Annotated in this window: 212 protein-coding genes, 2 tRNA genes and 3 pseudogenes (2 of these 217 only partly in view); 116 read left to right on the top strand and 101 right to left on the bottom strand. The window is 64.1% G+C overall.

Going from position 1 to position 225,852, the window contains the following annotated elements; genetic code table 11:
- Both AC0NIH_RS03735 and hrcA read right to left on the bottom strand, forming a co-directional pair.
- Window positions 1-71, bottom strand: partial view of a hypothetical protein gene (locus AC0NIH_RS03735; RefSeq protein ID WP_013892036.1) — the 5' portion only. Its footprint begins 127 nt before the window's first position; 71 of the gene's 198 nt are visible here — the first part of the coding sequence; the start codon lies at window positions 69-71; the stop codon falls past the left edge of the window.
- 69 nt (window positions 72-140) lie between these two features.
- Window positions 141-1,223: a heat-inducible transcriptional repressor HrcA gene (gene hrcA, locus AC0NIH_RS03730; protein ID WP_023765306.1), complete on the bottom strand. Its 1,083-nt coding sequence runs from the start codon at window positions 1,221-1,223 to the stop codon at window positions 141-143.
- Window positions 1,224-1,412: 189 nt separating this feature from the next.
- Here hrcA and rph point away from each other — a divergent pair, with 189 nt between their 5' ends.
- From rph to AC0NIH_RS03700, 6 genes are all read left to right on the top strand, one after another.
- Window positions 1,413-2,129, top strand: a complete 717-nt coding sequence (gene rph, locus AC0NIH_RS03725; RefSeq protein ID WP_013892034.1) for a ribonuclease PH — start codon at window positions 1,413-1,415, stop codon at window positions 2,127-2,129.
- Between the two features lie 176 nt (window positions 2,130-2,305).
- Entirely contained in the window at window positions 2,306-2,716 is a 411-nt protein-coding gene (locus AC0NIH_RS03720) for a VOC family protein (RefSeq protein WP_473466515.1), read from the top strand.
- Window positions 2,716-3,393, top strand: coding sequence for an RdgB/HAM1 family non-canonical purine NTP pyrophosphatase (gene rdgB / locus AC0NIH_RS03715; protein ID WP_473466518.1), 678 nt, complete (start codon window positions 2,716-2,718; stop codon window positions 3,391-3,393). Before AC0NIH_RS03720 ends, rdgB begins: the two co-directional genes overlap by 1 nt.
- Window positions 3,390-4,553, top strand: coding sequence for a radical SAM family heme chaperone HemW (hemW, locus tag AC0NIH_RS03710; protein ID WP_473466519.1), 1,164 nt, complete (start codon window positions 3,390-3,392; stop codon window positions 4,551-4,553). Before rdgB ends, hemW begins: the two co-directional genes overlap by 4 nt.
- A 2-nt stretch (window positions 4,554-4,555) precedes the next feature.
- Entirely contained in the window at window positions 4,556-4,879 is a 324-nt protein-coding gene (locus AC0NIH_RS03705; protein WP_473466522.1) for a low molecular weight protein tyrosine phosphatase family protein, read from the top strand.
- Window positions 4,880-4,900: 21 nt separating this feature from the next.
- Window positions 4,901-5,338, top strand: a complete 438-nt coding sequence (locus tag AC0NIH_RS03700) for an EamA family transporter (RefSeq protein WP_473466524.1) — start codon at window positions 4,901-4,903, stop codon at window positions 5,336-5,338.
- 73 nt (window positions 5,339-5,411) lie between these two features.
- Here AC0NIH_RS03700 and AC0NIH_RS03695 read toward each other — a convergent pair whose 3' ends face one another.
- Entirely contained in the window at window positions 5,412-5,606 is a 195-nt protein-coding gene (locus AC0NIH_RS03695) for a hypothetical protein (RefSeq protein WP_473466527.1), read from the bottom strand.
- A 635-nt stretch (window positions 5,607-6,241) separates the two neighbouring features.
- On the opposite strand from AC0NIH_RS03695, the gene AC0NIH_RS03690 reads away from it, so the two are divergent.
- The 3 genes from AC0NIH_RS03690 (at window position 6,242) to AC0NIH_RS03680 (ending at window position 8,638) form a co-directional block, all read left to right on the top strand.
- A complete protein-coding gene (locus AC0NIH_RS03690) occupies window positions 6,242-7,285 on the top strand; it encodes a formyltransferase family protein (protein ID WP_473466529.1) in 1,044 nt (347 codons plus the stop codon).
- A gap of 74 nt (window positions 7,286-7,359) precedes the next feature.
- Window positions 7,360-8,268 (top strand): 16S rRNA (cytidine(1402)-2'-O)-methyltransferase, encoded by a 909-nt coding sequence (rsmI, locus tag AC0NIH_RS03685; protein WP_473466532.1) that lies wholly within the window; start codon window positions 7,360-7,362, stop codon window positions 8,266-8,268.
- The gene (locus AC0NIH_RS03680) at window positions 8,261-8,638 is read left to right on the top strand and encodes a YraN family protein (RefSeq protein ID WP_023765317.1); all 378 of its coding nucleotides are present in this window, start codon (window positions 8,261-8,263) and stop codon (window positions 8,636-8,638) included. Before rsmI ends, AC0NIH_RS03680 begins: the two co-directional genes overlap by 8 nt.
- A gap of 99 nt (window positions 8,639-8,737) precedes the next feature.
- On the opposite strand, the gene AC0NIH_RS03675 is transcribed toward AC0NIH_RS03680, so the two are convergent.
- Window positions 8,738-9,544, bottom strand: coding sequence for an undecaprenyl-diphosphate phosphatase (locus AC0NIH_RS03675; protein ID WP_013892025.1), 807 nt, complete (start codon window positions 9,542-9,544; stop codon window positions 8,738-8,740).
- A gap of 320 nt (window positions 9,545-9,864) precedes the next feature.
- Here AC0NIH_RS03675 and AC0NIH_RS03670 point away from each other — a divergent pair, with 320 nt between their 5' ends.
- From AC0NIH_RS03670 to AC0NIH_RS03630, 9 genes are all read left to right on the top strand, one after another.
- The gene (locus AC0NIH_RS03670) at window positions 9,865-10,557 is read left to right on the top strand and encodes a glutathione S-transferase family protein (RefSeq protein ID WP_013892024.1); all 693 of its coding nucleotides are present in this window, start codon (window positions 9,865-9,867) and stop codon (window positions 10,555-10,557) included.
- Window positions 10,538-11,692, top strand: coding sequence for a tRNA epoxyqueuosine(34) reductase QueG (gene queG / locus AC0NIH_RS03665; RefSeq protein WP_473466535.1), 1,155 nt, complete (start codon window positions 10,538-10,540; stop codon window positions 11,690-11,692). Before AC0NIH_RS03670 ends, queG begins: the two co-directional genes overlap by 20 nt.
- Window positions 11,689-12,588 (top strand): SDR family oxidoreductase, encoded by a 900-nt coding sequence (locus tag AC0NIH_RS03660; RefSeq protein ID WP_473466537.1) that lies wholly within the window; start codon window positions 11,689-11,691, stop codon window positions 12,586-12,588. The genes queG and AC0NIH_RS03660 overlap by 4 nt, the downstream gene beginning before the upstream one ends.
- A gap of 50 nt (window positions 12,589-12,638) precedes the next feature.
- Window positions 12,639-13,718 carry a penicillin-insensitive murein endopeptidase gene (gene mepA, locus AC0NIH_RS03655; protein ID WP_473466541.1) on the top strand — a complete coding sequence of 360 codons (1,080 nt, stop codon included), beginning with the start codon at window positions 12,639-12,641 and terminating at the stop codon, window positions 13,716-13,718.
- 178 nt (window positions 13,719-13,896) lie between these two features.
- On the top strand, window positions 13,897-14,916 hold the full coding sequence (locus AC0NIH_RS03650) for a glucokinase (RefSeq protein ID WP_013892020.1): 1,020 nt from the start codon (window positions 13,897-13,899) through the stop codon (window positions 14,914-14,916).
- 145 nt (window positions 14,917-15,061) lie between these two features.
- A complete protein-coding gene (locus AC0NIH_RS03645) occupies window positions 15,062-16,921 on the top strand; it encodes an ABC transporter ATP-binding protein (RefSeq protein ID WP_473466543.1) in 1,860 nt (619 codons plus the stop codon).
- A complete protein-coding gene (gene dapB, locus AC0NIH_RS03640) occupies window positions 16,918-17,781 on the top strand; it encodes a 4-hydroxy-tetrahydrodipicolinate reductase (RefSeq protein WP_051508531.1) in 864 nt (287 codons plus the stop codon). Before AC0NIH_RS03645 ends, dapB begins: the two co-directional genes overlap by 4 nt.
- Window positions 17,782-17,821: 40 nt before the next feature.
- Window positions 17,822-18,442, top strand: a complete 621-nt coding sequence (locus AC0NIH_RS03635) for a 2,3-bisphosphoglycerate-dependent phosphoglycerate mutase (RefSeq protein ID WP_023765324.1) — start codon at window positions 17,822-17,824, stop codon at window positions 18,440-18,442.
- A 75-nt stretch (window positions 18,443-18,517) separates the two neighbouring features.
- Window positions 18,518-18,602: transfer RNA gene (locus tag AC0NIH_RS03630), tRNA-Leu, on the top strand.
- Between the two features lie 72 nt (window positions 18,603-18,674).
- On the opposite strand, the gene AC0NIH_RS03625 is transcribed toward AC0NIH_RS03630, so the two are convergent.
- Complete coding sequence (locus tag AC0NIH_RS03625; RefSeq protein WP_473466546.1) at window positions 18,675-19,418, bottom strand: cation efflux transmembrane domain-containing protein; 744 nt, start codon at window positions 19,416-19,418, stop codon at window positions 18,675-18,677.
- 62 nt (window positions 19,419-19,480) lie between these two features.
- Here AC0NIH_RS03625 and AC0NIH_RS03620 point away from each other — a divergent pair, with 62 nt between their 5' ends.
- Complete coding sequence (locus AC0NIH_RS03620) at window positions 19,481-19,906, top strand: MerR family transcriptional regulator (RefSeq protein WP_287274131.1); 426 nt, start codon at window positions 19,481-19,483, stop codon at window positions 19,904-19,906.
- A 43-nt stretch (window positions 19,907-19,949) separates the two neighbouring features.
- Here AC0NIH_RS03620 and AC0NIH_RS03615 read toward each other — a convergent pair whose 3' ends face one another.
- A complete protein-coding gene (locus tag AC0NIH_RS03615) occupies window positions 19,950-20,507 on the bottom strand; it encodes a DUF6428 family protein (protein ID WP_473466548.1) in 558 nt (185 codons plus the stop codon).
- 42 nt (window positions 20,508-20,549) lie between these two features.
- Here AC0NIH_RS03615 and AC0NIH_RS03610 point away from each other — a divergent pair, with 42 nt between their 5' ends.
- From AC0NIH_RS03610 to AC0NIH_RS03570, 9 genes are all read left to right on the top strand, one after another.
- On the top strand, window positions 20,550-20,906 hold the full coding sequence (locus AC0NIH_RS03610) for an ArsR/SmtB family transcription factor (RefSeq protein ID WP_023765328.1): 357 nt from the start codon (window positions 20,550-20,552) through the stop codon (window positions 20,904-20,906).
- The gene (locus tag AC0NIH_RS03605) at window positions 20,899-21,594 is read left to right on the top strand and encodes an aquaporin (RefSeq protein ID WP_473466552.1); all 696 of its coding nucleotides are present in this window, start codon (window positions 20,899-20,901) and stop codon (window positions 21,592-21,594) included. The genes AC0NIH_RS03610 and AC0NIH_RS03605 overlap by 8 nt, the downstream gene beginning before the upstream one ends.
- The gene (arsC, locus tag AC0NIH_RS03600) at window positions 21,591-21,998 is read left to right on the top strand and encodes an arsenate reductase (glutaredoxin) (protein WP_473466555.1); all 408 of its coding nucleotides are present in this window, start codon (window positions 21,591-21,593) and stop codon (window positions 21,996-21,998) included. Before AC0NIH_RS03605 ends, arsC begins: the two co-directional genes overlap by 4 nt.
- A 17-nt stretch (window positions 21,999-22,015) precedes the next feature.
- Entirely contained in the window at window positions 22,016-23,212 is a 1,197-nt protein-coding gene (locus tag AC0NIH_RS03595; RefSeq protein WP_473466557.1) for an MFS transporter, read from the top strand.
- A gap of 133 nt (window positions 23,213-23,345) precedes the next feature.
- Entirely contained in the window at window positions 23,346-24,707 is a 1,362-nt protein-coding gene (locus AC0NIH_RS03590) for a DUF1800 domain-containing protein (RefSeq protein WP_473466560.1), read from the top strand.
- A gap of 14 nt (window positions 24,708-24,721) precedes the next feature.
- The gene (locus AC0NIH_RS03585) at window positions 24,722-25,906 is read left to right on the top strand and encodes a DUF1501 domain-containing protein (protein WP_352712248.1); all 1,185 of its coding nucleotides are present in this window, start codon (window positions 24,722-24,724) and stop codon (window positions 25,904-25,906) included.
- A 137-nt stretch (window positions 25,907-26,043) separates the two neighbouring features.
- Entirely contained in the window at window positions 26,044-27,708 is a 1,665-nt protein-coding gene (locus tag AC0NIH_RS03580; protein ID WP_473466563.1) for an FAD-dependent oxidoreductase, read from the top strand.
- Between the two features lie 24 nt (window positions 27,709-27,732).
- Window positions 27,733-28,041 carry a UBP-type zinc finger domain-containing protein gene (locus AC0NIH_RS03575; RefSeq protein WP_287274114.1) on the top strand — a complete coding sequence of 103 codons (309 nt, stop codon included), beginning with the start codon at window positions 27,733-27,735 and terminating at the stop codon, window positions 28,039-28,041.
- Window positions 28,042-29,033: 992 nt separating this feature from the next.
- Window positions 29,034-29,576: a cytochrome b gene (locus AC0NIH_RS03570; RefSeq protein WP_473466565.1), complete on the top strand. Its 543-nt coding sequence runs from the start codon at window positions 29,034-29,036 to the stop codon at window positions 29,574-29,576.
- Here AC0NIH_RS03570 and AC0NIH_RS03565 read toward each other — a convergent pair.
- Window positions 29,542-29,718 carry a hypothetical protein gene (locus AC0NIH_RS03565; RefSeq protein WP_473466568.1) on the bottom strand — a complete coding sequence of 59 codons (177 nt, stop codon included), beginning with the start codon at window positions 29,716-29,718 and terminating at the stop codon, window positions 29,542-29,544. The two genes, AC0NIH_RS03570 and AC0NIH_RS03565, sit on opposite strands and share 35 nt — an antisense overlap.
- A gap of 22 nt (window positions 29,719-29,740) precedes the next feature.
- Window positions 29,741-30,223 (bottom strand): DUF2127 domain-containing protein, encoded by a 483-nt coding sequence (locus tag AC0NIH_RS03560; protein WP_473466570.1) that lies wholly within the window; start codon window positions 30,221-30,223, stop codon window positions 29,741-29,743.
- Window positions 30,224-30,261: 38 nt separating this feature from the next.
- Between AC0NIH_RS03560 and AC0NIH_RS03555 the strand changes: the two genes are divergently transcribed.
- The gene (locus AC0NIH_RS03555) at window positions 30,262-30,804 is read left to right on the top strand and encodes a phosphatase PAP2 family protein (protein ID WP_473466571.1); all 543 of its coding nucleotides are present in this window, start codon (window positions 30,262-30,264) and stop codon (window positions 30,802-30,804) included.
- Window positions 30,805-30,921: 117 nt separating this feature from the next.
- On the opposite strand, the gene AC0NIH_RS03550 is transcribed toward AC0NIH_RS03555, so the two are convergent.
- Together AC0NIH_RS03550 and AC0NIH_RS03545 are read right to left on the bottom strand one after the other, a co-directional pair.
- Window positions 30,922-31,098, bottom strand: coding sequence for a hypothetical protein (locus AC0NIH_RS03550; protein ID WP_473466573.1), 177 nt, complete (start codon window positions 31,096-31,098; stop codon window positions 30,922-30,924).
- A 94-nt stretch (window positions 31,099-31,192) separates the two neighbouring features.
- The gene (locus AC0NIH_RS03545) at window positions 31,193-33,178 is read right to left on the bottom strand and encodes a transcriptional regulator (RefSeq protein ID WP_473466608.1); all 1,986 of its coding nucleotides are present in this window, start codon (window positions 33,176-33,178) and stop codon (window positions 31,193-31,195) included.
- 263 nt (window positions 33,179-33,441) lie between these two features.
- Here AC0NIH_RS03545 and AC0NIH_RS03540 point away from each other — a divergent pair, with 263 nt between their 5' ends.
- The 3 genes from AC0NIH_RS03540 to AC0NIH_RS03530 are packed head-to-tail and all read left to right on the top strand — an operon-like array spanning window position 33,442 to window position 36,433.
- Window positions 33,442-34,530, top strand: coding sequence for a PLP-dependent cysteine synthase family protein (locus tag AC0NIH_RS03540; RefSeq protein ID WP_473466574.1), 1,089 nt, complete (start codon window positions 33,442-33,444; stop codon window positions 34,528-34,530).
- 15 nt (window positions 34,531-34,545) lie between these two features.
- On the top strand, window positions 34,546-36,027 hold the full coding sequence (locus AC0NIH_RS03535; protein ID WP_473466575.1) for a pyridoxal phosphate-dependent decarboxylase family protein: 1,482 nt from the start codon (window positions 34,546-34,548) through the stop codon (window positions 36,025-36,027).
- Window positions 36,028-36,076: 49 nt separating this feature from the next.
- Window positions 36,077-36,433, top strand: coding sequence for a hypothetical protein (locus AC0NIH_RS03530; RefSeq protein ID WP_023765343.1), 357 nt, complete (start codon window positions 36,077-36,079; stop codon window positions 36,431-36,433).
- Between the two features lie 40 nt (window positions 36,434-36,473).
- On the opposite strand, the gene AC0NIH_RS03525 is transcribed toward AC0NIH_RS03530, so the two are convergent.
- Window positions 36,474-37,982, bottom strand: a complete 1,509-nt coding sequence (locus tag AC0NIH_RS03525; RefSeq protein ID WP_473562721.1) for a winged helix-turn-helix domain-containing tetratricopeptide repeat protein — start codon at window positions 37,980-37,982, stop codon at window positions 36,474-36,476.
- 246 nt (window positions 37,983-38,228) lie between these two features.
- Between AC0NIH_RS03525 and AC0NIH_RS03520 the strand changes: the two genes are divergently transcribed.
- From AC0NIH_RS03520 to AC0NIH_RS03495, 6 genes and pseudogenes are all read left to right on the top strand, one after another.
- Window positions 38,229-38,468, top strand: coding sequence for a DUF1127 domain-containing protein (locus AC0NIH_RS03520; RefSeq protein WP_473466578.1), 240 nt, complete (start codon window positions 38,229-38,231; stop codon window positions 38,466-38,468).
- Between the two features lie 159 nt (window positions 38,469-38,627).
- Window positions 38,628-38,999 (top strand): hypothetical protein, encoded by a 372-nt coding sequence (locus tag AC0NIH_RS03515; protein ID WP_224686369.1) that lies wholly within the window; start codon window positions 38,628-38,630, stop codon window positions 38,997-38,999.
- Between the two features lie 122 nt (window positions 39,000-39,121).
- Window positions 39,122-39,748, top strand: coding sequence for a CDGSH iron-sulfur domain-containing protein (locus AC0NIH_RS03510; protein WP_473466580.1), 627 nt, complete (start codon window positions 39,122-39,124; stop codon window positions 39,746-39,748).
- Window positions 39,749-39,851: 103 nt separating this feature from the next.
- Window positions 39,852-40,222, top strand: a pseudogene (locus AC0NIH_RS03505) (endonuclease domain-containing protein).
- A 184-nt stretch (window positions 40,223-40,406) separates the two neighbouring features.
- Window positions 40,407-42,449 (top strand): hydantoinase/oxoprolinase N-terminal domain-containing protein, encoded by a 2,043-nt coding sequence (locus AC0NIH_RS03500; RefSeq protein ID WP_473466581.1) that lies wholly within the window; start codon window positions 40,407-40,409, stop codon window positions 42,447-42,449.
- A 275-nt stretch (window positions 42,450-42,724) separates the two neighbouring features.
- The gene (locus tag AC0NIH_RS03495) at window positions 42,725-44,896 is read left to right on the top strand and encodes a malate synthase G (RefSeq protein WP_473466583.1); all 2,172 of its coding nucleotides are present in this window, start codon (window positions 42,725-42,727) and stop codon (window positions 44,894-44,896) included.
- A gap of 121 nt (window positions 44,897-45,017) precedes the next feature.
- Here AC0NIH_RS03495 and AC0NIH_RS03490 read toward each other — a convergent pair whose 3' ends face one another.
- From AC0NIH_RS03490 to gshB, 3 genes are all read right to left on the bottom strand, one after another.
- Window positions 45,018-46,550 carry a YifB family Mg chelatase-like AAA ATPase gene (locus AC0NIH_RS03490; protein WP_023765350.1) on the bottom strand — a complete coding sequence of 511 codons (1,533 nt, stop codon included), beginning with the start codon at window positions 46,548-46,550 and terminating at the stop codon, window positions 45,018-45,020.
- A 190-nt stretch (window positions 46,551-46,740) separates the two neighbouring features.
- Window positions 46,741-47,805 carry a glycosyltransferase gene (locus AC0NIH_RS03485; protein ID WP_473466584.1) on the bottom strand — a complete coding sequence of 355 codons (1,065 nt, stop codon included), beginning with the start codon at window positions 47,803-47,805 and terminating at the stop codon, window positions 46,741-46,743.
- 64 nt (window positions 47,806-47,869) lie between these two features.
- On the bottom strand, window positions 47,870-48,823 hold the full coding sequence (gshB, locus tag AC0NIH_RS03480) for a glutathione synthase (RefSeq protein WP_473466586.1): 954 nt from the start codon (window positions 48,821-48,823) through the stop codon (window positions 47,870-47,872).
- Between the two features lie 223 nt (window positions 48,824-49,046).
- Between gshB and AC0NIH_RS03475 the strand changes: the two genes are divergently transcribed.
- From AC0NIH_RS03475 to AC0NIH_RS03435, 9 genes are all read left to right on the top strand, one after another.
- Window positions 49,047-50,282, top strand: coding sequence for a glycosyltransferase family 2 protein (locus AC0NIH_RS03475; protein WP_473466587.1), 1,236 nt, complete (start codon window positions 49,047-49,049; stop codon window positions 50,280-50,282).
- The gene (locus AC0NIH_RS03470) at window positions 50,279-50,677 is read left to right on the top strand and encodes a GtrA family protein (protein WP_473466588.1); all 399 of its coding nucleotides are present in this window, start codon (window positions 50,279-50,281) and stop codon (window positions 50,675-50,677) included. Before AC0NIH_RS03475 ends, AC0NIH_RS03470 begins: the two co-directional genes overlap by 4 nt.
- A gap of 136 nt (window positions 50,678-50,813) precedes the next feature.
- The gene (locus AC0NIH_RS03465; protein WP_473466590.1) at window positions 50,814-52,631 is read left to right on the top strand and encodes a GtrA family protein; all 1,818 of its coding nucleotides are present in this window, start codon (window positions 50,814-50,816) and stop codon (window positions 52,629-52,631) included.
- Between the two features lie 190 nt (window positions 52,632-52,821).
- Window positions 52,822-54,171: a putative bifunctional diguanylate cyclase/phosphodiesterase gene (locus tag AC0NIH_RS03460; RefSeq protein WP_023765356.1), complete on the top strand. Its 1,350-nt coding sequence runs from the start codon at window positions 52,822-52,824 to the stop codon at window positions 54,169-54,171.
- A gap of 154 nt (window positions 54,172-54,325) precedes the next feature.
- A complete protein-coding gene (locus AC0NIH_RS03455; RefSeq protein WP_473466592.1) occupies window positions 54,326-55,093 on the top strand; it encodes an SDR family NAD(P)-dependent oxidoreductase in 768 nt (255 codons plus the stop codon).
- Complete coding sequence (locus AC0NIH_RS03450) at window positions 55,090-56,049, top strand: 2-dehydro-3-deoxygalactonokinase (RefSeq protein WP_473466593.1); 960 nt, start codon at window positions 55,090-55,092, stop codon at window positions 56,047-56,049. The genes AC0NIH_RS03455 and AC0NIH_RS03450 overlap by 4 nt, the downstream gene beginning before the upstream one ends.
- Window positions 56,046-56,684 carry a 2-dehydro-3-deoxy-6-phosphogalactonate aldolase gene (locus AC0NIH_RS03445; protein ID WP_023765359.1) on the top strand — a complete coding sequence of 213 codons (639 nt, stop codon included), beginning with the start codon at window positions 56,046-56,048 and terminating at the stop codon, window positions 56,682-56,684. Before AC0NIH_RS03450 ends, AC0NIH_RS03445 begins: the two co-directional genes overlap by 4 nt.
- Window positions 56,684-57,565 (top strand): SMP-30/gluconolactonase/LRE family protein, encoded by an 882-nt coding sequence (locus AC0NIH_RS03440; RefSeq protein ID WP_473466594.1) that lies wholly within the window; start codon window positions 56,684-56,686, stop codon window positions 57,563-57,565. Before AC0NIH_RS03445 ends, AC0NIH_RS03440 begins: the two co-directional genes overlap by 1 nt.
- Window positions 57,566-57,694: 129 nt before the next feature.
- Window positions 57,695-58,753: a D-alanine--D-alanine ligase family protein gene (locus tag AC0NIH_RS03435; protein WP_473466596.1), complete on the top strand. Its 1,059-nt coding sequence runs from the start codon at window positions 57,695-57,697 to the stop codon at window positions 58,751-58,753.
- Window positions 58,754-59,118: 365 nt separating this feature from the next.
- On the opposite strand, the gene AC0NIH_RS03430 is transcribed toward AC0NIH_RS03435, so the two are convergent.
- A complete protein-coding gene (locus AC0NIH_RS03430; RefSeq protein WP_023777730.1) occupies window positions 59,119-59,679 on the bottom strand; it encodes an autotransporter in 561 nt (186 codons plus the stop codon).
- An 81-nt stretch (window positions 59,680-59,760) separates the two neighbouring features.
- Between AC0NIH_RS03430 and AC0NIH_RS03425 the strand changes: the two genes are divergently transcribed.
- Window positions 59,761-60,507: a GntR family transcriptional regulator gene (locus AC0NIH_RS03425; RefSeq protein WP_473466597.1), complete on the top strand. Its 747-nt coding sequence runs from the start codon at window positions 59,761-59,763 to the stop codon at window positions 60,505-60,507.
- Between the two features lie 30 nt (window positions 60,508-60,537).
- Here the strand turns inward: AC0NIH_RS03425 and AC0NIH_RS03420 are convergent, their stop codons facing one another.
- From AC0NIH_RS03420 to AC0NIH_RS03385, 8 genes are all read right to left on the bottom strand, one after another.
- Window positions 60,538-60,825, bottom strand: coding sequence for a DUF1330 domain-containing protein (locus tag AC0NIH_RS03420; protein WP_473466598.1), 288 nt, complete (start codon window positions 60,823-60,825; stop codon window positions 60,538-60,540).
- A gap of 24 nt (window positions 60,826-60,849) precedes the next feature.
- On the bottom strand, window positions 60,850-61,563 hold the full coding sequence (gene pyrF / locus AC0NIH_RS03415) for an orotidine-5'-phosphate decarboxylase (RefSeq protein ID WP_473466609.1): 714 nt from the start codon (window positions 61,561-61,563) through the stop codon (window positions 60,850-60,852).
- An 8-nt stretch (window positions 61,564-61,571) separates the two neighbouring features.
- Window positions 61,572-62,168, bottom strand: a complete 597-nt coding sequence (locus AC0NIH_RS03410; RefSeq protein WP_473466600.1) for an NADPH-dependent FMN reductase — start codon at window positions 62,166-62,168, stop codon at window positions 61,572-61,574.
- Window positions 62,169-62,248: 80 nt separating this feature from the next.
- Window positions 62,249-62,851 carry a phospholipid N-methyltransferase PmtA gene (gene pmtA / locus AC0NIH_RS03405; protein ID WP_013891975.1) on the bottom strand — a complete coding sequence of 201 codons (603 nt, stop codon included), beginning with the start codon at window positions 62,849-62,851 and terminating at the stop codon, window positions 62,249-62,251.
- A gap of 105 nt (window positions 62,852-62,956) precedes the next feature.
- Window positions 62,957-64,087, bottom strand: a complete 1,131-nt coding sequence (gene dnaJ, locus AC0NIH_RS03400; protein ID WP_224686386.1) for a molecular chaperone DnaJ — start codon at window positions 64,085-64,087, stop codon at window positions 62,957-62,959.
- Window positions 64,088-64,311: 224 nt separating this feature from the next.
- On the bottom strand, window positions 64,312-66,228 hold the full coding sequence (gene dnaK, locus AC0NIH_RS03395) for a molecular chaperone DnaK (RefSeq protein WP_013891973.1): 1,917 nt from the start codon (window positions 66,226-66,228) through the stop codon (window positions 64,312-64,314).
- Window positions 66,229-66,545: 317 nt separating this feature from the next.
- Window positions 66,546-67,451: a hypothetical protein gene (locus AC0NIH_RS03390; protein ID WP_473466601.1), complete on the bottom strand. Its 906-nt coding sequence runs from the start codon at window positions 67,449-67,451 to the stop codon at window positions 66,546-66,548.
- A complete protein-coding gene (locus tag AC0NIH_RS03385) occupies window positions 67,432-69,024 on the bottom strand; it encodes an ABC transporter substrate-binding protein (RefSeq protein WP_473466603.1) in 1,593 nt (530 codons plus the stop codon). The genes AC0NIH_RS03390 and AC0NIH_RS03385 overlap by 20 nt, the downstream gene beginning before the upstream one ends.
- A gap of 151 nt (window positions 69,025-69,175) precedes the next feature.
- Between AC0NIH_RS03385 and AC0NIH_RS03380 the strand changes: the two genes are divergently transcribed.
- From AC0NIH_RS03380 to AC0NIH_RS03360, 5 genes are all read left to right on the top strand, one after another.
- On the top strand, window positions 69,176-71,428 hold the full coding sequence (locus AC0NIH_RS03380) for a hypothetical protein (protein ID WP_473466604.1): 2,253 nt from the start codon (window positions 69,176-69,178) through the stop codon (window positions 71,426-71,428).
- 10 nt (window positions 71,429-71,438) lie between these two features.
- On the top strand, window positions 71,439-75,290 hold the full coding sequence (locus tag AC0NIH_RS03375) for a DUF7929 domain-containing protein (protein WP_474025151.1): 3,852 nt from the start codon (window positions 71,439-71,441) through the stop codon (window positions 75,288-75,290).
- A 207-nt stretch (window positions 75,291-75,497) separates the two neighbouring features.
- Window positions 75,498-76,175, top strand: a complete 678-nt coding sequence (rpe, locus tag AC0NIH_RS03370; protein ID WP_023765372.1) for a ribulose-phosphate 3-epimerase — start codon at window positions 75,498-75,500, stop codon at window positions 76,173-76,175.
- A 400-nt stretch (window positions 76,176-76,575) separates the two neighbouring features.
- Entirely contained in the window at window positions 76,576-77,313 is a 738-nt protein-coding gene (locus tag AC0NIH_RS03365) for a GntR family transcriptional regulator (protein ID WP_473468117.1), read from the top strand.
- 176 nt (window positions 77,314-77,489) lie between these two features.
- Window positions 77,490-79,004 carry a malonate--CoA ligase gene (locus AC0NIH_RS03360; RefSeq protein ID WP_473468119.1) on the top strand — a complete coding sequence of 505 codons (1,515 nt, stop codon included), beginning with the start codon at window positions 77,490-77,492 and terminating at the stop codon, window positions 79,002-79,004.
- Between the two features lie 37 nt (window positions 79,005-79,041).
- On the opposite strand, the gene AC0NIH_RS03355 is transcribed toward AC0NIH_RS03360, so the two are convergent.
- The 6 genes from AC0NIH_RS03355 to AC0NIH_RS03330 all read right to left on the bottom strand — a co-directional run bounded on the left by AC0NIH_RS03355 (window position 79,042) and on the right by AC0NIH_RS03330 (window position 86,152).
- Window positions 79,042-81,096, bottom strand: a complete 2,055-nt coding sequence (locus AC0NIH_RS03355) for an ABC transporter ATP-binding protein/permease (protein ID WP_473468121.1) — start codon at window positions 81,094-81,096, stop codon at window positions 79,042-79,044.
- Window positions 81,097-81,171: 75 nt separating this feature from the next.
- The gene (locus tag AC0NIH_RS03350) at window positions 81,172-82,284 is read right to left on the bottom strand and encodes an NAD(P)/FAD-dependent oxidoreductase (RefSeq protein ID WP_473468124.1); all 1,113 of its coding nucleotides are present in this window, start codon (window positions 82,282-82,284) and stop codon (window positions 81,172-81,174) included.
- Window positions 82,285-82,300: 16 nt separating this feature from the next.
- Window positions 82,301-83,467, bottom strand: coding sequence for an N-acetylglucosamine-6-phosphate deacetylase (nagA, locus tag AC0NIH_RS03345; protein WP_352712188.1), 1,167 nt, complete (start codon window positions 83,465-83,467; stop codon window positions 82,301-82,303).
- Window positions 83,464-84,495 carry an SIS domain-containing protein gene (locus AC0NIH_RS03340; RefSeq protein ID WP_473468125.1) on the bottom strand — a complete coding sequence of 344 codons (1,032 nt, stop codon included), beginning with the start codon at window positions 84,493-84,495 and terminating at the stop codon, window positions 83,464-83,466. The genes nagA and AC0NIH_RS03340 overlap by 4 nt, the downstream gene beginning before the upstream one ends.
- Window positions 84,492-85,274 (bottom strand): GntR family transcriptional regulator, encoded by a 783-nt coding sequence (locus AC0NIH_RS03335; protein WP_224686398.1) that lies wholly within the window; start codon window positions 85,272-85,274, stop codon window positions 84,492-84,494. Before AC0NIH_RS03335 ends, AC0NIH_RS03340 begins: the two co-directional genes overlap by 4 nt.
- Window positions 85,271-86,152, bottom strand: coding sequence for a glucosamine kinase nucleotide-binding domain-containing protein (locus AC0NIH_RS03330; RefSeq protein WP_473468127.1), 882 nt, complete (start codon window positions 86,150-86,152; stop codon window positions 85,271-85,273). The genes AC0NIH_RS03335 and AC0NIH_RS03330 overlap by 4 nt, the downstream gene beginning before the upstream one ends.
- Before the next feature lie 198 nt (window positions 86,153-86,350).
- Here AC0NIH_RS03330 and AC0NIH_RS03325 point away from each other — a divergent pair, with 198 nt between their 5' ends.
- The 6 genes from AC0NIH_RS03325 (at window position 86,351) to AC0NIH_RS03300 (ending at window position 93,447) form a co-directional block, all read left to right on the top strand.
- Window positions 86,351-87,301, top strand: a complete 951-nt coding sequence (locus AC0NIH_RS03325; protein ID WP_473468129.1) for an N-acetylmuramic acid 6-phosphate etherase — start codon at window positions 86,351-86,353, stop codon at window positions 87,299-87,301.
- A 117-nt stretch (window positions 87,302-87,418) separates the two neighbouring features.
- Complete coding sequence (locus tag AC0NIH_RS03320; protein WP_473468131.1) at window positions 87,419-88,678, top strand: ABC transporter substrate-binding protein; 1,260 nt, start codon at window positions 87,419-87,421, stop codon at window positions 88,676-88,678.
- A 241-nt stretch (window positions 88,679-88,919) separates the two neighbouring features.
- Window positions 88,920-89,849, top strand: coding sequence for a carbohydrate ABC transporter permease (locus tag AC0NIH_RS03315; RefSeq protein ID WP_473468133.1), 930 nt, complete (start codon window positions 88,920-88,922; stop codon window positions 89,847-89,849).
- Between the two features lie 224 nt (window positions 89,850-90,073).
- Window positions 90,074-90,913: a carbohydrate ABC transporter permease gene (locus tag AC0NIH_RS03310; RefSeq protein ID WP_023765384.1), complete on the top strand. Its 840-nt coding sequence runs from the start codon at window positions 90,074-90,076 to the stop codon at window positions 90,911-90,913.
- Between the two features lie 247 nt (window positions 90,914-91,160).
- Complete coding sequence (locus tag AC0NIH_RS03305; protein ID WP_473468135.1) at window positions 91,161-92,222, top strand: Gfo/Idh/MocA family protein; 1,062 nt, start codon at window positions 91,161-91,163, stop codon at window positions 92,220-92,222.
- A gap of 226 nt (window positions 92,223-92,448) precedes the next feature.
- Window positions 92,449-93,447, top strand: a complete 999-nt coding sequence (locus AC0NIH_RS03300; protein WP_473468137.1) for an ABC transporter ATP-binding protein — start codon at window positions 92,449-92,451, stop codon at window positions 93,445-93,447.
- Window positions 93,448-93,626: 179 nt separating this feature from the next.
- On the opposite strand, the gene AC0NIH_RS03295 is transcribed toward AC0NIH_RS03300, so the two are convergent.
- The 5 genes from AC0NIH_RS03295 to AC0NIH_RS03275 form a co-directional block, all read right to left on the bottom strand.
- The gene (locus AC0NIH_RS03295; RefSeq protein WP_287274028.1) at window positions 93,627-94,472 is read right to left on the bottom strand and encodes a fumarylacetoacetate hydrolase family protein; all 846 of its coding nucleotides are present in this window, start codon (window positions 94,470-94,472) and stop codon (window positions 93,627-93,629) included.
- 203 nt (window positions 94,473-94,675) lie between these two features.
- Window positions 94,676-95,407 (bottom strand): SDR family oxidoreductase, encoded by a 732-nt coding sequence (locus AC0NIH_RS03290; RefSeq protein ID WP_473468138.1) that lies wholly within the window; start codon window positions 95,405-95,407, stop codon window positions 94,676-94,678.
- A 187-nt stretch (window positions 95,408-95,594) separates the two neighbouring features.
- Entirely contained in the window at window positions 95,595-97,967 is a 2,373-nt protein-coding gene (locus tag AC0NIH_RS03285) for an aldehyde dehydrogenase family protein (RefSeq protein WP_473468140.1), read from the bottom strand.
- Window positions 97,968-98,200: 233 nt separating this feature from the next.
- Complete coding sequence (deoC, locus tag AC0NIH_RS03280) at window positions 98,201-99,247, bottom strand: deoxyribose-phosphate aldolase (protein ID WP_352709339.1); 1,047 nt, start codon at window positions 99,245-99,247, stop codon at window positions 98,201-98,203.
- A gap of 227 nt (window positions 99,248-99,474) precedes the next feature.
- The gene (locus tag AC0NIH_RS03275) at window positions 99,475-100,302 is read right to left on the bottom strand and encodes a ferredoxin--NADP reductase (protein WP_224686408.1); all 828 of its coding nucleotides are present in this window, start codon (window positions 100,300-100,302) and stop codon (window positions 99,475-99,477) included.
- A 220-nt stretch (window positions 100,303-100,522) separates the two neighbouring features.
- Between AC0NIH_RS03275 and AC0NIH_RS03270 the strand changes: the two genes are divergently transcribed.
- From AC0NIH_RS03270 to AC0NIH_RS03255, 4 genes are all read left to right on the top strand, one after another.
- Window positions 100,523-102,607: a hydantoinase/oxoprolinase family protein gene (locus AC0NIH_RS03270; RefSeq protein WP_473468142.1), complete on the top strand. Its 2,085-nt coding sequence runs from the start codon at window positions 100,523-100,525 to the stop codon at window positions 102,605-102,607.
- 16 nt (window positions 102,608-102,623) lie between these two features.
- On the top strand, window positions 102,624-104,366 hold the full coding sequence (locus tag AC0NIH_RS03265) for a hydantoinase B/oxoprolinase family protein (protein ID WP_473468225.1): 1,743 nt from the start codon (window positions 102,624-102,626) through the stop codon (window positions 104,364-104,366).
- A gap of 124 nt (window positions 104,367-104,490) precedes the next feature.
- The gene (locus AC0NIH_RS03260) at window positions 104,491-105,267 is read left to right on the top strand and encodes an ABC transporter substrate-binding protein (RefSeq protein ID WP_473468143.1); all 777 of its coding nucleotides are present in this window, start codon (window positions 104,491-104,493) and stop codon (window positions 105,265-105,267) included.
- A 169-nt stretch (window positions 105,268-105,436) separates the two neighbouring features.
- A complete protein-coding gene (locus tag AC0NIH_RS03255; protein ID WP_473468145.1) occupies window positions 105,437-106,552 on the top strand; it encodes an aminomethyl transferase family protein in 1,116 nt (371 codons plus the stop codon).
- A gap of 264 nt (window positions 106,553-106,816) precedes the next feature.
- On the opposite strand, the gene AC0NIH_RS03250 is transcribed toward AC0NIH_RS03255, so the two are convergent.
- The 6 genes from AC0NIH_RS03250 to AC0NIH_RS03225 all read right to left on the bottom strand — a co-directional run bounded on the left by AC0NIH_RS03250 (window position 106,817) and on the right by AC0NIH_RS03225 (window position 113,917).
- Window positions 106,817-107,473 carry a methionine ABC transporter permease gene (locus tag AC0NIH_RS03250; protein WP_287274014.1) on the bottom strand — a complete coding sequence of 219 codons (657 nt, stop codon included), beginning with the start codon at window positions 107,471-107,473 and terminating at the stop codon, window positions 106,817-106,819.
- Window positions 107,454-108,542, bottom strand: a complete 1,089-nt coding sequence (locus tag AC0NIH_RS03245; protein ID WP_473468146.1) for a methionine ABC transporter ATP-binding protein — start codon at window positions 108,540-108,542, stop codon at window positions 107,454-107,456. The genes AC0NIH_RS03250 and AC0NIH_RS03245 overlap by 20 nt, the downstream gene beginning before the upstream one ends.
- An 85-nt stretch (window positions 108,543-108,627) precedes the next feature.
- Window positions 108,628-109,482, bottom strand: coding sequence for a MetQ/NlpA family lipoprotein (locus AC0NIH_RS03240; RefSeq protein ID WP_473468149.1), 855 nt, complete (start codon window positions 109,480-109,482; stop codon window positions 108,628-108,630).
- A gap of 237 nt (window positions 109,483-109,719) precedes the next feature.
- Entirely contained in the window at window positions 109,720-111,207 is a 1,488-nt protein-coding gene (locus tag AC0NIH_RS03235; RefSeq protein ID WP_473468152.1) for an aldehyde dehydrogenase, read from the bottom strand.
- Entirely contained in the window at window positions 111,204-112,412 is a 1,209-nt protein-coding gene (locus AC0NIH_RS03230) for a cytochrome P450 (protein WP_473562746.1), read from the bottom strand. The genes AC0NIH_RS03235 and AC0NIH_RS03230 overlap by 4 nt, the downstream gene beginning before the upstream one ends.
- A 56-nt stretch (window positions 112,413-112,468) precedes the next feature.
- Complete coding sequence (locus AC0NIH_RS03225; RefSeq protein ID WP_473468156.1) at window positions 112,469-113,917, bottom strand: APC family permease; 1,449 nt, start codon at window positions 113,915-113,917, stop codon at window positions 112,469-112,471.
- A 175-nt stretch (window positions 113,918-114,092) separates the two neighbouring features.
- Here AC0NIH_RS03225 and AC0NIH_RS03220 point away from each other — a divergent pair, with 175 nt between their 5' ends.
- The 6 genes from AC0NIH_RS03220 to AC0NIH_RS03195 are packed head-to-tail and all read left to right on the top strand — an operon-like array spanning window position 114,093 to window position 120,540.
- Window positions 114,093-114,863, top strand: coding sequence for an IclR family transcriptional regulator (locus AC0NIH_RS03220; protein ID WP_352709354.1), 771 nt, complete (start codon window positions 114,093-114,095; stop codon window positions 114,861-114,863).
- On the top strand, window positions 114,863-116,143 hold the full coding sequence (locus AC0NIH_RS03215) for a Tm-1-like ATP-binding domain-containing protein (RefSeq protein ID WP_473468158.1): 1,281 nt from the start codon (window positions 114,863-114,865) through the stop codon (window positions 116,141-116,143). The genes AC0NIH_RS03220 and AC0NIH_RS03215 overlap by 1 nt, the downstream gene beginning before the upstream one ends.
- The gene (locus AC0NIH_RS03210; RefSeq protein ID WP_473468160.1) at window positions 116,140-116,808 is read left to right on the top strand and encodes an HAD family hydrolase; all 669 of its coding nucleotides are present in this window, start codon (window positions 116,140-116,142) and stop codon (window positions 116,806-116,808) included. The genes AC0NIH_RS03215 and AC0NIH_RS03210 overlap by 4 nt, the downstream gene beginning before the upstream one ends.
- Window positions 116,809-116,829: 21 nt before the next feature.
- A complete protein-coding gene (locus AC0NIH_RS03205; protein ID WP_473468162.1) occupies window positions 116,830-118,179 on the top strand; it encodes an aminotransferase class III-fold pyridoxal phosphate-dependent enzyme in 1,350 nt (449 codons plus the stop codon).
- Window positions 118,180-118,216: 37 nt separating this feature from the next.
- A complete protein-coding gene (locus AC0NIH_RS03200; protein WP_473468164.1) occupies window positions 118,217-119,524 on the top strand; it encodes an aminotransferase class III-fold pyridoxal phosphate-dependent enzyme in 1,308 nt (435 codons plus the stop codon).
- Complete coding sequence (locus AC0NIH_RS03195; RefSeq protein ID WP_473468166.1) at window positions 119,521-120,540, top strand: phosphotransferase enzyme family protein; 1,020 nt, start codon at window positions 119,521-119,523, stop codon at window positions 120,538-120,540. The genes AC0NIH_RS03200 and AC0NIH_RS03195 overlap by 4 nt, the downstream gene beginning before the upstream one ends.
- A gap of 21 nt (window positions 120,541-120,561) precedes the next feature.
- Here AC0NIH_RS03195 and hpaH read toward each other — a convergent pair whose 3' ends face one another.
- The 5 genes from hpaH to AC0NIH_RS03170 all read right to left on the bottom strand — a co-directional run bounded on the left by hpaH (window position 120,562) and on the right by AC0NIH_RS03170 (window position 125,394).
- Window positions 120,562-121,368 (bottom strand): 2-oxo-hept-4-ene-1,7-dioate hydratase, encoded by an 807-nt coding sequence (hpaH, locus tag AC0NIH_RS03190; protein WP_473468169.1) that lies wholly within the window; start codon window positions 121,366-121,368, stop codon window positions 120,562-120,564.
- Window positions 121,365-122,237 carry a fumarylacetoacetate hydrolase family protein gene (locus AC0NIH_RS03185; RefSeq protein ID WP_473468172.1) on the bottom strand — a complete coding sequence of 291 codons (873 nt, stop codon included), beginning with the start codon at window positions 122,235-122,237 and terminating at the stop codon, window positions 121,365-121,367. The genes hpaH and AC0NIH_RS03185 overlap by 4 nt, the downstream gene beginning before the upstream one ends.
- Before the next feature lie 247 nt (window positions 122,238-122,484).
- Window positions 122,485-123,465, bottom strand: a complete 981-nt coding sequence (hpaD, locus tag AC0NIH_RS03180; RefSeq protein ID WP_473468174.1) for a 3,4-dihydroxyphenylacetate 2,3-dioxygenase — start codon at window positions 123,463-123,465, stop codon at window positions 122,485-122,487.
- A 13-nt stretch (window positions 123,466-123,478) separates the two neighbouring features.
- Window positions 123,479-124,996 carry a 5-carboxymethyl-2-hydroxymuconate semialdehyde dehydrogenase gene (hpaE, locus tag AC0NIH_RS03175; protein WP_473468177.1) on the bottom strand — a complete coding sequence of 506 codons (1,518 nt, stop codon included), beginning with the start codon at window positions 124,994-124,996 and terminating at the stop codon, window positions 123,479-123,481.
- An 11-nt stretch (window positions 124,997-125,007) separates the two neighbouring features.
- Window positions 125,008-125,394, bottom strand: a complete 387-nt coding sequence (locus AC0NIH_RS03170) for a 5-carboxymethyl-2-hydroxymuconate isomerase (RefSeq protein WP_473468180.1) — start codon at window positions 125,392-125,394, stop codon at window positions 125,008-125,010.
- Window positions 125,395-125,578: 184 nt separating this feature from the next.
- Between AC0NIH_RS03170 and hpaR the strand changes: the two genes are divergently transcribed.
- Complete coding sequence (gene hpaR / locus AC0NIH_RS03165) at window positions 125,579-126,007, top strand: homoprotocatechuate degradation operon regulator HpaR (RefSeq protein ID WP_013891927.1); 429 nt, start codon at window positions 125,579-125,581, stop codon at window positions 126,005-126,007.
- A gap of 3 nt (window positions 126,008-126,010) precedes the next feature.
- Here the strand turns inward: hpaR and AC0NIH_RS03160 are convergent, their stop codons facing one another.
- Together AC0NIH_RS03160 and AC0NIH_RS03155 are read right to left on the bottom strand one after the other, a co-directional pair.
- Complete coding sequence (locus AC0NIH_RS03160) at window positions 126,011-126,520, bottom strand: flavin reductase (RefSeq protein ID WP_023682716.1); 510 nt, start codon at window positions 126,518-126,520, stop codon at window positions 126,011-126,013.
- A gap of 6 nt (window positions 126,521-126,526) precedes the next feature.
- Entirely contained in the window at window positions 126,527-128,071 is a 1,545-nt protein-coding gene (locus tag AC0NIH_RS03155; protein ID WP_473468184.1) for a 4-hydroxyphenylacetate 3-hydroxylase N-terminal domain-containing protein, read from the bottom strand.
- A gap of 92 nt (window positions 128,072-128,163) precedes the next feature.
- Between AC0NIH_RS03155 and AC0NIH_RS03150 the strand changes: the two genes are divergently transcribed.
- Together AC0NIH_RS03150 and AC0NIH_RS03145 are read left to right on the top strand one after the other, a co-directional pair.
- The gene (locus AC0NIH_RS03150; RefSeq protein WP_473468185.1) at window positions 128,164-129,033 is read left to right on the top strand and encodes a helix-turn-helix domain-containing protein; all 870 of its coding nucleotides are present in this window, start codon (window positions 128,164-128,166) and stop codon (window positions 129,031-129,033) included.
- 161 nt (window positions 129,034-129,194) lie between these two features.
- The gene (locus AC0NIH_RS03145) at window positions 129,195-129,683 is read left to right on the top strand and encodes a hypothetical protein (protein ID WP_287273972.1); all 489 of its coding nucleotides are present in this window, start codon (window positions 129,195-129,197) and stop codon (window positions 129,681-129,683) included.
- A gap of 191 nt (window positions 129,684-129,874) precedes the next feature.
- Here AC0NIH_RS03145 and AC0NIH_RS03140 read toward each other — a convergent pair whose 3' ends face one another.
- Window positions 129,875-130,639, bottom strand: coding sequence for a LuxR C-terminal-related transcriptional regulator (locus tag AC0NIH_RS03140; RefSeq protein WP_473468187.1), 765 nt, complete (start codon window positions 130,637-130,639; stop codon window positions 129,875-129,877).
- Window positions 130,640-131,016: 377 nt separating this feature from the next.
- Here AC0NIH_RS03140 and AC0NIH_RS03135 point away from each other — a divergent pair, with 377 nt between their 5' ends.
- The 6 genes from AC0NIH_RS03135 to AC0NIH_RS03110 all read left to right on the top strand — a co-directional run bounded on the left by AC0NIH_RS03135 (window position 131,017) and on the right by AC0NIH_RS03110 (window position 137,395).
- Window positions 131,017-132,225, top strand: coding sequence for an ABC transporter substrate-binding protein (locus tag AC0NIH_RS03135; RefSeq protein ID WP_473468189.1), 1,209 nt, complete (start codon window positions 131,017-131,019; stop codon window positions 132,223-132,225).
- 11 nt (window positions 132,226-132,236) lie between these two features.
- Window positions 132,237-133,016, top strand: a complete 780-nt coding sequence (locus AC0NIH_RS03130; RefSeq protein WP_473468191.1) for an ABC transporter ATP-binding protein — start codon at window positions 132,237-132,239, stop codon at window positions 133,014-133,016.
- The gene (locus AC0NIH_RS03125) at window positions 133,009-133,719 is read left to right on the top strand and encodes an ABC transporter ATP-binding protein (RefSeq protein ID WP_473468192.1); all 711 of its coding nucleotides are present in this window, start codon (window positions 133,009-133,011) and stop codon (window positions 133,717-133,719) included. Before AC0NIH_RS03130 ends, AC0NIH_RS03125 begins: the two co-directional genes overlap by 8 nt.
- Before the next feature lie 7 nt (window positions 133,720-133,726).
- Window positions 133,727-134,614 (top strand): branched-chain amino acid ABC transporter permease, encoded by an 888-nt coding sequence (locus tag AC0NIH_RS03120; RefSeq protein ID WP_473468193.1) that lies wholly within the window; start codon window positions 133,727-133,729, stop codon window positions 134,612-134,614.
- A 21-nt stretch (window positions 134,615-134,635) separates the two neighbouring features.
- The gene (locus tag AC0NIH_RS03115) at window positions 134,636-135,610 is read left to right on the top strand and encodes a branched-chain amino acid ABC transporter permease (protein ID WP_473468195.1); all 975 of its coding nucleotides are present in this window, start codon (window positions 134,636-134,638) and stop codon (window positions 135,608-135,610) included.
- Between the two features lie 213 nt (window positions 135,611-135,823).
- Window positions 135,824-137,395: a pilus assembly protein TadG-related protein gene (locus AC0NIH_RS03110; RefSeq protein ID WP_473468196.1), complete on the top strand. Its 1,572-nt coding sequence runs from the start codon at window positions 135,824-135,826 to the stop codon at window positions 137,393-137,395.
- A 268-nt stretch (window positions 137,396-137,663) separates the two neighbouring features.
- Here the strand turns inward: AC0NIH_RS03110 and AC0NIH_RS03105 are convergent, their stop codons facing one another.
- From AC0NIH_RS03105 to AC0NIH_RS03070, 8 genes are all read right to left on the bottom strand, one after another.
- Complete coding sequence (locus AC0NIH_RS03105) at window positions 137,664-137,912, bottom strand: lysozyme inhibitor LprI family protein (protein ID WP_473468197.1); 249 nt, start codon at window positions 137,910-137,912, stop codon at window positions 137,664-137,666.
- A 93-nt stretch (window positions 137,913-138,005) separates the two neighbouring features.
- Window positions 138,006-138,986, bottom strand: coding sequence for a 2-dehydropantoate 2-reductase (locus tag AC0NIH_RS03100; RefSeq protein ID WP_473468199.1), 981 nt, complete (start codon window positions 138,984-138,986; stop codon window positions 138,006-138,008).
- A 2-nt stretch (window positions 138,987-138,988) separates the two neighbouring features.
- Window positions 138,989-140,503, bottom strand: a complete 1,515-nt coding sequence (locus AC0NIH_RS03095) for an acyl--CoA ligase (RefSeq protein WP_473468201.1) — start codon at window positions 140,501-140,503, stop codon at window positions 138,989-138,991.
- 249 nt (window positions 140,504-140,752) lie between these two features.
- A complete protein-coding gene (gene ggt, locus AC0NIH_RS03090) occupies window positions 140,753-142,339 on the bottom strand; it encodes a gamma-glutamyltransferase (RefSeq protein WP_473468203.1) in 1,587 nt (528 codons plus the stop codon).
- A 130-nt stretch (window positions 142,340-142,469) separates the two neighbouring features.
- Complete coding sequence (locus tag AC0NIH_RS03085; RefSeq protein ID WP_473468205.1) at window positions 142,470-143,162, bottom strand: ABC transporter permease; 693 nt, start codon at window positions 143,160-143,162, stop codon at window positions 142,470-142,472.
- The gene (locus AC0NIH_RS03080) at window positions 143,159-143,872 is read right to left on the bottom strand and encodes an ABC transporter permease (RefSeq protein WP_473468207.1); all 714 of its coding nucleotides are present in this window, start codon (window positions 143,870-143,872) and stop codon (window positions 143,159-143,161) included. The genes AC0NIH_RS03085 and AC0NIH_RS03080 overlap by 4 nt, the downstream gene beginning before the upstream one ends.
- 72 nt (window positions 143,873-143,944) lie before the next feature.
- Window positions 143,945-144,796 carry a transporter substrate-binding domain-containing protein gene (locus tag AC0NIH_RS03075; RefSeq protein WP_013891900.1) on the bottom strand — a complete coding sequence of 284 codons (852 nt, stop codon included), beginning with the start codon at window positions 144,794-144,796 and terminating at the stop codon, window positions 143,945-143,947.
- Window positions 144,797-144,886: 90 nt separating this feature from the next.
- The gene (locus AC0NIH_RS03070) at window positions 144,887-145,558 is read right to left on the bottom strand and encodes a GntR family transcriptional regulator (RefSeq protein ID WP_473468209.1); all 672 of its coding nucleotides are present in this window, start codon (window positions 145,556-145,558) and stop codon (window positions 144,887-144,889) included.
- Between the two features lie 161 nt (window positions 145,559-145,719).
- Here AC0NIH_RS03070 and AC0NIH_RS03065 point away from each other — a divergent pair, with 161 nt between their 5' ends.
- Complete coding sequence (locus tag AC0NIH_RS03065; RefSeq protein WP_473468212.1) at window positions 145,720-145,875, top strand: hypothetical protein; 156 nt, start codon at window positions 145,720-145,722, stop codon at window positions 145,873-145,875.
- A gap of 126 nt (window positions 145,876-146,001) precedes the next feature.
- Here AC0NIH_RS03065 and AC0NIH_RS03060 read toward each other — a convergent pair whose 3' ends face one another.
- The 3 genes from AC0NIH_RS03060 to AC0NIH_RS03050 form a co-directional block, all read right to left on the bottom strand.
- Window positions 146,002-146,760: an SDR family NAD(P)-dependent oxidoreductase gene (locus AC0NIH_RS03060; protein ID WP_473468214.1), complete on the bottom strand. Its 759-nt coding sequence runs from the start codon at window positions 146,758-146,760 to the stop codon at window positions 146,002-146,004.
- Window positions 146,761-146,881: 121 nt separating this feature from the next.
- On the bottom strand, window positions 146,882-147,445 hold the full coding sequence (locus AC0NIH_RS03055) for a cytochrome c (protein ID WP_473468217.1): 564 nt from the start codon (window positions 147,443-147,445) through the stop codon (window positions 146,882-146,884).
- A complete protein-coding gene (locus tag AC0NIH_RS03050; RefSeq protein WP_473468219.1) occupies window positions 147,442-148,944 on the bottom strand; it encodes a multicopper oxidase family protein in 1,503 nt (500 codons plus the stop codon). Before AC0NIH_RS03050 ends, AC0NIH_RS03055 begins: the two co-directional genes overlap by 4 nt.
- A 198-nt stretch (window positions 148,945-149,142) precedes the next feature.
- Between AC0NIH_RS03050 and AC0NIH_RS03045 the strand changes: the two genes are divergently transcribed.
- The gene (locus AC0NIH_RS03045) at window positions 149,143-150,999 is read left to right on the top strand and encodes a multicopper oxidase domain-containing protein (protein WP_473468221.1); all 1,857 of its coding nucleotides are present in this window, start codon (window positions 149,143-149,145) and stop codon (window positions 150,997-150,999) included.
- A gap of 171 nt (window positions 151,000-151,170) precedes the next feature.
- Here AC0NIH_RS03045 and AC0NIH_RS03040 read toward each other — a convergent pair whose 3' ends face one another.
- From AC0NIH_RS03040 to AC0NIH_RS03020, 5 genes and pseudogenes are all read right to left on the bottom strand, one after another.
- Window positions 151,171-152,088, bottom strand: a complete 918-nt coding sequence (locus tag AC0NIH_RS03040; RefSeq protein WP_474025149.1) for an NADP-dependent oxidoreductase — start codon at window positions 152,086-152,088, stop codon at window positions 151,171-151,173.
- Between the two features lie 39 nt (window positions 152,089-152,127).
- Window positions 152,128-152,490, bottom strand: a pseudogene (locus AC0NIH_RS03035) (nitroreductase family protein); the annotation flags it as partial.
- Window positions 152,491-152,599: 109 nt separating this feature from the next.
- Entirely contained in the window at window positions 152,600-153,577 is a 978-nt protein-coding gene (locus AC0NIH_RS03030) for an AraC family transcriptional regulator (RefSeq protein WP_473467092.1), read from the bottom strand.
- Window positions 153,578-153,798: 221 nt separating this feature from the next.
- Window positions 153,799-153,875: transfer RNA gene (locus AC0NIH_RS03025), tRNA-Arg, on the bottom strand.
- 276 nt (window positions 153,876-154,151) lie between these two features.
- Window positions 154,152-155,639, bottom strand: a complete 1,488-nt coding sequence (locus tag AC0NIH_RS03020; protein WP_023765439.1) for an ATP-binding protein — start codon at window positions 155,637-155,639, stop codon at window positions 154,152-154,154.
- Between the two features lie 279 nt (window positions 155,640-155,918).
- On the opposite strand from AC0NIH_RS03020, the gene rpmH reads away from it, so the two are divergent.
- From rpmH to yihA, 6 genes are all read left to right on the top strand, one after another.
- Entirely contained in the window at window positions 155,919-156,053 is a 135-nt protein-coding gene (rpmH, locus tag AC0NIH_RS03015; RefSeq protein WP_008833937.1) for a 50S ribosomal protein L34, read from the top strand.
- Between the two features lie 14 nt (window positions 156,054-156,067).
- Window positions 156,068-156,421 carry a ribonuclease P protein component gene (rnpA, locus tag AC0NIH_RS03010; protein WP_473467094.1) on the top strand — a complete coding sequence of 118 codons (354 nt, stop codon included), beginning with the start codon at window positions 156,068-156,070 and terminating at the stop codon, window positions 156,419-156,421.
- A gap of 14 nt (window positions 156,422-156,435) precedes the next feature.
- Entirely contained in the window at window positions 156,436-158,253 is a 1,818-nt protein-coding gene (gene yidC / locus AC0NIH_RS03005; protein WP_473467096.1) for a membrane protein insertase YidC, read from the top strand.
- Between the two features lie 220 nt (window positions 158,254-158,473).
- A complete protein-coding gene (locus AC0NIH_RS03000; protein ID WP_473467098.1) occupies window positions 158,474-159,034 on the top strand; it encodes a fasciclin domain-containing protein in 561 nt (186 codons plus the stop codon).
- 424 nt (window positions 159,035-159,458) lie between these two features.
- Window positions 159,459-160,097 (top strand): CatB-related O-acetyltransferase, encoded by a 639-nt coding sequence (locus tag AC0NIH_RS02995; protein ID WP_473467100.1) that lies wholly within the window; start codon window positions 159,459-159,461, stop codon window positions 160,095-160,097.
- The gene (yihA, locus tag AC0NIH_RS02990) at window positions 160,094-160,753 is read left to right on the top strand and encodes a ribosome biogenesis GTP-binding protein YihA/YsxC (protein WP_013891880.1); all 660 of its coding nucleotides are present in this window, start codon (window positions 160,094-160,096) and stop codon (window positions 160,751-160,753) included. The genes AC0NIH_RS02995 and yihA overlap by 4 nt, the downstream gene beginning before the upstream one ends.
- A 12-nt stretch (window positions 160,754-160,765) precedes the next feature.
- Here the strand turns inward: yihA and AC0NIH_RS02985 are convergent, their stop codons facing one another.
- The gene (locus AC0NIH_RS02985) at window positions 160,766-161,500 is read right to left on the bottom strand and encodes a TetR/AcrR family transcriptional regulator (RefSeq protein ID WP_023765445.1); all 735 of its coding nucleotides are present in this window, start codon (window positions 161,498-161,500) and stop codon (window positions 160,766-160,768) included.
- A 132-nt stretch (window positions 161,501-161,632) separates the two neighbouring features.
- Here AC0NIH_RS02985 and AC0NIH_RS02980 point away from each other — a divergent pair, with 132 nt between their 5' ends.
- Window positions 161,633-162,820 carry an HlyD family secretion protein gene (locus tag AC0NIH_RS02980; RefSeq protein ID WP_352709409.1) on the top strand — a complete coding sequence of 396 codons (1,188 nt, stop codon included), beginning with the start codon at window positions 161,633-161,635 and terminating at the stop codon, window positions 162,818-162,820.
- 73 nt (window positions 162,821-162,893) lie between these two features.
- Window positions 162,894-164,489 carry a DHA2 family efflux MFS transporter permease subunit gene (locus AC0NIH_RS02975; RefSeq protein WP_287276774.1) on the top strand — a complete coding sequence of 532 codons (1,596 nt, stop codon included), beginning with the start codon at window positions 162,894-162,896 and terminating at the stop codon, window positions 164,487-164,489.
- Between the two features lie 123 nt (window positions 164,490-164,612).
- On the opposite strand, the gene msrB is transcribed toward AC0NIH_RS02975, so the two are convergent.
- The 4 genes from msrB to AC0NIH_RS02955 all read right to left on the bottom strand — a co-directional run bounded on the left by msrB (window position 164,613) and on the right by AC0NIH_RS02955 (window position 167,382).
- Window positions 164,613-165,116 (bottom strand): peptide-methionine (R)-S-oxide reductase MsrB, encoded by a 504-nt coding sequence (msrB, locus tag AC0NIH_RS02970; RefSeq protein ID WP_352709413.1) that lies wholly within the window; start codon window positions 165,114-165,116, stop codon window positions 164,613-164,615.
- A 226-nt stretch (window positions 165,117-165,342) separates the two neighbouring features.
- Window positions 165,343-165,900: a fasciclin domain-containing protein gene (locus tag AC0NIH_RS02965; RefSeq protein WP_473467103.1), complete on the bottom strand. Its 558-nt coding sequence runs from the start codon at window positions 165,898-165,900 to the stop codon at window positions 165,343-165,345.
- A gap of 223 nt (window positions 165,901-166,123) precedes the next feature.
- Window positions 166,124-166,846 (bottom strand): anti-sigma factor, encoded by a 723-nt coding sequence (locus AC0NIH_RS02960; protein ID WP_473467105.1) that lies wholly within the window; start codon window positions 166,844-166,846, stop codon window positions 166,124-166,126.
- On the bottom strand, window positions 166,843-167,382 hold the full coding sequence (locus AC0NIH_RS02955; protein WP_140575302.1) for a sigma-70 family RNA polymerase sigma factor: 540 nt from the start codon (window positions 167,380-167,382) through the stop codon (window positions 166,843-166,845). Before AC0NIH_RS02955 ends, AC0NIH_RS02960 begins: the two co-directional genes overlap by 4 nt.
- A gap of 138 nt (window positions 167,383-167,520) precedes the next feature.
- Between AC0NIH_RS02955 and AC0NIH_RS02950 the strand changes: the two genes are divergently transcribed.
- Together AC0NIH_RS02950 and argB are read left to right on the top strand one after the other, a co-directional pair.
- On the top strand, window positions 167,521-169,020 hold the full coding sequence (locus tag AC0NIH_RS02950) for an amidase (protein WP_473467106.1): 1,500 nt from the start codon (window positions 167,521-167,523) through the stop codon (window positions 169,018-169,020).
- Between the two features lie 146 nt (window positions 169,021-169,166).
- On the top strand, window positions 169,167-170,060 hold the full coding sequence (gene argB / locus AC0NIH_RS02945) for an acetylglutamate kinase (RefSeq protein WP_023765453.1): 894 nt from the start codon (window positions 169,167-169,169) through the stop codon (window positions 170,058-170,060).
- 48 nt (window positions 170,061-170,108) lie between these two features.
- On the opposite strand, the gene AC0NIH_RS02940 is transcribed toward argB, so the two are convergent.
- From AC0NIH_RS02940 to AC0NIH_RS02930, 3 genes are all read right to left on the bottom strand, one after another.
- Window positions 170,109-170,567: a RidA family protein gene (locus tag AC0NIH_RS02940; RefSeq protein WP_013891870.1), complete on the bottom strand. Its 459-nt coding sequence runs from the start codon at window positions 170,565-170,567 to the stop codon at window positions 170,109-170,111.
- A 101-nt stretch (window positions 170,568-170,668) separates the two neighbouring features.
- A complete protein-coding gene (bchE, locus tag AC0NIH_RS02935; RefSeq protein WP_473467108.1) occupies window positions 170,669-172,216 on the bottom strand; it encodes a magnesium-protoporphyrin IX monomethyl ester anaerobic oxidative cyclase in 1,548 nt (515 codons plus the stop codon).
- A 116-nt stretch (window positions 172,217-172,332) separates the two neighbouring features.
- Window positions 172,333-172,809 (bottom strand): Lrp/AsnC family transcriptional regulator, encoded by a 477-nt coding sequence (locus AC0NIH_RS02930; protein ID WP_013891868.1) that lies wholly within the window; start codon window positions 172,807-172,809, stop codon window positions 172,333-172,335.
- A 137-nt stretch (window positions 172,810-172,946) separates the two neighbouring features.
- On the opposite strand from AC0NIH_RS02930, the gene phhA reads away from it, so the two are divergent.
- On the top strand, window positions 172,947-173,786 hold the full coding sequence (phhA, locus tag AC0NIH_RS02925; protein WP_473467111.1) for a phenylalanine 4-monooxygenase: 840 nt from the start codon (window positions 172,947-172,949) through the stop codon (window positions 173,784-173,786).
- 69 nt (window positions 173,787-173,855) lie between these two features.
- On the opposite strand, the gene AC0NIH_RS02920 is transcribed toward phhA, so the two are convergent.
- Window positions 173,856-174,260, bottom strand: coding sequence for a VOC family protein (locus tag AC0NIH_RS02920; RefSeq protein WP_473467113.1), 405 nt, complete (start codon window positions 174,258-174,260; stop codon window positions 173,856-173,858).
- 101 nt (window positions 174,261-174,361) lie between these two features.
- Here AC0NIH_RS02920 and AC0NIH_RS02915 point away from each other — a divergent pair, with 101 nt between their 5' ends.
- Window positions 174,362-174,994 (top strand): TetR/AcrR family transcriptional regulator, encoded by a 633-nt coding sequence (locus tag AC0NIH_RS02915; protein WP_473467116.1) that lies wholly within the window; start codon window positions 174,362-174,364, stop codon window positions 174,992-174,994.
- A gap of 223 nt (window positions 174,995-175,217) precedes the next feature.
- Here the strand turns inward: AC0NIH_RS02915 and AC0NIH_RS02910 are convergent, their stop codons facing one another.
- The 3 genes from AC0NIH_RS02910 to AC0NIH_RS02900 form a co-directional block, all read right to left on the bottom strand.
- Window positions 175,218-176,657, bottom strand: coding sequence for a GMC oxidoreductase (locus AC0NIH_RS02910; protein ID WP_473467118.1), 1,440 nt, complete (start codon window positions 176,655-176,657; stop codon window positions 175,218-175,220).
- Window positions 176,654-176,845 carry a hypothetical protein gene (locus AC0NIH_RS02905; RefSeq protein WP_023765459.1) on the bottom strand — a complete coding sequence of 64 codons (192 nt, stop codon included), beginning with the start codon at window positions 176,843-176,845 and terminating at the stop codon, window positions 176,654-176,656. Before AC0NIH_RS02905 ends, AC0NIH_RS02910 begins: the two co-directional genes overlap by 4 nt.
- Window positions 176,846-177,051: 206 nt before the next feature.
- Window positions 177,052-177,813, bottom strand: a complete 762-nt coding sequence (locus tag AC0NIH_RS02900; RefSeq protein ID WP_023765460.1) for a GGDEF domain-containing protein — start codon at window positions 177,811-177,813, stop codon at window positions 177,052-177,054.
- Window positions 177,814-177,974: 161 nt separating this feature from the next.
- On the opposite strand from AC0NIH_RS02900, the gene AC0NIH_RS02895 reads away from it, so the two are divergent.
- On the top strand, window positions 177,975-178,694 hold the full coding sequence (locus AC0NIH_RS02895) for a pyrimidine 5'-nucleotidase (protein ID WP_013891859.1): 720 nt from the start codon (window positions 177,975-177,977) through the stop codon (window positions 178,692-178,694).
- 83 nt (window positions 178,695-178,777) lie between these two features.
- On the opposite strand, the gene AC0NIH_RS02890 is transcribed toward AC0NIH_RS02895, so the two are convergent.
- On the bottom strand, window positions 178,778-179,623 hold the full coding sequence (locus tag AC0NIH_RS02890) for an LOG family protein (RefSeq protein ID WP_023777826.1): 846 nt from the start codon (window positions 179,621-179,623) through the stop codon (window positions 178,778-178,780).
- 222 nt (window positions 179,624-179,845) lie between these two features.
- On the opposite strand from AC0NIH_RS02890, the gene dapD reads away from it, so the two are divergent.
- From dapD to AC0NIH_RS02870, 4 genes are all read left to right on the top strand, one after another.
- The gene (gene dapD / locus AC0NIH_RS02885) at window positions 179,846-180,700 is read left to right on the top strand and encodes a 2,3,4,5-tetrahydropyridine-2,6-dicarboxylate N-succinyltransferase (RefSeq protein ID WP_013891857.1); all 855 of its coding nucleotides are present in this window, start codon (window positions 179,846-179,848) and stop codon (window positions 180,698-180,700) included.
- 72 nt (window positions 180,701-180,772) lie between these two features.
- The gene (locus tag AC0NIH_RS02880) at window positions 180,773-181,126 is read left to right on the top strand and encodes a DUF805 domain-containing protein (protein WP_023765462.1); all 354 of its coding nucleotides are present in this window, start codon (window positions 180,773-180,775) and stop codon (window positions 181,124-181,126) included.
- Window positions 181,119-181,496, top strand: a complete 378-nt coding sequence (locus AC0NIH_RS02875; RefSeq protein WP_473467120.1) for a DUF805 domain-containing protein — start codon at window positions 181,119-181,121, stop codon at window positions 181,494-181,496. The genes AC0NIH_RS02880 and AC0NIH_RS02875 overlap by 8 nt, the downstream gene beginning before the upstream one ends.
- Before the next feature lie 13 nt (window positions 181,497-181,509).
- Window positions 181,510-182,283: a hypothetical protein gene (locus AC0NIH_RS02870; protein ID WP_473467122.1), complete on the top strand. Its 774-nt coding sequence runs from the start codon at window positions 181,510-181,512 to the stop codon at window positions 182,281-182,283.
- Here the strand turns inward: AC0NIH_RS02870 and AC0NIH_RS02865 are convergent.
- On the bottom strand, window positions 182,186-183,235 hold the full coding sequence (locus AC0NIH_RS02865) for a 2-dehydropantoate 2-reductase (RefSeq protein ID WP_473467125.1): 1,050 nt from the start codon (window positions 183,233-183,235) through the stop codon (window positions 182,186-182,188). The two genes, AC0NIH_RS02870 and AC0NIH_RS02865, sit on opposite strands and share 98 nt — an antisense overlap.
- Before the next feature lie 126 nt (window positions 183,236-183,361).
- On the opposite strand from AC0NIH_RS02865, the gene dapE reads away from it, so the two are divergent.
- Together dapE and AC0NIH_RS02855 are read left to right on the top strand one after the other, a co-directional pair.
- Window positions 183,362-184,555 carry a succinyl-diaminopimelate desuccinylase gene (gene dapE, locus AC0NIH_RS02860; RefSeq protein ID WP_023777831.1) on the top strand — a complete coding sequence of 398 codons (1,194 nt, stop codon included), beginning with the start codon at window positions 183,362-183,364 and terminating at the stop codon, window positions 184,553-184,555.
- 5 nt (window positions 184,556-184,560) lie between these two features.
- On the top strand, window positions 184,561-185,193 hold the full coding sequence (locus AC0NIH_RS02855) for a hypothetical protein (protein WP_023765468.1): 633 nt from the start codon (window positions 184,561-184,563) through the stop codon (window positions 185,191-185,193).
- Here AC0NIH_RS02855 and truA read toward each other — a convergent pair.
- The 4 genes from truA to def are packed head-to-tail and all read right to left on the bottom strand — an operon-like array spanning window position 185,181 to window position 187,945.
- A complete protein-coding gene (gene truA / locus AC0NIH_RS02850) occupies window positions 185,181-185,930 on the bottom strand; it encodes a tRNA pseudouridine(38-40) synthase TruA (protein WP_473467127.1) in 750 nt (249 codons plus the stop codon). The genes AC0NIH_RS02855 and truA overlap by 13 nt on opposite strands.
- Before the next feature lie 23 nt (window positions 185,931-185,953).
- On the bottom strand, window positions 185,954-186,460 hold the full coding sequence (locus AC0NIH_RS02845) for a GNAT family N-acetyltransferase (RefSeq protein WP_473467129.1): 507 nt from the start codon (window positions 186,458-186,460) through the stop codon (window positions 185,954-185,956).
- Window positions 186,457-187,410 carry a methionyl-tRNA formyltransferase gene (gene fmt / locus AC0NIH_RS02840; RefSeq protein ID WP_473467131.1) on the bottom strand — a complete coding sequence of 318 codons (954 nt, stop codon included), beginning with the start codon at window positions 187,408-187,410 and terminating at the stop codon, window positions 186,457-186,459. Before fmt ends, AC0NIH_RS02845 begins: the two co-directional genes overlap by 4 nt.
- Before the next feature lie 4 nt (window positions 187,411-187,414).
- Window positions 187,415-187,945: a peptide deformylase gene (def, locus tag AC0NIH_RS02835; RefSeq protein WP_023777836.1), complete on the bottom strand. Its 531-nt coding sequence runs from the start codon at window positions 187,943-187,945 to the stop codon at window positions 187,415-187,417.
- 103 nt (window positions 187,946-188,048) lie between these two features.
- Between def and AC0NIH_RS02830 the strand changes: the two genes are divergently transcribed.
- A complete protein-coding gene (locus AC0NIH_RS02830; protein ID WP_013891846.1) occupies window positions 188,049-189,320 on the top strand; it encodes a DNA recombination protein RmuC in 1,272 nt (423 codons plus the stop codon).
- Window positions 189,321-189,341: 21 nt separating this feature from the next.
- Here the strand turns inward: AC0NIH_RS02830 and AC0NIH_RS02825 are convergent, their stop codons facing one another.
- From AC0NIH_RS02825 to AC0NIH_RS02815, 3 genes are all read right to left on the bottom strand, one after another.
- A complete protein-coding gene (locus tag AC0NIH_RS02825; protein ID WP_023765474.1) occupies window positions 189,342-189,746 on the bottom strand; it encodes a GFA family protein in 405 nt (134 codons plus the stop codon).
- A gap of 64 nt (window positions 189,747-189,810) precedes the next feature.
- Window positions 189,811-190,779: a cation diffusion facilitator family transporter gene (locus tag AC0NIH_RS02820; protein WP_286438072.1), complete on the bottom strand. Its 969-nt coding sequence runs from the start codon at window positions 190,777-190,779 to the stop codon at window positions 189,811-189,813.
- Between the two features lie 122 nt (window positions 190,780-190,901).
- The gene (locus AC0NIH_RS02815; RefSeq protein ID WP_023765477.1) at window positions 190,902-191,711 is read right to left on the bottom strand and encodes a transglutaminase-like domain-containing protein; all 810 of its coding nucleotides are present in this window, start codon (window positions 191,709-191,711) and stop codon (window positions 190,902-190,904) included.
- Between the two features lie 212 nt (window positions 191,712-191,923).
- On the opposite strand from AC0NIH_RS02815, the gene AC0NIH_RS02810 reads away from it, so the two are divergent.
- Both AC0NIH_RS02810 and sugE read left to right on the top strand, forming a co-directional pair.
- Window positions 191,924-192,049, top strand: coding sequence for a hypothetical protein (locus tag AC0NIH_RS02810; RefSeq protein WP_013891842.1), 126 nt, complete (start codon window positions 191,924-191,926; stop codon window positions 192,047-192,049).
- 209 nt (window positions 192,050-192,258) lie between these two features.
- On the top strand, window positions 192,259-192,573 hold the full coding sequence (gene sugE / locus AC0NIH_RS02805) for a quaternary ammonium compound efflux SMR transporter SugE (RefSeq protein WP_023765478.1): 315 nt from the start codon (window positions 192,259-192,261) through the stop codon (window positions 192,571-192,573).
- 172 nt (window positions 192,574-192,745) lie between these two features.
- Here sugE and AC0NIH_RS02800 read toward each other — a convergent pair whose 3' ends face one another.
- Window positions 192,746-193,174: a DUF6481 family protein gene (locus tag AC0NIH_RS02800; RefSeq protein ID WP_023765479.1), complete on the bottom strand. Its 429-nt coding sequence runs from the start codon at window positions 193,172-193,174 to the stop codon at window positions 192,746-192,748.
- A gap of 220 nt (window positions 193,175-193,394) precedes the next feature.
- On the opposite strand from AC0NIH_RS02800, the gene AC0NIH_RS02795 reads away from it, so the two are divergent.
- From AC0NIH_RS02795 to AC0NIH_RS02780, 4 genes are all read left to right on the top strand, one after another.
- Entirely contained in the window at window positions 193,395-194,456 is a 1,062-nt protein-coding gene (locus tag AC0NIH_RS02795) for an LLM class flavin-dependent oxidoreductase (protein WP_473467135.1), read from the top strand.
- Window positions 194,457-194,579: 123 nt separating this feature from the next.
- A complete protein-coding gene (locus AC0NIH_RS02790; RefSeq protein ID WP_023765481.1) occupies window positions 194,580-195,749 on the top strand; it encodes an AI-2E family transporter in 1,170 nt (389 codons plus the stop codon).
- Between the two features lie 72 nt (window positions 195,750-195,821).
- Entirely contained in the window at window positions 195,822-196,655 is an 834-nt protein-coding gene (locus AC0NIH_RS02785; RefSeq protein ID WP_473467137.1) for an arylamine N-acetyltransferase family protein, read from the top strand.
- Window positions 196,652-197,653 (top strand): LLM class flavin-dependent oxidoreductase, encoded by a 1,002-nt coding sequence (locus AC0NIH_RS02780; RefSeq protein ID WP_140575233.1) that lies wholly within the window; start codon window positions 196,652-196,654, stop codon window positions 197,651-197,653. The genes AC0NIH_RS02785 and AC0NIH_RS02780 overlap by 4 nt, the downstream gene beginning before the upstream one ends.
- 44 nt (window positions 197,654-197,697) lie before the next feature.
- Here the strand turns inward: AC0NIH_RS02780 and AC0NIH_RS02775 are convergent, their stop codons facing one another.
- The 6 genes from AC0NIH_RS02775 to AC0NIH_RS02750 are packed head-to-tail and all read right to left on the bottom strand — an operon-like array spanning window position 197,698 to window position 204,828.
- Window positions 197,698-198,153 (bottom strand): MarR family winged helix-turn-helix transcriptional regulator, encoded by a 456-nt coding sequence (locus AC0NIH_RS02775; protein WP_023765484.1) that lies wholly within the window; start codon window positions 198,151-198,153, stop codon window positions 197,698-197,700.
- A complete protein-coding gene (locus AC0NIH_RS02770) occupies window positions 198,150-198,734 on the bottom strand; it encodes an amino acid synthesis family protein (RefSeq protein ID WP_473467139.1) in 585 nt (194 codons plus the stop codon). Before AC0NIH_RS02770 ends, AC0NIH_RS02775 begins: the two co-directional genes overlap by 4 nt.
- Window positions 198,727-199,611 carry a UPF0280 family protein gene (locus AC0NIH_RS02765; RefSeq protein WP_473467140.1) on the bottom strand — a complete coding sequence of 295 codons (885 nt, stop codon included), beginning with the start codon at window positions 199,609-199,611 and terminating at the stop codon, window positions 198,727-198,729. Before AC0NIH_RS02765 ends, AC0NIH_RS02770 begins: the two co-directional genes overlap by 8 nt.
- A complete protein-coding gene (locus AC0NIH_RS02760) occupies window positions 199,611-201,152 on the bottom strand; it encodes a 6-hydroxynicotinate reductase (RefSeq protein WP_473467142.1) in 1,542 nt (513 codons plus the stop codon). Before AC0NIH_RS02760 ends, AC0NIH_RS02765 begins: the two co-directional genes overlap by 1 nt.
- The gene (locus tag AC0NIH_RS02755; protein ID WP_473467145.1) at window positions 201,149-203,977 is read right to left on the bottom strand and encodes a molybdopterin-dependent oxidoreductase; all 2,829 of its coding nucleotides are present in this window, start codon (window positions 203,975-203,977) and stop codon (window positions 201,149-201,151) included. Before AC0NIH_RS02755 ends, AC0NIH_RS02760 begins: the two co-directional genes overlap by 4 nt.
- Window positions 203,974-204,828 carry an FAD binding domain-containing protein gene (locus AC0NIH_RS02750; protein WP_473467146.1) on the bottom strand — a complete coding sequence of 285 codons (855 nt, stop codon included), beginning with the start codon at window positions 204,826-204,828 and terminating at the stop codon, window positions 203,974-203,976. The genes AC0NIH_RS02755 and AC0NIH_RS02750 overlap by 4 nt, the downstream gene beginning before the upstream one ends.
- 257 nt (window positions 204,829-205,085) lie before the next feature.
- Here AC0NIH_RS02750 and pncA point away from each other — a divergent pair, with 257 nt between their 5' ends.
- Together pncA and AC0NIH_RS02740 are read left to right on the top strand one after the other, a co-directional pair.
- Window positions 205,086-205,700 (top strand): bifunctional nicotinamidase/pyrazinamidase, encoded by a 615-nt coding sequence (pncA, locus tag AC0NIH_RS02745; RefSeq protein WP_473467148.1) that lies wholly within the window; start codon window positions 205,086-205,088, stop codon window positions 205,698-205,700.
- Window positions 205,701-205,744: 44 nt separating this feature from the next.
- Complete coding sequence (locus AC0NIH_RS02740) at window positions 205,745-207,154, top strand: sodium:proton antiporter (protein ID WP_473467215.1); 1,410 nt, start codon at window positions 205,745-205,747, stop codon at window positions 207,152-207,154.
- Here the strand turns inward: AC0NIH_RS02740 and AC0NIH_RS02735 are convergent, their stop codons facing one another.
- From AC0NIH_RS02735 to gcvA, 8 genes are all read right to left on the bottom strand, one after another.
- The gene (locus AC0NIH_RS02735) at window positions 207,155-207,877 is read right to left on the bottom strand and encodes an ABC transporter ATP-binding protein (RefSeq protein WP_352709536.1); all 723 of its coding nucleotides are present in this window, start codon (window positions 207,875-207,877) and stop codon (window positions 207,155-207,157) included.
- Between the two features lie 11 nt (window positions 207,878-207,888).
- Complete coding sequence (locus tag AC0NIH_RS02730) at window positions 207,889-208,614, bottom strand: ABC transporter ATP-binding protein (RefSeq protein WP_224686487.1); 726 nt, start codon at window positions 208,612-208,614, stop codon at window positions 207,889-207,891.
- A complete protein-coding gene (locus tag AC0NIH_RS02725) occupies window positions 208,611-209,573 on the bottom strand; it encodes a branched-chain amino acid ABC transporter permease (RefSeq protein ID WP_287276832.1) in 963 nt (320 codons plus the stop codon). Before AC0NIH_RS02725 ends, AC0NIH_RS02730 begins: the two co-directional genes overlap by 4 nt.
- Window positions 209,570-210,451 (bottom strand): branched-chain amino acid ABC transporter permease, encoded by an 882-nt coding sequence (locus AC0NIH_RS02720; protein WP_287276833.1) that lies wholly within the window; start codon window positions 210,449-210,451, stop codon window positions 209,570-209,572. Before AC0NIH_RS02720 ends, AC0NIH_RS02725 begins: the two co-directional genes overlap by 4 nt.
- 218 nt (window positions 210,452-210,669) lie before the next feature.
- A complete protein-coding gene (locus AC0NIH_RS02715; RefSeq protein WP_023765496.1) occupies window positions 210,670-211,974 on the bottom strand; it encodes an ABC transporter substrate-binding protein in 1,305 nt (434 codons plus the stop codon).
- A 152-nt stretch (window positions 211,975-212,126) separates the two neighbouring features.
- Window positions 212,127-213,566, bottom strand: coding sequence for a hypothetical protein (locus AC0NIH_RS02710; protein WP_352570884.1), 1,440 nt, complete (start codon window positions 213,564-213,566; stop codon window positions 212,127-212,129).
- Between the two features lie 186 nt (window positions 213,567-213,752).
- Window positions 213,753-215,057, bottom strand: a complete 1,305-nt coding sequence (gene pncB, locus AC0NIH_RS02705; RefSeq protein WP_287277426.1) for a nicotinate phosphoribosyltransferase — start codon at window positions 215,055-215,057, stop codon at window positions 213,753-213,755.
- Window positions 215,058-215,190: 133 nt separating this feature from the next.
- A complete protein-coding gene (gene gcvA, locus AC0NIH_RS02700) occupies window positions 215,191-216,165 on the bottom strand; it encodes a transcriptional regulator GcvA (RefSeq protein ID WP_287277429.1) in 975 nt (324 codons plus the stop codon).
- A 211-nt stretch (window positions 216,166-216,376) separates the two neighbouring features.
- On the opposite strand from gcvA, the gene speB reads away from it, so the two are divergent.
- From speB to AC0NIH_RS02665, 7 genes and pseudogenes are all read left to right on the top strand, one after another.
- A complete protein-coding gene (speB, locus tag AC0NIH_RS02695) occupies window positions 216,377-217,438 on the top strand; it encodes an agmatinase (RefSeq protein ID WP_287277431.1) in 1,062 nt (353 codons plus the stop codon).
- Window positions 217,439-217,520: 82 nt separating this feature from the next.
- On the top strand, window positions 217,521-218,330 hold the full coding sequence (locus AC0NIH_RS02690; RefSeq protein ID WP_287277433.1) for a transporter substrate-binding domain-containing protein: 810 nt from the start codon (window positions 217,521-217,523) through the stop codon (window positions 218,328-218,330).
- A 6-nt stretch (window positions 218,331-218,336) separates the two neighbouring features.
- Entirely contained in the window at window positions 218,337-218,993 is a 657-nt protein-coding gene (locus AC0NIH_RS02685) for an amino acid ABC transporter permease (protein ID WP_287277435.1), read from the top strand.
- On the top strand, window positions 218,990-219,637 hold the full coding sequence (locus AC0NIH_RS02680; RefSeq protein WP_224689668.1) for an amino acid ABC transporter permease: 648 nt from the start codon (window positions 218,990-218,992) through the stop codon (window positions 219,635-219,637). The genes AC0NIH_RS02685 and AC0NIH_RS02680 overlap by 4 nt, the downstream gene beginning before the upstream one ends.
- A gap of 300 nt (window positions 219,638-219,937) precedes the next feature.
- The gene (locus AC0NIH_RS02675) at window positions 219,938-222,622 is read left to right on the top strand and encodes an EAL domain-containing protein (protein WP_352570887.1); all 2,685 of its coding nucleotides are present in this window, start codon (window positions 219,938-219,940) and stop codon (window positions 222,620-222,622) included.
- Window positions 222,623-222,799: 177 nt separating this feature from the next.
- Window positions 222,800-222,913, top strand: a pseudogene (locus AC0NIH_RS02670) (amino acid ABC transporter permease); the annotation flags it as partial.
- Between the two features lie 236 nt (window positions 222,914-223,149).
- Entirely contained in the window at window positions 223,150-223,584 is a 435-nt protein-coding gene (locus AC0NIH_RS02665) for an FKBP-type peptidyl-prolyl cis-trans isomerase (protein ID WP_013891815.1), read from the top strand.
- Window positions 223,585-223,650: 66 nt separating this feature from the next.
- Here the strand turns inward: AC0NIH_RS02665 and AC0NIH_RS02660 are convergent, their stop codons facing one another.
- Window positions 223,651-225,054: an MATE family efflux transporter gene (locus AC0NIH_RS02660; RefSeq protein WP_473467153.1), complete on the bottom strand. Its 1,404-nt coding sequence runs from the start codon at window positions 225,052-225,054 to the stop codon at window positions 223,651-223,653.
- Between the two features lie 252 nt (window positions 225,055-225,306).
- Between AC0NIH_RS02660 and AC0NIH_RS02655 the strand changes: the two genes are divergently transcribed.
- Window positions 225,307-225,852, top strand: the 5' portion of a protein-coding gene (locus tag AC0NIH_RS02655) for an AraC family transcriptional regulator (RefSeq protein ID WP_473467156.1). Its footprint extends 372 nt past the window's final position; the window shows 546 of its 918 coding nt (coding positions 1-546); it begins with the start codon at window positions 225,307-225,309; the stop codon falls past the right edge of the window.

The following is a 225,852-nucleotide window of genomic DNA, read 5'->3' as shown; positions in this document are numbered from 1 at the left end:
TGGTCTTCCGGCTGGTTGACCATTTCCTCCAGCAGCAGGCTGATCCGGGCCTTGAACTCTTCGAGCGCCATTCTTTTTCTCCTTGGCGGCCAGGAAGCGCAGGAAGTCGCCGCTCGCAGGCCGGCTGAATATCAATACACCTAGCGCAGCATGCGCGATATCAGCTGTGCCGTGTAATCCACCATCGGCACGATGCGCGCGTAATTCAGCCGGGTCGGGCCGATGACGCCGAGCGCCCCGACGACGCGGGCATCCTTGTCGCGATAGGGCGCGACCACCAGCGACGAGCCCGACAGCGAGAACAGCTTGTTTTCCGAGCCGATGAAGATGCGCACGCCCGATCCCTGCTCGGCCAGGTCAAGCAGCTGGATCAGCCCGTCCTGCGTCTCCATGTCCTCGAAAAGGTGCCGCAGCAGTTCGATATCGGCCTGCGCGGTGACGTTTTCGAGCAGGTTGGCCCGGCCGCGCACGATGAGCCGCGCCGGCAGGCCGCTTTCGGCGCCCGCCCATACCGCCAGCCCCTTCTCGACGAGATCCTGCGACAGCGTGTCCAGCGCAGCCCTTGTCTCTTCCTTGATGCGGGCGATCTCGGTCCGTGCCTCGGCCAGCGTGCGGCCCCGAATATGCGCGTTGAGGAAATTCGAGGCCTCGTGCAATTGCGAGACGGTGATGCCGGCGGGCAGCTCGACGACGCGGTTTTCGACGTCGCCATTCTGCGACACCAGCACGGCAAGTGCCTTGGTCGGCTCCAGCTGGATGAATTCGATGTGCTTCAGCGCCACCTCGTTCTTGGCGGCCAGCACCAGGCCGGCGCCACGCGACATGCCCGACAGCATCTGGCTGGCCTCGGTCAGCATATGCTCCAGCGTCGCGCCCGAGCCCGAGGCCCGCACCTGTGCCTCGATGGTGCGGCGCTCCTCGTCGGAGAGGTCGCCAAGTTCCATGAAGGCATCGACGAAGAAACGCAGGCCCGCCTGCGTCGGCAGCCGGCCGGCCGAGATGTGCGGCGCATAGATCAGCCCGAGGTGTTCCAGGTCGCTCATCACATTGCGGATGGTGGCCGGCGACAGCGAGGAGGGCAGGATGCGCGACAGGCTGCGCGAGCCCACGGGCTCGCCATCCCTGAGATAGGAATCGACGATGCGCCGGAAGATGTCGCGTGAGCGCATGTCGAGTGATTGAAGTGCGGGCGATTGCGAACTCGGATCGACTGCCTTGGTCATACGGCCAAAAACCTCCTTGTTCAGGATATAGACTTCGGCACGGTGGGCGCAACCCGGTGTCTGCATGAGATCGCCCGGCGTCTGTGTCAGATCGCCCGGTGCCTATGTCGGGCCATTTTCCTTTGCGCCCTAGGCCTGGTGAGGCTACAAGCCGGCCAAGATTCCGAAAATGACAAGAAAGAAGCCTGAATGCGCCCCTCCAAACGCCAATTCGACGAAATGCGCGCCATCTCCTTCGAGCGCGGCGTCTCCAAGCACGCCGAAGGCTCGTGCCTGGTGAAGTTCGGCGACACCCATGTCCTGTGCACGGCGAGCCTCGAGGAGAAGGTGCCGGGCTGGATGCGCAATTCCGGCAAGGGCTGGGTGACAGCCGAATATGGCATGCTGCCGCGCTCGACCGGCGAGCGCATGCGCCGCGAGGCATCCGCCGGCAAGCAGGGCGGCCGCACGCTGGAAATCCAGCGTCTCATCGGCCGTTCGCTGCGCGCCGTGGTCGACCTGCAGGCGCTGGGCGAACAGCAGATCACCGTCGACTGCGACGTCATCCAGGCCGATGGCGGCACCCGCACCGCCTCGATCACCGGCGGCTGGGTGGCGCTGTACGACTGCCTGCGCTGGATGGAAGCGCGGCAGATGACCAGCGTTTCCAAGGTGCTGAAGGACCATGTCGCGGCGATTTCCTGCGGCATCCATGACGGCCAGCCGGTCATCGACCTCGATTATATCGAGGATTCCTCGGCCGGCACCGACGCCAATTTCGTCATGACCGGCAAGGGCGGCATCGTCGAGATCCAGGGCACCGCCGAGGGCGAGCCGTTCTCCGAAGGGCAGTTCGCGGACTTGATGGGCCTGGCCAAGAAAGGCATCCAGCGCCTGGTGAGTTTGCAGCAGATGGCGGTGGCGTAGGGTCAAATGGCGAGCTTAAGCGCCCCCCTCTGCCCTGCCGGGCATCTCCCCCTCGAGGGGGGAGATCGGCTATGGTTGCGGGTTTCGCCAATCATCAACGTTGAGGCGCCGTCAGCGAAACTGCCAATCTCCCCCCTTGAGGGGGAGATGGCCGGCAGGCCAGAGGGGGGTGCCTCGTGACTCCCTCTGCCATTCTTGAGTCAGCGCTCTACGTCACAGACTTGCACGCAGCCGAACAATTCTATCGCGACACCCTCGGCCTTCACCTCCTCGGCAAGGTCGATGGCCGCCACCTCTTCTTCCGTTGCGGACCCGGTGTGCTGCTCATCTTCAACGCCGAGGCGACCAAGATCCCACCCGCGCCCGATGCCAAGCTGAAGGTGCCGCCGCATGGCACGGTCGGCGAAGGCCATCTCTGCTTTGCGGCGACCGCCGTGGAAATCGCGGCCTGGAAGGCCCATCTCAAGACTAAGAACGTCGCCATCGAAAGCGAATTCGAATGGCCGCAAGGCGGCCGTTCGATTTATATACGCGACCCCTCGGGCAATTCGATCGAGTTTGCCGAGCCAAGAATCTGGGGCCTTTGATGCATTCGCCAACTGTTCACTCACTCGATGGCAAGAAGATCGTCGTTGCCAGCCACAATGCCGGCAAGCTGCGCGAATTCGCCGATCTGATGGGACCGTTCGGTTTCGAGGCGAAGTCGGCCAAGGACTATGGCCTGCCGGAACCGGACGAAACCGGCACCACATTCGAAGAAAACGCCTACATCAAGGCGCTGGCCGCCGCGAAGGCGACCGGCCTGCCAGCGCTATCCGACGATTCCGGCCTGTGCGTCGACGCGCTCGACGGCGCCCCCGGCGTCTACACCGCCAACTGGGCCGAAACCCCCGACGGCGGCAGGGATTTTGCCATGGCCATGCAGCGCACCGAAGTGGCGTTGCAGGAAGTCGGAGCCGCGTTGCCGGAGCAGCGCAAGGGCCGCTTCGTCGCCGTCATCTGCCTCGCCTTCCCCGACGGCGAGGCCGAATATTATCGCGGCGAGGCCGAAGGCACGCTGGTCTGGCCGCCGCGCGGCGAGCTCGGCTTCGGCTACGACCCGGTGTTTCTGCCGGATGGGTTCGACAAGACGTTTGGCGAGATGAGCGCCGAGGAAAAGCATGGCTGGAAGCCTGGCCAGTCGACCGCGCTGTCGCACCGTGCCCGTGCCTTCCAGAAATTCGCCCAGGCACGATTGGATCTGGCGAGATTGGGCGAGGCATGAGCATGCTGCTCGACCGGGCCCCCGGCTTCGGCGTCTATGTGCATTGGCCGTTCTGCGCGGCCAAGTGCCCCTATTGCGACTTCAACAGCCATGTCCGCCACCAGCCGGTCGACCAGGAGCGCTTTGCTTCTGCCTTCGAGGCGGAACTGGCGACGATGCGCCAGCGCACCGGCCCGCGTGAGGTGACAAGCATCTTTCTCGGCGGCGGCACGCCCTCGCTGATGAAGCCGGAAACCGTGGCCAGGGTTCTGGACGCCGTGGCCAGGAACTGGACCGTGCCTGACGGCATCGAGGTGACGCTGGAAGCCAACCCGTCCTCGGTCGAGGCCGAGCGGTTTCGCGGCTACCGGACGGCCGGCGTCAACCGCGTCTCGCTTGGCGTGCAGGCGTTGAACGACAAGGATCTGCGCTTTCTCGGCCGCCTGCACAATGTCGAGGAAGCCTTGCACGCCATCGGGCTGGCGCGGGAAATATTCCCGAGGCTCTCCTTCGATCTCATTTACGCCCGGCCCGGCCAGACGCCGGAAGCCTGGGCATCCGAGCTCGAACAGGCGATCGGCCATGCCGCCGACCATCTGTCGCTCTATCAGCTGACCATCGAGGAAGGCACGCCCTTCCACGCGCTGCACGCGGCGAAGAAATTCATCATCCCCGACAACGACCACGCCGCCGACCTCTATGCGTTGACGCAGGAGATCACCACGGCGCATGGTTTGCCGGCTTATGAGATCTCAAACCACGCCCGGCTAGGCGCCGAAAGCCGCCACAATCTGACCTACTGGCGCTATGGCGAATATGTCGGTGTGGGTCCCGGCGCGCATGGTCGCTTCGTCGAGCATGGCCGCCGCACGGTGACGATCGCCGAGCGGATGCCGGAGACCTGGGCCAATCTGGTCGAGGCCAAGGGCCACGGCATCACCGGGGGCGAGATCCTGACGCGCTCGGAGGAGGCCGACGAGTTCCTGCTGATGGGGCTGAGGCTGGCCGAAGGCATCGACCTTTCGCGCTACGAGGCGTTTTCCGGCCGCGGCCTGTCGAGCGCGCGGCTGTCGGTGTTGCAGGGCGAAGGACTGGTGGCGCCGATCGGCAATACGCGGCTGCGCGCCACGCCGGCCGGCATGATCGTGCTCGACGCCGTGGTGGCGGATTTGGCGCGCTAACTTTGAAAAACGTCCTCTTCGTCTGCAGCCAGAACCGCTTGCGCAGTCCCACGGCCGAACAGGTCTTTTCCAAGCGCCGGGATATCGAGGTCGCGTCGGCGGGAACCAACCACGACGCCGATACGCCGCTGACGCACGAACTGGTCGCCTGGGCCGACATCATCTTCGTCATGGAAAAGGTGCATCGCACCAAGCTGCAGAAGAAATTCAAGGCCAGCCTGAACAAGGCCCAGGTCATCTGCCTCGATATACCCGATAACTATGAGTTCATGGATCTGGAGTTGATTGACCTTCTGAAGGCGCGCGTTTCACGCTATCTCGGTTGAAACCCGAAGCGCGAGGCCCGAATGAACCTGACCTTCTCCTCCTGGCAATTCTGGGCGCTGCTGTCCGCGGCCTTCGCGGCACTGACGGCGATCTTCGCCAAGGTCGGCATCGAGAACATCAATTCCGACTTCGCCACCTTCATCCGCACGGTGATCATCCTGGCCGTGCTCGGGGCGATCCTGCTGGCCAGCGGCCAGTTCCAGTCGCCGTCCACGATCTCGGCAAAGACCTGGCTGTTCCTCGGCCTCTCCGGCCTGGCGACCGGGGCCTCCTGGCTCTGCTATTTCCGCGCGCTGAAGATCGGCAATGCGGCGCAGGTGGCGCCCATCGACAAGCTAAGCGTCGTGCTTGTGGCGGTGTTTGGCGCGGTCTTTCTCGGCGAGCGCCTCTCCGGAGCGAACTGGCTTGGCGTCGCCCTTATCGCGGCGGGTGCTGTGCTGGTCGCCTATCGGGGGTAGCGGCACGCCATGGCGTGCGCTCTTCGTTTCAAGACGGGTGATGAAGATATCGAAGCGATTGGGCATCGTCCGGTCAGTGCTCCGTCGTGCTGTGGGGTTCGGTGTCGGAATGCCTGATGGTTGTCGGCACGGTGCTCATCGGCAAGTCGCGTGCGGGCCGCTTGGTCGGGCTGGCGTCGGTCTCGGCAGGCAGCCGCTTGTCCTTGGCAACGCGGTTGCGGCCGGCATAGTAGGGCTCGAAAGCGTCCTGTATCTTGAGGCTGTCCATCATCTCCTCCCGGGGAATTAGGGACTAAATCTGCCAAACCCGGTTTCGTTCCCTACTGTGGCAAAGGAATGGCAAGGAGTTTCCATCAGCCATCGACACGATCGGGCAGGAGTTCCGCGCAGAGGCATTAACGCACGGGTGATGCGCTGGGCAGGTCTGACTGGAATTGGTTCTTAAACCCCGCTGATCGGGGAAGTGCAGACTTGAATGTTGGTCCGGCTTTCAGGTTCCGCGAGGGGACAGAGGGTTTAGAATCCCCGCCGCGGCATCGATGCTCCGTTCAACGGCCAAAAACCCGCCGGACGGAACCGGCGGGCTTTCAGTATTACATCAGGATTGTCAGTCCACCGTCTTGGACGGAGGCGACCCAAGGGCGACGACAGCCGATAGCCGCTCTCTCTTAACCAGCGCAGGCTTCTCATAGATTTTCTTCATGGCACATTCCCCGCAGTTTTCTCGATGACAGAGATGCCGTCCGCCGCCTCCTGTTGTCAAGTCGGCACGAGAGAACCGTCGGGCAGCGGCCGCGGTGGGCGGATCTCCCTTGGTAATCTGGCGGCTTTTCGATTGCCAGCCGACGCCAACCGCTGCACTGGTGTTTCCTTGAGCCGCGCAACAATAGGGAAGGGACAGATATGATAAAGCAGCCTGTCCCGGCGTCGGCTGTAATCGGTGCCTCCGCAGACAACGGCCGTGGCCTGCCGATTACGGCGATTTTCTTGCTGAACATCGATAGACACACAGGTGCGCTGCTTGCCGGATGGGTAGGGTCGGGCAACCGTATCGGCGCCATCGTCCACCTTGGTCTCCAACGCCGGCCAAAGGGCTCTGTTGTCGGCAACTTCCGAAGAAGCCTGCAGCGCAGGTTTCGGCTCAAGCGGTATCTGGGCAATGTCCCCGTCAAGCTGATCGAATTTAGCAGACCGTATGATTGGGATGCGCTCGAGCGCCAATTGTCGGGCATCAACTCCGATGTGCTGATCTCCTATGCTTTCCCGAGCTTGATTCCACAGCGGGTGCTTGCCGGATTTCGCAAGGGCGGGCTCAATCTTCATCCTTCGCTGCTCCCCAATTATCGTGGCCCGCACCCCGTCCATCGGATGGTTGTTGACGGCCAGCATCTGGCTTGTGGCGGGGTGACGCTGCACAAGATGTCGGCAGGTTACGATGAGGGTGACATTCTCGCGCAGGTGGCGTTTTCTGAAGCGGACTGGGCGTCGAAACAGACCTTGGCGCACGCTACCGCGGCCGCTTTCCGACTGCTTGTGAGCGATGCGGTGCCGGCCTATTGCCGAGGCGCCCTGTCCGGAATGCCGCAGCCGGTCGGTGACTTCATATGGGCGCGGCTGGAGCCCGCCCATATGATGATCTCACCTTCCATGCCCATGGAACATGTCGCACGGCTATGGCACGTATTGGGGATAGCGCCCGGCATCTATCTGTCGACGGAAGCGGGCAATGCGAGGCTCGGATTCCAGATACGAAGATTGGGTCCCCCGACAGGAAGGGCTCCAATCAGGCGATGGGCAAGCATCGAGTTTGATCTGGCCGACGGCAGGGTTGTTCACCTCACCTATAACCGCCTGCTCAAGCGGCTGGTCAAGATGCACGCTGTCCTAGCATCCGCCAGGCTCGGAGAACCGGATCTTGAAATACGGTTTTTCGACCGATCGACGTGAGCTTTTGCAAGCCCGCGCCAGCCATGCCAAATAAGATTTGGCATGGCCAAACAGGCCGAAGGGAGAGTTGATCAGTGACCGGTGAGACGGGCAAGCGCAGCTATGTGGTCGGGCAGGCCGAGATCACGGCCCGGCCGCTGGAGCCGGCGCTCTATCTGGTGGCAACGCCGATCGGCAATCTCGCCGATATCACGCTGCGCGCGCTGGAGACGCTGGCCGCCGCCGACATCGTCGCCTGCGAGGACACGCGGGTGTCGCGCGTGCTGCTCGACCGCTACGGCATCCGCCGCCGCACCACGGCCTATCACGAGCACAATGCCGGCGAGGCTGGGCCGAAGCTGATATCGGCGCTTCAGGCCGGGCAGAGCGTGGCGCTGATTTCCGATGCCGGCACGCCGCTGGTATCCGATCCCGGCTACCGACTGGTCGGCGAAGCGCTCGACCAGGGCATTCGCGTGGTGCCGATCCCCGGCCCGTCGGCGCCGCTTGCCGCGCTGACGGCGTCGGGTCTGCCGTCGGACGCTTTCCTGTTCGCCGGCTTTTTGCCGGTCAAGGTTGGCCAGCGGCTGTCGCGGCTGGAAGCGCTGAAAGCCGTGCCGGCGACGCTGATCTTCTTCGAATCGCCGCGCCGGCTGGCTGAGTCGCTCGGCGCCATGGTTGAAGCCCTGGGCGGCGAACGCAAGGCCGCTATCGGCCGCGAATTGACCAAGACCTTCGAGGAGATGCGCACCGGCACGCTGCAAGCGCTGGCCGATCACTATGCGGCGGCCGATACGCCGAAGGGCGAGATCGTCGTCTGTATCGGTCCGGCAGAGGCCAAGGCGGACGAGCCGGCCGATATCGACCGGTTGCTTTTGTCGCTCGCCGCCGAGATGCCGGCCTCCAAGGCGGCGGCGGAAGCGGCCAAGATGACCGGCGGCCAGAAGCAGACGCTTTACCGGCGGCTCCTGGAACTGAAGGATATGGAAGGCAGCGGTGGCTGAGCGCCCGACCGCCAGCCGCCAAAAGGCCTATCGGCGCGGCCATCGCGGCGAATGGCTGGCCGCGGTGGCGCTGATGCTGAAGGGTTACCGGATCCTGGCGCGCCGCCACCGCACCCGCTTCGGCGAGATCGACCTCATCGCGCGGCGCGGCGACCTCGTGCTGTTCGTCGAGGTCAAGGCGCGCCGCACGCTGATGGAGGCCATGGAGGCGATCGGTCATGAATCGGAGCGCCGCATCGAGGGGGCGGCCGACATCTGGCTGTCGCGGCAGGCGGATTATGGCAAGCTGTCGATGCGCTTCGACATGGTCGCCGTGCTGCCCTGGCGCTGGCCGGTGCATGTCGAGAACGCGTTTTATGGGAGGAGTTAGAGGGTTACTTGCCGGCGTTGCTCGCCCTTCGCTGGCTCAGGGCGTTCGTCGTTCGGAAAGCCAAGCAGTTGGCTTTCCGTCCGCTACGCGGACCACTCCTCACCCCCAGATCATCAACGCCACCAGTCCGACGCCGCCGACCACCAGCCGCCACCAGCCGAACAGCGAGTAGCCGTTGCGCGAAACGTAATCGAGCAGGAAGCGCACCACGATGAGCGCCGTGACGAAGGCGGCGACGAAGCCGATGGCGATGATCGGCAGGTCGGCACTGCTCAGCACATTGCGGTTCTTGAACAGGTCGAAAGCGAAGGCGCCGACCATGGTCGGAATGGCGAGGAAGAACGAAAACTCCGCCGCCGCCCGCTTGTCGACACCCAAAAGCAGCGCGCCGACGATGGTCGAGCCCGAGCGCGAGGTGCCGGGGATCAGCGACAGGCACTGGAACAGGCCGATCTGCAGGTAAAGCCGGGTCGGAAACCGCTCGACGTCGCGATAGACCGGCTTGAGGTTCATGCGGTCCACCGCCAGCAGCACGATGCCGCCGATGATCAGCATGATGCAGATCAGCCTTGGCGATTCGAACAGCACCGTCTTGATGAAATCATGCGCCAGCGCGCCGATGATCGCCGCCGGCAGGAAGGCGATGAGGATGCCGATGACGAAATGCCTGGTCAGCCGGTCGTGCGGCAGTTCGAGCAGCATTTTCCAGAGGCGGCGGAAATAAACGCTGAGGATCGCCAGGATGGCGCCGAGCTGGATCAGGATCTCGAAGGCCTTGCCGGTCGAGTGGAAACCGAGGAAATGGCCGGCGAGCAGGATGTGGCCGGTCGAGGACACCGGTATGAACTCGGTCAGCCCCTCCAGCAGGCCGAGCAGCAGGGCTTCGACGAAGGTCTGGCTTTCCATGGCTACCTCGGCATTTGCGTGATGGCTGACAGAACGGCTTGCTTGTCATGGCCTGCAAGTCCCCCTATAGGTCGCAACACCCTGACGGCCCGCTAACCGGGCGGCCAAGACTTACCGGTGCGCCCTGCGATTCGCCAGTGTGGCAATCCGGAATTCGCCACAGCTGGGACGAGCGCGATGCGCGAATTCCGGATTCTGAGCCACACTGCCAACTTAAGTTCTGGTGTGGTTTGGATTTGAAGTTCCTGAACGCGGATGCCGTTGAGGGGACAGGAACTTCAAATCCGAACCACACCAGTGCGCTTTATCATCGCGGAACCATGCTGACGCTTTTCCACCATCCCATGTTCGCCACCTGCCGCTTTGTCCGCCTCGCCTTTGGCGAGTATGGCGAGGAGCTGGCGCTGATCGAGGAGAAGCCGTGGACCCGGCGCAAGGAGTTCCTGGCGCTGAACCCGGCCGGCACGCTGCCGATCCTTTTGGCCGAAGGCGACGTACCGATCGTCGGCGCAACGGTTATCTCGGAATATCTCGATGAGACGCGCGGGGTCTTGAAGCGCGACAAGCGGCTGTTCGCCGAGGATCCGATGCAGCGCGCCGAAATCCGCCGGCTGATCGACTGGTATCTCAACAAGGCCGAAAGCGAGGTCACAAGGCATCTGGTGCGCGAGCGCGTGCTGAAGCCGATCATGCCGGAAACGGCGGGCGGCGGCTCACCCGATTCAGGCGCGATCCGTGCCGCGCGCGCCAACATCCGCCAGCACATGAAATACACCAACTGGCTGGCCGGCACCCGCCATTGGCTGGCCGGTTCCAGGGTCACCTATGCCGATCTCGCCGCCGCCGCGACGCTGTCGGTGCTCGACTATCTCGGCGAGATCGACTGGCGCGAACACACTGCCGCGCGCGAGTGGTACACGCGGGTGAAGTCGCGGCCCTCCTTCCGGCCGCTTTTGACCGACCGGGTGCGCGGCCTGTCGCCGGTGTCGCATTATGCGGACCTCGACTTCTGACGCCGCGAAACTGCGCGCGCTGATCGACGCGGAGGCGCGTCGCGCCGGCTTCGACGCCGTCGCCGTCACCTCTCCCGATGCGATCCCGTTAGCGCCGTCGCGGCTGGCCGAATTCGTCGCCGACGGTTTTCACGGCTCGATGGACTGGATCGCCGAGACGCTTGCGCGGCGCAGCGAGCCTTCCACGCTCTGGCCTGAAGTGCGCTCTATCATCGTGCTGGCGATGAACTACGGACCGGACCACGATCCGCGCGATCTGCTGGCCAGGCGCGACCGGGGCGCGATCTCGGTCTATGCGCAAAACCGCGACTATCACGAGGTGATGAAGGGGCGGCTGAAGGAGATCGCCGGCAAGATCGTCGCGCGCGCCGGCGGCGACGTCAAAGTGTTCGTCGACACTGCACCGGTCATGGAAAAGCCGCTTGCGGAAGCCGCGGGCCTGGGCTGGCAGGGAAAGCACACCAATCTAGTCAGCCGCGAACACGGTTCCTGGCTGTTCCTCGGCACTATCTTCACCACCGCCGAACTTGCGCCCGACCGGGCCGAGATCGACCATTGCGGCTCCTGCCGCGCCTGCCTCGATGCGTGCCCGACCGATGCCTTCCCGGCGCCCTATAGGCTCGATGCGCGGCGCTGCATCTCCTACCTCACCATCGAGAACAAAGGGCCGATCCCGCATGAATTCCGCGAGGCGATCGGCAACCGCATCTATGGCTGCGACGATTGTCTAGCCGCTTGCCCCTGGAACAAGTTCGCCAGGGCGGCTTCCGAGGCAAAACTCGCCGCGCGCGACGATCTGCGCGAACCGGCGATCGCCGACCTGCTCGAACTGGACGATGCGGCCTTCCGTGCCTTCTTCTCGGGCTCGCCGATAAAGCGCATCGGCCGCGACCGCTTCCTCCGCAACGTTTTGATCGCGGCCGGCAATTCCGGTGATCCCGCGCTCGCCGGCACCGTGCGCGGACTGCTGGACGATGCCTCGCCGCTGGTGCGGGGCGCGGCAATATGGGCGCTGGCGCGGCTTGTGCCCGATGCCGAATATGCCGAACGGGCCGCCATCGGCCTGGCAACCGAGAACGATGCGGCGGTGCGCGAGGAATGGCGCCTGGCGCGGCCAACCAGGGCACATGCATGAGCGAAAAACAGGTCTTCATCTTCGGCGCCGGCTACTCGGGCAAGGCCTTTGCCCGGGCCAACCCGGGTGCTGCCGCGATCATCGGCACCACGCGCTCGCCCGACAAATTCGAGGCGCTGCGCCAGGCCGGCATCGCACCGCTGTTGTTCGACGGCGCGCTGACCGCTGAAGTCGGCGAGGCGCTGAAGAAAACGACGCATCTGATGGTTTCGGTCGCCCCCGACGACGCCGGCGATCCCGTGCTGAATGCCGCCCGCGCGGCGATCGCTCGAATGCCGGCGCTGGAGTGGATCGGCTATCTCTCCACCGTCGGCGTCTATGGTGATTATGCCGGCGCCTGGGTCGATGAAACAGCCGAATGCCGGCCGGTGTCGAAGCGCTCGGTGATGCGGGTCGCGGCGGAGCAGGATTGGCTGAAGCTTGGCAGGGACATCGGCCGGCCGGTGGCGATCCTGCGGCTATCCGGCATTTACGGTCCGGGCCGCAACGCCCTGGTCAATCTGGAAAACGGCACCGCGAGGCGATTGGTCAAGCCGGACCAGGTGTTCAACCGCATTCATTGCGACGACATTGCCGGCGCGCTCTGGCAGCTCATCGGGAGCAACAAAGGCGGCATCTTCAACGTCACCGACGATGAGCCGGCGCCGCCGCAGGATGTCGTCGCCTATGCCGCGTCGCTGATGGGCGTCACGCCGCCGCCCGAAATTCCTTTCGACACCGCCCAACTTTCGCCCATGGCGCGGTCCTTCTATGGCGAGAACAAACGGGTCGCCAATGCGGCGATCAAGGCGGCGGGCTATCGTTTTCGCTTTCCGGATTACCGCACCGCCTTCGACCATATGTGGGCTGACGGCAACTGGCGCGCCGGCGAAGCGCGTAGCCCGATGAAGCGCTGACTGTTGCGTGCTATGATTCGGTCTTGGGCTTGCGTTGGGGATCCGGTTTCATGAATACGGCGATGCGGCTGGGCAAGAAATCACTGTTGGCGGCGGCACTTGGCCTGCTCGCTCTCGCTGCGCAGCCTGCAATGGCCGAGGAGCGGGCCAAAGACCTGTTCGGCGCCAAGAAACTGCCGGCGGCGACCGCGGCGCAGTCAATCGGCTTCTACTCCAAGGGCTGTTTCGCCGGCGGCGTCGCCATTCCCATGGACGGCCCGACCTGGGAGGTGATGCGCCCCTCGCGCAACCGCCGCTGGGGCCATCCGGCGATGATCGCGGTGATCGAAAAATTGTCGCGCGACGCTGCCGCCGATGGCTGGCCCGGCCTTTTGATCGGCGACATTTCGCAGCCGCGCGGCGGCCCGATGCTGACCGGCCATGCCTCGCACCAGATCGGCCTCGATGCCGACATCTGGCTGACGCCGATGCCCAGCCGTCCGCTGTCGGCGGTGCAGCGCGAATCGATGAGCGCCACCTTGATGGTCGACGAGAAGACCCATCTGGTGAAGGACGCATTGTGGACGCCGCAGCACACGGCGCTTCTGAAACGGGCGGCAAGCTATCCGCAAGTCGAGCGCATCCTGGTCAATCCGGGCATCAAGAAAAAGCTCTGCGACACCGTCAAGGGCGACCGCGCCTGGCTGCGCAAGGTCAGGCCGTTCTGGGGCCACGACTATCATTTCCACATGCGCATCGGCTGCCAGCCGGGTTCGCCCAATTGCAAGGCCCAGGAAACGACGCCGGATGATGACGGCTGTGGCAAGCCATTGGCCTGGTGGTTCACGCAAGAGCCCTGGCGGCCCAACAAGAACCCCGATGCGCCGAAAGCCCGCGACGTGATGACGATGGCGAACCTGCCCAGCGAATGCCGCGCCGTGCTCGACGCGCCAGGGCCGGCCTCGGCCGAAGCCGCGACCTACCATGGCGGCGCAGTGCCGGTCGCGGTCGTCGCGCCCGAACCGAAAGCGCCGGCACAGCCCGTCACCACGGTCAGCGGCGCTGGCGATTTGCCAAGCGCGGCCAATGCGTTCGCAGCCACCCCCAGGATGGGCGCTCCGGTGCCGCGGCCACGACCGCCGGCGAACTGACCGCCGCGCACAATGATAGCGTCCCTCGCCCCGTTTACGGGAGAGGATGCCGGCAGGCAGGTGAGGGGCGGCGCCGGCGCTTGAAAACTGGCACTGAAGCGGCTTTCCCTTTGCGGGACCATGCGCTAGTCAACGACGAGGCGGCGAGAAGCTGCCGAGAACGAGGCGGACGAAGAGCATGGCAGGCGATGACGACACTTTGCTGCGGTTTCCGATCCTGATCGGCGACATCGGCGGCACCAATGCGCGCTTTTCGATCGTGCTCGACGCCAATTCCGAACCTACCGAGCCGCAAATCGTCCAGACCGCCAACTACAACACCATCGACGAGGCGATCCAGGCGGCCGTGCTCGACCGCTCGTCGGTCCGGCCCAATTCGGCGGTGCTGGCGGTGGCCGGCCCGGTCGACGGCGACGAGATCGAGCTCACCAACTGCCCATGGGTGGTCAAGCCCAAACAGATGTTCGCCAATCTCGGCCTGAGCGACATCGTCGTGCTCAACGATTTCGAGGCGCAGGCGCTGGCCGTCGTCGCGCTCGGCGAGGAGCACATGGAAAAGATCGGCGGCGGCACGCCGGAGCCCAATGCCGGGCGCGTGGTGCTCGGACCCGGAACGGGCCTCGGCGTTGCCGGGCTGGTCCATGCACTGCGCCACTGGATCCCGGTGCCCGGCGAGGGCGGCCATATGGACATAGGCCCGCGCACGCCACGCGATTTCGAGGTTTTCCCGCATATCGAGAAGCTCGAGGGCCGCATTTCGGGCGAACAGATCCTATGCGGACGCGGTCTCGTCAACGTCTACCGGGCGGTGGCCAAGGCCGACGGCAAGCCGGCGCCCTTCACCACGCCGGCCGAGGTCACCGGCGCGGCATTGGCCAAGACCGATCCGGTCGCGCAGGAAGCGCTGGAAACCTTCGTCACCTGCCTCGGGCGCACCGCCGGCGACCTTGCCCTTGTGTTCATGAGCCGTGGCGGCGTGTTCTTGACCGGCGGCATCGCGCAGAAGATCGTGCCGGCGCTGAAGCAAGGCAATTTTCGCGCCGCTTTCGAGGACAAGGCGCCGCACAGCGCGCTGATGCGCACCATGCCGGTCTATGTCATCACCCATCCACTGGCCGCACTTCTGGGCCTTGCCGCCTATGCCAGGAACCCCTCGCTGTTCGGCGTCCAGACGGCGGGCCGGCGCTGGCAGGCCTGAAGCTCAGGGGCCGCGATCCGCTTGGGCGCCCCCGCGACGAAGTTAATCAGCCGCGGCCATAGGCAAGCCGGCCGCATGGCGCTAAGAGGGGTGCCGAATTTGCAGCCCGGTCCTACGAGGCGGGAAACCACGAAGCGCTCCCGATTTGACCCTTCAAGCCCCACACAAACAGAAAGTCCGGCCCAGCGAGGTCACGGCGGTGCTCCGCCGCATCCTCGCTGAAAATGGCAATGAGTATCGCTGGACCTATGTCGTTGCCGTCACCTGCCTGCTGATTGTTTCCGGCACCACTGCCTTCACGGCGTGGATCATGGCCCCGATGATCAACCAGATATTCTACGAACGGCGCGGCGATATGATCGTCTGGATCTGCGCCGGTTTCATGGGCGCCTCCGTGCTGCGCGGCTTCGCCGGCTATGGCCAGGCTGTCGCGCTTGCCAAGATCGGCAACAATCTGGTCGCGCGCTACCAAAAGCGCAGCTTCGACCATCTGATGAAGCTCGGCGTCGACTTCTTCAACGATACGCGTTCCGGTCGGCTGGCGGCACAGGTCAACGAGAATGTCGGCGGCGTTCGCGATCTGCTGTCGCTGACACTGACCTCGATCAGCCGCGACGCGGTCACGCTGGTCGCTCTCGTCGGCGTCATGATCTACCAGGATCCGGTGTTGTCGCTCAGCTCGCTGCTGATCGGCCCGCCGCTGATCTGGGCCGTCGTCCACATCACCCGCCGGCTGCGGCGTATCAACAGGGAATCCGTGCTGATCAATTCGCGGCTGAACGGATCCGTGCAGGAGGCCACGCAGGGCATCGCCATCGTCAAGGCCTTTACCCTGGAGCAGGAACTGGCACGGCGCATCGGCATCATGGCCGATACGGCCGAGCAGCGTAACAACAAGATCGCCCGCGTCTCGGAGCGGCTGTCGCCGATTTCCGAGATCCTGGGCGGTCTCGCCATTACTTCCGTGCTTGCCTATTCCGGTTACCGGGCGCTGGTGCTGGGGCAACCGCCGGGCGCGGTGTTTTCCTTCATCACCGCGCTGATCATGGCCTACGACCCGGCAAGACGCCTGGCGCGCACACAGGTGGGCATGGAACGGGCGCTGGTCAACGCGCGCATGATCTACGAGCTGCTGGACCTGGAGCCCAAACAGGGCGACGCGCCCGATGCCGTCGAGGCCAGGGTCACCACCGGCGAGGTGCGGTTCGACAATGTGACGTTCGGCTACAGCGCCGACCTGCCGGTGCTGAGGGATCTGAGCTTTACCGCCGCAGCCGGCAAGGTGACGGCGATCGTCGGTGCGTCGGGCGCCGGCAAATCGACGCTGGTGGCGCTCCTGCAGCGCTTCTACGACGTCGACCAGGGCACCATCGAGGTCGATGGCCAGGACATCTCGAAAGTGACCAAGCATTCGCTGCGGCAGTCGATCGCCTATGTGGCGCAGGCACCCTATCTGTTCGAGGGCACGATCCGCGACAACATCCGCTACGGTCGTCTGTCGGCCACGGACGCCGAGATCGAACAGGCGGCCAAACAGGCGGCAGCCGACGAGTTCATCCGCCAGCAGCCGCAAGGTTACGACACGCCGGTCGGCGAAGGCGGCTCGACCCTTTCCGGCGGCCAGCGCCAGCGCGTCTCGATCGCCCGCGCCATCGTGCGCCAGGCGCCGATTCTGCTGCTCGACGAGGCCACATCGGCGCTCGACAACGAGGCCGAAGCGCGCGTCCAGGAGGCGCTGACGCATGTCATGCAGGGGCGCACGACGATCGTCATCGCGCACCGGCTGTCGACGGTGATCAATGCCGACCACATCATCGTGCTGGAAGAGGGACGGCTGGTCGAGGAAGGCACGCACGCGACGCTGATGGCCGACCCGGACAGCATCTATGCCCGCTTCCACCGCATACAGGGCGTCAAGGGCCTGGGGCTTGTCGACGACAGCGCGCCGATCCAAACTTCGGGCCGAGACCTAGAGACGCAAAACATCGCCGGGAGCACGGCATGAGCGAGATATCGGCAACAACCGGCAAGCCTGCAAGCGATGGCAAGCCTACAGGCGATATGGGCCTCGTGGTGGTGGGCGCGGCCGGCCGCATGGGCCAGACGCTGATCCGCGCCATCCACACCATTCCGGGCGCGCGCGTCATCGGCGCCGTCGAGCGGGCGGGCTCGCCCCATCTTGGCAAGGATGCCGGCGAATTGGCGGGCATCGGCATCATCAATGTGTCGATATCAGACGATCCGCTGCCGGCCTTCGCCAAGGCCGACGGCGTGCTCGATTTCACCACCCCGGCCTCGACGGTCGAATTCGCCGGCTACGCTGCGCAGGCGCGCATCGTCCATGTCATCGGCACCACCGGCTGCTCGGCGCAAGACAATGCGAAAATCGCGGCCGCCGCGCGCCACGCGACGATCGTCAAGTCAGGCAATATGAGCCTCGGCGTCAATTTGCTGGCGGTGCTGGTCGAACAGGCGGCGCGGGCGCTCGACGCCGACGATTTCGACATCGAGATCCTCGAAATGCACCACAGGCACAAGGTCGACGCGCCGTCCGGCACCGCGTTGCTGCTCGGCGAGGCCGCCGCCGCCGGACGCGACATCGCGTTGGCCGGCAATGACGTGCGTTCACGCGACGGCCACACAGGCGTGCGAAAAACCGGCTCGATCGGCTTTGCCACGCTGCGCGGCGGCTCTGTCGTCGGCGACCACAGCGTGATCCTGGCCGGCACCGGCGAGCGCATCACGCTGTCTCATCATGCCGAGGACCGTGCCATCTTCGCCCGCGGTGCCGTCAAGGCGGCGCTTTGGGCACGCGGCAAGAAGCCGGGGCTGTATTCGATGCGGGACGTGCTCGGCTTAAGCTGAGGCGGACCGTCACATCTTGTAGCGATTGTAGGGAGCAAACATGTCGAGAACCCTCGTGCTCGTGCGCCACGGCCAGAGCGAATGGAATTTGAAAAACCTGTTCACCGGCTGGCGCGACGTCGACCTGACCGAGCAGGGCCATGCCGAAGCCAAGGCCGCCGGGCAAAAACTGAAGGCGCGCGGCCTGAAGTTCGACATCGCCTTCACCTCTGCCCTGGTCCGGGCGCAGAAGACCTGCCAGCATATTCTCGACGCCGTCGGCCAGAGCGACCTCGAGACCATCCGCGACCAGGCGCTGAACGAGCGCGACTATGGCGACCTTTCCGGCCTCAACAAGGACGATGCCCGCAAGAAGTGGGGCGAGGACCAGGTGCATGTCTGGCGCCGCTCCTACGACGTGCCGCCGCCCGGCGGCGAAAGCCTGAAGGACACCGGCGCGCGCGTCTGGCCCTATTACCTGCATGACATGCAGTCGCACGTGCTGCGCGGCGGCACCGTGCTGGTTGCCGCCCATGGCAACTCGCTGCGCGCGTTGATCATGGCGCTGGACGGCAAGTCGGGCGAGGAGATCGTCAAGCTGGAACTCGGCACCGGCGTGCCTGTCATCTACCAGCTCAACGCCGATTCCACCGTCGCGTCGAAGGAAGTGCTGGAGGGCTGAGCCGGCAAGCGGCGAACCGCTTTGAAAAAAGCGCGTTGACAGCAATCACTTGCCCGCTTACATGAGCCCGCACCAGCCCAGATGGCGGAATTGGTAGACGCGCACGGTTCAGGTCCGTGTTCCGCAAGGAGTGGAGGTTCGAGTCCTCTTCTGGGCACCAAATTCCCGTTTCGAACCGTTCTATGTGGTTCAGACGCTTAGACAAAAAGCCCGGTTCGTCCGGGCTTTTTTGTTATTCCGCGGCAGCAAGCTGTCGGCCCTGGCTGTACTCAGACCAAGCCTGTCTCAGGATCTGAACGGACGAGGTCAGGAATATCCCGGCCATCAGTGCGGCGACGACGAGATCCGGCCAGGCGGTGGATGTGCCCCAAACCCCTATGGCGGCAGCCATCACCACCACATTTCCGATGGTGTCGTTGCGCGAGCAAAGCCAGACCGAGCGGACATTCGCGTCGCCATCCTTGTAGGGACGCAGCAGCAGGACGGAGGCGAGGTTTGCCGCCAGCGCCATGAAGCCGATGACACCCATGACCTCCGCACTCGGAACGCCGAGGATCATGGTCTGGTAGGCCGTCGAGCCGAACACCCACAGCGCCATGACGAACAGCGACAGGCCCTTGAACAGGGCCGCCGTCGCGCGTGTCTGCAGGGTCGCGCCGATCACGGCGAGGCTGAGGCCGTAGGTGACGGTATCGGCGAGGAAGTCCAAGGCATCGGCCTTGAGGGCTTGCGATCCGGCCAGCTGCCCGGCAACCATCTCGGTGAGGAACATCGCGCCGTTGATCGCAATGACAGCCCAAAGCACGCGTTTGTAGCGAATATCCATGCCATCGAAGACGGCCACGCCGCCCGAGCAGCATGAGGCATTCGCCGAGCCCACACCTGCCGCTTCCGCCTTGCCGATCCCGGCCGGCAGCACCAGAGGCGGCGGGCCTGCGCAGATCGTTGTTTCGTGAGCGCAGCAATCGTGAGCCATTGAAAATCTCCATGTTTCAAGCCACTCTAGTTCCTCTAGCCACTAGAGGTTCAAGGGGTTTTATGGATTTCTCAATCGGCGAGCTTTCGCGGCGAACGGCGGTGAAGGTCCCCACCATCCGCTACTATGAGCAGATCGGCCTGCTGCCGGCGCCACCGCGCACCGACGGGCAGCAAAGACGCTACGCCAAGGGCGCCGTTTCGAGGCTGGCTTTCATCAAACACGCCCGCGAACTGGGCTTTGAGATCGACGCCATTCGGACGCTGCTGGCGCTTCAGGACAGACCAGAGCAGTCCTGTGCGTCAGCCGACGCCATAGCCAAGGCCCGGCTGGCGGAAGTCGAGAGCAGGATCGCCAGCCTCAACGCTCTGCGACTGGAGCTGGCACGCATGGTCGATGAGTGCGCCTGCGGCCGGGTGGCTGAATGCCGGGTCATCGAGACTTTGGCTGATCGGAGCCATGAACACGGCCCTTTGGCTCTGGGGTGAAGTGTCCAATCCGCATGGGCTCTGCTCGGCGGCCAGCCAAATGTCAGCTGCAGCACGGCTTTCCCTCAATTGCCGTTGCACAACATGAAACGCTAGCCTTCTGTTGCTCCTCGAGCCATCGGTCGCGCGGCTTGCAGCTCGCTGGCCGCGGTGACAAGTCGACACGCACGGTGCCCGCGACGATTTCGGGCAGGGCCGCGCTGTAGAGTTGCATGGGCCGCACGCCGTCGCTGACCTCGAAGGTCAGCTTGGCCGAATGGTCGAGCCCGACATGCTCGGTTACCTTGCGGATGATGGCTGAGAACCTGGCCGCCGGCATATGCGTGCGTTCGGCCTCATCCACATCAAGCAACTGCACAAAGATCTCCGACCAGGATTCGGGATTGGCGCCGCAATCGAGGGCGGCGAACTGGCCGGCCTTCACTTCGGTCACGTGGTAGCCAGACCGCACCGCGTGTCCGTCATAGACAAACACCAGGGCTTTTTCCCCGTGGGCGGACAGGAACCCAAGCAAGCCCTCTATGGTGATGTCGGCCGAGCCGGGCGGCAGGATATGGTCGAATTCGGGGTGGTCGAATTCGTTGTTGTCAGGGCCGACCATCTGCGGTAATCCTTATTTTGATATTTTTAGGATTATTGAAATATGGATGAACGTCAAGCCCTTTCCGCATTCGGGGCGCTGTCGCAGGAAACGCGCCTGAGGCTTTTGCGGCGGCTGGTCATTGCCGGGCCAGACGGCATCGCCGCCGGCGTCCTGGCCGAGCAGATGGAGGTCTCGCCCTCCAACGTCAGCTTTCACCTGAAGGAACTTGAACGCGCCGGCCTGGTCGCTGCGCGGCGAGATTCCAGGTCGATTGTCTATAGCGCCGCGTATGACGCGCTGACCGGCCTTATCCGGTTTTTGATGGAGGATTGCTGCTCCGGCCGGCCGGAAATCTGTTCGCCGGCGCTCAACCCGACATGCTGCGTCCCGAACGATGGAAGCCGTGCCGATGCCTGAATACAGCGTGCCGCGCCGTGTCGCGGCCGAGGCGCTCGGTACTGCTTTCCTCGTCGCCACGGTGGTCGGCTCCGGCATCATGGCCGAGACGCTGACGCCGGACAAAGCTGTTGCGTTGCTCGGCAACACGCTGCCGACAGGCGCCATTCTTGTGGTCCTCATCACCATCCTGGCGCCCATCTCCGGAGCGCATTTCAATCCGGCGGTCACGCTGGTCTTCACAGTCCTGCGGCAGCTGCCGATGAGCTTGGCTGGACTGTACATCGTGGCCCAGACCCTCGGCGGCATTGCCGGCACGGTGACGGCGCACGCAATGTTCGGCCAGTCGTTCGTGCAGGCCTCAACACATATACGCACCGGCGGCGCTCAATGGCTGTCTGAAGGTGTCGCGACCTTTGGCCTGGTCGCCGTCATCCTGGCGGGCGTGCGGTTCGAGCGGAAAGCTGTTCCCTGGCTGGTCGGTCTCTACATCACCGCCGCTTACTGGTTCACGGCATCGACGTCGTTCGCCAACCCCGCGGTTGCCGTGGCGCGTTCGCTGTCCAACACCTTTTCCGGCATTCGGCCTGCCGACCTTCCCGGATTCATCGTCGCCGAACTGGCCGGCGCACTCATAGCCGCCGGCACGATGAGCTGGCTGCTTTCGCCAGCCTCAACCGTCGCACACACCGAAAGGGCAGCGCCATGACTGTCACCATCTATCACAACCCGGCTTGCGGCACGTCACGCAACACGCTGGCTCTGATCGAAGCGAGCGGCGAAACGCCCGAAATCATCGAGTATCTGAAAAATCCGCCCTCGCGCTCTCGCCTTGTCGGCCTGCTCAAGGCCATGAACATGCCCGCGCGGGCGCTGCTGCGTGAGAAGGGCACGCCCTATGCCGAGTTGGGCCTCGCCGACGCAAAATGGAGCGAGGACGAGTTGATCGACCAGATGCTCGCCCATCCAATTCTTATAAACCGGCCGATTGTCGAGGCCCCGCGCGGCGCGCGGCTTTGCCGGCCGTCGGAGCTGGTGCTGGACTTGCTCGATCACCCCGTGGCCCGCTTCACCAAGGAGGATGGTGAAGCGGTGACCTATCCGGCCCGTTGATGGGCCGAGACCACCCGATGCCGGACCGTCGCGTCATCGTCACGACGCTCGGGCTCACGCAAATCATGGCGTGGGGCTCTTCCTACTACCTGCCGGCGGTCATTGGCCCTGCCGTGTCGGCTCGGACCGGCTGGCCGTTTCCCTGGGTGATCGGCAGCCTGTCGCTCGGGCTGCTGGTCGCCGGCCTGATATCGCCGCATGTCGGCGCGGCAATCGAACGCCATGGCGGCCGCATGACGCTCGCCTTCAGCGCCGTTTGCCTCGGCATCGGCCAAGCCGTGCTTGCCGCGTCGCCGAACCTGGCCGTCTTCGTCGCCGGCTGGCTCATCATGGGTTTCGGAATGGGCGCCGGCCTTTACGATGCGGCCTTCGGCACGCTCGGACGGCTGTATGGGCGCGGTGCCCGTTCGACCATCACCAGCCTGACGCTGTTTGGCGGCTTCGCCAGCACGGTGTGCTGGCCGATTTCGGCGCTTCTGCTCGATGCGTTCGGCTGGCGCGGCGTGTGCCTGGTGTATGCGGCAATCCAGCTCCTGGTGGCGTTGCCCGCCTATCTGCTCGTGCTGCCGCGTGGCGTTCCCGCCGAACCCCCGCTCGCGGCGACCACCGGCCCGGAAGCCGGCCTGGCGCCGCGCAGCCTGCCCCTGATGGCCACGCTGGGGGCAAGCATCACGCTGTCGGCGGTCATATCGTCTACATTGTCGGTGCATCTGCTGACCGTGCTGCAGTCGACTGGCCTTGCGCTCGCTGCCGCGGTTGGCCTTGGCGCGCTGGTTGGCCCTTCGCAGGTCGGTGCCCGGGCCGTAGAGATGGCCATCGCCCGCTATCATCATCCGATATGGACCAAACTGGCGTCGGTGGCATTTGTCGTCTTCGGCGTTGCCGCGCTGTGGACCGGACTGCCGATGCTGCCCGTCGCCCTTGCGCTTTACGGCGCCGGCATCGGCCTGGAATCCATCGCGCGTGGCACGTTGCCTCTGGCGCTGTTCGGCGCCCCCGGTTACGCGAAACTGATGGGTCGGCTTGCCATGCCAAGCTTGATTGCCCAGGCCGCCGCGCCATCGCTCGGCGCTCTCTTGCTGGAGCATGTCGGCGCGTCGGGCTTGCTGTCGGTGCTGCTTGGGCTCGCCCTTGTCAATGTCCTATTGGTCGCCGCTCTGCTCGCTTTTAAACGCAACTCCTCGCGACCTGTCCGCACCATCGTACCATCCTAGTCCAGATCGGATACACCGGTCGCGTACCACTATTGCACGATAGCATACCTCCACCGGCCGCTTTTTTTTGCTGGTTGGCAACGTATGTTGCCCAGTACGTTCAATATTGAGTCCATGGACAGGGTGGGAATGAGTGGTTTTCGCATCCGCATCGATTGGTTATCATCGTTTCGGACTCGGGCCGCGATCCCGCGATCTGTCTCTATTGGATGGCGATCCACGCACTGTTCTTCTCAATGAGCTGGATGAGCCGGACATTGCCCTCCTTACTGGTGGAGGTCTCCTGTCCGCCGCCGAAATCATCACGCAACGACATCGCCAGGATCGCCTTCCGCGCGGCTATCTCGCGGCGGCGATCCGCCGCCTCACCTTCTTCGTGCCGATCGATCGCCGGGTGCTCGAAGCGGAAGTCAGGGCCCGGATAGACCGCGCCCTGATCGCCAGGACAGGGCTCGTCGAGCGGCTGGTGACATTCTGGATGAACCATTTCGTGGTCGAGACCAGTGCCAATGGCACTGTCCGGCGCACCGCGGCGGCATTCGAGCGGGAAGCCATCCGGCCTTTCGTGCTCGGGCGGTTCGAAGACATGCTTGTCGCTGTAACCCGGCACCCGGCAATGCTTTCCTACTTCAACAGCGCCAATTCGGTCGGACCGAATTCGGTGATCGGGCGCCGGTCCGGGCGTGGCTGCAATGAAAACCACGCGCGCGAATTGCTGGAATTGCACACGGTCGGGGTCGAGGCGGGCTATTCGCAGGCAGATGTCAGCGCGCTGTCGAAAGTGTTGACCGGCTGGAGTTACAGGGGCGCCAGCGAGCATGATGAACTCGCCGATGACTATGGCTGCTTTTGTTTCACCGCGGATGCACACGAACCTGGCGGCCAGCAGGTCATGGATGTCGACTATCCGCAAACCGGCCTGGATCAGGGCGAGGCGGTTCTGTCCACCCTGGCGGGCCATGAAGCAACGGCAAGGCGGATCGCCTGGAAGCTCGTCCGTCACTTCATCAACGATGATCCCGCGCCCGACATTGCCGAAACGATCGCGGCAATCTTCCTGGAGAGTGCCGGGGATCTGAAAGCGTGCGTACGAATGCTGCTTCTCCACGACAAGGCGTGGGGCCCGGCGGTGAAGATCAAGAGCCCCAGCGAATTCCTGTGGTCGGCTCTCAGGGCACTGGATCTCCGCACCGATGTCGCGCAGGTCGCGCGCGTGTTGAGTGCACTTGGGCAGCCATTGTGGAATCCGAACGCTCCCAATGGCTTTCCTGATCACGCCGATAGCTGGCTGGCGGGCAATGCGATGACCGATCGCCTCGATTTCGCCGAAGAGCTGGCGGCGCGCGCCCGTGTCGACCTGGATCCGCTGGCCCTCGTCGATGCGGTGCTGGGCACGGCCTGTTCCGCAACCACGCGGGAGCATATCGCGCACGCCCGAAGCAGATCCCAGGCGCTGGCTTTGCTGCTCATGAGCCCGGAGTTCCAACGCAGATGACGGGGACGCCCCCCATGCCTGCCTCAAACGGCAGTTTCGTCGCCTGGTCGAGAATGCCACGCATGGCCCACGCGGCGCCGCGCGATCCACGGATGGTGGTCGTGATCCTGCGCGGAGCCTTGGACGGTCTGGCCGTTACGCCACCCATCGGGGACCCGGATTACGCGCGGTTGCGGGGCGAGCTTGCGATTGGCGTGGCCGGCATAGGCCGCATCCTGTCATTGGACGGCTTTTTCGGCTTGCACGACGCAATGCGGACATTGCACGACCACTACGTGGCCGGCGACACCCTGATCGTCCATGCCGCCGCCACGCCCTACAGGGATCGATCCCATTTCGACGGCCAGGATGTCCTGGAAAGCGGCATGCCCGGACCGAGAGATACAGCATCCGGCTGGCTCAATCGTGCGGTGCTGGAACTTCCGGTCGGCGACCGGATCGAGGTTGCCCGGCCGGTCGGACTGGCCGTCAGCCCCACTGTCCCGCTGATTTTCCGCGGTGCCGCACCCACATTGACATGGACGCCGCCAAATTTCCGGTCAGCCTCCCCGGACACGCAAGATCGCCTCATGGGGCTTTATGGCGAAATCGATCCGGCGCTCTTGCGTGCCTTTATCGAGGGCCGCGAGATAGACAGCCTGTCGGCTCATGGCGACGATCCGGTGCCGCGCACAAGAATGGCCGGGCCTTCCTTTCGCGAAGCTGCGGAGGGCGCGGCGAAATTGCTTGCGGCCGAGTCCGGCCCGCGCATTGCCGCACTCAGCTTCGACGGCTGGGACACGCACGCGAAAGAGGGCGCCAAGGACGGGAAGCTGGCAAGGCTGTTGGCGGCCCTGGACGGCGCTTTGGAGGGTTTGGTCAGCGGCCTGAAGTCCGTCTGGCACGATACCGTTATCGTGGTCATCACCGAATTCGGGCGCACGGCGCGGATCAACGGCAATGAGGGGACCGATCACGGTACCGCCACGACGGCCTTCCTGATGGGTGGCGCCGTCAACGGCGGACGGGTGGTCGCGGACTGGCCGGGACTTGGAACCTCGCAATTGTATCAAGGCCGGGACCTGATGCCGACCACCGATCTTCGGGCGGTGCTGAAGGGCCTTCTGCGCGACCATCTCGGCATCTCGGAGCTCGCTCTGTCACAACGTGTATTCCCGTCCAGCATCGCCGTCAGGCCTTTGAACGGGCTGATCGGGTAGCGCGCGTTGAACATCTGCGCCCGACGCCGTCTGTCGGCACCTCGTGTCGCTGGCCTCGCCTCCCGGCTAGGCATCAAACAAACCGCTTCAAACCCGGCGCCCGCTTCGTTACGCTCAAGACCATGTCTCAATTCAGCATGTCTCAATCCAGCACCGCGATCTTCGGCGCCCGTCGCGACCAGGCCTTTCCAACGCTGGCCGAGGTGGACATCGACCGGATGCGCCGGTTCGGCGAGGCCGCCGCCTATGCCGCCGGCGAGCACATCATCAAGGCCGGCGATGTGGCGCCAGGCCTGATCCTCGTACTGTCGGGCAAGGTCGATATCACACAGGATGGCGGGCTCGGCCGGCGCGAGACCATCGTCACCCATGGACCCGGCAGCTTCGTCGGCGAACTGGCGCAGCTTTCGGCCCGCCCCTCGCTGGTCAATGCCGAGGCCGCCGAACCGGTCGAGGCGTTCGTCATCCCCTCGCAGCGTGTGCGCGACCTGATGGTGCAGGAGGCCAATCTCGGCGAGCGCATCATGCGGGCGCTGATCCTGCGCCGTGTCGGGCTCCTGGAAAGCGCCACCAGCGGGCCGATCATCATCGGACCATCAGACAATGCCGACGTGTTGCGGCTGCAGGGCTTCCTGGCCCGCAGCGGCCAGCCGCACCGCGTGCTCGATTCCGCCAGCGACCCCTGCGCCAAAACCCTGGTCGAGCGCTTCGACGTCGATCCCCACCATCTGCCGGTCGTGCTGTGTCCGAACGGCAGGCTGCTGCGCAACCCCACCGAGAAAGATCTTGCCCGCTGCATCGGCCTGCTCAGGCCGATCGATGCCGATACCCTGTATGACGTCGCCATCGTCGGCGCCGGGCCGGCCGGGCTGGCGGCCGCGGTCTATGCGGCGTCCGAAGGGCTGTCGACCATCGTGCTCGACTGCCGGGCCTTCGGCGGCCAGGCCGGTGCCTCCTCGCGCATCGAGAACTATCTCGGTTTCCCCACCGGCATTACCGGCATGGCGCTGATGGCGCGCGCCTACAACCAGGCGCAGAAATTCGGCGTCGAAATGGTGATCCCCGACGAGGCCAAGCTGCTGAGCGCCACGACCGACAAATCCGGCGCCCGCTATCTGCTCGATGTCGGCGACGGCGAGACCGTGCGCACGCGCAGCGTGGTCATCGCCAGCGGCGCGCGCTATCGCCGCCTCGATGTCGCCAATTTGGCGCAGTTCGAGGGCACCTCCGTGCACTATTGGGCCTCGCCCATCGAAGGGCGGCTTTGCGCCGGCCAGGAAGTGGCGCTGGTCGGCGCCGGCAATTCGGCGGGCCAAGCCGCGGTCTACCTCGCCAGCCATGCGCACAAGGTGGTGCTTTTGGCGCGTGGCGGCAGCCTCGAAGCCTCGATGTCGCGCTATCTGGTAGAGCGCATCAGGGCGCAGCCGAACATCGAGGTGCTGACCGAGACCGAAATCGAGGCGCTGGAGGGCGAGGGCGGCAATCTTGCCACGGTGCGCTGGCGCAACCGCGTCAGCGGCGAGGAAACGACACGCCCGATCCGCCATCTCTTCCTGTTCATCGGCGCCGACCCGAACACCGACTGGCTCGCGCAGTGCAACGTGACACTGGACGCCAAGGGGTTCATCCGTACCGGATCGGAGCTGGGACCGGCGCACGGCCTGATGGAGACCAGCCTCGGCGGCGTGTTTGCCATTGGCGACGTGCGCTGCGGCTCGGTCAAGCGCGTCGCGGCGGCCGTCGGCGAGGGTGCCCAGGTGGTCGCCGCATTGCATGCCTATCTTGCGCAAACGAAGAGTTGAGCCTCAACTGGCAGGGAGAGTGTGATGGCGGATGAATGCAAGCATGCGGCTGGGATCAAGGACGTTACGCCGAGCGCGCTTGGCTGCGAGGAGTGCCTGAAAAGCGGCTCGTGGTGGGTGCATCTGCGGCTCTGCCGCACCTGCGGCCATGTCGGCTGCTGCGACGACTCGCCCAACCGCCACGCGACAAAACATTTTCATGCCACCAGCCATCCGATCATCGAAGGCTACGATCCGCCGGAAGGCTGGGGCTGGTGCTATGTCGACGAGGTCTTTCTCGACCTCGGCGACCGCACGACGCCGCAGAAAGGACCGATCCCGAAGTTTTATTGAGCGGGCCCCGAGATTCAAAGAAAAGCCCGGGTCGTCCGCCAGCCCCTAACTAATATTTGGAGCGGCTAGAATCCGTCGGCTCCACATTCTTTCCCGTTGGGATCTAATAGGCGTATGGACAAACCGGAAGCCTATCATTCGCTCACGGTGTGTGCCGGACTGTCAAAGCGATGGGAAAGCTGCCGCACAAATCGGTCATTGGCTCATACTGTGAATAGAATCGCATAACACCAAACGCATAGGAATTGCGCGCATCCAAATAAGAGAAAAACACGATATTTTGGAATTTTAGAATTCCACTCGGCAACAAACGCCGGAGGGATGGATTTATTATCTAAATTTACATGAGTTTGATTCCTATAACCAAGTCTTGCAAATTTCCCGAACCCTTTGTGTTTGCTCACAATTCTGACCTTCATATACAAGAAGGTGTGGACGCTGATCATGAATACCGCTGTAGAGATCATCGTCGCAAATTTCATGTGAAATAGATTACCTCCCCGAACCGCACAGGACCCTTGGCCAGTCCCAGCCGCATGGCTGGCGTCGTCCCATCCCTGCCGCGCTTCTTTCCCCACCCATCTTCAAGTTCCGCAGCCTTCCCGAAGTTCGAGCACAACGGGTCTTGCAGAAATTGACGTTCACCCCGTTGAAGGGGCGGGGAAGGTGCAGTTTTTCGTCTGGTTCAGATCTTTCCAGCAAGAGAGAACCCCGCAAGCCGTTGTGACTTACGGGGTTCGCTAGGAACTTCAACCCAGAAGTCCACATTTTGGTTAAGGGCTGGGGGTCGTCCGGGCCTTTCTTGGTCGACGCATCGTGCCATCCGATACCCTGTTGTCAGCGAACTGACAGGTTGCCTGTTCCAGTGTTCATCGAATCACGATCATCACGGCCCTGTCCTTGGACGCTCTCTTGAAAGAGGGGCTCGTCCTCGAACAAAGCTTTGACATGGTCGCGGCTAGTTTAGAAACGTTCAAAACTGGAAGACACGCATGAATCCTACCTATACGAGCGCGCAGAAGGCCATTCACTGGGCAGTGTTCCTGCTGGTCATCGGCCTTTATGGCCTGACATACGTCGAGGAGCTTTTTCCGCGCGGGGATCCGGGACGAGCGCTCGTCTGGTGGTTGCATATTTCGTTCGGTCTGCTGCTTTTTGCGCTGGTCGTCGTCCGAGTCGGCCTGCGCCTGACGCTTGGAACGCCCGGGTTGCCGACGGAAATGTCAGAGCTTGAGCGATGGGCGGCCAAGGTCGCGCATGTGGTGCTTTACGCGCTGCTGGTGGCCATTCCGGTTCTTGGCATCCTGCTGACCTGGTACCGGGACGATGCCTTGAGCTTCTTCGGCCTCTTCACCATCCCGGCCCCGATTTCGCCGGATCGCGACACGGCCCGGTTCCTCAGGGAGCTGCACAGCCTATGCGCCAATTCCATCCTCATCCTTGCCGGTGTGCATGCGGCGGCGGCGCTGTGGCACCATTATGTCCGCAAGGACGACGTGCTCAAGCGAATGCTGCCAGAAAGCATGGGCTCTTAGGCGTCCGTCCCCGGTCCACGCTGTTTTCATTCACCCGGAAGGCTTTGCCCTCAACCTTCTTTTTCTTCAGTTCATCGCCGGTTTGTTGCTGCGGTGAGCGCTTCAGATTTTGCTTCGTGTTCTCGTTCACGTCGAGGGTCATTATGGTAGCCGCAGTTCAACTGTCATGCGGGCTTGTGCCACCCCACCACCTTCCACTCGTGCCAGATCAGCAGCATGACGGCCGCGTCGAAGACGGTCAGCACAAGCAGGCCGAACGAATGGGTGTATGAGTAGCGGTAGACTTGATAGGCCATGAACAAGCCCAATGCCGCCAGCGATGCCGGATACGACCAAAGCTTGCCTCTCAAGAGCCCGACGACCAGGGCCAGCTTTATCAGGCCGTGGCTGAGCAGGTAGAAGGCGTAAAACTCCTTGCTGGCAACCGAAAAATGGCTTGCCATCTGCGACAGATGGCCAGCTATGAAATCGTTCGGATCTTCGATCAATTCCTCTTCGGTGAGGGCATTGACCCAGGAGACAATCGCATCGGTGGTGACGACATAAAGCAGGATCCCTCCGACACATTCGATCAGGGCATGTGCGCCTTTGAGCCAGACACTGACCTCGAAAATCTGATGGATGCGGTGCTCATCGACGGGTGTCAAAAGTCCACCTCACGATCAACTACGGAAACCAACGACAAATGGATGCAGCTTTAACGCACTGGATAAATGCTGAGGCCGGTATCAGCCCTCTTCTTGATAGAGCAATGATCGGCGTCTCACAAATCGGCGTTCCCCTCTTGGTACTGGCTGTGGTCCTGCAATGGTGGGCGAAGGTTGACCGCTACCATGTTCGTCACGCGACCTTGTCGGCCGGTCTGGCGTTCTTGCTCGGCCTGGCGATCAACCAGTTCATTCTTCTGTTTGTGCATCGGATGCGGCCCTATGATGCCGGCGTGACGCATCTGTTGATTGCGCCCAGCGCCGACTGGTCATTCCCTTCCGATCACGCGACAGCCACCATTGCGATTGTTGCGGCCTTTGCAATGCAAGGTCTTCCGCGCCGGACGATTGCGTTGTTCATCGTGGCATTGCTGATCTGCTGGTCGAGAATCTACATCGGGACGCACTACCTGACCGATGTTATCGGTGGGGCCATCACCGGTGTCCTGGGCGCCGTCGTGGTACGACTGGCTTACCGCGAGAACACCAGGCTGGACAAACTGGTGACTAGTATTCTGTAGGTCCGCGCGGCGTGAAGAGGCGTTCGGACGGAGGGTATGCCGGGCGATCCTTCGACACGGATGGTCCCGTGCCAGAGCCAGTTCGAAGCTTCCGAGAGGCGCCCAGGGCGACTATTCTTATCGCACCGACCCGGTGACCGTCCGGTCGATATCGGGAACGGATTTGCGCTCGTTGCCGGCAAGGGCGGCGATGGCGAGCAGGCTGGCCACCACCGGAACGAACAGGATGGCGACGCGGGCCTGTACATAAAGAATGGCGCGCCATTCGCTGCGCTTGTCGGGGCTGTCGCTCATCATACTCACTTTGCCATGGACCCCCCGGCGCGTCACATAGAGGTGAACGGTTAAACAACTCCTTCCGGCTTTGTTAACGATAGCGCGCGCAGCTTCAGTTCAGGCCGATGCGCCTGGCGCCTTGCCGGAACAGCGCCTCGGCATCCGGCTCGAAGCGGAAGGTGCCGATGAAATCGTCGGCGCGGTAATCGGGCATTGTCTTGCGGATGGCGGCGGCGAAACCGTGCGCCTCGTCGAGTCGACCGGCCAGCGCCAGGCAATGCGCGGCGATCGCCAGTATGATGGCGTGGGCGTTGGGCCGTGCTGCCGCCTTCAGCGCCCATTCGGCCGCCTCCTCGAACTGGCCGAGCCGGACATGCGACATCGCCCGCGCGCCCAGCATGCCGAACAGCAGCGGGTCGAAGGGGCTGAGATGCCGCGAATGGTCGGACGAACTTATCGCCGCCTGCGGGTCGCCCGACTGGGAATGCACGAAGGACAGCGCGTAGTGGCCGAGCGCGAAATTCGGGCTGAGGTCGACCGCGCGTTCGAGTTCGGAGAGCGACCCGTCCTGCTCGCCGCGCAGCCACAGCGCCCGTCCCATCGCCCAGTGCGCGGCCGGATTGTGGTCGTCGACCAGCACGCTCTGGCCGGCGCTTTCGAAGGCCAGCGCGCTTTCGCGGTCGCGGTCGCCCCAGCGCTGGAAGGCGGCCTGCCAATGGGTGAAGGAGAGGCCGGCATGGGCGCGGGCAAAGGTCGGATCGAGTTCGACGGCCGTGGCAAAGAGATTCCGCGCCTGCTCGTTTTCCGCCTGCGTGAAACGGTACATGTGCCAGAGGCCGCGATGATAGGCCTCCCAGGCATTGAGCGAATTGGGCGCCTTCAGCATGGCGCGGTTGCGCTCGACGGTTTCGATCTCGGCCGAGATCGACGAGACGATGCTGTCGCCGATATCGTCGAGCACGGCGAAGATGTCGTCGGGCCGGCGTTCGAAGGTCTCGGCCCAGACGATCCTGGCCGTGCGCACCTCGATAAGCTCGACGCTGACGATGAGGCGGCCGGCCGGGCTGCGCACCGTGCCGGTGGCGACGTAGTCGACATTCAGTTTTCTGCCGGCTTCGTCCGGCGCGATGTTCATCTGCGCCAACGCGAACACCGATCCGCGCGCGATGACGAAGAAATCCCTGAGCTTGGCGAGACGGGTGATGATGTCGTGGGTGAAACCATCGGCAAGCCCGCCGCGCGTGCCGCCGGCTTCCTCGACAAACGGCATCACCGCCAGCGAAGCGTGGCTTGGTTCGACCGCGCCGGCATCGCCCGATGGCGCCAGCGGCTGCGACAGCGCGGACACCGGCGGCACCCGGAGCGAGACCGCCGGCGCCTGATCGCGGATCGTCCGCCAGGCGGCGCGGAGCGGAGCGAAATCCAGATCCTCCGACTGGAACAACTGTTGCGCCGCCGCCAGATGCCGCTCGGCCGCGCCAACCTCGCCGCGCCGGGCCATGCTGGCCAGCAGCGCGGCGTGTGCGCGCCCGTCGAACGGCGCCAGTTCCACCCATTTGTCGAGATGGCCGATCGCCTCGTCGCAATCCGCCGGCAATCTTTCGACAAGCTGCTCCAGCACCGCCGCATGGCAAGCGCCGAGGCGCCGCCGCTGCGCGATCAGCCAACTGTCGAAAAGCGGGCTGCGGTCGAGCTCCAGCCCGTCGAGGAACGCGCCGGCGAAGAGCCCGGCCAGCGTTCGCAACGGCTCCAATTCAAGCGTTTCGATCCCCTGTGTCGCGGCGTGGCTCACCTCCAGCGCGTCGACAGGACAATCGTCGAGATCGAGTGCGACCGTGTCGCCCTGCGTCAGGACCCGGCGCCGGTCCGGCGTGTCGAGCACGCCGCGCAGCTTGCTGAGGCACCAGCGCAATTCGCCACGCGGGTCGTTCGGCACATCCCACAGCATTTCGCACAGGCGGCCGCGCCCGACCGGATGCGGCGCCAGTGCCAGATAGGCAAGCAATGCGCGCACCTTGCGCGACGCCGGCAGTGCCACCGGCACGCCATCGCGCATTACCGCTAGCGATCCGAGCGTGCGCACGGAGAGGATCGGCATGTCGCGATCCAGTCTCGATGGTGCGGATTCCACGGCTGTTTCCACGCCTGCTCCCACGCTGGCCTGTCGGCCCCTGCTGTATCATCAAACACGATACGGCATCCGGCAGCGCGTTTTCGCGCCGGCCGCGGCCATTGCCGCAGTGCCGTAAGATCAGTCCTAGCGCGGCAAGGTCTCCAAACCTCGCCGCCCAAACCGTCGGTTTGTAACCGGCCTGTGAAGGCAGACACGACGACGAGACACAACGATCGAGGAGATCAAGGATGTTGAACAAACAAAAGATCAGGACCACCGCCGGGCGCGGCCGCCTGTTCGACAGCATTCTGGATACCGTCGGCGACACGCCGGCGGTGCGCGTCAACAATCTCGGACCGGCCCATGCGACCATCTACGTCAAGGCCGAGTTCTTCAACCCTGGCGCCTCGGTGAAGGACCGCCTGGCGCTCAATATCATCGAGGAAGGCGAGCGCAGCGGTACACTGAAGCCCGGCCAGACTGTGGTCGAAGCGACGAGCGGCAACACCGGCATCGGGCTCGCCATGGTCTGTGCGCAGAAAGGCTACCCGCTGGTCGTCACCATGGCCGATAGCTTTTCCGTAGAGCGCCGCAAGCTGATGCGCATGCTGGGCGCCAAGGTGGTGCTGACGCCGCGCGCCGAAAAGGGCTTCGGCATGTACAACAAGGCGGTGGAACTGGCCGAGGCCAATGGATGGTTCCTCGCCCGACAGTTCGAGACGGCAGCCAACGCCGCCATCCACGAGGCGACCACCGCGCGCGAGATCATCAACGATTTCGCCGGCTCGCGGCTCGACTGCTTCGTCACCGGCTATGGCACCGGCGGCACCGTCGTCGGCGTGGGGCGCGTCCTGCGCCGCGAGCGGCCGGACACCCGCATCGTGCTCGCCGAACCGGCCAACGCGCAGCTCATCGGCAGCGGCAAGGCGCAGCAGCGCGGCGCCGATGGCGCGCCTGCGGCCAGCCATCCGGCCTTCGAGCCGCATCCGGTGCAAGGCTGGACGCCGGACTTCATCCCCAATGTCCTGCAGGAGGCGATCGACACCAGCCTCTATGACGAGGTGATGCCGGTCGCCGGGCCCGAGGGCATCAAATGGGCCAAGGCGCTGGCACGCCAGGAAGGCATCTTCACCGGCATTTCCGGCGGCGCCACCTTCGCCGTGGCGCGTCAGGTCGCGGAGAATGCGGCGGCCGGCGCGGTGATCCTGTGCATGCTGCCCGACACCGGCGAACGCTACATGTCGACGCCGCTCTTCGACGGCATCGAGGCCGAGATGGACGCCGACGAGACGGCGCTGTCGCGTTCGACGCCGGGCTGCCAATTCCCTGTGGCTTGACGGGAGGAGGCTGTCATGGACGTCGCGCCGGAAAGCCTCGGCATGGTGACCGAGGAAACGCTTGACCCCTTGGACTGGGCCGAAGTCCAGGCCCTGTCGCATCGGGTCATCGACGAGGCAGTCGACTATCTGCGCGACGTGCGCGGCCGCCCGGTCTGGCGGGAGATGCCGGCTGATGTGAGAGAGGCTTTCACGGCACCCCTGCCGCGATCGCCGGCGCCGCTGGACGCGGTCTATGGCGAGGTCTCCCGCACGGTGATGTCCTATCCGATGGGCAACGTCCATCCGCGCTTCTGGGCCTGGTACATGGGATCGAGCAATTTCACCGGCGCGCTCGGCGATTTCCTGGCGGCGATCCAGGGCTCCAACCTCGGCGGCGGCAACCACGCCGCCGGGCTGATGGATAACCAGGTGGTCAGCTGGTGCAAGGAGATGCTGGGCTTCCCGGCTTCCGCCTCGGGCACGCTGGTCAGCGGCGGCTCGATGGCCAACATCATCGGACTGACGGTTGCGCGCAACACCAAGGCCGGCATCGACGTGCGCGAACACGGCGTCGCCGCCATTGAAAAGCCGCTGCGCTTCTATGGCTCGGACCAGATACATTCCTGCCACCGCAAGGCGATGGAAGCGCTCGGCCTCGGCAATCGCGCGCTGCGACGCATCCCGTCCGACGCCGGGCTGCGCATCGACATATCGGCCTTGCGGGCAGCGATATCGGAAGACCGTGCGGCCGGCTTCAAACCGGCCTGCCTCATCGGCAATGCCGGCACGGTGAACACCGGCGCGATCGACGATCTGCGGGCACTCGCCAAACTCGCGCATGAGGAAGACCTCTGGTTCCATGTCGATGGCTGCATCGGCGCGCTGATTGCGATTGCGCCTGACAATGCGCATCGCGTTGCCGGCATCGAATGGGCGGATTCGATCGCGCTCGACCCGCACAAATGGCTGCACGCGCCGTTCGAGGCCGGCTGTGCCCTGGTCAGGGATGCGATCGCGCATCGCCGCACTTTCGCGGTCACGCCGGAATATCTGGAATCGACGCCGCGCGGCCTTGCCTCCGGCGACTGGCTGCACGATTACGGCCTGCAGACCTCGCGCGGCTTTCGCGCGCTGAAAGTGTGGATGGCGCTGAAACAGCACGGCATCGACAAGTTCGGCCGCCTGATCGACCAGAACATCGCGCAAGCCGGATATCTCGCCGGGCTGATCGAGGCCGAGCCGTCGCTGCAACTGGCCATGCCGCCAACCATCAACATCGTCTGCTTCCGTTATCAGCCCGGCGTCAGCGGCGAGGCGCTGAAGGCGCTCAACACAGAAATCATGCTGCGGCTGCAGGAGCAGGGCATTGCCACCCTCTCCGATACCACGGTGCATGGCGAGCACTGGCTGCGCGTGGCGATTGCCAACCATCGCACAAGGCGCGACGATCTCGACCTTCTGGTGCGGGAAACGATGCGGTTGGGACGGGAGATCGCGGGTTCAGCGTCTTCCTAGTTCCCGGCAGGCATGCGATTCTGCCGCGATGATTCGGGGAGGTCCGGCGGTGACGCTGTTTCGCATGGCAGCATTTGCGGCATTGGTCTTCGCCACTTCGGCGCAGGCCGCCGACATGGCCTTCTTTGTCAAGAACCTGCGCAAGGAAGCGGTTGCGGTCGAGCTGTTCAGCCGCGACCGCGAGACGGTCTGGCCGGGCAACGACAAGGTGTTCCTGATCGATCCGGGCTCGCAGAAATCGGTGCCGCTCACCTGCAATCAGGGTGAGCGCATCTGCTACGGCGCCTGGGTCGACGGCAATGATCAGATATCCGCCGGCGTCGGGCCTGATAACGACCAACCTTGCGATACCTGCTGCTTCATCTGCGTGGAGCACTCGACCGAAACGATCGATCTGGTGCCGTGATCGGCGCTTCTGACCCTGCACGGGAGATCGCGCAGGCGCATCAATCCGGAAGGCCGGCCTTGCGGAAGCCGTCGACGAAATGCTCGAGCATCGCGTCGTCGCGGAAAGGCTCGGTCCAGACCCAGTGGCTGGTTGTGAAATGCGGGTTGCTGACGAGGAATAGTTCGACCTCCGCGCGCGCCTCGTCGAGCCGGCCCAGTTGGGCCAGGCTTGCCGCCAGGAAACGGCGTGAACTCGTGCGATAGGTCTCGTCCCTGCGCAGGGTCTCGACCGCGGCTTCGTAATCGCGCGCCGCATATTGCGCCTGGCCGAGGGTGAGATAGTACCAGCTTGCCGGGAACGGATTGAGCCGGAACGCCTTGCGGATTTGCTCCATGCCCTCCTCGATCCGTCCGGCGAGCACCGCGATGTCCGACAATGTCGCCCAGGCGTCGGCCTCGTTCGGGTCGAGTTCGAATGCCTTGGCGAACTCCGCCTCCGACTCGGCGAAACTGCGCTCGTAGGCAAGCAAATTGCCGAGCACCCAGCGGCAGCCGGCATCATTTGGGTCGATCGCCACCGCCTTGCGCGCCAGCTCAAGGGCAACGCGGCGGTTGGGCTCGACGGGTTCGCCCCAATGCACCCACCCCATCCAATGGTTCATGGCCAGCCAGCGGTAGGCTTCGGCATAGTCCGGATCGAGCGCAATCGCGCGCGTCAGCATCAGATGCGCTTCCCGCGCCGTCTGCGGCGTATCGTCGATCAGCTTGCGCGCCCGCACGCAGAGATCGTAGGCCTCGAGATTGCTGGGCCGGTTGCGTGGCGGCGGCGCGCGCAGCCGGCCGAGCAGCGCCTCGACGATCTTGGCGATCACCTCGTCCTGTACGGCAAAGATATCGTCCAGCCGGCGATCGAAGCGTTCCGCCCACAGGTGTTCGCCGCTCATCGCGTCGACCAGCTGGGCATTGATGCGCACGCGTTCCGCGGCGCGCCGTGCGCTGCCTTCCAGCAAATAGCGCACGCCAAGCTCCCTGGCGATCTCGCGCACGTCCATCGCCTTTCCCTTGTAGGCAAAGGTCGAGTTGCGCGCGATGACGAACAGGCCGGAGGCCCGCGACAGGTCGGTGATCAGGTCTTCGGTCAACCCGTCCGCGAAGGCTTCCTGCCCGGGATCGTTGCTGAGATTGACGAATGGCAGGACGGCGATCGATGGTTTGTCGGGCAGCGGCAAGGTTTTTCGCTTCGCGCCGGCGAGCTGTTCGATGGCCCCGGTAAAGCGGTAGCCGACGCGCGGAACCGTGGTGATCCATTCACCGCCATCGATGGCCGGACCAAGCAGCTTGCGCAGCTGCGCGATCTGGACGGTGAGGTTGCCTTCCTCGACGGCGGTGCCCGGCCACGCCGCATCCATCAACGCCGCCTTGGCCAGGATTTCCCCCGGCCGTTCGACAAACGCCGCAAGCAGCTTCAGCCCGCGGTAGCCGACGGCAACGGGCTCGTCGTTCCGAAGCAGCGTCCCTGCGTCCGGATCAAGCACGAACGGACCGAAGGCAAAGCGCGATCCCTGCATGGAGCGCATCTATAGAGCAATTCCGCGAAAAGTACGAAGCGCTTTTCCGGGCGGAAGCAGGGCGCGCTTTCCCGGGGGAATTACATCGAAAACAAATGGTTAGAGCCCGTTTGGAACTTTTGAGAACTATTTGGGAGGCTTTAATTACGGCGCCGTCCGTATCCGGCAGAATTCAACCTCATTCATTCAGGTCGAGGGTCTCCCAACCCTGGAACCCCCAACCCTTGGAACTCCATGGAGGTTGTCATGAACAATACCCTTGCACCGGTCCGGCATCAGGCAGCGCGGCCTGCTGGGCGGACGTCGCGTCGGCATTACAGCCTGGCGGCCTTGCGCGGCGCGATCGCGGCCTGGCGGAACCGAGCCCGCTTTCGCTGGGAGCTCAAGCAGATGTCGCTGGCGAATCCCCATTTGATCGACGACATCGGCCTGACGAAACGGCAAGCCGAGGCGGAGATCGCCAAGCTGCCCTTCTGGCAACGATGACAGCCGAAAGCATGAGGGAACCTTGAGGTCCGGGGTCGGTTGTTGAAGGGCGGGGTCGGATTATTGAAGGGATTGTCGCCGTCGTCCCTTTAGCGATCGCCTGCATCATGCCATGATCCCGGGATCGGCCGTGGGGCCGATTCTTCATCGGGGGTTTTCATGTCTTTCACTTTCGCGCGCCGGTTCGCCGCCGCGTTTTTGCTTGCCGTCCTTGTCGCACCAGCCGCCCATGCCGGCGACGTCACCTTTGCCATCAAGAACAGCCATCCCAACGCCATGCGCGTCGAGCTCTACAGCCAGGACCGCGATTATATCTGGCCCGGCGGTGGCAAGGACTTTTATCTCGACGATGGCGAGACCAAGCAGCTGCCGATCTCCTGCAACGAGGGCGAATCGATCTGCTACGGCGCCTGGGTCGATGGCGACGAGGAGACCTACTGGGGCGTTGGCCCCGGCAACAAGGAAAAATGCGAGGATTGCTGCTACACCTGCAGCGGCGGCGAGACCGAGGAGATCAATCTGGTCCCCTGACCGGCTTGCCAGCTTGACGTTTTTCCCGCCGACGCCCTAGCCTGCGTCGAGACGATCACCCAGAGCGCGCCGTACAGCTCCCTTTTGAGATGCGGCGTGCTCCAGGCAACAGGAGCACGGCAATGGCGGGCACGGTCGAGGGCGAGAAGATCGACGTCGGGTTCTCCGGCAAGCGCTGCATCCACTCGCGCAACTGCGTGCTCGGTGACCCGCACGTTTTCGTGCCCAACGCGCCGGGCCAATGGATCCATCCCGAGGCGGCCAGCGTCGAGAAGATCGTCGCCATCGCCGAAAGCTGTCCGTCCGGCGCCATCACCTACGCCAGGAAGGATGGCGGGCCGCAGGAACAGCCGCCGGTGGTCAACACAGTGCGGCTGCGCGAAAACGGCCCGCTCGCCGTGCACGCCGAGATCGTGCTCGCCGGCGAGACTTTCCACCGCGCCACGCTCTGCCGTTGCGGCGCTTCGCAAAACAAGCCGTTCTGCGACGGCAGCCACACCACGGCCGGTTTCACCGCCACCGGCGAACCGGCGCTGAAGGACACGCCGGCGCTCGAAGCGAGGAATGGCCCGCTGACGGTGACCCCGACGACGAACGGCCCGCTCAAGCTCGAGGGCAATCTCGAGATCGTCACCGGCACCGGCCATACCGTCGACCGCACGCAACGCACCTTCCTCTGCCGCTGCGGTCACTCGGCCAACAAGCCGTTCTGCGATGGGTCGCACAAGAGGGTTGGGTTTGTGGGGTAGCTAAGCGGCCGAGCTGCCAATCTCCCCCCTCGTGGGGGAGATGTCCGGCAGGACAGAGGGGGGCGCCGTAGGGCACTAACTTCAACAGCCACCGAGCATCGCAATGCCTCATACGCCATTGCCGCCAAGGCACCGCGCAAACGCCAGATCGATGCGCAAGGTCATGACATCAGCCGAATTGAAGCTCTGGAACGAGCTTCGCGCGCACCGTCTGATGGGGCTTGGCTTCCGCCGACAATTTCCGGTCGCTAGTTACATTGTCGACTTCGCTTGTCCGGACAGAAACTCGTCGTCGAAGTCGACGGCTCGCAGCATGCGGAAGCCAGCGCGGTCGCCATCGACGAAACAAGGACATTGCGCTTGGAGCAAGACGGCTGGACTGTCTTGCGCTTCTGGAACGACGACATCATCCGCGACATCGACAATGTCTGCCAGCATATTGTGATTGCGGCTGGGCTCGATGGAACGTCTTGAATGGATCGGCGGGAGGAACTGTAATCGTGGGTAGGCCGGCGGGACAGCGCCCCCCTCTGTCCTGCCGGACATCTCCCCCACGAGGGGGGAGATCGAACTCCTCCCTTGGCCCAGCGCTCGCGGCTTTATCGGTCGGCCCGTATCGGCTAAGGGCTGAGGCAGAAAATTCGCCATCGGACCGCCAATGACCGCCAAGCCCAAGCCAAAACCGCTGTTCCTCGGGATCGATACCGGCGGCACTTATACCGATGCCGTGCTGTGGTCCGAGACCGAAGGCCCGCAGCAGGGGCCGAACAAGGGCAAGGTGCTGGCCAAGGCCAAGGCGCTGACCACGCGGCACGACCTTGCCGTCGGCATTTCCGGCGCTGTCGACGCGGTGCTGCACAAGGCCGGCACCGATCCGGCCGCGATCAAACTGGTCTCTATGTCGACCACGCTCGCCACCAACGCGCTGGTCGAGGGCCAGGGCGGCCGTGTCGCGCTGATCATGATCGGCTTTTCCGAGGCAGATCTCGCCCGCGACGGGCTGAAGGCAGCACTCGGCACCGATCCGGTGGTGTTTTGTCCGGGCGGCCACGATGTCCACGGCAATGCCGCCAAGCTCGATCTTTCCGGGCTTGAGGCCGCCTTGCCTGAACTCGGCGCCTCGGTGTCCGGCTTTGCCGTCTGCGCCTATTTCGCCACCCGCAATCCGGCTCATGAGGTCGCCGCCCGCGAGCTGATCCGGGAAAAAACTGGCCTGCCGGTCACATCGAGTCACGAACTGTCGGCCAAGCTCGGCGGCCCGCGCCGGGCGCTGACCACCTTGCTCAATGCCAGGCTTATCTCGATGATCGACCGGCTGGTGGCGGCAACCGAGGGCTTTCTCGCGGAGCGCAACATCGCTGCCCCCTTGATGGTGGTGCGGGGCGACGGCGCGCTGGTCTCGGCGGCGTTCGCCCGCCAGCGGCCGATCGAGACGATCCTCTCCGGGCCAGCCGCCAGCCTGGTCGGCGCCCGCCACATGACCGGCCTCGACAACGCCGTGGTCTCCGATATCGGCGGCACCACGACCGACGTTGCCGTGCTCGACGGAGGGCGTCCACGCCTCGATCCGGAAGGCGCCACCGTCGGCGGCTTCCGCACCATGGTCGAGGCCGTCGCCATGCGCACCTTCGGCCTTGGCGGCGATTCCGAAGTGGCGCTGGAAGATGGCGCGCTTAACCCGAGGATCCTGCTTGGGCCGCGCCGCCTGGTGCCGCTGGCACTGGCTGGCATGGCGCATGGCGACGCCGTGAGATCGGAACTCGAACGCCAGCTGCGGGCACCTAATACCGGCCGCATGGATGGCCGTTTCGCGGTGCGCACCGGCGTGCCGGACAGGCTCGCCGCCGGGCTGACGGCTCCGGAGGCGCGGCTTTACGAGGCGATCGGCGCGACCCCGCTTGCCCTCGACAGGCTGCTGACGTCGAATGCCCAGAACGCCACCTTGAACCGGCTGGTCTCGCGCGGGCTGGTGCACATTTGCGGCTTCACCCCCTCGGACGCGGCGCATGTGCAGGGCAAGCAGTCAAACTGGGATGCCGCCACCGCCCGCCTCGGCGCCGAGCTGTTTGCTCGCAAGCGCGACGGCCGTGGCCAGCCCATCGCCGCGTCGCCCGAGGTGATCTCGGAGCGGGTGCTGGTGACACTGACGCGCTGGTCGGCCGAATACATCCTCGAAACCGCCTTTGCCGAGGACGGGCTCGACGGCGCGGCCACGGTCGCGCACGCGCTGGTGCAGCGCGCCGTCGACGCGCATCCCGGCATCGCCCGCCTCAGCGTCGCACTCGACCGACCCGTCATCGGCCTCGGCGCTTCGGCGCCGCTGCATTATGCCGGCCTGGCGCCCCTGGTCGGCAATGAGTGCGTTGTGCCCGATGATACCGATGTCGCCAACGCGCTCGGCGCCGTCGTTGGCCAGGTGCGGGTCTCGGCCGAGGCGCGGGTCAGCCAGCCAAAGGAAGGACTGTTCCGCCTTGCCTCGGGCGAAACCGTGCGCGATTTCCTCGACGAGGCGGCGGCGATCGCCGCCGCCGAGGCCGATGTGCGCGCCATCGTCGCGCAGCGCGCCAGGAATGCCGGCACCGACAGCGCCGAGATCGAGGTGGCGACCGAATTCAAGGTTTCCACGGTCGAAGCCCAGCGCATGTTCATCGAGGCGCATGTGGTCGCGGTGGCCTCGGGACGGCCAAGGATCGCGGTGTAGCTTCTTCCTTCTCCCCGTTTCACGGGGAGAAGGTGCCCGAAGGGCGGATGAGGGGCAGCGCTGGCCAATGCGATTTCGCCGTACCGCTATTCACACAACTCTGCGCCGCCCCTCATCTGGCTGCCGCCATCTTCTCCCCGTAGAACGGGGAGAAGGACGCTGTTGCCGCCGTCTTCGCCAATTCGCCAAAACGCTCGCCTTCAACCTAAGCTGAATTGACCCTGCAATCCCAACATGTCAAACGCCCCGCAAAGCCTTTCATCTGGAGTAGCCTGATGACCGATCGCGTCGAAATCGCCGGATTGCGGATTGCCCGCGAGCTGCATGATTTTGTGGCCGCCGAGGCGCTGCCCGGCACCGGCATCGAAGCGGCGGCCTTCTGGAACGGTTTTTCTGCCATCGTCCACGACCTCGCGCCGAAGAACCGGGCGCTGCTGGCAAAACGCGACGCCATGCAGGAGAAGCTCGACGGCTGGTATCGCGACAACGGTGCCCCCATCGACATGGAGGCCTACAAGGGCTTCCTCAAGGAGATCGGCTACATCGTGCCCGAGGGGCCGGCCTTCAGCGTGTCGACGGACAATGTCGACGCAGAGATCGCTGTCGTCGCCGGACCGCAGCTGGTGGTGCCGGTGATGAATGCGCGCTATGCGCTCAACGCCGCCAATGCGCGCTGGGGTTCGCTCTACGATGCGCTTTACGGCACCGATGCCATCCCCGAAACCGATGGCGCCGGGAAGGGCAAGGGCTTCAACCCCGCGCGCGGCGCCAAGGTCATCGCCTGGGCCAAGGACTTTCTCGATCAATCGGTGCCGCTGACCACAGGAAAATGGGCTGGCGTCAACGGCCTCTTGGTGGCGCACGGCGCGCTGAAACTGGGTGAGGGCGCCGGCGTCACCACGCTCGCCGATCCCAAGCAATTCGTCGGCTATCGCGGCGACGCCGCCAACCCGCAAGCCGTGCTGCTGGTGAAAAATGGCCTGCATGTCGAGATCGTGATCGACCGCGACAACCAGATCGGCCGCACCGATCCGGCTGGCATTGCCGACGTCATCCTGGAATCGGCGCTGACCACCATCCAGGACTGCGAGGATTCGGTCGCCGCGGTGGATGCCCAGGACAAGGTCGTGGTCTATCGCAACTGGCTCGGCCTGATGAAGGGCGATCTGGCCGAAGAGATCACCAAGGGCGGCAAGAGCTTTGTCCGCAAACTCAATCCTGACCGTGTCTACACCGCACCCGCCGGCGGCCAGCTCACCGTGCCCGGCCGTTCGCTGATGCTGGTGCGCAACGTAGGTCACCTGATGACCAACCCGGCGATCCTGGACCGCGACGGCAACGAAGTGCCGGAAGGCATCATGGATGCGGCGATGACGGCGCTGATCGCGCTGCACGATGTCGGGCCGAACGGGCGGCGGATGAATTCGCGCGCGGGCTCGATGTATGTGGTGAAGCCCAAGATGCACGGGCCGGAGGAAGTCGCCTTCGCCGTCGAGATCTTCGACCGCGTCGAAGCCCTGCTCGGCATGCCCGGGAATACCATCAAGATGGGCATCATGGACGAGGAGCGGCGCACCACCGTCAACCTCAAGGAGGCGATCCGCGCCGCACGCGAGCGCGTGGTGTTCATCAACACCGGCTTCCTCGACCGCACCGGCGACGAGATCCACACCTCGATGGAAGCCGGCCCGATGATCCGCAAGGGCGACATGAAGCAGGCCGCCTGGATTTCCGCCTACGAGGCGTGGAATGTCGACACCGGGCTCGAATGCGGTCTGGCCGGCCACGCCCAGATCGGCAAGGGCATGTGGGCGATGCCCGATTTGATGGCGGCGATGCTGGAACAGAAGATCGCCCATCCCAAGGCCGGCGCCAACACCGCCTGGGTGCCGTCGCCGACGGCGGCGACGCTGCATGCCACGCATTACCACAAGGTCGATGTCCACGCGGTGCAGGCGGCGCTGAAGAGCCGTCCGAAGGCAAAACTCGACGACATCCTCTCGGTGCCGGTCGCCGTGCGGCCGAACTGGACGCCGGACGAGATCCAGCGCGAACTCGACAACAACGCGCAGGGGATTCTGGGCTACGTCGTGCGCTGGATCGACCAAGGCGTCGGCTGCTCGAAAGTGCCCGACATCAACGATGTCGGCCTGATGGAAGACCGCGCCACGCTGCGCATTTCCTCGCAGCACATCGCCAACTGGCTGCGCCACAAAGTGTGCTCACAAATCCAGGTGCGGGATTCGCTGCAACGCATGGCGGCCATCGTCGACCGCCAGAATGTCGGCGACCCGCTCTACCGGCCGATGGCCCCGGATTTCGACAGCTCGATCGCCTTCCAGGCCGCCTGCGACCTGGTGTTCAAGGGCACGATCCAGCCCAACGGCTACACCGAGCCGGTGCTGCACGCGCGGCGGCTGGAGCTGAAGGCAAAAGCGACGGCCTGAAAACGCATCCCGTTTCACGCAAACGGCGAACCGCCCTATCTCTTTGTGCTAACGCAATTCCCATGGGAAAGCGCTATGCGCTTTCCCGGGAAAACCGTTTCACGCTTTTCCTGGAATTGCTCTACGCCGCCTGCGCCATTCGCTCCGAGCTCATGCGATAAGAAATCGCCTCGGCCAGATGGATGCGGCCGACGGTTTCGCTGGCGTCGAGGTCGGCGAGCGTGCGCGCCACTTTCAGTACCCGGTGGTAGGCGCGCGCCGAAAAGGCGAGCTTTTCGCTGGCGTCCTTGAGCAGCGACAGCCCGGCGGCATCCGGCATGGCGATCTCCTCGATCATCGCCGGCGCGCAATGCGCGTTGGTGGTGGCGCGGGTGGCGCCGAGCCGTTCGAAGCGTTCGCGCTGGATGGTGCGCGCCCGGGCAACGCGCAGTGCGACCGCCGCGCTTTTTTCCGCCCGGTCTGGCCGGATCAGGTCGCTCGCCGAGACCGCCGGCACTTCGATCCTGAGATCGATGCGGTCGAGCAGCGGGCCCGAAATGCGCGCCTGGTAGTCGGTGCGGCAGCGTTCGCCGCGCAGGCAGCGATAGCCCGGCTCGCCGGCCATGCCGCAGCGGCACGGGTTCATCGCCGCCACCAACTGGATGCGCGCCGGATAGGTGACGCGATGGTTGGCGCGCGCGATCATGCAGTCGCCGGTCTCCAGCGGTTGGCGCAGCGCATCGAGCGTCTGTGGTGTGAATTCCGGAAACTCGTCGAGGAACAGCACGCCGTGATGGGCGAGCGATACTTCGCCCGGCCGTGCGCGCATGCCGCCGCCGACCATCGCCGCCATCGACGCCGAATGATGTGGCGCGCGGAACGGCCGCCGGTCGGTCAGCTTGCCTTCGCCGAGTTCGCCCGCCACCGAGGCGATCATCGAGACTTCGAGCAACTCCTTCGGCGCCAGCGGCGGCAGGATCGACGGCAGCCGCTGCGCCAGCATAGATTTGCCCGATCCCGGCGGCCCGATCATCAAGAGATTGTGTCCGCCGGCCGCCGCCACCTCCAGCGCCCGCTTGGCGGTCTCCTGGCCCTTGATGTCGGCGAGGTCGGGCAGGTCCAGCGCCGAGGCGTGGATGCCGGCCTCCGGCCGCGACAGCACCTGCGTGCCGCGGAAATGGTTGGCGATGGCAATAAGGCTGCGCGGCGCCAGAATGTCGAATTCCCGCCCCGCCCAGGCGGCTTCCGGTCCGCAGGCGAACGGGCAGATCAGCCCCTTGCCCTCGGCATTGGCGCCGATCGCCGCCGGCAAGGCACCGGCAACGGCGGTGATCGTGCCATCGAGCGAGAGTTCGCCGAGCACGACATAGCCGGCCAGCATGTCTCCGGGAATGGCGCCAAGGGCGGCCATCAGGCCGAGCGCGATCGGCAGATCGTAGTGGCTGCCCTCTTTCGGCAGGTCGGCGGGTGCCAGGTTGATGGTCACCTTCTTCGACGGCATCGACAGGCCGGACGCATGCAGCGCCGCCTGCACCCGCTCGCGGCTTTCGGCCACAGCCTTGTCGGGCAGGCCGACGATGTGCATGTTGACCTTGCCAGGCGCGATCATCACCTGCACGTCGACCGGCACGGCCTCGATGCCCTGGAAAGCGACCGTGCGAACCCGCGCCACCATTTTTAAGCCCCCGGGCCGCAACCCCTGCGATTGACCAAGAATGACCCGTCGCGGAGACAATCACAATTCTTCGGTCAAATCAAGAACATTACGAGAACAGGCAAACGCTGCGGTTGCAGGCGGATCGTGCCCGGTTGCAAAAGCGGAACATGGTTAAGACAAAATGAAAACGGCCGCTTCCGCTTGCCGTCTAAGCGGTGATGAAAGCATCGACCGTACCTGAAAGGGATCGATCGATTGCGATCTGGGGTGGAAGCCACTCCATGACAGGATATCGGAAAGGCCAAGGCATGGAGACCCGGCGCAAAGAGCCGCTTTCCAGAAAAATCTCATTAACAAGGTCTATGAACCGCCCGCGGTCCCGTTCAACTCGTTTCAAAATTTGCGAACGAATATAGGTCCGGGGGATTCGCCGCTCCTTCAGGGCCAAGACAGCCTCCGCGATGGATCGAGGATCGGGTGGAACCCTAAGGCAATAGTCGTGATCCAGATAGAGGTCTCGGCCACCATGGTTCGGCGTCGTGACCACAGGAAGCCCCGCGAGAAGATATTCCGTGCTGGCGAACATTGGCCCCTCCACTTCGGAGAGACAAATTCCCACGGCTGCACGGTTTAGATGCATGTTCACTTGAGCCGGCGCCAATCGGACAGGCTTGCCGGTGCTGTCGAACTGATTGACAAACACGTGGCCCGGCGCGAGCTCCCTGTGCCGATTTATTCGTGCTCTTTCCGACTCCGCCGTGGATGACTCGATTGAATCGCGATAAAAGACAAATGCGCAACTCTGGATGCCAAGCGACAGGTCGTGGCGTTTCCACGAAGCCAGTTGCGCGTTGTAGATTGCATCAAATTCCACAGCGATGTCGTCGAGCGGCCTGAATATATATTCGGAGGTGGTCGAGGTCTTGTTGTGCAGGAAAGCGGCCTCACCGGACTGGTTCAACAGATCCACCTCGGCTTGTGTGTTGCACAGGAAGATCAGCGAGTGACGGGGGTTCCTAAGCCTATGCAGAACGGCATAGGTCCGGATCGTTTTGACGCTGGAATTGTTTTCGATGGACCAGGTTGGGGAGATGAGAAACCAGGCGCGATGGCTGCGTGGAAGATGAGGCATATGACTTGCCAATCCGAGGGGCGTACCGGACATTCCCGAATAGGATATGAACGGATCGTCCGACAGCAAGCTTGCCTGAAGAGCAGGTTGCGCCTTCGCGGAAGGATGCCCTTTCCGGAGGTTGCGGCGATGGCGCAGCATAGTTCCGACAATCTCGAATCCGGTAGGAGGGCGGTACCCGTGCCGTAGAGCCAACATGCGGCGATTACGCGGCCGACGTCAGCCGCTTTCCCTCGACTGCATCCCAGAACAGGCTGGCGATATCGGCGCCGCCGAAGCGCTGGACTTCGCGCACGCCGGTCGGCGAGGTCACGTTGATCTCGGTCATGTAGTCGCCGATGACGTCGATGCCGACCAGAATGAAGCCGCGTTCTTTCAGCGAGGGCCCGATACGGGCGCAGATCTCGCGCTCGCGTTCGGTCAGTTCGGTCTTCTCGGCGCGGCCGCCGACATGCATGTTGGAGCGAGAATCGTGCTCGGCCGGCACCCGGTTGATGGCGCCGACCGGTTCGCCGTCGACCAGGATGATGCGCTTGTCGCCCTTGCGCACGTCCTTGAGATAGCGCTGCACGATGTAGGGCTCGCGGAACATCTGGCCGAACATTTCGAGCAGCGAGGCGAGGTTGCGGTCGCCCTCGAGCAGATGGAAGATGCCGGCGCCGCCATTGCCGTAGAGCGGCTTGATGATGATGTCGCCGAACTCCTTGCGGAAGGCGGCGACTTCGAGCGGATCCTTGGTGATCAGCGTCTCCGGCATCAGGTCGGGGAACTCGGTGACGAAGATCTTTTCCGGACTGTTGCGCACCCAGGCCGGGTCGTTGACGACCAGCGTCCCGGGATGGATGCGCTCCAGGATGTGCGTGGTGGTGATGTAGTTCATGTCGAAGGGCGGATCCTGGCGCAGCAGGATGACGTCCATCTCCGACAGGTCGGTGCGCACCTTCTCGCCCAGCGAATAATGGCTGCCCTTCTCGTCGCGCACCTGCATCGCCTCGATGCGGGCAAACACCTTGCCGTCGCGCATCGACAGCCGGTCGGGCGTGTAGTGGAAAAGCTGGTGGCCGCGCCGCTGCGCTTCCAGCGACAGCGCGAACGAGGTGTCGCCGGTGATCGACACGGTGGAGATGTGGTCCATCTGGACGGCGATTTTCAGCTTCATGGCAAGTCCCCAGCACAGTCGACGAGAGCGATATAAGGGTCCCGGCGCCTTCTGCCAATCGCCACATCCGGAAGATCGGCAACAGCAAGACGCAAACCCGCACACCCGATCCCGACAAGGCAAGTGCCTGCGTCATCGTTTTCTTAAGCCTTCCCATACAAGAATAGGCCTCGAATATCCCAACGGCAGGCGCCGGACGGGGATCCCCGATGGAACAACGACCATGAACGCGCTCACCGCCATCCGCGCCGCCTCGACCAAACAGCTTGAACTCACCATCCTGATGCCGTGCCTCAACGAGGCCGAGACATTGGCCGTCTGCATCGGCAAGGCCAGGGCCTTCCTCGACAAGGCCGGAATCCTGGGTGAGGTGCTTATCGCCGACAATGGCAGCACCGATGGCTCGCAGGAGATCGCTGCCCAAGGCGGCGCCCGCGTCGTCCCGGTGGCGCAAAAGGGCTATGGCGCTGCTCTTCTGGGCGGCATCGCCGCCGCCAGGGGCCGCTTCATCATCATGGGCGATGCCGACGACAGCTACGATTTCGGTGCGCTTGATGCCTTCATTGCGCGCTTGCGCGACGGCGCCGACCTGGTGATGGGCAATCGCTTCCAGGGCGGCATCGAAGCCGGTGCCATGCCGCCGCTGCATCGCTATCTCGGCAATCCGGTGCTGAGCTTCGTCGGCCGCCTGTTTTTCCGCATCAGGACCGGCGACTTCCACTGCGGCCTGCGCGGTTTCAACGCCGAGAGCATCCGCAAGCTCGACCTGCAGACGACGGGCATGGAATTCGCCAGCGAAATGGTGGTGCGCAGCGCGCTTGCCGGCCTGCGCATCGAGGAAGTGCCGACCACGCTCAAGCCCGACGGCCGCAGCCGCCCGCCGCACCTCAGGACCTGGCGTGACGGCTGGCGGCATCTCAAATTCCTGCTGGTCTACAACCCGCGCTGGATGTTCTTCATACCGGGCACGGTGCTCGCCAGCCTTGGCCTGTTGTTCGCGGCCCTGCTGGTGTTCGGGCCGTTGCGGGTGATCGACAATCTTTCGCTCGACCTCAACACCTTCGTCGCCGCCTGCTTCATGATCATCACCGGTATCCAGCTCATCACCTTTGGCGCCATATCGCGATACTATGCCGAGATCACCGGCATCCTGCCGCGCAGCCGTGGCTCCGATTGGCTGACCAGGACCATCAGCACCGATCGTCTTGCCGCCAATGCCGGCATCTGCTTCGCCGGTGGCGTGCTGTTCGTCGGCTATGCCGTGCTGCGTTGGGCACATCTTGGCTTCGGCCCGCTGAACGATTCCGAAATCCCGCGCATCGTCGTGCTGGGCTTGAGCCTGATCGTCATTTCGTTCCAGGCCTTCTTTTCGGCATTCCTGCTCGGTGTCCTGGAGATCCCGGTCAAGCGGCTGAAAGCCGGCCAACCCCACGAAGCGCGGGCACGCGAGGATCAATGACCGACGTGCTGCCGGCCCTTGTCCGGACGCGCCTGTTCCGTTTCCTGGTGGTTGGCGTCGGCGCGGCGTTGCTGCTGTTCGTGCTTTCATGGCTGCTGGTATCATCAGGGCTTTCGCCCTTTGCCGGCAGCGCCATCGCCTATGCGATCGCGTTCGTCGTAGCCTACTCGGCGCAACGCGGCTGGACCTTCGGTGCGGAGCACGGTCACACCAGGGCCTTCCCGCGCTATCTTGCGCTGCAAGCAGGATGCGCCGCCTTTTCCGGTCTTGTGTCGCATGTGGCGGTAACGCATTTCGGCCTGTCGCCTGTCGCCATGTCCGCGCTGACGACCGTCACGACAAGCACGGTTAGCTATTTCGCATCATTGCTCTGGGTCTTTCCGGCGCGCGGTTGATACCTGCCGCCCAAAAGTGCCCCCAGTTTGCGGCAACGAGATGCATACGGGCAAAGACCTTTGCATTGCTCCGGTTTTACGCTTTGTGAAGCGAGTGGCATTAGCCTGGCACTGACCATTGGCCGAAAGTCGATCCATGACCGCTGCTCACACCGCGCTGCCTTCAAAGGACCGTGCCCGCACGGCTTGGCGGGCCGATCTGCTGGCGGCGTTGCTTGCGACGCTGGCGGCGTTCATGGTCAATGCCTCCGCCGGATTCCCGCAATTGGCCAATCCGGCGGGCGACAATGACAGCCTGCTGCAGCTCGTCGAGGTACGCGACCTCCTGGCCGGCCAGGGCTGGTTCGACCTGCACCAGTACAGGATGGGGCTGGAAGGCGGCTTCGTCATGCACTGGTCGCGACTGCTCGACGCGCCGCTGGCCCTCGGTATCCGTGCCCTTTCGGCCCTGATGGGCAACACCGTCCTGGCCGAACAGGTCGTGCAGGTGGTCTGGCCTGCCCTGCAGTTCTGGCTTGCGGCCTTCTTCATCATCCGCGCCGCACGTGCCTTCGCCGGCGAGCAGGCGGTGCTGCCCGCTATCGTCGTCGGTGGGGCGGCATTGTTTTATATCGGCATTTTCTCCCCAGGCGCGCTCGATCATCACAACATTCAGCTGATGCTGACCCTAGCGAGCCTAGCTCTGCTGCTTGAAGCTCCCGCGCGTCGGCCGGCCGCCTTTATTGCCGGCATCTGCGCTACGCTGAGTTTGGCCATCGGCATGGAAAGCGCTCCCTATGCCGGTACTCTCGGCGCCGTCGTCGCCCTGCTGTTTATTGGCAAGGGTGACGGCGATAGGCTGATCGCGAGGGATTTCGGTCTTGGCGTCGCCGGCGTCTCGGCTCTCGTCTTCGTCGTCACCGTTCCGGCATCGGCATGGGGCCAAGCCCAATGCGATACATTCTCGATCGTGCAGTTCGCGGTCGCGGCGCTTGCAGGCGCCGGTCTGGCCGTGATCGCCTCATGGAAGGCCGCCAACGCCACGCGCGCCCATCGCCTGACATCGCTTGGCCTGCTTGCGCTTGCCCTGGCGGCAGTCCTGGTCGTCCTGTTCCCGCAATGCCTGGCTGCGCCCTATGCCAGTCTCGACCCGCGCCTCAAGCAGATGTGGCTCGGCCATATCGAAGAGGCGCAGTCGATCTTTAGACTAGTCTTCGATAATCCGGCCATGGTGGTGGCGCGTTTTGCCACGCCGCTGGTGGCAATCGTCCTGATGGCGCTTCGCTTCAGCCATGGCGGCTGGCGGCGGCAGGATAGCCTCGTCGCAGCGCTGCTGGTGGTGGCGTTCCTGGTCAGCGCCTGGGAAGTGCGCGGTTCGACCTTCTCCATCGCCTTCGCGGTGATCCCGCTTTCCGCCTGGATCGCCAAATGGCGGCAGCGGGCCGAGACCAACCCGTCCCGTGGCTCCATGTTCAGGATGGCTACGGCCTGGCTGATCTCGGTCAACGCGGTCTGGTCGGGTGCCGCCGAGGCGGCATCGAGCGCCTTCGAAACCAATGCCGCCGCCAAGGACGCCAGCGCCGATGCGGCCTGCCACGGCAAGGCCTCGTTCGCAGCGCTCGGCCGGATGCCTGCCACGACCGTGCTTGCCATCTCCAATCTCGGCTCGCCAATCCTCGCCTTCACCGGTCATCGTGTGTTCGCCGGACCCTACCATCGCAACGTCGCCGGAAACCTGCTCGTGTTCGATGCCTTGCTGGGCTCGGCCAGCGACGCGAAAGTCGTCGTCGACAACCACCATGTCGGCCTTGTCGCGCTCTGCCGCGGCAATCCGGAGAGCCGGCTTTTCGCGACCAACGCGCCGGGCGGCTTTCTCGCCGGGCTGATGCGCGGCAGCGTGCCGGATTGGCTGGAGCCGGTGGCGGAGACCCGTGGCGCCCCGCTGGAGCTCTATCGCGTCCGTCCTACCGATTGAGCCGGTTGAAAATCGGCGTGAAGAACCGGTTGAAAATCGGCGTGAAGAAAAGGCCTTTTCAAGCGCCACGGACACCTTCGCGGAGGCAATGCATTTTTGCCGCGAAAAATCGATTTTCGGGATACGTTTCCTAAAGAGTTTCCTGCCAGTCTCGAACATAAATTCCGACGTCAAGAAAACAGGGACACCGATGCAAACTCCGTTTGGCACCGGTCAGGCAAACAGGGAGAGCACGGATCTGGCATTCACAGATCCGTTGACCGGGCTTGGCAACCATCGCCGCTTCTTCGACAAGGTCGATCGCCTGATCAGCGATCGTGCCGACGATCCCGCACCCTTCACTGTAGGCATCCTCGACCTTGACGGCTTCAAGCCGATCAACGATTTGTTCGGCCACAAGGCCGGTGACGACATCCTGATCCAGGTCGCGATGCGGCTGCGCGCCTCGATGGACGACCACTCGACGGTCTGCCGCATCGGTGCCGACGAATTCGCCTTCCTCTATCCGCTGGTGTTCTCGGAGGAAGCAGCGGCCGAGAAATCCCGCATGCTGATCGAGATCCTGTCGGCGCCCTACGATGTCGGCGAACGCACCGCCAGGCTGTCGGCCTCGGTCGGCTGCTCGCTGTTCTATTCGGGCGACGAGACCACCGAGATCCTGATCAACAAGGCCGAAACGGCGCTTTACCACGCCAAGCGGTCCGGCCGTGGCCGGGTCGTCGTCTACACCCGCGAGATGGAAGAGGCGGCCAAGCGCGTCACCCGCATCGAGCAGGCGCTGCGCCGTGCCGTCTCGGCCGGCGAGGTGGAGCCGCATTTCCAGCCCATCGTCGACCTCACCACGCGCCGCACCATCGGCTTCGAGACACTGGCGCGCTGGACCGACCGCGACCTCGGCGCGGTGCCGCCGACCGTCTTCATTCCCATCGCCGAGGAGCGCGGCATCATCGGCCCGCTGTCGCAGCTGGTGTTGCGCAAGGCGACCGAGGCGGCCCGCAGCTGGCCGAAGGACCTGTTCCTGTCGTTCAACCTGTCGCCTTCGCAGCTCGTCGACCAGAACACCGGCCTGCACATATTGGCGATCCTCGACCGCACCGGCTTCGATCCGCGCCGGCTGGAGATCGAGATCACCGAGACCGGCCTGATGAACGACCCGGCCTCGGCCGCGCAGATCGTCGAGGACCTGCGCCGCGTCGGCATCCGCGTCTCGCTCGACGATTTCGGCACCGGCCAGTCCTCGCTCGGGCGTCTGCGCGAATTCCATTTCGACAAGCTCAAGATCGACCGCGCCTTCGTCTCCTCCATTCTCGACGACCGGCCGTCCGAGCACATCATCCGCGCCATTCTCGCCATGTGCGAGGGGCTTGGCATGGATGTGGTCGCCGAAGGCATCGAAGAGGAGGCGCAGGCCGACCGCCTGGTCCAGTTCGGCTGTGCCGGCGGGCAGGGCTATCTGTTCGGCAAGCCGGTCGATGCCGATGCCACGCTCGGCTATCTCCGCGATTCCTTTCGCGGCGCCTTGCGCGCCAAGGCGATCTGACCGGCGCTAGCGGCATTCCCCACCATGCGATGATGCCGCTTCGCGGTCCCGTCGCCTTTTTGTCTGACATAAGCCCTTGAATCCGCCTTTTCGCCCTTGCCCACGCGACGTCTCTGGCTAGGATGCGCGCCGGTTGAGCGCGGAGAGAAAAGACATGATGCCATCGGCGGATTTTGCCGACCTCAAGGGCGCCTCGGTGCTGATCACCGGCGGCGGTTCCGGGATCGGTGCGGCACTGACCGAGGGTTTCGTGCGCCAGGGCGCCAACGTCGCCTTCATCGACATCGCCGATGAGCCCAGCATCGCGCTTGCCGATAGCATGGAGAGGGATTTCGGCCGGCGGCCGCTCTATCTCAGGACCGACCTGCGCGATGTCGAGGCGCTGCGGGCCTCGGCTGCGAAGGCCGCCGACGCGCATGGCGATGTCACCGTGCTCATCAACAATGCCGCGTGGGACGAACGCCATGCCGTCGAAGACGTGACGATCGAGTTCTGGGACAACAACCAGGCAATCAATCTCAGGCCGCATTTCTTCACTGCGCAGGCCGTGGCGCCGGGCATGAAGCGGGCCGGCGGCGGCTCGATCATCAACTTCACCTCGACATCCTATCTGATCAACCATCCTGACATGCCGGCCTACACCGCCGCCAAGGCGGGCATCCTCGGTCTCACCAAGGGCCTGGCCGGCAAGCTTGGGCCCGACCGCATCCGCGTCAACGCCGTCGCGCCCGGCTGGGTCATCACCGAGCGGCAGCAGCAACGCTGGGTGACCGAAGAGGCGCTTGCCGCCCATGTCGCCAAACAGTGCATCAAGGATGTCATGCGGCCGGACGACGTGGTCGGCACCGTGCTGTTCCTGGCCTCGGATGCCTCGCGCATGCTGACTGCGCAAATGCTGATCGTCGATGGAGGTTTCCTGTGAGCCCAGGGTTTGCCGGCAACGCGCCGGCGGTGGCCGCCGTCGACTGGGGCACGACCCGCATGCGGGTCTGGCTGGTCGACGGCAGCGGCAAGGTGCTTGCCGAACGCCGCGGCGACGACGGCCTGATCACGGCGCGCGAAAAGGGTTTTTCGAACGTGCTGGAAGGCCACTTGGCCGCCATGGGCGCGCCTGAAGCGTTGCCTGTTATCATCTGCGGCATGGCCGGCTCTCGTCAGGGCTGGATTGAAGCGGCTTACGTGACCGTGCCGGCACCGATCGGCGCGATCCTGCGCGGCGCCGCCCGCATCGAAGGCGAGCGCCGCGACATCCGCATCGTTCCCGGCCTTGCCCAGCGCCTGCCCGACGCGCCGGATGTCATGCGCGGCGAGGAAACACAGCTTGCCGGCGCTGGTTTTCCGGCAAAGGGGCGGCATCTCGCCTGCATGCCGGGCACGCACTCGAAATGGGTCGCGGTCGAGGATGGCGCGGTTGCCGGCTTCGGCACATGGCCGACGGGCGAATTGTTTTCGGTGTTGGCCGCGCATTCGATCCTCAAGCATTCGCTGGGCGAGCATCCGGCTCCGGTGGCGGTGGACAGTCCGTTCTTCCGGCAATGGTGCGAACGGGCGCTTGGCGAGGGCGGCGATGTCACTTCGAAACTGTTTGCCATCCGCGCCGCCGGGCTCCTGCAGGACCTGAAGTCGGAGGATGCGGCGGCCTGCCTGTCCGGGCTTTTGATCGGCGGCGAGATCGCCTCGGCAAAGCGCCTATATGGCGCCGGCGATGCACCGGTCGTGCTGATCTCTTCCGGCGCGCTCGCTTCGCTCTATTCGGCTGCACTCGGGCTTGCGGGACTTGCCTTCCGCGCCGTCGACGCCGACGAAGCCGTGCGCGCCGGCCTCATCGAAGCCGCGCGCGAAAACGGCATGATCGCCAGAACCGGAGCCTTGGCATGACCGAGACCGCAGCCTTTCCAAAACTCAAGCGCGGTCTGGTCGCCATCCTGCGCGGCCTGAAACCGGCTGAAGCCATCGCCATGGGCCAAGCCCTGTTCGACGCCGGCATCGAGGCGATCGAAGTACCGCTCAATTCGCCGCAGCCATTCTCGTCGATCGCCAGGATTGTCCAGGTGCTGCCGAAAACGGCCCTGGTCGGCGCCGGCACGGTGCTGACGCCGGCCGATGTCGACGGGCTGCACAAGGCCGGCGGGCGGCTGCTGGTCAGCCCCAACATCGATGCCGAGGTGATGGCGCGCGCGATGCATTACGGCATGGTCACCATGCCCGGCGTGTTCACGCCCACCGAGGCCTTCCAGGCGATCCGACTGGGAGCTTCGGCATTGAAATTCTTCCCGGCCAGCGTGCTGGGGGCATCAGGCATTTCCGCGATCCGGGCGGTGCTGCCGGCGCAGACGCTGGTCGGGGCCGTCGGTGGCGTTTCGGAGAAGGACTTTGCCGGCTACAAGGCTGTCGGCGTGACGGTCTTCGGCCTCGGCTCCAGCCTGTTCAAGCCGGGCATGAGCGTCGACGAGGTGGCGGTGCGTGCGCACGCCGCGGTCGCGGCCTGGGACGCGGTGTTCGGAGACGCATGATGAGCGAAGCGATCGTTTCGGTTTTTTCCGATCACGTCTGCCAGCTCGGCGAAGGACCGAGCTACGATCCCGCCGCGGACACGCTGTTCTGGTTCGACATCGTCAATGGCCAATTGCTGGAAAAGCGCCTGTCCGGCGGCGCGACCATCGTCCACCAGCTTGGCCAGATGGCCAGCGCCATCGCCATCATCGACGACAAGCGCCAGCTGATCGCCACCGAGACCGGCCTTCATGTTCGGGACGTCGCGACCGGCAAGCTGACGCTGCACACGCCCGTCGAGGCCGACAATCCGGTCACCCGCTCGAACGATTCGCGCGTCCATCCCTGCGGCGCCTTGTGGATGGGCACGATGGGCAAGGGCGAGGAAAAGGGTGCCGGCTCGATCTACTGGTTTTTCAAGGGCGAGCTGCGCCGCCTGTTCTCGGACATCACCGTCACCAATTCGATCTGTTTTTCGCAAGATGGCGCGCTCGCCTATTACACCGACACTTCGACAGGATTGCTGATGCGGCTCGCCTGCGATCCGGCCACCGGCCTGCCTGCCGGCGAGCCGAAGATCTTCGTCGATCACCGCTCGGCCAAGGGCTATATCGACGGTTCGGTGCTCGACCGCGACGGCATCCTGTGGAACGCCTGCTGGGGCGGCAGCGTCGTCGAGGCTTATGGTCCCGACGGCAAGCTTGTCCGCACGGTCGCCATGCCGGTGACCCAGCCCTCCTGTCCGGCCTTCGTCGGCAAGAATGCCGACCGGCTCGCGGTCACCTCCGCCTGGTCGGGCAAGAGCGAGAAGCAGCGGCTGCTGGACCTGCAGGGCGGCATGACCTTCCTGCTCGACATTCCCGTCAACGGCCGTTTCGAGCCGCGCGTTCTGATCGCCTGAGCAAGGCCCGGCGATCGGGCGTTTGATTTCCACTATCACCCAGGCGTCCGGCCCGGGTCGGTTTCGCGAAAGCCGTTTGCGGCCGAAGTGCGATGGTGGACGATCCTACCGCCGGGAAGCGTCCGTCCTATGTCTAGCACCAAGCCCAAGCTGATCCTTGTCCACGAGCCGGAAAAGGCCTGCTTCGACCGCCTCGTCGCCGATGGCCATGCGAGCGAGCGCGCTGCTGAAATCGCTTCCTACCTGGCGCAGTCGACGGACCTTGGCCGGGAATTCGATGCGCTCGACGAGGCCTGCCGGGTGCGCGGCCTGTCCTTCACGCCGGTGCTGCTCGACGATGCCGCGCATGTGCTTGCCGGCGAGGATCCCGCCACGACGCTGGTCTGGACGCTGACCGACGGCATCGCCTATTTCCGTGGGGGCGCCGCCCCCGCTTTGGCGAGGCTGGGCGGGTTCAAGACGATCGGCGCCGACGATGCCCTGTTCGCGCTCTGCCAGGACAAGTTCCGCTCCGGCGCCGTGCTTGGCGCGTTGGGCCTGCCGGTGCCGCAGGCCGGTCTCGCGCGCAATGGCCAATGGCTGGTCGAGCCGCCGGCTTCCGCCGCCGGCTGGTTCGTCAAGCCCAACCGGCTCGGCGCCAAGATCGGCATCTGGCCGGATTCGCGCAGCAGCGATCTCGGCCACGCGCTGGAGCTTAGCCGGCGTGTTTTCGCCGCCTATCGCGACGATGTCGTGGTCCAGCCCTATGTCGCCGGCCGCAACGTGCGCGCCTCCTTCCTTGGGCTGACGCCGGAAGCTGGCGTCGAGGCGCTGGGCATCGCCTTTGTCGATTCAGGCGCCGATTTCCAGACCATGGCCGACAGCCTGGCGCTCTATGGCGAAACCGGCGCGGCGGCGAAGGCGGCGGGGCGCTATGCCGAACCGGAACTCGTTGCCGTTGCCGACGTCCAGCCGGCGGCCGACGCCGGGATCCGTGCGATCGCCGGGCGGCTGATGAGCGGGCTCGGCCTGCGCGACGTGTTTTCCGTCGACCTGCGGGTCGAGGCCGACGACACGCTCCACCTGATCGAATTCGAGGTCTGCCCCGGCCTGCCCTGCTTCGATTTCCGCGCCTATTGCCGGTCGCAATGGGGCCTGGGTCTTGCCGATGCCATGGCCGAAGCCGCTGCCAGCCGGCTGGCCAGTTAGTGTCTCGGCGCATGAGTTTGACGATCGCTTGGATTGACAGATCTCATGCATTGGCGATTGGCAGAAACATCCATCGCTTCGTCATCCACGGGCGGAGCAAGGAGCGAAGCGACGCAGTGCAGACCCGAGGATCCATGCCGCGACTTCAAGGCGCCACTGCGGTGCAGAATTCTGCTCCGTAGCGCTTCACGACTATGGTCCCGGCATGGATCCCAGGGTCTCCGCGACGGAGCTTTGCTCCTGCTTCGCCCAGGGATGACGAAGTTTAGAGGCTTCGGCCAATATCGAATGTCAGTGATTACACCGCTGAAAAGACCGATGAAAGTCTTGCCGCCGACAGGCCTCTCCTGTGCGGCGCTGGTGGTTTACTCGGGCTCGACCGTCGATTGCCCGATGGGTCGCGCGCCGGCCATGTAGCGGATGTTGTCGAACGGCTCCGGCCGCTTGTCGGCCAGGCTCCACAGCTGCCGGCTGGTGCCCGGCAGATCGCCCAGATAGACGTGCAGGGCTCCGGAGCGGGTGCTGCCTGTATTGGCGACCGAGTGAATGGTGCTGGAAGACATGTGCACCAGCGCCGGCGCCGAAAAATCCTGCCGCTCGGGCTCATCGACCCGGTCGCCGGCGAGCGGGTAGATGAAGTTGGTCTCGCCACCCCAATAGATGCCGACCAGCGCATCCATCAAATGGTTGTGCGGCGGATACTGCACGCCGGGCGAAAGCGTGATGTGGTAGATCGTCAGCCTGGGGCTCGCGTGCAGCAACAGCTCGTCATCGTCCTCTTCGTGAACGAGCCGGCCGAGTGCGTGGAAGCGCTTGGTGTAGTCGCCGAGCACGGCCTTGACCTGACCGAAGGGATCGGCACCTGCCGCCGCGTTGACGATATCGCTGATGGCGGGGTAGAGAGGAGAGTCGGCGGATAGAGGCATTCCACAGCTCCTGTCTGAGATGCTCAGAAACACTAGCTAAGATGGCCAATTTGAGTCAATGCCGACGTGACGCGAGAAAGCATGAAGTCGACCAAAGCCAGGCCACCGAAATCGATCGCACCCCCAGGCGGGGCAACCGCGCCGTCGACGGCGGATTTGCTGCGCAGCGAGCAGGCCTACGAGCAGTTGAAGAGCGACATCGTCGCTTGCGTCCTGTCGCCCGGCGAAGCGCTGACCGAAAAACAGATCGAGGCCCGCTACGGGATCAAGAAGGCGACGATCCGTTCCGCACTCGCCCGCCTCATGCAGGAAGGTCTGGTCAGGAGCGAGCCGCGCCGGGGCTACGTCATCACCACTCTGACCTTGCGCGACGTCAACGAGATCTTCGACGTCCGTGGCCTCGTCGAACCCGAAGTGTTCCGGGTCGCCACCACGGGGATCACCGGGCGCGGGCTGGACGAGATCCGGCTGGCGGCGAGAAAGGTGCTGAAGCCCGAGACGCTGCGCAGCCCGGTTGCCTTCCTCGCCGCCGACCGCGCCTTTCGCCTGGCCATCGCCGAACTGTCCGGCAATTTGCGGCTGGCGCTGCTGCTCAGCCAAATCCTCGACCAGTCGGAACGAGCGCTCCATCTCGGCTTCAAGTCGCGCGATTTCATGCCGCTGATCATCGAACAGCAGAAGCAGTTGCTGCAGGCTTGCGAGAAGAGCGACGTCCCCGGCATCGTCAAGCTTGCCCGTTCGCACAGCCTTGCCCTCAAGCACCAGCTGATCGGGGCCTTGCTCGGCGGGCCGAAGCTACGGGAAGCGAACCTGCAGGACTTCGTCTGAGAAAGCGTCAGGTTCTGCTTCGCGACGCCCTCAGGCCCCTTCGACCAGCACAATCTCGCCGTCGGCGACCTTCTGGCGGATGGCGACCGCGCGCTGGTATTCCGGCGAGTGATAGCAGTCGTGTGCGGCCGCCAGCGTTTCGAACTCTATGATGACGTTGCGGGCGCGGCCCGGCCCTTCGGCAAGCTCATGCGCCCCGCCACGCGCCAGGAATTTCGCCCCGAACCGCTCGAAGGCGGGTTTGGCGGCGGCGACATAGTCCTTGTAGCCTTCGGCGTCAAGCACATCGACGCGAGCGATCCAATATCCCTTGGGCATCCGTCTACTCCCTGCTTCTTGTGTCTACGCCGAGCGCATCTCTTCCAGAATGGCTTCCGCCGCCGCCCGCCTGTCGCCTGCCGCGACGATTGGCCTGCCGACGACGAGGTGGCTGGAGCCATTGCGGATCGCCTGCGCCGGCGTCACGACGCGCTTCTGATCGCCATGCTCGCTGCCCGCCGGCCGTATTCCCGGCGTCACCACCGCCATGTTGGGCCCGACGATGCGGCGCACCGCTTCAGCCTCTTCGGCCGAGCAGACGACGCCGCCCATGCCGGCATGCAGCGCCTGTTCGGCGCGCCTGAGCACCAGTGTGTGCGGGTCGTATTCATAGCCGGCGTCGATCACGTCCTGCTCGTCCATCGAGGTCAGCACGCTGACGGCGAGCAGGCAGAGGTCACTGCCGCGTGCCGCTTCCACTGCCGCCTGCATCGCCTTGGGATAGGCGTGGATGGTCAGCATGGTCATGCCCATCCCGACGATGTTCTCGACACCCTTGGCCACCGTGTGGTCGATGTCGAGCAGCTTCATGTCGAGGAAGACTTTTGCCCCGCCACTGGCCAGTTCCCTGGCGAAGTCGAGCCCGCCGGCGAAGGCCAGTTGATAGCCGATCTTGTAGAAGGAGACGACGCCGTCCAGCTCACGCACCGCCTGTTCGGCTTCCCTCACCGTCGGCACGTCGAGGCCGACGATCAGTCTTTCCTGAATAGACTTGGGCTGCATGGTCTGAGCCGGCATGGATACGGTCACGCCTCGATCCGGGTGGACAGCAGGCGCGAGGTTTCGATCAGCGTGCGGCATAGATGCTCCATCGATGTGTGCAGTCTTTCGTCACGGAAATGGCCGTCCTCGCCGAAGGCGTCGCCGCCCTCCGGCACCGAGCATTCCGGCGTCACCACCTCCATCTGGCAGCGCACCAATACGGCGCGCAGATGGTTGATGCAGCGGATGCCGGCAAAATGACCGTTGGAGGACGAGCATAGGCCGACAACCTTGCCGGCAAGCGGCCTGACCGGCCGGTTATTGTCCCTGCGCACGCGGCTCACCCAGTCGATCGTGTTCTTGAGCAGCGGCGGGATGGAGCCGTTATATTCCGGCGTGGCGATCAGCAGCCCGTCATGCGCGATGATCAGGCGGCCGAGTCTGACGGCATTTTCGGGAACGCCCTTTTCCTTCTCCAGATCTTCGTCGAGGATCGGCAGGGGATAATCGGCGAGCGAGATGCGCGTCACTTCGGCGCCCTGCACCGCAAGTTCCTTCTGCGCCACGTCGGCGGTCCTGCCGCTATAGGCGCCGCCGCGCACCGAGCCGGCGAAGACGAGGATTTTCGGGATCACTGCCATTGCTTCGCAAAGGGGTTAGGCAGTGGGGGATAGGCAGTAGGAGATGAGCAATTCCTGACTATTCCCTACTGCCTATTTCCTTATCCTTCCCTTCGGTAAATCCACAGCTGCGTCGGCGGGATGTTGCGGAAGATGAAATCGAAATGCTTGACCGTGTAGTCGCCGCGGCCGGCCGGGATCGGCGACATCGGGCCGTAGGTCAGCTGCACGATCGGGCGGCCCGCCGGGATGCGGTCGAGCAGGCTTTCGATATAGGCGATGCGCTGGGCGACCGGGAAGTTGAGCAACGGCACGCCGGAAACGACGGAATCGAAGATCATCCCGCTCCTCTCGCCAAGCGTGGCGTTGAGGTTGAAGGCGTCACCCTCGATGACGTTGACCCCGGGATAGAGCTGGCGCAAATGGCGCACGAAATCGGTGGAATATTCGACCGCGTAGAGGTTTTCGGGCCGCACGCCCTGGGCGAGGATGGCGCGGGTGATGACGCCGGTGCCTGGGCCGACTTCGAGCACCGGCAGGCCGGACTTGGGATTGACGATCGAGGCCATCTTGCGGGCGGTGATCGAACTGGTCGGAACGATCGAGCCGACCGTCTTCGGCTTGTCGATCCAGCCCTTGAAGAATTTGAGCTCGTCGTCGAACTTTTCGGCCAGCGCCTTCCGCAGTCCGGGACCACGTGTCATGCAAGCTCTCCTCAGCGCTTCCCCCGCAAGCTACTTAACACCTGAGCGGCGCAAGGCAAGGCGCCGCAACACGCATGGCGTGGATAAGATAGCTTTTGTCGCCTATCAACGCTCGCCGAAAGACTCGAGGAAATCCTTCATGCGGGCAAAAAAGCCGCTCGATTGGGGCGAATTGTCTTGCGAGGAGAGCTGTTCGAACTCCTCCAGCAGTTCGCGCTGGCGGCGCGACAGGTTCTGCGGCGTCTCGACCGCGGTCTGGATGTAGAGGTCGCCGACATTGGGCTGGCGCAGCACTGGCATGCCCTTGCCCTTGAGGCGGAACTGACGTCCGTTCTGGGTGCCTTCCGGCACCTTCACTTTGGTCTGCGTGCCGTCCAGCGTCGTCACTTCGAAAGAACCGCCGAGGGCGGCCGTCGTCATCGAGATCGGCACCTTGCAGTAGAGATCGGCGCCGTCGCGCTGGAAGAACTCGTGCGGCTTCACCGCCAGGAAGATATAGAGGTCGCCGGACGGCCCGCCGCGCAAGCCGGCCTCGCCCTCATTGGCAAGGCGGATACGGGTGCCGTCCTCGATGCCGGCCGGGATGTTGACCGACAGCGACCGTTCTTCGGTGACGCGGCCCTGGCCGGCGCATTTCGGGCACGGATCCTTGATCGTCTGGCCGCGGCCCTGGCATTGCGGGCAAGTGCGTTCGATCGAGAAGAAGCCTTGCGTGGCGCGCACCTTGCCGTGGCCGTTGCACATCGAGCAGGTGACGGGCTGGGTGCCCGGCTTGGCGCCGCTGCCGGAGCATTCCGAACACGAGATCGAGGCCGGCACGCGGATCTGCGCCGTCTTTCCCGCGAAGGCTTCTTCCAGCGAGATTTCCATGTTGTAGCGCAGGTCGGCGCCGCGCTCGCGGCCACCCGACGAGCGGCGCTGGCGGCCGCCCATCATGTCGCCGAAAATGTCTTCGAAGATATCGGCGAAACCGCCGGCGCCAAAGCCTTGCGCCCCGCCATTCATGCCGCCCTGTTCGAAGGCGGCGTGGCCGAAGCGGTCGTAGGCCGCGCGCTTCTGCGGGTCCTTCAGCGTCTCGTAGGCTTCGTTGATTTCCTTGAACTTGTGCTCGCAGGAATGATCGCCGGGATTGCGGTCGGGATGGAACTGCATGGCGAGCTTGCGAAAAGCGCTCTTGAGCTCCTTCTCGTCGGCGCCTTTCTGGACGCCTAGGGTTTCGTAGAAATCAGCTTTCATTTTTTCCCGCAGTCCGGATATTCAACGTCTTGAGGCATATATTGCGTCGTTTGCCGGCACGTTGCCTCGATTTAGGAGCGGTGCTGCCCGGATGCTAGGGCCGGCGTGCGCCTGTCCGGGTTTTTCTGTCATTTTTTCAGCAGGGCCCCGCACTTTTTCAGCGAGGGTTGCAAAAAAGCCCGGCTTGGCGCCGGGCTTTCCGCATTATCTTGCCGTCAGGCGGCTCAGGCCGACTTCTTCTTGTCGTCGTCTTCGTCGATTTCTTCGAAATCGGCATCGACCACGTCACTGTCCTTGGCGGCATCCGCCTTGGCGTCGGCTTCCGCGGCTTCCTTCTGCGAAGCCTCGTACATGGCCTGGCCAAGCTTCATCGAAGCCTCGGCGAGCACCTGACTCTTGGCCTCGATGTCGGCCGCATCGTCGCCCTCGGCAGCGGTCTTCAGTGCCGCGATCGCGTCCGATATCGCCGTGCGCTCGGCTTCCGAGACCTTGTCGCCATATTCCTTCAGCGACTTCTCGGAAGAATGCACCAGCGCCTCGGCCTGGTTGCGGGCCTCCACCACGGCGCGACGCTTCTTGTCGGCATCGGCATTGGCCTCGGCGTCCTTCACCATCTTCTCGATGTCGGCGTCAGAAAGGCCACCCGAGGCCTGGATGCGGATCTGGTGCTCCTTGCCGGTGCCCTTGTCCTTGGCCGAAACGTTGACGATGCCGTTGGCGTCGATGTCGAAGGTGACCTCGATCTGCGGCACGCCGCGCGGGGCCGGCGGAATGCCGACCAGGTCGAATTGGCCGAGCGGCTTGTTGTCGGCGGCCATTTCACGCTCGCCCTGGAAGACGCGGATGGTCACCGCCGACTGCGAATCCTCGGCGGTCGAGAACACCTGGCTCTTCTTGGTCGGGATCGTCGTGTTGCGTTCGATCAGCCGCGTGAACACGCCACCCAGCGTCTCGATGCCGAGCGACAGCGGCGTCACGTCGAGCAAGAGCACGTCCTTGACGTCGCCCTGCAGCACGCCGGCCTGGATGGCGGCGCCCAAGGCGACGACCTCGTCCGGGTTGACGCCCTTGTGCGGCTCCTTGCCGAAGAACTGCTTCACGATCTCCTGGATCTTGGGCATGCGGGTCATGCCGCCGACCAGGACCACTTCGTCGATCTCGCCAGCCTTCAGGCCGGCATCCTTGAGCGCCGCCTTGCAGGGCTCGATGGTGCGCTGGACGAGATCCTCGACCAGGCTTTCGAACTTGGCGCGGGTCAGCTTCAGCGTCAGGTGCTTCGGGCCGGTCGCGTCGGCGGTGATGAAGGGCAGGTTGATTTCGGTCTGCGTCGTCGACGACAGCTCGATCTTGGCCTTTTCAGCCGCCTCCTTGAGGCGCTGCAGGGCAAGCTTGTCGTTCTTCAGGTCGATGCCCTGTTCCTTCTTGAACTCGGCCGCCAGATATTCGACCAGCCGCATGTCGAAGTCCTCGCCGCCAAGGAAGGTGTCGCCGTTGGTCGACTTCACCTCGAACACGCCGTCGCCGATCTCGAGCACCGAAATGTCGAACGTGCCGCCGCCAAGGTCATAGACGGCAATGGTCTTGCCTTCCTTCTTGTCGAGGCCGTAGGCAAGTGCCGCGGCCGTCGGCTCGTTGATGATGCGCAGCACTTCGAGGCCGGCGATCTTGCCGGCGTCCTTGGTGGCCTGGCGCTGTGCGTCGTTGAAATAGGCCGGAACGGTGATGACCGCCTTCTCGACCTTCTCGCCGAGATAGGCTTCCGCCGTTTCCTTCATCTTCTGCAGGATCATGGCCGAGATCTGGCTGGGCGACTGCTTCTTGCCGCCGGCCTCGACCCAGGCATCGCCATTGTCGCCCTTGACGATCTTGTAGGGGACAAGCTTCTTGTCCTTCTCCGTCACCGGATCGTCATAGCGGCGGCCGATCAGGCGCTTGACCGCGAAGATGGTGTTTTCTGGATTGGTGACCGCCTGGCGCTTGGCCGGCTGGCCGACCAGACGTTCGCCGTCGCCCGAGATGGCGACGATGGAGGGCGTCGTGCGCGCGCCTTCCGCATTCTCGATCACCTTCGGCTCCTTGCCATCCATGATGGCGATGCAGGAGTTGGTGGTGCCGAGATCGATACCGATTACTTTTGCCATTTTTCTAGTCTCTCCGCTAAGCAGGCTCTCAGGACCCGGTAAGGCGTTCCGACGAAAGCCCCTGTTCACAAGAAATCCCGTTCCGGCAACCGGCATTCCGGCGCCGAACGGCTTGGCGCGTATATAAGAACAGGCAGCATCGCGCGCAAGCATTCTGCGCAACGCTTCCACGATCGTCGCAGGCGGAGGCAAAACGATCGCCCCGGCCGGCCGGGAGCGGACACGGGCGCGCCGCCCTGTCGAGGCCGCCGGGCCGAGGTCGCGCGCCCAACCGCCGATCGGCCTTGGCCGAGCCGGGCTTCCCGATTGCCGTGGGTTCAACCGCGCACGAATTCAATCAGCGCTTCGACCATGCGGTCGTTGAATTCCTGGCGGAATCGGTTCTTCTTCAGCCATTCCGGGTTGGAGCCGACCGTCTTGTTGGCGTCGACCACGATGCCCTTGCCGTCGACAATAAAATAGTCGATCGCGCCGAAATCGAGACGCAGCCGCTCCCTGACTGCCCTCACCTCGGCCGGAACGGCGCCGCCGACCTCATTGCTGATGATCTCCGATCCCTTGCAGAGAACGTCGTTATAGGTCTGCCGCATGTTCACTTCGGCACCGAGAAGGAACATGTAGCGGTGCTTGACGATCGGCAGGTCGAGGCTGTCGAAGGCGAATTTTTCGACCATCAGGCGCTCGTCCCCCCAGGTCTCGGGCGGAACCTGCGCCAAAGTGTCGTAGACGCGGTAGCGGGGGCACAGCCGTTCCTTGTAGCCGGGATCGGCGGTTTTGCGGACGAAATGCATCGCCCGCGTCCATCCGTTGCGATACTGCCGCCAGCGCAGTTCGGGCCGGCCCCTGCTGTTGAGAACGGTCTTGACGATGACCGGGCCGGAATGGCCGTCGCCGGCACCGATCCTGAGCGATGAATAGAGCTGCCGGTGGATGGACAGGGCATCGCCGTTGATGGTGCGCGCGTAGCGTCGGGCGATGTCGTGGTAAGGGTGTGGCACATCGGTCAGGTCGATGTGCAGCAGCGCCGCCGGCGCCAGATGCTCCCGCGCCGGACGATCGAGCACGCGCACCGTCATCCCTGCCTGCTCCAGGCGCGGCAGCAGCGACTGGATGGAATACTCCTCTCCCGAACGAAAATTGCCCAGGCTCTCCACATAGACATCGAGATCGGCGACATCGAGACCGGCTCGCATGGCTATGCCGCTATTCGCTGATGTCGACATTCGAGAAGTCGTGATGGTCGAACGGGTCCATGACGTAACCCTGGACCCGTTCGCGCATCGGTATCGACACCACGGAATGGGCAATGACCACCCATGGCGTCTGTTCCCGGAAGATTCCCTGCGCCTGGGCGTAAAGCTTCATGCGGGCATCGGGGTCGACGATCCCGGCAGCCTGCCGGAGCAGATCGTCGAAGGCAGGAAAACACCAGTTGGCGCGGTTGGTGGCGCCGACACCGGCGCAGCCGAGCGGCACCGAGAGGAAATTGTCGGGGTCGCCATTGTCGCCGGTGAAACCGAACAGCATGGCGCCATCGCGGTCGACCGGTTTGGAGCGGGCAAGATATTCGGCCCATTCATAGGTGACGATATCCACGGTGACGCCGATCCGCGCCAGGTCCGACTGGATCATCTCCGCCATGCGCTGGGCATTGGGATTGTACGGGCGCTGCACCGGCATCGCCCAGACCTTCATGTGCAGATCCTTGATGCCGGCATCGGTCAATGCCTGCCTGGCGGCATCGGGATCGAAAACAGGGTCTGGCGTGGTCTTGTCATAGGCCCAGGAGGTCGGCGGCAGCGGATTGCGCGCAATCTCACCGGTGCCCCGGAAGACGACGTCGACAAGCGCCTTCCTGTCGATGGCCATGTCGATCGCCTTTCTGACCCTTGGATCGTCGAACGGCTTCTGCAACGTGTTGAAGGCGAGGTATCCGGTGTTCAGTCCTTCCTGCTGCATGACCTTGATGCCGGGCGCCGTCTTGATCGCCGGCAGATCGGCGGGATTGGGATAGGGCATGACATCGCACTCGCCGGCGCGCAGCTTCTCCAGCCGGACGCTGGCATCGGTGGTGATGGCGAAGATGAGGTCGTCGATCCTCGTCCGGCCGCGCCAATAATCGGGATTGGCCTTGTAGCGGATGACCGCATCCTGCTGGTAGTCGACAAGCTGGAACGGACCCGTGCCGACCGGTTTCGTCGCCAGGTCGAGCGGCCGCTTTTCAGCCAGCAGCCTGTCGGCATATTCCCTGGAAACAACAGAGGCAAAGTCCATCGCCAGATTGGCAAGCATCGGCGCATGAGGCGCCTTGAGCGTCATGACGACGGTGTAGTTGTCGAGCTTGCGCCAACTGGCGACGAGGCGCGGCATGCCCATGCCGTCGAAATAGCCGTAGGGGCGGCTGGCATAGTTGTGGAACGGGTTCTGCGCGTCTGCCTGGCGCTCGAAGGTGAACAGCACGTCGTCGGCATTGAAATCGCGGCTTGGCGTAAAGCCATCGACGGTGTGAAACTTCACGCCGTGCCTGAGGTGGAAGGTGTAGGTGAGGCTGTCGTCCGAAATCTCCCATTTCTCTGCCAGGCCGGGACGCACTTTGGTGGTGCCGGGTTCGAACTCGACAATGCGGTTGTAGAGCGCCGTGGCGGAGGCGTCACGGGTGCCGGAAGCGAGAGCCGGGTCGAACGTGTCCGGACTGGCCTCCGTGCAATAGACCAAGGTCTTGGCCATGGAATCATCAACTGGCAACGCGAAAAGAGAAAGCGTCGCCAGGAGCAGAACAGAGCGCTTGCTTGTCATGATGCCCCCCAAGGCATGCCCAAAGGGCTGGGCGGATGCTATCAGAAGACAGCAGCGCCGGTAAGCCGGCCCGCCGACGATGAACCTTTCCGCTTCCGCCCGCGACTGATGTCCAGGCGCCGCATGGTGCGCGCCTGGAAAGGAAGCCCCCATGACCAGCAACCCCGAGGCTCCGAGGTCCGCGGGAACAACAGGAGCTCGGCGCGACCACCGCCTTCGGGACGGGGTCGATGCGCTGGGCTTCCCGCTGATTCCGTTGACCCAGCGTAAGAGCGGTAGTAACGTAACCGTGAGGAAAGCAGACAATTCGATCAGGGAAAAACGTGCCGGACCACCGCGCCTTTCCCTGATTTGCGCGGCGACGCCGGATGTTTCTCCCGTGGCTAACGGGGGTAGCTTCATGTCTCGCGTCCGCGGCACGCGCGTGTCTTCTTTGATATATTCTCCTTTGACATATTCTCTTGAGGGCCGTTTGCGCCGCGCCGTCCACGCAGGCGGCTTGCTGGCGCTGGCGCTCGGCGCGGGCCTGTGGCTTGGCGGTGCCGCAAAGGCGCAGGAAACCCAGATCATCTATCCCGGTTCGATGGCGGTCACCGGATTTTCCGGCACCGTCATTCCCAATTTCGACCCCCCTGATTCCGAAAAAGGGGGCCTGCCGCCCGGCGTCGATCCCGTCGACGAAACCTTCATAGACACCGCGCGCGCCACCTTGCGCGTGTTCGACGTTTCGCATCTCGGCGGGCCGGCCTCGGGCCAGCTCGTCTTCACGCCGCCGCCTTTCGAGGTGACATCAGGCCAGATCGGCCAGGTGTTCGGCCTCACCTATGACGACGGCGTGCGCGATGGCGTCCCGTCGGGCATTCCGAACCTCTATGCCGGCGCCAGCTCGCTGCACGGCATCCGCATCGTCACGCCCGATACCGACGAGGACGACAGGCCGGAGCGGCAGCGCCGCGGCATGGCGGGCGCCACCTTCATGGAGGGCCAGTTCGGCACCGAGAACGGTGGCGGGCCGGGCACCGTCTGGAAGATCGACGGCATCACCGGCCAGGTCGCCAAATTCGCCGACATCGACACCAACAGCGGTCCCGGCATCGGCAATCTCACCTTCGATCCGATCCACCGCCAGTTCTTCGCTTCCGACCTCGACACCGGCCTCGTCCATCGCATCGACGCCGGCGGCAGACTGATCGACACCTTCGACCATGGTGTTGCAGGGCGCCCGGCGCACGGGCTGGCTCCCGCCGCCGACGATGGCGCGGTGATGGACATCCAAGGTGCCGCCTTCGACAGCGAAGATCCCGAAACCTGGGGTTACACGCAGGACGAACGCCGCGTCTGGGCCGTCTCCTATCATGGCGGCCGGCTCTACTACTCGGTTGGCGAAAAGGCCGAAATCTGGTCGGTGGGCATTGCCCGCGACGGCAGCTTCGCCGGCGACCCGCGTTGGGAGCTGACGGTCAAGGCCGACAAGGACTACGCCGTCACCGACATCGCCTTCGACAACAGCGGCTTCATGTACCTGGCCCAGCGCGGCCCGGTCGAAAACCGCTACGATTACAGCCAGTTCGCCGATTCCGGCAAGGGCGAGGTCATCCGCTACTGGCGCGAAAATCCCGACGATCCGGAGACGGAATCGGTCTGGGTGGAAGCGCCGCAGGAATATGCGGTGGGTTTCCCGCAGGCCAACCGGCAGTCGGCCGGCGGCGTCGACCTGCAATATGGCTATGACGCCGACGGCAATCTCGACACCTCGGTCTGCACCCAGACGCTGGTCAACACCGGCGACAAATTGCGCGACAATCCGGCCCTTGCCGAGAAACTCGCCGCCGGCGGACCGCTCGCCGTGCACGGCGTGCAGCTCACGCCCAAGGAACTGGTCAAGCCGGCCAATGTGCCGCCCTTCGGCTCCTGGTTCGTAGACTTCGACGGCTATTTCGAAGACCCCGAGGTGGAAGGCCATGTCGGCGACGTCGCCGTCTGGCACCCCTGTGAGGGCCGCGCCGGCTATTATGAGGAAATCCCGGGCGGCTACCTGCCCCCCTTCTATCCGCCGGACTTCCCACCGCCCGGCAATCTGCCTCCCTGCCTCGATGTCGAGGACGTGCGGTATTTCTGCACGCCGCGCGGGCTCGAGGCCGATCTCTACCTCCATGACCATGCCGGCTTCGGTGGCGATTCGATCAAGGCCCAATCCAGGACGCCGGGCGTCGGGGTGACATCACCTCAGTCGCATGCGCCGGGCAAGCCGTACACGATCGATGTCACCGGCCATTATCCGGGCGACAGAGTGGATGTCGGGCTTTGCTTCTACAGGCAATCCGACAAGGACAAGGGTGGCTACTACCCTTGCTGCAAGATGACCTTGCCGCTCCGTACCCCAGCCGTCAGCTGCGAACGTTGAGGAGGGGAAGATGAACATTCTTGCCCCGTCCTCACCCGCGATCCCTCAAAAAACCGTCATGGAGACGATCATGAAACCCCTGTCACTCGCCAGGCGCGGTGCGCGCTGGCTGATGGCGGCCGGTATCGCGGTCGCCACCCTGACCCCGCTGCCCAGCCTTGCGGAAGACGCTGCCCCGATCACCCCGGAGTTGAGGCTCGACCTCGACAATTCGCGCATCATCAATCCGCGGCCGGACCGGATCGTGCCCTTCTTCACCAAGACGGGCACGCAAAGAGGCTGCGACTATGTCGTCTATTCGCTGAACTTCGGCTTGCGCGGCGATCCGCAGGGCTTTGCCGATCCAGGTCTCGCGGCCAGGCTGAGCAAGCTCAGGATCGAGTTCAAGGACCAGCTCCCGCACGGCCTTGCCATCGTCAATGTCAACGTCTCCGGCGACGGCACGGATTCCTCCGGCGGACCGCTGCCGGGCGCCACGATCAGCAATTCGGCGGGCCCCAACGACACGGCGATGGTTTCCGATTTCCGGATTTCCGCCTCCGACCTGGACGGCTCCGGCGCGCCGAATGAACGCGTCATCACCTTCAAAATCACGGCCAAGATCGACCATGCGGCGTTTCCCTCGCCGACCATCGTCGACAACCAGGGTCTGATCAAGGTGACCAACGGAACCGGCACCGGGACCATCATCCCGTCGCAGGATCCGGGCAAACCCGACGATGGTGACTACAAGACCGGCGCCAAGACGTCGATCAAGATCGATCTCACCAAATGCAACCCGCCACCGCCACCTCCCGGCAAGGAATGCTTCAAAGTGGAGCGCGGCACGGTCGACTGCGTGCCCGGCGGCGGCGCCTTCATCTATCATATGCCGGTAGGCCCGGAGATGGGCGGCAAGTGGGTGCAGGTCTCGACGGCCACGCCCGGCGTCACCATCATTCCCGATACGCAACTGGTGCCGGCGGGGGGCGGAGTGCTCAACTGGAAGATCGTCGGCGCATCGCCCGGCGACGTCATCCACCTCATCGTCACCGGCATCGAAACCTATGCCGGCCCGAAGGAGGGTTGGGGGCTGTGCTGCACGCAGACCATCGACATCGTCATTCCGCGTGACCAGAAGTGCCCGCCCAGGGACAAGGAGCCGGACCTCAAGGTCGAGAAACGCGCCGACGTGACGCGTTGCACGATGGGCGGCGGCTGCGACTTCACCATCAGGGTCACCAATGTCGGCACCGCGCCCTATAACGGCAAGATCGTGCTCGACGAGGTGACGCTGCCGGCCGGTTCGACGCTGAGTTCAGGGCCCAATCCGCCCTGGGTCTGCGTGCCCGGCACCACCCCGATGATTTGCACCCATCCGGTGACCACGCTCAATCCGGGCGCCTCCGTCGATCTCAAGCTCGGCTTCAAGCCGGCCGGAGGTTGGCAAGGCAGCAGCTTGCGCAACTGCGCCACCTACAATTATGGCGCCAGTGGCAAGCCGCTGTTCGGCAGCCAGTCGAACGACCGTGGCTGCGCCTCGATCCCGATCTGCCGCCGTGGCGACCGCGACCGCGACTGCCAGCCGCCGGTGGAGAAGAAGGTCGACCTGATCCTGAAGAAGCGTGCCCGCGTCCCGGTCTGCACGGCCGACGGCATCTGCTACTTCGTGATCGACATCATCAACAACGGCAGCGCCACCTACAATGGACCGCTGACGGTCATCGACAACTACCCAGGCGGCGCGCCGGCCTCCTCGACCTTCGGGCCGAGCCCGCCCTGGACATGCGGACCGAACGGTCCTGGCCAGTTCCGCTGCGACAATGCAGGCATCTCGCTGCCTCCAGGCGCCTCGACGCCGATCGTCGTCAAGGCGGTGATGCCGGCCGGCTACCAGTCGGACACGGTCGAGAACTGCGCGGCGGTAAAGCCCATCCCCGGTGAGGTCGACCTCACCAACAACAAGGCCTGCGCCAAGGAACGCTTCCGTCATCCCAATGGCGGCAAGCCGACCCTGCGCATCACCAAGGTCTGCAACGCCTCGCTCGCCGGTGCCGCGTTCGTCTCTTGCCGCATCACCGTCATCAGCCTTGGCACCGCTGCCCCCACCGGTCCGGTGCGGGTCAACGATGCCGCCACGCTGGTGGCCGGCGGTGCGCCCGTCCAGATCCAGACCGTCACTCCCGACGGCGCGGAATGGGCATGCGGACCGGTGCCTGCCAATGCGCTGTCCTGCAAGATTCCCGGTGCCGTCATGACACCCGGAACATCCAGGCACTTCGACGTGACGGTCTCGGCGAATGGCGAGTTCGAGAACTGCGCGCGCGGCTCCTACGGGCCGGCGCCCGGCGACGACGTCGTCTATCCGATCGGCCAGGCCTGCGCCAAGGGCGGCGGCTCTTCGACCATCCGCGTCGAAAAGACCGGCGACCGCGAATGCAGGCTCGGCCAGCCCTGCTCGTTCGACATAACCATATCAAATGATGGGACGAGCCCCTTCTCCGGTCCGGTCCGCATCGGTGATGCGATCGGCGTGGAAGGACTCGGCCGGCTGGACGGCGTTGCGATCACCTCGATCGACCCGCCTTTCGGCTGTTCGCCCGAGCCGGCAACCTTGCCCCTGTCCTGCATCGCCAACCTGTCGCTCGGTGCCGGCGAAAGCCAGTCGCACCATGTCACCGTGGTCATTCCCGACGACGGCCGCCTGGCCAACCTGCAGGGCGACGTCAACGGCCAGAACTGCGTCGGCGTGCTCTCTCCCGACACGCGGGTGCAAGGCGGCGGCGACGTCTTGTCCAAGGATGCGGCCAATGTGCAGGGCGATCGCGGCAAGGCCTATGCGTGCCACCCCTTCATCATCACGCATGAGGTGAAGAAGGAGTGCTCGCCGGGCTTCGTCATGAACGATGCGGGCCGCTGCGTCTGCCCGGAAGGCACCACCTTCCGCAACGGCCAGTGCACCGGCGGCGGCACCAACGTTCTGCCGACGCCACCGCCGCCGAAGCGCTGCGTGCTGCTCGAAGGCCAGATCCGCACCGAGGACGGGCGTTGCGTCTGCCCGCGCGGCACGGCGCTCGAGAACGGAAAATGCGTCAGGACCGACAAGCCCGAGCAGTGCACCATCCGTGGCCAGGTCCACGACGCGGACGGCGACTGTGTCTGCCCGAGAGGAACCGAAGTGCGCAACGGTGCCTGCCGTCCGGTCCGGCCGAAGCCCGAGCAGTGCACCATCCGTGGCCAGGTCCACGACGCCGATGGCGACTGTGTCTGCCCGAGAGGAACCGAAGTTCGCAACGGTGCCTGCCGTCCGGTCCGACCGGAGCCCGAGCAGTGCACCATCCGTGGCCAGGTCCACGACGCCGATGGCGACTGTGTCTGCCCGAGAGGAACCGAAGTTCGCAACGGTGCCTGCCGTCCGGTCCGGCCGGAGCCCGAGCAGTGCACCATCCGTGGTCAGGTCCACGACGCCGACGGCAATTGCGTCTGCCCGCGGGGTACCGAGGTGCAAGGCAATGCCTGCCGGCGCAAGCAGCCGCAGTTGGAGCAGTGCGACATCCGCGGCCAGGTCCACAACAAGCGCGGCGAGTGCGTCTGTCCGCGAGGGACTGAGGTAATCGACGGTGCATGCCGCAAGCCCAGGCAACAGACGGAATGCGCTCCGGGCTCGCAGATGATCGATGGCCAGTGCCAGCCGATCATCAGGCGGCGCTGCCCGGAAGGCACGATCGGGCGGTATCCGAACTGCCGGCCGATACGCGGGCAGCCGTCGCTGGAGCTCAACCCGGGACTGCTCCTGCAGCAGGTGCTGCCACGGCTCAGGCCGCAGACCGAACAGCAGCAGGATCCGGCTGCAAACAGGATCCTGAAACTCCAGCAGCAATAACCATCTGCTCGATGCCAGACGAAAAACCCGCCGGAGCGATCCGGCGGGTTTTTCGTCACGGCGCCGGGCAGCGGAAATTGACCGCAACGCCGCAACGCCACCCGAGCCTGTGGAGCCGCCGTGCCGGCACCCTCGACAAGTCGCCCGCCGCGCATTAGGCAGTCGATCCAGGGTGACCGGCATGAAGGCGCCCGGAAAGGCCGCGAGATGAGCAAAAAGACCTTGATCGCACCTTCGGTGCTGGCTTCGGACTTTTCCAAGCTTGGCGACGAGGTCGAGGCCGTCGTGGCCGCCGGCGCCGACTGGATCCATCTCGACGTCATGGATGGCCATTTCGTCCCCAACATCACCTTCGGCCCGCCGGTCATCAAGGCAATCCGCAACCGCACCAAGGCCTTCTTCGACTGCCATCTGATGATCGCGCCGGCCGATCCCTATCTCGCCGCCTTCGCCGACGCCGGCTGTGACGGCATGACGGTGCACGCCGAGGCCGGGCCGCATCTCGACCGCTCGCTGCAGACCATCAGGAACCTCGGCAAGAAAGCCGGCGTCTCGCTCAACCCGGCGACGCCGGAAAGCGCTGTCGAATACGTACTCGACCGGCTCGACCTGATCCTGATCATGACCGTCAATCCGGGTTTCGGCGGTCAGGCCTTCATTCCAGGGATCGTCGACAAGGTGAGACGGGTCAAGGCGCTGATCGGCGATCGGCCGATCCGCATCGAGATCGACGGCGGCGTTTCGGCTGAAACCGCCCCCCTGGTCACCGCTGCCGGCGCAGACGTGCTGGTCGCCGGCGCCGCCATCTTCAAGGGCGGCAGCGTCGAGGCCTACCGTGCCAATATCGAGGCGATCCGGACGGCGGCCGACAAGGCCGCCGGCTAAGCACGGCGCGGTCATCCGTTTCCAGTTGCAAAAGGCCGGCTAAGGATTTGTGCGGATGCCTCTCCGGCCCGGCACGGCCGAATCAGCCTCGCCAAGGCCGCCTGATAGCGGCGCGTGTTTCGTTGTCTTTGCGCGCGACAGAAAAGATGCTCGCACAAGCACAGAGGAACAGATGATCCTGCGTGCATACAAAACATGTTAAGCTTCCACTGGTTGTAGCGGCGTGAAAATCCGCGCGAGCCGGCGGCGGATTAGCGTATATTTCTTTGTTCTAAAGTACGATAATGCGATCTTCTGCTTGAGCGCCCGAAGGTAGGCGTTATAGGGTACATGTACGGAGAGGGACTGTTTCCGGACTCGAATTGCCCAAATTAAGAACTGGGGACAAAGGAGTCGTCTTTTGACCTACGGAGCTGCCAATCTGAACGACGACGGCACAGGATCCAAAAGCACGCTTGCCAGTACGGTCTATCATCAGCTGCGCGATGATCTCCTCGGCGGTGCTCTCGAAACTGAAAGCAAGCTGCGGGTCGAGTGGGTTGTTTCCAAATATGGCGCCGGCGCCTCTCCGGTTCGCGAAGCCCTCAACCGTCTTGCCTCCGAAGGGCTTCTTGGCCGCCACGACCAGCGCGGCTTCTTCATCATGCCGGTCTCCGCGTCGGAGCTCGAGGAGCTGACGCGCACCCGCTGCTGGCTCGAGGAACGCGCCCTTCGCGAATCCATTGCCCACCGCACCGCCGAATGGGAAGAACAGCTGGTGCTGGCGCTGCATCGCCTGGGGCGCGCGTCACGGCTCTCGCCGCCTGATCTCCCGTCGATCAATCCGGATTGGGAGAAATTGCACCGCACCTTCCATCGGGTGCTGATCTCGGCCTGCCGGTCGCACTGGCTGGTGGGTTTCTGCGACCAGCTTTCCGATCACGCTTATCGCTATCGGCAAATGGCCAGGGACGGCGAAGGCATCCAGCGCGACGATTTCGCCGAACACCGGCTGATCGCCGAATGCGCGCTGGACGGCAATGCCGACGGTGCCGTCCAGGCACTGATCGATCACTACCAGCTGACCGCTTCCATGTGCATGGAGCGCTTCAAGCAGAACGAAACGGCCGCCGCCCCGGCCGAACGCGCCCGACGCTAGCGAGGCCTCGATCGTCGGATCGCCGATCATTCCAATCATTCGGGACAGACGTTGCGGGCTGGATCGCCGTTTGCGGTCTTGACGGCACGGCCGGGAAACGCGAACGCTTCGCCGCCGGGCATGCGGCCAGAAGCGCATGCCCGGCGCCGCCATTGCCGTCACCGCAGGAAGACTTCATGAGCAATCATCTGTTCGATGCGTTCCGGTCCCGGATGCCGGCGCCCGGGCGTCTGTTGATGGAAACCGACGATGGCCGCTCGCTCACCTATGGCGACATGCTGGCGCGGTCGGGACAGCTCGCGCATGCGCTGCTGCAACTGGGTGTCGAGCCCGGCGATCGGGTGGCCGTGCAGGTCGAGAAGAGCCCGGAGGCGGTCCTGCTCTATCTCGCCTGCGTGCGCGCCGGTGCCGTCTTCCTGCCGCTCAACACCGCCTACACGCTGACCGAACTTGGCTATTTCTTCGACGACGCGGCACCTCGGGTCATCGTCTGCGATCCGGCAAGGGCTGCGGATGTCGCTGCGATGGTCGAGCCGTCCGGCGCCGTCGTGGTCCCGCTCGACCGCAACGGCCAGGGATCGCTGGCGGACCAGGCATCGCGGCAATCGTCCGACTTCCATGATGTCGAGCGGGGCGGGGACGATCTTGCCGCGATCCTCTACACGTCGGGAACGACCGGCCGCTCGAAAGGCGCCATGCTCAGCCACGAGAATCTGGCCTCGAACGCGCGGGTGCTGGTCGATCAATGGCGCTTCACGACGGACGATGTGCTGATCCACGCGCTGCCGATCTTCCACACCCATGGCCTGTTCGTCGCCACCAACGTTGTCCTGATGGCCGGCGCCTCGATGCTGTTCGAACAGAAATTCGATGCGGGCCGCATCGTCTCGCTCCTGCCGCGCGCAACAGTGCTGATGGGCGTGCCGACCTTCTACGTACGCCTGCTGCAGCAGGATGGCCTGGACCGCGAGGCGGCGAAGACAATCCGCCTGTTCGTGTCGGGCTCGGCACCGCTGCTGGCCGAGACGCACAGGGCCTGGCGCGAGCGCACCGGCCACGCCATCCTCGAACGCTACGGCATGACCGAAACCAACATGAACACGTCGAACCCATATGAGGGCGAACGGCGCGCCGGCACGGTCGGTTTCCCCTTGCCCGGCGTGTCGCTGCGCATCGCCGACCCCGACAGCGGGAGGACGCTGGCACAAGGTGAGGTCGGTATGATCGAGGTGAAGGGCCCAAACGTGTTCGGCGGCTACTGGCGCATGCCGGAAAAGACCAAGGCGGAATTCCGTGCCGACGGCTTCTTCATCACAGGCGATCTCGGCATGATCGACGCCGACGGCTATATCCACATTGTCGGCCGGGGCAAGGACCTGATCATTTCAGGCGGATACAACATCTATCCGAAGGAACTCGAAAGCGAGATCGACGCGCTCGACGGGGTCTTGGAAAGCGCCGTCATCGGCGTCGCCCATCCGGATTTCGGCGAAGGCGTCACCGCTGTCGTCGTGCGGGCGCCGGCGTCGCGGATCACCGGCGCCGAAATCCTCCGTGCCATCGCCGGGCGCGTGGCGAAGTACAAGCATCCGAAGCAGGTGATCTTCGTCGACGAACTGCCGCGCAACACGATGGGCAAGGTCCAGAAGAATCTTCTGCGCGACGCCTACAAGGATCTCTACGCGTCCTGATCAGGCCAGGCCTTTTTGGGAGACATGGTGAACCGCTCTAGCCACGGTTGGAAGCGCCGGAGCCGGAGCCCCACAAGGCACGCTTCAGCAAGCTGCGTTTGCGCTTGCGCGGGATGAGGTCGATATCGCTGACGAGCTTGGCGCCGCCCTCACGCCTTTCCAGGGTGATCTTGCGGCTGTGGAAGGCTTCGAGCTCCGCGCGATGCGCCACGCTGATGATGGTGACATCAGGCAGTTCGCGGATCACCGTCATCATCATCGTGTCCTGGCTCGTCTCGTCGAGCGCCGAGGTCGCTTCATCCAGCACCACGATATCGGGGCGATGCAGCAGCAGGCGCGCGAAGGCGAGGCGCTGCTTTTCGCCGCCCGACAGCGTCTGGTCCCATGGCGCCTCTTCCTTGATCCTGTCGGTGAGATAGCCGAGCCCCACCTTGTCGAGGGCAGCCTTGATCTGCTTGATCGTCCACTTGTCCGCCGCCGCCGGATAGGCGACCGCGCGGCGAAGCGTGCCGGTGGGGATGTAGGGGCGTTGCGGCAGCATGAACAGGCGCCTGCCGGCGTGGAAATTGACGTTGCCGCCGCCCCATGGCCACAGGCCCGCAACGGCCCGCACCAAGGTCGACTTGCCCGAACCGGATTCGCCGGCCACCAGCACCCGCTCGCCCGGTTCGATTTCGACCTTTGTTTCCTTGACCACGGAGGAGCCGTCGTCGAGCGTCACGGAGAGATTGTCGAGGCTGAGCATCGCGCCGTCTTCGGTCTCGCCATGCTTGATGCGCCCCAGCTCGTCGCTCTGCTCGGCGCGCTCCAGCCCATCGAGCGACATCATCAGCGAGGCGATGCGGCGTGCGGAGGCGTTCCAGTCGGCAAGACGTGGATAATTGTCGACCAGCCATCCGAAGGCGCCCTGCACGATGGCGAAGGCCGAGGCCGCCTGCATGACCTGGCCGAGCGACATCGAGCCTTCGAGGAATTTTGGCGCGCATAGCAGCACCGGCACGACCGGCGCGAACAGGCTCGAGCCCTGCGAGACCAGTGCCGTGCGCATATGCTGTCCGGTCAGTTGTGCCCATCGCTTCAGCACGCCGGCAAAGGTCCTGTCGATGCCGCTGCGTTCCTCCTCCTCGCCGCCGAGCAACGCAATGCTCTCGCCGTTTTCGCGCACGCGGGTCAGCACGTAGCGGAACTCGGCTTCCGACTGGTTCTTTTCCTCGGACAGCCGGACGAAATCGCGGCCGATGATGACCATCGAGGTGGAGGTGATCGCGGCATAGATCACGGCCGTGATGACGAGGAAACCGGGCACGGTGAAGGTCGAGCCTCCCAATGTAAAGTTCAAGGCTCCGCCGATCGTCCACAGCACCACGATGAAGGTCGAGGCCGACAGTGTGGCGATGATCACGCCGGAGATGAAATCGACGGGCGACTCGGTGGCGATCCGCAGATCCTCGGTGAGGCGGGCTTCGGGGTTCGAATGGTCGCCCGCGACGAGGTTCAACTGATAGTAGCGGCCATTGGTAAGCCAGCGCGCTATGACCGACGTCGTGAGCCAGGACCGCCAGCGGCGCTGCATCGTCATGCGCAGATAGACCTGCGCGATGACAAGGCTCGCGCTTCCGGCAACGAGGGGCAGGAATATGGCGCTGAGCACATAGACGGTGTGGACGTTGCGTTGCTCGATGGCGTCGAAGAACGCGCGGTTCCAGACGTTGATCCCGTATTGGAAGCCGACATTGATGACGATCAGGATCAACAGCCCGATTGAAAGCGGCCAGGCGAGCTTGTCGCCCTGCCGCCCCCAATAGCCGCGCCCGCTGATCCAGAAGCGCCGCAGCAGGTATTTCTTGCGCGCCTGCTCGGCCTCTTCTGGCGTCAGCTGCGGATCGGGTTCGATAGCTTCCGGTGGCGGCCCCGCCTGACCGTCGACCTCCGGCGCCGCGTCGGCGGGCGTTGGCTTTTCTTCGCGCGGCTTCTCTTCGCCAAGGGTCTGGTCACGCGGCCCTTGCGGCCGCGACTTTCCTCGACGCGGCTTAGGATTGCCGCGCGGTCTGATGCCGTCGGCCGGTGTCGATTTGGGTTTCGCCTCGGACATACGTTCCGACAACGGACTCAAAATCAAAAGGTTTCATGACGTCTGTTCGGGATGCCAAGCTTCCAGCGGCACCGGTCATGCCGGGTACAGCAGCGCGACGACATGATCGGCTATCGCCAGACTTGCCGTCAGGCCGGGGCTCTCTATGCCGAACAGGTTGACGATCCGGCCGAGGCCATGGTCGGCAGGCCCCTGGATCATGAAGTCGGCCGCCGGCTGGCCGGGACCCGACAGTTTCGGCCTGATGCCGGCATAGGCCGGTTGCAGGGCGTCATCGCCGAGGTCGGGCCAATAGCGGCGGATCGCTTCGTAGAAGACGGCGCTCCGGCCTGGATCGACCGTGTAGTCCACGTGGTCGATCCATTCGACATCAGGCCCAAAGCGCGCACTGCCGCCAAGGTCGTGCGTCAAGTGGACACCGAGGCCGCCTTCGACCGGAACCGGGTAGATCAGCCGCGAAAACGGCGACCGGCCTGGAAGCGCGAAATAATTTCCGCGTGCCAGCCACTGCCGGGGGATGAGGCTTTGCGGTAACCCCTCGATCCGGCCGGCCATGGCCTGCGCGTCGAGGCCCGCCGCGTTGACGAAGGCGCGGGCCTCCAAGGCGAAGGTCTCGCCATCGGCATCGCGCGTGTCGACACGGATGCCGCCTGCGCCGATCGTCGCGCCGGCCACGCAGGTGAGGAAAGCGAAGGTCGCGCCGGCCGCCTCGGCGTCGCCGCGCAGCGACAGCATCAAGGCATGGCTGTCGATAATGCCGGTCGACGGCGACACCAGCGCGCCGGCGCATGTCAGCGCCGGCTCCAGGCTTTCGGCTTCGCCGCGCGTCAAAAGCTCGAGGTCCTCGACCCCGCAGCGGCGCGCATTGGCCTGGATCGTCCGCAACCCGTCCATCTGCGCTGGCTCGCTGGCGACGATCAGCTTGCCGGTCCGCGCATGGCCGACGCCGTGCTCGGCGCAGTAGGCGTGGAGGAGCCGGCGGCCTGCGACGCAGAGCTGGGCCTTGAGGCTGCCCGGCGCATAATGGAGCCCGGCATGGATGACTTCGGAATTGCGCGAACTGGTGACGGTGCCGATCGCATCGGCTTGCTCGATGACCACCACCTCGCGGCCCGACAAGGCAAGCGCCCTGGCGACGGCAAGCCCGACGACGCCTGCTCCGGCGACAACACAGTCGATTGCCTGCATGGGCCCGCTTCCAGGATTACGCGCCGGCTGAAAAAACCTTGTCGCCGCCGATCCAGACGCTTCCTATGCCGAGATCGTCCGACAGCGCAACGATATCCGCCGCCGTGCCGTTGGCAAGGCGTCCAAGCCGGTGCGACTGGCCGATCGCCTGTGCCGGATAGAGCGAGGCCATGCGCAAGGCTTCGGAAAGGTCGAGCCCGACGACGCGGTGCATGAACCGGATGGCCGAGATCATGTCGAGGTCGGCGCCGGCCAGCGTCCCGTCGGCAAGCCTGAGGCTCCCATCCTTGCGGTAGATGGTGCGGCCGTTGAGCGTGAACGAGCTCATGTCGGTGCCGATCGTCGCCATCGCGTCGGTGACCAGCACGATCTTGCCCGGCCCCTGCTTGGCCTCGAGTGCGATCCTGATGGTTGCCGGATGGACGTGGATGCCGTCGGCGATCAGCCCGGCGGACAAGGTGCCGATGTCGATCGCCGTGCCCGCCAGCCCCGGCTCGCGGTTGCCGATCTGGCTCATCGCGTTGAACAGGTGGGTGACCACGCTGGCTCCCGCCTCGGCGAAGGCTTTTGCCGTGGCATAGCCGGTGTCCGAATGGCCGAGGCTGACGATGATGCCGGCCTTGGTCAATGCCGTGACGCGGGCCGGCTCGACGGATTCGGGCGCTATCGTGGTGAGCAGCACCGGCAGCTTGCGCCGCGCCGCGATCAGCATCGACTGGTCGGCGTCCGTCATCGGCCGGATCAGCGCCGGGTCATGCGCACCTTTGCGCGCGATCGACAGATGCGGCCCTTCGAGATGCAGGCCGAGGAAGCCTGGCACCTTCTGCATTGTCGCTGCTTCGCCTGCGGCAATCGCGGCGGCCGTGATGTCAGGCGTGTCGGTGATCAGCGTCGGCAGCAGCGCGGTCGTGCCGAACGGCGCGTGCGCCCGGCATATGGTCTCGATCGAGGCGACGTCGGGGTGGTCGTTGAGCATGACGCCACCGCCGCCATTGACCTGGATGTCGACGAAGCCCGGCACCAGCATGCCGCCGCCGGTCTCGACGACGCGGACGTCCGAAGGGATGGCGCCGGTGGGCAAAATAGCCTCGACGAGGCCGTCGCGCACGACGAGCGCCGCGCCTTCATGCCAGTCGTCGCCGTCGAAAATCCGGGCGCCAGTCAGGGCAAAACGATCGCTCATACGGTCTCCGTCACCTTGCGAAGGTTGCGCGGCGTGTCCGGATCGAGGCCGCGATGGCGCGCGAAGGCCTCGACGAACATGTAGAAGGAGACGATCAGCGTCAGCGGGTCGGTCAGCGGGTGACCGGTGGCGACATGCGGCAGGCGCGTGGCGCGGTTGGCAAGCACGGAGGTGACGAACACCGGCGCGCCCTTGGCCGCCAGGCTATCGGCGGCTTCGGCGACGGACGGTTCGGACGCATCGCGCGCGGCCAGCGCCAGCACCGGAAAATCCGGACCGATCAGCGCCAGCGGGCCGTGCATGACTTCGGCCGCGCTGTAGGCCTCGGCATGCATGCCGCAGGTCTCCTTGAATTTCAGCGCTGCCTCGTTGGCCATCGCCGCGGACGGTCCACGGCCGAGGATGAACAGCGACTTCTGCTTTTCGATCGTTTCGGCCAGCACGCTCATCCAGTCGCAGGCGATCGCCTTGCCGAAATGTTCGGGCAGGCGGGCAAGTGCGGCAAGCAGCGCGACGTCGCCGGTGGAATGCGCCATCAAGGCGAGGCCGGCGACGGCGGAATTGATGAAGGTCTTGGTCGCCGCGACGCTGCGCTCAGGCCCGGCCAGGATGTCGATCGCATAGTCCGAGGCGCGCGCCAGCGGCGAATCGGCGGTGTTGGTGATGGCGATGGTCAGGGCGCCGCCGGTCCGTGCGGTCTCGGCCATGGCGACGATGTCGGGGCTCTTGCCCGACTGCGAGATCGCCAGGCACGCCGATCCGGCAAGCCGGAGTTTGCGGCCATAGATCGAAGCGATGGAAGGGCCGACTGAGGCGACGGCAAGGCCCGCGGTCAGCTCGACGGCATATTTCATGAAGGTGGCGGCATGGTCGGACGAGCCGCGCGCCACGGTGACGACGAAATGCGGGTCGCGTTCCCGGATGCCATGCCCGGCCTCGGAGAGCACGGTGCCGGAGCCGTCGAGCAGGCGGGCGACGGCCTGCGGGATCTCCTCGATCTCGCGCCGCATATGGGTGATTTCAGTCATGGTCGGCCCTCTTCGCTCGGCCCTGTCAGCCGCAGTTCGGCGACGAAGTCGTAGGCGTCGCCCCGGTAGATCGAGCGGGTGAATTCGATCACCTTGCCGCTCGCCAGATAGGAAATACGTTCGATGTGCAGGCCGGCAATGCCCGGCGGCACTTCCAGCAGGCGCGCGTCGCTGTCGCCGAGATTGGCGGCCGAAATGCGCTGCACCGCCCGCACCGGCCGGTTGCCTGTCATCTCCAGGGCGGCGTAGAGCGAGGAGCCTATGGCCGCCGGATCGGGCAGCACGCTGGCCGACAGCGAGGCGCGTTCGATCGCCAGCGGCGTGTCGTTGGCGATGCGCAGGCGCGCCACGCGCGCCACCAGTTCGCTCGACGACAGGCCGAGCACCATCATCTCGTCGGGCGAGGGCGCGTAGAGGCCGCGGTCGAGCCAGGCCGAACGCACCGCCATGCCGCGCCGCGCCATGTCCTCGGTGAACGAGGTCAGTCGCGACAGCGACTGCTCGACGCGCTCCATGCGCGGCGCCACGAAGGTCCCGGAGCCATGGCGCTGCACCAGGATGCCGCCCTTGACCAGGTCCTGCACCGCCTTGCGCACCGTGACCCGCGAAATGTCGGCCTTGGTGGCGATGTCGCGCTCGGAAGGCAGCGCGTCGCCCGGCCCGATCAGGCCGCGGTTGACCGCGTCCTCGATGCTCTTGCGAAGCTGCAGATAGAGCGGCGCGCCGCTCTGCGCCGACTGCTTCAGCGTTGCGAAGATCTGGTCGGCGGCGTCGCTCATCGAGCCGCCTCCGACTGTCCGGCGAAAAGCCGCACCGCCATCTGCACGGCGCCGCCCAGTGCGTCGTCGAGCGGCGGCTTCAGGAGCGCCCGGTAGCGCGCCGACAGGCGCGGCGCGTAAAGCGGCGCTAAGCCGCCGAGCAGGCAGAGCGGCGCATCGTCGGCGAGGTCGAGCGCGCCAAGCGAGGCTTCGACATCGGCGACTATCCTGTCCAGGATCCAGTTGGCGACGCTGTCGCCTTTTTCGGCGTGTTCGAATACCTTGGGCGCAAAGCCGCCGAAATCGCCGGGCTTGGCATTGGTGGTGAACTCGACCACGTCCTCCGGATTGTTGCGGAAAACCGCCATCATGCTGTCGGTCAGCGGCGACCCCTCGCGCACGCCGTCATAGGCAAGCAGCGTCTGTTCGAGCAGGTCGCGGCCGATGCGCGCGCCGCTGCCCTGGTCGCCGACCTGGAATCCCCAGCCGCCGATGGCGCGCGACTTGCCTTGTCTGCGCGCCATGTAGGCGGTGCCGGTGCCGAGGATCGCCATGGCGCCGTCGCCCGACCCAACGGCACCTTCCAGCGCGATCTCGGCATCGGTCTCGACGCGGCTGACGCTGAATGGCAGGACCGCTTCGAGCTGCTGCCGGTAGGTGCCGACATTGGCGCCGGCAAGCCCGAGAATGGCCGGTGTCTGCGGAATCAACTCCGGGTTCTGCCCGGCGGCGATGAACGCCTGCCGCGCCGCCTCGACGATGTTCGAACGGGCGCCGGTAAGGTCGGTGCGGATGTTGGCGGCGCCGCTTTTGGCACGGCCGAGGACCATACCGTCCATATTTGCCAGGGCGGCCCTGCAGCTGGTGCCGCCGCCATCGATACCGAGCACGAAATTCACGTGATTTCTCCTCCGGGCGGATAATACCAATAAAATACCAATAGCCAAGGGTTAATTTCCGTTTCAAAAAGATTAAGGCGTATTTTATTGAAAATCCTAGGCATTTCGTCGGCTCAGCGATTTCCGGGCCACGAATTCGTTAATGCTTGTGGACAAGTGGTATTTTTTTGGTATTGTTCTGGTATTGGAGGTACCGGGATGGCCGAAACGCGCACCGAAGCGCTTCACAGGAATGCCGAGGGGCTGGATATCCAGGCCCCGGAAGCCATCCTTGCTTCGCTGTTCGATGCGCAGGTCGAGGCCGCCAAGGCCGTCCGCAACGCCATTCCGTCCATCGCCAAGGCTGCCGAGATCATCGCCGACAGGCTGACTGGCGGCGGCAGGCTGGCCTATGCCGCGGCAGGCAGTTCCGGCCTGATGGCGCTGGCCGATGCGTTGGAATTGCCCGGCACCTTCGGCATCGAACGCGACCGTATCGCCATACTGATCGCCGGCGGCGACAAGGCTTTCCACACGCTGGCCGGTGGGCCCGAGGACGACACGGAGGAGGCCGCGGCGGCGGTCGCCAGTGCGGGCATCGGCAAGGGCGACTGCCTGATCGCCGTTTCGGCCAGCGGCACGACACCCTATGCGGTGCGCGCCATCGAGGAAGCGGCCCGCCGCGGGGCGGCCACCATCGGCATCGCCAACAACCGGGATTCGGCCCTGCTCCAGCAGGCTGGAACCGCCATCCTGCTCGAAACGCCACCGGAAGTGATCGCCGGCTCGACGCGCATGGGCGCCGGCACTGCCCAGAAGATCGCGCTCAACATGCTGTCGACCTTGACTGCCGTCCATCTCGGCCACGTGCATGACGGTTACATGGTCAACCTCATGGCCGACAACATCAAGCTGCGCGACCGCGCCGCGCGCATCGTCGCCGCCGTCAGCGGACGCGGCAGGGACGAAGCCGCCCAACTGCTCGAGAAGAGCGGCGGCGCGGTCAAGACCGCCATTCTGCTCGCTGCCGGCGCCGACAGTGCCGATGCGGCGCGGAAGATACTGGAGGGGACCGGCCAGAAGCTGCGGCCAGCCCTTTCCGCGCTGGAGCATGATCCCGAAAAGTGGAACCCACTTTTCGGAAAAGATCGTGCTCGAACAAGGAAGTAGGGCCTGTTTCATCCCGATTTCCATCGGGGTGAGACGGGCTTGAGAGGGGAGCAAGGGGTCAAAAGCCTCTGTTCTCATCAAAACCGAACCTGAAAAAGGTCAACAGGGAGACTGAGCATGACAACGAAACTACTGACGGCACTGCTTCTGGGCACCAGCATTCTCGGCTCGGCCGGGGTTGCCTACGCCGACGACGTAACCCTCAACATCGAAAGCTGGCGCGGCGACGACCTTGCCATCTGGAAGGACAAGCTGATCCCGGCCTTCGAAGCCAAGAACCCAGGCATCAAGGTGGTGTTCGCACCATCGGCTCCGACCGAATATGACGCCGCGCTCGGCGCCAAGCTCGCCGCCGGCTCGGCGGGCGACCTGATCACCTGCCGCCCGTTCGACAAATCGCTCGAACTGTTCAAGAAGGGCAACCTCGCCGACCTCTCCGCGCTGCCCGGCATGGAGAATTTCTCGCCGGTGGCCAAGTCCGCTTGGCAGACCGACGACGGCAAGGCGAGCTTCTGCGTGCCGATGGCCTCGGTCATCCACGGCTTCATCTACAACAAGGACGCCTTCGACAAGCTCGGCATCAAGGTGCCGCAGACCCGCGACGAGTTCTTTGCAGCACTCGACAAGATCAAGGCCGACGGCACCTACATCCCGATGGCCATGGGCACCAAGGACCTCTGGGAAGCCGCGACCATGGGCTACCAGAACATCGGACCCAACTACTGGAAGGGCGAAGATGGCCGTGCGGCGCTGATCAAGGGCGACCAGAAGCTGACCGACAAGGACTGGGTCGCGCCGTATGAGGAACTGGCCAAGTGGAAGCCGTATCTCGGCGACGGTTTCGAGGCGCAGACCTATCCGGACAGCCAGAACCTGTTCACGCTCGGCCGTGCCGCCATCTACCCGGCCGGCTCGTGGGAAATCGGCCTGTTCAACACCCAGGCCCAGTTCAAGATGGGCGCCTTCCCGCCGCCGGTCGAGAAGGCCGGCGACACCTGCTACATCTCGGACCATACCGATATCGGCATGGGCCTGAACGCAGCGTCGAAGAATGCCGATGCGGCCAAGAAATTCTTGTCCTGGGTCGCCTCGCCCGACTTCGCCACCATCTACGCCAACGCGCTGCCGGGCTTCTTCAGCCTGAACTCCGCGCCGGTGAAGATGGAAGACCCGCTGGCGCAGGAATTCGTCTCCTGGCGCGGCAAGTGCAAGTCGACGATCCGCTCGACCTACCAGATCCTGTCGCGCGGCACGCCGAACCTCGAGAACGAGACCTGGGTTGAATCGGCCAACGTCATCAACGGTACCGATACGCCCGAAGCAGCGGCCAAGAAGCTGCAGACCGGCCTCGACAGCTGGTACAAGCCGGCGAAGTAAGAGCTCAGGCAACGGAGCCGGCCGGGCGCAAGCCCGGCCGGTTCCGGATACTCTGCATCCGCAGAGATAGCGATTGTCGGCACCACCTCGTGGCCTTACCCTTGCTGGTCTTGGGAAGGCTAGCTGATCAGTCGCAGGCCTTTGTCCTTGCCGCATCGGGCAAGGACGTTCGGGCCGTGCATCGAGGCGTCATCTGGCATCAATATTCGTCTGGAACCGAGAGACGGCGGGGACCGAACTCATGGCCGCAGAAATACGACCGAAAAGACCTGTTCGCTGGCACATCGGCATGTTCCTGGCGCCGGCCGTGCTCGTCTACACGGCGATCATGATCCTGCCGCTTGCCGGCACCTTGCAGCTATCGCTGTTCCGCAACGTCAGCGAGTCCCAGGTCTTCGTCGGACTGGAAAATTTCCGCACCCTGTTCGGCGATCCCAACTGGTCGGTCGGGTTCTGGAACGCGCTCAGGAACAACACCTGGTTCTTCATCATCCACATGCTGGTGCAGAACCCGATCGGCGTCATGCTGGCGGCATTGCTGTCCAGCCCAAGGCTGAGATTTGCCGCCTTCTACCGCACGGCGATCTTCGTGCCGACGATCCTGTCCTTCGTTATCGTCGGCTTCGCCTGGAAGCTGATCCTGTCGCCGTTGTGGGGCGTGGCGCCGCATATGATGGACCTGGTCGGCTTGAAAAGCCTGTTCACGCCCTGGCTCGGCAAGGAACAATATGCGCTGACCGCGCTCAGCCTGATTTCGGTATGGCAGTTCGTCGGCATCCCGATGATGCTGATCTACGCTGCGCTGCTGTCGATCCCCGAAGAGGTGATCGAAGCGGCCGAATGCGATGGCATCACCGGCCTGTCGCAATTCTGGAAAATCAAGCTGCCGCTGATCCTGCCGTCGATCGGCATCATCTCGATCCTCACCTTCGTCGGCAATTTCAACGCCTTCGACCTGATCTACACCGCGCAGGGCGCGCTCGCCGGGCCGAACTATTCGACTGACATTCTCGGCACCTTCCTCTACCGCGCCTTCTTCGGCTTCCAGCTTCAGGTCGGCGATCCCAATATGGGCGCGGCGATCGCCACGATGATGTTCCTGATCATCCTCGGCGGCGTCTGCGTCTACCTCTTCCTCGTCCAGACGCGCCTGCGTCGCTATCAGTTCTGAGGGGTGGATATGTCGAGCTTGAACACCCCCCTCTGGCCTGCCGGCCATCTCCCCCGCAAGGGGGGAGATTGGCAGCTTCGGGCTCGGCGCTTTTCCTGCGACGTGGAAGATTGGCGAAAGCCTTCGTGACATCCAATCTCCCCCCTTGCGGGGGAGATGGCCGGCAGGCCAGAGGGGGGTGCCTGGGCGCCATTGTTTGGAAGTGTGCGTCAGGAGACCTCCCAATGAGCACGGCCACCCGATCACTCCCCCGCACCATCGGCGCTCACGCGATCCTTTTGACCTACACGGCGATCGCGCTGTTTCCGGTGATCCTTGTCATCATGAATTCGTTCAAATCCCGCGCCGGCATTTTTGGCGCGCCTTTGACGCCGCCGACACCAAAAACCTTCGACCTGATCGGCTACACCACCGTCATCGGCCAGGGCGACTTCATCCATTATTTCCAGAACAGCCTCGTCGTCACCGTCGCTTCGCTGTTCTTCGTGCTTTTGTTCGGCGCCATGGCGGCGTTTGCGCTGTCGGAATACCGCTTCCGCGGCAATTCGATGATGGGGCTTTATCTCGCGCTCGGCATCATGATCCCGATCCGGCTCGGCACGGTCGCCATCCTGCAATTGATGGTGGCGAGCGGACTGGTCAACACGCTGACGGCGCTGATCCTGGTCTATACCGCGCAAGGCCTGCCGCTTGCCGTCTTCATCCTTTCGGAATTCATGAAGCAGGTGTCCGACGATTTGAAGAACGCCGGCCGCATCGACGGTCTGTCGGAATACACCATCTTCTTCCGCCTGGTGCTGCCGCTGGTGCGGCCATCGATGGCAACGGTCGCCGTCTTCACCATGATCCCGATCTGGAACGATCTGTGGTTCCCGCTGATCCTGGCGCCGTCGGAAGAGACCAAGACGGTGACCTTGGGCGCGCAGCTCTTCCTCGGCCAGTTCGTCACCAACTGGAACGCCATCCTGGCAGCCCTCTCGCTGGCGATCATGCCGGTGCTCATCCTCTACGTCATCTTCTCGCGGCAGCTGATCCGCGGCATTACGTCCGGAGCCGTCAAGTGAGCGGGGAACTATCATTCTCTGCCGGCGCCATCACCCCACCCGGCGCTTCGCGCCGACCTCCCCATCAAGGGGAGGTAGAAGGGCGCCGATTCATTCATGACCGCCCGAGGCCTCAGCTCAGGACGACTTCCTTGGCAGTGGGGAAGTTCACGCCAACGCCCGACCTCCCCTCGATGGGGAGGTCGGCGCGCAGCGCCGGGTGGGGTGACACCCTCTCAGGAAAAATCGGAATGTCTGGAGCAGCCCGGTGAACTCTAAACCACCCCTTCGCGTCATCGTCGCCGGCCTTGGCAATATGGGCCGCAGCCATGCGCTGGCCTATCATACAAATCCGGGTTTCCAGATCGCGGCTTTGGTCAATCGCTCCGACGTGCCGCTACCGGAGGGCCTGTCGGGCTACGGCATCAGGCGTTCCTTCGACGAGGTGCTGCGCGACGAAAAACCCGATGTCGCCTGCATCGCCACCTATTCCGACAGCCATGCCGACTATGCGGTCAGGGCGTTCGAGGCCGGCTGCCATGTGTTCGTCGAGAAGCCGCTGGCAACGACGGTGGCCGATGCCAAACGCGTCGTCGCGGCCGCCAAGGCCAATGGCAGGAAACTGGTGATCGGCTACATCCTGCGCCATCATCCGTCCTGGATCAGGCTGATCGCCGAGGCGCGCAAGCTCGGCGGTCCTTACGTGTTCCGCATGAACCTCAACCAGCAATCCTCCGGCCATACCTGGGAGACGCACAAGCAGCTGATGCAGACGACCTCGCCGATCGTCGATTGCGGCGTCCACTATCTCGACGTCATGCTGCAGATCACCGACGCCAAGCCGGTCGAGGTGCGCGGCATGGGTGTGCGGCTGACGCAAGAGGTCGCGCCGTCCATGTACAATTACGGCCACCTGCAGGTGCTGTTCGATGACGGTTCGGTCGGCTGGTATGAGGCCGGCTGGGGGCCGATGATTTCCGAGACCGCTTTCTTCGTGAAGGACGTCATCTCGCCGAACGGCTGCGTGTCGATCGTCATGAAGGAAGGTGTCAGGTCCGACGACATCGACACCCACACCAAGACCTCGACCATCCGCCTGCACAGTGCCGCGACCGGCGCTGACGGCAAGTTCGCCAGGCCGGACGAGATGCTGTCGATGGAAGGTGAGCCCGGCCACCAGGATCTCTGCGATCTCGAACAGGCCTTCGTCCTGGAAGCGATCCGCGAGGATCTGGATCTCACCAAACACATGGACGACGCAGTGAAGTCGCTCGCCGTCTGCCTCGCCGCCGACGAGAGCGTGCGCAGCGGAAAGGCGGTGCGATTGTGACAAGGGAATTGTCGTCAGGGGTCGCGCTTTACGAGGCCCCCCTCTGGCCTGCCGGCCATCTCCCCCTCAAGGGGGGAGATTGAATGTCGGTACCGCTTTCGCCAATCGCCAATGCTGCAAGATGGGCGGCAAGGCCAACGCTGCCAATCTCCCCCCTTGAGGGGGAGATGCCCGGCAGGGCAGAGGGGGGTGCTTTGGCGCCCACTCATCAATTTGGAGGATCGCCGTGGGCTCGCTGAAGATCGAGAATGTGAAGAAGGCCTTCGGGCCGGTCGAGGTGCTGAAGGGCATCGACCTCGAAGTGACGGATGGCGAATTCGTCGTCTTCGTCGGCCCATCGGGCTGCGGCAAGTCGACCTTGCTGCGGGTCATCGCCGGACTGGAGGATTCGACCTCGGGCCGCGTGGTGATCGATGGTGCGGATGTTTCCGCCACGCCGCCGGCCAAGCGCGGCATTGCCATGGTGTTCCAGACCTATGCGCTCTACCCGCATCTGACGGTGAAGAACAATATGGGCCTTGGCCTGAAGCAGGCCGGCACGCCGGCGGCCGAGATCGACCGCCGCATCGGCATCGCCTCGTCGATGCTGTCGCTGGAACCCTATCTCGAAAGGCGGCCGGCCGAACTCTCCGGCGGCCAGCGCCAGCGCGTCGCCATCGGCCGCGCCGTGGTGCGCGAGCCCAAGCTGTTCCTGTTCGATGAGCCTCTGTCGAACCTCGACGCCGCGCTGCGCGTCAACACGCGGCTGGAGATCGCCCAGCTCCATCGCCGGCTGAAGGCGACGATGATTTATGTCACCCACGACCAGGTCGAAGCGATGACGCTGGCCGACAAGATCGTCGTGCTCAACGCCGGCAGGATCGAGCAGATCGGCGGCCCGATGGAGCTTTACAATTCGCCGGCAAACGAGTTCGTCGCCGGCTTCATCGGCTCGCCGAAGATGAACTTCATCGACGGGGCGAGACTGGGCGAAAACGCCAAGACCATCGGCGTGCGCCCGGAGCATCTGACCGTCGATCCGAAATCGGGCAGCTGGAAGGGTACGGTGGTGCACGCCGAGCATCTCGGCGCCGACACCAACCTCTATCTTGATTGCGAGAAGGCGGGGCTGATCACGGTGCGCATTTTCGGCGTGTATGACGCGGAGCCCGGGGCGACGCTTTACGCGACGCCCGATCCGGCGAAGACCTATCGGTTTGGCGCGGATGGGAAAGTGCTGAAGTAGCTAGGCTCGCGCTTTTCCTTCCCCCCTTGTGGGGGAAGGTGGATCGGCGCGCAGCGCCGAGACGGATGAGGGGTGTTCCAGCGGAGTGAGGCGATGGCGTTCCCTGTAACACCCCTCATCCGTCGCCTTCGGCGACACCTTCTCCCACAACAAGGGGAGAAGGAAGAAAGCACGTCGCCCTACTCGTCCGCCTTGAAGGTCTGCTTCTGCTGGCCGAGCCCCTCGATGCCCAGCTCCACCACGTCACCAGCCTTCAGGAACACCGGCGGCTTCATGCCTAGCCCGACGCCGGGCGGGGTGCCCGTCGAAATAATGTCGCCGGGGTGCAGCGACATGAACTGGCTGAGGTAGGCGACGAGGTAGGCTACGCCATAGACCATGGTCTTGGTCGAGCCGTTCTGCATCGTCTTGCCGTTGACGGTCAGCCACATTTTGAGGTTCTGCGGGTCGGCCACTTCGTCCTTGGTCACCAGCCATGGGCCGGTCGGGCCGAACGTGTCGCAGCTCTTGCCCTTGGTCCACTGGCCCTGCCGCTCGGCCTGGAAGGCGCGTTCCGACACGTCGTGCGAGACGCAATAGCCGGCGACATAGTCGAGCGCATCGGCTTCGCTGACATATTTCGCGGTCTTGCCGATGACCACGCCGAGCTCGACTTCCCAGTCGGTCTTCTCGGAGCCGCGCGGGATCAGCACGTCGTCGTCGGGCCCGACAATGGCCGAGCTTGCCTTCATGAAGATGATCGGCTCCGGCGGCACGGTGGCGCCGGTCTCGGCGGCGTGGTCGGAATAGTTGAGGCCGATGCAGATGAACTTGCCGGTGCCGGCGACGCAGGCGCCGAGCCGGGGTTTGCCCGAAACCGCCGGCAGCGACTTGGCATCGAGCTTGGCCAGCATGTCCAGCGAGGCCGGATGAAGCGTGGTGCCGGCAATGTCGGCGACATGGGCGGAGAGATCGCGGATCGTTCCATCCGCATCGAGCAGGCCGGGACGTTCGCTCCCAACCTCGCCATAGCGCAGCAGTTTCATTTAAACCCTTCTCCTGGTTGCGGCCGCATGGCCCTTTGCAAACTCTCCGCCGAGGCGACGGCGGACCCTACTGATCGGCCTGGTTTCGGGCAAGCGCGAGAATCGTTCCGGGCGAGCCGGCGCGCCGGATTTTCAGACTTCACGATCTCCCGACAAACGCGGCCAAGAATCCCGATCTTCCCGTCTGTCCCGATTTCAGAGCTTCAGATCGACCAGCCGCCGTCGATATTATAGGCCTGCCCGGACGTGTAGGTGGCACCGGCCAGGTAGACGGCGAGATCGGCGATCTCCTCCGGCGTGCCGAGCCGGCCCATCGGCTGGCGGGCGATGAAGGCGGCCCGCGCCGCTTCGTAGTCGCCTTGCGCATGCATGCGGTCCTGCAGCGACGGGCTCTCGACCGTGCCGGGGCAGATGGCGTTGCAGCGTATGCCCCTGCCGACATAGTCGGCGGCGACCGCCTTGGTCAAGCCGATCACGGCAGCCTTGGTGACGCCATAGGCGAAACGGTTCGGCACGCCCTTGGTGGAGCTGGCCAGCGAGGCCATGTTGATGATCGACCCGTCGCCGCGCTCCAGCATGCCGGGCAGCACGGCGCGGATGGTGCGGATCATGGCGCGCACGTTGAGATTGAAGGCGAAATCGAGATCGCCGTCTTTCATCTCGAGGATCGAGCCGGAATGGACGAAACCGGCGCAGTTGAACAGCACGTCGACGCGGCCGATCTCGGCAAAGGCGGTGTTGACCGCCTCGTCGTTGAGGACGTCCAGCTTGCGGGCCTTGATCCCCGTCGTCTTGGCGAGTTCGGCGAGAAGCGTCTCGTTGATATCGGTGGCGTAGACCGTGGCTCCAGCCTTGGCGAAGGCCAGTGCGCTCGCCTTGCCGATGCCTTGCGCCGCCGCCGTGACGACAACGATCTTGCCTGCCAGATCCGCCATGCTCTTCTCCTCGTCCGCTAGGATCATCCGCCTTTATCGGCAGCCGGCCAAGGCGTCATGTGCCAGTCACGAGCCATCGTGCGGCCTGCGCCGTGTCGGTTCACAGATAAAAATGTTTTTTCTCGTTAAAGAACATAGGCCCGGGCGTCAAGCCCGGACACGATCACCATTGTGGCTGTCCAAAGGCTCAGTCGCCGTAGGGCACCCAGACATTCTTCACCTCGATGGCGCGGCGCAGCAAGGCATCGCCGGCCGCCTCGTCGGACGCCCAGTCCAGGCTGCGGCCATTGCCGCTCCAGACACGCTTGAGGTTGCCGATGGACCAGGCCTCCGCTTTGGCGCAGGTCTCAGCATCGGCGAACACCCAAAGCCCGTCGACGTCGTCATGCTTGGCCAGGACGCCGGCAAGTTCCGCGGTGCGGCCGGTGACGATGTTGATGGCGCCGGCCGGAACGTCGGAATATTCGATCACCTGGTAGAGATCGGTGGCGAGCAGCGGATACTTTTCCGAAGGCACGGCGACCACGGTATTGCCCATGGCCAGCGCCGGCGCGATGAGCGAGATCAGCCCGAGCAGGGGCGCGTTATCAGGCGCGACGATGCCGACGACGCCGACCGGTTCGTGCAGCGCCAGCGTCACGGCACGTGCCGGCGGCTGGTGCACGCGGCCTTCGAACTTGTCGGCGAGGCCGGCATAGAGGAACAGGCGTTCGATCGACTGGTCGACTTCTTCCCGCGCGGCCTTGGGCGTAGCGCCGGTCAGTTCGGTCAGACGAGCCGCGAATTCGCCGGCGCGGCCGGAAAGGTTTTCGGCCAGATAATAGAGCACCTGGGAACGGTTGTAGGCGGTCGCTTCCGGCCATGCCTTGCACGCGCGGGCAGCCGACACGGCATCGCGGATATCCTTGCGGTTGCCAAAACCGACTTCGCCGGCAAGCTTGCCCTTGGCGGTGGCGACGGCCAGCGAATAATTGCCGTCCGGGCGTACCTGTTTGCCGCCGATGAACAGCTTGGCCGTTCGGTCGATGGCCGCGCCGTCGGCCTGCTCGACCGGTTGCGCCGAGATCGTCGCTTGCTTGATGACCGGCCCGAGCGGCAATTTTGCCGCGAGATATTCGAACATGCCCTCGCGCCCACCCTCGCGGCCGAAGCCGCTCTCGCGGTAGCCGCCGAAGCCGCAGGCGGCGTCGAACATATTGGTGCCGTTGACCCAGACGACACCGGCCTTTAGCTGCGGCGCGACATGCAGCGCCAGATTGACGTTCTCGCTCCACACGCTCGCCGCCAGCCCGTAGCGCGTGTTGTTGGCAAGCTCGATCGCTTCCTCGGTGTTGCGGAAGGTCATGGTCGCCAGCACCGGGCCGAACACCTCTTCCTGGGCAAGGATATTAGCCGGCGAAACACCAGTGGCGAGTGTCGGCAGGTGGTAGTAACCCGAGGACGGCAGCGCGGCGTCCGGCTGCCAGCAGACGGCGCCTTGCCTGGCGCCTTCGGCGACCAGTCCCTTGACCCGGTCGAGCTGCGTGGCGTCGACCAGCGGGCCGATATCGGTGTTCTTGTCGAGCGGACTGCCGACGCGCAGCCGGCTCATCCGCGTCTTGACCTTGGCGATCAGGGCCTCGGCGATGCCTTCCTGCACCAAGAGCCGCGAGCCGGCGCAGCAGACCTGGCCCTGGTTGAACCAGATGCCGTCGACCAGGCCTTCCACGGCGCTGTCGAGATCGGCATCCTCGAAGACGATGAAGGCCGACTTGCCGCCAAGCTCCAGCGACAGTTTCTTGCCCGAACCGGCAGTGGCCTTGCGGATGATCTTGCCCACTTCCGAAGAGCCGGTGAAGGCGATCTTCTGGATGCCGGGATGGTTGACGATTGCCGCACCCGCTTCCGGGCCGCCCTGGACGATGTTGACGACGCCCTTCGGCACGCCGGCGCGCTCGCAGATTTCGGCAAACAGGATGGCGGTCAGCGGCGTGAACTCGGCCGGCTTCAGCACCACCGTGCAGCCGGCGGCGAGCGCGGGCGCGATCTTCCAGGCCAGCATCAGCAGCGGAAAATTCCACGGAATGATCTGGCCGACGACTCCGACGCCCTTATGGCCGGGGAAATCCTTGTCCAGCGCCTGCGCCCAGCCGGCGTGATGGATGAAGTGGCGGATTGCCAAGGGCACGTCGATGTCGCGGCTTTCGCGGATCGGCTTGCCATTGTCGATTGTCTCAAGCACCGCGAACAGGCGCTGATGCCGCTGCATGGCGCGGCCAATGGCGTAAAGTACTTTTGCCCGCTGGTAGCCCGAGGATGCCGACCATTTCGGCAGTGCCTTGGTGGCTGCGGCGACGGCTGCGTCGATATCGGCGGCACCGGCATCCGACACCTTGGCCAGCAGCTTGCCGGAAGACGGCTCGCTGGTCTCGAAGGTCTTGCCGCCGCTTGCTGCCCTCCAGGCACCGTCGATGAACAGCGCCTTGGAAAAATCGCGACCGGCAAGCCACGCGTCGGCTTCGTTGCGCGCTTCCGGCGCCGGCCCGTATTCCATGGCGTGATAGCGTTCGAGAATGTTCATGGATGGCTCCAGATAATTGTCTCAGGAGGCGTTCTTTCGCGCCCCCCTCTGTCCTGCCGGACATCTCCCCCCAAGGGGGGAGATCGGACTTTACGTCTGTCAGCCGCCATTTTGCAGCGTTGGCCATTGGCGAAATCGCCGATGCCAGCCAATCTCCCCACAAGTGGGGGAGATGTCCGGCAGGACAGAGGGGGGCGCCGCAGAGCTCCACGTTCAAAAACCCAATCCGATCCTCAAGCCATTGCGTGGCGGTGATTGGCCGAATAATGGCCGGTCAGGTGATGCTCGAGCTGGCGCTCGATGTCGGTCAAAAGGCTCGAAGCGCCGAAGCGGAACAAATCGGGCTCCAGCCAGGGCCGGCCGAGCTCTTCCTTCATCAGCACCAGCCAGTCGAGCGAGGCCTTTGCCGTGGAAATGCCGCCGGCCGGCTTGAAGCCGATGAGATGGCCGGTCTCCTCGAAATAGCCCCTGATGGCGCGCACCATGGCCAACCCAACCGGCAACGTCGCGTTGACACTCTCCTTGCCGGTCGAGGTCTTGATGAAATCCGCACCCGCCATCATCGCCACCATCGAGGCCAGCATGACATTGCGCAGCGTGGCGAGGTCGCCGGTGCCGAGAATGACCTTCAGATGCGCATCGCCGCAGGCGGCGCGCATCGAGACGATCTCGTTATAGAGTTCCCGCCATTTGGCGCCGAACACCAGCCCGCGCGGAATGACGACGTCGATCTCGTCGGCGCCGTCGCGCACCGAGGCCTCGATCTCCTGCAGCCGGGTCGACAGCGGCGCAAGCCCGTGTGGAAAGGCGGTGGAGACGGCGGCGACATGGATGCCGGTGCCGCGCAGGGCGTCCACCGCCGTGGCGACGAAAGGATGATAGACGCAGACCGCGGCCGGCCGGATGGGTTCGCCCGCAATGCCGAGCCCCTCGACGATGTCGCGCCGGAACGGGTTGATCGCCTTGGCGCAGAGCCGGCGCACGCGCTCCTCGGTGTCGTTGGAATTCAGCGTCGTCAGATCCATGCAGGCCACCGCGCGCAGCAGCCAGGCCGCCTGATTGTCGGCCTTGATCGAGCGCCGCTTGGTCAGGCTGGCGACGCGCCGTTCCAGCGCCGAACGGTTGACGCTGCGCACCGATTCCATGAAGCCGAGATCGAGCTTCATGCCGGGATTGCGCGCGATACGATGGTCCAGCGGGACGGCGCTATTGGCGGCGGCACGCGCGGGCAGCGGCGTCACCTTGGTGCCAAGGTCGGCTTCGCGGATTGTGCTGCTCATCTCCTGCCCTTTCATTCAGCGACGCACGCTTATGTCTTGGTGCGTATTGTCTATCGTCGCCCAAACCGCTCGACTGTTAGGGCGACACGCACGAAGATAGCCCGCGAAGCCATGCTTCACGAGTCCTCAAGCAAGGGATAGCCGAAAAAGGCCACGAAAGCAGCTAATTTTTGACCGGAAGGTCAAAAACCGATTCTTGAAGCCTGATTTTTGGCAGAAGCGCGGTCTCAGCCGACGAAGGCGCGCTCGACCACGAATGTCGCCGGATGGCTGAGCGAGCCTTCCTGGAACCCGAGGCTCTCGGCCAGCTCCTTGACGTCCTTGAGCATGTGCATCGAGCCGCAGATCATGATGCGGTCGGTCTCGGGATTGAGCTTTTCGATGCCGAGATCGCTGTAGAACTTGCCCGAGCCGATCAGCGCGGTGATGCGGCCCATGCAGGCAGACTGCTCGCGGGTCGTCGAATTGTAGAGCGTGACGCGCCCGGTGGTCAGTTCGCCGATCAGCGGATCGCTCTCCAGCGCCGCCACCAGTTCCTGGCCATAGGTCAATTCGGCAATGTCGCGGCAGGTGTGGGTCAGGATCAGCTGGTCGAATTTCTCGTAGGTGTCGGGGTCGCGCAGCAGGCTGGCGAAGGGCGCGATGCCGGTGCCGGTCGAAATCATAAACAGCCGCTTGGCCGGCGTCAGCGCGTCGACCACCAGCGTGCCGGTCGACTTCTGGCGCATGATGACGGTGTCGCCCACCTGGATCTTCTGCAGTTCCGAGGTCAGCGGGCCGTCCGGCACCTTGATCGAGAAGAATTCCAGCTCTTCGTCCCAGGCCGGGCTCGCCACCGAATAGGCGCGGTATACCGGCTTCTCGGCATTGGGCAGGCCGATCATGACGAACTCGCCGGAGCGGAAGCGCAGCGACTGCGGACGGGTGATGCGGAACGAGAACAGCCGGTCGGTGTAGTGCTTCACCGAGACGACGGTTTCGGCATAGACATTGGCCGGTATCGGAAACTGCAGCGGGCGGGCGCCGTCGGTGCTGAACGCGGATGTGGTGTTCATCAAATCCAACTTTCTGGCCCAACTCACGGACGCGGGCGCCAAACCTTTTCCTGCGCGCCGGACCGTTCAGGTCCCGGCGCGCTGCTCGCACACTCCGAGTTGGTAAGCTCTTGTGTCCGGAATTTATTAGTATACAAACGATATTTGCGTCAAGATGGTGCCGCGAAACACCTTTCCAAACTGTGACCTATCCGTAGTCCCAGCATTTCGGGTTTCGACTATGAAAGAGAATTTTTCGGTGCAGCAGCCGGATTCGCTGGGCAGCGTGGTTGCCGGCATCGACGTCGGCGGAACCTTCACCGACCTGCTTCTGATCGACGGCAAGGACGGCGGCAAGGTGCATATCGCCAAGACGCCGACCACGGTCGACAACCAGGCCTTCGGCGTGGTTTCGGCGCTCGGCGCCACCGGCTTTCCGATCGACGGCATCGACCTCATCGTGCACGGCACGACCACCACCACCAACGCGGTGCTGGAACGCCGGCTGGCCAAGACCGGCATGATCACCACGCGCGGCTTTCGCGACGTGATCGAGCTTGGCCGGCGCACGCGGCCTCAGGCCTATGGCATGACCGGCACCTTCGTCCCGATTATCCCGCGCAATCTCAGGCTCGAAGTGTCGGAGCGCGTCGAGGCGTCGGGCACGGTGCGCACGCCGCTCGACGAGGCCGAGATGCGCGCGGCGGTGAAGGCGCTGATCGACGCCGGCTGCGAATCCCTGGTCATCCACTTCCTGCATTCCTACGCCAACCCTTCGCACGAGCGGCGCGCCGCCGAGATCGCCGCCGAGCTCTGGCCGAACGGCTACATCACCACGGGCCATGCGCTGCTGTCGGAAGCGCGCGAATTCGAGCGCGGCGTCACAGCCTCGGTCAACGCTTCGGTGCAGCCGATCCTCGAGCGCTATGTCGAGCGGCTGCGCAAGGAATTGGCGGACAAGGGCTATGCCCGCGACTTCCTGATCATGAACGGCAATGGCGGCATGATCTCGGCCCGCTTCGTCACACGTGAATCGGCCAAGACCGTGATGTCCGGCCCAGCCTCCGGTGTTATCGCCGCCGCCTATACCGGCAAGCGCGCCGGCTTCGAGAACCTCGTCACCTACGACATGGGCGGCACCTCGACCGACGTGGCGCTGATCCGCAATGCCGAGCCGGCTGTCTCGAACGAGATCGAGATCGAATATGCGATGCCGATCCATGTGCCGATGGTGGCCGTGCACACGGTCGGCGCCGGCGGCGGCTCGATCGCCCGCGTCGATGCGGCCGGCCTGATCCAGATCGGACCGGAAAGTGCCGGCGCCAATCCCGGCCCGATCTGCTACGGCCGCGGCGGCCTGGAGCCGACCATCACCGACGCCAATCTGGTGCTCGGCCGACTGGCGCCGAAGAAGCTGCTGGCGGTCGAGAATCCGGTCACGTCAGAGCGGGTCACCGGCATCTTCGCGGACAGGATCGGCAAGGCCACCGGCCTGTCCGGCGTCGAGGCGGCGGGTGCGGTGCTCAGGCTCGGCAACATGAAGATGGCCGGCGCCATCCGCATGGTTTCGGTGTCGCGCGGCCATGACCCCCGCGATTTCGCGCTGTTCGCCTTCGGCGGCGCCGGGCCGCTGCACGCCACCGCATTGGCGCGCGAACTCGGCCTGCCCAAGGTGCTGGTGCCGGCCCGGCCCGGCATCACCAACGCGCTCGGCTGCGTCGTCGCCGACCTACGCCACGACTTCGTCAACACCGTCAACCAGCCGGTCGCGATGCTCGATGAAGCCCAGCTCCACCAAGTGTTGGAACGGCACCGAAACGAAGGCGAGGAGCTGATCGGCAAGGAAGCCGTGAAGCCGGAGACGATCCGTGTCACCCACTCCGCCGACATGCAGTTCGTCGGCCAGACCCACATCATCAACGTGCCGTTGCCGTCCTCGTCGGTGACGCGGCAGGAATTGCAGTCGCTGTTCGAGAAAGCCTACTTTGCCCGCTTCAAGGTCGAACTGCCGGAAATCCGGGCCAACCTCGTCAACCTCAACACCTCGGTCACCGGCATCAGGCCGGCGATCGATCTGTCGCGCCTGATCGACCCGTCCGGGCGTGCCGGAACGCTCGACGAAGCGCGGCGCGAAATCCGGCCGGTCTGGTATGCCGGACGCTGGCACGACACGCCGATATACATCCGCGAAAAGCTGCCGCTCGACGCGATCATCGAGGGGCCGGCGATCCTGGAACAGATGGATGCCACCACTGTGCTCGAACCCGGCGACCGTGCGCGCTCGGACGCTGACGGCAACATCATCATCGATATCGGCGAGGCCTGAGATGCCTGACATTGATATGGCAAAGCTCGACGCCATCACGCTTTCGGTTCTTCAGGCCGCCTTGCAGCAAGTCTGCGACGAGATGGACCTGACTTTTTCCCGCGCCGCCTTCTCGCCTGTCATCGCCGAGGCCAATGATCGCTCGGACGGCATCTATTCGGCGGTCGACGGCTCGCTGATCGCGCAGGGATCGCAGGGCCTGCCGGTGTTCGTCGGCGTCATGCAATATTCGACCAGGACAGTGATCGAGATGATCGCCGACGGCCGCTGCCTGGCCCCGGAGCCGGGCGATATCTACATCGTCAACGATCCCTATCTCGGCGGCACGCATCTGATGGATGTGCGCTTCCTCATGCCTGTCTACCGGGCGGGAAAAATCTTCTGCTGGCTGTCCAACACCGGCCATTGGCCCGACATTGGCGGCTCCGTGCCCGGCGGCTTCTCGGCTTCGGCCACTGCCGTCGAACAAGAAGGCCTGCGGCTGCCGCCGGTGAAACTGTTCAAGAAAGGCGCGCTCGATCCGGAAATCTACGCCATCATCTGCTCCAACATCCGCGTCGCCGACCAGCGCATCGGCGATATCAGGGCCCAGGCCGCGGCACTGCTGATCGGCCAGGACAGGCTCAACGGAATCCTGGATCGTTACGGGGGCGAAACTGTTGTCGAAGCCATCGCCGAGCTGCGCCGCCGCGCCGCCGAACAGATGCGTGCCAACATAGCGGCCATTCCCGACGGCACCTACCGCTCCAAAGCGTTCGTCGATTCCGACGGGGTGGTCAACGAACCGCTGACCATCGCGCTCGCGGTCGAGAAACAGGGCGATACGCTGACCTTCGATTTCGCCGGCTCGTCAAAGCCGTGCGCCGGGCCGATGAACAGCGTGCTGGCGACGACGTTGTCCTCGGTCTACCTTGCCATGCGTCACATTTTCCCCGACGTGCCGATCAGTGCCGGCGCCTTCGAGCCCCTGATCGTCAAGCGGCCGGAAGGCACCTTCCTCGACGCCAGATATCCGCGCCCCGTGTCGGGCTGCGCGGCCGAAGTGTCGCAGCGCATCGCCGAGGCGGTGTTCGCTGCCATGGTGCAGGCGCTGCCGGACAAGGTGACGGCGGCTCCCGCCGGCTCCAGCGGCAATTTCGCGCTCGGCGGCAACGATCCGGCACGCGGCCGCGATTACGTCATGTACCAGATTTCCGGCGGCGGCTATGGCGGCAATTCAGGCCATGACGGCCTGACCAATGGCTGCTCGACCATCGGCATTTCCAAGTCGCCTCCGGTCGAGATCATGGAACAGGCCTTTCCGGTGCTCTACCGCCACTATGCCTTGCGCGAAGGCTCGGGCGGCGCCGGCAAGCATCGCGGCGGTTTCGGCCTCGCCTATGAGGTCGAGATCCTGCGTGGCGACGCGCGCGCCTCCTTTGTCATGGACCACGGCCGTTTCGGCCCACAAGGCGCGCTCGGCGGCAGCGACGGCGAGCCCAACACGGTGACCGTGTTCCGCAACGGCGAGGAGCACGTGCCGCCGCATCTGTCCAAGGAGCAGGACATCCCGCTGAAGGTCGGTGATCGCGTGCGCGTCGGCACGCCGGGCGGCGGCGGCTATGGCGATCCATTCCAGCGCGACGCCGATCAGGTGCGGCGCGATGTGGCGCTGGGATACTATACACCGAAGGAAGCCAGCGAAAAATTCGGCGTGGTCTTGTCGGCGGGCGACCTCGCCGTTGACCAAAAGGCGACGGAAGCACACCGCGCCGGCTAACGCACCACCACTCGCCATGGCCTAGATAGCTCACAGCGCCGTGATCGCCGCAGCAGATGTCGTTTCCGTCTCCGCCGCGCCCATGAAAGCCCGTAGACTTCGCCAGTCAACGGGGATCTGGAACATGCGTCTTTTCAGTCATTTCGTGCTTGCCGCTTCCGTCGCTCTCACCCTCGCCACGGGCGCCGCTTCCGCCCAGGACAACAAACTCAGGATCGGCACCGAGGGCGCCTATCCGCCCTTCAACTATGCCAATGCCGACGGCACGCTGGGCGGCTTCGACATCGACCTCGGCAAGGCGCTGTGCGCCGAGATGAAGGCCGAATGCGAATTCACGGTGCAGGATTTCGATGGCTCGATTCCCGCGCTGCAGGCCGGCAAGTTCGATGCCATCATCAACATCACCATCACGCCGGAGCGGGCCGAGAAGGTCGAGTTCACCCACAAATACTACCAGACGCCGCCGGCCATTGCGGTGCCGAAGGATTCGTCCATCGCGGGCACGTCTCCCGAGGATCTGAAAGGCAAGGCGCTCGGCGTGCAGACCGCCACCATCCATCAGAAATTCGCCGAGCAGAAATACGCAGGCTCGACCGTCAAGGCCTATCCGACAGGTGACGACGCCCGCACCGACATGGCCAACGGCCGGCTCGACGCGATGATGGATGGATCGATCATCCTCACCGAATGGCTGAAGAAGCCGGACGGCGCCTGCTGCAAGCTGCTCGGCACGCTGACCGCCGATCCGGCCATTCACGGACCCGGCGTCGGCATCGCGTTGCAGAAGGGCAACAAGGAGCTGGCCGACAAATTCAACGCGGCCATCGACGCGCTGCGCGGCAACGGGAAGTACAAGGAAATCAACGACAAGTATTTTTCCTTCGACGTGTACGGCAACTGAAACCGTTTGGAAATCCTACTCTGGCGGCCATCTGAAGGCGTTTTCTGTGCTTCCGGTGCTCACGGACCCGAATGTCCGCTCCGCTCCGGTTCTCGAAACCACCATCATATGACTCGCCAGAGCGAATTTCGAAACGGTCTCTGAATCGCAATGCACAATGGAGACTTTCTTGGCTGAGCGGCGTTCCCCCTTCTACAGCAGCATCGTCGGATCGGGCGCGACCATGGGTCGAGTCGGCGGCGATTTCATCTCGGCCAAGTACTATTCCGGCATCGCCGACGAGCACCTGAACACGCGCGAAAATGTCGGCGTGCAGGATCTCAGCACCATGGGCAAGATGGACATCAAGGGGCCGGACGCCGAGGCGCTGGTCAACCATGTCATCGTCAACGATGCCGCGGCGATGAAGCCGGGCCAGGTGCGCTACTCCACGGTCTGCCGCGAGGATGGCGGCATCCTGGACGACCTCACCGTGTTCCGACTGGGGACCGAGCATTTCATGCTGGTGACCGGCTCGGTCAACCGGTTGAAGATGCTGCCCTGGCTGCTGCATCATGCCGAAGGACGCAAGGCCTATGTCACCGATATCACCGCAGCGGTCGCCTTCCCGACCATCCAGGGGCCGCGCTCACGCGACCTGTTGAAGGCGCTGGTCAGGGATGCCGATCTGGACGGGCTGAAGCGCTGGGCGTTCACCTCGGGGCGCGTCGGGGAGACGAAGGTGCTGATCTCGCGCACCGGCGTTACCGGCGAACTCGGCTTCGAACTGTTCGTGCCGGCCGACGAGGCGGCCTCGGTCTGGGAAAGGCTGATGCAGGCCGGGCGGGACTTCGGCCTGAAACCCTATGGCGTGCTGGCGATGTTCACGCTCGGCTTGGAAAAGGCTTACCCGGCGCATGGCATCGACATGGATGAGAGCCGCACGCCGTTCCATGTCGGGCTCGATCGCTGGATCAAGTTCGACAAGGGCGATTTCATCGGCCGCGAGGCCCTGCTCAAGGTCCGAGACAAGGGCCTCGACGAACGCTGGACCGGATTGATCCTCGATGGCGATAAGCCAGCCACGACGGATGCCAGGGTGATGGCCGATGGCGAGGACGCCGGCATCGTCACCTACAGCGATCATGGCTATTCCCTCGGCAAAGTGCTGGCCACGGCGCATCTGCGGCTGCCCTTCACCGCCATCGGCACCGAACTGAGCATCGAGATAGAGGGCAAGCCGACGCGCGCGGTGGTGGCGCGGATGCCTTTCTTCGATCCGGAAGGGGCGAGGCTGAGGGGTTAGACGCTTGCGTCTATTGACGATTTGCGGAAGCATCCATCACTTCGTCATCCACGGGCGAAGCAAGGAGCGAAGCGACGCGGCGCAGACCCGAGGATCCATGCCGGACTCCAACGCGTCGCTACGGTGCAGAATTCTGCTTCGCCGCGCTCTTCGGCTCCGGTCGCGGCATGGATCCTCGGGTCTTCGCGACGGAGCTTCGCTCCTGCTCCGCCCGTGGATGACGAAGTCGGGGAGGCTCGCCGAATTTTCTACCTTCAGCCGGTCTCATCCCCGCCGATCCAGCCTTGCCACCAGCCGGTCGCCCGCCCACTGGATGCCGCAGACCAGGATGATCAGCACGATGACCACGGCGATCATCACCGAAGTCTCGAACCGCTGGTAGCCGTAGCGGATGGCGAGGTCGCCGAGGCCGCCGGCACCGATGGCTCCGGCCATCGCCGAGGCGCCGATCAGCGTCACCAAGGTCACCGTGAAACCGGCGACGATGCCGGGCAGGGCTTCGGGCACCAGCACCTCGCGGATGATCGTCCAGCGGTTGCCGCCCATGGCGCGGGCCGCCTCGATCAGGCCATGGTCGACTTCGCGCAGCGACACTTCGGCGATGCGCGCATAGTAGGGCGTGGCCGCGATCGACAGCGGCACGATGGCCGCCCATGTGCCGATCGAGGTGCCGACGATCAGCCGGGTCAGCGGGATCAGCGCCACCAGAAGGATGATGAAGGGCACCGAGCGGAAACCGTTGATGACGGCGCCGAGCACGCGGTTGACCCACGGGCTTTCGGCGATGCCGCCGCGTTCGGTGGCGATCAAGGCCAGACCCAGCGGCAGGCCGAACACCAACGAGATGAGGCCGGAGGCGGCCGTCATCAGCACCGTCTCCCAGATCGAACGCAGCAGAAGCTCAAACAGGATCGGCGACATGGCCAAGCACCTCCACCCGCGCCTGGCGGGATTTCAGGAATGTGATCACCTCGGCGAGATGCCCTGCATCATTGCCGGGGACGGAAAGGAACAGCGTGCCGACGGGCTGCTGCTGGACATGGTCGATGCCGCCGTGGACAAGGCGGAACGGACCAGGCACCGTTGCCGCGAGATCGGACAGCAAGGGCCCGCGTGCGGCGTCGCCGGCGACATCGACGCGCAGGATGGTGTCGGCGCCGGCGGACGGCAGCAGCCGCGCTGCGAGTTCGGCCGGCAATTGCGGCCGTATCGCGCCAAGCAGGCTTCTTGTGATGTCTGATTGTGGGTTAGCGAACACCGACCAGACCGGCCCTTCCTCGACGATGCGCCCGGCGTCGATCACCGCCACGCGGTCGGCGATCGAGCGGATCACCTCCATCTCATGGGTGATCAAAAGGATGGTCAGGCCAAGCTGCCGGTTGATATCTCTGAGCAGCGCGAGAATGGAGCGTGTCGTTTCCGGGTCGAGCGCTGAGGTGGCCTCGTCCGACAACAGCAGCGCCGGCCGCGCGGCAAGCGCCCGGGCGATGCCGACCCGCTGCTTCTGTCCGCCCGACAGCGATGCCGGATAGGCCTTGGCCTTTTCCGACAGGCCGACGAGGTCGAGCAGTTCGGCCGCTCGCGCCAGCCTCTCGGCCTTGGAACGGCCCTCGATCTTCAGCGGCAGCGCGACATTGTCCTCGACTGTCTTGGCCGACAAAAGGTTGAAATGCTGGAAGATCATGCCGATGCGCCGGCGCAGCGGCTGCATGTCGCGCTCGCCGAGCCGGCTGATCTCGCGGCCCTCGATGAAGACTTGACCGGAATCGGGCCGCTCCAGCCCGTTCAGGCAGCGGATCAGCGTCGATTTGCCGGCGCCGCTGCGGCCGATGATGCCGAGGATCTCGCCCTTGCGCACCGTCAGCGAGATGCCGTCGAGCGCCGCGGTGGCGCCGAAGCGACGCTTCAGGTCGACAAGACGCACCACGTCTTGCGGCGGTGCGCCAGGCCGATCCATGGCCTCGGTGGTTTCGGTGAAATGCTGGTTCATACGCGGATCCTGAAAATGCGATTGCGGCCCGCGCAATGCGCGGACCGCCTTCCTGTCGGAGCTGACAAGTCAGTGCCCGATGGTGTCAATAAGCGCTGAGGCCGGTGCCCTTGTAGACCTTGTCGAACTCGGCTTTCACGGCTTCGTTCTGGTAGGAGGCGACCAGGGCCTTCACCCACGCCTCGTTCTCATTGCCGACCTTGACCGCGATGAAGTTGCGGTACGGGTTGTCGGCGATCGGCTCCTGCGCGATGCGGTTCTCCGGCGTCAGGCCGCTTTTCAGCGCCCAGTCGGTATTGACCACGGCCGCGTCGAGATCCTCGACCGAGCGGCCGACGATGCCGGCATCGAGCTCCTTGATCTCGACCTGCTTGGCGTTTTCCGCGATGTCGGCGGTGGTGGCCAGAATGCCGGTGCCGTCCTTCAGCTTGATCACGCCCTCGTTCTGCAGCACGCGCAGCGCGCGGCCTTCATTGGACGGGTCGTTCGGCACGCCGATGACCGCGCCTTCTGGCAGGTCGGCGACCGCTTTGTACTTCTTGGAATAAAGGCCGATCGGCCAGACTCCGGTATAGCCGACGCGCACGATATGGTAGCCCTGGGTCTTGATCTGGTTGTCGAGATAGGGCTGGTGCTGGAAGGCGTTGGCGTCGATCTCGCCGCGCTCCAGCGCCTCGTTGGGCTGGGTGTAGTCGTTGAACACCACGGTCTCGATGGTGAGGCCCTTTTCGGCGGCCTGGGCGACGACGACGCGCCAGACGTCCTCGTCCTCCCCGCTGATGATGCCGACCTTGATCGCCTTCTTGTCCTCGGCGAAGGAGGCATGGGAAGCCATCAGGCTGCCGATCGCCACCGCCGATGCGAACAGCAGAGCAAGGCCATTGCGCCGGTTGAGGGTTGACCAAAGGGAAGCTGGCGAAGTGTAGTTGACGTCGGACATGATTGATCTCTGCGGTTGTGAAGTCATGGCAGCAAGGGCGGATTGCCTAGGCTTGGTCACATCGTCAGAAATTCTATCGAAGAACGTGTTTCGCCGATCTCGCCGAAGCCGGGAATATTCTCTCAAAAATCCTGAGGTAGCGAGCACAAGGCACCGCCGGCCGGCCGCGACGGAACCCCGATGCGACCTTGGGCGCCTCTACAGGCGCTCAGATTCTCAAGGAAAGCCGGCGGGATCTCAAAGCGCGATCCAGGCGGTCTTCAATTCGAGATATTTCTTCAGCGCGTGCAGCGACTTGTCGCGGCCGAAGCCGGATTGCTTGACGCCGCCGAGCGGTACGGTGATGTCGGCGCCGCCATAGGTGTTGACGTGGACGACGCCGGCATTGATGGCGCGCACCATGCGATGCGCGGTGGAAAGATTGGCGGTCCACACCGCCGAGGCAAGCCCGTAGACGGTCGAATTGGCAAGCCGCACCGCCTCCTCCTCGGTCTCGAAACGCATCACGCCGAGCACCGGTCCGAACACTTCCTCGCGGGCAAGCTGCATGTCCTGTGTCACATTCTCGAAGATCGTCGGCGCCATGTAGCTGCCTCCGGTCTCGGTCAGTATGCGCTCGCCGCCGGTGACCAACCGGGCGCCTTCTTCGGCGGCCTTGGCGACGAAGCCGAGGTTCTTGTCCAATTGCTCGGCGCTCGACACCGCGCCGACGTCGCTCGCGAGATCGAGCGGATCGCCGACCCTAAGCCGCGTGGTTGCCGAGAGAAGTTCGTCCATGAAACGGTCATAGACGGTCGATTGGACGAGCAGGCGCGAGCCGGCGACGCACACCTGGCCGGAATTGCGGAAGATGCCGTTGGCAGACACCACCGCCGCCTGTTTCAGATCGGGGGCATCGGCAAAGACGATGTTGGGCGACTTGCCGCCGAGTTCGAGGAAGACACGCTTCAGGTTGGAACGGGCGGAATAGTCGAGCAGCCGCCGGCCGACCGGCCCGGAGCCGGTGAAGGCGATGGCGTCGACATCCATATGCAGGCCGAGCGCTTCGCCGGCAACCGCGCCACGGCCGGTCACGACGTTGAGCACACCGGCGGGCAAGCCGGCCTCGCTGGCCAGTTCCGCCAGCCGCAGCAGCGTCAGCGACGCGACCTCCGGAGGCTTGACCACCACGCAATTGCCGGCGGCGAGTGCCGGGGCGATCTTCCAGGCGCCGATCATCAGCGGGAAATTCCACGGCACGATGACACCGACGACGCCGAGCGGCTCCTTGTGGATCAGCCCCAGCACATTCTCGGCCGTCGGCGCGATCTCGCCATAGACCTTGTCGATCGCCTCGGCGTAGTAGCGGATGGTGCCGGCCGCAGACAACGGTTCGGCCTTGTAGGCCATGCCGATTTCGGTGCCATTGTCGCGCACGCCGAGCACGGCCAGTTCATCGACGTGCTTTTCGACCAGCTCGGCGAGCCTGGTCAGCACTTTCTTGCGAAAGGCGGGTGCCGCGCGCGACCACGCGCCCTTCTCGAATGCCTTGCGCGCCGACCGGGCCGCGCGGTCGACATCGGCGGCACTGCCGTCGGCGATGCTGGCGAAAGGCCGGCCGTCGATCGGCGATATCACGGGCAGCGTCGCGCCGCCTGTCGCCTCGGCCTGTGCGCCATCGATGAACAGGCCGCGCGCGCCGATCTCGGCCGCGCGCAGGATATCGATGGCTTTCTGGGTGATCATTGGGAACCGGCTCCGAAACTGACATGCAATGTGGTGGGCGCCCGGAATTCCCAGCCGCGGAACACGGGCTCCTTGCCGGGCACCAGGCTGAGATCGGGAAAGCGCTCGAGCAGCAGCCTTACCGCGAGGCACATCTGCTCGCGCGCGAAAAACCGGCCGGAACAGAAATGATGGCCGAAGCCGAAGGCGGCGTGGTTGCCTTCGTCGCGATCGATGTCGAAACGGTCGGGGTCGGCAAATCGGCTCTCGTCGCGGCTGGCCGAGGAGACAAGTGCCGCCACTGGTGCGCCGGCGGGGATCGTCGCTCCGCCGATCTCGACCGCACGGGTCGTTTCGCGTGTCTGCGTGCCGATCGGCGCCACCCAGCGCAAGCCCTCGTCTACGGCCTTGGGCACGAAGGTCTCGGGATCGCCGAGCACCTTGCGCAACTGGTCGGGGCTCCTCAGCAGGCCGACAAGGATTGAGCCGGCGCCGTGGCCCGGCTCCTGCATGCCGCCGAGTAGGATCACTTTGACGGTCGGCATCAGGAAGTCGATCGGCCGCGTTTTGCCTTCCGGCATGCCGTCATGCAGCATGTGCGACAACGCGGAATCGTCGGGCTTGCGGACCAGCCTTTCCAGCGTCGGTGTCACCGCATCGCCGACCTCGGCGCCGATCGCATCGGCGATTTCCTGCCGCTTCGGGTCCTTCTCGAAATTGATGGCGCCCTGGGCGAGGCCATAGAACCAGCGGCGCAGGGTCGGCATCCCGATGTCGGCAAGGCCGAGCGAGCGTGCCAGGCTGAGCGTCGACACCGGCTCGAAATAATCGGCCATCAGTTCGGCCGAACCGCGTTCGGCGATCGCATCGAGATAAGGCTCGGCGATCGAGCGCACGAGATCGCCGGCATAGGAGGCGACGGTGCGTGGCCGGTATTTCGGGTCGACGCCCTGGCGAAGGTGCTTGTGGACCTCGCCGTCGCTGGTCAGGATCGTCGGCTTGCCGAAGGAGCGCTCGACCGGCGATACGCCGGCCTCGACGATTGCGGAGAAGATGTCGTGCGACTTCGCCACCAGTTCGACATCCTTCCAGCGGGTGACGAACCAGAGATTGACCGAGGGCACCAAGGCGACCGGCGCGCTGCGCCTGAGCTCGGCATAGATCGGATAGGGATCGGCTTCCAGCGCCTCGACGGTGATGTTTTCGGCAAAGCTCAAGGCCGCCACTCCCTTTGTGGTGGAAGGGGCGGCCTCACGCCGCCCCGCTACGTCTCTCGATCCGCTCAATCCTTCAGGGGCAGACCGAGGCTTTCGAAGGCCACCGGATCGCGGCTCTTCAAGGCGCCGGCCAGCAGCAGGCCGACCACCGCGGCGATCAGCACCAGCCCCGGCAGGAACACGCCGAGAAAGCCGCCGGCCCCCGACAGGCTGCCGAAATTGATGACGATCAGATAGATGATGACGACGAAGGCGAGGAAGGTCAGCCCAGGCAGGATGGTCGTCTTCACGGCATTTTCCTGCGCCGACGGGTTGGCGCGGAAATACATGACCACGGCGAGCGAGGCCACCGCCATCATGACGATGACGCCGAGCGTCGCGACATTGGTCAGCCAGGAAAACAGCGCCAGCACCGGATCGAGGCCGAGCACGGCGAACAGCCCAACGACGATTGCCGCCAGAACGCTCTGGATCACCGAGGCGACATGCGGGCTCTGGTGCGCCGAATGCGTCACGCCGATCGACTGCGGCAAAAGCTTCTCACGGCCCGAGACATAGATGTAGCGGGCGACCGCATTGTGGAACGCCAGCACGCCGGCGAACAGGCTCGACACGAACAGGATGCTCATCGCCTGCGACAGCATCGTGCCGGCGTAACGGTCGGACAGGCCGAACAGGAACGTCGTCGGATCCTGCAAGCCCTGCAGTGCCGGCAGCAGCTTGTCGACGCCGGCGCCGACCGCCATCAGCCAGGCGGTCACCATGTAGAAGACGCCGATCAACACCACGGAGATATAGGTGGCGCGCGGTATCGTGACCTTGGGATCGCGTGCCTCCTCGGCATAGATCGTCGTTGCCTCGAAGCCGATGAACGCCGCGAAGCAGAACAGGATGGCGATCGCTGGCGCACCGCTGGTGATTTGGCTCCAGCTGAAGGGTGCGGCCGACAGTCCGCTGTCGCCGCCGGTCTTGAGGATCGCGATGTCGAGGATCAGCACCACGGCGTATTCGCAGAGAACCAGCACCGTCAGGATCTTGGCCGACAGGTCGACCTGGCGGTAACCGAGCACGGCGACGAGAGCGATGGCGATGAAGCTCCACACCCACCAGGGCAGGTTGATGCCCCAGCCGGCGAACAGTCCGGCGGTAGCGGCACCCAAAAGACCCATGACGCCGATCTGCATGGCGTTGTAGGACAGGATCGCGATCAGCGCCGTGGCGCCGCCGGCGAGGCCGCCGAGCCCGCGCGCGGCGTAGGCATAAAAGGCACCGGCATTGCCGACATGCCGCGACATGGCGACATAGCCGACCGCGAACAACAACAGCAGCACCGTCACGATGAGGTAGGTGCCGGCAAAGCCGGCGCCGTTGCCCATCAGCATGCCGAGCGGCGTGCCGCCGGCCACCGCCGTGAGCGGAGCCGCCGCCGAAATCACCATGAAGGTGATGGCGCCGACACCAAGACTGTTCTTGCGCAGCCTGTTGGCTGGCGCCTGTTCCAAAACTGCTGTCATTGGTCCCTCCTGTTTGCAAACCAAGGTCGGTTTGCTGGCCGCATGGCCTGTCCCATATCGCTCTGGCGGTTTGGTTCATTATTTGAACCCTTATTTTGAATATAGACTTGCAAACAAACCGGCTTCCTGTCAAGTTAATTCACACGTTAAATGAATGCCCGTCCGGGAGGTAAATTTGGGTACGGTTGGAAAAGCGATCTCGCTTCTGGAGCTGTTCACCGTGGCGGAGCCCGAACTCGGCTTGTCCGACCTGGCGCGCCGGTCGGGCTTCGACAAGGCGACGACGCGGCGGCTGCTGGTTGCGCTGACCGCCCATGGCTTCGTCGAGCAGGATGGCGGCACGCGGCACTACCGCCTCGGCGCCGGCCTGTCGCGGCTGGCGCGCATCCGCGAGGCCCGCTTCCCCTTCCTGCAGACGGCGGTGCCGCTGGTGCGGGATCTGGCAAGTGCCACGGCCGAGACGGTGCATCTGTCGGAATTCGGCATCGACCGGCTGGTCACCGTCCATGTCGAGCATCCCACGCGGGCAAACCGGGTCAACGTCGATATTGGCCAGCTCCTGCCGCTTCATTCGACCGCCTCCGGCATCGTCTATCTGGCCTTCGCCAGGGAGGAGACCGTCAAGGCATGCCTGGCAGGTCCCCTCGAGGCCTTCACCGCGCACACGCTGATCGAGCCGGCCGCCATCTCCCGCTCCCTGGATGAGGCGCGCCAGCGCGGCTACTCGATCTGCGACCAGGGCCTGGAAGAAGGCGTCATCGGCGTGGCGGCGGCAATCCTTTCGGCGGACGGCTTCGCGCTCGGCACCATCGCGGTGGCCGCGCCGAAGGCCAGGACGACGGCAGCCGACATCGCGGCACGAGGGCTTGCGGCCGTCGCCGCTGCGCGGGAAATTTCGATGCGTCTCAATGGCGAGAATCTGCAAACCCTGAGGAGGCAGGCCTGATGCCCATGGATCCCGCGCCCCGCATCCTGGTCATCGGCACCGGCGACACCAAGGCCGATGAGCTGCTGTTCATGAAAGCCTGCATCGAGGCATCGGGCGGCCGGGCCGTCATGATGGACGTCAGCGTGCTCGGCGATCCGCCCTACAGCCCCGATCACGACAAGCATGCCGTGGCCCGCGCTGTCGATGTGACGATCGAGGAGATCGTTTCCAGCGGCGACGAAAACACCGCCATGACGCTGATGGCCGGCGGCGCGGTGCAACTGGTGCGCCAACTCCACCAGCGCGGCGAGATCGACGCCTTCGTCGCCATCGGCGGTTCGATGGGCACCGATCTGGCGCTCGACGTCGCGCTCAGCCTGCCACTCGGCGTGCCCAAATTCGTCGTCTCGACCATCGCCTATTCGCACCTGATCCCGCCCGAGCGCGTCGCGCCCGACCTGATGATGATCCTCTGGGCAGGAGGGCTCTACGGCCTCAACAACATCTGCAAGCTGGTCCTGTCGCAGGCCTGCGGCGCGGTCGTCGGCGCGGCCCGGATCGTGCTTGCGTCACGCGCGTCGGCGCCGGCTCTCGGGCCGACCATCGGCATGACCTCGCTCGGCGGCAGCTGCCTGCGCTACATGAAGACGCTGAAGCCGGCGCTGGAACGGCGCGGCTATGACGTCGCCGTCTTCCACACCACCGGAATGGGCGGCAGAGCCTTCGAATCGATTGCCGGCCAGGGTCATTTCTGCGCGGTGTTCGACTTCAGCCTGCAGGAAATCACCAACCATCTTGCCGGCTCCGTCGTCAGCTCCGGCGCCGACCGGCTGGAGAACGCCGGCGCCCGTGGCATCCCCCAGATCGCGGCACCGGGCGCCGTGGATATGGTCGACCTGCCGACCTGGCAGGATTTGCCGGCTAAGTTTTCCCGGCGGCCGTTTCACGCCCATAACAGGCTGATTGCCTCTGTCACCGTCGATGCCGATGATCGCCGCCAGGTCGCCAGGACCATCGCCGCCAAGCTCGGCGCATCGAAGGGCCGTTCCGCCTTCATCCTGCCTTCGGGCGGCTTTCAGGAGTGGGACATGCAGGGCGAGCCGCTCTACGAGCCGCAAGCGCTTGCCGCCTTCGTCGACGAAATGCGCAAGGCTATTCCCGCCGGGGTCGAGTTCCACGAGATCGACGCCCACATCAACAGCGACGCCTTCGTCGGCAAGGCGCTCGAGATCTTCGACCGCTGGGTCGAGGAAGGCATTGTCCCGCGCGGTGCCCCTGCCAAGGGAGTGGCCGCGTGAGCGCTGTCCCGGCCCAGGCGCTTGTCCTTGATTTCGGCGGCGTCGTCACGCGAACGCTGTTCGAAACCCATGCCTTGACCGAGCAGGCGCTCGGCCTGAAGCCCGGAACGCTGCAATGGCGCGGGCCGTTCGATCCGGCCAGTGACCCGCTGTGGCGTGCGATGCAGGCCGATGAGATCAGCGAGCGCGACTATTGGCGCGCCCGCACCAGCGAGGTCGGCCAGCTCGTCGGCGAAGACTGGCAGGCGATGGAAACCTTCGTCCAGCGCGCCCGCGGCGCCGAGCCGGAAAAGGTGGTACGGCCCGAGGCCGACAGCGCCATCCGCGCCGTCCATGCGGCCGGCTTTCGCCTGGCGATCCTGTCCAACGAACTCGACCTGTTCTATGGCGCCGGCTTCCGTCAAAGACTGCCGCTGCTCGGCCTGTTCGATGTGATCGTCGACGCCACCCATACCGGCATCCTCAAGCCCGACCCGCGCGCCTATGTCTTCGTCACCGAGGCGCTCGGCCTGTCCGCCGGCGCCTGCGTGTTCGTCGACGACCAGCAGCGCAATATCGATGGCGCCAGCAAGGCCGGCATGCGCACGGTTCATTTCGACGTTGCCCGGCCGGCATTTTCCTACGCCGAGGCACTCGGCCATTTCGACCTCGTCCCCGCCGTCTGAGAACCATTTTCGGAGCCTGTCATGCGCGACATCAATTTCCTCACCGAGACAAACGCCAAGCCGATCTGGCATCCGATGGCGCACCCGGCCGAGATGCGGGCAAACCCGCCAAAGGTGATCATGAAGGGCGAGGGTGTTACCGTCACCGGCATCGACGGCAACAGCGTGCTCGATGCCGTCGGCGGCCTGTGGAACGTCAACCTCGGCTACAGCTGCGATCCCATCAAGAAGGCGATCGCCGACCAGCTCGGCGCGCTGCCCTACTATTCCGGCTTTCGCGGCACCTCGACCGGACCGTCTATCGAACTCGCCTACGAACTCTCTGAATGGTTCGCGCCGGAAGGCATGGTGCGGACCTTCTTCACCTCGGGCGGTTCGGATTCGGTCGAGACGGCGCTGCGGTTGGCTCGGCAATACTGGAAGATCCGCGGCCAGGGCGACCGGACGAAATTCCTTGCCCTGAAGAAGGGCTATCACGGCACGCATTTCGGTGCCGCCTCGGTCAACGGCAATGCCAATTTCCGCCGCAACTACGAGCCGCTGCTGCCCGGCGTCTTCCACATTCCCGCACCCTGGACCTTCCGCAACCCGTTCGACGAGACCGATCCGGCACGGCTGGCGAAACTGTGCGCCAAGGCGCTGGAAGACGAGATCGCTTTCCAGGGTGGCGACACCATCGCCGCTTTCATCATGGAGCCGGTACTCGGCGCCGGCGGCGTCATCGTTCCGCATGAGAGCTTCATGCCGCTGGTGCGCGAAATCTGCGACCGCCACGAAATCCTGCTGGTCGCCGACGAGGTGGTCACCGGCTTCGGCCGCACCGGCGCCTGGGCGGGCTCGCGGCTCTCGGGCGTGAAGCCGGATTTCATGACCATCGCCAAGGCGATCACCTCGGGCTATTTCCCGCTCGGTGCCACGCTGATAGGTGGCAAGGTCGCCGATGTCTTCGAGGCCGACAAGACCAGCTTCGGGGCGATCGGCCACGGCTACACCTATTCCGGCCACCCGGTCGGCTGTGCCGCGGGACTGGCGGCGCTTGCCGAAACCAAACGGCTTCGCCTGAACGACAACGCCGCCGCGCGCGGTGGCGAACTTGCGGCCGTGCTCGAAGGCCTGAAGGCGAAGCACGAGATCGTTGGCGATGTCAGGTACAAGGGCTTGATGGCGGCGGTCGAGCTGGTCTCGGATCGCGCGACGAAAAAGCCATCCGACAAGAAGACCATGGCCGTGGTCTCGGAGGCGGCCTATGAGGCCGGCGTCATGCTGCGCGTGTCCGGCAACAACATCATCCTGTCGCCGCCGCTGATCATCAGCGCCGCCGACGTCGCCAAAATCGGCGAGGCAATCGACGCAGGCCTGTCGAAGCTCTGACGGACAATTGCATACAACGAGGCTTTGGGACCGACAGATGACTCAATCGCAGAAGAAGATCACCGAGGAAACCTTGGTTAGCCGGCGTGGCCGCCTGCTCGGCGCCAAATCGCAATTGTTCTACGACGAGCCCGTGCACCTCGTGCGCGGCGAAGGCGTCTGGCTCTACGACGCCGACGGCCGCAAATATCTCGATGCCTACAACAATGTCGCCCATGTCGGCCACTGCCACCCGCATGTTGTCGAGGCGCTGTGCCGGCAGGCGAGCGTGCTCAACACCCACACGCGCTATCTGCACACCGCCATCCTCGATTATGTCGAGCGGTTGACGGCGACGTTCGATGCAAGCCTTTCCACCGCCATTCTGACCTGCACCGGCAGCGAGGCCAACGACATCGCGCTGCGCATGGCGCAGGCGGCATCGGGCCAGATGGGCATCATCGCCACCGATGCCACCTATCACGGCAACACCACGGCGGTTTCGCAGCTCTCGACCCGCATGCCGCCGGTCGGCGGCCGCGCCCGTCATGTCAGGCTGGTGCCGGCACCCGACAGCTATCGCCATCCCGATACGATGGCTAACCGCAAGGCCTTTGGCGACGCGGTGCGCGAGGCCATTGCCTCGCTGGCGAAGGACGGCATTGGCCTGTCCGGAATGATCCTGTGTCCGCTGCTCGCCAATGAAGGCTTCCCGACACTGCCCAGCGGCTTCTTCGATGACGCCGTGGCAGCGGTGCGCGACGCCGGCGGGCTGGTCATCGCCGATGAGGTGCAGCCCGGCTTCGGCCGCACAGGCAGCCATTTCTGGGGCCATCAGCGGGCCGGCTTTACTCCCGACATCGTCACCATGGGCAAGCCGATGGGCAACGGCCATCCGGTCGCCGCCGTCGTCACCACCGGGGACCTACTGGCGACCTTCCGCAACGCCTTCCGTTACTTCAACACCTTTGGCGGCAACCCGGTTTCCTGCGCCGCGGCGAGCGCGGTGCTCGATGTCATCGAGCAGGAGAACCTCGTCGGCAATGCGCGCGACGTCGGCGCCCATGCACTCGGGCTGCTGCGCCCGCTGGCGGACCGCCACGAATGCATCGGCGAGGTCAGGGGCGCGGGTTTGTTCTTCGGCGCCGAGCTGGTCCATGACCGTGAGACCCGCGAGCCCGCGCCTGACATTGCCGGGCGTGTCATCAACGCGATGCGCCATCGCGGCGTGCTGATGGGCAAGACCGGCATTCATGGCAATGTGCTGAAGATACGCCCGCCAATGCCGTTTTCGCGCGACAATGCCGATCTCTTGATTGGAACCCTGGACGAAGTGCTTGAAGAAGTCGGCGGGGTTACGGCGTGAGCGCTGTTTTCGCGCAATCGGAGCCCGAGACGGAAGCGGATGTCACCGAGCTTGCCAGGCGTGCGCTGGAACATTGGGGCGTTCGCGATGGTGAACTGGAACTGCTGAAATACCGCGAGAATGCGGTCTTCCGCATCCGCTTGCCCGATGGCCAGCCGGCCGCCATGCGCATCCATAGGCCGGGCTATCACTCGGATGCCGCGCTGTCTTCGGAATTGCAGTGGATGGGCTTCCTGCAATCGGCCGGGGTCGCCACGCCGTCCCCTGTGCCGACGTTGAATGGCGATCTGTTCGTGCCGGTAGGCACCGCCGACTCGGCGCCGCGCCAGGTCGATTGTCTGAGCTGGTTGGAAGGCCGCGCCGTCGGCGCGCGCGGCGTGCCGCTCGGCTATGCGCCCGAACAGGCAAGGCGGGTATTCACGGCCATCGGGCGAACCATCGCCCGCATGCACAATGCCGCCGCCGGCTGGGCGACGCCGCCGGGCTTTGCCCGTCACAGCTGGGATTTCGAAGGCTTTTTCGGTGCGACCCCCATATGGGGCCGCTTCGAAACCTGCCCGTTTCTCGACGATACCAGCCGCGAACTGGTGTTCCGTGCCCACGAGAAGGCGGTCGCGGCGCTGTCGCGGTATGAGCGCAGCGCGCGCAATTTCGGCCTGATCCATGCCGATCTGGTGCGCGAGAACGTTTTGCTCGACGGCGACGCCATCCAGATCATCGACTTCGACGATTGCGGCCATGGCTGGCACGTCTACGATCTTGCCGTGGCACTCTACCAGAACCGCGACGAAGCGATCTATCCGCTGATCGAGGCGTCGCTGCTCGATGGCTACCGCCAGGAGCGGGACCTGACGCCGGAGGACATCGCGTCCTTGCCGCTGTTTTCGGCACTGCGCGCCTTCGCTTTCCTCGGCTGGGTGCAGAGCCGCGTCGAGGGTGACGTCAACAGGAATGCCGGCATGCGCATCTCGGCCATCGCAGCTGACGTGGTGGCGGCTTACCTGCGGGGCATGTGAGGACTGCTGGCGACTGCGGCGTCAGCTCTTCGCGAAATGGATGCTGACCGTTCCCGAACTGCCGAAATCGGCAACGATGGTGTCGCCGGGCCGCGCTTCGACCGGTCGCACGAAGGATCCTGACAGCACCACTTCGCCAGCCGCGATCGACATGCCGTAGCGGGCGAGCCGGTCCGCCAGCCAGGCGATGCCCATCGCCGGATGGTTGAGCACGCCGGCGCCAAGCCCGGTCTCCTCGACCTCGCCATTGCGCGAGACGATGGCGCCGATCCAGCGCATGTCGGCTTCATCGGGCCGCTGCGGCCGGCCGCCGATGACGATGCCGGCATTGGCGGCATTGTCGGAAATCGTGTCGAAGAAAGTGCGTACCTTCTTGGTCTCGGCATTGACACGCTCGATGCGCGTGTCGAGGATTTCGAGCGCCGGCGTGATGTAGTCGGTGGCGTTGAGTACGTCGAAGAGGGTCACGCCGGGCCCCTTCAGCGGCGCCTTCGTGACGAAGGCGATCTCGGCCTCGACGCGCGGCTGGATGAAGCGGCCGGCCGGAACCGTCGCGCCGTCGCTGAAGAACATGTCGTCGAACAGCACGCCCGAATCCGGCGTGTCGATCGCCAGCGCATATTGCATCGCCTTGGAGGTCAGGCCGATTTTCCAGCCCTTCGGCTTCAGCCCGGCGCCGATCTTGCGCGCCACGAGCGCCGCCTGGACGCGGTAGGCGTCCTCCATCGTTGCCTCGGGAAAATCGAGGCTGAGTAGCCGGATCTGCCGGCGCGACCGCTCGGCCTCGAACAGCCGCGCCGCGGCGTCTTCGACTTGCTCGGGGGTCATACGCTTGCCTCGTCGACGACACCGTTGCGAAGCAGGCCGATACCGTCGGCCTCGACCTCGATCACATCGCCCGGCTTCAGCCAGATCGGCGGATCGAAACGGGCGCCGGCGCCGGTCGGCGTACCGGTGACGATGATATCGCCCGGCACCAGCGTGGTGAAGGTCGAGATGTAGTTGATGATCTTGCGGAAGGGAAAGATCATCCGGCTGGTTCGATCCTGCTGGCGGATCTCGCCATTGACGCGGGTGGAGAGCTCAATATCGGCGATCTGCGCTTCATCCCTGAACGGCACCAGCCACGGTCCGATCGAGCCGCTGCGGTCGAAATTCTTGCCTTGCGTGACGTTGAACTTGGCATGCCGCACCCAGTCGCGGATGGTGCCTTCATTGCACAACGACAGCGCCGCGATGTGGCCAAGCGCATCGGCTTGCGCGATGCGCCGACCGCCCTTGCCGATGACGATGACGATCTCGCCCTCATAATCGAGTTGCAAAGAGTCCGGCGGCCGCACCAGCGGCGCGTCATGGCCGACGAAGGAGCGCGGAAAGCGGATGAACAGCGACGGGTTCGAAGGCGCCGCCTGCCCGTCCTTGTACTCCTCGTTGCGATCCGGATAATTGACGCCGACGCAGATGATCTTTTCCGGCGACGGGATGGGGATGTCGTAGGCGATCGCGTCGAGCGGGAAATCGGCGGCGAACGCTTCGGCCTCTTCCGCCAGCCGCCGCAAGGCGCCCGCCTCGATCACTTCGCGCAATGTCGGCCACTGGCTGTAGCGAGCCGACAGGTCGACGACGCCCTTGCCGGTGACCGCGCCATAGCGCGTCTTGCCGCCGGCGGTGAAGGTGGCGAGCCGGGGCGGGGTCATGCTGCGGCTCCGGTGGTGGCGGTGGTAGTGGATGTCTGCAGGGACAGAGTTCTACGGCGCCCCCCTCTGTCCTGCCGGACATCTCCCCCTCTTGGGGGGAGATTGGATTTTGTCTCTGCTTTCGCCAACTTCCAGCGTTGCGAGAAGATCGCGGGCCGGAAGGCCAGCCAATCTCCCCCCTTGAGGGGGAGATGTCCGGCAGGACAGAGGGGGGCGCCACGGAACACAGTCATCTCTAAACCCCCACCTAAGGCGCAATGATCGGCGACGCCGTCAAATCCGGCTGGCGTGCCGCCGCGCCAGCGAAGGTGCTGCCCTCCTCGAACCAGCTTTTCGGCGCTGGCGCGCCCCACAGCGTCTGGCGCTGCGGGTCTTTGAGATCCCACTTGATCGGCTCGAGGTCCGGATCGACCGTCTGGTAGTCCGAACAGTAGATCTCGATGCGGTGGTTGTCCGGGTCGCGGACATAGAGGAAGAACGCGTTTGAAATGCCGTGCCGGCCAGGGCCGCGTTCGATGTTCGGCAGATAACCGGTCGTCGCCATTAGGTCCAGCAGGTCGATGATGTTGAGCGGCGTCGGCACCCAGAACGCGACATGATGCAGGCGCGGGCCGATGCCGTTGGTGAAGGCGATATCGTGGACGCCGCCCTTGCGGTGCGTCCAGGCCGCCCACAGCTTTCCGGTTGCCGTATCCTCGGTATATTCGGTGACCCGGAAGCCGAGCTCGTTGTAGAAGGCGACGGACTCGTCGACATTGGGCGAGAAGCAGTTGAAGTGGTCGATGCGCAGCGGCTTGACGCCCCTGTAGAGCGCATATTTCTGGTGGATCGGCGGCAGCCTTTCCATCTGGGCATAGAACTCCAGCGGTATGCCGTGCGGGTCGCGCGTGCGGAAGGTGCGCGACTGGTGGGGCCGCTCGACCCATTCCACCGGCAGGCCCTTGCCCTTGAAGAAATGTACGGCCTTATCGAGATCCTCGTCCGAAAAAACCTTGAAGCCGAGATCGCGCGCTTCCGGCGTCGTCGCCTTGCGAAGCACGATGCAATGATGGCCACGTTCCTCCATGGCGCGCAGGTAGATGGCGCCCGACGTCTCGTCGGTGACCTGCAGGCCGAGCGTGTCGACATAGAACGCGCGGGACTTGGCGAGATCGGCGACGGCCAGCTCGACATGGCTGAGGCGCACGATGTTGAAGGCGGGATAGAGATTGGGCTTGGGCAAGGGCATCTGATTTCCTCCGTCAGCCGCCGAGTTTCTGGATCGCGTGCGCTGAAGTGGCGAAGGCGATGTTCTTCGTCTCCATGTAGAAATCGAAGGAATGGTCACCGCCGTCGCGGCCGATGCCGGAGTTCTTGACGCCGCCGAACGGCGTCGGCAGATGCCGCACATTCTCCGAATTGACCCAGATCATGCCCGCGTCCAGCGCATCGGTGAAGCGGAAGGCGCGGGTCACGTCCGAGGTCCAGAGATAGCCAGTCAGGCCGTACTGCGTGTCGTTGGCGAGCGCCAGCGCCTCCGCCTCGTCCTTGAAGGCGATTGCCGTCAGCACCGGCCCGAAAATCTCCTCCTGGGCGATGCGCATTGTGTTGGTGGCGCCGGTAAACAGCGTCGGGCTGACATAGCAGCCGCCGCCCGGGCCGGCGAACTTGCCGCCGCCCGCGGCGACCACCGCGCCCTCCGATTTGCCGATCTCGATATAGGACAGCACCTTTTCCTCGTGCACCGGATGGATCAGCGGTCCGACAACGGTCTTGGGGCCGAGCGGATGGCCTATTGTGATGCGCTTTGCCTTTTCCGCCACCAGATCGGTGAACTTGTCGTAGACCGAGGCTTCGACCAGCAGCCGCGATGACGAGGTGCAGCGCTCGCCGTTGAGCGAGTAGATCATGAACACCGCCGCATCCGCCGCACGTTCGAGGTCGGCGTCGGCGAACACGATCACCGGGTTCTTGCCGCCAAGTTCGAAATGCACGCGCTTCAGTGTGTCGGCGCCCTGTTTCATGATCATCGAGCCGGTGCGGCTTTCGCCGACGAAGCCGATCGCCTTGATGTCGGGATGCTCGGTCAGCGCCTTGCCGGCATGCTCGCCGAGGCCGTTGACCAGGTTCCACACGCCCTTCGGCAAGCCCGCCTCCTCGGCGATCTCGACCAGCAGTCGTGCGGTCAGCGGCGAGAACTCAGCCGGCTTATGAACCACGGTGCAGCCGGCGGCCAGCGCCGGCGCGATCTTCCAGGTCGACAGCATGAACGGCGTGTTCCACGGCGTGATGACGCCGACCGGGCCGATCGGCACGCGCGTGGTGATGTTGACCTGGCCTGTCGTCCGCAGCGTCTCGCCGTCACGCGCTTCCGGCGCACGATCGGCGAAGAAGCGGAAGTTCTCCGCACCGCGCAACGCCGCCTTGGCCATGAACTTCAGCGCCTGGCCGGTATCCATGCATTCGATGAAGGCGATCTCCTCGGCCCGTGCCTCGATGGCGTCGGCGATTTTGTGCAGCAGCTTCTTGCGCGCTTCGCCGGGCATGGCAGCCCAGGCCGGGAACGCAGCCTTCGCCGCCTTGGCGGCGCGGTCGATATCGGTGGCGCCCCCGCGCGCGACCTTGGCCAGCGGCTTCAAATCGACCGGCGACATGGTCTCGAAGGTCGAGCCGTCGGCGGCCGGCACCGCCTCGCCGCCGATCTGGTTCAGCACACCGTCGCGCTTGAAGCGGGCCAGATAGGCCTCGGCTTTTTTCAGATTGCCTTCGAGATCGGACATATCAGCTTCCGTCACTTGCCGCGCAGCCGCGGGTGGATTGCGTTTTTCTTCCAGCTCAGCACTGGGTCGATTTCCCTGATCTCCAGCGACAAGGCGAAATGCGGGGTCTCGAACAGCACCGCCAGATATTCGCTTACGGCCGCGAAGATGGCTTCTCCTGTCCGTTTCTTGTCCTCGGCGCTGCGGCCGGTGCCGATGCGAAACGACATGTCGAGGAAGGCGTTTTCCGGCAACCTGTCGGCAATCGCATACGCGTCGGCGCGAAAGGCCCGCACCCTCACGGCGCCGGTCTCGAACAGCCCGGTGTCCAGCACCGTGCGCAACACCAGCCCGCATAATTCGCCCATATCGACCTTGGCATCGAGATTGGCCGAATACTCGATGGAAAAATGAGGCACCGCGTCTCGTTCCCTGGAATATTGCGTTGCTATAATTAACGCGTTAATTACATGCGATCCCGCCGAAGTCAAGTCTTGCATCGGGCTTGGCACGACGATACGGGATGACGGTGACGGCGCTGAGGGCCAGCGCTGCTGGCAAAGCCCGCCACCGATCGCAAGCCAGCGTTGGAGAGAATTTCACTTGCTGCCGGAAAATACTCGTCGCTCCCTGCCGATGGCATTGCTTCACGCCCGTGAAGTGGTGATGGCGCGGTTTCGTCCCATGCTTGCCGCCCATGACGTGACCGAACAGCAATGGCGCGTGCTGCGCGTGCTGAGCGAAGCCGGCCCGGTCGAGGCCACGGAGCTGGCCGACCGCGCCTCGGTGCTGCCGCCCAGCCTGACACGCATCATCAAGGCGCTCGAGGGACGCAAATTCATCACCCGCAACAAGGCGGAAGGCGACGGCCGCCGCGTCGTCCTGACAATCGCCCCGGCGGGTTCTGCCCTGATCGATGCCCTCTCGCCCGAACGCCGCGTCATTTACGACGACATCGAACGCCGCTTTGGCCATGAGCGGCTGGAGCAACTGCTCGATCTCCTGGAAACCCTGATCGACGGCGAGAGCTGAGGCTCACCCGCCAAAGCTCCCCAACCGCGTCGGCTGCGTATAATTCCGGTCGACGTAGAGCAGCGCCGAGCCGCCGCTGCCGTGCCTGACGTCGATGACGCGGCCGATCATCACATTGTGCGTACCGACGATATGCACGTCCTCGATCTCGCAATCGAAATTGACGATCGCGTCCGACAGTGCCGGCGTGCCCGACGTCAGCGTCTGCCAGCGCGCCGCCGAATAGCGCGCTTCCATGTCCCGGGTCGCGCCGGCGAACTTTCCCGCCAGATGCATATGGTCATGCGTCAGCACGTTGACGCAGAAGCGCCGGTTGGCGAGGAACATGGCGGCCTGCGCCGAACGCCCGTTCATGCACACCAGCAGCGTCGGCGGCTCGTCGGAGACGCTGCACATGGCGGTGGCGGTGAAGCCGCCGCGCCCGGCCGGGCCATCGGTGGTGACGATGTTGACCGGCGCGCAGACCCTTGCCATGGCGTCGCGGAAATCGGCTTTCGAAATCTGCGTGGCCATCGGCGTTCACCCGGCCGAGGCGGGAAGCGGATTGAGCCAGGTATCGCCCGTCCAGCCGTTCTCGTCATAGTCGGCCATGCAGGTGTCGACCAGTTCCTCCATCGCCTTCAGCCGGCCGCCGCGTTCGGCTCCCTTCAGCACCTGCAGCCGCACCTCTTCCGGCGCGCCGGCATAGTTCAACTCATAGAGCGCGTGGCGGCCGCCGAATTCGGTGCCGGTCGCGTCCCACAGCAGCTTCATGATCTTGATGCGCTCGACATGGCCCATGTCATTGGAGCCGCGCACATATTGCGCCAGATATTTGTCGATCTCGGGATTGTTGAAGTCGCGCACCGACGACGGCAGGTAGATCAGCCCGGACGCGATCACCCGGCGCACGGTGTCGATGACGCGCGGATAAGCTTCCGACATGAAGGTGCGGTAGGCGAGTGCCGCTTCCAGATTGGGCAGCACCGCGCCATTCGCCCACGGGATCGGATTGTAGGCCATGGCGTTGGAAAAGCTCCAGAACATGTGCCGGAGCGCGATAACCTCGCCCAGTGCCGCCTGATTGCCGCGGAAGGCATCGCCGCCGGTGGCGCGCAGCGCCTTGGCCAGCAGGCCGGCGAGGAAGTCGAGCTTGACGGCAAAGCGCGTGCAGCCCTGGAAGCAGTAGCCGTGCATGAAGCCGGACGCCGGATGGAACGACAGGATCTTCTGCGCGTCACGCAGCACCAGCACGTCCTCCCAGGGGATGAAGACATTGTCGAGCACCAGGATCGCGTCGTTCTCGTCGAAGCGCGACGACAGCGGATAGTCGAACGGTGCCGCTGCCGTGTTGGCCGTCTGCTCATAGGAAACGCGGCAGAACATCTTTATCCCCGGCGCGTTCATCGGCACGATGAACATCACCGACAGCGACGGATCCTCGGTGACCGTCGCTGAGCTTTGCGCCAGGAAATTGTAATGTGTCAGCGCCGAGGACGTTGCCACCACCTTGGCGCCGGAGACGTAGATACCGGCATCGGTCTCCTCGGTGATGTGGACGAAAACGTCCTTCACCTGCTCCGCCGGCTTGTGGCGGTCGATCGGTGGGTTGACGATGGCATGGTTCATGAACAGCACGGCTTCCTGGGCTCTGCTGTGCCAGGCGAGGGCATTGTTCTTGAACGGTCCGTACCAGTCGGCATTGGCGCCGAGCGTGTTCATCAGCGCCGCCTTGTAGTCTGGTGTGCGGCCCATCCAGCCATAGGACATGCGCGACCACTCGGCGATCGCCGTTTGCTGGGCGGCGAGTTCGCCGGAGGATTTGGCGACACGGAAATATTTGTGGGTGTAGCCGCCCGATCCGGTGTCGGTGGCCGAAGTCAGAGTCTCGCGCCGCTTGGGATCATGCAGCGCGTCGTAGAGGCGTGCCAGCGACCGCGCCGAATTGCGCATCGCCGGATGCGTGGTGACGTCGGCGATGCGTTCGCCGTTGATAAAGACCTCGCGGCCGTCGCGCAGGCTCTCCAAATATTCGGCGCCCGTGAACGGGCGCGCTCTGTCGGCACGGAAATCTTCTGACCGCATGATGTTCCTCCACTTGGTATGCGATCCTAGCGTCGGGGCCGAGGATCGGCTATGGACGGAACGGCAAAACCGATTGGACTTTTTCCGGCACGATGAGCCAGAACTCCATCCCCGATTTCTTCGTCTATGGCGAGCCCGTCCGGCCGCTCGATGTCGGTTTCCTGCATGTCGAGACAGTGCTTGCACGCAGCAACATCCACCTCGGCCAGGTCGCTGCGCACAAGCATCCGCAGATGGGCCAGATCACCTACTGGACCAGCGGCTCCGGCACCTATCACATCGAGGACCAATCCTGGGACTTTTCGGCGCCTGCCGTCAGCTTTGTGCCGAGTAATGTCGTGCATGGCTTCTCGATCGGCCCCGGCACCGACGCGACAGTCGTTTCCGTCGCCGACGATGCGCTCGCGGCGATAGAAGCGCACAGCCTGCTGCCGCTGGACAGGCCGGTCTTCGCCGGCGGCCTGCCGCAGCACGCCGCCTGGAAACGGCTGGCGGCGGTGCTGGACATGATTGCCGCCGAATACACCGAAGCGCAGGCCGGCAACGACAAGACCTTGCCGTCGCTGATCGCCGTCGCGCTCTCCCACATCGCGCGTCTCGGCCCCGAGGTGATGGACGCCGCAGGCTCATCCGAAGCCTCGCTGGCGCAGGGCTTGCGCCGTCTCGTCGACGCGCATTTCCGTGACGACTGGCCGGTTGGCCGCTACGTCGAAGCGCTGGCCACGACGCCGCATCTCCTCGACAAGGCCAGCCGCGCGGTGCTGGGCAGCGGCGTCAAGCGCATCGTCGGCGAGCGGCGGCTGCTGGAGGCCAAGCGGCTGCTTCTGTTCACCGTCCGCACCGTCGAGGACATCGCCTACGAGATCGGCTTCGACGATCCGGCCTACTTCTCACGCTTCTTTCGCGAACGGGTCGGCGAAGCACCCGCCGCCTGGCGCCGCAGGCAGCTGCAAGGGCATTGATTTGGCGTGGTACCACGTCTCGTGACGCGCAAACCTTGACGTTGCAGCCTCGGCCACTTTTTCGTGAAGCTGCACGGGTTGATCCGCTCGCCTGCTTGCCTAGGTAGAGGGAGCGGTGGGCGCCACGCAAATCCGACAACAGGGCAAATCCGAAAATCGGTATGACATTTTCCTGTATTAGAAAGCTTGCCCTTCCTGTTCTTGTCGTCGGCGTCCAGTCCTCCTGCGTCATTCCCGACGATACATCGCGGATCGCCAAGGTTGACCCCACGACGGCAGCGGCTCGCAAGGAGATGGTCGGCCTCAGCGAAGCCGATGTTCGAATGTGCGCGGGCTTTCCGACCGCCACCGCGGACGCTGGCGGGTCTGGCCAGATCTGGACCTACAAGCGCGTCGTTCAGCGCGGCAATCTCAGCATTGTCGTCCCAACCCTGGCGCTAGGTGCGATCCCGACGGTCGGCGGCTCCGTCAATGTCGCTCCCGGCGGCTATTGCGACACGCAAATACGCATGGTCGACGGCCGCGTCGCCGAAGTCGCCTATGCCGGCGACAACAATTTGCCGAACAGTCGCGACGCGCTCTGTGTCAGCACGGTGGACGCCTGTGTGTCCTATGCCCGCCAACACAGTCAAAGAGCGACAGCCAGATAGCCGTCACGGCTGATTGGCGAGCCGTGGCGTTGCGTGTCGCGCCGGTAAGGGCTCGACTGACCCGCCGGACGGAATACGCTAAGGCGAAATACCGGCCCTGATCGCCGGGCGGCAAACATGCCTCGTATGCCTCGCCCTTCCGGGCGCAGGCGGCGGGGCATTGTCATTTCTGGGGTCCTGTTTCGTCCCGGTCAATTCTTGATGAGGCCCTCATAAGGCGGCGTATTCAGGATGTAGGCCACCTCTGTCCGGTTCCGGGCGCGAAGTTTTTTCATGATATTGCGAACATGCACCTTGACCGTGCTCTCGCACATGTTGAGTTCGTAGGCGATGATCTTGTTCGCTTTCCCGCGACGCAGCGCTTCTATGACCGAAATCTGGCGCGACGTGAAAAAATTGTCTTCTTGCGCCTGCGATTTGGTGGCCTGGTGGCCATCCCTGGCGTTTTGCGCCGATTGGAAAAGCACACTCGGCGGGATGAAAATTCCCCCTGCCGCCACGAGATGAATCGCCTTGGCTGCGATTTGCAGGCTGACGCTCGTCGGAACGTAGCCGCATGCGCCATTGTCGATCGCTTTGTGAACATCGTCGAAATTTTCGATATCGGCGAGGATGATGGTGCTCACCCAGGGTCTGGTCGCCTTGAGGTGGGCGATCCGGGCGAGATGGTGGTCTGCCTCGGAGTTTGACCACACGGCGCACATCAGCACAGTCGAGATCCTTTGGGTCTCCTCCATGTCTGCCGCGTCGAAGGTTTCGATGCTCGAGAAATGCTGGAAACGAAATGCCGGTTCGATTTCCGCGAGGCCTCTTGCCAGGCAGTCGCACATCAGCGATCGATCATCGATAATCGCGATCTCGATATCCGCCGCAACGAAGGCGGGTGGGCTATCGGGATCGATGTCAAAAGCACACAGGCTTGCCTGGGCCGCCTCAAATGTTTGAATTGCTGTCATAGCTGCTCCTCTTGCCCCCTCGCTCGCAACTGGGGCGAGGCTACTGCTCCACGGTTCTCAACTCCCCTCAGTAATCCGTGGATTCGAGCCAGATGTATGTGAAGCACAGCACATGACGAGCGAAGCCGATCGGCAATCCATAGCCGACCGGGGCTCCGGCAACTCGGCACGACCGGTGTCCCGCCAGGCGGTTCACACCGTTGTGTTCGATCCTGGGCTCGCTCACGGCTGGCATAATGCGCCCAAGTGCGCCGCTTCGGACGTGAAATCGGCAACCGCCCCTTGCCGATCATTCCCATCTTGCTCATGTTCATTATTGCTTTGAAGATGATCGATCGTAGGGGGCGGCCGGTTTCATCGTAATGGGAGGAAGTACCATGAAGGCATGTTATTTCGTTTCTGCCGCGTTTCTCGCCGCATCCGCCATCCCCGCCTCGGCTGCCGAAATTTCCGATGGCAAGGTCAAGATCGGCATCCTCAACGACCAGTCCGGCGTCTATGCCGATTTCGGCGGCAAGTGGTCGGTCGAGGCCGCCAAGATGGCGGTCGAGGATTTCGGCGGCAAGGTGCAGGGCGCGCCGATCGAGATCATCAGCGCCGATCACCAGAACAAGCCGGACATCGCCTCCAACATCGCGCGGCAGTGGTACGATACCGAACAGGTCGATGCCATCATGGAGCTGACGACCTCCTCGGTCGCGCTCGCCGTCCAGGGCATTTCCAAGGAAGAGAAGAAGATCGACATCGTCACCGGCGCGGCGACCACCGAACTGACCGGCAAGCAGTGCTCGCCCTACGGTTTCCATTGGGCCTACGACACCCATTCGCAGGCGGTGGGAACCGGCGGCTCTCTGGTGCAGCAGGGTGGCGACAGCTGGTTCTTCGTCACCGTCGATTATGCCTTCGGCTATTCGCTCAAGGAGCAGACCGCCAAGTTCGTCGAAGCCCATGGCGGCAAGGTGTCGGGCGAAGTGCGCTATCCCCTGGGGGCGACCGACTATTCATCCTTCCTGCTGCAGGCGCAGTCCTCGGGCGCCAAGGTGATCGGGCTGGCGAATGCCGGCCTCGACACCTCCAATTCCATCAAGCAGGCGGCTGAATTCGGCATCGTCCAGGGCGGCCAGCGCCTTGCGGCGCTTCTGTTCACGCTGGCCGAGGTGCATGGGCTGGGCCTCCAGGCCGCGCAAGGCGTCGTGCTGACCGAGGGCTACTACTGGGATCGCGACGACAAGAGCCGCGCGTTCGGGCAGCGTTTCTTCAAGCGCACCAACCGCATGCCGAACATGATCCAGGCCGCGACCTATTCGGCGGTGACGCAGTATTTGAAGGCGATCGACAAGGCCGGCACCGACGAGACCGAGGCCGTCGCCAAGCAATTGCATTCGCTGCCGGTGGACGACGCCGTGATGACCAATGGCAAGGTGCAGGCGGACGGCAACATGGTCCATGACATGTATCTCTACCAGGTCAAGGCGCCCAGCGAGAGCAGCAAGGACTGGGACTATTACAAATACCTCGCCACCATCCCCGGCAAGGAGGCCTTCCTGAGCGAGAAGGAAAGCGGCTGTCCAACGGCGGCCCAGTGATCGGCGCGGCCATGGCGCCGCCCGACCCCAACGGAAACGAGCCGCTTGTCGTGCTGTCCGCCCGCGGGTTGCGGCGTGATTTCGCCGGCTTCGTCGCCGTCAAGAACGTCGATCTCGATGTCCGCCATGGCAACATCCATGCCCTGATCGGACCCAACGGCGCCGGCAAGACCACCGTTTTCAACCTGCTGACCAAGTTCCTGGCGCCGACCAGCGGCAGGATCGAACTGCTCGGCCACGACATCACCCGTACCTCGCCGGCGAGAGTGGCGCGGATGGGGCTGGTGCGTTCGTTCCAGATATCGGCGATCTTTTCGCACCTCAGCGTGCTCGACAATGTGCGCGTCGCGCTGCAGCGACCGGGTGGGCTTGGCGTCCAGTTCTGGCGCTCGCTGGCGGCACTCGACCGGTTGACGCCGCGTGCGATGGAGCTGTTGCGCTCCGTCGGTCTCGACGATGCCAGGAACAGGCTGGCCGGTGATCTCTCCTATGGCAGGAAACGCGTGCTCGAGATTGCCACGACGCTGGCGCTCGATCCGAAAGTGCTGCTGCTGGACGAGCCGATGGCCGGCATGGGGCATGAAGACGTAGCCACGGTTTCCGACCTCATCCGTTCGGTGGCGCGCGACCGCGCTGTGCTGATGGTCGAGCACAATCTCACGGTCGTCGCCGATCTCTGCGACTGGATAACCGTCATGCAGCGCGGCGAGGTGCTTGCGGCCGGCGACTACGCCGCCGTCAGCCGCGACGAGCGGGTGAAGGTCGCCTATATGGGCACCGCCGATGACTAGCACCGCACCCCTGCTTGCGGTCCGCGGCCTCAACGCCTGGTACGGCGAGGGCCATGCGCTGCACGGCGTCGATCTGGAAGTGTTTGCCGGTGAGACGGTCACGCTGCTCGGCCGCAACGGCGTCGGCAAGACGACGACGCTGCGCGCCATCATGGGACTGATCCGCAGGCGAACCGGCAAGGTCGTTTTCGACGGCGCGGACCTGATGCGGCTGCCTCTCCACAAGACCGCGCATCAGGGCATCGGCTTCGTGCCGGAGGAGCGTGGCATCTTCGCCACGCTGACGGTCGACGAGAACCTGGTGCTGCCGCCGGTCGTTGCCAAGGGCGGCATGAGCGTCGAGGAGATATTCGATCTCTTCCCCAATCTGAAGGAGCGGCGCAACAGCCCCGGCACAAGGCTGTCGGGCGGTGAACAGCAGATGCTGGCGATCGCGCGCATGCTGCGAACCGGCGTGAAGATGCTGCTTCTCGACGAGCCGACCGAGGGCCTTGCTCCAGTTATCGTACAGCGCATCGGCGAGCTGCTGGCGACGCTGAAAAAACGCGGCATGACGATCCTGCTGGTCGAGCAGAATTTCCGCTTCGCCAGCCGTGTCGCGGATCGTTTCTACTTGATGGAGCACGGCAAGGTCGTCGCCGGGTTCCCGACCGGCGAGCTGGCGGACCGCATGAGCCTGCTCCACGACGTTCTGGGTGTATGAGGACGCCATGACGATGATCTTCGGAACCCCCGTCCAGGCATTCCTCGGCCAGTTGCTGGTCGGGCTGATCAACGGCTCCTTCTACGCCATGCTGAGCCTGGGGCTGGCTGTGATTTTCGGCCTGCTGCGCGTCATCAATTTCGCCCATGGCGCCCAGTACATGTTGGGTGCCTTCGTCGGCTATCTGCTGCTCAACTATCTCGGCATCGGCTATTGGCCGGCGCTGGTCCTTGCCCCGCTGATCGTCGGCGTCTTCGGCGTCGTCGTCGAACGCCTGGCGCTGTCGCGGCTTTACGACACCGATCCGCTCTACGGCCTGCTCTTCACCTTCGGCCTCGCGCTCGTGCTCGAAGGCATATTCCGCTACTATTACGGCGTGTCGGGAAATGCTTACGCCGTGCCGCCACTGCTTTCGGGAGGCACCAATCTCGGCTTCATGTTCCTGCCTAACTATCGCGGCTGGGTCGTCGTCGCCTCGCTGATCGTCTGTTTCGGAACCTGGGCGCTGATCGAGAAGACCAGGCTCGGTTCCTACCTGCGCGCGGCAACCGAGAACCCCCGCCTCGTCCAGGCCTTCGGCGTCAACGTGCCGCTGCTGCTGACCCTGACCTACGGCCTCGGCTCCGCCCTTGCTGGGCTAGCCGGAATTCTAGCGGCGCCGATCTATCAGGTGAGCCCGCTGATGGGGTCGGACCTCATCATCGTCGTCTTCGCTGTGGTCGTGGTCGGCGGCATGGGATCGATCCTCGGCGCAATCGTCACCGGCTACATGCTTGGTCTTGCCGAGGGGCTGACCAAGGTCTTCTACCCCGAGGCCTCCAACCTCGTGGTCTTCGTTATCATGGCGATCGTGCTTCTGGTTCGGCCGGCCGGCCTGTTCGGAAAGGACGCCTGACATGCGGAAGGGACATCCGAGATGGCCGAATTGACGCTTCGCGAGACATCGGCCGGAAAAACCCCGGCATGGCTCGAATGGACGCTGGTCGGGCTCGGTATACTGGGGCTGCTGGTGGCGCCCTTCCTCGTCTACCCGGTCTTCCTGATGAAGATGCTCTGCTTCGCGCTGTTTGCCTGCGCGTTCAATCTGCTGCTCGGCTACACCGGCCTGCTGTCGTTTGGCCACGCCACCTTCTTTGGCGGCGCCGCCTACTTCACCGCCCACGCCGTCAAGGTCTGGGGCTGGTCGCCGGAGGCGGGCATCCTGCTCGGCATGGCAGGCGCCGCGCTGCTCGGCCTTGTCATGGGGTTCTTCGCCATTCGCCGGCAAGGCATCTATTTCGCCATGATCACGCTGGCGCTGTCGCAGATGTTCTTCTTCTTCTGCGTGCAGGCGCCCTTCACCCAAGGCGAGGACGGCATTCAGGGCGTGCCGCGCGGTATGCTGCTCGGCGTCCTCGACCTGAACGTCTCGCTGAATATGTACTACTTCGTGCTGACGGTGTTCCTGGTCGGCGTCTTCGCCGTCTGGCGCATCGTCAATTCGCCCTTCGGCATGATCCTGCGCTCGATCCGCGAAAACGAGAGCCGCGCCATTTCGCTGGGCTATTCCGTCGCCAGCTACAAGCTCGCCGCCTTCGTCATGTCTGCGGCGCTGGCCGGGCTGGCGGGCTCCCTCAAGGCCATCGTCTTCCAGTTCGCCACGCTCACCGACGTCACCTGGCAGATGTCGGGCGAGGTGATCCTGATGACGCTTCTGGGCGGCATCGGCACCATGGTTGGGCCGGTCATCGGCGCCAGCTTGGTGGTCGGACTGGAAAACACGCTTGCCACCTCCGGCTTCCCGGTGACCATCGCCACCGGCCTGATCTTCATGGTCTGCGTGCTGATTTTTCGGCGCGGTATTGTGGGAGAGCTCTATGCGCGGGCGCTCGGGCGGGCGGAGAAAGGCTGATGGGCACCCAGATCGACCGCGCGCGATTGACGCGATTGAGCAGTCCACGCAGCCGTGCTCGCCACGACACATCCGTCGGTTTCAGCGTCGAAAAGACGCTTGGTCTCCCTAGAACTTAATTTACCAAGTTCGTCGTCTTATGGGCGATTGCTGATAAATCAACCGCCCGTAAACCAACACTTCGTCATATGCGCCTCAGTCGAGGGGCAGGTAATGATCATCAATAAGTTCTGGCGGTCGGAAAGCGGCAATTTTGCGTTGCTGTTTGCGTTGGCGGCGCCTGCGATCCTGGCGGCCGTCGGTTTTGCAGCAGACGTATCCAGCGTCATGCGAGCCAAGGTCAACCTGCAGAACGCTTTGGACGCCGCGACCCTATCTTCGTCGCACCTGTCGGACGACGAAGCGGCCCGCAGACTTGCATTTGATGGCTATTTCCAGGCCAACGTCGCAATTCACCCGGAACTCACCAACGCGAAATTGATCCTGTCGGTCGACAAGGGTTTCAACTACGTCAAGACCAAGGCCATCGCTTCCGCGGACGTGAACCTCTATTTTGCTTTCCTGTTCGGCGACAACCAGCACATCGAAGTGGATGCCGGGGGTGTAGAAGCGACGAACAACCTCGAAGTCGTGCTCGTGCTGGACAACACGGGCTCGATGGCCGGTGCCAAAATCAAGGCTCTCAGGGACGCGACCAAGGTACTTCTCGATAATCTGGATGGAGCAAAGTCACCCGATCGGAAGGTGACCGCCGCGATTGTGCCCTTCGTCACCGCTGTCAACGTCAATGGCGATAAATTTGACCCTTCATGGATAGACATGGCAGGCAAATCGCCGAACAACGGCGCGAACTTTCCTCTGCTGCCAGATGGCAAGCGCGTAAACCACATGGACCTGTTCAGGGACCTGGCACAGGGAACCGGTTGGCAAGGGACGGGATGGAAGGGCTGCGTCGAGGCGCGTCCCGGAAGCGCTGCCATTTCCGACGTAGCGCCGGACCAAGCTGACGCCAACACCTTGTTCGTGCCCTATTTCGCTCCAGATGATCCCGGTGGTGCAACCAGTCCATCCGCGAGCTATGGCAACGACGCCAAGGTCTATAACAACTCCTATCTTTCCGATGACGTTCAGGACGGCACGGACACGAAGGGAACAGACAAAAAGATCGCCAAGTATGAAAACCCCAAGGCGAAAAAGATCAACGACAGATATGCGCCTCTGACAGTCGGCCCCAACCGGGCGTGCCCGACTCCGGTCGTGCCGTTGACCGCTGACTTGGACAAGTTGCGGACGGCTGCTGCCCAGATGCAAGAGTGGAACGGATCCGGCACGAATGTCTCCGAGGGGCTCTCTTGGGGCATGCGGGTGCTTTCACCGGCCCCGCCGTATACCGACGGCGCGCCCTGGAAGACTCCGAATACGAGCAAAATCGTCGTTCTGCTTACCGACGGCGAGAATGTCGTTTACGGCGCGAGCGCCGAACCGGAAAAGTCGGACTACACATCCTATGGCTACCTTTCGTCTGGCCGGTTCGGGACGAGTAACCAGACAGACGCCGCACGCTCCGTAGATCGATGGACGCTCGACGTTTGCGATAAACTGAAGGCGCAGCAGGTTCAGATCTACACCATTACCCTGCAATCCGACACGGCCGCGAACCGGACACTTTACGGCAAATGCGCGACAAATCCGGCTGACTACTACGCTGTCAACGATCCCAGCAAATTGCCGAATGTGTTCCAAACCATCGCTGGAAAGTTCACGACACTCCAGCTGGTTGATTAGAGCAGTTCACCGTTTCACAGAAACGGCAAGCCGCTCTGCCCGCTCCCCCATGACGCCCGCGCTCCACAGCCAGCGATGCCTTCTGATGAGGCCGGCGCGCCTGAAACGATGATCCTGGTTGAATGGCTACGGGTTTTTCTGGACACGTTTTTCGAGTTCGACTGTTCGTGAGCTCAAATCGTCCAGTTCAACCCTTGAGATGTGAGGAAGGCGGCCGATCCATTGTCCGGATCGGCGGCAAGACGGTGTGTTTCTTGCAGATGATGTTTTAGCCAGGCACGCTGCTCGCGCGCAACCGTGCACGTTCAGGACCATGTTCGCGATGCATCAGCGTATTGTAAGCCGCGTTCAACCTGGCATCGAACTTGTCGATCTCGACTTTCCCGCAATCCAGCATTTCCGACGTGACGCCGCCGGACCGATCGACGCACGCTTTCATTTCGGCATCGCTCTGCGCCATCGCAGGATGAGCCGTTGTCATGACCAAAATTCCGAGAAGGCAGCCATGTCGGAGCATGCAGGCGTTTCCTTGATCGCAAAGGCTGAATGTTGGGAACGATACATTGGGCAGGCTGCGGGCGCGTCAAGGGTTGACCCGTCGTGCCTCGCCTCACCCATAACACCCGCGCTCCACCGCCAGCCGCCGCACCAGCGCCAGCACCGCGTCGATGGTCGGTGTCGGCTTGTTCGTTAGCCGGCCAAGCTCCTGCACCGCGCTCACCAGCGCGTCGATCTCCATCGGGCGGCCGCGCTCCAGATCCTGCAGCATCGACGTCTTGTGCTCGCCGACATCGCCCGCACCCTTGATGCGGCGGTCGACCCCGATCGGAAAGCGCACGCCGAGGCTTTCCCCGATCGCCTGCGCCTCCAGCATCATGGTGCGGGCAAGCGTGCGGGTGCCCTCGTCGGCGACGATCGCGGCCAGCGTGCTGCCGGTCAGCGCCGAGATCGGGTTGAAGGAGAGGTTGCCCCACAGCTTCACCCAGATCTCACTGCGGATGTCCTCGCGCACCGGCGCCTGCAACCCGGCCTTGACCATTTCCTCGGCCAGCAGCGTCACCCGTTCGCTGCGCTCGCCGGAGGGCTCGCCGAGCGAGAAGCGCTTGCCCTCGACATGGCGGATGAGACCGGGCGCGTCGACCTCGACGGCAGGATAGACGACCGCGCCGATGACGCGCTGCGGCCCGATCCGCTGCCAGATCGCACCGCCGGGATCGACCGCGTTCAGCCTGGTGCCCTCGAGCGGCCCCCTCACCCCATGGAAGTACCACCACGGCACGCCGTTCTGCATGGTGACGACTGATGTTTCCGGCCCAAGCAGCGGCGCGATCTGGTCCAGGGCAGGGGTCAGCGAATGGGCTTTCAAGGCCAGCACCACAGTATCCTGCACGCCGAGCTCCTCGGCCTTGGCGGCGGCCCGGACAGGCGCTAGCGTTTCTTGGCCATCCTCGATCAGGCGCAGGCCATCTGCCTTGATCGCGTCGAGATGGGCGCCGCGCGCGACGATCGACAGATCGGTGCGGCCGGCGACCGCCAGCTTGGCGGCGAGATAGCCGCCGATCGCGCCGGCGCCGAAGATGGTGATCTTCATCGTCAAAGCCCGAGCTTGGCGGCGAGGCCGATGCGCTGCAGCTTGCCGGTCGCGCCCTTGGGGATCTCGTCCAGGATCACGACCTTGCGCGGCACCTTGAAGTCGGCGAGCCGCGTCGCGGCATAGGTGCGGATCTCGTTTTCGGTGGCGCTCGTGCCTTCGCGCAGCACGACCGCGGCCGCCACTTCCTCGCCCAGTCTGTCATGCGGCATGGCGAAGGTGACCACCTGCGCCACCGCCGGATGATCCATCAGCACGTCATCGACCTCGAGCGGCGAGATTTTCTCGCCGCCGCGGTTGATGATCTCCTTGAGCCGGCCGGTGACCCTGAGATAACCGTCTCCATCGAGCACGCCCTGGTCGCCGGTGTGAAACCAGCCATGCGCGAAGGCCGTGGCATTGGCGTCTGGGTTCTTCTCATAGCCCGCCGTCACATTGGGTCCGCGAATGACGATCTCGCCGGTCTCGCCGGCTTTGAGCAACTGTCCGTCCAGCGCCATCACCGCTACTTCCGGACCGGCGCCGGCGCCGACGCTGCCCGGCTTGCGCAGGCCCGGCGGCAGCCGGTTCGATGCCATCTGGTGGGCGGCCTCGGTCATCCCGTAGGATTCGATCACCGGACAGCCGAAGGTGGTTTCCAGTTCGGCCATCACTTGCGCCGGCAGCGACGCCGAGGACGAGCGGATGAAGCGCAGGCGCGCACCCGCCAGCGCCTCGGTGTTGCGCGCCGCCCGGGCCAGGATCGCCTGGTGCATGGTCGGCACCGCCGTGTACCAGCTTGGCCGCGCCTCGCCCAGCCACTGGAAGAAGCGCAGCGCATTGAAGCCCGGCGTGCAGTAGATGCTGCCGCCCGATGCCAGCGACGACAGCACGGCCGCGATCAGCCCGTGGATGTGGAACAGCGGCATGATGTTGAGGCAGCGGTCATCGGCCGTCAGGCCAAGCGTCGCCCCGATATGGGCTGCCGAGGCGGCGATGTTGGCATGGCTGAGCGGCACCAGTTTTGGACGCGATGTCGTGCCCGACGTGTGCAGCAGAAGCGCGATGTCGCCATCCCCCGCCATGTCAGGCGTCGCCTGCGGACCGATAGCCTCGCCCTCGATGGTGAAACTGCCGGCAGCCGGCGAAACGACAAGCCTGAGCACGCTTATGCCGAGCCGCTCGGCCACCGCAACCGCCGGGCCGGTTTCGTTCTCCGCGACGAGGATCGCCTTGGCGCCGATGTCGGCGAGATAAAAATCGAGCTCGTCCGCGCGATAGGCGGGATTGAGCGGCGCCGTCGAGGCGGTTGCGGCCACCGCGACGAAGGCTGTGGCCATCTCCGGCCCGTTAGGCAGCACGATCGCCACCCGGTCGCCGCGCCCGATGCCGAGCGCATGCAGCCGCTCGGCTGTGGCCTTGATCAGGCTGCGCAGCTCGCCATGGGTGAGCGTCGCCCTGTCCGGCGCCAGGATTGCCGGAGCGTCTTCGGTGCCGGCGACGAGGCGGCGGGAAAGGTCTTTTGAATTCGTGCTCATGGTCACCAACTATGTTTCGAACGACTGGCGATGGAAGCCCAACAGACGTTGGCGCCGCCCCTCATTGCCCTGCCGGGCATTTCTCCCCGTATAGTGACGGGGAGAAAGGGCTGGCCGCAACGCCGGTCTTTCTTTTCGACGTTGGCGATTGGCGAAACCATCGACGACAGTGCCCCTCTCCCCGTCACTATACGGGGAGAGGATACCGGCAGGCAGGCAGTGCCAACTCTTGGAATGTGATTCTCCACGTCAATATCCAAGCGCCATCCCGTCCTTGCGCGGATCGGAGGCGCCGGTCAGCGTGCCCTTCTCCCAGTCGATCAGCACCGCTTGCCCGCCGCCGAGCGGGTGGTGCGGCTCGGCTACGCGATGGCCGCGCTTGCGCAGGCCTTCGAGCGCTTCGGCCGGAACGTTGCGCTCGGCCTCCACCATGCCGTCATTATAGAACACCCTTGGCGCGTCGAGCGCCTGCTGCGGGTCCATGCCGAAATCGATCATGTTGGTCAAAAGATGCACATGCCCGAATGGCTGGTAGCCGCCGCCCATGACGCCGAACGGCATCACCACGCGGCCGTTCCTGGTCGCCATGCCGGGCATGATCGTGTGCATCGGCCGCTTGCCGGGCGCGATGGCGTTCGGATGCGCCGGGTCGAGGCGGAAGCTCGAGCCACGGTTCTGCAGCACGACCCCGCTCTTCGGACCGACGACGCCGCTGCCGAACGAATAATAGGTCGAATTGATGAAGGAGACGGCGTTGCGGTCGCGGTCGACGATCGAGATGTAGACCGTGTCGCTGCCCGGCAGGTCCAGGCGCGGCAGATGCGTCATGGCGCGGTCCCGGTCGATCTCGGTGCGCAGCCGGTCGGCATAGGCGGCGGAAAGGAGCTGTTTTGTGGGCACATGAACCTGGTCCTGGTCGCCGAGGTAACGGTCGCGATCCTGGTAGGCCAGGCGCCCGGCCTCGATTTCCAGATGCAGCCGCTCGGCGCCGTTTGGATCGAGTCCGCCGAGCTTGAAGCCCGACAGCACGTTCAGCATCAAAAGGGCCGTCAGCCCCTGATTGTTCGGCGGCATCTGGTGGATATCGTAGCCGCCATAGGCGGTGCTGACCGGCGCCACATAGTCGCCCTTGGTCGCCGCGAAATCCTCGTGCGAATGCAGCCCGCCCAGTTCATTGAGCCGGCGCACCATGTCGTCGGCGACCGCCCCTTCGTAGAAGCCGGCGCGGCCCTGCTTGGCGATTGTGCGCAAGGTGGCGGCGAGTTCCGGCTGGCGGTGGATGTCGCCGGCCCTCGGCGCCTTGCCGCCCGGCAGGAAGATGCGCGCGGCATGCTCGTCGGCCGACAGGTCGATCTCCGGCTCGGCCCAGTCGAAGGCGACGCGGTCATGCACGACATAGCCGTTTTCGGCATAGTGGATGGCCGGCGCCAGCGCCTCGGCCAGGCTTTTGCGGCCATGGTCTTCCAGGAGCCGGCTCCAGGCATCGACGGCGCCCGGCACGGTCACCGCGTGCGGTCCCTGCTTCGGAAGCTCGTCGAAGCCCTTGTCGAGATACCAGTCGACGGTGGCGCCCGCAGGTGCGCGGCCCGAACCGTTGAAGGCCAGCACGTCGCCTTGTCCCTTCGGGCAGTACAGCACAAAGCAATCGCCGCCAATGCCGGTCGACTGCGGCTCGACCACGCCCTGCACGGCGGCGGCGCAAACGGCGGCGTCCATGGCATTGCCGCCGGCGCGCAGCATGTCGATCGCGGCAAGGCTCGCAAGCGGATGCGAGGTCGCGGCAATCGCTTGGGTGGCACGAACCGGCGAGCGGCCGGGAAACTGGAAATCACGCATTCTGTCTTTGTATCCCTTGGTCTGATGGATGCGACGCTGCCGCCATTGCGTAACACGACGCCGCAACGGATCGTTTCGGCTTCTCGACATTGTGCACTTCGCCAATTCTCCTCGTTACGCCAGACGCGTGTCAGGCTCGGACCCGATAAGGCGTTAGCCAGGTTTCCAGCGCGTTCAGTGCCGAGATGATCGTGAAATTGACGGTGAGATAGATCGCGCCCGCGGCCACGAAAACCTCCACGGCGCGATAGGTCTGCGAAATAAGCCCCTGGGCGATGCCCGTCACTTCCATCAGGGTGACGATCGATGCAAGCGACGTACCCTTCACCATGAGAATGATCTCGTTGCTGTAGCTCGGTATGGCTTGGCGCAGCGCCAAAGGCAGAACGACGAGGCGCAAGGTCTGGAGCCGTGTCATGCCGAAGGCAGAGGCCGCCTCGACAAGGCCGCGCGGCACACCCTGTATCGCACCCCGCAGGATTTCGCTGCCATAGGCGGCGGTATTGAGACTGAGCGCGATGATGGCGCACCAAAAGGGCTCGCGAAACAGCCACCAGAGCCCAACTGCCTGAAGTGTGGGGCGGAACTGGCCGAGGCCGTAATAGATGAGGAATATCTGGACGAGCAATGGCGTGCCGCGAAAGACGGCAACGAAGGAGCGTATGGGCCAGACCAGCATCCGATGGTTTCCCTGCTGCGCCAGTGCGAGCAACAGGGCCAAGGCAAAGCCTATTCCGATCGACATTCCCGCAAGTTGCAAGGTCAACGGCAAGCCGGAGAGAAGGGTGGGAATGATCTCTACAAAGAAGGCGAAGTCGATCATGCGTGGACCATGCCTCGCCACGCCCGTGCCTCGCCGTAGCGGAAGACCGATCCGGTCACGGCAGCGATGAGGAAATACAGCGTCGCGGCTGCTACATAGAATACGAAGGGCTCCCGCATCGATCCCGCGCCGATCTGAGATTGCCTCATCAATTCCACCAAGCCGATCACGGAGATCAAGGCCGAATCCTTGAGCACGAGCTGCCAGACATTTCCGAGACCCGGCAGGGCGTGCCGCATCAGTTGAGGCACGATGACGAGACGCAGCGATTGGAACCGGGACAGGCCGAGCGCCTCGCTGGCCTCGAACTGGCCGAGATCGACGGCAAGATACGCTCCGCGATAGACCTCGGCTTGATAGGCGCCCGAAATGATGCCGATCGCCAGGACGCCGGTCGCAAATGTCGGCAGCCCGACGAAGCCTGCGCTGCCGAAGAATTTACCGATCTCAGTCAATGCTATACTGCCGCCGTAGTAGAGCAGGTAAATCGTCAACAGATCGGGCACACCCCTGAACACCGTGCCATAGCCCTTGGCGACCCATGACGGCAAAGCTCTCGTGGAGAGCCGGCCTCCTGCTGCAACCGCGCCAAAGAGAGCGCCGAGCAGGAAACCGAGGACTGACAGCGCAAATGTCACGCCGGCTGCCAGCAGCAAGGCTCCGCCCCAGCCGCCCTTGCCCAGGGAAAGGATATGGAGTGTGTCCGTCATGTGAAACCTGATCGTTCAGCACGGCATCCGGCCGATCGGTTGACGCCAACCGTCCGGACAGAATACACGTGGCTACTTGACCGGCGTCACGTCCGTTTTCACCCATTTTTCCGAGATGCGTTTAATGGTCCCGTCGGCAATGGCGGCGCTGATCGCGTCGTTCAGCATTTCCTTGAGCTTGGCGTCCTCCTTCCTGAGTCCCGCACCCGTTCCGGCGCCGAACAAGCCGCCGACAAAGCCCGGACCTGCAACCGTGAAACCCGAGAATTCGGGTTTTGCGAGCGTCGCGGCGAGCGCTGTCTTCTGAGCGAATATTGCATCGATGCGGCCCGCGGCCAGATCGAGATCGTGCTGCTCGGTCGTCTTGTACTCGCGGATCTCCACCGTGTCGCCGAAGTATTTCTTGACGAATTCGAGCATGGCCGTGGCCGCCTGGACACCGACCACCTTGCCCTTCAGCAGGGGCTTCAACTTGTCGACCGCAGCCTGGGAAGCAGCCTCATCGTCCAGTTTGAATTTCTCGGTCGAAGCGCCGAGCTTCCCCAGATCGCTATCCTTGGCGGCTGCGAACCCGCCCGGGTCGATCGCATAGGGCTGGGTGAAGTCGATGGTCTCGAGGCGTTTCGGCGTGATGAACATGCTGGCCATGATCACATCGAACTTGCCGACCTTCAGCGAAGGAATAAGTCCGTCCCAGTCCTGAGCGATGATGGTGCATTTGACCTTCATCCGCTCGCAAAGATTGTTGGCGAGTTCGATCTCCAGTCCGTCGAGCTTGCCGTCCGCGTTGGTGAAGTTCCACGGAGCGTAGGCACCCTCCGTGGCGATGGTTATGGCCTTGGGCGCGTCCTCGGCCAATGCGGTGTGCATGAAGCCGAACATGCTGAGTGCGGCCGCAACTGCGGCCAAACGACAAACTTTCATGTGGTTCCCCTTTTTTGATAGGCTGATCGAGCTGTTCCTACGTCCGGCCGCATTGCCGGTTCGAGGCCATTCCTGTCCGGCCGGCGTTCGTCACCGGCTCGGACTCACGAACTCGGCCAGCATCGGTGCTGTGCTGAGAATGTGATCCTGCATCACTTTTTCCGCTTGAAGTTCGTCGCCTGAACGCAAGGCCGCGATCACGGCGGCATGCTCCTCGCGCGCAGAATGCGGCTTGTCACAGTCGTCGAACCAGATGCGCATGTAGGGCTCTATCACCACATGCAGCGCCGCTATCTGGTGGATAAGCTTAGGCCTCCGGCTTAGCGCACAGATACGGCCATGGAATTCCTGGTGGCGGACCACCCAGTCGCTGCTGCCGCTCTGGCCCGCGCGTTCCATGCGCTCGAGCAGGCGATCGAGTTCCTCGAACTCCTCCTCATCGATCCGGGGCATCGCCAGCCTTACGGCCAATCCCTCCAGTACGGAGCGAATTTCGAAAATCTCGTAAAGCTCATCGACCGTCAGGCCTGCGACCACGCATCCACGATTGGGCCGCAGAACCACCAGCCCGTCGGAGGCCAGGCGCCGAAAGGCTTCCCGCACCGGCATTCGACTCATGCCGATCTCGACGGCAATCTCCTCCGGAATAAGCCTGTCGCCCGGTTTGTAGCGGCCGAAGCGAAGGGCTCTCTGGACGTGCCTGTACGCCTCTTCCTCCGCAGTGGCGGGCATCTGTGGCTCTGCCGAAAAGGCTGCTGGCATGGGGGGCACCTAAAAAGTATTTTTGTATCCACGTATCATCAAATCCGCATTTTATTGCATCGTCAATACCCAGGGACGACGTTCGGAAGCCGATAACGGTGCAGTGCACTACCGGCACGATCGATTTCGGCGAGTCTTTGGATGGTGATTGCCGAAATCTTGTGGCCGAGATCTTCGAGGCGATCGGCGCCGGCGACGCCGGCAGGCTGGCCCGCTCCCATGTCCGAGGCTTGCGCAACAACGTGCTGCGCCTGCTGCAGGCGAAGTCCGACTATCAGAGTTCTGGCCAAGGCGTCCTGAGCGGCCGGTTGCCCTGAAATATCCGGTCGGCGGATTGGCGATCTGCCGTTGTTGCCTGGCCGTCTATTTCAGGCCGGATGCGCCGGGGGCAGGCAAACGCTCACGCAAGGGCTGAATTCTCACACCCGACAAGTTGGGCATCCTCAGCCCTTGCGTTCCTGCAAGCTGTTGCCGCCGTCGACCACCAGCAGGACGCCGTTGACATAGCTGGCGCCTTCCGAGGCCAGGAACGCGACCGCCGCGGCGACCTCATCGGGCCTTCCGGCCCGCGCCGGCGGTGTTTGCAGGGCCGCCATCCGCTCCATCTCGCTCGACGCGCCGGTTTCGACCCAGCCGGGAGCCACGGCATTGACCGTGATGCCGCTTCTGGCCACTTCGAGCGCCAGCGTGCGCGTCAGGCCAACCATGCCGGCCTTGGCGGCGGAATAGGCAGATGTGCCCTCGAACGACACCAGCGGTCCGGTGACCGACGCCACATTGACGATGCGCCCATGGCCAGCTTCGACCATCGCCGGCAGAAATGCGCGGGTGACCAGGAACGCCGTCTTCAGGCTGACGTCGATGCCTCGGTCCCAGTCCGCTTCGGTCATGGCGAGAAACGCCTTGTCGACCGACGGCGATGCCAAGGAGCCCATGCCGGCATTGTTGACCAGGATGTCGACCGCGCCGGCGGTTGCCCGCAGCCGCTCGACCTCCGCTGCGCTGGTGAGATCGGCGACCGCCGCATTGGCATCGATGCCCTCGGCGCGGAGCTCCGCCGCGCGATCGAGCACGCGTGCACTGGCGCCGGTCAGGAAAACGGCATGACCCGCATTGCCGAGCTGCCGGGCAATGGCAAAGCCGATGCCGTCGGCGGCTCCGGCGCCGGTGATTAAAGCGCGCTTGATGCTGGTGGACGTCATGGCTCAATCAGCTCCGGTGGGTTTCGTCGCGCACAGCCGGACAGCGGTGGTCGCGATCGCCGAACCATATAGTCCATGGAAAAAGATTTGACGCCCCGAGCGGTGAGCATCAAGCCAACTCTCATTTCTTCTGCCGGAATTTCGAATGGCAAGCCGAACAATCCTGCAGGATGAGATGCAATAGATGTTCCGCCGGCAGCTTGGCCGGATCGGCCTGCGCGGTGTCTGGCCGCTTGCCGAGCAGGCTGCCGCCATCCATCGGCAGACCCGCTCCCATCCGCATGTCATCGCTGATTTCGGCCGGGGCTTTGTCGGCCTTGGCCGCGAGTGCCGAGGCGAGCTTGCCGATGTGGCGGGCAAGCGCTTCGAATTCCGGCCTCGCCTGGTCGATCTCCACCCTGGCGCCAGACGGCGCGCCCAGCGTGCCGGCCGGGAATTCGGCGAGCAGGGCAGGGCTGGTGTGGGCGCTGAGCGCATCGGCCGCCGCCTTGAACCCGCCGGCATCATACTCACGCTTGCCGTCGAACATCTCGGCGATGGTTCTTGCCGCCGCCGCCATCGCCTTCATGGAGGCTTGGCGGGCGGCCACGGTCGCATCGCTCGAGGCCGGCGCCATGGATGAGCAGAGAACCATCCAGCCGGCAAGCGCCAGCGTCGCCGCTCCGGGCGCTATGCCGGCCCTCATGCCCGCACGTCGAGCACGCCCATCATGCCGAGTTGCTCGTGCTCCAGGATGTGGCAGTGATACATGCGCCGGCCGGGCTGCTCCTGGCGCAACAGAAGCCGCACCGTCTCGCCACGCGCCACGTTGACGGTGTCCTTCCACGCAACGAAGGGTGGCTTGGAGACCTTGCCGTCGCGCTCATGCTCGATCACCTGGAACTGCGTGCCGTGGACATGGAACGGATGGTCCATGTCGGCCTGGTTGACGATTTCCCACAGCTCCGTCTCTCCGGCTCTTGAGACGATGTCGATACGCGCCATGTCGAAGGCCTTGCCGTTGATCAGGAAGCCCATCTCCATGCCGGTTTCGTTCATCGCCATGATTTCGGCGAAGATGAGACGCCGGCTGACAGCAGGGGCGGAGAGCGGAGCGATCGGCCGCAATCGCGTGGGCAGCGGCGGCATCGCTGCTCCCGGCGTTTCCGAGACATCGACCGTCAGCAGCGTCAGACCAGCATCGGCCGGGCGGCCCGCGCCCATCCAGCCGCGATCATAGTCCAGCGTGCCCAGGGTAGCGGAACCGGGCCTGTCGAAGGCGACGACCAGCTCGATCCGCTCGCCCGGGCTGAGCAGGATCTCGTCCGCCGCCACCGGCGCCTCGATGAGCCCGCCATCCGTTCCCACGATTGTCATCGCCCCGCCTTCGAAGGCGAGCTTCAGGAAGCGCGCATTGGTGGCGTTGCAGAGGCGCAGGCGCCGCCTGTCGCCCTTTACAGCGGCAAGCCTCGGGTTCCTCTGGCCATTGACCAGCACCTGGTCGCCGACGCGGCCGTTCATCAGGTCGGTCATGGTGTTTCCCGGAATCGAGCCGTCGGCGGCCAGCCGCAGATCGGTCAACATCAGCACCATGTCGCCATATTCGGCCGGAACAGGGTCGGCTTTCGACTTGACCACGAAGGCGCCGGCCAGGCCGCGATAGACCTGTTCGGCCGTCCTGCCATGCGGATGGGGGTGATACCAGTAGGAGCCGGCGCTGCCTTCCGGCAGGTCGAAGGCGTAGACGCGATCGGCGCCCGCAGCCACCGGGTCCATCGGATTGCCGTCCTGGTCGGCCGGCACCGGCATGCCATGCCAGTGGATAGTGCTTGCCTCGCTGTTGATCCGGTTGGCGAAGGTGATCTCGACCCGGTCGCCCTCGAAGGCCTCGATCAGCGGCCCCGGGCTCGACCCGTTATATGCAAGGATGGGCGTTTCCAGCCCCTCGGCGATGCGCGCAATAGCAGCCTCCGCCGTCAGCTTCGCCTTGAACATGCTGGGCCGGGCGGCCTCGTTTGCAAGCAACGGCAGCGCACGCAACGCCTCGCCCTCTGGCAGCATGATGGCGCCTTGCGTCATGGCGTCCATATCGTGGCCGCTCATGCCGGGCATGGTGGACATGTCGTCCATTTTCATCTGCGCCAGAGCGCGCGGGCTCGCCAGGACCGTTGCCAGGCCTGCCGCCAGAAAACCGCGTCGGTGCATTTTCGCTCCTCTATGTCGGGGGAAAGGGCCTCACCATACGACTTGCCGACGCTAAACGTTCCAGTGGCGGGAAGGTCAAGCGGGATCGACGGTTCGGCGTTGGAATTTGCAGCCGATGGATCGCAATGGCTTCGGCCGCGTTCATCCCAACGACTGATACAACCTGCCGTTTCATCGACAAGCGCGAGAATCCCGACCATGCTCATCCAACCGATCGACTATTTTCTTGTCGCCTGGTTCACGCTCGCCCTGGCCTCGACCCTCTATGTCGGCTTCGACCAGTACCGCAACAATCCCGAGCCGGTGGTGATGAAATGGGGCTTCATCCTGGTGACGCTCTATATGGGTCCGCTCGGCCTGCTGCTTTATGTGCTGGCCGACAAGGAGCCGCGACCTGGCGAGCACGAGGCCTTCACCCGCACGCTTTGGAAGCAGGGTGTCGGCTCGACCATCCATTGCGTCGCCGGCGATGCGACCGGCATCATTCTGGCCGCCGTCATCACGGCGGCACTCGGCCTGCCGATGTGGCTCGATCTCATCGTCGAATATCTCGCCGGCTTTGCCTTCGGCCTGTTCATCTTCCAGTCGCTGTTCATGAAGTCGATGATGGGCGGCAGCTATTGGGAGAATGTGAGGAAGAGCTTCCTGCCGGAATTCATCTCGATGAATTTCATGATGGCCGGCATGGCACCGGTCATGAGCTTCCTCATGATGGGCCGTGACATGCGCGCCATGGAGCCGACGGAGCTGCTGTTTTGGGGCGTGATGTCGATCGGCGTCATCGCCGGCTTCGCGCTTGCCTATCCCGCCAATGTCTGGCTGGTCGCGCGCGGCCTGAAGCATGGCCTGATGACCGAGCGCCCGGATCAGGGCGCGGCTGGCGGGCACGAGCATCACCAGAAGGGACACAAATCGGCTTCCGGCAAGGGCAGCGCCGGCCATGGCATGCGCTCGGACGCCACCACTCCGCAGATTGCCGCGCTCGGCGTGGTGTCGGCGATCGCGTTGGCGCTTGGCATGGCCGCGCCGGCGAACTGGCTGAACCTGACATTATCGGCCCGCGATGTCGGCGGTGTGATCATGCCGCAAGGCATGATCATGGATCGCGACACGCCGGCGGACGCCATGCGCGATATGGCGGCGACCTCGCCGCGGCTCGTCACCGCCTCCTACGGCCTGGCGGCAAAAGGCGACCAGGATCTGCCGTTCCGCATGGAAAACGGCGTCAAAGTGTTCGAACTCAGGCCATCGGTGGTGCGCTGGCAGATCCTGCCGGACGTTGCGGTCGACGCCTATGCCTATAACGGTCAGATCCCGGGGCCGCGCATCCATATTCGCCAGGGTGACCGCGTCCGCATCAACGTCACCAACGGCCTGCCGGAGGAAACCACGGTGCATTGGCACGGGCTGATCCTGCCCAATCAGATGGACGGGCCGGCCGAGATCACGCAAAAGCCGATCGAGCCCGGACAGAGCTATTCCTACGAGTTCACGGCCACCCAGCATGGCACCTACTTCTACCATCCGCATGCCAAGCCAGACCGGACCCAGGCGCTCGGCCTTTATGGCGCGCTGATCATCGATCCCGCCAACCCCGCCGACGAAGTGGCGGCGGACCACGACTATGTCATCGAGCTCCAAGAGTGGCTGGTGCGGGAGGGGCTGACCTATCCGTCGATGCCGATGGATGGCGGCATGCCCAATTTCTTCACCATCAACGGCAAGGCCTATCCTGCGACCGACACGATCCGCATGAAGGTCGGCGAGACGCTCAAGGTGCGTTTCATCGGCACCAACAACGGCTTCATCCACCCGATGCACATCCATGGCGGGCCGTTCGAGGTGGTCGCCCGCGACGGCGAGACTATCCCTGCCGCCGCACGCTTCCTTGCCGACACCATCAATGTCGGGCCTGGCCAGCGCTATGACGTGGTCTGGAAGGCACAGCGCCCCGGCAAGTGGCTGATCCATTGCCATATCCCGCACCACACGACGAACAACAATGTCGAGGACAAGGGCGGCGGCGGACTGATGACTGTCATCGAGGTAGGCTGACGGGGGCTAACCGCAAGTCACAGATCGCTTCACCGATGCCGCGATTTTTGGCGCCGCTCGAAAGGACCCGATGGGCCAGTCGTAGCCGCGTCGTCATATCGCTCAGCGCGGCCCGTTGAGATGCGCAGACGATAGTCGAGGAGAGAGGGGCCGCCCTCTCTCCCCAAGTTCCTACGGACGAACGCGGATAACCGTCTTTCCCGCACGCCGCTCGGTCGAGTTGAAGGTGGCGACGGCGTCATCCAGGCTCGAGACCTTGCCGATATTCGTCCGCAGTCGTCCGTTCCGGATGCGCTGAACGATCTCCCAAAGCTGGCCGCGATCAGCCTCGACGACGAAGTCAACCGTCAGGCCATCTGCAGGTCGAATATCCGTCGGTCCGACGGCTGTCACAAGCGATCCTCCGGCCCGAATCAGGGCTGCGGACCGCTTCTGGATATCGCCGCCGATGACGTCGAACACCAGATCGACGCCGCCAACCTCCTCTAGTTTGTCGTTGTCGAGATCGACGAATTCATTCGCACCGAAGTCGAGCGCCTTCTGGCGGTCGGCGGCGCGTCCGGTGCCGATGACAAAGGCCCCGGCCTCCCTTGCAAGCTGCGTCACCATCGAACCGACGGCACCGGCCGCGCCGTGCGCGAGCACGCTTTGCCCCGCCTGAAGGCGGCCATGCTGGAACAGCCCCTGCCACGCGGTCAGGCCGGAGATCGGCAGGCTCGCACCCACCGTGAAGTCGACGTCGCCGGGCAGCGGCGCGAGATTGCGTGCCTCCATGGCGACATACTCGGCGAGCGTGCCGTCGCGATGCCAGTCGGCGAGGCCGAACACTCGCTGACCGATTGACAGTCCCGTGGTGCCGTAGCCGAGCGCAGTGACCACACCGGCTAGCTCATGGCCGAGGATCGATGGCGTCCGGTCACGGAAGGCTCGATCGGCCCAGGTCGAAGGCCATTCCAGTTCGGTGTTGACGAATCCCGCCGCATGAATCTCAACCACGACATCGTTTATTGCCGCCTGCGGCTCGGGCCGCTGCGCCAGCTTCATGCCGGCCGTTCCTGCAGCCTGATCCGTCGCTACGATCGCTTTCATAGGAATGTCTCCTCAGTGATTTGTTGGTTCGGGGTAATTTATCGCTCTGGTTCCGGCCAGCCTACCGGTGATGATGAAGGTCACGGCCGCGTCGGTGATCGCGGACTGATTCCAGGCGATCGGACGCAGCCGTGCCTTGGCTTTCGGCGAGCGTGCGGCGATGAAGCGCCAGTTCTGCAGGTGGAAGGATGTCGGCGCGGACGTGCCGATGCGCACCAGGTCGCGGATCTGATCGTCGGTCAGCATTGCAGTGGGGTCGTAGTACTTGGCGGCACTGCGGCTCAGGATGGTTTCGATGACGACGTTCGTCGCGAAAGTGTTTTCGCTCTTCCCGTTCTCCCGGAAGATTTCGGCGGCTACACGGGTTGCTGGTCCGGTGGTGGCGCGGCTGATGCAGTTCATTGGATGGCTCCCTTATCAGGTGATTGCGGAGCCTAATCTACGGGGACGAGTGAGAATTTCGAGACTGATTTAGCTCAAGATGATGCGCAAAAGGATCATGATGGGCTTTTCAGATCCCAGGCCGCGCGTCTTGCTCGCCATTGTGCGCCAGTCGCCGCCATTCCCCCGGTGTCATCCCCATCCTCTCGGCAAACACACGCCGAAATGCCGAAACGGATTGATACCCGACCGTCTCGGCCACGGCCTCGGTGCTGATCGCTGGCTTCTTCAACTCGTTGGCGGCCAGACTCATGCGGAGATCAGTCAACAAATCGAGGGCGGAGCAACCTAGCCTGTCCTGAAAGTGCCTCATGAATGTGGCCCGCGACATGCTGCACATGTCCGCTAAATCAGGCAGTTTCCAAGACCGCGCTGGGTCGGCGAACATCGCCGCAATTGCTGGTGCCAACCGCGGATGACCGGCCAGGGCCAACAAGCCTTCGGGCGCTTTCTCGGCTTCGCTTGCCGAGCGCAGTACCAAGGTGAATAGGGCCGAAGAAAGTGCGTCGAGAATAGCCCGTCCTCCCGCTCTGTCACCGGCGGACTCCGTTCGCATCAGCCTCACCAGGCTGGCCAGTTGGTTGGAAGCGGAGCCGATGCTCTCGTCCCCATGGCCGTCCATAGACCGCGCCACAAGATTTGTGGGCAGGTAGTTACGGATCAATCGATCATGGGGTGGCGCGACGAAAAACCGCCCACACAGCAGATCGAGTTGCTCACCCTGGCCATCGTTCTCGCTCAACATCCATCCGGCAGAGCCTACGCTTTCGTGTGTACGGACGGGCGTTTGCCCGCTGCCGTCATGCAGCACATGCGCCGCACCGTGCGGCAGCAGAACGATGTCTCCGCTCAGCAGCTCCCTTGCCGTTCTCGTCTCCGGATCCTCTAAAATGGCCCGGCCCTTGACGATGACGTGGTAAGGGATCTCGTTCGCCGCTGCCCGGCCCCAGGTAACACGCCACGGCGCACCGTAGGCGCAGCGGACCTCGAGCTGGCCGGTAACGGTGATCATTTGCAAGAGATGGCTGAGCCAGTCCACTTCAGACATTGGACCTCGAAAACCGGAAATGGTGAAACATCTTATCGCAATTGTGCATCGGTTCTACTTGTCGACCACGTTTCCAAACCTGGCTTTCATACCGGGCCTAGATCGTGAGCGAGCCACCGAGCGCCCCCATGACCGGAACAAGGGGCCTGTATCCCGTCGCGCAAAACCGCTTCAGATTGCCGATTTGAAACGGCGCAATTTGGTTAAGTCCTGGAGATAAATGGCGCGCCCGAAGAGATTCGAACTCCTGACCCCCAGATTCGTAGTCTGGTGCTCTATCCAGCTGAGCTACGGGCGCGCATCAGGCCGTGTTTTCAACGACCCAGCGATCCGATCCTGAGGACCGGCCGCGAATGTGTGCAGTTCCCTAGCGACTGAATTTGCGAAAAGCAAGTCGATCCGGCAAAAGTTTTGTCGCAGGCATGTCATCTGGCGATGGCGGCTCGGATCCCGACGCTCGAGGCAGCCGCGAAGCCGGTGCGATTCCGGGCTGGACGGAAAGTCTCGGGGAAGATCAGGGAAAGTGTCGGGCTCGAAAGGCAAGCGCCCCCCGGGGAAGGCAGTGCGGGAGACCTCAGGCCGGGCGACGCAGGCTGCCGCGGGCCTGGTCGAGCCGCACCGGCTGGTCGGGGATGGTGACCGAGAATGTCGTGCGTCCGCCGATCGACTCCACCAGTTCCACCGTGCCGCCATGCGCGCGGATCAGTTCGTGCGCGATGGCCAGGCCAAGCCCGGTGCCGCCGCTGCGCGCCGAGCCGCGGAACGCCGCGAACAGGTTCTCGCGCGCCTTCGCCGGCAGGCCGGGGCCGGTGTCGGTGACGACGATGCGGCTGACGCTGCCCATGCGTTCGGCCGAGACCGCCAGCCGGCGCACCACCGCGCTCTCGGTGTCCGCCGCCATCGCCTGCACCGAGTTGCGGCAAAGATTGGTGAGCACCCGGAACAACTGGTCGGAATCGGCATCCACCTCGAACGCCGCCTCGACGGCGTTGATGAACTCGATGCCCTGTCCGATGTCGAGCAGGCCGTGCACGTCCTCGACCAGCTGGTACAGCCGCACCCGGCGCCGCGAAGGCGGCGGCTCCTGCGTGCGGCCATAGGCCAGCACGCCTTCGGAATAGGAGACGGCACGATCGAGCGCGCGCAAAAGCTTCGGCGCGAAGGCCTGCACGGTTGGGTCCCTGACCTGGCGCAGGCGGTCCGACATCAGCTGCGCCGAAGCCAGGATGTTGCGCATGTCATGGTTGATCTTCGACACGGCAAGGCCGAGATCGGCAAGGTGCTTCTGCTCGGAGAGCATCTTTTGCAGCCGCTCCTGCATCTGCGACAGCTCGCGTTCGGCAACGCCGATCTCATCGGCGCGGGCGGCGGGGCGGATGATGCGCCCGGGATCGTCCGGAGCCTCGGAGAAGGACAGCATCGAGCGCGTCATGGTGCGGATCGGCCCGATCATGATCAGGTCGATGGCGGCGTAGACCAGCATGGCCGTGAACAGCGAGATCAGCAGCGAGACGAAGGCGACATTACGCGAATATCTCAGCATCGCATGGCGCAGGCTGTAGTCCGGCATGATCAGCTCGAATTCCTTGTCGCTGTCGCCGACCGGTCCGAAAACGCGAAGCATCCGGTCGCCGCCGAAGAACAGCGTGTCCAGCGCGCCGGTCATGCCCTTGACCATGCCGACGCTGGCAAGGTCGATGTGCTCGTCCACCTGCGGCGGCATGTCGGCCACCACCAGGAGCCGCGAGACGCCGCCATCGCGCACCGCGATCGCCTTGGCGCCGATCGCCATCAGAACGTCGTTCTGGGCCGTGCGCGACAGCGAGGTCGACTCGCCCTGTACCAGCACGATCGAGACGGCGGCGGCCGTACTCAGCCGCTCCTTGAGCCAGCTCAGCCGGTAGCTGGCGATCCAGGGCAGGAAGATGAGCACTTCGGCCAGCAGCACGAAAACGATGGTCAAAAGCAGCAGTTTCGTCGACAGGCCGCGCGACAAAGGCACCGTGCGGACGGCGGCTGGCGCTGTTCCGGTCCCTTCTCCCGCTTGCGTGGCTTCGCTCATGTAACCCTGTCTTCACAATCACTTGATCAGCCAAGATTAGGCGATCAAGGCTTTTTTGCCAATTTATCCTTTGGCCGGAACATTAAATTGCCGTCATAAAACCTACGTCCTTGGCGCGACCGCCCCGGATTGACTTCCAAAACCCTTCTTTCTATAAGCCCGCTCACGCTCGGGCCATTCGTCCCGGCGCGGTTTCGATCGCGCCAAAGCCGGCCCGGCAAAGCTCCTGTTACAGAGTGACAGAATCAAGAAGGGCCGCACCCCGCGGTATTAAAACAAATGAAGCGTACCTACCAACCGTCCAAACTCGTCCGCAAACGTCGGCACGGCTTTCGTGCCCGCATGGCCACCAAGGGTGGTCGTGGCGTTGTCGCAGCTCGCCGCAACCGCGGCCGCAAGCGGCTCAGCGCCTAAGCGAGACGAGATCGTTGCCCGCAACCGGCAAGCCAGTGGGGGTCAATCCCAAGCGGCTTCTGAAACGCGCGGAATTCCTGGCCGTCCGCCGTGGTGAAAAGCGCCGCGGGCGGTTTTTCCTCGTCGAGGTCCTCGACCGCGGCGACGGCGGCGTGCCGCGTGTCGGCTTCACCGTCACCAAGAAGGTCGGCAACGCCGTTGTGCGCAACCGCGTCAGGCGGCGGCTGAAAGAAGCCGTCCGCGTCCATGCCGCAGATGACATGAAGCCCGGCAATGACTATGTCATCGTCGGGCGCGACGATGCACTGCGCGCCCCGTTCGGCCAGTTGAAGGCCGAACTCTCCCGCCGACTTCGCGGAACACGATAGGCCAAGGGCTCTCGATGGAAAACAACCGGAACTTCTTCATCACCATCGCGCTGTCGGTGCTGATCCTGACTTTGTGGCAGGTTTTCTACATGAATCCGCGCGTCGAGCAGCAGCGCGAGGCCGCCAAGATCGAGCAGCAGCGCGTGGAGGAGCAGAAGAAGGCGGCCGAGGCCGCCAATCCAGGCGCTGCGACACCGGCGCCGGCGCCGGCGCCGGGCACCATTCCCAACGCGCCCGGCGGCGACGCCGTCACCGCGGCCGGCCGCGATCAGGCGCTGGCTGCTTCGAAGCGCGTCAAGATAGACACGCCGAGCCTCGAAGGCTCGATCAACCTGACCGGCGCGCGCCTCGACGACCTCAAGCTCAAGCACTACACCGAGACCGTCGACAAGAACTCGCCCGAGATCGAACTGCTCAACCCGCAGGCGCTGCCGACCGGCTATTTCGCCGAGATCGGCTTCGTCGGCAACGACAAGACCGGCGCGGTGCCGGGTGCCGACACGGTATGGAGCGTGGAAGGCAATCCGACGCTGAGCCCGTCGACGCCGGTGACGCTCACCTACACCAACGACAAGGGACTGATCTTCAAGCGCGTCTTCTCGGTCGACGCCAACTACATGTTCACGGTCACGGACACGGTGCAGAATTCCGGCGCCAGCGCGGTTTCGCTGTTCAATTACGGCCGCGTCACGCGCTACGACAAGCCGGCCGTCGCCAGCACCTACGTGCTGCATGAGGGCCTGATCGGCGTGACCGGCACCGAGGGCCTGGCTGAATACAAATACGCCAAGATCGAATCCGAAAAGCAGGTCACTCCGGGCAAGTCGACCGATGGCTGGCTCGGCATCACCGACAAATACTGGGCCGTCACCCTGGTGCCGACCGAGAAGCAGCCGTTCCAGCCGCGCTATGCCTTTTTCGAGGATGGCCGGCACCGCTACCAGTCCGACTTCCTTACCGATGCAATCAATGTCGATGCCGGCCAGTCCGCGACCGTCGAGACGGAGATCTTCGCCGGCGCCAAGGAAGTGGCCAAGATCAACGCCTACGAGGCGGACCGTCACATTCGCCAGTTCAACCTGGTGATCGACTGGGGGTATTTCTATTTCATCACCAAGCCGATGTTCTGGCTGATCGACACGCTCTACAAATTCTTCGGCAATTTCGGCCTGGCGATCCTCGCCACCACGATCATCGTCAAGGCGCTGTTCTTCCCGCTCGCCAACAAGTCCTACGCGTCGATGGCGAACATGAAGAAGGTGCAGCCCAAGATGCTCGAGATCCGCGAGAAATACGCGGACGACAAGATGAAGCAGCAGCAGGCGATGATGGAGCTGTACAAGACCGAGAAGATCAATCCGCTGGCCGGTTGCTGGCCGGTGGCGCTGCAGATCCCCGTCTTCTTCTCGCTCTACAAGGTGCTCTACATCACCATCGAGATGCGCCACGCGCCGTTCTTCGGCTGGATCCAGGATCTGGCCGCGCCCGATCCGACCTCGATCTTCAACCTGTTCGGCCTCGTTCCGGTCACCTTGCCGCACATGCTGATGATCGGCGTCTGGCCGCTGATCATGGGCGTCACCATGTTCCTGCAGATGCGCATGAACCCGACGCCGCCGGACCCGACGCAGGCCGCGATCTTCACCTGGATGCCTGTCATCTTCACCTTCATGATGGCGGGTTTCCCGGCCGGCCTGGTCATCTACTGGGCCTGGAACAACACGCTGTCGATCCTCCAGCAGGGCCTGATCATGAAGCGCCAGGGTGCCAAGATCGAGCTGTGGGACAATCTGGTCGCGCTGTTCCGGAAGAAACCGTCCCCGGCTGAGTAGCCGGCCTTCTTCCTACAAAAGGCGGAGTAGCCGGCCTCCAAAAAAGCCGAAGAGAAGATCTCTCTTCTCAAAAAGCCCGGTTCGCCCGGGCTTTTTCTTTGGGCAAATATCTGTTCACGTTCCCGTGATCGGCGAAACTGCAAGCGGTCGCGGTGCGTGACTGCGTGTGCATTTCCAAAGGCTATCAATTCCGATCAGCCCTCACCCGGAGGAAGACCACATGCGCTTGCCGTCATTCAGGATCATCGCCCTTTCCGCACTCGTCGCTGGCGCGGCAATTGCCGCCCCGGCCTATGCCAAGAACCCGACAGTCGGCGGCGCGCCGATGTACGCCACCAAGAACATCGTCGAGAACGCCGTCAACTCGAAGGACCACACGACGCTGGTCGCCGCCGTCAAAGCGGCTGGCCTTGTCGACACGCTGCAGGGCGCCGGCCCGTTCACCGTCTTCGCGCCCACCAACGAAGCCTTCGCCGCGCTGCCGGCCGGCACCGTCGAAACGCTGCTCAAGCCCGAGAACAAGGACCAGCTCACCAAGGTGCTGACCGCGCATGTCGTGGCCGGCAAGATCTCCGGCAAGGACATGATGGCCAAGGCCAAGGCGATGGGCGGAAAATATGAGATGAAGACCGTCTCGGGCGACACGCTCACCGCCGAGGTCAAGAAGGGCAAGCTCTACATCATCGACGAGTCCGGCGGCGAGGCCAAGGTGACGATCGCCGACGTCAACCAGTCGAACGGTGTCATTGATGTCGTCAACAAGGTGCTGTTGCCGAAATAACCACCCCGGCGAAGGGGATCAGGCAGGTCCGTTGGGGCTTTCTCGGGCTTGCCGTCTCCACCTCGTGACGAGGTCCATATTTCCTGGGAAGCCGTATCGGCAATGGGCCGGGGTCCTGCAGTCCCTCGCAGGGCTCCGGTTTTTTGGATATGTGAAGGCGACCGGGTTTCAGCTGTCGAGCAACCGCTCCCGGCACGTCACTCCATGTGACGGCGCTATGGTCGACCTTGGCCGGTATCAGGGCAGCGGTTTTGACAGCGCGCTGTCCAATCCGATCGTGATTTGCCGCGGCAACAAATGAGCTTCATGACAAGGAAAGCTCGCTCTCGGCCGATTGATGCTATAGGGCGGATCACGTTATTTTGACCAGGCGCGCCCCGCAGTCCGGATGCGCCGACCAATCACTTCCTCGACGGATATCGACATGGACGGACCCAACCCCGGCATCAAGCACCCGATCCCGATGCATACGCGCGTCGGCTTCCTGAAGCCGCTGGTGAGTGCGCCGAACATCGAGATCGGCGACTTCACCTACTACGACGACCCTGACGGGCCGGACAAATTCGCCGACAAATGCGTGCTGCACCACTATCCCTTCATTGGCGACAAGCTGATCATTGGCAAGTTCTGCGCCATTGCCGAAGGCGCGCGCTTCATCATGAACGGCGCCAACCATGCCATGTCCGGCTTTTCGACCTATCCGTTCAACATCTTCGGCCATGGCTGGGAAAACGGTTTTGATCCGGCGACATGGTCGAAGGAAGTGCGCGGCGACACCGTGGTCGGCAGCGATGTCTGGATCGGCATGGAGGCGGTGATCCTGCCCGGCGTGCAAGTCGGCCATGGCGCCATCATTGCGGCGAAGTCCGTGGTGACGCACGATGTCCCATCCTACGCCATCGTCGCCGGCAACGCGGCCAAGGTGGTGAAGATGCGGTTCGACGACAGGACGATCCGGCGGCTGCTTGCGGTGGCATGGTGGGACTGGCCGGTCGACAAGATCGGCCGCAACCTCGATGCCATCAGGGGCGCCGATATTTCTCTTCTGGAGGCAGCAGCTTGAACGCTTTGAACAGCACCACGATCGGCACCGACCTTTTCACGCGCGGCTGGATCTTCATCCGCGGCGTGCCGGCCATGAAGTTCCTGCCGCCGGAAGGGCCCCCGGAAATCGCCTTTGCCGGCCGTTCCAACGTCGGCAAGTCGTCGCTGATCAACGCGCTGGTCAACCAGAAGGGGCTGGCCCGCACCTCCAACACGCCGGGGCGCACGCAGGAACTCAACTATTTCGTGCCGGATGGTTTTTCGGGCGAGGGCGCCGACCTGCCGCCAATGGCGCTGGTCGACATGCCGGGCTACGGCTACGCCACCGCGCCCAAGGAGAAGGTCGACGAGTGGACCAAGCTGGTCTTCGACTATCTCAAGGGCCGCGTCACGCTGAAGCGCGTCTATGTGCTGATCGACGCCCGCCACGGCATCAAGGCCAAGGACGACGAAGTGCTGTCGCTGCTCGACAAGGCGGCGGTGTCCTATCAGATCGTGCTGACCAAGACCGACAAGATCAAGGTCGCTGGCGTGCCGCGGCTGATCGAGGAGACGCTGGCCAAGATCAAGAAGCGGCCGGCGGCGTTTCCGTTCGTCCTGGCGACATCATCGGAAAAGGGTGAGGGTCTCGAGGAATTGCAGGCCGCCATCGTGCTTGCCGCCAATGGCGGGTGACGCGATTTCCCGTCAGGACTTTGCCTCGAGGGCAATCATCTGGTGGCGTTCTTCCTCGGCCAGGCTCGCGGTGCCGTAGGCCTTCAGGAACATATCGACGCCTGACCGGACGATGTGCTCGATCTCCTCCTGGCTCGGCGCCTTGACACGGTAGGCGAAGATGCACTGCCGGAAAAGACCGGCAAGGCAAAGATCGGTGAACTGATAGGCGGCAAGGTCGACATCGTCGATGCGCAGGAGGCCGCGCTCGATGGCGGCGTTCAAGAAGGTCACCATCCTGTCATGGCCGCGTTTGGGGCCGCGCTCGTAAAACCGCGCGCCCATGTCGGGTATCCTGTCGGAGGCGCCGATCACGGTGCGCTGCGCCTGGATGACCCTGGCCGAGGTGATCTTCATCGACAGGACCTTGCCGAACTTCACCAGCGTCTGGCGCAGATCGTCGGAACGATCGAGCAAGTCGTACATGTTCTTGAAGATGCTGCCGCGCTCTTCCTCGATCAGCGCCTCGAACAGCTCTTCCTTGTTGGCGAAGTAGACATAGATGGTGCCCTTCGACACGCCGGCCTCGCGCGTGATGTCGTTCATCGAGGCGGCCTCGAAGCCCTTGTCGATGAAGACACGGCGGGCGCCGTCGATGATCTGGCTGCGCTTGACCGGATCCTGTCCGGCGGCGGGGCGGCCGCGGCGCAGGCTGTCCAGCAGATCCTCGCATTTGTCGTTTTCGGCGTCGGGCGTTGTCTCGGCCATAAAAGTCACACCTCGAAAATAATTCGAACCAAGCGGTTCGATTGCCCCTTGATATGGTCCTCTTTACGCGCTATGTCAACGTCCATCGAACCGAACGGTTCAGTCTATTATAATCTTTCCTAGAGAGATGTCATGTCCTCAAACGCGCCATCCACCGCCGAAGTCCGTCCGTTCCCCAGCGCCAAGGTTGCGCCGGCGACGGAAGCACCGGGAATTCCTGTCCAGCCGGCCGCCGCGCCGCCGCCGGCGGAAGCCCCCGCAAAGAAGAAGCGTTCGGTGCGCTCCTTCCTGCTGCCGATCATCGGCGTTGCCCTGCTCGGCGCCGGCGCCTGGTATGGCTATGACTATTGGACGACCGGCCGTTTCATGATCTCGACCGACGACGCTTACGTCCAGGCCGACATGGCGTTCGTCTCGCCGAAGATTTCCGGCTATGTCGATCAGGTCAAGGTGAGCGAGAACCAGCTGGTCAAGGCCGGCGACCCGCTGCTGACGATCGATGACGGCGACTACAAAATAGCTGTCGCCCAGGCCGACGCCCAGATCGCCACGTTGTCGAAGACGCTCGACCGTATCGACGCGCAGACCAAGGCCGCGCAGGCTTCCCTGCAGCAGGCGCAGGCGCAGAAGGTCGCCGACCAGGCCGCGGCCGGCAATGCCGCCCGTGCCCAGCAGCGCGCCGCGCAGCTGGTCAAGACGCATGTCGGCACGCAGGCGCAGCTGGACGATGCCCAGACCGCGCTCGACCAGGCCAATGCCGCTCTGGTCGGCGCCGACGCGCAGATCGCCGCGGCGCAGGCCAATATCGGTGTGCTCGAGGCGCAGCGCGCCGAGTCGGCGAGCACGCTCGCCTCCTTGCAGCTCAGCCGCGACAAGGCCGCGCGCGACCTTTCTTTCACCGTGCTCAAGGCTCCGTATGACGGCGTCGTCGGCAACCGGTCGGTCGAGCAGGGCGACCTCGTCAGCCCCGGCCAGAAGCTCGCCGTCGTCGTGCCGCTGGACAAGCTTTACATCGTCGCCAACTTCAAGGAGACCCAGCTTGCCCGCCTGGTTCCCGGCGAAAAGGTCAACATCTCGGTCGACGCCATCGACGGCCAGCCCATCCAGGGAACCGTTTCGTCGCTCGCTCCGGCTTCAGGCGCGGTCTTCTCGCTGTTGCCGCCGGAAAATGCCACCGGCAACTTCACCAAGGTGGTGCAGCGCGTCCCGGTCCGCATCGACGTCCCGGCCGATGCCCTCAGGACCGGCAAGTTGCGCGCTGGCTTGAGCGTTGTCGTCAACGTCGACAGCCGCACCGCACCTGCCGCGAGCACCAACTAAGCGCTTTTCGGAGGGCGGCTCGGGGGCTGATTAAGCACTGAGCCGCCCGGCCTGCCTCAAGGAGGCCCATGCAATGGCAACCGCAACAATCACCGCAGGATCGCCGCCGGCACGGCCGGCCGTCCCTGACACTATTTCCACACGCCGGATCATTGCCTTCCTGGCGATGGTGTTCGGCATGTTCATGGCGATCCTGGACATCCAGATCGTCTCCGCCTCACTGTCCGAGATCCAGGCGGGCTTGAGCGCCAGCTCCGATGAGATTCCGTGGGTGCAGACGGCCTATCTGATCGCCGAGGTGGTCATGATCCCGCTGTCGGGCTTCCTCAGCCGCATGCTGTCGACGCGCGTGCTGTTCACCATCGCGGCAGCCGGCTTCACCGCCGCCAGCGCGCTCGCCGCGACCGCCACCAACATCGACCAGATGATCGTCTACCGCGCCGTGCAGGGGTTCATCGGCGGCGGCATGATCCCGAGTGTCTTCGCGGCCGCCTTCACCATCTTCCCGCCCTCGCGCCGCGCCATCGTCTCGCCGATGATCGGCCTGGTGGCGACGCTGGCGCCGACCATCGGCCCGACCGTCGGCGGTTACATCAGCCATGCTTTTTCGTGGCACTGGCTGTTCCTGGTCAATGTCGTCCCCGGCATTCTGGTGGCGACCGCGGCCTGGTCGCTGATCGACTTCGACAAGCCCAATCTAAAGCTGTTCAACAAGTTCGACTGGTGGGGCCTCGCCGGCATGGCGGCGTTCCTCGGCTGCATGGAATACGTGCTCGAGGAAGGCCCCAATAATGACTGGCTGCAGGACCAGGGTGTGTTCATCTGCGCCATCGTCATGACCATCGGCGCGGTGATCTTCTTCTGGCGTGTCTTCACCGCCGAGGAGCCGATCGTCGATCTGCGGGCCTTCAGCAACATCAACTTCGCCTTCGGTTCGCTGTTTTCCTTCGTCATCGGCATCGGCCTCTACGGGCTGACCTATCTCTATCCGGTCTTCCTTGGCCGCATCCGCGGTTACGATTCGATGATGATCGGTGAGGCTCTGTTCGTCAGCGGCCTGGCCATGTTCGTCACCGCGCCGATCTCCGGCATTCTGTCGAGCAAGATGGATTTGCGGCTGATGATGATGATCGGCTTCTTCGGCTTCGCCACCGGCACGTGGTGGATGACGCACCTGACCGCCGACTGGGATTTCTATGAACTGCTGATCCCGCAGATCCTGCGCGGCTGTTCGATGATGCTGTGCATGGTGCCGATCAACAACATCGCGCTCGGCACCTTGCCGCCCGACCGGCTGAAGAATGCGTCCGGCCTGTTCAACCTGACGCGCAACCTCGGTGGTGCCGTCGGCCTTGCCCTCATCAACACCGTGCTGATCGATCGCAACGCCTTCCACTACGCAAGGCTGTCGGAGCACGTGCAGTGGGGCAGTGCGGCGGCCCAGCAGAAGCTGCAGAACATGACGCTCAATTTCGAGCAGACCACGGGCCTCGATGCCGCCAGCGCGGCGATCTCCAAGCTGTCGGGCATGGTCCAGCAGCAGGCGGCGCTGCTGTCCTTCATGGACGTGTTCTACATGCTGACGGTGCTGTTCGCGACGCTTGGCCTGTTCACCGTGCTGATCAACAAGCCGGCCGCGCCCAGTGGCGGCGGAGGCGGCGGCCACTAGACAAAAATACCCTACGTGGGCAGCGGTTTCGGGAAGCTCCTCCAGTCCACGCCCGAAAAGCTCTGACCGCGCAAAAAACTCCGGGCCGCAAAGCCCGGAGTTTTTCGTTTGAAGCAGATCTTGTCAGGCCGTGGCGGGCTTGAAGCTCAGCGCCACGCCGTTGATGCAATGGCGCAGGCCGGTCGGCGCCGGGCCGTCGTCGAAGACATGGCCGAGATGGCCGCCGCAGCGGCGGCAATGCACCTCGGTGCGGGTCATGCCCAGCGACCGGTCCTCGGTCTTGCCGATGCCATTGGCGATCTCCTGCCAGAAGCTCGGCCAGCCGGTGCCGGAATCGAATTTCGTCTCCGAGGGATAGACCGGCAGGTCGCAGCCGGCACAGGCGAAAATGCCCTTGCGGTGCTCGTTGAGCAGCGGGCTGGTGCCGGGATATTCGGTGCCTTCTTTGCGCAGCACGTCGAAGGCCGCCGGCGACAGGATGGCCTTCCATTCGTCGTCGGTCTTGGTGATCTCGAATTTCTCGGCGGCTTGAGCCGCCTGCGGGCCGCCCATGCGCAGCAAGGTAGCGGCGGCCCCGACGGCGCCAACGGCAGCGACACCGCTCAAAAGAAAGTCGCGACGGTTCATGACCAGTTCCTCCGATTGTCTATTTTGCCAAACTATGCCGCCACGCGAAAGTCAAAAGCCGGTGACGGCTGCCCTCGAACGAACTCCGCGCCATTCCACGGTTTGGCCGTGGGCGCCGCGGAGCTCGCGTGTCGCTTGCAAGTCGAGGGAGCGAGACGATGCAATCGACGGAGGGCTCTTGCAGCAGGTTCGCCACGCCAAGCCCTTTGTTACATCTTCGGCCAGATCACATCTTCGGGAGCAGGACCTTGTCGATGACGTGGATGACGCCGTTGGACTGCTCGACATCGGCGATCGTCACATTGGCGACATTGCCGTTCTCGTCGGTGACGGTGACCTTGCCGCCATCGGCCTTGAGCGACAGCTCGCAGCCGCCGGCGGTCTTGACCTTGTGGGTGCCGCCGTCGGCCTTGGCCATCGCGGCGACGTCGGCGCCCATCGCCTTGGCGCCGATGACGTGGCAGGTCAGGATCTTGACGAGCTTGTCCTTGTTCTCGGGCTTGAGCAGCGTGTCGACCGTGCCGGCCGGCAGGGCGGCAAAGGCTTCGTTGGTCGGCGCGAACACGGTGAATGGACCGGCGCCCTGCAGGGTGTCGACCAGGCCGGCTGCCTTGACGGCGGCGACCAGCGTCGTGTGATCCTTCGAATTGACGGCGTTTTCGACGATGGTCTTGTTGGCAAACATGGCGGCGCCGCCGACCATCGGGTTTTCGGCATAGGCGGCGGTGGCAAGCGCGGACACGGCGATTGTACCCGCAAGCAAAAGGGTGGCGAATTTACGCATAATGTAGAACTCCTCGGGTTTTCTCTTCCCATTTTTGGGGACGTGAGGAGATACGGAATACAAACGCGGGAGTTTCAGGGTATTCTGAATTTTGAATTTATTTGCACATGAGGGAAGAGAGTTTACAGGCACGGTAGTTTGCCGACTTAGTCGTTCATTAGACATGCGTGATGAAGATAGAATTGGATCGCCGGTGCCATGGCCGCAGACGCGAACAATCGGGCTAGATGCTCTTCAAATCGCCCGCGGCAACTACCGGTCCGGTCGGCTGCCCGGTTGGCGAACCGCCTGGCGGTTCGAGGCTGACGGCAAGCACCGCGCCTTGCGCCAGCTTCTGCTGCGCCGCCGGCGAGACGACGATATGAGCCGTCGCTCCGCTTGGGATAACACCCATCGAGACCGGCGCGTTCTTGCCTTCGATCATCCAAAGTTCGAAGTCCTTGCCGGACGCGCGCTCGCCGGAAACATGCGACAGGCTGACTTCATGGTGCGCGGCATCGTAGACGGCGAGGTATTTGACGTCGCTGCCGTCGGCGGCCAGCGAGGCGACTAGCCGCGTCTGCGGCTGGACGGCCGGCGGATTGACGTAGGGCACGGCAATGTGGAGCGCGAGCGCGGCAACCGCCGCTGCCGCGAGGCCGCGCCAGAAGGCGAGGCTGGACCACAGGCCGGCACGGGGTTCGGCGGGTGCGGCCGGGGTCGATGCAAACAGGCGTCGATCGACAGCCGCCTTCACCGATGCCGGCGGCTCGATTTCCGGATAGGCGTCAGCCAGTGGCGAGAGGCGAACCTCCCAGCCGTCGACAAGCCGCGCGAAATCGGTCTCGGAATCGATGCGCCTGGACGCGATCTGCCGCTCGTCCGCCGGCAGCACGCCGAGAACGTATTCGGCGGCGAACATGTCGTCGCCCCCACGTTCCGGTCCATTGTCCTCTGCGAGCGTCATCTCTCCAGGCATTCTCTGAGTTTCATCAGGCTGCGGCGCAGCCAGGTACGCATCGTGTTCAACGGCACGCCGTGGCGTTCCGCCAGTTCGGCATAGCTTTCGCCCTTGAGATAAGCGCCCCGGACGGCCGCCGCCCGGTCCTTCTCCAGTTCGTCGAGGCAATGATGGACGCGTTCGGTCTCGTCACCCGCCACCGCCATCGCTTCAGGTCCCGGCGCCGGATCGGCCACGTCCAGCGCGGCATCGATATCGGCGGCTGGCTTGCGTCGCGCCCTGATGCGATCGATCGCATGATTGCGCGCGATCGCCACCAGCCATGAGATCGGGCTCAGATCGGAGACAGCAAAACGGTCCGCCTTGGTCCATATCTTGACGAAGACTTCCTGCAGCGCTTCTTCAGCATCTCCCCGGTCGTTCAATACACGAAGGCATACGCCGAAAAGTTTCGCGCTGGTCTGCCGGTAGAGCAGATCGAACGCGGCCCGATCCTTCATCGAAGTCCGGACGATCAGCTTGGTGATGTCCTGCGGCGTCATGCCGAGCCAAACTAGGCAATTGCGTTGTATTTGCAACGACGGAAATATTCCATGCACCTAAAGGTCCGGCGTCCGGACGCAGGCTTCGATTGCCAAGGGAATCGCCGCTGGCTAGCTTGGCGGCAACGGGGGGCGCACATGTCGGTCGAACGGATCCTGTGGGATGAAGACGCAACCGGCCTTGCCGGCCTGGTGCGCAAGGGCGAGCTGTCCGCGATCGAGCTGACCGAGGCGGCGATCGCACGCGCCGAGGCCACAAGGCCTGAAATCAATGCCACGGCCGAGCCGCTCTATGAAGCCGCACGGGCGCGGGCGAAAACCATGGACCGTTCGTTGCCGCTGGCCGGCGTGCCCTTTGCCATCAAGGATCTCGGCATCGCCATCAAGGGTGTACCGTCGCATGGCGGCAGCCGCATCCCGGCATGGCTGCCCGATGTCAATTCGGTGATGACCGAGCGCTATCTTGCCGCCGGGCTGGTCCCGATCGTCACCTCGACATCGCCGGAACATGGGCTGCGGCTGATGACCGAATCCAAGGCCTTCGGCATCACCCGCAATCCCTGGAACACCGGCCACACCAGTGGCGGCTCATCCGGCGGTTCGGCAGCCCTGGTCGCCGCCGGTGTTGTGCCGGTGGCGCATGCCTCGGATGGCGGCGGCTCGATCCGCGTGCCGTCCGCCTGCACCGGGCTGGTCGGCCTCAAGACCTCGCGCGGCCGCATCCCGCTGACGCCGCTGGTGAGCGAAAGCTGGTACGGCATGGTGGTCGACCATGCCGTCACCCGCTCGGTGCGCGATTGCGCGCTGCTGCTCGACCTCACCCACGGTCCCGACTCGCTGTCGCTTTACGCCGCGCTGCCGCCGAAGGGCACATTCGCCGCTGCCGCCGCGCGCGATCCCGGCAAGCTCAGCCTGGCGGTCTACCGCAAGTCGCCGCTTGGCCTGCCGATTTCGGCCGAGACGGTGAAAGCGCTGGACATCGCGGTGGCGCTCGCCCGCGAGGGCGGCCACACCGTCGAGGACATCGACCTGCCCTTCATCGGGCGCGATTTCTTCGCCGACTTCTGCAGGACAGTTGCCTCCGCCGTCGCCGGCACGCTGCGGGCGGAAGCACTGCGCGTCGGCCGTCCCGTTACCGGCGACGTCGAGCGTGCCACGCGGGTGCTCGGCCGGCTGGGCGAGATGATTTCAGCCGGCGAGACCTATGCCGCCCTGCAGCGGCTCCACGCCGCCTCGCGACAGCTGATCGCTGAGACCGCGCACTACGATGCCGTGCTGTTGCCTGTCATCGCCCACCCGCCGCTTGCCTGTGGCGCCATGGATCCGCAAGGAGCCGATGAATTGGTCGAGAACCTGCTCGACAAGCTCCACCTCACGCCCTTGCTTAAGGTCGAGTCCGTGTTCGGCCAGCTGATGGACAAGAGCCTGTGGTTCACCCACTGGCCGGCGATCCACAATGTCAGCGGCCAGCCGTCGATTGCGCTGCCCGTCCATGTCACCGATGCCGGCCTGCCGCTCGGCATCCAGGCCGCCGGCCGGCCGGGTGACGAAGAAACGCTTTTGTCCTTCGCCGCGCAGATGGAGAAGATTTCGGGCTGGCTGAAGCGACGGGCGCCGCTGATGATGCCGTCACAATGACGAGGCCGTGAACCCGGCGAATATGACAACAATGACATTTGCGGGCAGAGCCAATTCCCGCTAAGACGCCGCCGGTCTTAACGGTGCACGTGCCCAGCGGTTTGGGGTAACGACATGCATGAATCAAAGCCAGGGAAACCATGCCGATGACGGAGATAACCGCCACCGCCGAAATGCAGGCAGCCCTGCTGTCGCGGGCGCTGCCTTACATGCAGCGCTACGAGCACAAGACGGTCGTGGTCAAATATGGCGGCCACGCCATGGGCGATATCGAGCTCGGCAAGGCTTTCGCGCGCGACATCGCGCTGTTGAAACAATCCGGGGTCAATCCGATCGTCGTCCACGGCGGCGGCCCGCAAATCGGCGCCATGCTGGCCAAGATGGGCATCGAATCCAAGTTCGAGGGCGGCCTGCGGGTCACCGACCAGAAGACCGTCGAGATCGTCGAAATGGTGCTCGCCGGCTCGATCAACAAGGAGATCGTCGCCCTGATCAATGCCGAGGGCGAATGGGCGATCGGCCTGTGCGGCAAGGACGGCAACATGGTCTTCGCCGAAAAGGCGCGCAAGACCATGATCGACCCGGACTCCAACATCGAGCGCGTGCTCGATCTCGGCTTCGTCGGCGAGCCGGTCGAGGTCGACCGCACGCTGCTCGATCTTCTGGCGCGATCCGAAATGATCCCGGTGCTGGCGCCGGTGGCGCCGGGCCGCGACGGCCACACCTACAACATCAACGCCGATACCTTCGCCGGCGCCATTGCCGGCGCCTGCAAGGCCACGCGCCTGCTGTTCCTGACCGACGTGCCCGGCGTGCTCGACAAGAACAAGAAGCTGATCGACGAATTGACGGTCGCCGAGGCAAAGTCGCTGATCAAGGACGGCACGGTCTCGGGCGGCATGATCCCCAAGGTCGAGACCTGCATCGAGGCGATCGAGCGCGGGGTCGAAGGCGTCGTCATCCTCAACGGCAAGACGCCGCATTCGGTGCTGCTCGAGCTGTTCACGGAACACGGCGCCGGCACGCTGATCGTGCCCTGACGGTCCGCGGCTGTGCCGCCTGGGCGGCGCGCGGTTGGGCGGTACGCGCTAATCAGGCAGTGCCGCCACCGCCACGATCTCGATGACCAGATCGGGATGGGCAAGTGCGACCACTCCGATCACCTCCGATGGCGGCGGATTGTTGTAGCTGCAATGCTTTGGGCAATGCTCGGCAAAGAATTCATCCATCACGTCCAACCGGAAATTTGGCGAGCTCAAGGCCCCGCCGTCCGGAAACGGTCCCTTGACGTACTGAGTGATCTTGACGAGATGCTCGAGCGAACTGCCGAGTTCCTCCAAATCCGATTTGATGTTCGTCAGAATGGAGCGCCACTGCGTCGCAGCATCACCGACGGCGCCTCCCTTGCCGCTCGACGGATCGTAGTTTTCGGCTGTGCCGGTATTTCCGGCAAGGAAGACGAACCCCTTGGCTCCCGTCACGACAGTGCCTTTCCCCCAAGGCATCAGCCGATCACCTTTCATCTTCTTATGCGTGACAAGGTTCATCGCTTCCTCCTGCCGGTAACCAACGGTTCGATTGCAGAAAATTAGCGCACTGCCCGCCGGCCGCCAGTGACAGCCTCGCGGCGGCTACGCGTGTAGGAAGCTCAGGCGGTGCGCGATTGCGCGACGACGGACGCGGCCGGTTTTCGGGCTTGGCGCGCAAACACCATCGATTCCTCTCCGGCATCCTGCGGCGCGCCCCAGAATTCGGCGAGCGTCGGGCCGTCTTTCACCCTGATGTCACGCGCCAGAAAACCCCAGACTTCGCGGAACCAGACGCGGCGGCCCATCCGCGTGTACCAGCGCATCGAATGCCGCTGCTCGGGGTCAGGATGGAACAGGATGCGCGCCAGCGCCTTTGGCCGCGACTGCACGGCGAGTTCGATCAGCTTGACCGAGAAGAACAGCATCCACGGCTTCAGCCGGGTCATGTGCAGCACCTGGTGCTTGTAGTCCCACAGCCGGGCGTCCTGCTGGATCACCTTGCGGTCGCGGGCGATCCTGAAGAACGGCGTCCAGCGATGCGGCGTCACATAGAGCGCCTGGATCTGGTCGGGATCGTAGGCGATGAGCTGGCGAAAGCCGCGCCAGAGGTCGCGAAACCCCTCATCCTCGAAACCGGCCACCCAGGTCGCCATCGACAGGATGCCATGTTTTCGCAGCAGCCGGATCGCCTCGCGGTCGGATGAGGTGCTGCCGCCCTTGCGGATCAATTGAAGCGTCTGCTCGTCGGTGTTCTCCATGCCGAGCAGCCAGCGGATGACACCGGCCTTGCGGTAGAGGTGCAGGATGTCGGCGTCGCGCACGATGTCGTCTGCCCGTGTCGAGCCGACGATCAGCACCGGCACGCTCTCGGCGATCAATGCGTCGAGAAAGGCGCGCCAGGCCTTCTTCGACACGGTCGGGTTCTCGTCCGCGAGATTGATCAGCTCGACGCCGTGCTCGCGGTGCAGCCTGGCGATTTCCCGCGCGAACTTTTTGGGATCGCGGTGCCGCCAGCGGGTCCAGAAGCCGCGCTGGCCGCAATAGTTGCACAGATGTGGGCAGCCGCGCGAAAACTGCATGACCACGGCGCGCTTGCCGCCCCAGTAGCTGTAGCGCCGGTGATCGATCAACTCCCAGCCGACGCGGTAGCCATCGAGCTCGGCGATGGTCATCGCCGGTTGCGTCGCGAAGGGACGGCGCAGATCGTCGCAAAACGCGATACCGGCGACGCTTGCCGGCGGCTGGTGCATTTCCAGCGCCTCGACCAGCGCCACGACGGTCGCCTCGCCCTCGCCGCGCACGATGAAGTCGAACACATCGGTGGCGGCCAGGATGTCGCGCCAGTGATAGGTCGGGAAGACGCCGCCATAGATGACGATGGTCCCCGGTTCGCGCGCCTTGATCATCCCGGCGATCAAAAGGGCGGTCGGGTGCGCCGAGGTCGAGCCGGAATGGCCGATCAGGACGAAGTCCGGCCGATCGTCGAGTGCGCGGCGCACCACAATGTCGAGCGGCATCGGCCCGAATTCGGCATCGACCAGCCGCACCTCATGGCCGGCGTCGATCAGCGGGCCGCCGACCGCCAGCAGGCCAAGCGGCGGCAGATGATCGTCCGGCACGCGGCTGCCGATAGCGGTGTGCGGCGGATTGATCAGGACGATTTTCATGGCCGACCTCCTGGAGGGATGATCCGCGCATGCTGGTCCGCGATGTGGACCCCGGCTTGGCCTGTTTCAGCAGTTTGCGTGCAGCTTCTCCGCAGGAATGCGGAGGGCGGGCGATGTCATCGCTTCAGGTGCGCCAGCGGCACGTGTCCGGGCCCCTTGATGTTCTGCAGCACCAGCTGGGTGTGCACGTCGCGCACACCGTCGAGCCGCATCAGCCGATGCATGACGAAGGCGTTGAGCTCGTCGACCGACGGCACCATGACATGCAGCAGGAAATCGTGGTCGCCGGTCATCGTCCAGCACGATGACACTTCGTCCATGCGCTGCACCGCGGCAATGAAGCTTTCGGGCGAGCCGTCGCTGTGGCTGACCAGGCGCACCTGGATGAAAACCTCGACCATCAAGCCCACCGCGCGGCGGCTGATCACCGCGGCAAAGCCCTTGATGATGCCGGCATCCTGCAGCGCTTCGAAGCGCCGCGCGCACGGCGTCGTCGACAGGCCGATCTCCTGCGCCAGCTCCGATACCGGCTTGCGGCCGTCGCGCTGCAGAACGTCGAGCATCTTGATCTCGAAATCATCGAACTGAGGCATTTTCACTCCTATGGCACGGATTGTGAGTGAATGTTATCCGCGATATGGCATTCGAGCCATCATAAAAGCCGATTTGCCCCAGCAAATCCGGTTAGCCTTTCGGCAGGTCACCATCATGATTTGCAGGGAGAAAAGCCATGACGACGATGAGCGTTGCCGAATATGCCCGCGACTGCGCGGCGCAAGGGTTGCGCGGCGACTATTCGGTCTGCCGTGCCGATTTCACCGTGGCGCAGGGTTATGACTACAGCGCCGAGGAACAGGCCGTGTGGCGCACTTTGTGCGATCGCCAGACCAAGCTGACGCGCAAGCTCGCCCATCACTCCTATCTCGACGGTGTCGAGAAGCTCGGCCTGCTCGACCGCATCCCCGATTTCGAGGACGTCAGCGCCAAGCTGCGCAAGCTGACCGGCTGGGAGATCGTCGCCGTGCCTGGGCTCATACCGGCCGCCCCCTTCTTCGATCATCTCGCCAATCGCCGCTTCCCGGTCACCAACTGGCTGCGCAGCAGGCAGGAGCTCGACTACATCGTCGAGCCGGACATGTTCCACGATTTCTTCGGCCACGTGCCGGTGCTGTCGCAGCCGGTGTTCGCCGACTTCATGCAGATGTATGGCAAGAAGGCCGGCGACATCATAGCGCTCGGCGGCGACGAGATGATCACCCGGCTCTACTGGTATACGGCCGAATACGGCTTGATGCAGGAGGCAGGCCAGCCGCTGAAGGCCTTTGGCGCCGGCCTGATGTCGTCCTTTACCGAATTGCAGTTCGCCGTCGAGAGCAAGGACGCCCATCACGTGCCCTTCGACCTCGAAACGGTGATGCGCACCGGCTACGAGATCGACAAGTTCCAGCGCGCCTATTTCGTGCTGCCGTCCTTCGACGCCCTGCGCGATGCCTTCCGGGCCGCCGATTTCGAGGCGATCGTCACTCGCCGCAAGGGCGAGCCACCACTCGACCCGGCGACGGTCAAGTAGATCCGGCACCAGTGTTTAAGGCGCGTCGCCTGAATCCGTTTCGACGCGACGCGCTTTGATCTCGCCAGGCTATTGCATGGCAGACGGGTTCATCCACAGGAACTCCCAGACGTTTCCGTCCGGGTCTTCGATGTGACGGTTGAACATGAAACCGAGATCCTGCGCTGGATTGGGATCGGCGCGGCCGCCTGCCGCCACGCCCTTCTCGATTATGGCATTGACCTCGTCCCTGCTGTCGGTGGTGAGCGCGATCAGCATCTGGCTGTCACGCTTGGGATCGCCGATCTGCCGCGCCGTGAACTGGCTGTAATGCTGGTGCGTGAGCAACATGACACCAATGGAGTCTGAGAACATGATCGAGCTGGCCTGGTCGCTCGAGAACTGCGGATTAAGCGTGCCCCCGATCGCGAGATAAAAGTTGGTCGCTGTCTGCAGGTCGCGCACCGGCAGATTAAGAAAGATCATCTTGGTCATCGGTCTAGGCTCGCCTTCGTTGACAGGGTACTAGTCAGTCCAGTACCGTTTCAGAGCTATCATACCGGAACGGTACCGTCTAGTACTGGTTGAGGGGCGCCATGGAAATAGAAGGTGAGACCAGATCGGCACGCAAGGATCGTGAAATCATCCAGGCGGCCACGGCGGCGTTCATCGGCAAGGGCTATGATGGGACCAGCATGGAGGAAATCGCCACCAGGGCGGGAGCTTCCAAGCAGACCATCTACAAGCACTTCACGGACAAGGAGACGCTTTTCGGCGAAGTCGTTCTATCAACCGCTACCCAGGTCAACGATGTCATAGAATCCGTGACGACACTGCTTTCCGAGGCGAAATTCATGGAGGGCGGCCTGCAGCAGCTTGCTCGACGTTTGGTAACGATGCTCCTGGATGAGGAGTTGTTGAAGCTGCGGCGCCTGATCATCGCCAACGCGGACCGAATGCCGCAGCTTGGCCGCAGCTGGTACGAAAAAGGTTTTGAGCGCATGCTTGCCTCGACGGCGTCCTGCTTTCAAAAGCTCACCGATCGAGGGCTGATGCAAACCAGTGATCCCCGTCTGGCAGCCAGCCATTTGTTTGGAATGCTTCTTTGGATTCCCATGAATGAAGCTATGTTCACGGGAAGCAATCCGCGCTCCAAGGCCGAACTTGAACGGCACGCGGATGCCTCGGTAGAGGCGTTTCTTGTCGCCTATGGGCCTCAGCCGAACTAGTCCGGCTCCCTGCCGGCGTTCGCGATAATGCCGGCGAACACATAGCCCCTATCGCCCGGCTTGCAATGGAATGGTATGGCTGGGGCTCTCCATCGGCCTCGGCATCCTGCTCGTGGCGCTTGCCGCCGCCGCCGTGCTGGTGCGCATCGCCATCCACGGCCTTTGAGCCGATATCAAGCGTCTGCCGGCGCCCTTATCGGCGCCGGCCGAGGGCCGTGGGAGCTCAGACGCTGACCACCTTGGTCAGATGCTCACCCAGCCGGCAGGCCAGCGCGGTGATCGTCGTTGTCGGGTTGGCTTGCCCCGACGTGCAGAACACCGAAGAGCCGCCGACATAGAGATTGTCCATGCCATGCACCTTGCAGTTGGCATCGACCACGCTCTTGGTGACGTCGGTGCCCATGCGCGTGCCGCCCATATGGTGGTGGCCTGCCGTCTCGTCGTTGGTCGGGTAGTCCTGGCCGTTGGCGATCCAGTCGGCGATGCGCACCCGGCCGAGATTCTTCTCGATCAGCGTCGTGCCGAACAGCCTGAGCCCTTCGAGAAGGGTACGGCGTTCCAGGTCCGATTTCTTCCAGTTCAGTTCGATGCGCGGCACGCCGGCGTGGTCGACATCGGTCTTCGACAGTTCGATCTGGTTGGAGGCCCGCGGCGCCTGTTCCCAGGCGACATAGAGCTGGGCCGCGCAGCGCAGATTCTGGCTCAGCTTGGAGGACATCCACTCGGCCATGTTGGGCGCCGTGCAGGCGAGATCGGCGATCAGGCTCTTGACCCCCGGATACGGCGTCTCGATCAGCCGGATACCGAAATTCATGATCTGCAGGCGCTCCATCGCGGCGAGCGTCGGCGAGAAGAAGGCCTCGTTGACGGCATCGACCTCGAACGCGCCGTAGTCGGCCAGGATGGCATTGCCGCCCTCGAAGGTCGGGTGCTCCATCCAGTAGCGGCCAAGCGCCGCCGCATTCGGCACCACGCCGCCGTTCGAGCGCCGGTTCGACCACAAAAGCAGCCGTGAATTCTCCAGCCCGCCGGTGCAGACGATGAAATAGTCGGCATTGAACGTTCCGGCATCCTGGCCGTCGGACCACAGTCTGGCGCCGGTCACCCGTTTGCCGTCGCCGGCAAGTTCGGTGGCATAAGTGTTGAGTACGACGGCGATGTTCCCGCTCTTGTCGAGTTCGTCGCCGAATTTCTCGGCGAAACGCACCGCCGGGCTCTTGATCAGCTGCACCCAGCGAATGTCGTCCGATATCGGCACATCCGGCCGGAAATCGGGAAGGTCGAGGATGTCGTGCACCTCATTCAGGTAGGGCTCGATGTCGGCGCGTCGGATAGGCCAGCCGGTGTCGGGTGCCCAGGCCTTCGGCTCGAAATCCTGCTTGTCGAGCACACGGCACCATCCGGCCCAGTGGTTGGAGCTGCCGCCCATGAATCGCAGCCGGGTGATGTCGAGGTCGAAATAGAAGTCGCCGACCGTGGTGCCGCGGTAGAAATCTTGGGATTCATCGCTGAAATCCCGCGCGCCGGCTTCCAGCACCACGACTGGAATGCCGGCGGCACCGAGCTTGCGGGCAATGGTGGTGCCAGCCGGGCCGGAACCGAGGATGCAGACCTTGGGTCTGAAATTGGCGGCGCGATACGCCTCGTAACTGTCGAAGATCATGCCAGATCGCTCCGCTTCAGGATCCAGCCATTGACCTCGACGATTTCGCTCGGGTCGGCCAGTGCATCGACCCGGGATGCGCCGGTATGGGCGGCGTCGGCAGGCGATTTGCGGAACAGGGACAGGGCTGGCATTGCGATCAGCGCCTGCATCATCGTGCGGCGCGACATTTCTTTGAAGAAACTCATGACTGGTCTCTCGATGGGAGCCTCGGCTGCGCATGGCGTTCCCGGAACGGGACATGCATCGAGGAAGAAGCTTGTTTCGTGCCAAACCTAACCGTGAAGCCGTTTCAAGCCGGATAATGGCGCGGCCCGCTGCAAACAAAGTTAGAAATCTCTTGACGGCGGCGCTGGCTTGAGCGGCCCCGGTCTCCCGGCCATTCGCCGGCGGCTTAAGCGGCGGCAGAGATATCCGTATCGAGGACCGACAGGTTGCGGCCCGCGTGCTTGGCTTGATAGAGGCGCCGGTCGGCGGCGCGCATCAGCTCCGATACATTGGCTTCCTCGCCGCAGACGGTGCCGCCGATGCTGACGGTCAGCGGAATGGTCCGCTCGTCGACGGGCCGGAAGCGGATCAACTCGACCTCGCGGCGAATGCGCTCGGCGACGCGCTTGGCCTCCTGCTCGGTGGCTCCGACCAGGAACGCGCCGAACTCCTCGCCGCCGATGCGGCCGAGCACGTCGCCGTGGCGCACGCCCCGTTCGATCGCGCTGGCGATCAGCAGCAGCGCATCGTCACCGGTCAAGTGACCGAAACTGTCGTTGATCTTCTTGAAATGATCGGCGTCGATGATCAGCAGCGCGCCGCGATCGGACTTGCGTCGGGAGCCATCCAGCGCGGCGAAGAAGCTCTCCCGGTTGAGCATGCCGGTCATGTCGTCGCGGCTTGCCTTTTCCGCCAGGCGGCGATGCGCGGCGGCCAGCTGGGCGTGCGCCCGGGCAAGTTCGCGATGCGCATTCTTCAGCCTGTCGCTCTGCCAGAAGGTGCTGGCACAAGCAACCCAGGCGAGTACCAGCGGACAAACAGTCGAGGTCAGCCAGATCGTCCGGCTCATCGGAAATCCCATGGCCGGGACGATGATCAGGGTTAGCAGAAGAGAGATGGCGACTGAGGCGAAAGCGATGGCGGCGGACTTCAGAATTATGGTGTTCATCGCTGGCTCCCACAGGACTGTCTCTGTGCCAGCAAGCCCTGAATGCCACCTTTCCCGGATGCCTAAAATTTGAATCGTGAGCCTGTTTTTGCTACTCGGGTCGCGCGGAAGTTGTGGATAAAGTGCATTTCGGAATCCGCGTTTCATGCCATAAGGGGCACATGACCACGCTCCCCGATCCCGCTCGCTTCGCTCATGTCACCGACTGGGTGTTCGATCTCGACAACACGCTCTATCCGCACCATTCGAATCTGTTCTCGCAGATCGACGTCAAGATGACCGCCTATATCGGCGAGTTGCTGGCGCTGCCGCGCGACGAGGCACGCAAGCTGCAGAAGGAGCTTTATCTCGAATATGGCACGACGCTGAACGGGCTGATGACGCGCCACGGCATCGACCCCGACGATTTCCTCGAGAAGGTCCACGACATCGACTATTCGTGGCTGGTGCCCGACCCCGTTCTCGGCACCGCCATCCGGCAGCTTCCCGGCCGCAAGTTCATCTTCACCAATGGCGACCGCAGGCACGCCGAGCGCACCGCGCGCCAGCTCGGCATCCTCGACCATTTCGACGACATCTTCGATATCATCGCCGCCGACCTCAATCCCAAGCCGGCGCGCCAGACCTACGAGAAGTTCGCCGAACTGCACGCCGTCACCGGCCACAATGCGGTGATGTTCGAAGATCTCGCCCGCAACCTTTCCGTGCCGAAATCTCTGGGCATGACCACCGTTCTGGTGGTGCCGCGCAATTTCGAGCCGACCTTCTCCGAAATATGGGAGCGCGACCCCGCCCAGGAAGACGACGTCGACTTCGTCACCGACGATCTGGCGACGTTTCTCACGGCGATTGTGGAAGGGGTAGAGGAATTGAAGAACTGAGGAATTGAAGAACTGGGGAACAGAGGAACAATCCGCCCCCTTTTCCTCAATTCGTCAGTTCTTCAATTCCCCAGTTCCCCTACCTACTCCCCCAGCTTGTAGAACCGGCTGATAATCCCCCACGCTTCGTCGGCGGTGTCGACGAAATCGATGATGTCCTGGTCGCCGGGGCTGATCGTGCCCTGTTCGGCGAGGAAGTCGAGATCGATCGCCCTTTTCCAGAACGACTTGCCGAACAGGATCACCGGCACGCGTTCCATGCGTCCGGTCTGGATCAGGGTCAGCGTTTCGAAGAATTCGTCCATCGTGCCGAAGCCGCCGGGAAACACCGCCACCGCCTTGGCGCGCATGACGAAGTGCATCTTGCGGATGGCGAAATAGTGGAAGTTGAAGCACAGCTCCGGCGTCACATAGGCGTTCGGCGCCTGCTCGTGCGGCAGCACGATGTTGAGCCCGATCGACGGCGCGCCGACATCGTCGGCGCCGCGGTTGCCGGCTTCCATGACGCCGGGTCCGCCGCCGGTCACCACGACATATTCACGGTAGTATGAAGTCGCCGACTGCTGCGAGCAGAGACGCGCGAATTTGCGCGCCTCCTCGTAATATTTGCTGTTTTCCTCGAGGTTCTTCTTCTGCGTCTCGTTCTTGGCCGCCCAGGCTTCGCCGCCGGGTTCGGGCAAGCGCGCGCCGCCGAACAGGATCACCGTGGAATGGATACCGCGCTCGGCCAGGATCATTTCCGGCTTCAGGAGTTCGAGCTGCAGCCGGACCGCGCGCAATTCGCGCCGCGTCATGAACTCGGGATCGTTCCAGGCCAGCCGGTAGGTCTCGGCCCGCGTCTGCGGCGTGTCCGGCACGCTTTTCGACCGCTCCAGATCCTCGTCCGAATGCGGCAGCGGGGTCCATCCCGCCTTTTCCATGGGAGTCATCGAATCCACCGTCCAATTCCCTTAACTGCGCCGTCCCGTGACGCACACGCGATTGACCCTCATACAGCCTTAACATAAGCAGGTTCCGCAAAAGTGTCCTGCGGTTTTGCGACAAGAACCTGCCACATGCAAAGACCGAGGCAGGCAAAGCCTGCCAGAGGTCCGCGACTTTTAAACAGGTTAAGGCTCAGGCCCTTAACAGCTTGGTAATGGAGCGAAATCATGTCGAAGCCCGATCTGGCAAGCCTCGAAAAGACGATCGAGAAGGCCTTCGAAGAGCGCGACACGATTTCGACCGCGACCCGCGGCGAGACGCGCGACGCCATCCAGTCGGCGCTCGACCTGCTCGACCGCGGCACGGTGCGCGTCGCCGAGCGGCAGGACGACGGCAAGTGGCATGTCAACCAGTGGCTGAAGAAGGCGGTGCTGCTCTCCTTCCGGCTCAACCCGATGGAGATCATCAAGGGCGGCCCCGGCCAGGCTGTGTGGTGGGACAAGGTGGCGTCCAAGTTCGACGGCTGGAGCGCCGTCGATTTCGAGAAGGCGGGCTTCCGCGCCGTGCCGGGATCGATCGTGCGCCGCTCCGCCTATGTCGCCCCGGGCGCGGTGCTGATGCCGTCCTTCGTCAATGTCGGCGCCTATATCGATACCGGCACTATGGTCGACACTTGGGTCGGGGTCGGCTCCTGCGCCCAGATCGGCAAGAACGTGCATCTTTCCGGCGGCGTCGGCATCGGCGGCGTGCTGGAGCCGATGCAGGCCGGTCCCACCATCATCGAGGACAATTGCTTTATCGGCGCGCGCTCGGAAGTCGTCGAGGGCTGCATCGTGCGTGAAGGCTCGGTGCTCGGCATGGGCGTCTTCATCGGCCAGTCGACCAAGATCGTCGACCGCGCCACCGGCGAGGTCTTCTACGGCGAGGTGCCGCCAAATTCCGTCGTCGTCGCCGGCTCGATGCCTGGCAAGCCGTTGCCGAACAACGAGCCCGGCCCCAGCCTCTACTGCGCCGTCATCGTCAAGCGTGTCGACGCCAAGACCCGGTCCAAGACCTCGATCAACGAGTTGCTGCGCGATTGATCTTTCCGTCGGGTGGGCGCACCTTCCGCCGGCGCGGCAATCGGTCGCGCTGGTTTGACATGGAGGGGTGACATGGACTGGAAATATCTGCTGACCAGCTATGAGGGTCGCATCAACCGCGCGAAGTTCTGGGCCAGCGTCGGCGTCATTTTCGTCGGCGCGGTAATCGCGATGATCCTCGACAACATACTGGGCACGACGTTCAACCAGATGCCTTACGGCTTTATCTATTTGCTCTACTCGCTTGCCATGCTCTATTCGGTCTTCGCCTTCTACGCCAAACGCTGGCACGATCGGGGCAAGTCGGGTTGGTGGAGCCTGATCATCCTGGTGCCGTTCATCGGCGCGATCTGGTTCCTGGTAGAGTGCGGCATTCTCGAAGGCACCAAGGGTGCCAATCAATACGGACCGGACCCGCTTGCCTGACAGTTCAAATCTCACCTGGCTTTTCTTCAAGACATCGGGCCGCGTCAGCCGCGCGGCCTATTTTCTTGGCGGACTGCTCGTCGCCATCATTCAGGCGTTTCCGCTGTACCGCTTCACGCTGGTGCCGGAAGGCTCGGCCGAGAGCAACATGTGGTCGTTCATCTTCTTCGTCGCCTTCATCGCCTCGCTGTGGTCGAACATCGTGCTGGCCGTGAAGCGGCTGCACGACCTCGACAAGCCGGGCATTGCCGCGCTGATCCTGTTCGTACCGGTCGTCTCGATCGTCGCCTTCCTTGTCTTGTGCCTGTTTCCAGGGCAGCCTGGACCCAACCGCTATGGCCGGCGCACCAACGAGCCGGCCCAACTCTGAGGACCGATCGGACATGCGCTATCGTACGCTTGATCCGAAACTGATCGTCGAGACCGCCGAGCGGCTGGAAGGCCGCATCGCCGACCGTTTCCCCGAAGCGGGACTGCGCGGCGTCGCCGCCGAACTGGTGTCGCTGTCGCGCGACCTAGCCAAGGCGGCCAAGGGGCTCGAGGCACCGATCTGGTGGCTGCGCGGCATCATCGTCGCCGCCGTCGTCGCCGGCGCGCTGGTCTTCCTGTTCGTCGGCACCATCCTGCCGCTCATTCACATTTCCCAGGCCGACGATGCGGTGCAGTCGGTGCAAGGCATCGAAGCCACGATCAACATGATGATCCTCGCCGTACTTGGCTTCCTGGCCCTGATCCGCACCGAGGAACGTATCAAGCGCAAGCAGGTGTTTCGCCAGCTGCACGGTCTGCGCTCGCTGATCCACGTCATCGACATGCATCAGCTGACCAAGGATCCGGCGGCGCTGTCGGCTAATTTCAAGCCGACCCTGCACTCGCCAGCCCGCATCACCAATGCTGCGGATCTGGCACGTTATCTCGACTATTGCTCGGAAATGCTGTCGATCACCGGCAAGATCGCCGCCTTGTTCGCCCAGTCGGTCAATGACGACGTCGTCATCGACGGCGTCAACGACATCGAGAATCTGAGCTCCAACCTGTCACGCAAGATCTGGCAGAAGATCACGCTGATCGAGGGCCACCCGGCGGCAGAACCTGTTCCGGCGTCAGGCCGGGCGACCCAAACCGCGCCGCTTCGGCCGCGCGCACCAAAGCGGTAACGCTTTTCAAGAGCGGCGCTGGCGTGCCCGTTCTTTCGGCGAGGCTGAGCACCGCCCCTTGCAATTCGACGATCTCCGTCGGCCGGCCGCGCCGCAGATCGTCCCACATCGACGAGCGGGCCTCGGGGTCGATCGCCAGCATGCGTCGCGCCAAAAGCCTGAACAGCCAGTCCGGCAGCCTGAGCAGCTTCGGCAGCAGCGCCGGCCGCAAGCCGGCGATACGTGCCGGCTCGATGCCTGAGGCTTTCATCGCCCGCAGCGCTTCGTCGATCTGGCCGGCCAGGATCAGCCGCCAGCGGCGATCGGCGAGTTCGCGCGCCAGCGGCAAGTCCGAAAGCGCCACCAGTGCGTTGTTCAGGTTCATCAGAAGCTTACCCCACAGCACCGCCTTCATGTCGCCATGGGTTTCGACCGCCAGCCCTTCGACATTCAGAAAACTGGCGACATCGAGGAGGCCGGCAGGACCGTCCTCGATCATCACCTTGCCGTCGCTGGCGCGGTGGACGCGCAGCGGCAACTCGCTGTCCGGCGACTGCACGACATTGAACGGCACCATGCCGGCAAGCACCGTTTGCTGCTCAAGTCCTGCTCGCAGCCTGTCGGCATTGTCGACGCCGTTCTGCAGGCTGATCACGACGGCATCGGGGCGGGCATGGGCCTTGATGAGGGCGGCCATCTCCTGCGTCGCGCCGCTCTTGACCGTCACCAGGATAACGTCGGCTTGCCGCAAAGCGGCGGCCGGATCCACGGCGACCTCGAGCGCATCCGGCTTGACCAGGCGATCACGGCCTTCGAGGTCGCTGACGCGCAATCCGCCCTGGCGCAGCGCTGCCTCGATGCGCGGCCGGGCCATCAGGATCACCTGGCGTCCGGCAAGAGCCAGGCAGCCGCCGGCGTAGCAGCCGATGCTGCCGGCACCGGCAATGACGATCTTCTTCCCGCCGTTTGTCATTCTGTCGTTCCGACGCGGCCGCGACTATACGACATGAAAACCATAATGTCGGCGCTTTGTCAGGCCATTGGGCTGCCCCCTAGTCTGGCCGTGACAGGCCCTCAGCTTTCGACTATCGGTTTTGCCATGACGCTGCCGACCGACCCCGCCGCAAACCTCGCCACTCTCATCCGTTGCGCTTCGGTGACACCAGCCGAAGGCGGCGCGCTCGGCGCGCTGGAAACGATGCTGAAACCGCTCGGCTTCCTGGTTGACCGGCCGGTGTTCTCCGAGGATGGCACGCCCGACATCGAGAACCTTTATGCAAGGCGCTCCGGCAACGGCCCGCATCTGATGTTTGCCGGTCATACCGATGTCGTGCCGGTCGGCGACGAAGCCGCCTGGACGCATCCGCCTTTCGCCGCCGAAATCGCCAATGGCGAGATGTATGGACGTGGCGCCGTCGACATGAAGGGCGGCATTGCCTGTTTCATCGCCGCCGTGGCGCGCCATGTCGAGGCAAATGGCGGCCCGAAAGGCTCGGTCTCGCTGCTGATCACCGGTGACGAGGAAGGACCCGCCATCAACGGCACGGTCAAGCTGCTTGAATGGGCGGCGTCCAGGGGCGAGAAGTGGGATGCCTCGCTCGTCGGCGAGCCGACCAACCCGGATGCGCTCGGCGACATGGTCAAGATCGGCCGGCGCGGTTCGATGTCGGGTGCCGTCACCGTCAATGGCCGCCAGGGCCATGCCGCCTATCCGCAGCTTGCCGACAATCCGGTGCGTGGGCTGATGAGCCTGGTCGACGCCTTGCTGCATCCCGTCTTCGACAAGGGGACCAAGGATTTCCAGCCGACCAATCTGGAGATCACCTCAATCGATGTCGGCAACCCGGCCACCAATGTCATCCCGGCGAAGGCGGTCGCTGTCTTCAACATCCGCTTCAACGACACCTGGACGGCCGAAACCCTTCAGGCCGAAATCCACAACCGCCTCGACCAGGCGGCCGGCCGCAAGAAATATCGGCCGGGCAAGAAGACGCCGGTCGATTACGATCTCGTCTGGCGCGACCGACCGAGCCATGTCTTCCTGACCCGTGACGACCGGCTGGTCGAAACGCTTGCCGGCTCGATCAAGTCGGCTGTTGGCAAGGAGCCGACGCTATCGACCTCGGGCGGCACGTCGGACGCGCGCTTCATCAAGGATTATTGTCCGGTGGTCGAGTTCGGCCTGGTCGGCAAGACCATGCACATGGTCGATGAGCGCGTCGCCATTGCCGATCTCGAAACACTGACGCGAATCTACCAGCGCTTCATCGAAGACTGGTTCGGGCAGGGCTGAACGGCATGCTTTCCGCGGACGAAACCCAAGCTTCGCTGATCGGCGCCTGGCGGTTGATGCTCGGCAAGGTCGACGGCCTGCGCCTGCTCGACCTGTCGGCCGACGGGTTCTGGAATTCCTTCTTCGCCATCATCGTTGCCGCGCCGGCGCTGATCGTCGGCTGGGTCGGCATCGCCAACGAGATCGGCGATCCCGACGCCTTTGCGGGTCGCTTCAGCATGCTGCTGCGGCTGGCGACCGTCGATATCGGCTCCTGGGTGCTGCCGCTGGTCGCGCTCGCCCTGGTGGCGCCGCGCGCTGGTATCGGTGGCCGTTTCGTCCACTATGTCGTTGCCAGCAACTGGGCCTCGGCGATCACCGCCTGGCTGATGCTGCCATCGGCGCTGACCAGGCTCTTCCTGTCGTCGGCAAGCCAGGTCTCGAGCCTCGTATCGCTGCTGTTGTTTGCCCTGTCGATGGTGCTGACCTGGCGCATGACGAACGCCACGATCGGCAAGGGAGCGGCGGTCGGCACCGCCGTCTTCGTCGGCATGTTCATCGCGTCGCTGCTGGTGCTGTTCGGGCTGCAGATGCTGCTCGGCATCGCCGTGCCGGACGATGTCGGGGCTCAGAGCCTTTCCGGGCTCTATCCGGGATAGTCTACGCCAATGAGGAAAAGCCCGTCGGGCGGCGCCACCTGGCCGCAGGCGGCGCGGTCGCGCGCTTCGAGCGCCGCCTTGAGGTCACCGGCGCTCCAGCTGCCGTCGCCGACGCGCTTGAGCGAACCGACCATCGAGCGCACCTGGTTGTGCAGGAAGGAGCGTGCCGAAGCCCGCACCTCGATCATGTCGCCCTGTCTGCTCACGTCGAGCCGCTCCAGCGTCCGGACCGGGCTGTTCGCCTGGCACTGCGTCGAGCGGAAGGTGGTGAAGTCGTGCCGCCCGAGCAAGATCTTCGCCGCTTCGTGCATGGCGCCGGCATCGAGCCGCTTCGGCACCCACCACACCTTGCCCTTTTCCAGAGCCGAGGGCGCGCGCCGGTTGAGGATGCGGTAGAGATAGTGGCGGCCGGTAGCCGAGAAGCGGGCGTCGAAATCGTCGGGGACGACGTCCGCCTTGAGGATGACAACGCGTGCGCCCGCCGCCTGCAGATGGGCGTTGACGGCATCGCGCACCTTGTCGCCAGGCCATGCCTTGGCGAGATCGACATGCGCCACCTGGGCGGTCGCATGCACGCCCGCATCGGTGCGGCCGGCGGCGCGCAGTCGCACCGCCTCGCCGCAGAACTTTTCGATCGCCTCTTCGATCGCCTGCTGCACCGAAGGCTGGTCGGCCTGGTGCTGCCAGCCGGCGAAAAGGCTGCCGTCATATTCGATGTCGAGGCGAAAACGCGGCATGCCGGGCGGCTATACGCTTTCGCCTAGGCGGCGAGAGCGGTGAAGGCGGAAGCGTAGATCAGCCTGCCGGCTTCCGGAGCGTCGCCCCAGGCCAGCGCCTGCAGCGCTTCGCCCTGGTATTCGCTCTCGAACTTTTCGGCCCGCGCATGGCTGTAGCCGAAACGGCCGTAATAAGCCGGATCGCCCAGCACCACGGCCAGCGTCTCGCCGGCATCCTTGAGGCGGATATGCGCCTCGCGGATCAGCGCGCCGCCAATGCCGCTGCCATGGAAGGAGGGCTCCACCGCCAGCGGCGCGAGCGCCACTGCCGCGAAGCTCTTGCCGCCATTTTGGACGAACAGCCGGGAAAACAGGATGTGGCCGACCACTTGCCCATCTTCCTCCGCCACCAGTTCGACGATGGCATCGCCGCCCGTCACCAGCGCATCGACCAGCCCGGCTTCCGCCTGCTGGCCGAAAGCGTGTTCCTCGACGTCGCGAATGGCCTCGCGATCCCGCGGCGTCGCCGCGCGTATCGACATCATGCTCATGAGAACTTCATTCCTTTTTCGATCTTGGCCCCGCGCAGGAATTCCGACGCGGCAGCGGGCCTTCCGCCCGCGCGTTGAACTTCGACCAGCCTGACCGCGCCTGTTCCGCAGGCCACCGTCAGCCGGTCATCGAGAATGCCTCCCGACTCGCCCAGATCATCCGAAAGCGGCAGGCCTTCGGACAGCGTCGAGCGAAGCAGTTTCAGCCGCTCCGGGCGGCCGCCAATGTCAATCTCGGACCAGGCGCCGGGAAAGGGCGACAGGCCGCGAATGGTGTTGTGGACCTCGGCCGCTGGCCGCGTCCAGTCCACGTGCGTCTCGGATTTATCGATTTTTCTGGCGTAAGTCACCCCGTCCACGGCCTGTGCGGTAAATCTCAGGGTGTTCTCTTCCAGCCGCGCCAGTGCTTCCACCATCAGGGCAGCACCGACGCTCATCAACCGATCATGCAGATCGCCGGCCGTCATATCGGGTTCGATGCCGCATTTTTCAACCAGTCCCACCGGCCCGGTGTCCAGCCCCTCATCCATGCGCATCACCATCATGCCGGTTTCCAGGTCGCCCGCCATGATGGCGCGCTGGATGGGAGCCGCGCCCCGCCAGCGCGGCAACAGCGACGCATGGCCGTTGATGCAGCCGAGCCGGGGCGCGTCGAGGACCGCCTTCGGCAGCAGCAACCCATAGGCCACGACCACGGCGATATCGGCCGCCAGGGCATGCAAAGCGGCCTGCTCGGCTTCGCCTTTCAGCGATACGGGCGTCCGCACCTCGACGCCCAGCCGCTCCGCCTCGCGCTGCACTGGCGACCGCGTCAGTTCCAGCCCGCGCCGTCCGGCGGCGCGCGGCGGCTGGGTATAGACGGCTGCAATCTGGTGTCCCGCTTCGGCAATGGCGCGCAACGTCGGCACCGAAAACTCAGGCGTGCCCATGAAGATGACGCGAAGGGGCATTCCCCTATCCCACCAGTTTGCCCGGCGCTCTGTCCTTGGCGAGCTTCTTGAACTTTTTCACCACCATGTCGCGCTTCAGCTTCGAGATGTGGTCGATGAACAGCACGCCGTTGAGATGGTCGATCTCGTGCTGCAGGCAGGTCGCCATCAGCCCCTCGGCCTCCATCTCCTGCAGCTTGCCGTCGCGATCGAGATATTTCACACGCACCGAAGCGGGGCGTTCGACCTCGGCGTAATAGTCGGGGATGGACAGGCAGCCTTCCTCGTAGACGGAGCGCTGGTCGGCGCTTTCCAGGATCTCGGGATTGATGAAGACATGCGGCGCCGGCGTCTCGTCTTCCTTGGCGAGATCGATCACCAGCATGCGCAGGGGTTCGCCGATCTGGATCGCGGCCAGCCCGATGCCTGGCGCGTCATACATGGTCGCCAGCATGTCGTCGGCTAATCCGCGCAACGGCGCGTCGACGCGTTCCACCGGCTTGGAAACCTGGCGCAGGATGGGGTCGGGAAGGATGATGAGCGGCTTGATCGGCATGGCGTTCCACCTAAGACGTCCAGCGAAAAGCGTCAACCGGGGCGTCTGAGCCTCGTTCACGTTTTGATCTGTGTCGTCGGGCCGAATCGGCTATGCTGTCCACATGAATGACCTGAGCACCATCCTTTCGGAGCCCGTCGCACGGCTTGGCGCCTCCACGATCACGCTTGGCCACGCGCTGGCTTTCGGCGCATTGCTGTTTCTTGGCCTGTTCGTGGCGCTTGTCGTCGCGCTGTGGCGGTCAGCCAAGGCGCGCGCCGTGGCGGCTGCCGAAGCCGCCGACCACGCCCGCGACGCCGAGGCGCGGATGGCCGGCATTCTGCAATCCCAGGCGGAGATGCAGGGCCGCATGGGCGCTATCGCCGAAGTGTTCGGCGCGCGCCAGGCAGAGCTGACGCAATCGATCGGCCAGCGTCTCGACGCCATGACCGGCCGCATCGGCCAGACCATGACCGAACAGACCAAATCCACCCATGAGAGCCTGGCGAAGCTGCAGGAGCGGCTGGCGGTCATCGACACCGCGCAGGGCAACATCCAGTCGCTCGCCGGCCAGGTCGTGCAGTTGCAGGCGATCCTCTCCAACAAGCAGACGCGCGGCGCTTTCGGCCAGTCGCGCATGGAGGCCATCGTCGCCGACGGCCTGCCGCATGGCGCTTACGAGTTCCAGGCGACGCTGTCGAACGGCAGCCGGCCCGATTGCCTGGTTAAAATGCCGAATGGCGCGCCGTCGCTGGCGATCGATGCCAAGTTCCCGCTGGAGGCATGGAACGCCATCCGAGCCGCCGATGGCGCCGACCTGCAGAAGGTCGCCGCCCAGGCCTTCCGCCGCGACATCGAGATCCATGTCCGCGACATCTCGGAAAAATACCTGATCCAGGGCGAGACGCAGGACACCGCCTTCATGTTCGTGCCGTCGGAATCGGTGTTCGCCGAAATCCACGAGAATTTCGAGGCGATCGTCCACAAGGCGCATCGGGCGCGCGTCGTCATCGTTTCGCCGTCGCTGCTGATGCTGTCGATCCAGGTCATCCAGGCCATCCTCAAGGACGCCCGCATGCGCGAACAGGCGCATCTGATTCAGGGCGAGGTGATCCGGCTGATGGAGGATGTCGCGCGGGTCGACGAGCGGGTGCGCAAACTGCAGGTCCATTTCGGCCAGTCGGCCAAGGACATCGACGATATCCTGGTCTCGACATCGAAGGTCACCAAGCGCGGCCAGAAGATCGAGGCGCTGGAATTCGGCGCGCAGCCAGACGGCGATGCCGGCCCGGACGGCGCCTCACGTGCACCGGCCGCGAAGGCCGACGCCGGCCCCCGCGTCGCCGATTCGAAGACCGGTCAGCTCAGGCTGAGGGTCGTCGAAGGCGACGATTGAGGCGCGGCACCTGACCCGGCGCTACTGCTCCTCCACGGTGGTCATGCCCTGAAATTCAGGCAGCCAGTGCAGCGCCGATCGGTGCCATTTCTGCAGTGTCGGAACCAGATCCTGACGTTGCCGCGCGGTCCCCACCCGAATTCCATAGACCTTCGGACCATCTCCGACCGACGTGGCGTAAAGGTGCGAGCCGCAGTCTGGGCAAAAGGCCTGGACGCGCTTGGCGCCGCTCGCCACGGTCTTGATGTAGATTTTCGGGGTGCCGCGCGTGATCCGGTAGTTGTTTTCCGGCGCCGGAACCGTCACGCGAAAGGCGGTGCCGGTCAGCTGCTGGCAATCCGTGCAATGGCAGATCGACGTCTTTTCCGGGTCGACCTCCGCTTCATAGGTGATGGCGCCACAGTGGCATCCGCCGTCTATCTTCATCGTCGCTCCTCCTGCAATTCGGACCAATCTTAGCGGGGCAAGCCCGCGAGGCAACTTCGCTTTGCTAGTCCAGGCCCGGGCCGGACATGGCACCGATCAGCTTGCGCCGCTGCTCCCAGGTACCAGTGGTCTGCGGCTTGACGAACAGCCGCGTGATCTCCGGCATTTCTGCCTTCAGGCGCGCCTCGATGCGCTCGACACAGGCCTCGATCTCCGGCGCCGCCAGATGATCCTCGAACTCGATGCTCAGGGCGGCGACGATCTCTGCCGGTCCCATATGGACGGTCAGAACGCCGTTCGCCCGCTGTACGGCCGGATCCTGCTGGACGATCGCCAGCACCCTTTTCTGCACCTCGGGTGAAGCCGGCTCGCCGATGAGCAGGCCCTTGCTTTCGCGAGCCAGGAAGACCGCCGTCGCGCCGAGGATGACGGCGATGCCGATGGAAGCGGCACCGTCGAGTTCCGGCATATCGAGCAGTTCCGCCGCCAGGATGCCGGCAAAGGCGACGATCAGGCCGAGCAGGGCGGCGCTGTCCTCGAACAGAACGGTGTAGACGCTCGGATCCTTGCTCGATTGCACCGCTTGCAGCCAGCCTTCCCCCTTGCTCTTCTGCCGGCGAAATTCCTTCAGCGCCACCAGCCAGGAGCTGCCTTCGAACAGGAAGGACAGGCCAAGGACGATGTAGTTCACCCTGACGTTGGCAACCGGTTCCGGCGCCATGATGTGGATGATGCCCTCGTAGAACGACACGCCGGCACCCAGCGCGAAGACCAGGAGAGCGACGATGAAGCTCCAGAAATAGAGTTCGCGGCCGTGGCCCAGCGGATGCGTGCGGTCGGCCGGACGCGCGGCACGATGCATGCCATAGAGCAGCAGGCTGCCATTGCCGGTGTCGACCAGCGAGTGCACGCCCTCCGACAGCATCGCCGAACTGCCGGTGAAGAAGGCGGCGGCGAATTTGGTCAGCGCGATGGCGAGATTGCCCGCCAGCGCCGCATAGATAACCGTTTTCGAGCCGCCATGCCCGGCCATGCAATGCTGTCTCCTTCGGGATACCCATCGTAGCTGCCCCGCCGCCGAAGCTCCACAGGCAGCACAACGCGCGAACCGGCCCGGTCGTTCAGGTCATTGAAGGCTTGAGGTTGGAAAACCTTCTATTCGACGATCTCGTCGGTCCACACCCTGAAGCCGGCAAGCAAGCCCGGTCCGAAAATATGGGTCAGTGGCACGTCCGCCGCGTCGCGGCCGGAGGCGATCAGGATGCGGCCGATGCGCGGCGCGTTGTTGCGTGGATCGAAAGCGTGCCAGCGGCCGCCGAGATAGACCTCCATCCAGGCGCAGAAATCCATGCTCGCCCAAGGCTTCGGCATGCCGATGTCGCTGATATAGCCGGTGCAATAGCGCGTCGGGATGTTGAGCGCCCGGCAGAAGGTGACGGCAAGGTGCGCGAAGTCGCGGCATACGCCGCTCTGCTCGCGATAGGCTTCGGCGGCTGTGCGCGTCGGCCGTGCATTGCCATAGTTGAAGACGATGTGATTGTGGACGAAATCGCACACCGCCTGCACGCGCGGGATGCCTGATGGCGTATGGCCGAACAGCCGCCAGGCGTCATCAGCCAAAAGGTCGCTCTCGCAAAACCGGCTGGGCAGCAGGAACAGCAGCGTCTCCGCCGGCAGGTCGCGCACCTCGTGCTGCCAGGCCATCAGCTCGCTCATCTCGAATGTACCGGGATCGCGGATCACCGCATCGGTACCGAAGGTAAAACGCCCGGGCGGCGCGACGAAGCGGTTGCACCAATTGCCGAAACTGTCGCGATAGCTCTCGATCGGCACTGGCGGGTTGGACGTCAGGAAATCCGGGCGTTCGAGATCGGAGGCACGGGAGTAGTGGACATTGAGCATCGCGATGAGCGGCGTTTCCTGCGGAAAGTCGAAGCTCATCTCGCAGCCGATGTGAATTCGCATCGTCGTCCTGACCGGCCTGCCTGGCAATCATCCAGCGAAAGCGCGGATCGATGCTGCAGTGCGAAGATGACCATGGCACGGACCGCCATGGTTTACGAGCAAATTAGAAAGCGGTTGAAAGCGGCCAGCCGGCGGTCGCGACCGACTCAAGGCCCTTGCGGCAAAGCGTTTCTCTTGTTTCACTTGGCTTCCCGCAATTGGAGGAACGAATCATGGCTAAAGGTGCGATGAAGGCAGGCAAGGAAGCCCGCAAGCCGAAGAAGGACGCCAAGAAGCCCGCTCCCGCTCCCGCCCTGAAGGCGCCGCCGGTCAAGGCGATGCGCATCAAGGAAAAGTAGGCTTCGGCACATCCCGCTCGGCGGGATTTGACCGGCGGCGTCGGACAATGCCGCCGGCGAGCGTCGATCGGACGTTTTGACGACCTATATTGCCGGTGCGGGGACGACCCCGCGCCTCCCCAAAATCCGGTCGGGACGACCCGCCCATCATCTATCGAGCATCTCGGGATCGGGTCCCGTTCCGGCCCGATGCTGGATGGAGCGTTGCGATGTCGTGGATTTTTCTGTTTTTCGCCGGCCTGTTCGAAATCGGTTGGGCGATAGGCCTCAAATACACCGATGGATTCACCAGGCTCGTTCCGACGGTGCTGACGGTCGCGTCGATGGTCGTCAGTCTTACCCTGCTCGGCCTGGCGCTGAAGGCGCTGCCTGTCGGCACGGCCTATGCGGTGTGGACCGGCATCGGGACCGTCGGCACGGCGCTGCTCGGCATCTGGCTGCTCGGCGAGCCCGCTACGGCGATCAGGCTCGCCTGCATCGCGTTGATCGTCTGCGGCATCATGGGGCTGAAGTTCGCGGCCTGATCGAGTCCAAGTGCCTCCCATCGACTTGGCCCGAGGGTGCGGGCCCGCGAGGGAGGCAGCCTTTGGGATAACCTGCCCCTGACGGGCTCAAAAGCGTTGCTTTCACAACAACGCATTCAGGGCCGCTGCGAGGCGACCCTGATCCTGAATTCGAAGCTTGGTCGCTAAGGCGTTAGCGAGCCGAAAAGCCTGGCGGCGTTCTGCCGGTACGCTGCTTGCGCGCCGCATAGCGTGCGTCGCGTTTCGCCTTGCGTTCGGCTTCGTCGGCCAGCAAACGGGCGATGCGCTCGTTCTCTTCGGCTTCCTTGATCTTCGCTTCAGCCTGTGCCGCCTCTTCGGCTGCAATGCGCGCCGCTTCGGCCGCTGCCTCGCGCTCGGCCTTCTCGACCGCTTCGCGTGCCAGCTTTTCCTGCTTCAGCCTGGCCTTTTCAGCTTCGCGTATTTCGCGAGCCTCGAGGATTGCCTTGCGTTCGGCCTGTCGTGCCAGCACTGCAGGATCATCCGCCGCCGGCTTTGACTTGAAGCGCTCCAAAAGCGCCTTCTTTGCCTCGTTCGCGGCATTGCGCCGCTCGAAAATGTCTTTTTCCCTGTAGATAGCCAAGTCCACTTCCCTGAAGTCAATTCGCGAGGCTTACATACGCGCGAATAGCGAGAGTTCAAGCGCCAAAACGGTATGCCAGCCATGAAATTCTGTGCTGTTGCGCACGGGAGACGCCTTTTCCTTGCAAAACGACATGCACTGTTCACTGTCCGAGCCTCTGGCGGCGGGGCCAGGCACTCGCTAGGTCTAGCCGCAAAACCCAACACCAGGATGACATCAGATGGAACTCGGTCTCTACACCTTTGCCGACGTCAGCCCGCAGCCCGGCCCGGGCGCCATCGGCCCGCATGAGCGATTGCGCAACCTGATCGAGGAGGTCGAACTGGCCGACCAGGTCGGTCTCGACGTCTTTGGTCTCGGCGAGCATCACCGGCCCGACTATGCGGCCTCGGCACCGGTCGTGGCCCTGGCGGCCGCCGCCGAGCGCTCCAAGCGCATCAGGCTGACCAGCGCGGTCACCGTGCTCTCCTCCGACGATCCGGTTCGCGTCTTCCAGCAGTTCGCCACGCTCGATCTTCTCTCGCGCGGTCGTGCCGAGATCATGGCTGGACGCGGCTCGTTCATCGAGTCCTTCCCGCTGTTCGGCTACAATCTGGAGGACTATGACGAGCTCTTCGCTGAAAAGCTCGATCTGCTGCTTGCCATCCGCGACCAGGTGAAAGTCACCTGGTCGGGCAATCTGCGCGCGCCGATCAATGATCGCGGCGTCTATCCCCGGCCGTTCCAGGACAGGTTGCCGGTCTGGATCGCCATTGGCGGCACGCCGCAGTCCGCGGCCCGCGCGGGCGCGCTCGGCCTGCCGCTGGCGCTCGCCATCATCGGCGGCGAGCCGGCACGCTTCGCGCCGCTGCTGGACCTCTACCGCGAGGCGGCCAAACGCGCCGGCAGCGACCCGGCGGGCCTCGCCACCAGCATCAACGTGCACGGCTTCATCGCCGAGACGACCGAGCAGGCCGCCGATGACTTTTATGGCCCGCAAGCCGAGGTGATGAACCGCATCGGCCGCGAGCGCGGCTGGGGCCCGACATCGCGGGCGCATTTCGACCAGTCGCGCGGTCCGAATGGCGCCCTGTTCGTCGGCAATCCCGAGCAGGTCGCCGAAAAGATCGTCGCCCAGCACAGGATCTTCAACAATGACCGCTTCCTGTTGCAGATGGCGATCGGCACCATGCCGCATGCCAAGATCATGAAGGCGATCGAACTCTACGGCACCAGGGTGGCGCCGATCGTGCGCAAGGAAACCGCGAAGTCGGCGCCGGCAGTAGCAACACCCGCCGCCTGAGCGGCGGGCGGGCTCGCCAGCCACGCCCGTTCGCAAAGCCGGCTCATGGAACCTACAGCCTGAACTTCGCGTTTCCTGCAGGCAATTGCCGGCCGCGGAGAGGTGGACGGCTCGAGGGTGACCATGAAAACCGAACCCGCTGCCTTGGGCGCAGGCGCCGCCGACGAGCCGGATCCGCGCGTCGAGGCGCGCGCCGACACGCATCTGATGCGATCGCTGCTGGTCGGCATTTTCCTGTTCATGGCCATCTACGCCCTCTACTTCGCACGCGCCTTCTTCATGCCGGTCATCCTGGCCTTCCTGCTCGCCCTGACGCTCACCCCAATCGTGCGGATACTGCGCAAGCGCGGCATCCCCGAAGTGGCCTCGGCGACCCTTCTGGTGCTGCTGTCGATCTGCGTCTTCGCCAGCGCCGGCTACCTGCTCTCCAGCCCGGTCATCGACCTCATCAACAACTCCTCGTCGATCGGTCAGCAGCTTACCGAGCGGCTGGCGCAATTGCGGCGCCCGCTGGAAAAGATCATGCAGATTTCGCATCAGATCGAGCAGCTGACCGAGACCTCGCAGGAGTCCGGCATCCAAAAAGTCGCGGTGGCGCAGTCCGGCATCCTGTCGGCGGCCGCCAGCAACATCCTGTCGGCGGGAACCAGCCTCACCATCATCTTCGTGCTGTCGCTGTTTCTGCTCGCCTCGGGAACGATGTTCTACGAGAAGATCATCCAGTCTTTCGCCAGCCTCAGCGAGAAGAAGCGGGCGCTGCGCGTGGTCTATGACGTCGAGCGCGAAATCTCGCACTATCTGCTCACCGTCACCGTCATCAATGCCGGCCTCGGTACGGTCATCGGCCTTGGCCTGTGGGCGCTCGGCGTGCCCAACCCGCTGGTCTGGGGCGTGGCCGCCGCCCTGTTCAACTTCTTGCCCTATGTCGGGGCGCTCTTGACCATCGTGCTGGTCGCGGTGATTGCGCTGATCAGCTTCGACACCATTTCCTACGCGCTGTTGGCACCCGCCTTCGTGCTTTTGTGCGACGTCGTCGAAGGCCAGTTCGTGACGCCGATGGTGGTTGGTCGGCGCCTCGAGATCAACGCCGTGGCGATCTTCATCGCCATTGCCTTCTGGTCGTGGCTGTGGGGTTTCGTCGGCGCCCTGATGGCGGTGCCGTTGCTGGTCGTCATCAAGGTGTTCTGCGACCATTTCGACGGGCTCAGCCATGTCGGCAATTTTCTCGCCGCGCAGCACACCGCCGTGGTGGAAGAGGAACCAGCCGAGGAGGACGGCAAGGCTTCGGCATGAACGGCTGGCCGTGTTTGCGGCGCGGGGATCGAATGCCTATATCCGGCCGATCAATGCCCGGTGCCCTTCCCGATGAGCGATGCTCCCTTCGACCTCGACGCCTATTTCGCCCGCATCGGCTATGCCGGTTCCAGGGATGCTTCGCTGGATACGCTGAAGGCGCTTCACTTCCGGCACCCGCAGGCAATCCCCTTCGAGAACATCGATCCGTTTCTCGGCCGCCCGGTCAGGCTCGACCTTGCCGCGCTGCAGGACAAGATCGTCGCTGGCGGGCGCGGCGGCTATTGCTTCGAGCACAATCTTCTATTCATGCATGCGCTGAAAGCGCTTGGCTTCGAGGTCGGCGGCCTTGCCGCGCGCGTGCTTTGGGGGCAGGCGGAAGACGCCATCACCGCGCGCAGCCACATGCTGCTGCGCGTCGAGCTCGGAGGCCGGACCTATATCGCCGATGTCGGCTTCGGCGGCCTGACCCTGACCGCACCGCTGCTGCTGGAGCCCGGCACGGAACAGAAAACCCCGCATGAGACCTTCCGTATCGCCGCGACCGACGATCATTTCCGCCTGCAGGCCGCCATCGGCGGCGATTGGCGCTCGCTTTACCGCTTCGACCTGCAGCCGCAATACGAGGTCGACTATTCCATCGCCAGCTACTTCCTGTCGACCAACCCGATATCGCATTTCCTCACCTCCGTCCTGGCGGCGCGAGCCGCGCCCGACCGGCGCTACGCGTTGCGCGGCAATCGGCTGTCGATCCACCACATCGGCGGCCGCACCGAGCAGAAGGACATAGCCACTGCCGCCGAACTCGCCGACACGCTGGAAGGCCAGCTCGGCATCGTCATTCCAGACCGTGCCGGCTTCGAGGCCAGGGTGCGCGAAAAGAAGATCTTGGAGACCAACGCATGACCGAACTGTCCGTTCTCGACCTGTCGCCGATCGTCGAAGGCAGCGATGCCTCGCAGTCGCTGGCCAATTCGCTCGATCTTGCCCGCCATGCCGAGCGGTTGGGCTACAAGCGCTACTGGCTGGCGGAGCATCACAACATGCCGGGCATCGCCAGTGCGGCCACGGCCGTGGTCATCGCCCATGTCGCCGGCGGCACCAGGACCATTCGCGTCGGCGCGGGCGGCATCATGCTGCCCAACCATGCGCCGCTGGTGATTGCCGAGCAGTTCGGCACGCTGGCCGCCTTGTTTCCCGGCCGCATCGATCTCGGCCTCGGCCGCGCGCCCGGCACCGACATGAATACCGCGCGCGCCTTGCGCCGCAACCTCGAAGCCGGCGTCGACAATTTCCCGCAGGATGTCGTCGAGCTGATGGGCTATTTCCTGCCGGCCGAGGAGGGCCAGCGCCTGCGCGCCGTGCCCGGCGAAGGCCAGACCGTGCCGATCTGGATCCTCGGCTCCAGCCTCTATGGCGCGCAGCTCGCCGCTATGCTCGGCCTGCCTTATGCCTTCGCCTCGCATTTCGCGCCGGCCGAGCTCGACCACGCGCTCGACATCTACCGCTCGCGCTTCCAGCCGTCGGAACAGCTCGACAAGCCGCATGTCATGCTCGGCCTCAATGTCTTTGCGGCACCCACCGATGCCGAGGCGCGGTTGCTGTTCACCTCGCTGCAGCAGGCCTTCGTCAACCTGCGCACCGGCCGGCCCGGCAGATTGCCGCCGCCGGTCGAGAATTACGATCGCGACCTTGACCCGATGGCCAGGACCATGCTTGGCCAGGCGCTGTCCTGCGCCGTCGTCGGCTCTCCCGAAACGGTCCGCCAGGGCATCGATGCGTTCGTGCGCCGCACCGGCGCCGACGAGCTGATGGTCACCGCGCAGATATCGGATCATGCCGCCCGGGTGCGGTCGTTCGAGATTTTGGCGGAGGCCCACAAATCGCTGTCGCAGGCGGCCTGAGGCGGCGTGGCACGGGATCGTGCTAAAAATGGAGCTGGGCAGCCCTACGCCAGCTTCACCAGCAGCCTCATGAAGGTAGCGGCCTCCTTGGCCGACAGTGGCGCCAAGGTTTCCGCGGTGATTTCGCGCGCCAGCGGGATCAGCCGTTCGATCGCTTCGCGCCCTTCGGCGGTCAGGTTGACCAGCAGCCGCCTTTTGTCGACCTCATGCTTGGAAAGCTCGACCAGGCCGCGCGCCTTCAGTCGGTCGATGACGCCCTTCACCGTCGCCGCATCCATGGCGATCAGCGTGCCGAGCTGGTTCTGCGAGGTTTCGCCGACGTCGCGCAGCTTGGCGAGCGCGGCGAATTGCGGCGGCGTCAGGTCGCCGATATGCGCGGCGAAGATCGAGACATGGCGCTGATGCGCCTTGCGCAGGATGAAGCCGACCTGCTCCTGCAGGAGGTAATCCTCCGGCGTCTCGACCTCGACCAGCTTGAGCAGATTGTCCTCGCCGCTCACCGCAAGCCGTCCCATGCCTTGATGTCGTCGGCCGCGAGCCCTCCCATGCGATTATGGATGCGCGGGCCGCAGGTCATGGCCAGGCAGAACAGGATCTCGTCGGGGCGCGGGCCGTCGCTGATGCCGACCTCCATGGCGTCGAAATGGCTGCGCACATAGGCTGCGTTGATGTGGCCGAGCGGCACGTCGAGCTTCGAGCCGAAAGCGCCGACCTTCTTGGCCGACGGCACGATCGCCTTGGCGTCGCCCAACCGTTCGCGCATCGCATAGCCGCCAGGCACATGCCAGAGCGCGCCGTGCTCGAGCTCGCCCGCTATGCCGACAATGGCGCCCTTGCCGTAGCCGTCGATCTGCTTGACGTCGCCACCGAGCGCTGCGACCAGCCGGTCGGCGAGCAGCAGGCCGAGCGGTTTCAGATCGTCCATGGCGCTCTGCAGCTCCTCTGCATAACGCCCGGCGAACGGGTTTTTCACCAGCGCCATGGCGGCTGCGCGCCGGCGCGGCACCTTGGCCGCCGGTCCGCCCTCGTGAAAGATCTCTTCGGTCAGGACAGCGATCTTGCGGATCGGAAACTCAGGCATGCGCAACTTCCTCCCTCGAATTCTTGTTGGGCGCCGCAAGCGCAACGGAGCCACTGACGCGGGCCTCACCGCCAAGAAACAGCGCCGATCCGGCGATCAGGCCGCGCCGGCGAAAATCTTCGGCGACGGCAAGGCCGTTGTCCAGCGCCCGCGCCACTTCGCCAGGCGCAAGCGTGCCGACGCTTTGCGTCACCAGTCGCGAACCGAGATCGCTGTCGGGGGACAATTCGCTTGCGGGAATGCGCTTGACGGCTGGATTGCCGGGCAGGTCCACGGCGTTGGCAATGAGTGTCGCCGCCGCATCGGCCTCGGCGCCAGTCCGCGCCAGCACGGTGACGGCGTCGGCAATACCAAGCGAGAAGGAGCGGCCACGCCAGCCGCTGGTTGCAACGCCGCGCACACCATCCTGCGGGCGGATCATGATCCGGTCGGCCATGTCGTGGCCCGTGCCGGCGATCGCCAGCTTCATCGAAAGGCCGTTGCCGATATGGAGTGCGCTGTCGCCGCCATTGTTGACATAGGCGCGATCGAGCTTGCGACCCGCAAGCAGCGCGGCGAGCATTTCGTCGGCTACCGACCCGGCAACGGCGGCCATCGGCGTGATGAAGCATTCCGCCAACGGGATGACGGCCGCCTCCATGCGACGCGCCGTCGGGCCGTCAAAGGCGCGCGGCGCCAGGAAGAATGCCGGCAGCCTCAATTCGGAAAGCTCCTTGACCAGCTCGATCAGGATCGTCTGGAAGCGCGCCACGGCTTGCTCGTAGGCGGCACGGCACTCATCCGCCTCGCCAAAGGCCTCTACGATCAGGTCGATCGGCCCATGGTTGAGGTGCAGCCGCTTGCCGTCCTGCAGCCAATGGACCTGCGGGCCTTGCATCACCCGGCACCGCTCGCGGGCACACGGTGCAATTGCGCCAGCGGCGGCCACGGATTGCTGCCCGGCGCGCCGGTACCGCGGCGCGCATTGAGGTATTCGCCGCCCTTGGCAACGATGTCGTGGACACTGCGGATTTCGGCCTCGTAGCCGCCCAGCTTGATGTAGTCGTCGCGGCGCAAGGTGAATTCGATCGGCGCCACCAGCGCCGGTGTCGGCACATAGCCGAAGGCGCCTTCGGGCACCCGCGTGACATCGACCATCAGCGTGATGCCGCCGCCCGGCCAGACATAGACCGGCGCGCCGCCGACCGTGACATAGGTCTTCAGCCCTTGCACCGAACGGGTAAGATTGACCGGGTTTTCGGTGACGCCGGCGCGCAGCGAGCCGCCGGCGCCGCCGACGAACAGCACGGTGCACAAAGCCGGCTCGCAATTGTCCTCGATCAGACCGACCGACTTCTGCAGCCGCTCGGGGAACGGCTTTTCGACCGGCTTCAATTCGTCATCGAGTTCGTAATAGGCGAACTGCTCGCCGGTGGTCGAAACCATCAGCAGCGACAGGCCGGGCCGCGCGCCCTTCTTGGCGTTCCAGTCGCCAAGGATCGACAGCGGGTCGGAAATCGAGGTGCCGCCCCAGCCAAGGCCGGGTTCGGAGACCTTGAAATAGCGCCCCGGCGTCGAACGGCGGCCGATGATCTTGATGCCCGTATCCTGCCAGCCCAGCACCTTGCCGGCCTGATGCTCGGAGACCACGCCGGTGATGTGGTCGTCGACCACCACCACCTCGTCGACCAGCCCGCGCCATTGCGTGGCGAACATGCCGATGGTGGCCGAGCCGCAGCCGACGCGCATGCGGTGTTCCTGCTTGCCGTCGATGACAGGTGGTTTGCCGGCTTCGACGACGATGGTGGCGCCGCCGTCGATGCCGAGTTCCACCGGCTTGCGGTTGCATAAATCGAGCAGTGCGTCGCAGGTGGCGCGGCCCTCCGCCTTGGAGCCGCCGGTCAAATGATGCACGCCGCCCAGCGACAGCATCTGCGAGCCATATTCGCCGGTCGTGACGTGACCGATCGCCTCGCCTTGCGAGCGCACGACAGCCGTCTCGGGGCCGAGGTGCCGGTCGGTATCGATCTTCACCTTGACGCCGCAGTACGAAAAGATGCCTTCGGTGACCACGGTCACCAGATCGACGCCCTCGACCTCCTGGCTGACGATGAACGGGGCCGGCTTGTAGTCGGGATAGGTGGTGCCGGCGCCTATTGCCGTGACAAAGCGGCGGCCGGTGTTGACCAACTCGCCGTCCCACGCTGCGCCCTCGGCGACGAAAGGCACCATCGTGGCGCCGGTCTCCGCCGCATGATCGAGGATGGTCAGCGGGTCCATGCGCACGATGCGGCCGCCGACATTGCCGTAGCGGTCGCAGGCGCCGGTGCGGCCCTCGGCGATGTAGCACATCACCGGGCAGGCATCGCAGCGGATCTTCTCCGCCACCAGCTTCTCGCCGGGATCATGGGTCTCGAAGCGCTCGGCAAGCTCGCTCATCGGCGTGCCTCCTGTTCGCGGATGCCATCTTTTTCGCGGATGCCGGCGCGGATACGCGTCGGCGTCGCCGGGACCTTGGTGACCAGGACGCCGGTGGCGTGGCGGATGGCGTTGAGGATCGCCGGCGCCGTCGGGATCAGCACATGCTCGCCCAGGCCCTTGGCGCCGAATGGGCCCTCGGGATCGGGCACCTCGACCAGGATGGTCTCGATCGGCGGCACGTCGCCAATGGTCGGGATCAGATAGTCGTGCAGGTTTTCGGTGCGCCCCGGGATATATTCTTCCATCAGCGCCATGCCGATGCCTTGCGCGATGCCGCCTTCGATCTGGCCCTCGACCAGCAGCGGATTGATCGCCTTGCCGACATCGTGCACGGCGGTGATCTTGATCAGCTTCACCGTGCCGAGCTTGAGATCGACCTCGAGTTCGGCGATCTGCGCGCCATAGCCGTAGACGGCATAGGGTTTGCCCTGGCCCTTGGCGTCGAGCGGCAGCGTCGGCGGATCGTAGGTCTCCTCGGCGCGGAAGACGAAGCCACCGCCATCCACCTCGAGCGAGGCGAGATCGATACGGCGCGTGGCCTCGCCCTCGCGGATGACGATTGCCACGCCATCGAGCTGCATGGAGGCTTTTTCGGAAACATTGGCGAAGCGCAGGATCTTTTCGCGCAAGGCCCGCCCCGCCTTCTCGGCCGCCTTGCCGGTGACGAAAGTCTGGCGCGACGCGGACGTCTTGCCAGCGTCCGGGCTGATGCCCGTATCGGCGCTCCTGAGCCGGAATTTGTCCAGCGGCAGGCCAAGCGCATCGGCGCAGATCTGGGCGATGACGGTGTTGGAACCCTGGCCGATATCGACGGCGCCCTGGTGCAGGATGACCTCGCCCGACGGCGAGATGCCGACCTTGATGGTCGAGGGATTGGGCAGCGATGTGTTGCCGCAGCCATACCAGCACGAAGCCACGCCAACACCGCGTTTTCTGTCCATGCTGGCGCTGTTGAATGCATCCGCGTCCGCCATCGCACGTGCCCAATGCGGACGGAGCGACTCCAGGCACTCGGCAATGCCGACGCCGGACTCCAGCCTCTGCCCCGTAACCGTTTCGGAGCCGTTCCGAAGGCAGTTCTTCAAGCGAAAATCGAGCCGGTCGATACCGAGCCTGCCAGCCAGTTCGTCATAGAGCGTCTCCTGCATGATCGTCGCCTGCGGCACGCCGAAGCCGCGGAAGGCGCCGGAAATCGGCCCATGCGTATGCACGGCGCGGCCCTCGGCGCGGTAATTCGGCGTCGCATAGGGGCCGGAAGCATGTACAGGCACGCGGTTGGCGACGGTCGGGCCCCAGCTTGCATAGGCGCCGGTGTTGAAATCGCCTGAAAAAATCATGCCGGTGACATGGCCGTCGGCATCGGCGCCGATGGTCGCCTTCATCTCAGCGGGATGACGCTTGGTGGTCGAAATCATCGATTCGTTGCGTGTGTAGGCAAGTGCTGCCGGCCGTCCGGTCTTCAGCGCCACCAGGCCGATCAGCGGCTGCAGCGAGACGTCGAGTTTCGAGCCGAAACCGCCGCCGGTCGCCGTCGGCACGATGCGCACCTTGTCGACGGCAAGGCCGAGCACCTTCGCCGTCTCGTCGCGGTCCATGTAGGGCGCCTGGGTGCAGGCGACGACGACCAGCGTGTCGCCATCCATATGGGCATGGCCGGCTTCGGGCTCGATATAGGCGTGCTCGACATAGGACGTGTCGATCGCGCCGGAAACCGTGACGGCGGCACTGGCGAGCGCTGCCTCGGGATCGCCACGCTCGACGAAGCCCTTGGTCAACAGGTTGGCCGGGCGCGCCTGATGGATCAGCGCAGCACCTTCGGCCTGCGCTTCGCCAGGCTGCAGAAAATGCGGCAATTCGCTCCAGCGGATTGGAAAATCCGACAAATCGAGATCGAGCATCGCCTCACGCTCGCCGGCAACCAGCGCCACCGCTTCGCCGCGAAGCCGCGCCAATCCGTCGGCCAGCGCCGGCTGGTCGGCGAACGGGCTGATAACACCGAAACAGTTTTTTCCCGGAATATCGGCCGCCGTGAACACGCCGGCGATGCCGGGATGCTTCTTCACCCAGCCATCAAGATCGCCGAAGGCAAAGCTGGCGTGATAATGTGGCGAGCGGACCACCAGCACGGCAAGCGCATCGGCGGGGAAGGCATCGCCGCCGAATTTCTCAGCCCCGGTGACTTTCGGCACGCCATCGAGCCGGATCGGGGAGGAGCCAATGGCGTGGCCGGACTGAGGCAGGCGGAAATCCAGGCTTGCCGGCTGCAAGAAGGCATCCATCACCGCCGCGATGATCTTCCGATAACCGGTGCAACGACACAGAATGCCGCCGAGCGCGTCCTGCACTTCGATCTCGGTTGGGCTCGCCTTTTTGTCCAGGAGCGCCGTCGCCGCGATCAGCAGCGCCGGAGTGCAGATGCCGCATTGCGCCGCGCCATGGGCGAGGAATGAGGCCTGCAACGCCGACAGCCGGCCATTGGCGAGGCCTTCGACCGTTGTCACCGATGCCCCGGCGGCGGAGGCCGCCGACATCAGGCAGGCGCAGACGGGATCGCCGTCGACCAGCACCGTGCAGGCGCCGCAGTCGCCGGCGTCGCAGCCGACCTTGGTGCCGGTCAGCTGCAATTCGTCACGCAAAACCTGCGACAGTCGGCGCAGCGGCGGCACGTTGACCGAGACGGCGGCACCGTTGACCGCGAAGGCGATGTCGGCGCGTTCAAGGCCGAGCGGAACGCCACCCAGATCCGGCAGAGCTCCGTTCATTTCAGGCAGAACTTGGCTCATGCCGCCACCATGTGGTCGTTCGTCGGTGCAGCGGCCGTCAGCACAGCGCGGGCAACGATCTCGCGCACGGCATCGAGCCGATACTCGGCGCTGCCGCGCACATCGGCGATCGGCGACAGCTCGGCCATTGGCGCGGATTGGACCGCATCGGCGAGCCCGCCATCCGCTGCCAGTCCCCGCAACGCCCCCTCGATACCGGTAAGGCGCTTGGCGACTGCTGAGCACGAGCCGACGGCTATCGCCGCGTCCGTGACCGTGCCGGCGTCCACGACCAGGCGCACCGCCACCATGGCGATGGAAATCACGAGGTAACGCCGCGCACCGAGCTTGACGAAGGCGGACGTACCCGCGGGCTTCGGCACGCGGATGGCCATGACCATTTCGCCCGGCCGCAGGGCCGTGCGGCGGTTGCCGAGAATGAAATCCGGCAAGGGCAGATGGCGCGTCGCCGCCGCCGAGCGCAGCTCGACCTCGGCGTCGAGGATAAGCAGGCCCGGCACGCCGTCGGCGGCCGGCGAGGCGTTGCAGAGATTGCCGGCGACCGAGGCGACGTTCTGGATCTGCAGCGAACCGACCTCGCGCGCTGCCTGTTTCAGTGCATCGAAGGCCGGCGGCAAGGGGTGGCGGATGATGTCGGTCCATGTCGTGCGCGCGCCGATGACCCAATGGCTGCCGGTCTCGGCAATACCGCGCAGCGCCGTCAGGCCGTTTATGTCGAGGACATTGTCGCGGAACGGCTTGCTGCCCTGTGCCGGATAGAAATCCGTGCCGCCGGCAAGAATGCGCCAGGCGCCCTCGCCAAGCAAAGCGAGCGCCTCGTCGACAGTGGTGGGTTTCGCGTAACGGATCACGCTTTGCCTTCCCGAAAAGAGGCCTTCCAGAGCTGGTACTTCGAAGATCCTTCCAGCGCAGGGCCGGGAAATTCATTCGTATGCAAATGATATCAAGCCGGCAGGAATTGTCAAAGCCGGAGTTTGCGGCGGCTCCGCCTCCACGCATTTGTTACGCTTCCAGAGGTTGACGCAGGCGGCCATCTGGTCAAGTTTCTGCCTCCGGTCGCGTCAGCGGCATTTTCCACTGGAGCCTGCATACGGAAGAGGAAAGCCCCATGGCCGACGAAGCGCTTGTTGTCATCGACCTGCAGAACGACTTTTGCCCCGGCGGCGCGCTGGCGGTTGCCGGCGGCGACGAGATCGTGCCGCTGGTCAACGATATGATACGCCATGCCGACCATGTCGTGCTGACGCAGGATTGGCATCCCGCCGGCCATTCGAGCTTTGCCTCCAGCCATCCGAGCGCGCAGCCTTTCACCATGATCGAGATGCCCTACGGCCAGCAGACCTTGTGGCCGGACCATTGCATCCAGGGCAGCCTCGGCTCGGACTTTCACTCCGGCCTCGCCTGGACCAAGGCCGAGCTCGTCATCCGCAAGGGGTTCCGCCCCGCCATCGACAGCTACTCGGCCTTCTTCGAGAACGATCAGGCGACGCCGACCGGCCTCGCCGGCTATCTCAGGGAACGCGGCATCGACACGCTGACCCTGGTCGGGCTGGCGACCGATTTCTGCGTCGGCTTTTCGGCGCTCGACGCCGTCAGCCATGGCTTCAAGACCACGGTCCGGCTCGACGCCTGCCGCGGCATCGATCTCAACGGTTCGCTTGATGCCATGCTGCAGCGTATGCGCGACGCCGGCGTGACGCTTGAAGACCAGTTGTCGGACTGAACGGTGGGGCAGCGGGGGGCTTTTTGCGGATCACCATAGGCAAGATGGCAGGTGCGGCGATCGCTGTCGCGCTCCTGTTTCCAGGCGTGGCTTTCGCGGCGGAAGAACACGGCCTGCCCGGCGCCGCGATGTCGCTGTGGTGGGCGCTGCCATTCGCCGGGCTGCTGCTGTCGATCGCCACCGGTCCGCTGCTGTTCCACCATGCATGGGAGCATCACTACGGCAAGATCACAGCCCTATGGGCGGCGCTGGTGATCGTGCCGTTGGCGCTGGCCTTCGGCGTCCCCTCGGCGACCGAGGCGGTGCTGCATGCGCTGCTCACCGAATACATGTCGTTCATCATCCTTCTGTTCGCGCTCTACACGATCTCGGGCGGCATCCTGCTTGCCGGCAACATCCATGGCACGCCGCTGGTCAATGCCGGGCTGCTGCTTGCCGGTGCGATCCTGGCCTCGGTGATCGGCACCACCGGCGCCTCGATGATCCTGATCCGGCCGATCCTGCGCGCCAACGACAACAGGCCGTTCAACGCCCATGTCGTCATCTTCTTCATTTTCCTGGTCTCCAACATCGGCGGCTCGCTGACGCCGCTCGGCGACCCGCCGCTGTTCGTCGGCTTCCTGCGCGGTGTCGATTTCTTCTGGACAACGACCAATCTCTACCGGGAGACGCTTTTGGTCGGCCTCGTCGTGCTGGCGATGTTCCTGGTCATCGACATCATCCTGCACCGGCGCGAGGCCGGCGCGCCAAAGATCAAGGATCCGACGCCGGATACGAAGGTGCGTCTGCGCGGCCTGGCCAACCTTCCGCTGCTGGCCGGCGTCATCGCTGCGATCCTTTTGTCGGCGGCCTGGAAGCCAGGCGTCAGCTTCTCCGTGTTCGGCGTCGGTCTCGAGCTGCAGAACCTGGTGCGCGACGCCATCATCCTTGCGCTGGCCCTGCTGTCGCTCCCCCTCTCCTACAAAAGCCACCGCGAAGCGAACGGCTTCAACTGGGGGCCGATCGCGGAGGTGGCGAAATTGTTTGCCGGCATCTTCATCTGCATCGTGCCGGTCATCGCCATCCTCAGGGCAAGCCATGAGGGGGCCTTGGCGCCGCTGGTGTCGCTGGTCAGTTCTCCTTCAGGCCAGCCCAACGACCTCGCCTATTTCTGGCTGACCGGAGCGCTGTCGTCCTTCCTCGACAATGCGCCGACCTATCTGGTGTTCTTCGAACTCGCCGGCGGCGACCCCCAGCATCTGATGACCGAGTTCGCCTCGACGCTTGCCGCGATCTCGGCGGGCGCCGTGTTCATGGGCGCCAACACCTATATCGGCAACGCGCCCAACTTCATGGTCTATGCCATCGCCAGGCATCGCGGCGTCAGGATGCCGGGCTTCTTCGGCTATATGCTGTGGTCCGGCCTGGTGCTGATCCCGACGTTTCTGGTTGCGGGCTTTCTGTTCTTCGGCTGATCAACCGACGCCCACGTAGCGCCTGACCGCCGATGGGTCGGCGCGCAGGTCCTCGACATCCACGGTTTCGCGGTTGCGCCCGTTCTCGATGAACGAGACTCGGTCGGCGACCGAGAGCACCGCGTCGACCCGTTGTTCGACCAGTATGGTCGAGACGCCCATGTCGCGCAGCTTGGCCACCGTCTCGCGGATTTTGGCGATCATCGACGGCATCAGCCCTTCGGTCGGCTCGTCGAGCAGCAGCACCTGCGGTTCGAGGCAAAGCGCGCGCGCCATGGCCAGCATCTGCTGTTCGCCGCCCGACAGAGTGCCGGAACGCTGCCGCAGCCGCTGGCGAAGCAGCGGAAAAAGGTCGAGGACATTTTCCCGCACGTCCTTGCCCTTGCCGCGCGCCATCAGCCCGATCTCGATGTTTTCGGCCACCGTCATCTCGGCGAACAGCCGCCGTCCCTGCGGCACATAGGCGACGCCGGCCTTCGGCACCTCATGCGCCGGGAGGCCGGTCAGTTCCTGTCCGCCGAGCTTGATCGAGCCGGCGCCGGCTGGCACAAGGCCCATGATCGCCTTCAGCGTCGTCGTCTTGCCGGCGCCGTTGCGGCCGAACAGGCACAACACCTCGCCCTTGTTTAGCACGAGGTCGAGACCATAGAGCACCTGGACCTCGCCGTAGAAACAGTCCAGTCCCGAAATTGCCAAGGCTTCCGTCTTGCCCGTCTGCGTCATCTTCGCTTCAATCATGGGGCCGTCCCCAGATAGGCGTCCTGCACCGCGGCGTTTTCGCGGATCGCCTCGGGCGTGCCCTCGGCCAGGATCTTGCCGGCATTGAAGACGGTTATGCGGTCCGCCAACTGCATGACGACCGGCATGTTGTGCTCGATCAGGAGCACCGTGGCGCCGTTGGCTATGTCGCGCACAAGCGCGATAAAATTGTCGATCTCGCTGTCGGCCAGCCCCTGCGTCGGCTCGTCGAGGATCAGCAGGCGTGGTTTCAGCGCCAGGCCCATCGCCACTTCCAGCAGGCGCTGGTGGCCATAGGACAATTGCCCGGCCGGCATATGGGCGCGGTCGGCCAGTCCCGTGCGTTCGAGCGCCGACATCACCCCGGCACGCACGGCGCCCTTCGAGCGGCCGTCGCTCAGCGTGCGCTGCACCGGCAGCGCGACATTGTCGTAGGCGCTGAGATTGGCGAAGACGCTGGTGATCTGGAACGTGTAGGCGATGCCCTGGCGGACCCGGACATAGGCCGGCAGACCGGTGATGTCGGTGCCATCGAAGACGATCGCTCCGGAAGTCGGTTGGATGCGGCCGCTGACCAGGCTGACGAAGGTGGTTTTCCCCGCTCCGTTGGGGCCGATCACGGCGCGGATTTCGCCCGGCATCAGGGTGAAATCGACACCGTCGACCGCACGCAGACCGCCAAAACTGCGCGACAGGCCTTTCGTCGTCAGAAGCGGCGTCATGGCAGCCATCCGAGCCAGCGCTGGCGGATGCTGCCTAGAATGCCCTTCGGGAAGAACAGCACCAGCAGGATCAACGCGATGCCGACGATCAGCAGGTAGGCCGAGGTGTAGCCGCTGGTGATGTCGATGACATAGTACATGAACAGCGTGCCGATCAGCGGTCCAAGCATCGTGGCGGCGCCGCCGAGCAGCACCCACAGCAGCGGCAGGATCGAATACTGCACCGAGGCGAAGCTCGAGCCGATATAGCCGAACAGCAGAGCGTAGGCGGCGCCCGACGCCGCACAGATCGCGCCGGAGACGACGACGGCGGCGAGCTTGTTGGAAAAGGTGTCGTAGCCCAGCATCTTCGTCCGCTCCTCGTTCTCGCGGATGGCGATGAGCACGCGGCCATGGCGGGATCGGACGATGGCCAGCGTGATCATGAGCACGAGCGAGAACAGCGTCAGCGCACTCATGTAGCGCACCGTCGGATTGGTGAGGTCGAGCGAGGTCGCACCGAGATCGAGCACGCGTGCCGGCTGCGGCACGACCTGGCCCTGGTCGCCCCCGGTCCACACGGCGAAGTAGAGGATGAGCAGATAAAACACCTGCGCGAACATCATGGTGACGATCATGAAGGCGACGCCGGTGGTGCGCAGCGCCAAGAGGCCGATCGCCAGCGCCAGCACGGCGCCGCAGGCAATTCCGGCGGCGAAGGCCAGCGGCACGTTCCAGCCGAGCTGGATGACGGCCAAGCCGGCTCCATAGAGACCGGCAGCGAAGAACATCGCATGGCCGAGGCTGAGCAGGCCGACATAGCCGAACAGCAAATTGTAGCCCATGGCGAACACCGCCAGCACCAGGATGCGGGCGAGCAGGCCGTGATAGTAGTCGGGCAGCACGAAGCTAAGCACGAACAGCAGCGCGATCACGCCGAGGTGGATCGCGTAGGCCTTAGCCGGCGAAGCTTCGCTCATCGCGAGGCCGTCCCGAACAGGCCTTGCGGCCGGAATACCAGCACCATGGCGACCAGCAGCGTGGCGATGATCTTGGCCAGCGTCGGCGAGAAGAACATCGAGATGATGCCGTCCGACATGCCGATCAGCACGGCTGCGACGACGGTGCCGCGCAACGAGCCGAGGCCGCCGATGATGACGACGATGAAGGACAGCAGCAGCGGATCCTGTCCCATCAGGTAATGCGCCTGGCTGATCGGCACGATCAGCACCGCGGCGATGGCCGCCAGCATGGCGCCGAGAGCGAAGACGCCGCCATAGACGCGGCCGACAGGAATGCCGAAGGCCTGCGCCGTCTCGCTGTCATACTGCGTGGCGCGCATGACGAGGCCGGCCTTGGTGCGCGTCAGCACCAGCCAGGTCGCGATCAGCAAGAGCGCGGAAGCGGCGACGACAGACAGCTTGTAGCCAGAATAGCCGAACCACGGCAAAAGGATGCGGTAATTGAAGGGCGGCTCCACCGGCCGCGCCTCCGGACCGTAGAAGGTCAGTGCCAGCTGCTGGATGATGTAGAGCATACCGATGGTGGCAACGATCGTGGCTTCCGGATTGTAGTTCAGCCGGCGCAGCACCAGCCGCTCGGCGATGAGCGCAATGGCGCCGACGATCAGCGGCGCGATCACCAGTGCCGCCAGGAAACCGAGCGCCGGATGTCCGCCGATCGCGGTCGAGATCGCCCAGGCGAGAACCGCGCCCAGCATGAAGAACTCGCCATGCGCGACATTGACGACACGCATGACTCCGAACACCAGCGACAGCCCAAGCGCGGTCAGCGCCAGCACGGCGGAGGTGACGAGGCCTTCGAGGGCGGCGAGGAGGAGGTGGGGTCCGAAGTGCATCGGCTAGACACCAGCGGATGCGCGAGGCACCCCCCTCTGCCCTGCCGGGCATCTCCCCCGCAAGGGGGGAGATTGGCAGTTTCCGCGAAGGCGGCCACCTACTGACCTTGGCGATTGGCGAATCCGGTGGACACAGCCAATCTCCCTCCTTGCGGGGGAGATGGCCGGCAGGCCAGAGGGGGGTGCCTTGGCGCTCACGCTTACAGGCAAAGCTGGGTCTACAGCGCCTGCGTCGTATAATCCCCCTCGGCCTCGTAAAGCCCGTCCTCGATCTTGGTCTTGTGGACCACCTTGAGCTTGCCGCCTTCGACCTTGGAGATGTTCTGGATGCCGAAACACTGATGGATCTTGCCGTTGAAGGTTTTCGGCCCTTGCGGGTGCTCCGGGCCTTCGGCGAAGGCGGTCAGCGCCTCGGTTGCCTCGACCAGCTTGGCGCGGTCCTCCGGTCCCTTGTAGCCGGCGTCTTCCATTGCCTTCTTGACGACATAGAGCGTCTCCCAGCAGCCGAACATGTGCGCGGCGGTGGAGACGTCCTTGGGGTCGCCGACGGCCGCCCCATTGTCGTCGATGCCGACAGCGGCGCGATAGGCCTTCTGCGCTTCGCTGTCATCGGGCTGCGCATAGCGCGGCGAGCCTTCCCAGAAATGGCTGCCGTCGAGGAATTCCAGGCCGGGGCTGTTGATGTCGGTGGCCTCGAGCGAATCGATGAAGCCGAACAGCTGCGGCCGGTTGGAGCCGTAGAATTCGCCGAGTTCCTTGACGAAGGTGAGCACTGCCGGGCCGACCATGACGTGGTAGATCACTTCGGTCTCGGCCGGGATCTGCGGGAAATATTTGGTGAAGGACGATTCCGTCGGCGGGATGGCGATCTGTGCGATGACCTCTGCGCCTTGCGCCTTCAGCGCCGGCGGCAGGTAGTCGCGGTGGTCGTAGCCGAACGCGAAATCGGGGAATATCTGGGTCACCTTCTTGCCGGCATTGGCCGCGATCCACGGCGCCATCGACTGGATCTGGCTCTTCACATCGGTGATGCCGGGCTGGAAGACATAGCGGTTGAGCTTCGTCGATGCGACGTGGTGGCCTTCGCTGACGACGAAATAGGGCATCTTGTTTTCGCCGGCGGCGGGCGCCGAGCCGATGACGACGTGCGAGAACAGCGTGCCGAAGACGATGTCGGTCTTGTGCTGGGTGGCGAACTTGCCGACCACCTCGGCGCCACGGCCGGGGTCGGTGCCGTCATCCTCGATGATGACCTCGACCTGGCGGCCGTTGATGCCGCCGGCGGCGTTGATCGCCTTGACCGCGGCGGCGGTGGTCTTCTCGTACCAGCGGCCATAGGCGGCACCGATGCCGGTGCGGTGCGATTGGAAGCCGATCTTGATCGGTGCCGAACTCTGCGCCTGGCTGTAGCGCACGAAGCCGGGAGCGAGCGTCAAGCCGGCGCCGGCGGCGAGACCCTTCAGCGCCGTGCGGCGAGAGAGCGTGGTTTTGGAGAGATCGAAAAACCCATTCTTGTCAGTCACGGCAGTTCCCCTGTTTTTTGAGTTTTGACCAATGGCTGTAGCGCGGCGGGCCGCCCTATCGGAGGGCCGAAATTGCATGTGTACAAACTAAATCACCAAAGCCCTGATGTAGCAAGCGAGCTTTCCCCGACGACATCGGGGCCGCTCTTTTCTCATCCAACTGTCGGCGTGGCAAGCAGCCAGAGGCCGAAGACGGTGTAGGCGATCATCAGCAGCGTGAGCGGAAACTGGCTGAGCGCGGCGCGGGCAGGCTGCGGATGCAGACGCCAGGCAAGCCCGTGGGCGACGAGGACGGCGAGCACATGGCCAAGGATGATGGCGCCGGCCTGAGTGTTCCACAGCCACCAGGCCGAGCCGGCTCCGGCGACGATGCCGGCCTCGACCTGCATGTCGGCGGTGCCGAACAGGTTCCAGCCCAGCCCGAACGGATCGGACAGGGAGGTCAACGCATACTGGCCGTCGACCAGCAGTGCCGTCAGGTAGTGCGCGACATGATAGGCGAGCGCGATCGGCACGATCGACCAGACCAACAGGCCCGCCGCCTGGCCAAATGGCCGATCGCGACCGGCAAGTCGCTGGCCGAGCCAGGCGGCAAGAAGAAAAACCGCCGCCAGCAGCAGGAACGTCAGGACGAGCCCTAAAGTGCCGCTGCCGATCACGGCGGTGCGGCCGGGGAATTCGAGCGGGTTGACGCCGAACAGGCTAAGCCAGAAGAAGGTTTTGGACAGGCCGTCGAAGGACACCGACGACAGCGCAAGCAGCAGGAAGGCGATGCCGCTAGGCGGCAACGGCTCGGCGGCGAGCAGCTTTGCGCCGGGCCAGCAGAGCGCGAGCCGGCCGGCGTCGTTGCGCTCGACGGGCGCGAAGCGCGCCACCATCGAAAAGAAGACCGTCAGGAATTCGCCGCCGCGGCTCCAGCCGCGATAGCCGAATGCCAGCATGGCCAGGAAGGTGAGCAGCCAATAGACACCGGCGGCAACGGCAAGCCGCGCGGGATCGTCGGGTGCAGGATCGATGAGTTCGAACCAAGCAAAAGCGAAAAACAGGATGAACGCTGGCCAACAGCCGAGCCATCGGGGAAGCCGCAGTATCCCTTCATCGCCCGCGCGCAAGAGACCTGAGATCAGACGCCAAGGCCCGTACCAGGGATTGAGCCATGACCAGAGGTCGCCGAACACGCCCTGCAGCAGGGTGAGGCCGGCCCACATCAGCGTCCAGACCAGCAGCGGCAGCGGATTGGAGAGCGGGTCGCGGCTGCCGAACAGGCCGGCGGCGATGAGAATTGCAAAGCCGGCAAAGGACATCAGGCCGACGGCGGTGCGCGCGCCGTCGCTGACGGTGAAGAGTTGCAAGCGCCGACGCCAGAATTTGTCGAGAGCCACGGGCGGCAGCAGGGCCAGCACGAGGAAGCTCACGGCCACGGCGAAAGCGCCGCCGGCCAGATAGTAGCCGGTCGGCAAGAGCAGAACGTGGCCGCGGTCGGAGGCGTGGGCGGAGGCGGGGGTGGGGAGGAGGGCCAACAGCGCCGCAGATAATAACGCCAACAGCAGATGGTAGCGCTCTACGGCGCCCCCCTCTGTCCTGCCGGACATCCCCCCCACAGGTGGGCAGATTGGCAGATCGCCCGATCGGCGCTCTTCTTGCGACGTTGAAAATTGGCGAAAGCGGAGATGAGATCCGATCTCCCCCCTCGTGGGGGAGATGCCCGGCAGGACAGAGGGGGGCGCGAAGGAACCCGGCATATCCAAGATTGCGATCTTGGCTGGCCCCGCCACCCCTCACACCTTGACCAGCTGCTCCACGCGATCCTTCTCGCCAAAAATCCTGAGATACCGCTCGATCTCCCTAGGGTTCCCGGTCGCCTTGGCCGGGTTGTCGGAAAGCTTCACCGCAGGCCTGTCATTGGCCTCGGTGACCTTGCAGACCAGCGATATGGCGTCCAGCCTGTTGGTTTCGATCGGTGCGCAGTCCTCGAAATCATTGGTCAGATTGGTGCCCCAGCCGAAGGACATGCGCACCTTGCCCTTGAAGTGGCGGTAGGTCTCCTCGATGGTCTCGACCTCGAGCCCGTCGGAGAAGATCAAAAGCTTCTGCTTGGGATCCTTGCCCTTCTCGCGCCACCAGGACAGGATCTTCTCGCCGCCTTCGATCGGCGGCGCGCTGTCGGGGCGGAAGCCGGTCCAGTCGGCGACCCAGTCCGGCGCGTCGCGCAGGAACGAGGCGGTGCCGAAGGCATCGGGCAGCACGATCAGCAAATTGCCGCCATAGTAGCGCTGCCAGTCCTGCAGCACCTTGTAGGGCGACTGCTTCAGCTCCTTCTCCGATTTGGCCAGCGCCGCGAACACCATCGGCAGCTCATGCGCGTTGGTGCCGAGCGCCTCGAGGTCGTTGTCCATGGCGAGCAGCACGTTGGAGGTGCCGGTGAAGGCTTCGCCGATGCCTTCCTTCAACGCTTCGACGCACCAGCGCTGCCACAGGAAGGAATGCCGCCGGCGCGTGCCGAAGTCGGAAATGCGGATGCCGGGCAGCGCCTTCAGCCGCTCGGTCTTGGCCCACATCTTGGCCTTGGCGCGGGCATAGAGCACATCGAGCGCGAAGGGTCCGAAGGCCCGCATGGCGGCGCGAGACCGAAGCTCGTTGATGATGGCGAGCGCCGGGATCTCCCACAGCGTGGTGTACATCCATGGCCCGCTGAAGGTCAGCTCATACTGGCCATCACGCTTCGACAGCTCGTAGTCGGGCAGCCGGAAGCCTTCCAGCCAGGCAAGGAACTCCGGCTCGAAGATCTGCTTGCGGCCGTAGAAAGTGTTGCCGCCGAGCCAGATCATCTCCTTCTTGGAGAAGCGCAAGGTACGGGCATGGTCGAGCTGTTCGCGCAGCTCGTCTTCGTCGATCTCGTCGGCAAGCTTTACCGAGGTTGTGCGGTTGATCAACGAGAAGGTAGTGTCGACCTTGGGATACATGCCCCAGATCATCTGCAGCATCAAAAGCTTGTAGAAATCCGTGTCGAGCAGGCTGCGCACGATCGGATCGAGCTTCCAGGTGTGGTTGTAGACGCGCCGCGCTATATCGGTTTTTGCCATGCTCGCTGCCGCCTTCGCTGCCTGCCATCCACAATCGCGACAGGCCTCATAGCATCGAATTGGCCAAAACGCTGCCCGCTTTCAGGCTGGCCCGACAAAAAGAACGGCCTGCGTATGGCCATCCGCTGCCGGCTCAACCCGCGGTCTTCGCGCCGATGACCTTGAGCGCCGGACGCTTGCGGCGGCTGATGATACGGCCGGCGACCGGAGCGCCGGCGCGGCCGTCATCCCCGGCCTTCTCGGCAAACAGCCAGTCGATGAACACCTGCACGATCGGCGTCGCCCGCATTTCATTGCGGCAGACGACATAGAAATCATCGACCGCCGGTACCGACTGGCTGAACGGCGCGACCAGCATGCCCCTGGCCAACAGCGCGCTTGCCGTGACGGAGTCGCCCAGCGCCACGCCATGGCCGTGCACCGCGGCCTCGGTCGCCATGCGGGCATCGCCGAGATGATGGCGGCGGCCACGTTCGAGGTCCAATGCGTCGGCGGCGGCCAGCCAGGTGTGCCACTCGCGGCCGTCGTCGCCATGCAGGAAGACATGGTCGGCAAGGTCCCTGACGCTGCGGATCGGACGGTTGTTGATCAAGGTCGGGCTGACCACCGGGAACAGTTCGAGGCCCGACCATTTGCGCATCCAGCAATCGGTCCAGGTTCCGTTGCCATAGTGCACGCAGACATCGATATGCGGCGCACGGATATCCCTGGCATCGTTGGAGGGGATGAGCGTCAGCTGGATGTCAGGATATTGCGCGGTGAAGCTGCCCAGCCTCGGCGTCATCCACAAAAGCAGCAGCGCCGGCACGCAGGACACCGACAGCGCGCCGCTGCTTGCCGGCCGCGTCAGCCGCTGCGTGGCGGCGGCGATGCCGTCGAAGGCGGTCGATACCGCCGGCAGGAGTTCGGCGCCATGCGGTGTCAGCTTGACGCGCTGGCCGACCCGCTCGAACAACTTGACGCCGAGCGACTGCTCCAGCGCCTTGATCTGGTGGCTGACGGCGCCATGCGTGACGTTGAGCTCACTCGCCGCCTTGGTCAGCGAGCCATGGCGCGCCGTTGCCTCGAAGGCGCGCAGCGGGTTCAGGGGCGGCAGGCGCTTGGCCATCATGGAACTCGTTGTTTGTGAGTTTTTCTCACAGGAAAGACCCTAACAATATCAATTGCTTTTTCAAGGCGGCTGCCGGACACTTTGGCACGGAATAGCACCAAGACATCAAATCTGCAGGCAGCCAGCGGGACAGCGACCCGGCCGGATGACGGTCAGTTCGCATCGGATCGTCGACGGGCCGCACTGCATCAGCCCAGGAGGAGCGGATATGGGTTACGATCGCGGCAAGCTCGACGCGCTGCGTCGCAAATATGGCGAGAGCCATGGCGGCGAGATGTTCGACCCGAAATTCCGCAAGGTCGCCGACAAGATCTTTTCCAAGAGCGGCACGCGGCTTGCGCCCTATGCCGGCATCCCGACCTTCCTCGCCGCGCCCTACCGCGAGATAGCGGCGGAGAATCCGGATTTCGGCGATTTGCAGGTGGCGATGATCGGCGTGCCGATGGACCTCGGCGTCACCAACCGGCCGGGCTCGCGCTTCGGGCCGAGGGCGCTGCGCGCCATCGAACGCATCGGCCCCTACAATCACGTGCTGGAATGCGCGCCGACCCATGAACTCAGGGTCGCCGACATCGGCGATACGCCCTTCCGCAGCCGCTATCGGCTCGAGACCAGCCATGAGGACATCGAACGCCGTACCAACCAGATCGTCGATGCCGGCGTCATTCCGCTGTCGGTCGGCGGCGACCATTCGATCAGCCATCCGATCCTGAAGGCCGTCGGCAAGAAAGCGCCGGTCGGCCTGATCCACATCGATGCCCATTGCGACACCAGCGGCCTGTTCGACATGACCAAGTTCCACCACGGCGGGCCGTTCCGCAACGCGGTGCTCGACGGCGTGCTCGACCCGACCCGCACCATCCAGATCGGCATCCGCGGCTCGGCCGAGTATCTGTGGGAGTTCACCTACGAGTCCGGCATGACGGTCGTTCATGCCGAGGAGGTGACCGGGCTCGGCATCCCGGCTATCATCGAGAAAGCGCGCAAGATCGTCGGCGACGGTCCGACCTATGTGTCCTTTGACATCGACAGCGTCGATCCGGCCTTCGCGCCGGGCACCGGCACGCCGGAAGTCGGCGGCCTGACCACGCGCGAAGTGCTGGAACTGCTGCGCGGCCTCAAAGGCCTCAAGATTGTCGGCGGCGACGTCGTCGAGGTGGCGCCGCAATATGACGCCACCACCAACACCGCCCATGCCGCCGCCCAGGTGCTGTTCGAGATATTGAGCCTGATGGTTTTCAGCCCCGCAATTACTGGCAAGGGCGCCTGACGTTCGAAAACGCAAAGGCGGCCGCCGCGCTGGAGCCGGCGGCCGACCCAACAATCAAAAGCTTCCAGACAGGGGAATGACAATGACAATCCGCACGACACTCAGATCATCCATCGCCGCCGTCCTGGTGCTCGGCGCCGCCGGTATGGGCTTCGCCACGCAGGCCGCCAACGCCGACGCGCTGGCCGATATCACCAAGGCCGGCAGCATCAATGTCGGCGTCTTCGCCGACTTCCCGCCCTTCTCCTCGGCCAGTGCCGACATGAGCCTCAAGGGCTACGACATGGACGTCGCGCAATACATCGCAGATACGCTCAAGGTGAAGCTCAATCCGGTCGCCGTCACCGGCCAGAACCGCATTCCCTATCTGAACGACCATCGCGTCGACATCCTGATGAGCGTCGGCTATTCGAAGGAGCGCGAGCAGGTCATCGACTTCGCCGCCGCCTACGCCCCCTATTACATCGCGGTGATCGGGCCGGCCGCGATGGCGGTCAAAGGCAAGGAAGATCTTGCCGACAAGTCGATCGCCGTCAATCGCGGCACGCTCGAAGACACCTCGCTGACCGAGGCCGCGCCCGCCTCGGCCGACATCAAGCGTTTCGACAATTACAATTCGGTGATCCAGGCCTTCATCTCCGGCCAGACCCAGCTGATGGTCGTCGGCAACGATGTCGGCGCGCAGGTGCTGGCCAAGCAGGACGCGCTGAAACCGGAGCAGAAATTCCAGCTTCTCACCTCGCCCTCGCATATCGGCCTCAACAAGAATGAGGACGGACTGAAAAAGGCGGTCAACGATGCCATCGCCAAGATGCTGGCCGACGGCAAGCTGGACGAAAGCTCAAAAGCCTGGCTGAAGACGCCGCTCAATCCCGACAACCTCAAGGATTGAGTTTCCGTGGCCTTCGGCTGGCTCCCAGGTGCTGTGGGCGACATTGCCCACGGCGCCGCCACGACGATCCTTTTGATCACCGTCACAACGCTGGCCGGAACGCTGCTCAGCATCCTTGGCGCCGCGGGACGGCGGAACGGTCCCGTGCCGCTCAAACGGGCGATCGCCTGCTATGTCGAGGTGATGCGCAACACGCCGTTCCTGGTGCAGCTGTTCTTCATCTTCTTCGGCCTGCCGAGCCTCGGCATCAGGCTCGATCCGATCCTGGCCGCCATGCTGGCGATGACGCTCAATATGGCGGCTTACACCATCGAGATCGTTGGCGCCGGGCTCGACGCGGTGCCGGGCGGGCAGACGGAAGCAGCCCTTGCGCTCGGGCTGCGGCCCCGCCAGGTGTTCATCAAGATTGTGCTGCCGCAGGCGCTCAAGATCATCTATCCGGCACTGACCAGCCAGATCGTCATCATGATGCTGGAGTCGGCCGTGGTGTCGCAGATCGCGGTGCGTGAGCTGACCTACGAAGCCGACATGCTGCAGGCGCGCACCTTCCGCTCGTTCGAGACCTATTTCGTCGTGACGCTGGTCTATCTTCTGCTGTCGATGGCCTTGCGGCGGCTCCTGGTCACATGCGGGCGCCAGGTTCTGGGGGCTGGCGTGTCATGATCGAGTTCACGCTTTGGGACATCATTCGCAACCTTCTCCTGGCCGCCCGCTGGACGGTGTTGTTGTCGCTGGCCGCCTTCATCTGCGGCGCGATTGTCGGCATGATTGTGCTGTTCTTCAGAATATCCAAGAACACATGGAGCCGGCGCATCGCCTCGGGCTACATCGCGCTCTTCCAGGGAACGCCGCTGCTGATGCAGCTCTTCCTGATGTTCTTCGGCCTGCCGATGCTCGGCCTGCGCATCGAGCCATGGACGGCGGCCGTGCTCGGCCTGACCTTCTTCGCCAGCGCCTATCTCGCCGAGATATGGCGCTCCGGTGTCGACGCGCTGCCATTGGGTCAGTGGGACGCCGGCGCCAGCCTCGGCCTGCACTATCTGCAGGAGCTCAGGCTGATCATCCTGCCGCAGGCGTTCTCGATCACCCGCGCGCCGACGGTCGGCTTCCTGGTGCAGCTGATCAAATCGACGGCGCTGACCTCGATCATCGGCTTCGAGGAGCTGGTCAGGACATCCAACGCCATCAACAATGCGACCTTCGAACCGTTCAAGGTCTACGGCCTGGTGGCGCTGATCTTCTTCGTCATGTGCTTTCCACTGACGCAGTACGCCCGCCGTCTGGAGAAGCGGGTGCAAGCTCGCTGAGCTGAGAGCATGAGGGCGCAGATGACTGTTGCGCTTCATGTCGGCCGTATAGATCAGCTTCACCATTCCCGAAAGCTGACGTCGCAGGCGGCCGCCTTGGGATCGTGGTGTCGCCACAAGCCGATTCGAATCTCCGGCGGCAGAAGGCAATCACGGTTTCTCACCATGAGACCGATCGCAACGCGTTGGCAAAATCCTGTCCAATTCACCTGCGGTCAGTCAGTTTTCAATAACGTTTACGGGCTAGGCTCAATCTGGGTTTGTTGCTTTCGGAGGAGTAGCTAACCGGAGGAGCCCAGCTTGGCATCAAAATCAGCGAAGAAGGCGGTGGAAGATTCGGAGTCGGTAGGGCTTGCCGCATTGGCCAAACTGGTCAGGAGTTCCTACGGAGGCCGCCAGTCCGATTTGGAAGCTAAACTTCAAAATCTCGAAGCTCAGGCCCTTCGGCTAGCGACTGTCATTGATAACATCTCCCAAGGTATCTGTTTATTCGATCCCGAGGAGCGGTTGATATTATCGAACCCTCGATACTCTGAAATTTACCGGGTGCCGCCCGAGCGTCTTGTCCCGGGCATTACACTGCGGGAGATCGTGGTGCACCGCGTCGCCGCAGGGACATCCGCAATGTCGGTCGACGAATATCTTGCTTTGGCCAGATCAGTTAATTCAGGTGCGATATCGCGAACGTGGGCTGCCGATCTTGCCGACGGACGAACGGTGCAAGTCTATCATCACCCTATGCCGGACGGAGGTTGGGTTTCGACCCACGAGGATGTCACCGAGCTAATCGCTACACGCCAGATAGTCGACGAGCGGATATCGCTGCAGACCTTGATCGACTGGGTACCCGATTATCTTTGGGTCAAAGATTCGGAAAGCCGCTTCATTGTGGCCAATAGGTCGCTCGCAGCTGACAGCGGACGCGAAACGACCCGCGACATGATTGGATTGACAGACTTCGATCTTCACGCCCCCGAACTTGCGAGCAAATTTCGAGCTGACGAATTGAGTGTTCTGCAGACAGGGCAGCCGATGATCGATGAGGAAGAATTCGTTGTCGATCGTTCAGGGGCGGGCAAATGGCTTTCCTCAACCAAGGTACCGTTGCGTAACGACCGAAATGACGTCTTTGGCTTGGTCGGCATTGCTCACGACATAACAGGCCGCAAGCGGGAAGACATGCTCCGCACCGGGCAGGCGCAAATCCTTGAGATGATTGCGACCGGCGCGCCGCTGGACGACGTGCTGGACCGCCTGATGCATCTCATGGAATCGCAACTCACGGGGATTCTGGGTTCGGTGCTGCTCCTCGACAAGGAGGGCAGGCATCTGCGGCACGGCGCGGCGCCGAGCTTGGCGGAAGGATACATAAATGCCATCGATGGAGTCGCCATCGGACCCAAGGTCGGATCTTGCGGGACCGCTGTGTTTCGACGCGAACCGGTTGTAGTTGCGGACATCATGCGAGATCCTCTCTGGGAGGATTATCGCGACCTGGCGGAGAGGTACGGTTACCGCTCTTGCTGGTCCACCCCGATAGTTTCCCACCAAGGCGCTGTTCTGGGTGTCTTTGCAATGTACTCTATGACGGTTCGTGAGCCCGCGGAGGCCGAGACCCGTCTGATCAACTTTACCACTCGCATCGCCGGCATCGCCATTGAGCGCAAGAAGGCGGAAGACCAGATCCACTTCATGGCTAACCATGATGTGCTTACCGGATTGCCCAATCGAGCCCTGCTTCAGGACCGACTTTCGCAAGCGATTTTACACGCCGAAAGATATGATCGCTGGGTTTCGGTCGTCTTCATCGATCTGGACAATTTTAAGCTCATCAATGACACACTCGGCCATAACGCAGGCGACAGGCTGCTCAAAACGGCCGCCGAACGGATGGTGGGGTGTATCAGTTCGACCGATACTATTGTTCGACTTGGCGGTGACGAGTTCGTCCTTGTGCTTTCGGATCAACCGAAGAACGTCGACCTCATCGCAGAAACGCTACAGAAACTCCGCACAGCAATAGCGGAGCCGCTTCAATTGGGCGACCATTGCGTAAGGGCGACAGCAAGCTTCGGTATCGCAAATTACCCAAAAGATGGAAAAGCCCCGGAAAGCCTCGTGGCCAATGCCGATGCTGCAATGTATCGGGCGAAAGAGGTCGGGCGCGACAACTTCCAGTTCTATGCTCCTGAGTTCAACACCAGGGCCCATGAACGCTTCTTATTGCAGGAAGAGCTTCGAAATGCGCTGGAACGATCAGAGTTCGAACTTTTGTATCAGCCGCAGATAGATCTCCGATCCGGGCAGATCATGGCCGTAGAAGCGCTGATACGCTGGACCCATCCAACACACGGGACGATGGCTCCAGTTGGCTTCATCCCCACGGCCGAGGAGACAGGCCTGATCGTGCCCATAGGCGATTGGGTCCTGCATGAGGCTTGTCGACAGAACAAGGCATGGCAAGATATCGGATTGGAGCCGATCACCGTTTCCGTGAATGTCTCGGCTCGCCAGTTCAGTGAAAAAAACCTGGTTGAACGTGTCGTTCACGCGCTCAGTGAGAGCGACCTGGAGGGCTGCTATCTCGAACTTGAGCTCACAGAGAGCCTGATCATGCAGGATGTCGGTCTGGCAGTCACAACGATGAACAAACTCCAAAGCTTAGGGGTTCAGATTTCGATCGACGATTTCGGCACAGGGTATTCAAGCTTGACTGCTCTCAAGACATTTCCAATCGCACGGCTAAAAATCGACAAGTCCTTCATCGACGACGTCGCTACGAACGAAGACGATCAGGCGGTTGCGAGTGCCGTCATATCGCTCGGTCAAAAACTGAATATGAGAGTCATTGCGGAAGGAGTCGAGACTGACGAGCAGGTGGCGTTTCTCCGCAAAAACAATTGCGATGAGATGCAGGGTTATCACTTCAGCAAACCGGTGTCCTCCCGACAGATCGAAAGGTTGCTGGAGAGCCGCAGCAGATAGCTCAGATTGCATTGATCACCGGCGCCGACCGAAAAGGCTTCAGCCCTCACGCGATGGCGATCCATACAAAGTGTGAATGAGTAGAGGCGGTCGCAGCCGACCGTCGATTCCCCTGCGCCGTCGAGGGGTTTGCGGAAATCTGGACTGGGCCGACTGAGGGGGGGCATGACCGCCTACGCGATCTTCGAACCGTTCAAGGTCTACGGCCTGGTTGCGCTGATCTTCTTCGTCATGTGCTTTCCACTGACGCAGTATGCCCGCCGCCTGGAGAAGCGCGCGTCGGCGCACTGAGCCGCGAGGACGTTGTATTGACCCGGCATCGACGGCGACTACGGCGACTACATCGAGCGATTTTCGGTGGTGAAGGCGGCACATGGGGAAGCCGGTTGGCAGCTCCAGCGCTTTACATCTGGGGCCAGGCACCTAGTTTTAGAGTCTCGCGCCGTGCACCTCAGTGCGTGGATGATCGAAAACGGGACCGCGACCTCTGGCCGGTCCCCTCAAAAGCTCCCAAAAGGATGACTGCCATGACACAGGCCAAGAATGGCGACACCGTGCGCATCAATTATACTGGACGTCTGGCCGACGGCACTCAATTCGACGCTTCCGGCGGCGAACCGTTGCAATTCACCCTGGGTGAAGGGCAGGTGATCGCCGGTCTCGAAACCCATGTCGAGGGCATGGAGGTCGGCGCGAAAAGCACCGTCACCGTTCCCGCCGAAGCCGCCTATGGCCCCCACCGCCCCGAAGCTGTCATGACCATCGACCGCGCCCGCGTGCCGGATAACATCAACGTCGATATCGGTACTCGATTGCAGGTCAGAACCAGCGAAGGGCGCCCCATGCCGGTGACGGTCGTCGGCGTGAACGACGCCAGCGTCAAGCTGGATGGCAATCATCCGTTGGCCGGAAAGGATCTGGTGTTCGACGTTGAACTGGTCGAGATCGTCCAGGCGGCGTAGTTCCGGCGTCAACGGGATGAATCCCGGCTGAAAGTTCGGTGGCGGGCAACCGGCGACGGTCTGATCTCAATGCCTGAACACCAGCGGCGGTGCGATCCTGTCGCGCCGCAGCCAGCGCGCCAGAAGCAGGGCCGCCACCACGGCCAGTCCCGAAGATAGGCCGATCCAGATGCCGACCCCGTGGAAGCCGAAATGGAAGGCGAGCAGCACGCCGAGCGGCAGGCCGACGCCCCAATAGCCGATCGCTGCATAGATCATCGGCACCTTGGTGTCGTGCAGGCCGCGCAGCATGCCGGCGGCAACGGCTTGCGCGCCGTCGAACACTTGGAACAGGGCAGCAAATACCAGGAACGACACGGCAAGCGCGATCACCCTGGCATTGGCCGGGTTGGCGAGATCGATGAAGGCGCTGATCAAAAGGTGCGGCCACAGGACCATCACCAAGCCCATCAGCGCCATGAACGAGACGCCGATGACGAAGGCGGTCCAACCGGCGCGCGACACGCCTTCCGGATTGCCGGCGCCATGGGCAAGACCAACGCGCACCGTCACCGCCTGGTTGAGGCCAAGCGGCACCATGAAGGAGATCGAGGCGATCTGGATGGCGATGGCGTGCGCAGCAAGCGAATCCGCGTCGATCAGGCCCATCAGCAGCGCCGCCGCATTGAAGATCGTCACCTCGAAGGCAAGGATGCCGGCGATCGGCAGGCCGAGCCGCAGCAGGCCCTTGAAGCGCGGCCAGTCGGAACGCCAGAAGCGGCCGAACAGGCGATAGCGCCGGAACTTGTTCTCCAGCATCACCACGACAGCCATGCCGGTGAACATCAGCGTCGAGGACAGCGAAGTGGCAAGGCCCGAGCCGGCGATGCCCATCGACGGCACGCCGAGATTGCCGAACATGAACACCCAGTTGAAGAAGGCGTTGCAGGCGACGGCGACGAAGACGATGACCAGCGCCCAGCCCGGCCGCTCCAGCGCCGAGATGAACGAGCGCAGCACGATATAGCCATAGAAGGGCAGCACCGCCCATTCGAGCCAGCGCAGGTAAATGCCAGCCTGATGCGCCAGGGCCGGTTCCTGGCCCATGGCCAAAAGGATGGCCTCGCCATGCCAAAGCACCAGCCAGATCGGGATCGAGATCAGGATCGCCAGCCACAGGCCCTGGCGCACGGTGCGGCGCAGGTCGCGCACCGAATGGCGGCGACGCCCAAGTTCGGTCGCGATCATCGGCGAGGTCGCCAGCATCAGGCCAAGGCCGAAGATCAGCGGCATGAAATAGAGATTGGCGCCAAGCGCGCCGCTGGCCAGCGTGTCCGGCCCCAGACGCCCCATCATCATGACGTCGGTCGCCGTCATCGCGGTCTGGCCCAGATTGGTCAGCACCATCGGCCAGGCGAGCGCCAGCGTCGCCCTGATTTCCTGACGCCAAAGGTTTTCCGGCGCGCGAGCGCCGGCTTCGATCGCAGACATTGTTCCGCTCTTTCCAGATACGGCACGTCGGCATTAAAGCCGGAAGCCGCATATCAAACGGCAAAACCTTCGGTTTCGCGGCGTTTGTGCCAGCTTTTGGACGAAACGCGACATGAAGGCAAGGGAGGAGGGGCGGGAACAGATTGAGCCAGCGCCGTTCCAGGGGTAGCGTTGCCTCGTTCCCTTGCCGGCCACGGGCTGTTACGAATTGCCTCGGAGATAGGCAGCCGGCGAACCCGCCGGGAGGAATGGATGGCGTTCAGACAGCGAAAAAACCCGGTTGCGACGCTGCGCACGGCGCCGGCCTTCGAACATATCGTCACCGAGGCGAGCGACAGTTTCCTGTGGCGGCTGGACGACTATCCGTGGGAGCGCAATGTCTGGAACTTCCATCCGGAATACGAAATCCACCTGCTGCGGAAATCCTCCGGCGTGGTCCTGGTCGGCGATCATATCGGCGAGTTCGGGCCGGGTTACCTGACCATCGTCGGCGGCGGGCTGCCGCACGATTGGGTGACGGCGGTGCAGCCGGGCGAACTGATCGAGGGCCGCGACATCGTCCTGCAGTTCGATGCGCAGAGGCTACGCGGCTCGGCCGGCCTGTTGCCTGAATTGCGCGAACTGGAACCGTTCCTGGAGCGGTCGGCGCGCGGCATGGTCTTTCACGGCCGCACCGCGTTGGAAGGCGCCGCGCTTATGGAGCGGATGGGAACCGTGCATGGGCTCGCCCGCCTCTGCCTGTTCCTCGAACTGGCCGATCTCCTCGCCAGGACCGACGAATACGAACTGCTGTCGTCG

This window comes from Mesorhizobium sp. WSM1386 (genome assembly GCF_055901595.1).
This window is presented reverse-complemented; position numbering and strand designations above follow the sequence as displayed.

Bases quoted from the DNA above. Each gene is read 5' to 3' on its own strand.
- hrcA (WP_023765306.1), bottom strand. From the start codon at position 1,223: ATGACCAAGGCAGTCGATCCGAGTTCGCAATCGCCCGCACTTCAATCA.
- rph (WP_013892034.1), top strand. From the start codon at position 1,413: ATGCGCCCCTCCAAACGCCAATTCGACGAAATGCGCGCCATCTCCTTC.
- rdgB (WP_473466518.1), top strand. From the start codon at position 2,716: ATGCATTCGCCAACTGTTCACTCACTCGATGGCAAGAAGATCGTCGTT.
- hemW (WP_473466519.1), top strand. From the start codon at position 3,390: ATGAGCATGCTGCTCGACCGGGCCCCCGGCTTCGGCGTCTATGTGCAT.
- AC0NIH_RS03700 (WP_473466524.1), top strand. From the start codon at position 4,901: ATGAACCTGACCTTCTCCTCCTGGCAATTCTGGGCGCTGCTGTCCGCG.
- AC0NIH_RS03695 (WP_473466527.1), bottom strand. From the start codon at position 5,606: ATGGACAGCCTCAAGATACAGGACGCTTTCGAGCCCTACTATGCCGGC.
- AC0NIH_RS03690 (WP_473466529.1), top strand. From the start codon at position 6,242: ATGATAAAGCAGCCTGTCCCGGCGTCGGCTGTAATCGGTGCCTCCGCA.
- AC0NIH_RS03675 (WP_013892025.1), bottom strand. From the start codon at position 9,544: ATGGAAAGCCAGACCTTCGTCGAAGCCCTGCTGCTCGGCCTGCTGGAG.
- AC0NIH_RS03670 (WP_013892024.1), top strand. From the start codon at position 9,865: ATGCTGACGCTTTTCCACCATCCCATGTTCGCCACCTGCCGCTTTGTC.
- queG (WP_473466535.1), top strand. From the start codon at position 10,538: ATGCGGACCTCGACTTCTGACGCCGCGAAACTGCGCGCGCTGATCGAC.
- AC0NIH_RS03660 (WP_473466537.1), top strand. From the start codon at position 11,689: ATGAGCGAAAAACAGGTCTTCATCTTCGGCGCCGGCTACTCGGGCAAG.
- mepA (WP_473466541.1), top strand. From the start codon at position 12,639: ATGAATACGGCGATGCGGCTGGGCAAGAAATCACTGTTGGCGGCGGCA.
- AC0NIH_RS03650 (WP_013892020.1), top strand. From the start codon at position 13,897: ATGGCAGGCGATGACGACACTTTGCTGCGGTTTCCGATCCTGATCGGC.
- dapB (WP_051508531.1), top strand. From the start codon at position 16,918: ATGAGCGAGATATCGGCAACAACCGGCAAGCCTGCAAGCGATGGCAAG.
- AC0NIH_RS03635 (WP_023765324.1), top strand. From the start codon at position 17,822: ATGTCGAGAACCCTCGTGCTCGTGCGCCACGGCCAGAGCGAATGGAAT.
- AC0NIH_RS03625 (WP_473466546.1), bottom strand. From the start codon at position 19,418: ATGGCTCACGATTGCTGCGCTCACGAAACAACGATCTGCGCAGGCCCG.
- AC0NIH_RS03620 (WP_287274131.1), top strand. From the start codon at position 19,481: ATGGATTTCTCAATCGGCGAGCTTTCGCGGCGAACGGCGGTGAAGGTC.
- AC0NIH_RS03615 (WP_473466548.1), bottom strand. From the start codon at position 20,507: ATGGTCGGCCCTGACAACAACGAATTCGACCACCCCGAATTCGACCAT.
- AC0NIH_RS03610 (WP_023765328.1), top strand. From the start codon at position 20,550: ATGGATGAACGTCAAGCCCTTTCCGCATTCGGGGCGCTGTCGCAGGAA.
- AC0NIH_RS03605 (WP_473466552.1), top strand. From the start codon at position 20,899: ATGCCTGAATACAGCGTGCCGCGCCGTGTCGCGGCCGAGGCGCTCGGT.
- arsC (WP_473466555.1), top strand. From the start codon at position 21,591: ATGACTGTCACCATCTATCACAACCCGGCTTGCGGCACGTCACGCAAC.
- AC0NIH_RS03595 (WP_473466557.1), top strand. From the start codon at position 22,016: ATGCCGGACCGTCGCGTCATCGTCACGACGCTCGGGCTCACGCAAATC.
- AC0NIH_RS03585 (WP_352712248.1), top strand. From the start codon at position 24,722: ATGCCTGCCTCAAACGGCAGTTTCGTCGCCTGGTCGAGAATGCCACGC.
- AC0NIH_RS03580 (WP_473466563.1), top strand. From the start codon at position 26,044: ATGTCTCAATCCAGCACCGCGATCTTCGGCGCCCGTCGCGACCAGGCC.
- AC0NIH_RS03575 (WP_287274114.1), top strand. From the start codon at position 27,733: ATGGCGGATGAATGCAAGCATGCGGCTGGGATCAAGGACGTTACGCCG.
- AC0NIH_RS03570 (WP_473466565.1), top strand. From the start codon at position 29,034: ATGAATCCTACCTATACGAGCGCGCAGAAGGCCATTCACTGGGCAGTG.
- AC0NIH_RS03565 (WP_473466568.1), bottom strand. From the start codon at position 29,718: ATGACCCTCGACGTGAACGAGAACACGAAGCAAAATCTGAAGCGCTCA.
- AC0NIH_RS03555 (WP_473466571.1), top strand. From the start codon at position 30,262: ATGGATGCAGCTTTAACGCACTGGATAAATGCTGAGGCCGGTATCAGC.
- AC0NIH_RS03550 (WP_473466573.1), bottom strand. From the start codon at position 31,098: ATGAGCGACAGCCCCGACAAGCGCAGCGAATGGCGCGCCATTCTTTAT.
- AC0NIH_RS03545 (WP_473466608.1), bottom strand. From the start codon at position 33,178: ATGCCGATCCTCTCCGTGCGCACGCTCGGATCGCTAGCGGTAATGCGC.
- AC0NIH_RS03540 (WP_473466574.1), top strand. From the start codon at position 33,442: ATGTTGAACAAACAAAAGATCAGGACCACCGCCGGGCGCGGCCGCCTG.
- AC0NIH_RS03535 (WP_473466575.1), top strand. From the start codon at position 34,546: ATGGACGTCGCGCCGGAAAGCCTCGGCATGGTGACCGAGGAAACGCTT.
- AC0NIH_RS03525 (WP_473562721.1), bottom strand. From the start codon at position 37,982: ATGCAGGGATCGCGCTTTGCCTTCGGTCCGTTCGTGCTTGATCCGGAC.
- AC0NIH_RS03520 (WP_473466578.1), top strand. From the start codon at position 38,229: ATGAACAATACCCTTGCACCGGTCCGGCATCAGGCAGCGCGGCCTGCT.
- AC0NIH_RS03515 (WP_224686369.1), top strand. From the start codon at position 38,628: ATGTCTTTCACTTTCGCGCGCCGGTTCGCCGCCGCGTTTTTGCTTGCC.
- AC0NIH_RS03510 (WP_473466580.1), top strand. From the start codon at position 39,122: ATGGCGGGCACGGTCGAGGGCGAGAAGATCGACGTCGGGTTCTCCGGC.
- AC0NIH_RS03500 (WP_473466581.1), top strand. From the start codon at position 40,407: ATGACCGCCAAGCCCAAGCCAAAACCGCTGTTCCTCGGGATCGATACC.
- AC0NIH_RS03495 (WP_473466583.1), top strand. From the start codon at position 42,725: ATGACCGATCGCGTCGAAATCGCCGGATTGCGGATTGCCCGCGAGCTG.
- AC0NIH_RS03490 (WP_023765350.1), bottom strand. From the start codon at position 46,550: ATGGTGGCGCGGGTTCGCACGGTCGCTTTCCAGGGCATCGAGGCCGTG.
- AC0NIH_RS03485 (WP_473466584.1), bottom strand. From the start codon at position 47,805: ATGCTGCGCCATCGCCGCAACCTCCGGAAAGGGCATCCTTCCGCGAAG.
- gshB (WP_473466586.1), bottom strand. From the start codon at position 48,823: ATGAAGCTGAAAATCGCCGTCCAGATGGACCACATCTCCACCGTGTCG.
- AC0NIH_RS03475 (WP_473466587.1), top strand. From the start codon at position 49,047: ATGAACGCGCTCACCGCCATCCGCGCCGCCTCGACCAAACAGCTTGAA.
- AC0NIH_RS03470 (WP_473466588.1), top strand. From the start codon at position 50,279: ATGACCGACGTGCTGCCGGCCCTTGTCCGGACGCGCCTGTTCCGTTTC.
- AC0NIH_RS03465 (WP_473466590.1), top strand. From the start codon at position 50,814: ATGACCGCTGCTCACACCGCGCTGCCTTCAAAGGACCGTGCCCGCACG.
- AC0NIH_RS03460 (WP_023765356.1), top strand. From the start codon at position 52,822: ATGCAAACTCCGTTTGGCACCGGTCAGGCAAACAGGGAGAGCACGGAT.
- AC0NIH_RS03455 (WP_473466592.1), top strand. From the start codon at position 54,326: ATGATGCCATCGGCGGATTTTGCCGACCTCAAGGGCGCCTCGGTGCTG.
- AC0NIH_RS03445 (WP_023765359.1), top strand. From the start codon at position 56,046: ATGACCGAGACCGCAGCCTTTCCAAAACTCAAGCGCGGTCTGGTCGCC.
- AC0NIH_RS03440 (WP_473466594.1), top strand. From the start codon at position 56,684: ATGAGCGAAGCGATCGTTTCGGTTTTTTCCGATCACGTCTGCCAGCTC.
- AC0NIH_RS03435 (WP_473466596.1), top strand. From the start codon at position 57,695: ATGTCTAGCACCAAGCCCAAGCTGATCCTTGTCCACGAGCCGGAAAAG.
- AC0NIH_RS03430 (WP_023777730.1), bottom strand. From the start codon at position 59,679: ATGCCTCTATCCGCCGACTCTCCTCTCTACCCCGCCATCAGCGATATC.
- AC0NIH_RS03425 (WP_473466597.1), top strand. From the start codon at position 59,761: ATGAAGTCGACCAAAGCCAGGCCACCGAAATCGATCGCACCCCCAGGC.
- AC0NIH_RS03420 (WP_473466598.1), bottom strand. From the start codon at position 60,825: ATGCCCAAGGGATATTGGATCGCTCGCGTCGATGTGCTTGACGCCGAA.
- pyrF (WP_473466609.1), bottom strand. From the start codon at position 61,563: ATGCCGGCTCAGACCATGCAGCCCAAGTCTATTCAGGAAAGACTGATC.
- AC0NIH_RS03410 (WP_473466600.1), bottom strand. From the start codon at position 62,168: ATGGCAGTGATCCCGAAAATCCTCGTCTTCGCCGGCTCGGTGCGCGGC.
- pmtA (WP_013891975.1), bottom strand. From the start codon at position 62,851: ATGACACGTGGTCCCGGACTGCGGAAGGCGCTGGCCGAAAAGTTCGAC.
- dnaJ (WP_224686386.1), bottom strand. From the start codon at position 64,087: ATGAAAGCTGATTTCTACGAAACCCTAGGCGTCCAGAAAGGCGCCGAC.
- dnaK (WP_013891973.1), bottom strand. From the start codon at position 66,228: ATGGCAAAAGTAATCGGTATCGATCTCGGCACCACCAACTCCTGCATC.
- AC0NIH_RS03390 (WP_473466601.1), bottom strand. From the start codon at position 67,451: ATGTCGACATCAGCGAATAGCGGCATAGCCATGCGAGCCGGTCTCGAT.
- AC0NIH_RS03385 (WP_473466603.1), bottom strand. From the start codon at position 69,024: ATGACAAGCAAGCGCTCTGTTCTGCTCCTGGCGACGCTTTCTCTTTTC.
- AC0NIH_RS03380 (WP_473466604.1), top strand. From the start codon at position 69,176: ATGACCAGCAACCCCGAGGCTCCGAGGTCCGCGGGAACAACAGGAGCT.
- AC0NIH_RS03375 (WP_474025151.1), top strand. From the start codon at position 71,439: ATGAACATTCTTGCCCCGTCCTCACCCGCGATCCCTCAAAAAACCGTC.
- rpe (WP_023765372.1), top strand. From the start codon at position 75,498: ATGAGCAAAAAGACCTTGATCGCACCTTCGGTGCTGGCTTCGGACTTT.
- AC0NIH_RS03360 (WP_473468119.1), top strand. From the start codon at position 77,490: ATGAGCAATCATCTGTTCGATGCGTTCCGGTCCCGGATGCCGGCGCCC.
- AC0NIH_RS03355 (WP_473468121.1), bottom strand. From the start codon at position 81,096: ATGTCCGAGGCGAAACCCAAATCGACACCGGCCGACGGCATCAGACCG.
- AC0NIH_RS03350 (WP_473468124.1), bottom strand. From the start codon at position 82,284: ATGCAGGCAATCGACTGTGTTGTCGCCGGAGCAGGCGTCGTCGGGCTT.
- nagA (WP_352712188.1), bottom strand. From the start codon at position 83,467: ATGAGCGATCGTTTTGCCCTGACTGGCGCCCGGATTTTCGACGGCGAC.
- AC0NIH_RS03340 (WP_473468125.1), bottom strand. From the start codon at position 84,495: ATGACTGAAATCACCCATATGCGGCGCGAGATCGAGGAGATCCCGCAG.
- AC0NIH_RS03335 (WP_224686398.1), bottom strand. From the start codon at position 85,274: ATGAGCGACGCCGCCGACCAGATCTTCGCAACGCTGAAGCAGTCGGCG.
- AC0NIH_RS03325 (WP_473468129.1), top strand. From the start codon at position 86,351: ATGGCCGAAACGCGCACCGAAGCGCTTCACAGGAATGCCGAGGGGCTG.
- AC0NIH_RS03320 (WP_473468131.1), top strand. From the start codon at position 87,419: ATGACAACGAAACTACTGACGGCACTGCTTCTGGGCACCAGCATTCTC.
- AC0NIH_RS03315 (WP_473468133.1), top strand. From the start codon at position 88,920: ATGGCCGCAGAAATACGACCGAAAAGACCTGTTCGCTGGCACATCGGC.
- AC0NIH_RS03310 (WP_023765384.1), top strand. From the start codon at position 90,074: ATGAGCACGGCCACCCGATCACTCCCCCGCACCATCGGCGCTCACGCG.
- AC0NIH_RS03295 (WP_287274028.1), bottom strand. From the start codon at position 94,472: ATGAAACTGCTGCGCTATGGCGAGGTTGGGAGCGAACGTCCCGGCCTG.
- AC0NIH_RS03290 (WP_473468138.1), bottom strand. From the start codon at position 95,407: ATGGCGGATCTGGCAGGCAAGATCGTTGTCGTCACGGCGGCGGCGCAA.
- AC0NIH_RS03285 (WP_473468140.1), bottom strand. From the start codon at position 97,967: ATGAACATTCTCGAACGCTATCACGCCATGGAATACGGGCCGGCGCCG.
- deoC (WP_352709339.1), bottom strand. From the start codon at position 99,247: ATGAGCAGCACAATCCGCGAAGCCGACCTTGGCACCAAGGTGACGCCG.
- AC0NIH_RS03275 (WP_224686408.1), bottom strand. From the start codon at position 100,302: ATGAACACCACATCCGCGTTCAGCACCGACGGCGCCCGCCCGCTGCAG.
- AC0NIH_RS03270 (WP_473468142.1), top strand. From the start codon at position 100,523: ATGAAAGAGAATTTTTCGGTGCAGCAGCCGGATTCGCTGGGCAGCGTG.
- AC0NIH_RS03265 (WP_473468225.1), top strand. From the start codon at position 102,624: ATGGCAAAGCTCGACGCCATCACGCTTTCGGTTCTTCAGGCCGCCTTG.
- AC0NIH_RS03260 (WP_473468143.1), top strand. From the start codon at position 104,491: ATGCGTCTTTTCAGTCATTTCGTGCTTGCCGCTTCCGTCGCTCTCACC.
- AC0NIH_RS03250 (WP_287274014.1), bottom strand. From the start codon at position 107,473: ATGTCGCCGATCCTGTTTGAGCTTCTGCTGCGTTCGATCTGGGAGACG.
- AC0NIH_RS03245 (WP_473468146.1), bottom strand. From the start codon at position 108,542: ATGAACCAGCATTTCACCGAAACCACCGAGGCCATGGATCGGCCTGGC.
- AC0NIH_RS03240 (WP_473468149.1), bottom strand. From the start codon at position 109,482: ATGTCCGACGTCAACTACACTTCGCCAGCTTCCCTTTGGTCAACCCTC.
- AC0NIH_RS03235 (WP_473468152.1), bottom strand. From the start codon at position 111,207: ATGATCACCCAGAAAGCCATCGATATCCTGCGCGCGGCCGAGATCGGC.
- AC0NIH_RS03225 (WP_473468156.1), bottom strand. From the start codon at position 113,917: ATGACAGCAGTTTTGGAACAGGCGCCAGCCAACAGGCTGCGCAAGAAC.
- AC0NIH_RS03215 (WP_473468158.1), top strand. From the start codon at position 114,863: ATGCCCATGGATCCCGCGCCCCGCATCCTGGTCATCGGCACCGGCGAC.
- AC0NIH_RS03205 (WP_473468162.1), top strand. From the start codon at position 116,830: ATGCGCGACATCAATTTCCTCACCGAGACAAACGCCAAGCCGATCTGG.
- AC0NIH_RS03200 (WP_473468164.1), top strand. From the start codon at position 118,217: ATGACTCAATCGCAGAAGAAGATCACCGAGGAAACCTTGGTTAGCCGG.
- hpaH (WP_473468169.1), bottom strand. From the start codon at position 121,368: ATGACCCCCGAGCAAGTCGAAGACGCCGCGGCGCGGCTGTTCGAGGCC.
- AC0NIH_RS03185 (WP_473468172.1), bottom strand. From the start codon at position 122,237: ATGACCCCGCCCCGGCTCGCCACCTTCACCGCCGGCGGCAAGACGCGC.
- hpaD (WP_473468174.1), bottom strand. From the start codon at position 123,465: ATGCCCTTGCCCAAGCCCAATCTCTATCCCGCCTTCAACATCGTGCGC.
- hpaE (WP_473468177.1), bottom strand. From the start codon at position 124,996: ATGTCCGATCTCGAAGGCAATCTGAAAAAAGCCGAGGCCTATCTGGCC.
- AC0NIH_RS03160 (WP_023682716.1), bottom strand. From the start codon at position 126,520: ATGGCCACGCAGATTTCGAAAGCCGATTTCCGCGACGCCATGGCAAGG.
- AC0NIH_RS03155 (WP_473468184.1), bottom strand. From the start codon at position 128,071: ATGCGGTCAGAAGATTTCCGTGCCGACAGAGCGCGCCCGTTCACGGGC.
- AC0NIH_RS03150 (WP_473468185.1), top strand. From the start codon at position 128,164: ATGAGCCAGAACTCCATCCCCGATTTCTTCGTCTATGGCGAGCCCGTC.
- AC0NIH_RS03145 (WP_287273972.1), top strand. From the start codon at position 129,195: ATGACATTTTCCTGTATTAGAAAGCTTGCCCTTCCTGTTCTTGTCGTC.
- AC0NIH_RS03140 (WP_473468187.1), bottom strand. From the start codon at position 130,639: ATGACAGCAATTCAAACATTTGAGGCGGCCCAGGCAAGCCTGTGTGCT.
- AC0NIH_RS03135 (WP_473468189.1), top strand. From the start codon at position 131,017: ATGAAGGCATGTTATTTCGTTTCTGCCGCGTTTCTCGCCGCATCCGCC.
- AC0NIH_RS03130 (WP_473468191.1), top strand. From the start codon at position 132,237: ATGGCGCCGCCCGACCCCAACGGAAACGAGCCGCTTGTCGTGCTGTCC.
- AC0NIH_RS03125 (WP_473468192.1), top strand. From the start codon at position 133,009: ATGACTAGCACCGCACCCCTGCTTGCGGTCCGCGGCCTCAACGCCTGG.
- AC0NIH_RS03120 (WP_473468193.1), top strand. From the start codon at position 133,727: ATGACGATGATCTTCGGAACCCCCGTCCAGGCATTCCTCGGCCAGTTG.
- AC0NIH_RS03115 (WP_473468195.1), top strand. From the start codon at position 134,636: ATGGCCGAATTGACGCTTCGCGAGACATCGGCCGGAAAAACCCCGGCA.
- AC0NIH_RS03110 (WP_473468196.1), top strand. From the start codon at position 135,824: ATGATCATCAATAAGTTCTGGCGGTCGGAAAGCGGCAATTTTGCGTTG.
- AC0NIH_RS03105 (WP_473468197.1), bottom strand. From the start codon at position 137,912: ATGCTCCGACATGGCTGCCTTCTCGGAATTTTGGTCATGACAACGGCT.
- AC0NIH_RS03100 (WP_473468199.1), bottom strand. From the start codon at position 138,986: ATGAAGATCACCATCTTCGGCGCCGGCGCGATCGGCGGCTATCTCGCC.
- AC0NIH_RS03095 (WP_473468201.1), bottom strand. From the start codon at position 140,503: ATGAGCACGAATTCAAAAGACCTTTCCCGCCGCCTCGTCGCCGGCACC.
- ggt (WP_473468203.1), bottom strand. From the start codon at position 142,339: ATGCGTGATTTCCAGTTTCCCGGCCGCTCGCCGGTTCGTGCCACCCAA.
- AC0NIH_RS03085 (WP_473468205.1), bottom strand. From the start codon at position 143,162: ATGATCGACTTCGCCTTCTTTGTAGAGATCATTCCCACCCTTCTCTCC.
- AC0NIH_RS03080 (WP_473468207.1), bottom strand. From the start codon at position 143,872: ATGACGGACACACTCCATATCCTTTCCCTGGGCAAGGGCGGCTGGGGC.
- AC0NIH_RS03075 (WP_013891900.1), bottom strand. From the start codon at position 144,796: ATGAAAGTTTGTCGTTTGGCCGCAGTTGCGGCCGCACTCAGCATGTTC.
- AC0NIH_RS03070 (WP_473468209.1), bottom strand. From the start codon at position 145,558: ATGCCAGCAGCCTTTTCGGCAGAGCCACAGATGCCCGCCACTGCGGAG.
- AC0NIH_RS03060 (WP_473468214.1), bottom strand. From the start codon at position 146,760: ATGACGTCCACCAGCATCAAGCGCGCTTTAATCACCGGCGCCGGAGCC.
- AC0NIH_RS03055 (WP_473468217.1), bottom strand. From the start codon at position 147,445: ATGAGGGCCGGCATAGCGCCCGGAGCGGCGACGCTGGCGCTTGCCGGC.
- AC0NIH_RS03050 (WP_473468219.1), bottom strand. From the start codon at position 148,944: ATGCACCGACGCGGTTTTCTGGCGGCAGGCCTGGCAACGGTCCTGGCG.
- AC0NIH_RS03045 (WP_473468221.1), top strand. From the start codon at position 149,143: ATGCTCATCCAACCGATCGACTATTTTCTTGTCGCCTGGTTCACGCTC.
- AC0NIH_RS03040 (WP_474025149.1), bottom strand. From the start codon at position 152,088: ATGAAAGCGATCGTAGCGACGGATCAGGCTGCAGGAACGGCCGGCATG.
- AC0NIH_RS03030 (WP_473467092.1), bottom strand. From the start codon at position 153,577: ATGTCTGAAGTGGACTGGCTCAGCCATCTCTTGCAAATGATCACCGTT.
- AC0NIH_RS03020 (WP_023765439.1), bottom strand. From the start codon at position 155,639: ATGAGCGAAGCCACGCAAGCGGGAGAAGGGACCGGAACAGCGCCAGCC.
- rpmH (WP_008833937.1), top strand. From the start codon at position 155,919: ATGAAGCGTACCTACCAACCGTCCAAACTCGTCCGCAAACGTCGGCAC.
- yidC (WP_473467096.1), top strand. From the start codon at position 156,436: ATGGAAAACAACCGGAACTTCTTCATCACCATCGCGCTGTCGGTGCTG.
- AC0NIH_RS03000 (WP_473467098.1), top strand. From the start codon at position 158,474: ATGCGCTTGCCGTCATTCAGGATCATCGCCCTTTCCGCACTCGTCGCT.
- AC0NIH_RS02995 (WP_473467100.1), top strand. From the start codon at position 159,459: ATGGACGGACCCAACCCCGGCATCAAGCACCCGATCCCGATGCATACG.
- AC0NIH_RS02985 (WP_023765445.1), bottom strand. From the start codon at position 161,500: ATGGCCGAGACAACGCCCGACGCCGAAAACGACAAATGCGAGGATCTG.
- AC0NIH_RS02980 (WP_352709409.1), top strand. From the start codon at position 161,633: ATGTCCTCAAACGCGCCATCCACCGCCGAAGTCCGTCCGTTCCCCAGC.
- AC0NIH_RS02975 (WP_287276774.1), top strand. From the start codon at position 162,894: ATGGCAACCGCAACAATCACCGCAGGATCGCCGCCGGCACGGCCGGCC.
- msrB (WP_352709413.1), bottom strand. From the start codon at position 165,116: ATGAACCGTCGCGACTTTCTTTTGAGCGGTGTCGCTGCCGTTGGCGCC.
- AC0NIH_RS02965 (WP_473467103.1), bottom strand. From the start codon at position 165,900: ATGCGTAAATTCGCCACCCTTTTGCTTGCGGGTACAATCGCCGTGTCC.
- AC0NIH_RS02960 (WP_473467105.1), bottom strand. From the start codon at position 166,846: ATGACGCTCGCAGAGGACAATGGACCGGAACGTGGGGGCGACGACATG.
- AC0NIH_RS02955 (WP_140575302.1), bottom strand. From the start codon at position 167,382: ATGACGCCGCAGGACATCACCAAGCTGATCGTCCGGACTTCGATGAAG.
- AC0NIH_RS02950 (WP_473467106.1), top strand. From the start codon at position 167,521: ATGTCGGTCGAACGGATCCTGTGGGATGAAGACGCAACCGGCCTTGCC.
- argB (WP_023765453.1), top strand. From the start codon at position 169,167: ATGACGGAGATAACCGCCACCGCCGAAATGCAGGCAGCCCTGCTGTCG.
- AC0NIH_RS02940 (WP_013891870.1), bottom strand. From the start codon at position 170,567: ATGAACCTTGTCACGCATAAGAAGATGAAAGGTGATCGGCTGATGCCT.
- bchE (WP_473467108.1), bottom strand. From the start codon at position 172,216: ATGAAAATCGTCCTGATCAATCCGCCGCACACCGCTATCGGCAGCCGC.
- AC0NIH_RS02930 (WP_013891868.1), bottom strand. From the start codon at position 172,809: ATGCCTCAGTTCGATGATTTCGAGATCAAGATGCTCGACGTTCTGCAG.
- phhA (WP_473467111.1), top strand. From the start codon at position 172,947: ATGACGACGATGAGCGTTGCCGAATATGCCCGCGACTGCGCGGCGCAA.
- AC0NIH_RS02920 (WP_473467113.1), bottom strand. From the start codon at position 174,260: ATGACCAAGATGATCTTTCTTAATCTGCCGGTGCGCGACCTGCAGACA.
- AC0NIH_RS02915 (WP_473467116.1), top strand. From the start codon at position 174,362: ATGGAAATAGAAGGTGAGACCAGATCGGCACGCAAGGATCGTGAAATC.
- AC0NIH_RS02910 (WP_473467118.1), bottom strand. From the start codon at position 176,657: ATGATCTTCGACAGTTACGAGGCGTATCGCGCCGCCAATTTCAGACCC.
- AC0NIH_RS02905 (WP_023765459.1), bottom strand. From the start codon at position 176,845: ATGAGTTTCTTCAAAGAAATGTCGCGCCGCACGATGATGCAGGCGCTG.
- AC0NIH_RS02900 (WP_023765460.1), bottom strand. From the start codon at position 177,813: ATGAACACCATAATTCTGAAGTCCGCCGCCATCGCTTTCGCCTCAGTC.
- AC0NIH_RS02895 (WP_013891859.1), top strand. From the start codon at position 177,975: ATGACCACGCTCCCCGATCCCGCTCGCTTCGCTCATGTCACCGACTGG.
- AC0NIH_RS02890 (WP_023777826.1), bottom strand. From the start codon at position 179,623: ATGACTCCCATGGAAAAGGCGGGATGGACCCCGCTGCCGCATTCGGAC.
- dapD (WP_013891857.1), top strand. From the start codon at position 179,846: ATGTCGAAGCCCGATCTGGCAAGCCTCGAAAAGACGATCGAGAAGGCC.
- AC0NIH_RS02880 (WP_023765462.1), top strand. From the start codon at position 180,773: ATGGACTGGAAATATCTGCTGACCAGCTATGAGGGTCGCATCAACCGC.
- AC0NIH_RS02870 (WP_473467122.1), top strand. From the start codon at position 181,510: ATGCGCTATCGTACGCTTGATCCGAAACTGATCGTCGAGACCGCCGAG.
- AC0NIH_RS02865 (WP_473467125.1), bottom strand. From the start codon at position 183,235: ATGACAAACGGCGGGAAGAAGATCGTCATTGCCGGTGCCGGCAGCATC.
- dapE (WP_023777831.1), top strand. From the start codon at position 183,362: ATGACGCTGCCGACCGACCCCGCCGCAAACCTCGCCACTCTCATCCGT.
- AC0NIH_RS02855 (WP_023765468.1), top strand. From the start codon at position 184,561: ATGCTTTCCGCGGACGAAACCCAAGCTTCGCTGATCGGCGCCTGGCGG.
- truA (WP_473467127.1), bottom strand. From the start codon at position 185,930: ATGCCGCGTTTTCGCCTCGACATCGAATATGACGGCAGCCTTTTCGCC.
- AC0NIH_RS02845 (WP_473467129.1), bottom strand. From the start codon at position 186,460: ATGAGCATGATGTCGATACGCGCGGCGACGCCGCGGGATCGCGAGGCC.
- fmt (WP_473467131.1), bottom strand. From the start codon at position 187,410: ATGCCCCTTCGCGTCATCTTCATGGGCACGCCTGAGTTTTCGGTGCCG.
- def (WP_023777836.1), bottom strand. From the start codon at position 187,945: ATGCCGATCAAGCCGCTCATCATCCTTCCCGACCCCATCCTGCGCCAG.
- AC0NIH_RS02830 (WP_013891846.1), top strand. From the start codon at position 188,049: ATGAATGACCTGAGCACCATCCTTTCGGAGCCCGTCGCACGGCTTGGC.
- AC0NIH_RS02825 (WP_023765474.1), bottom strand. From the start codon at position 189,746: ATGAAGATAGACGGCGGATGCCACTGTGGCGCCATCACCTATGAAGCG.
- AC0NIH_RS02820 (WP_286438072.1), bottom strand. From the start codon at position 190,779: ATGGCCGGGCATGGCGGCTCGAAAACGGTTATCTATGCGGCGCTGGCG.
- AC0NIH_RS02815 (WP_023765477.1), bottom strand. From the start codon at position 191,711: ATGCGAATTCACATCGGCTGCGAGATGAGCTTCGACTTTCCGCAGGAA.
- AC0NIH_RS02810 (WP_013891842.1), top strand. From the start codon at position 191,924: ATGGCTAAAGGTGCGATGAAGGCAGGCAAGGAAGCCCGCAAGCCGAAG.
- sugE (WP_023765478.1), top strand. From the start codon at position 192,259: ATGTCGTGGATTTTTCTGTTTTTCGCCGGCCTGTTCGAAATCGGTTGG.
- AC0NIH_RS02795 (WP_473467135.1), top strand. From the start codon at position 193,395: ATGGAACTCGGTCTCTACACCTTTGCCGACGTCAGCCCGCAGCCCGGC.
- AC0NIH_RS02790 (WP_023765481.1), top strand. From the start codon at position 194,580: ATGAAAACCGAACCCGCTGCCTTGGGCGCAGGCGCCGCCGACGAGCCG.
- AC0NIH_RS02785 (WP_473467137.1), top strand. From the start codon at position 195,822: ATGAGCGATGCTCCCTTCGACCTCGACGCCTATTTCGCCCGCATCGGC.
- AC0NIH_RS02780 (WP_140575233.1), top strand. From the start codon at position 196,652: ATGACCGAACTGTCCGTTCTCGACCTGTCGCCGATCGTCGAAGGCAGC.
- AC0NIH_RS02770 (WP_473467139.1), bottom strand. From the start codon at position 198,734: ATGCCTGAGTTTCCGATCCGCAAGATCGCTGTCCTGACCGAAGAGATC.
- AC0NIH_RS02765 (WP_473467140.1), bottom strand. From the start codon at position 199,611: ATGCAAGGCCCGCAGGTCCATTGGCTGCAGGACGGCAAGCGGCTGCAC.
- AC0NIH_RS02760 (WP_473467142.1), bottom strand. From the start codon at position 201,152: ATGAGCGAGCTTGCCGAGCGCTTCGAGACCCATGATCCCGGCGAGAAG.
- AC0NIH_RS02755 (WP_473467145.1), bottom strand. From the start codon at position 203,977: ATGAGCCAAGTTCTGCCTGAAATGAACGGAGCTCTGCCGGATCTGGGT.
- pncA (WP_473467148.1), top strand. From the start codon at position 205,086: ATGGCCGACGAAGCGCTTGTTGTCATCGACCTGCAGAACGACTTTTGC.
- AC0NIH_RS02740 (WP_473467215.1), top strand. From the start codon at position 205,745: ATGGCAGGTGCGGCGATCGCTGTCGCGCTCCTGTTTCCAGGCGTGGCT.
- AC0NIH_RS02735 (WP_352709536.1), bottom strand. From the start codon at position 207,877: ATGACGCAGACGGGCAAGACGGAAGCCTTGGCAATTTCGGGACTGGAC.
- AC0NIH_RS02730 (WP_224686487.1), bottom strand. From the start codon at position 208,614: ATGACGCCGCTTCTGACGACGAAAGGCCTGTCGCGCAGTTTTGGCGGT.
- AC0NIH_RS02725 (WP_287276832.1), bottom strand. From the start codon at position 209,573: ATGAGCGAAGCTTCGCCGGCTAAGGCCTACGCGATCCACCTCGGCGTG.
- AC0NIH_RS02720 (WP_287276833.1), bottom strand. From the start codon at position 210,451: ATGCACTTCGGACCCCACCTCCTCCTCGCCGCCCTCGAAGGCCTCGTC.
- AC0NIH_RS02710 (WP_352570884.1), bottom strand. From the start codon at position 213,566: ATGTCCGGCAGGACAGAGGGGGGCGCCGTAGAGCGCTACCATCTGCTG.
- pncB (WP_287277426.1), bottom strand. From the start codon at position 215,057: ATGGCAAAAACCGATATAGCGCGGCGCGTCTACAACCACACCTGGAAG.
- gcvA (WP_287277429.1), bottom strand. From the start codon at position 216,165: ATGGCCAAGCGCCTGCCGCCCCTGAACCCGCTGCGCGCCTTCGAGGCA.
- speB (WP_287277431.1), top strand. From the start codon at position 216,377: ATGGGTTACGATCGCGGCAAGCTCGACGCGCTGCGTCGCAAATATGGC.
- AC0NIH_RS02690 (WP_287277433.1), top strand. From the start codon at position 217,521: ATGACAATCCGCACGACACTCAGATCATCCATCGCCGCCGTCCTGGTG.
- AC0NIH_RS02680 (WP_224689668.1), top strand. From the start codon at position 218,990: ATGATCGAGTTCACGCTTTGGGACATCATTCGCAACCTTCTCCTGGCC.
- AC0NIH_RS02665 (WP_013891815.1), top strand. From the start codon at position 223,150: ATGACACAGGCCAAGAATGGCGACACCGTGCGCATCAATTATACTGGA.
- AC0NIH_RS02660 (WP_473467153.1), bottom strand. From the start codon at position 225,054: ATGTCTGCGATCGAAGCCGGCGCTCGCGCGCCGGAAAACCTTTGGCGT.